This is a genomic window from Campylobacter sp. (assembly GCF_019423325.1).
Lineage (GTDB): Bacteria > Campylobacterota > Campylobacteria > Campylobacterales > Campylobacteraceae > Campylobacter_B.
This window is the reverse complement of the sequence record NZ_JAHZBQ010000001.1, coordinates 863824-1067368: the sequence shown is the minus strand read 5'-3', so window position 1 is coordinate 1067368 and position 203545 is coordinate 863824. Positions and strand designations below refer to the sequence as shown.

Here is a 203545-nt window from a genome sequence, read left to right as displayed (position 1 = left end):
GGCTAAAGGTAAGAGGGGTAAAAAATCTAATAAAGAACAATAAGAAAGAATATATAATGTATAAAATAAGGGGAGGAGCGTAAGGTGGACTTCTCCTTTTATAAGATTTTATGAACTTTATAGTTTTATATAGTTATATTCTTTTATAATCGAAATTTACGAATTTTATAGTTCCTTCTTTATTCTATCTATAAATTCCGTGTGCTTTGAAATTTTAACTTTTGTACTTTTTCTCGGCTTTGCTTTCATCTTATTTCGTGTTTGATTTATTAGGTTTTAATTATAGGGTCTTTATAACAAGCACCGTCATGTCAACAAAAAGAAAGCAAAGGGAGTGATAAAATATAAAATAGATTAAGTGGTGGTTAGAGGCAGAATCGAACTGCCGACACGCAGATTTTCAGTCTGCTGCTCTACCGACTGAGCTATCCAACCACCGAAAAAGAAAAGTAATTTTAGCCATGCAATACTTAAATCTCGGTTAAAATTCTCGATTTTCGCTATATTTTTGCACGTTGCGCTCGGAAACAGCCAAATTTACTCAGTTGGAATTTTCTAAATTTTAGTGATAAAAATATATTGCTTGAGCAGCAATTTGCAATAATTAAAAAGGACTATCGATCTAAAAGCAAAGTGATATAAAATTACTATTTAGCCGACTTTGCAAATTATACGCTTGGTTCTAGGCTATGCAAAGTAGATAAATTTGCGCCAAAGGATCGCGGTATCGTTTTAAATTTGTGCGCATAACAGGCGATAGCCGCAATTGGTTAAATTTAGCATCGAAAATTGGCTTTAATTTGGACTTGACGAAGCATCTTTATAAACATTGTGCTCGAGCTAATAGTGTGACATGGGGATGTTTACTTCGGGGTTGAATTTATTTAGATATCCGCGCAGCAGAAGCGTTGAAATTTTAAAATACGATTGCAAATTGTATTAATAAAGGCTCGACCTGATCCATCTAAACTTTATATGCTTATCTATCCAAGTTGTGCGACTTGTTTTTTAAATAGCTCGCCGCGTTCGGCGTAGCTTTTAAATTGATCCAAACTAGCACACGCAGGGCTTAGTAGCGCTATTTCGCTTGCGAAATTTACGGAATTCTTAAAATCCACAGAATTTTTAGAATTCTGCGAATTCCGAGTTTCGCCGTCGTTTGCGCGGCGTTTCGGCGAAGAGGCGTCGTCGCTTACGGCAGATGAGCCGCCGCCTTTATGCGGCGTATTTTCGCCGATCTTTGCGTTTTCTTTCGCCTTGCCGCCGTTGCATTCGCCATTCGCGCTTAAATTTCGTACTTTCAATTCGCTTGCGCCGCTTTTTTTAAAGTCCGCATCTCGGTACCGCTTCGAAATTTCGCTCACCGCCGTTTGTAAAATTTCACAGCGCACGCAAGGAAGTCCGTATTCGTCGCACAAACACACGATTTTATCGGTATTTGAGCCGACCGCGTAAATTTGCAGATCGTATTTTTTAAACTCCGCAAAAAGCGGGTGCAGATCCACGCCTTTATCGTCGCCGCCTAGGATCAGATGTATTTTGCGCCCCGCGTATCGCTTCAGCGCCTGCGCGCACGCATCGATGTTGGTCGCCTTCGTGTCATTGACCCAGAGCCTGCCGCGCGCGTCGGTAAATTCCTCGAGTTTATTGCCTTCGATCACGAAGTCGTTTAGTCGCATGGCGTCGCATCTGTCGAATAAAATTTTCTCCACGCACAGTGCCAAAAGCGCGTCGATCAAAAACGGAGTTCGGAATTTTATCTCGTCTAAATCGATGCCGAATTTTTGCGCCAGATCCGCTTCGTCCTCGTAGCAGATTACGCGAGCCAGGCTATTTTGCGCGGCGGCGGAGCTTTCGTAGGCGCGCGGGATCAGCGCCACGGAGCCTTCGCACATCGCTAGCAGCGGCGAGAGTTTGGCGCGCTCATACTCCGCGAAATCGCCGTGCCAGCTGAGATGATCGGGCGTGATCGCAAGCAGCACGTAGATGTCGGGACGCGCGTGCTTGGTGTAGTGCAGCGTAAACGAGCTCGTCTCCAGCACCCAAATTTTGGCACTTTTATCAAGTTTTGCAAGCGGAACGCCCACGTTGCCGCCCATTTGCGAGCCGTATCGCTCGAGTAGGTGCTGCATCATCTTCGTCGTCGTGGTCTTGCCGTTCGTGCCGCTGATCCAAATTTTAAGACCTTTGTAATCGTCGAAATAATCGTATTCGCTGATTAAATTTCGTGCCTTTCGCACCAGCTCGTGATGCGGCGGAAAGCCTGGGCTTGGGATTTCAAGCTCGCTTGAGGCAGGATCGAACTCGCTTGGGTTTAAAAGCGCGTTGCCGAACTCATCCAGCTTCGGCGCCCCTGAAGAAATTTCAAATTTATCGTCGTAGATGTCCCAGGAGCCGCCTTCTTGGCAGTGCTCGGCGATCGCTCTGGTCGTAAGCCCGTAGCCAAATAGCGATTTTTTCATTTTTCTCCCCTTTTGCCCCATAAAATTTGAGTTATCTCGCCCGCGCTAAGCTCAGCCGTTTCGCCGTATTTTTCGCGCACCGTTTCGAAGTCGGGTTCAATTTGCGCTCGCATTTCATCTCAATTTCAGCGACGTCAGCGCTATGATATTTGCGATCAACGCGATGATCCAAAAGCGGATGATGATTTTGTTCTCGACCCAGCCTTTAAGCTCGAAATGGTGGTGTATCGGCGCCATCAGGAAAATTCTGCGTTTGAAAATTTTAAAGCTGCCCACCTGCAAGATCACGCTGAGCGTTTCGATGACGAAGACGAAGCCGATCATTATGAGTAAAATTTCATTCTTCGTGATGACTGCGCAGTATCCTAAAAACGCGCCTACGCTGAGGCTGCCGCTGTCGCCCATAAAGACTTCGGCGGGGTAGCAGTTAAACCACAAAAACCCAAGCAGCGCGCCGATGAGCGCCGAGACGATGATGCAGACCTCGCCTGCGCCCGCGACGCGCGGTAGCAAGAGATACTGCGAGTAGATCGCATGCCCGCAGAGATAGGCAAATACGCCCAAGCTGCAGAGCGAAAACACCGACGGAATGGTTGCCAGCCCGTCTAATCCGTCGGTTAAATTTACCGCGTTTGAGCTCGCGCTTATCACGATCGTCCAAAACAGCGGCGCGAAAATCCATAAATTTAGCAGAGGGTATTTGAAAAACGGCACGAAAAATTCCCCGCCCAGGTCGCTAAAAGCATAAAGCGTCGCCCCGATCAGAAACGCCAAGAAATTTTGTAGTGCAAATTTAGCCCGCGCGCTAAGACCTGCGTGGTTTTGGCGGCCTAAAATTTTAGAGATATCATCCTTAAAGCCTATGTAGCCGAAGCCCACCAAACAAAGCAGTCCGCAGAGCACGAAGACGTTGTTTAGCTTGGCGCACAGCAGGCTTGCGAGCACCGCGGCGGTAACGAAAACAAGCCCGCCCATCGTCGGGGTTTTGCTCTTTTTCTGATGGTTTTGCGGCGCGAGTTCGTAGATGGGCTGCGCGGCGTGTCTGGCTTGCGCCCAGCGGATAAACCGCGGCATAGCCCAGACTGAAAAGCAAAAAGCGATAAAAAATGCGATTCCTGCGCGCGCGGTGATGTATTGGAAGAAATTTATATTCGTAAGATGGTAAAGATAATAAAACAAAGTTTGCCTTTTAAATTTTATGAAATTTTATACGAAAATGCGCATTTTAGTATAAAAGAGGTAAAATTTAGCTTTTAGGGCGGATGGAATTTTGCCGCATTTGCCAAAAGAAAGTATAATGCCGCTCGTAAAAACAGCGCCGCGGACCTGCTTCAAAAGGCCAGCGCAGCGAAATTTAGACGAAATTTAGGAGCCAAAATGGGGCAAAAGACGATTTTACTTATCACCGACGGCATCGGCTTTAACGCGAGCGATAAATTTAACGCGTTTGCAAACGCAAAAAAGCCCGCCTATGATTATCTTTTTAAAAACGTGCCCAATACGCTACTGCGCACCTCGGGGCTTGCCGTGGGCTTGCCGCAGGGGCAGATGGGAAACAGCGAAGTAGGGCATATGACGATCGGAAGCGGTAGAATTCTGTATCAAAACCTAGTCAAAATCGATCGCGCGATCGATGAGGGCTCGCTTGAGAAAAACGAAGCGCTACAAAGCCTGCTTTCAAAGTGCCGCAGAGTGCACGTCATAGGGCTTTACAGCGACGGCGGCGTGCATTCGCATCTGCGCCATTTCGACGCGATCTGCGAGATAGCGCAGAATGCGGGTTGCGAGACCTGGGCGCACGCTATCACCGACGGGCGCGACGTTTCACCGAGCAGCGGAGCGGAATTTTTAAAGCGCCTGGAGGCTAAATTTAAAGTAGCGAGCGTGTGCGGGCGCTTTTACGCGATGGATCGCGACAAGCGCTTTGATCGCGTAAAGCGCGCTTACGATGTACTTATGGGCGAAGCGGCGCCGCTTGAAATTTCGCCTAGCGAGTATATACTGCAAAGCTACGAACGCGGCGTGAGCGACGAGTTTATCGAGCCTGCGAGCTTTAACGGCTTTAGCGGTATCGGCGCGGATGATGGAGCGATCTTTATAAATTTTAGAAACGATCGCGCCAGGGAGCTTTGTGCGGCTTTGGGCGATGAGGGTTTCGGCGAATTTGAGCGAAAATTCGTCGTGCAAAATTTAATCACGATGAGCGAATACGACGCGAGCTTTAAATTTCCTCTACTTTTTGAGAAGCCTGTGCTTAAAAACACGCTTTGCGAAGTGATCGCAGAAGCCGGTTTTACGCAGCTTCATACCGCCGAGACCGAAAAATATGCACATATTACGTTTTTCTTTAACGGCGGCGTCGAGGAGCCGCTGCCGAACGAAACTCGCGTGCTAATCCCAAGCCCCAAAGTAAAAACCTACGACGAGCAGCCGCAGATGAGCGCGCCTGCGGTATGCGATGCGGTGATTCGCGGTATCGAAGGGGGGATCGATTTCATCGTCGTAAATTTCGCAAACGGCGATATGGTTGGACACACGGGCAATTACGACTCCGCGGTAAAGGCGGTCGAGGCGGTGGATGAGTGCATCGGTAAAATTTTAAGCGCGGCGAGGGCGCACGATTACGCCTATGTGCAGATTAGCGACCACGGCAACTGCGAGGCGATGCGAGATGCGGACGGCGAAATTTTAACGAACCACACGACCTTTGACGTATTTTGCTTCGTGCTGGGGCGCGACGTGCGTGAACTAAAAAGCGGACTTGGGCTTAGCAACGTCGCAGCTACCGTACTAAAACTAATGGGGCTACCGAAGCCCGCGGAGATGGACGAGGCGCTATTTTGAAATTTCAACGGCGCGCTTGTAGCCAAATTTTAACGGCTAAAATTTAGGTAAATTTGGATAAATTTACGCTAGAAATTAAAATTTTAATAAAAGGAAAAGTATGAAATTTAGCGGAAAAAACGTTTTAATCACGGGCGCGAGCCGCGGTATCGGCGCACAGATCGCAAGGACTTTGGCAGGCTACGGACTTAAGGTGTGGATCAATTATCGCTCTGCACCAGAGCCTGCTGACACGCTGCTAGAGGAGATCCGCGCAAACGGCGGAGAGGGCGCCGTGATAAAATTTGACGCGACGAACGAGGCGGAATTTAGCGAGGCGATTGCCCTGATTGCACAAAGCGACGGCGAACTAAGCTATCTGGTAAATAACGCGGGCGTCACGAACGACAAGCTCGCGCTTAGGATGAAGCTGGAAGACTTTATGGGCGTGATCGAAGCAAATTTAAGCAGCGCTTTCATCGGCTGCCGCGAAGCTTTAAAGCTAATGAGCAAAAAGCGCTTCGGTGCCGTCGTAAATATCGCCTCGATCGTCGGCGAAATGGGCAACGCCGGGCAGGTCAATTACAGCGCGAGCAAGGGCGGAATGATCGCAATGAGTAAGAGTTTCGCAAAGGAGGGCGCAGCGCGCGGCATCCGCTTCAACTGCATAACTCCGGGCTTCATCGCCACCGATATGACGGACGCGTTAAGCGACGACGTAAAAGCAAGCTACGAAGCGAGCATCCCGCTTAAGCGCCTCGGAAGCACGAGCGACGTTGCCGAAGGAGTTGCGTTTTTACTCAGCGACGGTGCGGGCTACATTACGGGCGAGACGCTTAAAATCAACGGCGGGCTCTATATGTAGCGTTAAATAGCGGAATTTAAGGTTAAATATTATAGAATTACGCGGTATTTTTTTAAAGGAGTGCTAAAATGGCAGTATTTGAAGATGTAAGAGACGTAGTTGTAGAACAACTAAGCGTAAGCCCGGATCAGGTTAAACTTGACTCTAAAATTATCGAGGATTTGGGCGCGGACTCTCTTGACGTAGTTGAGCTAGTAATGGCTTTAGAGGAGAAATTCGGTATCGAGATCCCAGATAGCGAGTCTGAAAAATTAGTAAGCATTAAAGACGTAGTAGATTATATAGAAAATTTGCCTAAGAAATAAAATTTTAAGGAAGCGGTTTTGAAACGAGTCGTAGTAACGGGCATCGGGATGATAACTTCTCTCGGGCTTGACAAACAGAGCAGTTTTGAAAATATCTGTAACGGAAAAACCGGGGTTGATAAAATTTCGCTCTTTGACGCTAGCGAATTTCCGGTTCAAATTGCAGCTGAAGTAAAAGGTTTCGATCCTTCGAGCATAATCGAGGATGGAAAAGAGATAAAAAAGATGGATAGATTTATCCAGCTGGGACTTAAAGCCGCGGGTGAAGCTATGGATGACGCTAAATTTAGCGGTTTCGATAGCGATGAATTCGGCGTTAGCTCCGCTAGCGGTATAGGCGGTTTGCCGAATATCGAGATAAACGCCAATACCTGCTTGCAGCGCGGCCCTAGGCGAATTTCTCCGTTTTTTATCCCTTCTGCGTTAGTAAATATGCTCGGCGGCTTTGTTTCGATATATTATAAATTAAAAGGTCCGAATTTATCCAGCGTTACGGCTTGTGCGGCTTCTGCACATGCGATTATGGACGCTGCGAGAGTTATTATGATCGGCGAAGCGAAAAAGATGCTTGCAGTGGGAGCCGAGGCTGCGGTTTGTCCCGTAGGTATCGGCGGATTTGCCGCGATGAAGGCGCTTTGTGCTAGAAATGACGATCCTGCGCACGCTTCACGTCCGTTTGATGCGGAGCGAAACGGCTTTGTTATGGGCGAAGGCGCGGCGGCTTTAGTTTTAGAAGAGCTAGAGGACGCAAAAGCGCGCGGCGCTAAAATTTACGGCGAGCTCGTAGGATTCGGCGCTAGCGGCGATGCTTATCATATCACTTCGCCTAGCCTAGACGGACCGATCCGCGCTATGAAAAAGGCCTACGAGATGGCGGGACGCCCGAAGATTGATTATATCAACGCTCACGGAACGTCCACCGCAATAAACGATAAAAACGAAACTGCGGCGTTAAAAGAGCTTTTCGGCGAGGGCAAAGTGCCTGCGGTCAGCTCCACTAAGGGTCAGCTAGGACACTGCCTGGGTGCTGCCGGAGCTGTAGAGGCTGCGGTCAGCCTTTTAGCGATGCAAAACGGCATTATACCGCCTACGATAAATCAAATTTCAAAAGATCCAGATTGCGATTTGGACTATGTGCCAAACGTCGCTAGAAAAGCCAAACTCGATTGCGTTATGAGCAATAATTTCGGTTTCGGCGGTACAAACGCGTCGCTTATTTTCAAAAGAGTAGATTAATGGCGAGTTATTTGGACTTTGAAAAGTCTATAAAGCAGATCGATGAGGATATCACCGCTGCAAAAATTCGCGGCGATGAGGACGCGGTCGAAATTTTAAATAAGAACCTCGAAAAAGAAATTTCCAAAGTTTATAAGAATTTAAACGAATACCAAAGACTTCAGCTTGCGCGCCACCCGGATCGCCCTTACGCGATCGATTATATTCGTGCGCTTTTGCAAGACGCTAGGGAGCTTCACGGCGACCGCGCCTTTAGAGACGATCCGTCGATTGTATGCTATCTGGGCATTATGGGTAACCGCAAAATCGCCGTGATCGCCGAGCAGAAGGGCCGCGGCACCAAAAACAAGCTGAAGCGCAATTTCGGTATGCCCCATCCGGAGGGCTATCGCAAGGCGCTGCGCGTAGCGAAACTTGCCGAGAAATTTAACCTTCCTATTTTGTTTTTGATTGACACTCCGGGCGCATATCCGGGACTTGGTGCCGAGGAGCGTGGTCAAAGCGAAGCAATCGCGCGAAATTTATATGAGCTTAGCGATCTTAAAACGCCTACGATCGCCGTCGTTATAGGCGAGGGCGGCAGCGGCGGAGCTTTGGCTATCGGCGTGGCCGATCGGCTGGCGATGCTTCAAAACTCAATTTTTTCAGTTATCTCTCCTGAGGGCTGTGCCGCGATTTTGTGGAACGATCCAAGCAAGAGCGAGGCCGCTACGAAGGCGCTAAAAATCACCGCCGAGGAGCTAAAAGAGCTGGGTTTGATCGACGACGTGATCAAAGAGCCTAAAACGGGCGCCCACAGAGATAAAGACGGCGCGATAAAAGCGCTTGGAAACTACGTTTTAACCGAGCTGCACAAGCTAGACGATCTTAGCATAGACGAGCTCATCAGCAGAAGGCAACAAAAAATTTTAAGGTTCGGTGCTTATAAAGAAAACTAAATTTTAAATTTCGCGACTTTTTTAAAACCAAATTTAATAACTTCACACTCTAAGAGGACAAATGGAAAATACAAATCAAAATTCCGCTCAGACCGCCGTTTCAAATTCTAATCAAAACGGCAGAAAAACTTACGCTAAAACGCATGTTCCCGTCGAGGGCTATCAGATCGAGGAGCTCCGCTCGATGGATCTTGAAAATCTCATCGCCATAGCAGACGAGCTAGGCGTCGAGAACCCGCGCGAATTCCGCCGCCAAGCGCTCGTTTTTGAAATTTTACGCATGCAGACGAAGCAGGGCGGCTTCATACTTTTTACGGGGATTTTGGAGGTTACCGCCGAGGGTTACGGCTTTTTGCGCGGCATAGATTCAAATTTAAGCGACAGTGCCAACGACGCCTACGTGAGCCTAAGCCAGATCCGTAAATTCGCCCTTCGCGTCGGCGACATAGTCACGGGTCAGGTACGCGAGCCGAAGGATCAGGAGAAGTACTACGCGCTCTTAAAGATCGAGGCGATCAATTACAAATCGATCCAAGAGGCTAGAGAGCGTCCGCTATTTGACAATCTCACGCCACTCTTCCCGACCGAAAAGCTCAAGCTCGAATACGATCCTATGCGCCTTACCGGTCGCGTGCTTGATCTTTTCACCCCGATCGGCAAGGGGCAGCGCGGGCTCATCACGGCGCCTCCGCGTAGCGGTAAAACGGAGCTTATGAAGGAGCTCGCCAACGGCATTACGCGCAACCACCCCGAGGTCGAGCTTTTGGTGCTGTTAGTCGACGAGCGCCCGGAGGAGGTAACCGACATGGAGCGCAGCGTGCGCGGCGAGGTATTTAGCTCGACCTTCGATCAGCCCGCATTCAACCACGTTCGCGTCGCCGAGCTCGTCATCGAAAAGGCAAAACGCGCCGTCGAAAACGGCAAGGACGTCGTCATCCTGCTTGATAGCATCACCCGCCTTGCGCGCGCCTACAACACCATCACGCCTAGCAGCGGCAAAGTCCTAAGCGGCGGCGTGGACGCAAACGCCCTGCATAAGCCGAAGCGCTTCTTCGGTGCGGCGCGAAATATCGAAAACGGCGGCTCGCTTACCATCGTCGCTACCGCGCTCATCGAGACCGGCTCGCGAATGGATGACGTGATCTTCGAGGAGTTCAAAGGCACGGGCAACAGCGAGATCATCCTCGATCGCAACATCTCGGATCGTAGAATTTACCCCGCGATCAATATCACCAAGTCCGGCACGCGCAAAGAGGAGCTTTTGCAAGGCAGCGAAAATCTGCAAAAGATCTGGGCGCTGCGCTCGGCTATCTCGACGATGGACGACGTCGAGGCGCTGAAATTTTTATACGCCAAGATGCTAAAAACCAAAGACAACACCGAACTGCTATCGATAATGAACGGCTAAATTCTTTAAATTTAGCCTTATTCTGAAATTTCGCTCCAAATTTAGCGGCATGGTTTATACCGCTTGCCGCAAATATCGCCACGTAGCTTCGTACGCGCTTTGAGGGCGGCGCGCAAATTATGATGGTAGGGGTAATTTGCAACGTGTAAAATTCCGTAAATATGTGGCGAGCTGATATTGCGGTAATGCACTAGACTTTCACTTAAAATCCCAATAGCTATGAAATTCTAAAGCTTAGCTTTAAATTTATAACTCACAAAATTCTGATTTTAAATTTTGTCCGCAATCCAATCGTGGCATCGTAGCCTTTTTTTGTTTGGATGCCGCATCTTATCTCGTAACTCTCATTTTAAGATGTGCGCACTTCAGCTGCGACAAGATTAACATTATGAATCCCACATCTAAGCTTGCTATTTACGTTTAAATTTTACTAGCCACGTTTTAAAATTTTAAAATAGCAGTTTAATCCATATTTTAAGGAGATTTAAATTGGGACGGCGTTATAATTTATCTATATTTTAATTAAAAGGAAAAACGATGAAATATCTGGTTTCAAAAAGCCTTTTTACTTTAGCTGTGTCTTTTGCAGCCGCTTCCGTCTTAGGTGGTTGTGGTTTTATAAAAAAGCCGATGACTAGTGAAGCGACACTCTTAGATCGCGCTGAAATGGCAACTGGTATAGATAAATCAAATCTAACGGTTGTGCCTGATTCAGTAAAAAGTGAGATTGACTCAGTACATTATAAGGTCAGGAGCAAAAACGGGGATTTGTATCGTTGCTATTTTTCATCCGTTATAGTAGTTGATTCTGACGTGCTTTGCACGAAAATCGTCGGAGCAGCGGGTAGTACGGGAAGCGGCAAAGGCGGTAACTGCAACGCTCTGCTTAAAAAAGCAGGCAAATGCTAGCGCGCTAGGCATAGCTAAACCGTGCGGCTTTAAAACGGGTTCATTCGGCCCAACTGCGCGCCGCTAGCCGTTTAGGCCGCACCCGCAAAATCTTCGTCGCATCTTCAAAGTAAGCCCGCTGCTTCTACGGCGCATTTCGGCGCTCGTTATGCTGGCAGGTAGTAAAATTTTAATGCTTTTAAGCTTTGCCGAGAGGATTGCGAAATTTCAACGCGTAAATTTTAAATCTAGAGGCGCGTTTGGGCTCTTTTTGTTACGAAACGAGGCGTAAAATTTTACGCTTTAATTTTACTGTGCAAGATTTACCGCATGAAATTTCATTGCGCAAAGCCCTTTGCTCCGGCGCTTTGCGGATCGTAGCACGCGATTGAGCCGAGCCGCCTAAACGTCGCAAATTAGCTCGCGATCCCCGCGTGCCGCTTCGCCGCGCAAATCTGCCGCATGATTTATCGCGTGAAATTTCGCTCGCTCCTATCTATTCCGTTCGCTTCCTACTTCCCGCCGAAAAACAGCAGATTTGCCATTATGATCACGATCGCGACGGGCGCTACGAAGCGCAGCGAAAAGTACCAAATTTTAAATCCGAGCTCGCCCATATCGGCGCCGAAAAGCCCGCGCAGACGCTGTGCATCCATCACAAAGCCCACGAAGATCGCCGAGGTTAGCGCGCCGAGGGGCAGCATGACGTTTGAGCTTACGAAGTCCAAGCAGTCAAAAAAGCTCGCGCCGAAAAGCTTAAACCTGCTCGCATAATCCGCGTGCATTGATAGCAGCGAGCATGCGCCTAGCACCGCTATGACGCACCCCGAGATGCAAACTGCGCGCAGGCGCGAAATTTTAAACCTGCCGATGAGATAGAAGACGAAAGGCTCGATCATAGAAACAGCGCTCGTGATCCCTGCGAAAAAGAGCGAGACGAAAAACGCGACTTCAAGCACCTGCCCCGCTAGCCCCATTTTTGCAAACATCGTAGTGAGCGATACGAACACAAGCCCCGCACCCTGCGCGGGATCGGCGCGGAATTCGAAGATGAAGGTAAAGACGATGAGCCCCATCATCAGCCCGATCGCGATGTTGATAAATACGATGTTTACCGAGCTTCGCACGAGCCGCACTCCCTCGCTAAGAGACGCTGCGTATGCCGCGATACAGCCGACGCCCACGCACAGGGTAAAGAGCGCGAGCCCGAGCGCGGAGAGGACGGAGTTAACGGTGATTTTGCCGAAGTCGGGGTAAAAAAGAAATTTCGCCGCCGCGCCGAAGCCCTGCATCGTGCACGCATACGCAAGCATCGCGAGCAGCAGCACGAAAAGCAGCGGCATCATCACGACGTTGAGCCGCTCGATACCGCTTTTGATGCCGCGCGCGACGACGGATAGCGTCAGCACGAGCGCAAGTGCGTAAAAGCCGAGGCTCGTGGCTAGCGAATGCGAGATGAGATCGTCAAATACGGCGCCCGCTTCCTCGGCGGTTGCAGGCAGCGGAGAAAAGCCCAAAAATATGTAGCGGATCACCCAGCCGAGGATGACGAGGTAAAAGGACAGCACCAGCATGCCGCCCGCGATGAAAACGCCTCCCGCGCGCCATTTACGCCCGCAGCGCGGCGCCAGCGTCTCGTACGCGCTCGGCAGATCCCGCCCACTTAGCCTGCCTAGTGCCATCTCGGCTAGAAATATGCTAAAGCCCACGCCCAGCGTGAGCGCGAGGTATAAAAGCACGAAGGCGCTGCCGCCGTTTTGACCCACGAGGGTGGGGAATTTCCATGCGTTGCCAAGCCCCACCGCGCCGCCTGCGACGGCAAGTATGAAGCCGATTTTGCTAAATTTATCGTTCATTTTCGCTCCGATTTTTTAAATTTTAAAGCTACGGAATTTTAAAATTCCATAGCGTGATCAGACGCGGCTGCGCTAAGGCGTCTTTGCCGCGGTCTTGCGCAGGTTGCCGCGCAGGTTAGCGCGGTCACGCCGAAGGCTGATTGCGGTCGCCGCATGCTCCTATCTAGACGTAAAATTCCAAGCGCGATTTTTGACAGCCGCCATGGCCGCTCACGGATCGCCGTGAGGCTCGCTATGGAATTTTGCCTATCGCTCCGAGCCGTCAGAGCGTAAAATTTTAAAATTTCAAGCCGCAATATGTGATCCCTGCGCTGTTCTGACGGATCGGTCGTCTATTAGACGGATCGCGGGCTTGCGCGTCGCTTTAGCGCTAAATTTTAAAATTCCAAGCGCGATGTCGCGCGGGTCACCACAAAATTTTACGCGCCACTTCTGCGGCAGATTGCATAGACCACGTCATAAACTATCGCGGCGGCTACGCACCGACCGTCTAGGTTTAGAATTTTAAAATTCCGCAGCGTGATCAGACGCGGCTGCGCTAAGGCGTCTTTGCCGCGGTCTTGCGCAGGTTGCCGCGCGGATTAGCGCAGTCACGCCGAAGGCTGATTGCGGTTGCCGCATGCTCTTATCTAGCCATCAAATTCCAGGCGCGATTTTTGACAGCCGCCATGGCCGCTCACGGATTGCCGCGAGACTCGCTATGAAATTTGGCGCGTCGTTTTTAGGCTGCTTCAGCGCCAAATTTTAAATCCATGTTGTCCATCAGCTTTGCAAAATTTAAAAATTTAAAATTTTTAGCTGATTGAGCGCTATCACTACGATCGCGACTGGCGCCACGAAGCGCAGTAGCACGAAATACCACAGCTTAAAGCCCATTCGTCCCATATATGGGCGCAGTAGAATTTCGACGGCTCGTTTTTTTATCACGAACCCTACGAAAAACGCCACGATTATGCCGCTAAGAGGCATTAAGATATTCGAGGTCAGGTAATCAAGCACGTCAAAAAAGCTCTTGCCACCTAGGCTAAAATATTCGCTCGTACCCCCGTAATAACCCAAAATGCAGCATATCCCTAAAACATACGTCACGGCAAAAACTAAAAGTGAAGCGCGCTTGCGGCTTAGCTTGCGGGAGTTTACGAGATAATAAATCGCAGGCTCCAGCATCGAAATTGCAGAAGTAATCGCCGCGAATAACAGCGAGGTAAAAAATAAAAAGGCTAGGATGTTTCCGATCGCACCGAGCTTTGAAAAAAGCACCACCAGCGAGACAAACACTAGCCCAGGACCTTGCGCTTTGGGATCGCCGCCGAATTCAAAGATGAAAGTAAAGACGATAAGTCCCATCATCACGCCGATTAGGACATTAATGCAGACGATATTTATGCTTGAGGTTAGGATATTGGTGCGCGCAGGCAGGCTTGCAGCATAGGTTATAATCGTAGTAACGCCAAGCGAAAGCGTAAAAAACGCAAGTCCTAGCGCCGAAAGAACACTATCCTTATTAAGCTTGGAAAAATCTGGCACTAGCAAGAATTTTGCGCTACGTCCGAATCCATCGAAACTCGCGGCGTAAATTAGCATCAAAACCAGCAAAATAAATAGCGCAGGCATCATCCAGACATTAAGTCGCTCGATGCCGCTTTTGACACCTTTAGATACGATGAAAAAGCAAAATGCCGACGTTATAGTAAAGCACATCGCTACGCTTAAAAAATCGCTGCCTAAAAGCGCTTTAAACGCTGCGCCGCTTTCATCTATACTTTTTGGCAGATAAAAAGCGCTTGAGACCACGTATTTTAGGATCCAGCCCATTACGACGCTGTAAAAAGCATAGATCAAAAGCGCACTAATCATAAAAAATCCCGCGTATTTCCATGCGCCTTTGTATGAGGGCGCGAGCTTTTCAAACGCGCGCACTGGATCACTTTCGCTTAGCCTGCCTATGACGATCTCGGCTAAAAAAATCACGAAGCTAACCAAAAGCGTCAGCAAAAGATATAGCAAGATAAATGCGCTGCCGCCGTTGGTGCCTACTAAAGTGGGGAATTTCCACGCATTACCGAGCCCTACGGCGCTGCCCGCGACTGCGAGGATGAAGCCGATTTTGCTAAATTTATCATTCATTTTGCACCTTTTTTAAAATTTAGCCGCAATCTTAGCGAAATGTAGCTTAAGGGCGGTATCAAAGCTTCGTTAAATTTGTTTACCGCGCAGGTAGAATGGCAGTAATTCAAAATTTTTAAAGTAAACGGATAGTAAAATACCGATAAATTTCAAACAAGGAGAATGAAATGAAAAATCCTAAAATGTTCCTCTGGGGGGGGGGTGTTAGCTGCTTTATTAGTTGGTTGCGGTGACGATACCGAGGTAAAGACCAAGGAGTATTACGACGCGCATCTGGACGAAGCCAAAGAGGTTTTAGCGAAGTGTGATTTCAATACTTTAAAAGACGGAAGCAATTCCTATAAAAATTGCGTGAACGCCAAAGAATCAGTTAATGATATAAAAGTTATGACGGTAGAATATTATGAAAAGCATATAGAGGAAGCTAAAGAGGTAGAAAAGAATTGCGATTGGGATAAGATAGAGGAAGGAAGCAAAATGCACAAGAATTGTGAAAATGCAAGTAAGGGGTTAGAAGAATATAGATTTAATGAGCGTAAAAAATATTTTACTGGAGGGCAGAAGTAAAAAATCGTAGGCTTAGAGGATAAAAAGTTTTTCTCGAGGAAAAATAAGATTTTAATATTATTTCAATATTAAAATTTCTCTTATCTCATACACTTAAGTTCATTCTAATTTACCTTGTATCTCGGTGCAAGGTAAATTTGATGAATGTAAATTTTAAAATACAAATGCCGAGCCCTGCTAAATTTTAAGTCCCGAAACGCTAAAATCATCCAAAGATTTTAAAACCAAAGGCAAAACATGCAAGTCAAACTTCTAAATTTCACTCCGCTTTGGGTTTGCTCAAACGCGATCCGCACCTGCTGGCAGAGCTTCGAGCGCGGCGATTGCGGCGGCGCCAAAGACCTAGCGCTAATAGATCGCGTAGGCAATCAGCTCAAGCACTCAAGCACGCTCGAACACCTCTACTACAACTTCTACATCAGCGGTATTTCGCGCGCGCTGCTTCAGGAGCTGGCGCGCCACCGCTTAGCAAGCCTTAGCGTAAAATCCACTCGCTACACTCTCAAAGAATTGCGCGGCGAGGACAGCTTCGCGCAAGGGGATTTCGAAAACGCCGCGCGATACATAGTGCTTACCGGCAACGAAGCGGTCGATAACGCAAGTATCGCGGCTCTTGAAAATCTGCGTATAATCTTACAAAGCCCAATCAGCCTTGATATCGCCAAATACTGCCTGCCAGAGTGCTACAAGAGCGAGCTTAGCTGGAGCATAAACGCACGCAGCTTGCAAAACTTCCTCGCTTTGCGCTCTAGCAAGGCGGCACTTTGGGAGATCCGCGAGCTTGCGGGTAAAATTTATGACGCGCTGCCGCAGGAGCATAAATTTATATTCCAAAGCTGCATGGCGGGCGGAGAGAAGACGCAGGACGAGGAGTAGCGAGCGAAGTAAAATTTTGATATAAGAGGCTTGCGATGATAAAACTTACGCAGATGAGAGCGGCTTTTGAAAAAGAGGAGCCGAACGCGCTTTATCTGAGCTACTTGGGGTGGGTAAAAACCCTGATTCCATTTTGGAGGCAGGCCGCTGCGAGGATCGCGGAGCTAAGCGGTACGGCGGATGAAAAAAGAGACAAGCATCTGCGAGCCATCGACGGTTCTTTGGAGCTGATGCAAGCTTGGCGATTTAAAAAGATAAAATACGTGCAAGCAAGAAGAAAAGAGATCGATAGCGCCATAAGTTTTATTCGAAACGGCGCCTTAACGCAGCAAGTATCGAGATACGCCTTCGCGCCCGTTTGCAGAAATTTAGCGGGCATTTTGCGCAGCTTTTTATACGTTTCGACTTTCGGCTATTCGGACGAGCAGCTTCCGACAGTATTTGCTCAAGATATTTACGGCATTGCGCTGTGCCATACTTTATTTCCCTTCGATACTGCCGATTTTGTGTATTATCTTCCGCGCGAAAAATCCATCCACACCGAAGATCCCGCCGATTTGGACAACTGGCATTTGATGATGGAGATAGCGGGCGGCGATTTAGGGATTTCTGCGTTGATTGAGCGGCTAAACGAACGCGCGTATGAAATTTGGACGAATTACAAAACGCCGTTTGAATGGAAATACGACGAGGGGATTTGGAATTTAGAATTTGAGAATGTTGCAAAAAGGCTGCACTATGCGGGCGTGCGAGCTTTTGCAAGTCTGAGTAAAGCGGAATAAAAGGCGCGCAAAATTTAAACCGCTTTTAAATTTTAAAATTCCGCCGGTATGCGGTAAAATTTCTGCAAGTTTCAATGCGGGTAAAATTTAAAATTCGTTTGAGCGAGTTTTAGCGGCCTGCGGTATAAAATTTTAGCCGCCGCGCATTTTGCGGTTTACGGCGCCGAGAATTGCAGCGGCGGCAAACCGAAAGCTTGGGCGAGCGATAAATTTTAAAGGACGGATCATGAAAAACCTAGCGCTTGTGATGTTCAGCGGACAGACGCACCTCGATTTTGTGGGATTTTACGATTGTATGCTAAGGCTCAAAGCCGTCCGCCCGCAGCTTGAGATGAGGTTTTGCTCGCGCGAGCGGCAGGTTTCGGACAGCGGCGGCCTTACGATCGATGCGGGCGAGATCACGACGGATCTAGGCGGCTTTGATGCGGTTTTTGTGCCCGGCGGTACGGCGACGCGCCGCCTTAAAGACGATGCAGGCTTTATCTCGTGGCTCGCGACCGCGCGCGATGCGAAGTATAAGTTTAGCGTTTGCACCGGTTCGCTGCTTCTGGGCGCGGCGGGGTTTTTGCGAGGTAGGCGCGCGACCACGCACCCGTTTTGCTACGATCTGCTGGCGCCTTACTGCGCGGACGTGGTGCACGAGCGGCTCGTACGCGAAAGCCTGCCCGCAGGAGGCGAGATCATCACTGCAGGCGGCGTGAGCAGCTCTATAGAGCTTGGACTTTGCGTGATCGAAAAATTCGCGGGCGCCTCTGCGCGCGAGACCGCCGCTGCGGCGATGGATTATCCGTATTACGACCTTAGAAGCAAGCTCGTACGATGAAATTTCAAGGCCGCTAAGATCGGCGGCGCGGTTTATAAATACCGCAGCAAATTTATAAAATAGAGGGGAAGTTAAATTGTAATGCAAACAATAAAAATATTAAAAATATTGTGGAAAGTCATCAAGATCGCCATGCTTGTAATTGCTATATTGTTTTTCTTATTGATAGCGTATATATATTTGGCTATTCAAATTTCGCCATTATCTAAATTTCCATACGTAAAAGATCGAGATTTGGCTAAATTTGAAGCCTTAACAAATACGAAGGGAGAAACTTTGCTCATTTATCGCAAAAAAGCCATTCCTTATCATTGTAGGGACAAATTGCAAACTTGCATCTGTTACGCGCATTTTATAAAGGCGGATAAGCCTTTTGTTTTGACGCAACAAAAAATGTTGCAAGAGGGCTACGAGTTTGTTTCCAATCCGATTGCATAGCTGAAACTACAAATTTGCACGAATTTAAACTATCGTGGGCGATGCCGTCTTATCATTATGCTGGCAGTCGGGAGTATTTGATATATGGTTCGATCAAAAATTTAAATATAACGGCAATAGTGAACGATAAAAGGCGAATATGGCACAAAAAAGAGCACGAATCGGGACAACCGAGCGATTATGATCACGAGGTTATTTTTTATCCGGAACTTAATATAATTCAAATAAATAAAATGGGGTATTAATAGTGTGCGCTAAATTTACTTACGACCGATTTAATATAACGTTGCGAACTAAATTTAAAAGCCTTTAGGATAAAATTTAAAGATTTGAAAGATTGGACTTTAGTCTTACGGACGTTTATCGAAGTAGATAAAATAACGATATAATGGGTTTTACATAAAATAGGAGATCGCAAAGACAGCATGAAACCGGCTCAAATTTTATCGCTGCTTTCGCATATAGCTTTCGGGTCGCTTATAGGTTAAAATTCAGAGATAATAACCCGTGGGAGTTCGCAATCGCGCTTTTTGCCTACGCGATTTTGTTTGTTTTTTGCCGCGAGAGCCTGCTTAACGATAATAAAAAGACGATCGCCCTGCTGCTGTTTATGGCGCTTTTGATCGTGATCGTGTAGCGGCGCCTATAAATCGGCGGGATCGGTTGGCGGCGAGAGAGCGCGGGCGATCTGCCTTTGATTGCAGCGGCGCGTGCGAGCGAGACTATTTTTAAAATTTATTGTAAAATTAGAGCGTTAATTTATTAAAATTTAAAGGGTCGGTATGCAGATAAATTTAGACAACGTGAGGATCGAGAGCGGCTGGAAAGAGGCGCTTAGAGAGGAATTTTTAAGCGAGTATTTTGCGAAGATCAAAGAAAATCTGCTCGCCGCAAAGGCGCGCGAGATCGTCTATCCGCCGGGAAATTTGATCTTTAACGCCTTTAATCTCACCCCGTTTGAGCGGGTACGCGCGGTGATTTTGGGGCAGGATCCCTACCACGGCGCGCATCAGGCGATGGGGCTTAGCTTTTCGGTGCCGCGCGGCGTGCGAATCCCGCCTAGCCTCGTAAATATCTACAAAGAGATTAAGAGCGATCTGGGTATCAGCGAGCCTGCTAGCGGCGATCTGAGCTACTGGGCGAAGCAGGGCGTGCTGCTACTTAACGCGAGCCTTAGCGTGGGCGCGAACCGCGCGAACTCGCACAGCGGCTTCGGCTGGCAAATTTTCACCGACGCCGTGATTAAAATTTTAAGCGCGAGGCGGCAAAGCTTAGTCTTTATGCTGTGGGGAAATTTCGCCAAAGCAAAATCTACGCTGATCGATGCGCAGAGGCATCTCATTTTAACCGCCGCGCATCCTAGTCCGCTTGCAGGAGGAGCGTTTTTCGGCTGCAAGCATTTTAGCAGATGCAACGAATATCTGCGCGCGCACGGTCTGGGAGAGATCGATTGGGATCTAAATCACGGCGCAGATTAAATGTATTTTAAATGAAATTTGCGTAAAATGCGACGCAAAATTTCAAAGGTAAAGAAATTTTAAAAAATGTCGAAAGGAGAAGTGAGCGAATAATATACGACCGGCTTAAGAGGGCTTGCCGAAGCGACGCAGATGCGTGGCTAGGCTAATCATTGTAATTAAAGGAACGATATGAAAAAGATAATTTTGGGAATTTTATTGCTATTTACAAGTAGTGTAGTGGCAAATACCCTATCTGAGATTAGGCAATCGGGCAGTGTGCGCGTAGGCGTATTTGAGGCGCAACCGCCTTTTAGTAAATTTGAAGACGGCAAATTTCAAGGATTTGAGGTGACCCTAGCCGAGGCGCTATCAAAAGATATATTCGGTGGCAAGGCGGGCAAGGTAGAATTCGTACCCGTAAAGGCTAGTGAGCGTTTAAAAGCGTTGGAAGAAAATAAAGTAGATATGGTGCTTGCGACCTTTACGATCACAAATGAGCGTAAGCAGCTAGTCGATTTTACGACGCCATATTTCGCAGTAAATATCGGCGTGCTAACCCGCGCCGGCGATAGGATCAAGACTGTATCGGATCTGCACGACAAGCCGATCATCGCAGAAACCGGAACTACGGGTGAGGCGTATTTTAGAAAAGAGGGCTTTGAAATTGTAAATTGCGCTACCGCAAACGAATGCTATAAAATGCTAAAGGATGGTAAGGGCATCGGATATGCGACAGACAATCTGATAGTTTTGGCTTATGCTGTCATCGACAGCGACACTGAGGTAAATATAAAAAATTTAGGCGTTTCGGATTTCTTAGGCATCGCGGTTTCTAAGGGCAATAAGGATCTGCTTGAGTTCTTAAATGGCGAGCTAGTCAAGCTAAGCAAGAACGGCTTTATGAAAAAGACCTATGACGAGACGATCGAGCCGTATTACAAGGGCACTGCGGAGAAAAAATATTTCTTGCTGGATGACCTTTATAGCCTATTTTAGGCGGGTATAGCCGATACAGCTCGCCTGCATTTATTTGCAGTAAGCATAGCTGTGCGCTATACGCCAGGTAAAATTTTAAAAGGCTTGCATAGCCTTGCTATTTTGCCCGACTTTGCGAGCTTGGGTTTGGATTGTAAATTTTACTAACGCGCCGTTATGAAATTTATAAAATTCCATAGAATTTCGCAGCGGCGTGCTATTTTTTTTTACGCGGCGCTAATAGACGCACAGAATTTATAGCGAAGCGCTAAAATTTAATGAGAGCAGGCAGGGTTTGGCGCAAGGCGGCAAAATTTAAAAAGCCTCTATCATTATGTTTAGAAATTTTAGTTGCGAAATTTTATTGCTAAGCTCGCAATTTAGGGAATAATTTCGGTTTTGGTAAAATGAAATTTTAAGAAAATTTACATTACAATTACGAAAAATTTAAAATTCAAGGAGGAAATTATGAAAAAGTCATTTTTTCTTATTCTATTGTCGGCGATCTTTGTTTTTGCGAATTCCTTAAGCGAAATAAAGCAAAGCAAGGTTATCAGAGTGGGCGTTTATGAAAACGAGCCGCCTTTTAGCAAGTCAAGCGAGAAAGGCTTTGAAGGCTTCGAAGTCGAGCTTGCCAACGCGCTAGCCGGTAAAATTTTCGGCAATAGCGGCGGTCGTATCGAGCTTATCCCGGTAACGAACGAAGTGCGCTTCCCGATGCTTCAAAACAACCAAGCCGATATGATAATCGCGGCTGCAAGTATCACGGAGGAGCGCAAAGGTAGCGTTGATTTTTCGATGCCGTATTTTACGGTAAATTTGGGAATTTTAACGAAAAAAGACTCAAATATTCATAAAATAGGCGATCTGATGGGCAAAAAGATCGGCGTCATCCGCAAGACTACCGGCGAGGCATATATCAAAAAGGACGGCGGTTATAATGTTTCTTACTGCAACGATTCGGTCGATTGCTATAGGAGATTAAAAAGTGGCGAGATCGACGGGTATTGCAACAACAACCTTTTTGTAATGGTCTATCCGATCGTAGATCCCGCAGTCGAAGTCAATATAAAAAATTTAGGCGATAATGTATTCTTGGGCGTCGCGGTGCAAAAGGGTAACGCGGAGCTGCTAGAAGCGATCAATAAAGGCTTGATCGCGCTTAGCAAAGAGGGTTTTTTCAAAAAGGCTTACGAGGATACTTTCGAATCCTTCTATAAAGGCACCGTCGATAAAAAATATTTCTTACTCGACGATCTTTACAGCTTTTTTTAATAAAAAAGGAATTTAAAATGAAAAAATCACTGTTTTTAATTGTTTTATCTTGCATCTTTGCGCTTGCGAATTCTTTAAGCCAAATAAAGCAGAGTAAAGTCATTCGTATCGCTGTTTATGAAAATGAGCCTCCATTTAGTAGAGTTACGGATAACGGCTTTGAGGGCTTTGACGTAGAGCTTGCTAATGCAATCGGAGGCAAAATTTTAGGCGATACCGGCGGCAGGATCGAGCTCATACCGGTATCGGCGCAAGCGCGCTTTCCGTCCATTCAAAATAATCAGGCAGATATGCTTATCGCGGCTGCAAGCGTTACTGAGGAGAGAAAGAAAAATTATGAGTTTTCGATGCCCTATCTTTCGGTAAATTCCGGAGTTTTAACCAGAAAAAGCGACAATATCCAAAAAATGAGCGATCTGCGAGGTAAGAAAGTAGGCGTCATTCGCGGCTCGACGGGCGAAGCGTTTATGCAAAAGGACGGCGGCTACAATCTAGTGTATTGCAAAAATTCCTCCGATTGCTACAAGCGGTTAAAGAGCGGCGAGATCGACGGCGCGTGCGACGATAATCTATTTGTGATGGTCTATCCGGTCGCAGATCCTAGCGTCGAGGTTAATATCAAAAGTCTTGGCGAGAACGTATTTTTAGGCATCGCGATGCAAAAAGGCAACGCAGATCTCGCAGAAGCCGTTAATCAAGCGCTCATTTCGCTTAGCAAAGAGGGCTTTTTCAAAAAAGCGTATAACGATACTTTCGAGCCTTTCTACAAAGGCACCGTCGATAAAAAATACTTCCTTTTAGACGACATATACAGCTTCTTTTAGAATTTTAAATTTGATGTGGGTCGGGATTTGAAGCTTTGCGGCTTTAAATCCTAACCCCCGCATAAGCGGTGTGTCATTAAAATTCCATCTCAAAATTTTGTCCTAAAATTTCATTTCAAATTTTATTAGTCCCACTGCCGCGCCTAAGCCAGCGTGCACACGGCGGTCGTAATCTTTAGTATTTGCGAGTATTTACGGCGCGCAAAGCTAGATCGAGCTAGGCTTTAAAATTTTACTTCGAGCCCTTGGAATCTTTTAAATCCTCCATACGCTCCTGCTGAGCCTGCACGAATGCGTCATATCTGATAAAAAGATAATCTTTGATCTCAAAAATCATCAACGTAAAAATCGAAGGCAGCGTGAAAAATCTAATCGTCATAAATACCAGATCAAGCGCGCTTAGCTCATCCTCGCTCGCTCGATACCCTCCCGCGCTTGCGGTTAAAATCCCATGTAGCGCCTCGTAGTTGTAAAGGATGAAAATCGTCACAAAAAGCGTCGAGAGCTTCGATACGATCTTATTCATGATCTGCGCCACGTCCTCATCAGCGATCACCGACATCGCAAACCATACGAGGGTGAAAAACAGCGGAAAGACGATGTTGAAATTTAGCGAGTTATCAAGCTTTTCCGCGCCCGTCACCGCGATGATCGCAAACACCGCCGCAAAGGGGATCACAAATAGCGCGAAAGTCATCGCCGATTTTATCGCCTTAAAAAAGCTATACGCAAGCAGTGGCGAGCCCAAAGCGAGCAAAAAGATCGTCAGTGCATAGTTGGCTTTGGCAAAATCGTATAGGTTAAACAGCGCAAATACTGATGCTGCGGCAAGTAGCGGCACGCTTAGCTTAAACAGCACCCCATATTTGGCGTAAGCGCGCGATACGACGGCGTCGAGCTTGCTAAATTTGACGTTTAAGCTTTGCGCTCTGATGAAAAACAAAATGACGGATTTGACGATGCAATTCGGCTTCACTGATATCCCTTAAAACTTAATAAATTTATCTGTTTATTGTCACACGAATTTTCTTGCAAAAAATCTATAATTTTAAAAACTATCAGTGCAAGTAATGAAGGTATTGTAAAATATTGTATAGCCATAGATATAATTTTAATTACTTGCTTATCTGGAAGCTGTGTCTTTTCAGTAAAAATTTCTATTAACATATCATTACTGAGAAATGCAATAAACAATAATACTATAGCAGAAAACCTAGATATTATTTCATTCACAAATATCGACAACTTTTCATTAGCTAAAATGAAACTTATAAGCCAAATATATGTACCATAAATCATAGGAACTAATACTTTTAAAAGCGATGAATTATTAATAGCGTAATAATTATGAAATAATGGCAATATATTAAATTGATGAAATTCAAAAATAAGCTGTACCATCATTTTTAAATATATTAAAAAAGTTATATATATAATTATTTTTGTCAAATTAAATTTACAAGCCCACATAAGTCGCATGAGCAGAATAGTTAATGCTAAAAATGCTATTATCAAAGTTGGTATGATCATTAAAAAAATAGTTATTATAATAATACCATACAATATTGATATTATAGTACTGCTAAATATACGTGATATGTAAAAATAATAAACAATCATAAAAATAGTCAATATAAGTAATGCTAAAGAATTATTTGCTATTGCAGAACTCAAAATTTCAAAAGAGATAGCAAATGGAATAATAAAAATTATAGATGACTTTTTTAATGATAAAAAACCCCACTTTTTAAATATTTTATCTAATCTATCAAATAGTTGAGGTTTCTTATTTACTAAAATAAGTATAATAAATCCTAATGCAAATATTATAACCGCTGGGATAAAATTTTGCTTATCTAACCACAAAAGTACCACTAGCATTAGTATTTCAATCGCTATAATAAATAATAGACAGAACGTACCAACAACATTAACCGATTCCGAGAGTTGATTATTTTCCATCATTATATTTCACATCCAATCTAAAATTTGCGTGATCTCCGTGGCGTGAAAAATTTTAAGCCCCTGCGCGTTTTGCGGCTTCATCGGGACGATCGCGTTTTTAAATTTCTGCATCGCAGCTTCCTTCAGGCGCGCATCGAGGTTAAAGATCTCTCTGATCTCGCCGTTTAGGCTCACCTCGCCGATGAAGACGCTCTCTTTGCTGATAGGGCGGTTTTTGAAGCTGCTTACGATCGCCGCGACGACGGCTAGATCGCACGCCGTTTCGGTGATCTTTACGCCGCCGCTTACGTTTACGAAGACGTCGTATCCGCCAAGCCCGATCTCAAGCTTGCGATCAAGCAGCGCCAGAAGCATATCGAGGCGGTTTTTATCAAAGCCCGTAGCGCTGCGCTTCGGATAGCCGCTCTCGCACACGAGCGCTTGGATCTCCACGACGAGCGCGCGCGTACCCTCCATCGTGATCGTGATCGCCGAGCCGCTTACCGCCTTGCCGCGCGTGAAAAATTTACTCGCGACGTCCTTGGCGCTTACGAGCCCGTGCGGTCCCATCTCGAAAATCCCCACCTCGCTCGTAGCTCCGAAGCGGTTTTTAAAACCGCGCAAAATTCTAAGCTGTTTGCTCGCATCGCCCTCGAAATACAGCACCACGTCCACCATATGCTCTAGTATGCGCGGGCCCGCGATCGAGCCCTCTTTGGTGATGTGACCTATGATGAAGATCGAAATCCCGCGCGCCTTGGCAAGTCGCATCAGCTCAAACGTGATCTCGCGCACCTGCGTGATCGAGCCAGGCGCAGAGGGGGCCTTGTCGCTAAAAAGCGTCTGGATGCTGTCGATGACGATAAACTTATAATCCCTGCGCTCCACCTCTTCAAGCACGGCGCTTAGATCTATCTCGGTGAGCAAAAATAGCTGCTCGCTTATCGCGCCCAGCCGCTGCGCACGCATTTTGATCTGGCTGGCGCTCTCCTCGCCGCTTACGTAAAGCACTGCGCGGCCGCCGCTTGCTAAATTTGCCGCGATCTTAAGCAGCAGCGTGGATTTCCCGATGCCGGGGCTGCCGCCGATTAGCACGAGTGAGCCCTCCACGACGCCGCCTCCGAGGACTAAATTTAGCTCGCTATCCTTGGTGTCGATACGCGAAATTTGCTCGATCTGTATCTCGCTGATCGCTTTGGCGCTTGCGGACGAGGTGCGGGCAAGCTCGCCCTCGATCTCTTTTAGCGCTTTGATCTGGGCGGGCTTGAGCTCGACGAAGCTATCGAATGCACCGCAGTCGGGGCATCTGCCGAGCCATCTGCTTTGCTGATTGCCGCAGTGCTGGCACTCAAAAATCGTAGTTTTAATCTTCGCCATCTTTATCCCTCGCTCATTTTGTCTAAATTTAGCCTTGAATTTTGCGAAATTATACTTAAAATTTTTGAAATTTTAGCCGCCTCGTGCGCTGCGTGTCCACCAAAAAATCGTAAAAAAGCTAATTTTTAGCTAAATTTCGGCTAAATTTAAATATGTTTTAAACATTTGTAACTACAATATAAGTTTCAAATCCAGCAAGGAAGGTTTTAAGATGAAGGGCAAGCTTAGTAGAAGCCAGTTTTTAACGATATCGCTTACGCTGTTTGCGATGTTTTTCGGTGCGGGAAATTTTATTTTTCCGCCGGGCTTAGGCAAGGATTCCGGACAGAATTTTTATATCGCGATAATGTTTTTTTGCGCTACGGCGGTGCTTCTGCCGGTACTCGGCGTCGCAGGCATTGCGCGCGCTAAGGGGCTTCAGAGCCTGGTGCGCCGCATAGATCCGGTGTTTGCGATCGTTTTTACCGCGCTTTTATATCTTACGATCGGGCCGCTTTTTGCGATACCGCGCGCGGCGAATATGCCTTTTGACATCGCGATTAAGCCTTTTGTTGCGGAAGAGCGTCTTCAAATTTGGCTATTTGTTTATTCTGCGGCATATTTTGTGCTGAACTATTACATCTGTATGAACCCTTCAAAGCTCGTCGATCTGCTCGGAAAATATCTCACGCCGATACTTTTGGCGCTTATTTTGCTGCTTTTCGGCGCGGGATTTTTATTTCCGATCGGAAGCTTCATCGCTCCTAGCGGAGAGTATGTCGATCATGCCGCAGCAAAGGGCTTCGTAGAGGGCTATCAGACGATGGATGCGCTTGCATCGCTGGCATTCGGAATCATCGTAATTAACGCTATTAAAGCAACCGGCGTGAGCGACGAAAAGCACCTTGTAACCTCCACGATAAAAGCAGGAATGATGTCGGGCGTCATACTGATGACGATATATTTTATGCTGGGCTATCTGGGCGCGACCTCCGCGGAGCTTTTCAAAGATACGCCGAATATCAACGGAGCGGAGCTTCTGTCGCGAGTAAGCGATCATTATTTCGGAAGAATTGGCGTCGTGATCCTAGGCAGTGCGTTTTTCCTAGCCTGCATCACCACGACGCTGGGTCTTATAAGCTCGGCTAGCGAATACTTCGAGGAGCTTACGAAAGGCAAGATCAAATATAAAACCTGGGCGATCGCTTGGTGCGTGATCGGCTTTGGAGTTGCAAATTTCGGCCTTACGACCATCATCAAGGGCTCCATCCCCGTGCTCGTCGCTATTTATCCGATCTCGATCATGCTGATAATCCTCTCGCTCATAAATCCATGGATCGATTCAAGCAAGCTGATTTACCGCGCCTGCGTCTATGTCTGCGTAGTCGAGGGCGTCATAAATGGGCTTGATATTTTGGGGATTTCTGTGCCGCTTGTTACGTTTATCGTAAAGAAAATGCCGTTTTACGACTCGATGCTCGGCTGGATCGTGCCTAGCACCGTGACCTTCGCCGTGACCTACGTGCTGCATCTAATCTTTGAAAAAAGAGACGATAGCTTCTAAATTTAAGAGCTATTTTAAAATTTAGCCGGGCTCTACGGAGCTCGGCACGCTTCTAAATTTTAATTCGCCATCGAATTTAATCTCTCATATTTTTCTATAGAATTTTGAGATATAAAATTAAGCCGCCTTCAAAATTTAACTTAAATTTACGATAAAATTATCAAAATAAAATCGCAAAAGGAAATAAGATGGATAAGCGGGATGAGGCGCTAAATCTGGCGCGAGATTTCGAACGCGACGGCTTTAGTATGCCTAATTTATACGAGCAGTTTTGGCGGCTGCAAGGTGATGCGGCGGCGTATTTTACGCTAGCGGATAGCTTGCTGTGCGGGCGGAGGGACGGCCGCACGCTGCTAAAGGACGCTATGGGCTATGTGGGCGAGGAGGATTTTAAAGCTTTGATCGCTACGGCGGTTGAAATTTTGCGCGAGGAGGCGGCAGAGGAGCGCGAAACGAAGCAGGACGAAAGCGCGGCACAGATGGGAGAGAATGCACGCTCGGCGCGGGCAGACGAAAGCGCAGGCAAAAGTGTACGGCAACGCGGCAGAGATGAAAAGAGCGCGCGCTGGAAAAACGCCGAAGAGGTCATCGCAGCAGCAAGTCTCGAGTTCGCGCCGCTTTTGCACCCGTATCTTGGCGAGCTTTTTAAATTGCAGCCGAACGAGAGCGCGTATTACGCGGAGTATCCGTGGCGCGGGCTTAGTTACGAAAGCTCGCAAATCTGGCGCGAGAGGCTTGCGGATCCGCAGACGAGCAAAGACGATAAGCAAAAAATTTTTAGCTGCCTGCTGCAAACCCGCGATCCGCGAAACGTAAAATTTGCCTGCGAGTTAGCGCTTGCGGAGGATTTTTTCGATCGCCCGTGCGATTTGCTCGAGTATATAGGCTACTGGCTGGAGGTCGTGGGATTTACTTTTGAGCGGACTAAATTTGACGCAGACGGCGCGACGCAAGCGGCAGCGGATGAAATTTTAAAAATGGATGCGGACGAATGCGGCGGCGCCAAGCAAGCTCAAGCGAGCGAAAATTTCAAAGCGGGCGCAGTCGAATATGACTCTAAATTTAACTCAAACGAATCTGATTCCGATAAATCACAAAAAGCGCCGAACGATGAAATAAGCTTTGGCGGCGAGAAATTCAGGCTCAAAAGATACTGCGGCCAGCGCGCGTATCACATAATCTTTCCGCGCGGCTATTTCGGCGCGCCCTACGCGGCGCATCTGGCGAAGTACCATCTGACCTGGCGGCTTGAGGGCGGCGAGGCGAGATATAAGCTAGGCGGGGTTTTGGACGAGGCGGACGGCGATGCGCAAAATCCGCTATTTCATCTCATCACGCTTGATCCGCTACCCCATGACTTGCCCGTGCGCTCGCTGCCCAGCCTAATCCTAGCCGCGCATGTTAGAGAGATAAACGAGGGCGAGGTAGTCTTTTACCAGCACGACGCGCAGGGTATGCCGCGACGTATCGGCGAAAGGACGCAGGTGGAATACGCATTTGACGAACCGATAAAGGAGTGCGAAGTAGTACTTGCGCCCACGCCGGCGCGCTGGACGGCTCAGGACTGGGGGATGTCAAACAGCAGGCAAAACCTCGCGCGCATCGGCGGCGAGCCTTCGTGGATACAGGGCGCCTTGTTGCCGACGTGTCCGATATGCGGCGAAAAGATGGAGTTTTTGATGCAGCTTGACAGCGAGCTTCCAAGCTGCGAGCAAGGCGGCGAGGTATATTTTGGCAGCGGCGGGATTTTATATGTGTTTTGGTGTGAGCGGACGCGGGTGAGCGGGTTTTTCATGCAGTGCACGTGAGTAAAATTTAAGAAAAACACGCAAATGGATGGACGGATGATCACGGCAAAAATAAAAAGAAGGGGCAATATCTGGTATTTTGACGATTATTTTAAGTCGCTTCGCAAGAATGAAAACGAAATAGCAAAGCCTATCAGGCAGTTTGTATTGGATCCGAAAAGGTATCTGTTCAGTACGAAAGAAACCCTTCACGACGCCGTTTTGACTGAATTCAAATTCGCTATTTTAAAAAACGAAGATAAATTAACGATGAAATTTTTATCGTCCTACCGAGATAGAAATTTTAAATTTGTTTTCAAAAACGTCCTAGCCGTCCGCTTTAAAACGGACGACAAGAGCTTTAAAAATAACGATCTGATAGTTCATCAATTTTCGCTAAAGCGGGGAGGCGTTTGCGAGTATGATTTTATCTTTGCGAGCGGACAGAGGATAACCGTGAAATTTAAACAGCTCGAAATCATTGAGGAATTCTTATAAGCGCGCTGCTTTGTTGATGGCGGCGGGATTTTACGTGTTTTGGTGCGAATGGACGCGGCGAGCGCGTTTTTATGCGGTGAGCGAGAATTTTGCAAAATCCTAAACGAAAATCGTAAAATTCTAAGTAAAATTTATTCTAAGATAATAAAGCGACAAAATTTGCCGAGCATTTCGGCGCGTAAAATTTAAGCTTGTTCGGCGAGAATATGTAAATTTAAGCAGGCGCGAGGCTTAGGCGTAAATTCCCTCCACAAGCGTCTCTACGAACTCATCCGAGTTAAATTCCGCCAAATCCTCCATCCGCTCGCCCACGCCGACGAAAAGTATCGGTAGCCGAAGCTCGCGCGCTATGGCGAAAAGTGCGCCGCCTTTGGGCGTGCCGTCGAGCTTCGTGATGATGATGCCGTCGAGCCTTACGATCTCATTGAACGCCCTGGCTTGCGCGACGCTATGATTGCCCTGAGTGGCGTCTAGAACGATGATCTTTCGGTGCGGTGCGCCGCTTTTTGCACGGTCGCAGATGCGCACGATCTTCTCTAACTCTGCGGCTAAATTTTTCTGGTTTTGCAGGCGTCCAGCGGTGTCGATCAGGACGCGATCGATGTTTTTGGCACTTGCCGAGCTTACGGTGTCAAACGCCACGGCAGCAGGGTCGTGCCCCTGCGCGGTCGCTACGATCGGTAAATTTAGAATCTGCGCCCATTTTTTTAATTGCTCGACCGCACCCGCGCGAAAGGTGTCGCATGCGCCTAAAATCACGCTTTGGCCACTATTTTTATATAAATTTGCAAGCTTTGCGGTTGTCGTAGTTTTGCCCGCGCCGTTTACGCCAATGATAAGCTCTACGAAGGGCTTCTCATTCGCGGGTTTAGCGATTTCGTAATCGAAGTAGCTCTTCAAAATGCCCTTAAGATCGTCTTTTGCGACCAGCTTTTTTGCGGGCAGTTTTTCTAAAATTTCCTCCACGAGCTCGTAGCCTACGTCGGCTTCAAGCAGTATCTCTTCTAAAATTTCTTTTGAAATTTTATCTTCGCCCTTTGCACCTCGCATCGCGCCTATGGTCTTGCTAAGCCCTTTTTTAAAAAATTCGAACATCAGAAAATTTTCTCCAATTCGGTCATTAAAATTTCTTCCGGCATCAGCCCGAAATATTGCGCGCTAAACTCGCCCTTTTCGTCGTATATCGCTATATACGGCACTTCGTTTATGCCGCCTAGCGCCTTTGTAAAAAAGTCCGTCCCTTCGCCGTAAGCGATCGCGTAATTTACTTCGTGTGCGCTTGCATAATTTTTTGCATCGTCTAAATTTGCATCACCGATCATCACGCCGATGATATCAAGCTTGCCGGAGTAGGCTTGTTTGGCGGCATTTAGTGCGCTTACCTGCACGGCGCAGGCGTCGCACCACGGCGTAAAAAATGCAAATAGCGTCGCGGTGGAGTTATTATCGATTCGAAAGCCTTGCTTTGTCTTTTGCATATTTAAAATTTTGCCGTTACTTAGCTGAAGTGTAAAAGGAGCGGTATAATCGACTTGGATTACGGCTTCGGTTTCTGACTGCAGCTGCGTGGCGTTGGCCTCGGTCGGGGTATCGCTTGATTTTTTATCCTCATCATCGCCGCAACCCGCAAGAAACAAAACAGCCGTAAAAAGCGCTAGAAAAAAACGAAATTTCATAATAAACCTTAAAATTTAATCGCAAGATTATACAAAAACTAGCTAAAATAAGCGTTAAAATTTTATAAAAGGCTTAAGCCATGCAAAAGAATGAATTTAGAGCAATTTGCAAATCGCGTCTAAAATCTCACGCCGCGCGCGCGGCTAGATGCGAGCATTACGCACTTTTATGGCGGCTGGAGCAGCTGATAAAATTTTTAAAAGCGCGTAAAATTTTGATATTTTTGCCGATGAGCTACGAGCCGAACGTTTTGATTTTAAGAAAAAAGCTATCAAAAAGCTGCGAATTTTACGTTCCGTTTATGGTGGATATTAGCTTAAAAATGGTAAGATTGCGCCAACCTTTTAAAATTTCACGCTTTGGGCTGCGGCAGACGCTTCCACAAAACGGATATTTTAAAAAGGTCGATCTAGCCGTGGTTCCAGCTATCGGAGTGGATGGCGCAATGGCTAGAATAGGACATGGGAAAGGATTTTACGATATGTTTTTTTCAGGTCTGAAGCTTAAGCCCGCAATCGCGTTCGTGAGTATAAAAGACTGCTTTTGCAGCGAAATTTTATCGCTTGATCACGACGTAAAGGGCGATTTTTACATAACTCCGAGCCAAAATTACCTAAAAAGAGGAAAGTATGATAGAGATTTTAATCGCCTTGTGCGCTCTTGCGGTGGGCGCTGGCATAGGATACTTAGTAGCTAGAAAGATCAATAACGCCAATTACGATTTTTTCGTAGAACAAGCTAAAGCTAAAGCCAAAGCTATAGAATTTGAAGCCGAGGGCATCTTGCGAAATTCTAAAATTTCGGTGCAGGAAGCTGAGTTTGAAGCTAGGAAAAAATACGAAGATAAGGCAAGCAAACTGCAGAAAGAATTTAACGTTAAATTTGACGAGCTCGGCAAAAAGGAGCACGCGCTTCTAACCGAGCAAGAGATTTTAAAAGACAGCAAAAAAGAGCTCGAAAGCGCCAAAAAAGAGGCGAAATTCCTCTACGAAGAGGGCTCAAATTTAAAGAAAAGCTATGAAGAGAAGCTAGCCGAAGCGCTTAAGGTTTTGGAGCGCGTGGCGGGCTTTACGCAGGACGAGGCGCGCGCGCAGGTGCTTAAGAAGGTCGAGGAGCAAAGCCGCACCGACATCGCTCACATCGTGCGAAAATATGAAGAGGAAGCCAAAAAAGAGGCGCGAAAAAAGGCGAATTATATTTTGGCGCAGGCTACGTCGCGCTTTGCTGGCGAGTTTGCCGCCGAGCGACTTATCAACGTCGTAAATATCAAAAATGACGAGCTTAAAGGTCGCATCATCGGCAAGGAGGGGCGCAACATAAAGGCGCTTGAGATGACTTTGGGCGTGGATGTCATCATCGACGATACCCCCAATGCGATCATCGTAAGCTCGCACAATCTATACCGTCGCGCTATCGCCGTTCGCGTCATCGAAACTCTTATCGAGGACGGCAGAATTCAGCCTGCGCGTATCGAGGACATCTACAAAAAAGTAAGCGACGAATTTGAAGCTAGTATTGCCGAAGAGGGCGAAAATATCGTAATGGATCTAGGTCTTAGTAAAATTCACCCCGAAATTTTAAAACTCATCGGCAAGCTTAAATTTCGCGCGAGCTACGGACAGAATGCCCTTGCGCACAGCCTTGAGGTCGCACATCTTGCGGGCATCATCGCCGCAGAAACGGGCGGAGATCAAAAGCTAGCTAAGCGAGCGGGTCTACTTCACGACATCGGCAAGGCGCTAACTCACGAGTACGAGGGTTCGCACGTAGATCTGGGCGCCGAGGTTTGCCGCCGCTACAAAGAGCATCCCGTGGTGATAAACGCTATCTACGCCCACCACGGCCACGAGGAGGCTACCAGCGTGGAAAGCGCCGCAGTCTGTGCCGCAGACGCGCTAAGTGCTGCGCGCCCGGGCGCTAGACGAGAGGTACTAGAAAGCTATCTAAAACGCGTTAGCGATATAGAGGCGATCGCGATGAGTAAAACGGGCGTCAAGCAAGCCTACGCGATCAACGCAGGTCGCGAAATCCGCGTTATCGCAAACGCCAAGCTCATGAACGACGATGAGGCGGTTTTGGTCGCTAAAGAGATCGCTTCGGATATCCAAGATAAGGTTCAATTCCCGGGCGAGATCAAGGTTAATGTCATACGCGAGCTTCGCGCGGTGGAGATAGCTAAATAAGGAGTGTGAAATGAAAAAATTTATAATCGCTTTATTTTTGCTTTTTAGCGCGGCATTTGCCGAGGATGAGCTCATCATTGATAGCGCGAGTGCCTATTCGTCGGTAATGCGCACGAACGCGCAGTATAAATACCTAGCGCAGCAAGCCCGCGCGATAGTGATATTTCCGAGCGTCAAGAAGCTGGGCTTCATCATAGGCGGAATGTACGGCGAAGGGATCATCATCTACAATAACGACGGCGCGCATAGCGTTAGCGGTGCTGAGATCAGCAGCGCCAGCGTAGGACTTCAGATAGGCTATGAGGATAATTATCTAGTTATTTTCGTAATGCATGACGATGTAATCCAAAAAATGCGAAATTCCCAAATCACGCTTTCGGGCGATGCGACGGCAGTTGCAGGTAACTACAGCGCCGATTCTGGCTCTTTAGATGTGCTAAATCAAGATATGTACGTCTTTACGAATAAAGGCGGGCTGTTTGCGGGCGTGAGCCTGGGCGGTTCGGTGCTGGAGACCAAAAATGACCGCGCTTTTGATCCAAATACCGAGGGCTATGCGCTTTTGATGCGAGTAATTGGCGCAGATGAGTAAAATTTAGCTAAAGATGCTAAGGCGCATAGCTTAGCGAAAAATTTTGCTTTATGGGCGTTTTATTAGCAGCTTGGAATTTTGCTCGCGTGATTTCTGCAGAATAATAGACTTAGGTGCGCAATTTTATTGCAATTCGCGGGGTGGGAGGCATTTGAGGATATCGCGTAAATCCTGCGTAATTCGCAAGTTACTTTGAATTCTAAAGAAGTCGAAATTTTGTCATTAAATTTAGAATTGCAAAATTTTACCGTTAAATTTTGCGGTGATTTTGTTTGATGTCTAGAAATTTTATTTTGAAATTTCACTTGATATTTTGCGGCGAAATTTTGTATTTTGCGACAGCCGTGCGGAATTTTATTTAATGTCGCAGCGAAATCAAGTAGCGTCGTGGGACGTTATAGTGAAATTTTCGCACTGAATTTTAAAGCTGTTTTAGTCAAATTTATAGAATTTTATATGATCTAATGAAAGGATTCGATGGAATCGATGTTTGCAAACCTCCATACGTGGGGGTATTTGATACTGTTTTTGTATTCGCTGGGCGGAGGATTTTTGGCGCTTGCGGCGGCGGGCGTGCTAAGCTCTGCCGGCGAGCTCAATATCGTCTTATGCATCGTAATCGCCTGCATATCGAACTTCATAGGCGATTCGGGGCTATTTTTAGTAAGCCGCTACAATAAAAAAGAGATCATGCCCTATCTGCGCAAACAGCGCCGCAACCTTGCTCTGGCGCAGATTTTGTTTCGTAAATACGGCGACCGCATCATTTTGATTAAAAAATTTATCTACGGCCTCAAAACCCTCGTACCGATCGCGATCGGCATCACAAAATATTCATTTTTAAAATTTAGCGTCATCAATGCCGTAAGCTCGCTTATTTGGGCGCTTGTGGTGGGGTTACTGAGCTACTACGCGGGCGATTTCGTGCGCGAGCTCTATGTGCACATTAAGGACGCGCCGTGGATCGCTCCGCTGGCTCTAGGCGCGATAGTAGCGGCGATCGTGCTCTATTTTCGCTTCGCGACCCGCAAAAAAGGCTAGTGGTGGCAAAAAAGCTGATCCCGCTCGCAATTTTTGCAGCACTTCTTTTGGCGCTAAATTTCATCTCCAATTCGCGCAGCCCCGCGGCTAAAGATGAGCGGGTTTTTACCTCCAAAACCCTGGATGCCGCCTCGCGTAAAAGCGGCGCGCAAGATATCAAAAGCGGCACCGATCGTAAAATTTCAAGCTCGCAAAATCCCGCAAGCGGCGCCGGTGCAAAAGATGAGAGCGGTGCAAGAAGCGCAGACGGCGGAGCAGGGCGCGGAGCAGACCTAGGAGATTTAAAATCTCATCCGCAAGCAAACGAGCCCGCCGCCGTAAATCCTAAAGACGAGGCGGACGTCCACAGGCGGCGTAGCGCAGATTATGAAGCTTCGCAATCTCAAAATCCCGCTGCAAATTCTAAAAATCAGCTCGCGGACGAGCCCTGCATAAGCAAGGAGTGCGTGAGCGCTCATATCCGCCGTACGGGCTCTTTGCCGCAAAATTTCATCACGAAAAAGCAGGCCGGTGAGCTTGGCTGGCAGGGCGGTGATCTGTGGCGATACGCGCGCGGCAAGAGCATAGGTGGCGATCGTTTCGGCAATTTCGAGCGCAGGCTACCTGATAAAAAGGGGCGGATTTGGCGCGAATGCGACATCGAGTATCGCGGCGGCCCGCGCGGCGCAAAGCGGCTGATATTTTCAAACGACGGACTGATCTTTTACACCGCCGATCATTACGAAAGCTTCGAGCGCGTGCAATGAGCTTAAATTTTAAAACGCGCAGCGCCGCAAAGATCATCATCGACGGCGCAAAGATTAGGCGCAAAGATCAAATTTTCGCGCTATTTGCCGCAGCGCTAAATTTCGAGCCAGAATACGTCGCAAATTTAGACGCGCTCTACGACGCGCTTGGCGAGCGAGGCGGACAGGTTTTCGTGATCATCAAAAGGGGCGGAATTTTAAAGCTAAGGCTGGGTAAATTTTATGATATTTTGCTGGATGTTTTGCGCAGCGGCGAGGCGAAAATTTTAATCTTATGAGCTTGCGCGGCAGCCATATCATTTCAAATCTAAATTTTGCCGAGGCAAAGGGTGGTTTGTTACGCCGCAGTTTCGAGCGTGCCGTTAAAATTTACTGAATTTTAGAGCTTATTAAAAGAGGCGATTTTAGAGATTTCGCTCACAAAGCTCGCGCGGTCAAATTTAAACTCAAGCCCATACCGCCAATCTCTGCGGCGCGGGTTTGCAAAGTCGCTAAATTTAACCGCGTTCGCTTCAAATTTAATCTTAAGCGCGAGATACCAGCAGCTCCAGATCCCGCACGGACAGCCTAGTAGGACGACATCCCGCTCATCTTGCGCTAAATCAGCCTCAAGCGCCGCACGTAAAAATAGCTCCTCAAAATCGATCAAGCTTAAGTAGGCGTAGCCTCCCGCGATGCTAGCTTGCCCCTCTTTCGCCGCAAAGCTTTGCTCGCACCGCTTAATCAGCTCAAGCAGAGGCTCGCCGTTTATCGCAACGACGACTTCGGTAAAGCTTTCGCCCTCAATTTCGTAATCGTTTAGGTAAAATTTAATGCTATTCATGCGGCAATCTCGCTAAATGATCTATTTCGCGCCGTATTTGCACCGGCCTGCTAAAATTTCGTCGCAGTTTAGCGAATTTGAAGTGAAATTTGGTTGAAAATCAAAAATTCGCTGGTAAAGCGCAGATCAAATGGATATTTCGTAAAATTTAATGATTTTGAACTCGCGGAGCTTGCTTTTGGTGAGCGCAAGCTCAAATTTGCAAAAAAGCTAAATTTGTGCAGACGAAAGAAGCAAAAATAAAAGGTTAAATATCATCGCAGATCAAAGAGATCGAAACGAGGGCTAAATTTTGCTATGGATAAAGAAGTCGAAACGAGAAACGAGGGGTTAAATTTAATTCGCTTTTCATGGCGCTTAAATTTAACCCCGCCGCGGCTACATCATTTCGCCGTTTTTGTGCTCGTGCTCGGTGTAAGTTACCGGAATATCCTTCTTGCCTTTGCCCGGTGTATACACTCCCTCTCCGCGTTTAAAAAGAAGCTCGATACCTTCGGCGTTCGTAAGCATTATACCGCTTGCGGAAGCAGCGCGCTTGAGATTATGCTTTTTACCTTTTTCATCGGTTAGCACGCCCGTTGCGAACATATCGTTCGAGCTAAGGCTGATGCGCTTATCCCCGGTCTCTCCGAGTAGAAATACGATCGTGTGCGTTACGGGCTCTTGCGTTTGCTGTGGAGCCGTATCAGCCTTATGTTGGTAGCATCCGCTTAAAAGTGCGATTGCCGCTAATGACGAGAATACAATTCGTCTCATTTTTTCTCCTTTAAAAAAAAAGTTCGCGAATTATATAGCCAAAAAGTAAATCCTAGATTTCGCGACTTTTTATTTAATCAAAGATTAACCCAAATTTAGTAAAATTCCAGCTGAAAACATCCCAGATAAGGAGAACCTTATGGCAGTAAAAATCGCAATTAACGGCTTTGGAAGGATCGGTAGGTGCGCGGCTAGAATTGCGCTAAGCAGGGACGATGTGGAGCTTGTGGCGATCAACGATACCGCTAAGCGCGAGCTTACGAGATACCTGCTTCAATACGACACTGTTCACGGCGAGTTTCGTAAAAAAGTAGAAATTCTAAGCGACGAATGCATAGCCGTAGACGGCAAAAAAATCCGCGTCTATTCCACCAGAGAGCCTGCGGAGCTTGATTTTGCGGGCGATGGTGCAGAAGCTGTGCTTGAATGTACTGGTGCGTTTTTAACGAGCGAAAAATGCAAGCCGTTCATAGATAACGGTATCGGCGTAGTCGTAATGAGCGCGCCTGCCAAGGATGATACGCCTACTTTCGTAATCGGCGTTAATGAGGGCGCTTATGCAGGACAGCGCGTCATCTCAAACGCTAGCTGCACCACTAACGGCCTGGCTCCGATTGCAAAAATTTTAGACGATGAGCTTGGTATCGAAAAGGGTCTGATGACGACGATTCACGCCTATACACATGGACAGAGTCTAGTCGATGTAAAAGCCAAGGATTTTCGCCGTTCACGCGCCGCGGCTCTTAATATCGCTCCGACCACGACGGGTGCGGCAAAAGCGATTAGTAAGGTACTTCCGCAGCTAAGCGGTAAGATGCACGGACAATCGGTGCGCGTGCCGGTGGCTAACGTTTCGATGGTTGATCTAACGGTGCTAACGCGTAAACAGACGAGTGCTGAGGAGCTAAATGAAATTTTCCGCCGCTATGCCGCTAAAGAGATGAAAGGAATTTTGCTCGTAGACGACGATAGCCGTGTCAGCAGCGATTTTTGTACCTCAGAATACTCCAGCATTGTAGCTAGCGACTGCACGCAGGTAATTGACGGTAATCTTATAAAAGTGATGAGCTGGTATGACAACGAGTGGGGATATAGCGAGCGCCTCATCGATTTAGCCTTATATGCGGCAAAAAGAAGGAAATAAGATGGGTGAAATTCTTTCGATTAAAGATTTGAAATTCAAAAACGGCGCGCGCGTTTTTATCAGGTGCGATTTTAACGTGCCGATGGATGAGTTTTGCAATATTACGGACGATCGTCGTATCCGTTCGTCTATCCCTACGATTAAATATTGCTTAGACGAGGGCTGCGCGGTAATTTTAGCCAGCCACTTAGGACGCCCGAAAAACGGATACGAAGAAAGACTTAGCCTAAAGCCTGTGGTAAAGAGGCTATCTAGGCTTTTAGAACGCGAGATAAAATTTGTCTCTGATGTCGCGGGCGAGGAAGCTGGAGCTGCGGTAAATTCGCTTAAAAAGGGCGAAGTGCTTTTGCTAGATAATCTGCGCTTCGAAAAGGGCGAGAGCAAAAACGACGAAGCACTAGCTAAGAGGCTTGCGAGCTATGCGGAATTTTATATCAACGATGCTTTTGGCGTATGCCACCGCGCGCATGCTTCGGTAGAGGCGATTACGAAATTCTACGATGAGGCGCATAAGGCGGCGGGATTTTTGCTGCTAAAAGAGATAAAATTCGCCAAAGACCTTATTAAAGATCCTGCGCGTCCTTTCGTAGCCGTAACGGGCGGCAGCAAAGTAAGCGGCAAGCTTCAGGCGCTTAAAAATTTACTTCCTAAAGTCGATAAGCTCATCATCGGAGGCGGCATGGCGTTTACGTTTTTAAAAGCCGTCGGATATGACATCGGTAAATCTTTGCTCGAAGAGGATCTAATCGAGGAAGCAAAAAATATTCTCCGCAATGCTCGCGAGCTTGGGGTCAAAATTTATATCCCCGTCGATGCCGTCGCAGCTCCGCAATGCTCGCAAGACGCCGTTACAAAAAAGGTTACCGTCCAAGAAATTCCAAGCGATTGGATGGGGCTAGATATCGGACCTGCGACCGTAGCGCTTTTTAAAGAAGCCTTAGACGATGCACAAACGATCTGGTGGAACGGACCGATGGGAGTTTTTGAGATCGATAAATTCGCTCGCGGCAGCCTGCATATATCGCACGCGATCGCAGATAGTGACGCCACGACCGTAGTGGGCGGTGGCGATACTGCAGATGTCGTCGAACGCGCGGGCAACGCTGATGATATGACTTTTATTTCTACCGGAGGCGGTGCGAGCTTAGAACTCATCGAAGGCAAGGAGCTGCCGGGCGTGCGAGTGCTTACTGCTAAAACGGAGCTGCGATGATACTGGCGGCGAATCTTAAATGCAACCATACCCGAGCTAGCTTTGAGCAGTACGCTAAAGCTTTAGATGAAGGCTTAGCGGGCCTAATTTCGCGCGAGGATGAAATTTTGGTTTTTCCTCCTGCTAGCGCATTTTGCGCGAAAGTGAAAAATTTTACTCAAGGCGCGCAAAATTTCTATCCTGCCGCGCACGGCAGCTTTACGGGCGAGATCGGTGGCGATATGCTGGCGGAATTCGACATCAAAACCGTTCTTATCGGACACAGCGAGCGGCGCGCCATTTTGGGCGAGAGCGCGGAGCTGATAAGAGAGAAATTCAGTTTTGCCGCAGCGCAGGGCTGGCGCATCGTTTTTTGCGTCGGCGAGGATGAGGCGGCATTTGCGCAAAACCGCAGCGAGGAGTTTGTAGCGACACAGCTTGAGGGTATCGATCTGAAATATCCGAGCTTAGTACTAGCCTACGAGCCCGTCTGGGCGATCGGCACTGGCAGAAGCGCGCAGTGCGAGCAGATCGAAAGAATGCTAAATTTCTTGCGTGCTAAAAGCCCCGCGCCGCTACTTTACGGCGGCAGCGTGAATGCTGAAAATATCGCAAAAATTTGCGCGATAAGAGGTTGCGACGGGGTGCTAGTGGGGACGGCGAGCTGGGATGCATCGAAATTTTTGGAGCTTATACGCGTTGTCTCGTGAGCGTCTTTTAATGAGTTGGAAATTTTAAGTCTGCGACAGGCTATGCGCCTAGTCTTGACTTAAAATTTCTACACAACATTAAAATCCATCTCACGATACTGCCGCTATTAAATTTGGCGTTTTGTCGAATTTTGTAAATTTCAAATTGCGTAGGATTTTGAGATGATTTTTGGGGCTTTGCAGTTAAAATTTTGCGTAGGCTAGACGGATGGTCTGCCGAGCAAAATTTTAACAAAATCGCCAAAAAGCGCTCAAAAGCCAAGCAAATTTTAAAGGAGAAATAATGATTTTAAAAGGAAAAAAAGGCCTCATCGTCGGCGTCGCTAACGCCAAATCCATCGCTTACGGTATCGCCGAAGCTTGCTACGAACAGGGTGCGCAGATGGCGTTTACCTACCTAAACGACGCGCTGAAAAAACGTGTAGAGCCGATCGCTGAGGAGTTTGAAAGCAAATTCGTCTATGAGCTTGACGTAAACAACCCAGCTCACCTTGACGGTCTTGCAGATCGCATCAAAGCAGACCTGGGCGAGATTGATTTTGTCGTGCATGCCGTAGCCTATGCGCCGAAAGAAGCGCTTGAAGGTGAGTTTGTAAACACTACAAAAGAGGCGTTTGATATCGCGATGGGCACGAGCGTGTATTCGCTGCTAAGCCTTACGCGCGCGGTGCTTCCGGTGCTAAAAGAGGGCGGCTCGGTACTTACTCTTACATATCTTGGCGGACCGAAATTTGTGCCTCACTACAACGTAATGGGCGTTGCAAAAGCGGCTCTTGAAAGCTCTGTGCGCTATCTCGCTCACGATCTTGGCGCACGCGGCATCCGCGTAAACGCTATCAGTGCGGGCCCTATCAAAACGCTTGCCGCAAGCGGAATCGGCGACTTTAGGATGATTTTGCGCTACAACGAAGTAAACAGCCCGCTAAAACGCAACGTCACGACGCATGACGTCGGCAACAGCGCGATGTATCTACTTAGCGACCTAGCTAGCGGCGTGACCGGCGAGGTGCACTACGTCGACTGCGGCTACAATATCATGGGCATGGGCGACGTAGCTACCGACGCCGAAGGTAAGACGATCCTCGCGTGGGATGCGGCCAAGACCGAGTAAAACGACAGGTAAAAAGGCTAAATTTGACGCGCGCAGTTTTTTACGACGATAGTCATAGACGGATAGCAGAGGGCGGCATAGAGGGCATCGCCGCCGTTTTGCGAGGTGATGACGAGGCAGAGAAAGCCTCGCTTCTGTTGTGTCTAGATTATTACCTTGATCCATACTACGGCTGCGCGCTGGCGCATGAGAGCGAAATTTTCGCCCTTTTGCAGGAGCTACTTCTGAGCGAGCGCTCACAAGCCATCAGAGGTGACATTTTGCAGCTTCTGGGTGATTACTGCGGCGATTTTAGCGTGCTGCGAAGCAGGATTTGCGAGGCGTCCGGCGAGATTTTGCCAGACATTAAGCGCTTGATCGAAGGATAAATTTAACGGCCGGCGCGCTTTCGTGTACGGTAATTACGCCGCAGCGAGCGGTAGCGAAATTTGCCGCGCCTCCGCGCACGCCCCTTTTGCCGCGAAAATACGGCAGCGTAAAATTTTAAGATTGGAAGCGGCAATGAAAACCTTGGATGAGCGAGGAGCTAGGTCTAGCGAGCATACCTAAAAACGGCATGGAGATAGAAGATTATTTCAGAGCTGTTTTTGAAAAAAGCGGCAAAAACCGCCAGGAAGGAGCTTGATGAAAAAGGATTATATCTGCGTATTCGACTGCGAGACGATCCCAGACGTAGCGGCGCTGGTGCGGGTGCTGGATGAGGACGCGATCGCGGACTGCTTTGAGCCTTTCGATAAAAAAAGCTTCGCAAAGCTTCTTGACGCGCAGCTCTCGCAAAAGATCGGCGGCGAGAAGCAAAGCGCGTCTTTAAATTTTGCTGTAAATTCGGCAGAGCAGAATTCTAAAATTGAAAATTCCGAGCAAAATTCTGTACCTCAGAATTTTACGCAACAAGACGCCGTGCCTCAAAGCTTCGCGAGTGAAAATCTCGCTGAACAAAATTTTATAGTGCAGAATTTGAAGGAAAATTCCAAGGCACGAAATTCCGAGCAAAATTCCGCATTGAATTCCATAGAGCAAAATCTAGCGTCGCAAAATACGACGTCTAAAAATTCCGCGTCGCTAAATTTAACCTACGACGATACCGTGCCTCAAAGCTCCGCAGCACAGGGCTCCGCGGTAGAAAATTCCGCGCTCCGAAGCCCCGCGCCTCAGAATTCCGCGGCGGAAAGCTCTATGCCTCAAAGCTTCGCATCCCAAAGCTCAAAGAGCAAAAATCTCGCTTTAAACTCCGCGCAAGATCTCGCGTCAAACGCGCTAAATTTTAAAATTTACGGCGAGCAATTGATCTTTAATGCGGATAAAAGCAAAATTTTAAACCACAAATTGCTCTCGCTTAGGGCGATGGAGATTTTCAAAGAAAAAACCGGCAGCGAGTTCCTGCCCGTCTGTTTCCACCGCGTCGTTAGCATTAGCGCCGTGATGGCGGACGGCTTCGGCAGGTTTTTGCGCGTCTCGACGCTTGATGGCGAGAGCGAGCGCGATAAAATCGCAAAATTCCTAGCCTTCATCGAGGATTTTAATCCGCGGCTCGTGAGCTTCAACGGGCGCGGGTTCGATCTGCCGATGATTATGGCGCGCGCGATGTGCTACGATCTAAGCGCCGCGGCGTATTTTGAGACGAACGATCGCGATAACAACAAGAGCAAATGGGAGAACTACCGCAGCCGCTACGACGGGCGGTTCCATCTGGATCTTCTCGATCACATCAGCGATTTTGGCGCCGTGCGCGGGCTCAAGCTCGATCATATCTGCGCCAGCGTGGGCCTTCCCGGTAAATACGACGTGCACGGCGATCAGGTACTGCAGCTGTATTACGGCGGCGAGCAGGCCAAGATCGACGAGTACTGCAGATCCGACGTGCTTAACACCTACTGGCTGTTTTTGAAATACGAGCTTTTGCGCGGCAAGATCACCAAGGACGACTATCTGAATTACATCGCGGTGATGGGCGAATTTTTGCAAAAAGAGTGCGCGGGCATGAGCTATACGCCCGTTTTTTGCGACTTCATAGAAAGGGAGCTAGCGGCATATGCGAAGTGAAATTTTTAAAATTTTAAAAGGCGCGGTTTTGGGTGCGCTGTTTTTGCTCTGCGGCGCGGTCGCGGACGAGGCTAAATTTAAACCGATGCTGCTTAAAGAATACGTCCCCGGCATGAATATCACGGGCTGGGTGATCAGCGAGAAGCTAGACGGCGTGCGCGCGATCTGGGACGGCAAAAATCTGCGCTCTAGGCGCGGCAAGATCATAAACGCCCCCGAGGGCTGGAGCGCGGGCTTTCCGCCGTTTTTCGTGGACGGTGAGCTATACACGGCGCGCGGCGAGTTTGAGCAGCTCGTCTCGATCGTCTCTTCTAGCGTGCCCGATGAGCGCTGGAGCAGGGTAAAATTTTACGCGTTTGACCTGCCGAAGGAGCAGAAAAACTTAAGCGCGAAGATGGAAATTTTAAGAAATTTTATCGCCTCAAGCGGTGCGCAAAATTTACTCATCGTGCAGCAAACTCCGGTAAGCACGCATGCCGACGTGCAGGCGTATTTTGATCGCGTTATCGCAGCAGGCGGCGAAGGCGTCGTGCTGCGCGATCCAAACGCGCTTTATGAGAGCGGGCGCAGCGATAAAATTTTAAAATACAAAAAGACGCACGATAGCGATTGCAAGGTCGTAAAAATCAATCCGGGCTACGGCAAAAACGAGGGCAAGATGGGCTCGCTTAGCTGCGTGGATCTACGTAGCGGAGCGAAATTTAAAGTAGGCACGGGCTTTAGCGACGAAATGCGGGAAAATCCGCCTAAGGTGGGCACGATCATCACCTATCAATACCAAAACCTAACCCGCGAGAAAAAGCCGCGCTTCCCCGTATTTTTGCGCGTGCGACCAGCGATTTAATCTAAGGGGCTATAATCGCGTATTTTGATAAATTTGATCCGAAGGAGAATAGATGAAAATTTTAATCACCGGCGGCGCGGGATACATCGGCAGCCACGTCGCAAAGGCGCTTTTAGAAGCGAACCGCCACGACGTCGTCATACTGGATAATCTTTGCAAAGGCTCGATGCGAGCGATCGAGGCGCTTCGCAAGATAGGCGAGTTTGAGTTCGTACAGGAAAGCCTAGAAAACACCCCCGCAATCGAGAAACTTTTTAAACGCGAGAAGTTTGATGCGATCATTCACTTTGCGGCGTTTATCGAGGTTTTTGAAAGCACGCAAAATCCGCTAAAATACTATCTAAACAACACCGCCAACGCGATGAATTTGATCGCGCTTGCGAACAAATACGGCGTGAAAGACTTTATCTTTAGCTCCACTGCGGCGACCTACGGCGAGCCAGGCGTCCCGCAGGTAAGCGAGGAAACTCCGCAAAATCCGATCAATCCGTACGGCAGAAGCAAGCTGATGGTCGAGTGGGTACTAAAAGACGCGGCAGCGGCAAATCCGAATTTTAAATATGGAATTTTGCGCTACTTCAACGTTGCAGGTGCGGCTAGCGACGGCACGATCGGGCAGAACTATCCAAACGCGACGCATCTAATTAAGGTAGCGACCCAAACTATCGTCGGCAAGCGCGATAAGATGAGCATTTTCGGTGATGACTACGACACCAAGGACGGCACCTGCATACGCGACTACATCCACGTAGAAGACCTCGCAAGCGCGCATCTGGCGGTGCTTGATTATCTGCAAAGTAACGACAGCGCGGTCTTTAACGTAGGATATGGCACGGGCTTTAGCGTAAAAGAGGTCGTTAATGAAGCTAAAAAAGTAAGCGGCGTGGATTTTAAAGTGGAAATCGCTCCGCGCAGAGCCGGCGATCCTGCCTGCCTCATCTCAAATGCGGATAAAATTCGCACCAAAACCTCTTGGCATCCCGAGCACGAGAGCCTGGATGAAATCATCCTAAGCGCGCTTAATTGGGAAAAGAAGCTCTAGGTTCTAGCGTGAAAGTGCGATTTGAAATTTTAAAATTTTACTCCGCCGCGTTTAATCGCGGCGAGCAAAAGGAAGCCTTGTTTGCTTAAAATTCTAAACGCCCCCGAAGCCGCGCAGCGCAAGCTCGGCGTCGTGCTATCGTATGTGAATATCTTTGTTTCTACGATACTTACTTTGGTTTATACGCCGTTTTTTCTGCGGGCGCTGGGGCAGAGCGAGTTTGGGCTATATTCTTTAGCGAGTAGCGTTATCGGCTATTTGGCGATTTTGGATTTGGGTTTCGGTAATGCCGTGACGGTCTATACCGCCAAATACGCCTCAAGCGGCGAAGTGGAGCGCATGCATAAGCTGCATGGTACGATCTTTAGTGTGTATTTGGTAATGAGCGCGGTGATCGCGCTTGCAGGAGCTGCGCTGCTAGCTAATCTGCACGCGATTTTTGGCGCTAAGCTAAGCGCTAGCGAGATGGGTGAAATTCGCATTATGCTAATGCTGCTAACTGCAAATTTAGCGATTAGCTTTCCTTTTAGCATCTATTCGTCGATCCTTACGGCGCATGAGAATTTCGTATTTATCAAGCTAATTGGGATCTTTCGTACGATCGCTCTACCGCTAGCTGCGGTGCCTGCGCTACTTTTGGGATATAAGGCTATCGCGATCGTAATCATCGCTACGGTGGTAAATTTAATCTGCGTCGCGGCAGATTTCATCTACTGCAAGAGCAAAGTCTCGCCCGTGATAAGCGTACGAAATTTCGACGCCTCCACGCTTAAGCAAATTTTTGGCTACTCGTTTTTTATATTTTTAGGCATCGTAGTCGATCAAGTAAACTGGAATGTCGATAATTTTATCTTAGGCGCTGTAGCAGGCGCTACGGCGGTCTCCACGTATGCCGTAGCAAGCACGATAAATGCCACTTTCGTCACGCTTTCGCTCACCATTAGCGGCGTGATGCTTCCTAAAATCGCCAAAATGGTCTCTGCAAACTCCACCGATTCCGAGCTTAGCGCGGAATTTATCAAAATAGGCAGGCTGCAATTTTACGTGATATTTTTTATCGAGTCGCTTTTGGTGATTTTTGGACGGGAGTTTATCGTGCTATGGGCTGGCGCAAATTATGAAATTTCATACGCAATCGCGCTTATTTTGGTGCTTCCAGTAAGCGTGCCGTTGATTCAAAATTTAGGCCTAGCCGTGCTTCAGGCAAAAAATAAAGTCAAATTTCGCTCAATCGCCGCGTTTTGCGTCACGCTCGTAAATATCGCTATTTCTATCCCGCTAGCTAAGGCTTACGGTGGCGTGGGCGCTGCGTGCGGTACGGCTTTTGCGATCACCTTGCTAAATATCTGCGTGATGAATATCTACTATGCTCGTGTAATCGGACTTGACATCGCTAAATTCTGGCGAAATATCGGCGCGATGGTAGTAAAATTTGCTCCTGCAATCGCAGCAAGCCTAGCGATAAATTACGCATTAGGCTTGCACGGAGTGAGCTTTTTGCTAATTTGCGGCGGGCTTTATTCGGCTATGTTTGTGCTAAGCGCGTATTTTTGGGCGATGAACGATTACGAGCGCGCGATTTTTGGTGGCATTGCGGCTAAGATAAGGAGGCGGGCTTGAGCTTCAATGTAATTAGCGAAGTGGTTACGAAAGACCGCTGTATCGGCTGCGGCGTCTGTGTGAGCAGCTGCCCTTTTAGCGTGCTAAAAATGCGGCTTGGAGGCAATGGATTTTACGCGCCCGAGGAGGGCGAAGGGTGTCGCGACAAATGCGATATTTGTCTAAAAGTCTGCCCGTTTTACGAAAAAGACATGCTTGAAAATGAGCTAAATTCTAAATCATACTCAGAGTTGGAAAGCTTTAGCCCAGATTTTGGCAGGTTTTTAGCCACTTACAAATTCTACAAAAAAGATGAAGCGCAGCGCCTAAGCAGTGCAAGCGGCGGCGCGGGAGATTATATTTTTCGCGAGCTTTTTGCGCGCGGGCTCATAGATTACGCGATTTGCGCCGTGCCCGCGGACGAGGGGGATTTTATAGCCCAAAATTCCAAGCGTGATTTTTCTGCCTGCAATAATTTAGCGCAGCCACAGAATTTGCAAAATTCCGCAACCAAAAATTCCGAGCAGAATTCCGTAATGGTAAATTTAACGCAGAATTTGACAGATGATGATTCTATAAATTTTACGAGTGCGCAAAATTCTTCTTGCGAAAATTTTACGCAGAATTCCGTGCAGAATTTTACAAATGAAAATTCCACGCAGAATTCTAAAGCTTCTTGTAAAAATTCCGTATCAACGCAGAATTTTGCTTGCGAGAATTCCAAAAACGCGCGAAATTATGCGGGCGAAAATTCCGTGCCGCTATTTAAATTTAGCGTGATAAAAAATGCCGATGAGCTTACTCGTGCGCGCTCGTCCGCTTACTATCCGCTCACGCTTGAAGCAGTGCTAAAGGAGATGTCGCGCCGTGAGGGTAGATACGCGATTAGCGCGCTGCCGTGTTTTGCCAAGGCCTTAAGGCTTGCTGCGAGTAAAAATCCGCGCCTTAAATCCCGCATAAGCTTTATTATTGGGCTGGTTTGCGGGCAAGGCAAGGGTGCTAGTTTTACGCATAAGCTGGCAGATCTTGCGTTTAAAGAGCGTAAGCAGCTCGCGGCGGTTAATTACAGATATAAAATCGCGGGCAAAAGTGCGATGAGCTTTGGCTTTAAATTCCGCGCTGCAGACGGCAGTGAGGCGATAGACGATCGCAGTAGTAGCGCCTTTGCATACTGGAGCTCGCGCGCTTTTACGCCTCTTGCGTGCAACGCCTGCACCGACGTTTTTGCCAAATGCGCCGACGTCGTGCTGATGGATGCGTGGCTGAAAAGCGAAATGAGCGAGTGGCGCGGCACGTCGCTCGTAATTACGCGCGCAGCTCAGATCGACGCGCTATTTTCGCAGCCTACGAAGCAGGCACGCGAGGCGATTTTTTGCGAGCGGATATCCGCAGCAGAGGTGCAGCGCTCGCAGCAAAGCCAGGTAGAGTGTAAAAACGAAATTTTCTATGGCGCGAAAAATCCGCTTAGGCGCTACATCTTGCGCCAGAAGCTTCAGATCCAGCGATATAGCGCTACGCATTTTGATTGTGATGATTTCATCGCTGCTAGGCTTAAAAAAATTGCCGCTGCGAATAAAGTGCTAGCGCTTTTGGCGCTACCAAAGATCGCGGCATATAAAATTTATAGGAAGTTTGCATGAAGATCGGGATTTTTACCCTGCCGCTAGTAAATAATTATGGCGGAATTTTACAAGCTTATGCGCTAAGCCGCGTGCTAGTGGAGCTTGGGCATGAGCCATGGCTCATAAACTTGCGCCTGCAAAGAAGCAAACTATCGATTGCATATCTTAAATTTTTAGTGGCGCGCACGATAAAAAAGGAGCTTCGCGGCGCGAAATTTAATCCCTCTTACGAGCGCGATACTAGCGAGTTTGTGACAGAAAATATCCCTTTAACCGCGCCTGTTTGCACGCCTGCGGATTTAAAGGCGCTGTGCGAGAAAGAACGCTTTGAAGCGGTGATTTTAGGAAGCGATCAGGTTTTTCGTCCTAGCTATTTTGCGGATTTTGCAGATTGCTTTAGCCTTGGATTTTTGCCGCCTAACTGCACGCGGATCGCCTATGCCGCAAGCTTCGGCGGAGATAGGCTCTGTGGGCTTAAAAACCCCGCAGATTTAAAAGCTCACGTTGCAAATTTGGCTAAATTTAAAGCTATTTCGGTGCGCGAGTGCGATGGTGCAAAGATTGCACGCGAATGCTTTGGCGTAGATGCGCACTTGGTACTGGATCCTACACTTTTGGCTAACAAAGAGATTTATGATAAATTTTTAAGCCATGCGTCAAAGCGCAAGGGCTTTGCCTATATCCTAGATCCATCGCCTCGCTCAGAAGCGGTGATAGAGCTACTAAAGAAGCAAAGCGGACTAGAGATAGATGAGGTGAACGACCGCGGCAACCGCATCGGCATAAAAGCGTGGCTAAGCGCTATTGCGGGCGCGGAGTTTGTGCTAACCGATTCATTTCACGGCTGCGTATTTTCCATAATCTTTAATAAGCCGTTTTTTGTGCTCGTTAACGCTAGTCGCGGTGCGTCGCGCTTTAGCTCGCTTTTGGGCTTATTCGGGCTTGAAGATAGGGCTTTGCAAGATCCCAAAGACGCGCGCTTTAACGCTACTATCGATTGGGATGGCGTAAATGAGGCGTTGCGCCGTAAAAGAGAGGATTCGATGAAATTTTTAAAAATAAGTTTAGGCTCATAAAATGAAAATAGCTATGGTAATTTCTGCTTTAGGCAAGGGTGGTGCCGAGCGCGTGCTAAGCGTGCTGGCAAATTTTTTCTGCCGCGAGAATGAGGTCTGTGTGATAAAATTTGACGCAGATGAGCCGTTTTACGCGCTGGATCATAAGATCGAGCTTATTAGCTTGGATTTAGGAGTAGGCGATTTAGGAGTATTTGGCAATATAAAAAAGCGCTACGATAAAATTTTAGCCTTGCACAGGCTTCTAAAAAATCGTAAATTTGACGTAGTAATCTCGTTTTTAGATAATACCAATGTCCTTACGCTTATCGCAAATCTTGGAGTTGGGCAGAAAATCATCGTCTCCGAACACACCAATCATCGTTTTTTAAAAAGTCCGATCTGGCGCGCGCTAAAGCGGATCTTTTATCCGCAAGCTGCAGGTCTTAGTGTGCTTAGTAAATTTGATCTGGATCATTACACATATGTGCAAAATCGAGTGATTATGCCTAATCCGATGTTTGAGATCAGCCATGCTAAAGAAGCCCGCCCGCCTAAAGAAAATATCATCCTAGCAGCTGGCCGGCTCAATGTCTATAAGGGCTTTGATGTCCTTCTTAAGGCGCTTGCGCTTATAGATTTCAATCTTTTAAAAGAGTGGAAGGTGGTGATCGCAGGCGACGGAGAGGAGCGAAAGAGCCTTGAGAGCCTAGCTGCGAAGCTGCGCTTAAATGTGCAGTTCATCGGCTTTGTGCGCGATATCGAAAGCTTATATGAACGCGCTAAAATCGTCGTCGTAACCTCCAAGATGGAGGGCTTTTGCAATATCTTGATGGAGAGTATATTTTTCGGCACCGCTAGAATTTCCACAGATTGCATCGCAGGTCCTAGCGAGCTTATAAGCGACGGCATAGATGGGTTTTTGTGCCCTGTAGGCGATAGCGCAAGTATCGCTAAAAAGCTTGAAATTCTAATGAGCGACGAAAAGCTGCGCGAGCGACTCGTGCAAAATGCCTCCAAGCGCGAGGAGAGCTTTAAAATTGAAACGATCGGGCGACGCTGGTTGGATTTCATAGCCGCTACGATACACAGGGAGGAATAATGAGCGAAAATCCCCTAATCTCGGTCATCATCCCCGTTTATAATGTCAAAGAATTCCTGCGCGCTTGCGTGGAGCGCATCACGGCGCAGACCTATACTAACTTAGAAATTTTACTCGTAGATGATGGCTCAAATGACGGCAGCGAGGCGATTTGCGACGAATACGCCGCGCGTGATCCCCGTGTGTGCGTGCTGCATAAACCAAACGGCGGGCAGGCTAGTGCACGAAACGCCGCTTTAGATGTCGCTCGCGGGGAGTTTATTAGTTTTGTAGACAGCGACGATTTGATAAGCCTTGATTTGATTGAGACGCTTTTTCGTCTGACGCAGAAATTTTGCACCAAGATCGCTATGTGCGGCTACGCGGCATTTAGCGACGAGAGCGAAATAAATAATTTCAAGGCGGCTTTAAATTCTAAAGAAAATCAAAATTCTAAAGAGATTAGCGATCCAGGAGGAGCTGCAAATTCAAATGCCAATGCAGGCGAATACAAAATATCGCCGCAAGAGCTTTTTAGGCGCAGCTGCACGCAGGATCCGTATTTTAGCACCGCGGTTTGGCGCGCGCTGTTTGCTCGCGAGATTTTCGCCGCTTTGCGATTTCCTGCGGGGCAGATCTATGAGGATGTAGCGATATTTTTTGATATTTTTAACGCTTCTATTGTGGCGTGCACGGATGAAATTTTATATTTTTATCGCGTAAGGGCGGGCTCGACCGTAAACTCATTCGCGCGCAGGCATCTTGCAGTCATCGCTGCGGTGCGCCGCTATACTGAGGCGATCGCTGTGAATTATCCAAGCTTGGCGCGCGAGGCTAATTTCACTCGCTGCGAATCCACGCTGAATACGGCGTTTTTAATCATCAAATCAAGCTTTGATCCTGCAGGCTTGGATGGAAATGCGACTTCTCCTTCCAAGGCTAATACGTGCAGTTTGGCAAACGAGGCAGATTTACGCGGTGCTGATAGTTTATCTTGCGCATGCGGTAAAAATTCTGCAGTTAAAAATTCCGCCGGGCAAAATTATATGCAAAATTCCGAGCAAAATTCCGCGTCGCAAAGAAAGATCGCAGATCCCCGCTCTCCTTTAAGCGCTGCAGAAGCTGCGGATCAGATCCGCTCACTGCACGCTTTGGTGCGCGAGCGGCTGGATTTTGGATTTTTCGCGACGCATGCAAGCCGCACGCAGACGCTGATGATGGTCTTGTTTTACGCAAATCCCGCGCTTTTGCGGTTATTTTATAAAATTTATCGGAAGCTAAAATGAAAATTTTATTCGTCATCGCGGCTCTTAGAAACGGCGGCGCCGAGCGCGTGCTTCAGGTTTTGGCGAATTATTTTGCGCGCGCAAACGACGTTACGATCGCGATTTTGGAAAACGACGAGGGCAGGTATAAATTTAGCGAAAAGATAAAATTTTTGCATCTGGATGTTTATAAAAACGGTGGCAGGTTCGATAAATACAGAATTTTGCGCGAGTGTTTCAAGCGCGAGCGCCCAAGCGTCATCATCAGCTTTATGGACTGGACGAACGTAGCGTGCGTGATCGCAAGCTTTGGGCTAGGTATCCCGCTCATCGCGACCGAGCACAACGCGCACGATTATCTGCCAAGCGGGCTTTTTAGCCGCGTGCGCGATCTGTGCTATAAAAAAGCAGACGCGCTTACGGTGCTTACGCGCTCGGACTTTGAGTACTATTCGCGATTTGTCAAAAACTGCTTCGTCGTGCACAACCCCTTTTTCGGCGAAATCTGCGACGCAAAAAGCGCCAAGCGAAACGTGATCTTAAGCGTCGGCAGACTCGAGCCCGTAAAGGGTTATGAAATTTACTTTGACGCGCTAAGCGGGATTGATAAAAGCCTGCTTGCGCAGTGGGAAATTTTAATTGCGGGCGATGGATCGCTGCGCGAAAGCTTGCGCGAGCTCGTGGCGCGGCTCGGGCTTGAAGTACGATTTTTAGGGCACAAGCAGGACGTGAGCGAGCTGTATAAAGAAGCCAAAATTTTTGTGCTAAGCTCGCTTAATGAAGGGCTTTCAAACGTGCTGATCGAGTCTGCATTTTACGGCTGCGCACGGCTTAGCAGCGACACGGCGGGCGCAAAAGAGCTCATAAAGGACGGCTTTAGCGGCATTTTGTTTAAATGCGGCGATGCGAATGAACTTGCGAGCAAGCTCGAAATTTTAATGAGCGACGAGAAGCTGCGAGACGCTCTCGTGCAAAATGCAAATGAAAATTTAGACGAGTTTTCGCAAGAGCGCATCATTAAGCTCTGGCAGGGCTTGATCGATCGGTTTGCGCGCAAATAGCAGCCGCTTATCGATGCCCTAGCGGCGCGCAGGGATTAAATTTAAACTTCGGTGTGCTAAGATAGGCTCTTGCGCCCAAGCAAAACGGTACGTTTAAATTTACAAAGCCGCATCGTGCGATGAAATTTTAGCCGTTTGAGGCAGCGCAAAATGCGCTAAATTTAAACGGCGCGGCGCATTCTCACATAAAAAGGCGTGAGTAAAGCTTAAATTTAGGGCGCGGCAGTGATATTTAAAAGGTAAAGTGATGAAGAAATTAAGCGTTTTTATCTATTCGATGGCAGGAGGCGGCGCCGAGCGCGTCGTAAGCAACCTCTTAGGCGAGCTTACGGCACGCTACGAGGTGCATCTGGTGCTGATGAATGAGAGGATTTTTTATGAAATTCCAAGCGGCGTGCAGATCCATTTCATCGAAAAATCAGCCCCTTTTGAAAATGGACTGCTGAAGCTCGCAAAGCTGCCGTTTTTGGCGCTTAGGTACAAAAAACTATGCGAGCGCCTGGGCATCGACATCCACTTCGTTTGGATGAACCGCCCTTGTTACGTGGCGGCGCTGGCGCGAGTTTACGGGCTACGCGGCACTATGATTTTTAACGAATGCTCGACGCCGTCGGTGCTGTATAAAGAGCCGAGCTTTAAATCCAAAATTTCAAAGCTTCTGCTGCGCAAGCTCTATCCGAAGGCCGATTTTATCTTTCCGAACTCGCTTGGAAATTTGCGCGATCTGGCGGATAATTTCGGAATTGACGAGCGCAAGATGAGCGTGCTATACAACGCGATCGATCTTGATGAGATCGGTCGCAAAGCAAAGGAGCAGGTCGCGCAGGAGCGGCCGTTTTTCCTAAGCGTCGGCAGGCTCGATGCGGGCAAAAACCACGCACTTTTGATCCGCGCGTATGCAAATTTAAAAAATAATGACAAAGACCTGCTGATCTTGGGCGACGGCGTGCTGCGAGCCGAGCTTGAGGCCCTGATAGAGGAGCTGGGCTTAATCGGTCGCGTAAAACTTTTGGGCTTTGACGCAAATCCGTATAAGTATATGGCTAGATGCTATGCGTTCGTCTTCGTAAGCCTTTTTGAGGGGTTTTCAAACGCTCTCATCGAGGCTCTTGCGTGCGGCAAGCTCGTGATTTCAAGCGATCATCAAAGCGGCGCGCGCGAGCTTTTGGGGCAGAGCGAATGGGGCGTGCTAGTAGGCGTAAACGATCTAGAAAGCACCCAAGCGGCGATTCAAAAAGCGCTGGATGATGAAAATTATGTAAAATTTTATGAGAAAAAGGCTAAAATTAAAGCCTCGTTTTTCGATAAAAAACGGATAGCAAGCGAGCTGATCGCAAAAATAGAACAAATCGACGAAGGAAAATAGGCGTGGGTGAAGAAAAAAAGGCTTTTAGCGTTAGAGAGATCAACGAAGGATTGGACGATCAAAAAGGCGCGCAATCAATGGGTGCTGACAAAGCTGCCTTAAGCGAAAATTTTGCTAGTGAGGGAAATTTTGACGCAGAGTATTCCGCAGGCGGCGGTGAGAATTTTAGCGGCGAAAATGCCGCAATTGAGGGTAGCGAGGATACCGCGCCTCAGAGCGATAAAAATTCCGCGCTTGATGCAAAAAATTCTGCGAGCAAAAATTCCGCGCACGCCGGCGCTAAAAATTTAAGCGACGATCAAGCGCGCGCTGTTTCTGCAAAAATGCGAGCACAAAAAAAATCCAAAAAGGCTAAAAAATCAAACGGACGAAATTCCGCCTCGGTAAATTCTGAAAATTCCGCAGGCGCAAATTCTACAAACTCAAATTTGAAAGGCGCTGCGAATTCCACGAGCAAAAATTCTACAAATAAAAATTCCGCTGGCGCTGCGAACTCTACAAATAAAAATTCCGCAAAAGCCGCTAATTTGGCTAAATTTAAAAATGCGAATTCCACAAGCACTTTAAATTCTACAAACGGTATAAATTCTGATAATTCTAAAAGCCCCACAACGGAAAATTCCCAGAATTATAAAAATCAGTCAGCTGGCGCACTCCCTGCTAGGCGCAGAATTTTTGGCTTCATAAAAAATTATGAGTTTTCCAAGCATATTTTGCTGATGATTTTGTTCGCATTTGCCTTTAGCGTGGCGTTTCGCATGTGGTGGGTGCACTGGGCGAGCGGCTTTCCGAATTACTTTTTTTGGGACGGCGAGCTGATGATAAACACCAACGACGGCTACGCCTTCGCAGAGGGCGCGCGCGACCGACTCGCCGGCTTTCATCAGCCCAACGATCTTAGCTACTTTAGTGCACCACTTTCGATCGTGACGGCGTTTTTGGCTGAAATTTTGCCCTTTAAAATCGAGACGATATTCGTTTATCTGCCGGCTTTGTTTAGCTCGCTCATCGTAGTGCCGATCTTGCTCATCTCAAGTGAGTTTCGCTGCATGCGCGCGGGCTTCATCGGCGCGCTTGTCGCGAGCGTGGCGAATAGTTACTACAACCGCACTATGGCGGGGTATTACGACACCGATATGCTAAATATCGTGCTTGCGATGTGTATTTTGTGGGCGCTCATCCGCATTTGCACGCGCGGCTCGCGCAGCACGCTGTTTTGGCTGGGCGCGTTTACGATATTTTATATGTGGTGGTATCCCTCCAGCTTTTCGCTAAATTCCATGATGCTCGCCGTATTTTTTGCCTATACGCTGATTTTTAAGCGAAAAAGTGCGGTAAATTACGAAGCGATGATCATCTTTTTGATTGTGCTTTGCTCCACGCCTTTGGTAGCTAAAATTTTAATCTCGCTTGCGCTATTTTGGCTCTTTGCGTTTAGAGGAAAGCTATTAAATTTTAAAATTTTAGCGATTATCGGCGCACTTGCCGTAGTCTTTTTCGTCGCAAACGGAGGTCTTAGCCCGATAATCTTTCAGGCGAAATTTTATATCTTCCGCTCCTTTGCGGACAATGCCGATACGGCATTTCATTTTTTTAACGTCAATCAAACAATCCAAGAATCAGGCATCGTGCCAACTAATATCTTTATGGAGCGCATCAGCTCACACGTCGCGGTTTTCGTGATCGCAGCGATCGGATACGTAGTACTTTGCTTTAGACATAAGGAATTTTTACTCTCGATCCCGCTTTTGCTTTTGGGCTTTGCGGCGAACAAGGCAGGCCTTAGATTTACGATCTACGCAGTGGGCGTGATGGGGTTAAGTTTCGGATATATTTTGTATTTTTGCGTAAAGCGCTTGGATCTGCCAAAGATCGCGGGGCGCGCGATACTGCTTATTTTGACGGCGCTTGCCATTTACCCCGCATGGCAGCACATAGTTTCGTACAAGGTCGATACGGTCTTTTATCAAAGCGAGGTGCGGGTGCTTGACGAGCTTAAAGATAAAGCGCAGCGCGAGGATTACGCGCTTTCGTGGTGGGACTATGGATACGGCATACGCTATTACAGCGACGTAAAGACTCTCATCGACGGCGGCAAACACCTCGGCAACGATAATTTTCCCGTTAGTTTCGCACTTTTTAGAGATCAGATGAGCTCTGCGAATATGGCGCGCCTGGATGTCGAATACACCGAGCGCGGATATAGTGAAAAAATTCCAAACAAGCTAAAGCAAATTTTAAAAGACTATAACGCGACTGATGTAAATGATTTTATCTTAAGCTTGGGACTGGCTGATTTTAAGCCGCCAAGGCCTACGCGCGACATCTACTACATCTTGCCCGATCGTATGATGAATATCTTTCCCGTCGTCACGCAGTTTTCAAATATCGACATCACCGACGGCAAGCAGCTAAGTGAGCTGTTTTTCATAACGAGCGATAGGTTTGTTCAGGATCAAAGCGGCGTGCATATGGACAACGGCTTTTCGATCTCGTCTAGCCTTTTAAATTTAGAATATAGCGGCAGAAAATTCGCGATCAATACCTTTTACGAAACGAGCTACGACGCGAATGGCAAGCTTTCGGTAAAAGAGTTTAATATGGACAGCAGCGCGCAATTTTACGTGATTTTCATGCGCGATTACGGGCGATTTTTGCTGCTAGATAAGACGATGCTAAACTCAAGCTACATTCAGCTTTTTGTATTTGAAAGATATAGGCCTGAGCTATTCGAGCCTGTGATCTTAAGCCCTGCTGTGAAAGTTTATAAATTAAAGCGCTAGATAAAATTTTGCCGCAAGCTAAGGAGAAATTTATGGAATTTAATCTCGCAACGCCAAGCAAGGAATGCAGCATATGGCTCGCATAGGGTTTTTAAGCCATGCCGATATGAGCTTACATTTCTTTCGCCGCCCGATAATGCAGGCTTTAAAAGAGCGCGGACACGAGGTTTTTGCAATCGCTCCTCGCGGCGCTTATACGCAGGATTTGGCACGCGATTTTAATGCCATAACCTACGATCTTGATCGAGCTAGCCTAAATCCGCTTACCGTATTTAGCAACACCAAAGCCCTTGCGCGCGAGCTAAAGAGGCTGGATTTGGACCTGCTGCAAACAGCTGCGCACAAATCAAACGTGTTCGGTACGCTGGCGGCTCGAGAGGCGGGTATAAAATATGTGATAAACTTAGTCGAGGGGCTGGGCAGCTTTTATATTGACGATGATATTAAAACAAGGCTCGTGCGAGCGGTATTGGAGAAGCTTTATAAATTTTCATTTTCGCAGGCGGATGCTTGCATATTTGTAAACGATGCCGATCCTGATTATATGCTATCTCGCGGGCTTATTGCGAAGCAAAAGGTCATAAGGATTAAAAGCGTAGGCGTAAATGCTGAAAGATTCAACCCCAAAATCGTTAGTGCAGCGGATCTGGGCGAGGATTTGCACGGCAAAAAGATCGTGCTGATGATAGCTCGCGCGATGTGGCATAAGGGCGTGAGAGAATTCTACGAAGCAGCAGAAATTTTAAAAGATCGATCGGATGCGAAATTTGTCTTTGTGGGCGAGGGCTTTGCGGGCAATAAAAGCACCGCTGATCCTGCGTTTTTGCGAAGTGGCGCGGTGCATTATCTAGGCGCCAGAAACGATGTGCCTGAGCTTTTGAAGGCTAGTTACCTGCTAGCACTTCCTAGCTACAAGGAGGGCTTTCCGCGCACGGTTTTAGAGGCGATGAGCATGGCGCGAGCCTGCGTGGTAAGCGACTGCAGCGGCTGCGTCGAGGCGGTGGCGGACGGCGTTAACGGCCTAATCTGCCGCACTCGCGACGCAGGGGGTCTTGCGCGAAAGATCGAAATTTTATTGGGCGATCCCGCGCTTTGCGAAAGGCTTGGACGAAACGGGCGCGAGCTGGTGCTTGCAAATTACGACGAAAAGATCGTCACGGAAAAATATTTAGAGGTTTATAGGAAATTTATCGATGTATAGGAGCTTTTTAAAACGCGCGCTCGATTTTACGGCGGCTTTGGTTTTGATCATTTTGGTTTCGCCCGTGATGGCGCTTACGTGGTTCTTGATCCGCAAGCACATTAGCAAAAGCGCGATTTTTACGCAATCTCGCCCTGGGCTTGATGAGCAAATTTTTAAAATTTACAAATTTAAAACGATGAGCGACGAGCGCGGCGCGGACGGCGAGCTTCTGCCAGACGAAGCGCGGCTGAACGATTACGGCAAAAAGATCCGCGCGCTAAGCCTGGATGAGCTGCCGCAGCTTTTCAACGTGCTAAAGGGCGATATGAGCTTCATCGGGCCGCGCCCACTGCTGATCGAGTACCTGCCGCTTTATTCGCCGCCGCAGCGCCTTAGGCACAGCGTGCGTCCGGGCATCACGGGGCTTGCGCAGGTAAACGGACGCAACGCGATCAGCTGGGAGAAAAAATTTGAGTTCGATACGTATTACGCGCAGAATTTAAGCTTTACGCTCGATCTTAAGATCGCGCTTTTAACGATAAAAAAGGTGCTTGCGAAAGAGGGTGTGAATAAAGAGGGCATGGCGACGACGGAGAAATTCAATGGGTACAACTAAAATTTACGTTTACGGCGCGAGCGGACACGGGCTGGTGGTCGCGGATGTCGCGCTAGCCGCGCGCGGAGCTAAATTTAGCGAGGTCGTTTTTTTAGACGACGCGGCAGGATTGAAATTTAGCGAGGATCTGCCGAAGCACCCCGTAATAATCGCAATCGGCGATAATAAAACCCGCGCAAAGATCCAAGAGAGGGTAGCGCGAGCGGGTTTTGAGATAGCGACGCTAATTCATCAAAGCGCCATCGTTAGCCCAAGCGCCGTCATCGGCGAGGGCGCGGTCGTAATGCCCGGCGCCGTGATAAACGCGCGAGCTAAAATCGGTCGCGGCGCGATAATAAATTCAGGCGTCGTAATCGAGCACGAGTGCGAGATCGGCGAGTTTGCGCACATTAGCCCAAACGCGGCGCTTGCGGGCGGCGTGAAGGTGGGGGCGCTTTCGCACATCGGCATCAGCGCTAGCGTCATTCAGAGGCTAAAGATCGGGCAGCGCTGCATCATCGGCGCGGGCGCCGCGGTCGTGCGCGACATAGCTAGCGACAGCGTAGCCGTAGGTGTGCCTGCTCGCGTGATTAAAAAAAATGGCTGAATTTAAAATTTATAGCATTAAAAGTGATAAAATCCGAGCATTTAAATTTAATGCCGAAAGCTAAATTTAGCCTTGCGTCGCGTGAGGTTAAATTTAAAGATTAAGAAAGGATGAAGATGGCAAGAGTATTTTTAAGTCCGCCGAATATGGGCAGCGATGAGCTTGAGTATATAAAAAAGGTATTTGAAAGCAACTATATCGCGCCTTTGGGCGAATATGTCAATCGCTTTGAAGACGCAGTGAAGTCCTATACTGGTACGCGCGGCGCGCTGGCGCTAAACGCAGGCACGGCGGCGCTTCATCTAGCGCTTCGCTGCAGCGGCGTAAAGGACGGCGACGTGGTATTGGGATCCACGTTTACCTTCATGGCGTCGCTAAATCCGATATTTTACGAGCGCTGCGTGCCGGTGCTGATAGACAGCGACGAGAGTTGGAATTTAAGCCCGAAGCTGCTTAAAGAAGCGATCAAAAAATCGCCGAAAAAACCAAAAGTGCTCGTCGTCACGCATCTTTACGGACAGGCTGCGAAGATGGATGAGATATGCGAAATTTGCGCGAATGAAGGCATTGATCTTATCGAGGATGCCGCAGAGGCGCTGGGCGGATTTTATAAGGGTAAGGCGCTGGGCGGCATCGGAAAATGCGGCGCGCTAAGCTTTAATGGCAATAAAATCATCACCACCTCGGGCGGCGGAATGCTGATTTCAAACGATGAGGAGCTAATCGCCAAGGCTAGATTTTTAAGCACCCAAGCGCGCGAGCCGCTGCTTCACTACGAGCACAAGGACTACGGCTATAACTACCGCTTAAGCAACGTCTTAGGCGCTATCGGCGTAGGCCAGATGGAGGTCTTGCCGCAGCGCGTTAAAAGAAAGCGCGAAATTTTTAAAATTTACGAGGATCTGTTTAGAGGCACCGACGTGGAGTTTATGCCCGAAGTAGAAGGCGGCAAGGGCAACAGATGGCTTACGACTCTGCTGTTTAAGCAAAAAGGCGCTCATCTAAAGGTAATCGATGCGCTAAATAAAGCCGACATCGAATCTCGTCCGCTTTGGAAGCCGATGCATCTGCAAAGCATCTTCGCAGGCGCGCTTAGCGTAGTTGACGGCACGAGCGAGGATATGTTCAGTCGCGGCATCTGTCTGCCTAGCGGCACCGATATGAGTGACGAGACGATCGAGCGCGTCGTAAAAATCGTAAAAGAAAACATCTGATGCTGTTAAAACCCACTAAATTTAGCCGCTTCGCGTTTTTTTTGCTAGGAGATATTTTTATCTCGATCCTCTCCGTTTATATCGCGTTTTTGCTGCGATTTAGCGGAGATATACCGAACGAATTCTATAAAGGCGCCCTGCTTAGCGCCTCGAGCCTTACGGCGATTAAAATTTTCTATTTTTGGTTTTTGCGGATCTATTTAGTTCCGTGGAGATTTTTCGGGCTATATGAAGCGAGAAAGCTCTTCTACGCGCACGTGATGGCGGCGCTTACCTTTTTGATAGTATTCTTTTTAGCGAGTAAAATTTTTAACCCATTCCCGCGCTCGGTCATCATCATCGATGCAGCGATCTCGTTTATTTTAATCGGTGGGATTAGAATTTCAAAGCGGATGTTTCTAAGCGAGAAGAAAAATATCACGAATAACGAGCCCTGCATCGTCGTAGGCGCTACGAGCAAGACCTTTCACGTCCTAAAAGGTATGCGGCAAAAATATATTAACTACTATCCGGTGGGCGTCGTGGACGGGCGGCCTGAGCTAGTAGGGACGTATTGCGAAAATTACGTCGTCAGGGCTAAGAGCGAAATTCCGCAGATGATCAAAGATAGCGGCGCCAAAACCGCGATCATCGCGCTGGCGCTGTATCCGGACGAGCTAAAGCAGCTCTACGACGAGCTTTTTGCGTACGGGCTAAAGGATATCAAGCTCTTTTCGCTTTTGGAGGATGAGAGCAAAAAGATCCGCGATGTATCGATCGAGGATCTGCTCGCGCGCAAGCCCAAAGACCTCGACACCAAGGCGATTGAAAATTTTATCAAAGACAAGATCGTGCTGGTAACGGGCGCGGGCGGCACGATAGGAAGCGAAATTTGTAAGCAATGCTTGAAATTTGGCGCAAAGCGTCTTATCATGGTCGAACACAGCGAGTTTAACCTCTACTCGATTAACGAAGCCACCGGCGCGGATGCGCGCAACGAGTTAAAGATGATAAACGTCGTTTATCGCCATGAGCTGGAGGAGGTTTTTGCAGAATTTCATCCCGAAGTAGTCGTGCACGCAGCGGCGTATAAGCACGTGCCGCTATGCGAGTTTAACCCGCATCTAGCGGTCAAAAATAATGTCATCGGCACAAAAAACGTAATCGATCTGTCCAAAAAATACGGCGCGAAAAAGGTTGTTTTGATCTCGACCGATAAGGCGGTGCGACCGACGAACATTATGGGCACGACGAAGCGTATCTGCGAGCTTTACGCGCTAAATTCCAACGACGCGGCAAGCGAAACGCAGATCGTCGCGGTGCGCTTCGGAAACGTGCTCGGCTCAAGCGGTAGTGTCATCCCTAAATTTAAACGCCAGATCGAAGCGAACGAGCCGCTTACCGTTACGCACCCCGAGATTACGAGATATTTTATGCTCGTTAGCGAGGCGTGCCAGCTGGTGCTTCAGGCGGCCTCCATCGCGCAGGGCGGCGAGCTTTTCGTGCTGGATATGGGCGAGCCCGTAAAGATCGCAGATCTTGCCAAGCGAATGCTGCAGCTTGCCGGCAAGGAGGAGCTGGGCATTAAATTTGTCGGTCTGCGCCCCGGCGAGAAGCTTTACGAGGAGCTTTTGATCGACGAAAACGACAAGAGCACGAAGTATCAATCCATATTCGTAACCCACTCCGCAAAATACGACCTGCAAGAGCTAAGCTCGCAGATCGAGGAGCTTTCGGAGTGCGAGGACGCGCAGGTTGCGGATAAGCTAAAGCGCATCGTGCCCGAGTTTTCGCACCGATTGAACGATATGAAGGGCACGGCTTGATCGGTATCGTGGATTACGGCGCGGGCAATATCCAAAGCGTGATGAACGCGCTTAGCTTCTGCGGCGCTAAATTTTGCCTCGCGCGTAGCCCTGAGGAGCTTTTGAGCTGCGATAAGGCTCTGCTTCCTGGCGTGGGCGCATTCGGCGAGGCGATGGATAGGCTTCGCGCAAGCGGTATGGACGCCGCGATTAAAGAATTTGTCGCAAGCGGCAGATATTTTTTAGGCATCTGTCTAGGGATGCAGCTTCTATTCGAACAAAGCGAAGAATTCGGCGCGCGCAGCGGGCTTGGAATTTTACCCGGTCGCGTCGTGAAATTTGACAAAACGAAATTTAATATTCGGGGGGCGGAATCTGGGTCCGAAAATATAAAATTTAGATCGGACGTGGCGGAATTTAATCCAGACGGGGCAGAGCCTAGCGAGCGTAGCGGGCAAAATTTTGCCCGCGCCGAAAGCCTAAAGATCCCGCATGTCGGCTGGAACAGCGCGCATTTTATCAAGCGCTCGCCGATAAATACGGGCTTGGGCGAGTTTGAGTATCTGTATTTCGTGCACTCCTATCACGTCCTTTGCGCGCGCGAGATCACGTTTGCGACGACGTTTTACGGCTATGAGTTTGCAAGCGCGATCTGGCGCGAAAACGTATTTGCCTTTCAGCCGCATCCCGAAAAAAGCCACGATGCGGGCATAAAAATCATTAAAAATTTTACGGAGCTGTGATGGAAATTTTGCCTGCGATCGATCTGAAACAAGGATGCGCCGTACGCCTTAGCAAGGGCGAGATGCAAAGCGCAAAAATTTATTCCAAGGACCCCTGTGAGCTAGCCAAAAAATTTGAAGATCTCGGCGCTAAGTGGCTGCATTTAGTTGATCTCGACGGCGCGTTTGCGGGCGAGGCGGTAAATTTCAAAGCGATCGAGCGGATCGTAAAAAGCACGCGCCTGCACGTAGAAGTGGGCGGCGGCATCCGCGACGAAGCGCGCATAAAGGAGTATTTAAGCTTAGGCGTCGATAGATTTATTCTGGGCTCGGCGGCGCTTAAAAATAGAGATTTCGTAAGGGGGATGGCGAAGCTTTACTGCATCGTCGTGGGCATAGACGCAAAAGAGGGACTCGTAGCGACCGAGGGCTGGGCGGAGCTAAGCCGCGTAAAAGCGACCGATCTGGCGCGAGAGTATGCGGACGCGGGCGTTTGCGCGATCATCTGCACCGACATATCGCGCGACGGGATGCTAAGCGGCGTAAACGTAGAATTTAGCCGCTCTATCGCGAAAGCTAGCGGCATCGATACTATCGCAAGCGGCGGCGTGAAAGATATAAACGACATAATCGCGGTTAAAAACGCAGAGCTAATAGCGGGCGTCATCGTCGGTAAGGCGTATTACGAGGGCACACTCGATCTTAAAAAGGCGTTTGAAGCTCTATAAAAACGCCCGAGCGTAAGCAAAGTTTGAACTAAATTTTAGTAATATGCAAATTTTAAAATTTAAAGGCGATGTGAGGCGATGAAAGATTTTTTTTATGAGATGATCGTAAAAAGCGCGAATGCAAGCGAGCTTTTTAAAAACTTTGCGTTTGAATTCGGCGTTACCTGCGTCGAAGAACGCGGCGAGCGTTTCATAATCCGCGACGAAGAGGATCTGCAAAATTTAAAATTTGCGTTTGAAGAGTTTAAAAAGGCGCTCGCGCGATCTCTCAATTTAGACGCCGATCTGCAGATCGAAATTTCAAAAAAGCAAAATAAAGACTGGCTCGACGAATATAAAAAAGGCGTCGCGCCCGTAGCGGTCGGTAAATTTTACGTCCGTCCGAGCTGGTGCGAAAGATCACAAGATCCCGCGCTAATCGATCTGCTGATCGATCCTGCACTGGCGTTCGGCTCAGGCCATCACGAAAGCACTAATATGTGCCTGGCACTGCTTAGCGAGCTCGCTCGCGATGGCATGAGCGCGCTTGACGTGGGCTGCGGCAGCGGAATTTTAAGTATCGCGATGAAAAAACTGGGCGCAAAGGTAAGCGCCTGCGATACCGACGAGCAGGCGGTGACCGCTACGCAGCAAAACGCCGAGAAAAACGGGGTACAGATCGATCAAATTTGGCTCGGCAGCGTTTCAAGCTTGGGCGAGCAAGCGTCTAGTTTAAGCGAGCGCGCGCTCTGTAAAGACGCGCAGTTTGATCTCGTCGTCGCAAATATAATCGCCGACGTGATTTTGATCCTAAGCGTGGATCTGAAAAAAGCGCTAAAACCGGGCGGCAGGCTCGTGCTGTCTGGAATTTTAGAAAAATATAAAGATAGGATTGAGCAGGCCTTTTCGGATTTGAATTTCGTGCAGATGAAAAAGCAAAACGAATGGCTTAGCTTCGTTTATGAAAGGAAGATATGAATAACAACCAAAACAATCAACCCCCTCAAAACGGCGGCGGAAACAATTTTTTTAATAAAAATCCGATCGGCGTTTTTATTATTTTTGCGCTTATTTTAATAGTCGTGTTTAAAGCGATATCCCCAAGCGGCGGATTTGATAGCGGTGGAGTACTCGGCTCCGTTTCAGGCGAGAGCAGAAACGTAACTTACTCCGAGCTAAAATCGCAAATCAAAAACTCCCAAGTAAGCATGGTTTCCATTGGAAGTTCCACGATTAAAGCGCAAGTCGGCAACGTAATCTACACTGCTAAGCGCGTGGATGATCCCGAGCTCGTTCAAATTTTAGAATCGCGCAAAATTCCATACGGTGCGTATAACGAGAGCAACTTTTTGACAGATCTGCTCTTTAGCTGGGTCTTGCCGCTCGTGATTTTCTTTGGAATTTGGATGTTTTTAGCCAACCGCATGCAGCGTAATATGGGCGGCGGCGTGCTCGGCATCGGAAGCTCTAAAAACCTAGTAAGCGCCGAAAAGCCGAAGGTTAAATTTAGCGATGTCGCTGGCGTCGAAGAGGCGAAAGAGGAGGTTAAGGAGATCGTAGATTTCTTAAAAAACCCCGAGCGATACATTAGCCTCGGGGCTAAAATTCCAAAAGGCGTTCTTTTGGTGGGGCCTCCCGGCACGGGCAAGACGCTGCTAGCCAAAGCGGTCGCGGGCGAAGCGGACGTGCCGTTTTTTTCGGTATCGGGCTCCAGCTTCATCGAGATGTTCGTAGGCGTGGGCGCTAGCAGGGTGCGCGATCTATTTGATAACGCTAAAAAGCAGGCTCCGGCGATCGTTTTCATCGACGAGATCGACGCGATCGGCAAAAGCAGAACCGCAGGTGGTATCGGCGGAGGTAACGACGAGCGCGAACAGACGCTAAATCAGCTGCTTGCCGAGATGGACGGCTTCGGCTCGGAATCAAGCCCGGTGATCGTCCTTGCGGCTACCAACCGCCCCGAGACGCTTGATGCGGCGCTTCTGCGTCCGGGCAGATTCGATAGGCAGGTTCTAGTCGATAGACCCGATTTTGACGGCAGAATGGCGATTTTGAAGGTGCATATGCGCGACGTTAAATTTGCTCGCGATATCGATATCGAGGAGATCGCGCGCCTTACCGTTGGCTTTGCGGGAGCCGATCTTGCAAACATCATCAACGAAGCCGCGCTTTTAGCTGGTCGCGAGGCAAAGGCGGAGGTCGAGCAAAAAGACCTGCTCGAAGCGATCGAACGCGTCGGTATCGGACTGGCTAAAAAATCACGCCGCGTAAGCCCTATCGAAAAGCGGATCGTCGCCTACCACGAAAGCGGTCATGCGCTCATCGCCGAGCTTACTAAAGGCGCGATGCCAGTATCGAAGGTAACTATCGTGCCGCGCGGATTAAGTGCTGCGGGATATACGCTAAATTCTCCGTTTGAAAATAGATATCTGCACCAGCGCCATGAAATTTTTGCCGAGATCGATACGTTTTTGGCGGGGCGCGCGGCGGAGGATGTGTTTTTGGGTGAGATCACCGACGGAGCTGGCAACGATTTGCAGCGCGCTACCGATATGCTTAAATTTATGGCTACTCAGGTCGGAATGACCGAGGCTCTCGGGCTTGCGGTGCTAGAAAAGCAGCAGTATTCCTTCCTAAATGGCGGACAGAGCATCAAGGATTACAGCGAGGTAACGGCGGTTAAGATTGACGAATATGTTCGCAAGACGCTGGATGAGCGCTATGCGGCGGTAAAAGAGACGCTAAAGACCTATGCTCCGGCGATCGAGGAGATGGTAAAGGCGCTGTATGAGAAGGAGACGGTCTCGGGCGAGCAGATCGTGGAGATCATCTCTAAATTTGAAAAAGATAACGGCATGCCTACCCGTCTGGTGCGAAATTTAGGCGCTAATGATGATATCGAAAGCGCAAAGAGCGAGGCTTAAATTTAAAGCCTCGCGCAGGGCAAGAACTTAGCGCTAAATTTTAAGAAGGTCGCGCTAAAATGCTTTACGCGTGATCCGCGGCACCGAATGAAAAGCGGTGTAAAAATAAAATTTTAAAGAGTAAGAGATGGAAGAGGAAAAGGGAAAATTAATCTACATATTGCCGAATTTTTTCACGGCGGCAAGTGCTTTTTTGGCGGTTATCAGCATAATTTCTACTATCAAGGGCAACTTCAGCGCCGCGATCTTTTATATCATTTTATCCTTGATCTGCGACGGGCTTGACGGCCGCGTGGCGAGGCTAACGCATGCGACGTCGAAATTCGGCGTGGAGTTCGATAGCCTTGCGGATATCGTTGCTTTCGGCGTAGCGCCGGCGCTGCTATTTTACTGCGCGGTCGGGCACGATTACGGTAAGGTCGGCTCGCTCATAGCCGCGCTTTACGTGGTTTTCGGCGCGATCAGGCTGGCGCGATTCAACGTCACTACGGGCACCTACGAGCCTAGCGTTTTTATCGGGCTACCGATTCCGACGGCGGCGATTACGATGGCGTTTTGGATCGGAATTTATCTAAAATATGAGCTCTCCAAAGGATTTGGCGTATTTTTAATCATCGCAATGGCGGCACTGTCGTTTTTGATGGTAAGTAACATCCGCTTTCCGAGCTTTAAAAAGATCAGCCTAAAGCGCCCCAACGCGATTAAAATTTTAGTGCTTCTAATCGTCGTATTTTTCTCGCTTTTATATCTTTTCAGGCTGGAATTTCCGGCGGTGCTCACTTTGGTTTATATCGTTTACGGTTTGGTTCGCGGAGCTTTAAATTTAAGTGCGGCTAAATTTCATAAAAAAGACAAACCCGAGGAAACGGCGAAATAATCTCAAATATTTTTATCGCCGCGATTGTTTTAAGTTTGCGCGGCTATAATTTTGCCAAATTTTAACGATTTGAAAGGACAAGCAATGGACAAAAATAAAATTATAATCTTCGATACGACGCTTCGTGACGGCGAGCAAAGCCCGGGAGCGTCGATGAATACGGACGAAAAGATCCATCTTGCGTTACAGCTTGAAAAGCTGGGCGTAGATGTTATCGAGGCGGGTTTTGCGGCGGCGAGCCCCGGGGACTTTGACGCTATAGAAAAGATCGCCGGCGCCGTTAGCAAGGCTCGCGTCTGTTCGCTTGCACGCGCTTTAGAAAAAGATATCAAGGCTGCGGGCGAAGCGATAAAGGGCGCGAAGCTTGGGCGTATCCATACTTTTATCGCTACAAGCCCTATCCATATGGAATTTAAACTCAAAATGCAGCCGCAAGAGGTCATAAAGCGCGCCGTAGAGTCTGTGCAATACGCTAAAAGTCTATGCGAGGACGTGGAGTTTAGCTGCGAGGATGCGTGTAGAAGCGATATGGGTTTTTTAAAAGAGATCTGCGACGCCGCGATAAGCGCAGGGGCCTCCACCATAAATATCCCCGATACGGTGGGCTATCTCTATCCTGACGAGATCACCGCCCGAATAGGTGAAATCGTTAAGCTTATCGGCGAGCGCGCCGTAGTTTCCGTGCACAATCACAACGACTTGGGAATGGCTACCGTAAATTCCTTAGCCGCTATCTTGGTAGGAGCCAGACAGGTCGAGTGCACGATAAACGGTATCGGCGAGCGCGCGGGCAACGCGGCGCTGGAGGAGATCGTAATGGCGATCAAGACGCGCAGGGATAAATTTGCGCCGCTTTATACCGATATAAATTTGAAAGAAATTTACCTATCCAGCCGCCTAGTCGCGAGCATTACCGGCATCGAGCCGCAGCCTAATAAAGCGATCGTGGGCAAAAACGCCTTCGCGCATGAAAGCGGCATTCACCAAGACGGCGTGCTAAAACACAAAGAAACTTACGAGATCATGCACGCCGAGGATATCGGGCTTGATAAAAACTCGCTCGTTCTGGGCAAGCACAGCGGCCGCCATGCCTTCAAAGACAAGCTGGTATCTTTGGGCTATGAGCTTAGTAACGAGCAGATTGAGATCGCGTTTAATAAATTTAAAGCGCTTGCAGATAGCAAAAAGGACGTTTTCGACGAGGATATTAGAGAGCTCGTAAACGACGAGTTCGTGGGAGCCGAAAAGACCTATGAAGTGCTAGTTTTAAGCTCCAATAGCTGCAATAAAGGACACGCTAGCACAGCGCTTACGCTAAGGTATAAGGATGAAATTTTAAGCGATAGCGCGCTTGGAAACGGCGGCGTGGATGCGATATTTAAGGCGATAGACCGCATTAGCGGCATCAGCGGTAGCCTGAAAGAATACCAAGTAAAAGCGGTTTCGCAGGGCAAAGACGCGCTGGCGAAAGTAACCGTCAAGGTGGAATTTAAAGATGAGGGCGCCATCATCGGCAGAGGACTTGACGTAGATACGATGCTAGCATCCGCAAAGGCCTACGTTGCGGCGCTAAATACATATCTGGACGCTAAGCGCTAAGATGTCGGCGTGCTCGGCGGGATTTGTTAAATTTAACGCAAATTCCGCCAGATTAAACAAATCAAAAGCAAAATTTTAATAATATTTCACACTTAAAACGTTGGAGTAGGGGGTATTGAGCCGAAACTCGTTTTAAAATTTATTTATGGAGACTTTTATGAAAAAAGTTCTTGTATTGTTATTTGCGCTTTGCGGCGCGGCTTTCGCTAGCGAGCAGCTAAGTGCTTACACTCAGATCGTTTCTTTTTCTGCAATTACCGTTGCGGTCGTTTTAGGTCTAGCCGCTTTGGGTGGCGCGTTAGGTATGGGAAATGCCGCTAGCGCGACGCTTAACGGTATCGCTAGAAACCCAAGCGTAGCTAGCAAACTATCGACTACGATGTATATCTCGCTTGCGATGATCGAAGCGCAGGTTATCTATGCGTTGGTTGTTTCATTCGTCTTGCTTTTTGCAAACCCTTTTTTGACAGAAGGCTTAAAGGCTGCTGCAAATTAATCATAAGCCCGAGAAATCGGGCTTTAAACTTATATAACTCAAGGCTTAATATCAAGCTTTAAAAATTTATGCGACCGTGGTGGAATTGGTAGACACGCTATCTTGAGGGGGTAGTGCCGCAAGGTGTACGAGTTCAAGTCTCGTCGGTCGCACCATCTATCAGAATTTCCCCTATTTTTTAGTTTTTTGAATTTTTTAAAAGCCCTATTTTTGGGAATCTTAAAATTACTCTTAAAAAATTTTTAATACTTAGAACTGCCGATTGATACATATATTTTAAGAAAAACTACTGTATATTAAAAAATTGTATAGTAGCTTTTTCTACGCTCCCGCCTTGTTAATCCTTTGAGGAAATTCTATAATCTGCCTAAAATTACTATACAAAGGAAGAAAGATGACAGAAGTTTTTACCAAAATTAAGGATAATCCAATTTTCAAATCAGACCCCGACAAAGTAGTCAGGAATTTTATTTTGCCGCAATATAAGCGCACTATGGTCGAAGTTTTAGACGATTTCATAGCCGTTAAATTTTTTATAGCTCGCTAGCTAGAGACGGAACGGTTAAAATACATAGACATTATCACTATACGCAAGGCGGCAAGTTAATCAAGGCCCTAGGTAATGCCGACGAAATAACATTCGAAGGGGCTAGAATATTGTTAATATTCATAATTTGTGCTACCAGTAAATACATGCTCTATGCTGCTCCTAGCGTATAGTTTGGGTTGCTATGGTGCATAAACATATAAGTTTTTGCTTCATTGCCGTTTATGGCAGGTATGGTTACTTTTACAAATTCACCTTCTTTTAACTCTCTACTAAGCGAGATTGTAAAATTCATCTTTCCTGCTTTTTCTACCGCATTTGCATTTGATACATTTACTGCTATCTCATATGCTTTGTGTAGGGTTATGTCAAGACACTCTTGGTATGGATTAAAGTCTTCTATAATAAGGCTATCATTTACTATAAGCTTATTATCAATTAATTCATATTTTATATTGTCTTTTGTTTTATATATGTTTGAGCCTTTTTCTATTTGAGTGCCGTCAGTTAGTTTGCGACCATGAAAATATACTTGTCCTTTGCCGTCAGAGTCTTTTATGGTGTCTTTGCCGTCGGCAAAGTATGTATCATAGCCGGCTCCCCCAAGAAGCAAATCGTTTCCGCTTCTGCCTTGAAGCAAGTCATCTCCACTACTGCCGAACAATACATCGCCTTTCCTGTCGCCAAATATAGAACCACTTGGCTCACCATTAATGTTTAAAATTTTTCTAGCTTGTGCCGATAATGGTCTTGTATAAATAGAACCATCATTATTCCTAACTTCTATAAAGCCATTTGAAGTAATATTTATATTATCGTTATCTTCTCCATATATTTTCTTAAATATACTTCCCAAATCCCAATCAACAAGAGATAATGCCAAATTTGCACCAGTAATTATCCAACCTTGCGGTGTCAATAATGCCGCACCAGCAATAATTGCATCTCCTAACGCCCCAACCATTTGTTTCATTTTACTTTCACCCATAGTGCTATCAATTAACACATTTCCTGCTGCGGTTTCTACAAACAAAACAATAGCCCTAGCTTTGCTTTTTAAAATTTTCTCGGGTATATCAGTGAAATTTTCAGCAATACTATAACCACTGCTTGCACTATTCCACATTTTACGAATATTTTTTAAATTATCTTTACTATTTTCAGAAAGATTGAATTTAGTAAATTTTTCAATAATAATTTTTTCAGCTTTATCCAAAGCAACTCTTGCTTTCGCTTCTCTGCTACCTGTTGAATTCATCGTTCGCTCCTTGTGTTATAAAAATTTTTATCAAAAATTCCAAAGCTAGTTTTAGCATTTGAAATATTTAATTTCACATTTTCTAAAAAGTATTTTTTAAATTCTTTAAATTCTTTGTCGTTGCAAATCATAATATTCATCACTTTTCCATTTTTGCTGTAAATGGTAAGACAATCATAAACGCTATCATTGATTTTGCCACCATTTATTGTATGAGTTATGATTTTTGGAATTGTATAAAATACAACGATAAGTGCAAAAATAAAAAACAAAATGATAGGCTCATTAAATGCAAAAATTGCGTATATGTATGTAGAAATAATAATCAAAAGTAAAATTTTGGCAACTAGTGAAATTTGTTCGCTTCCATCTCTAAAATCAACGCTAAATTTAACATTTTTAATATTTTTTACTTGCATAAAATCAAAAGATTTATCATTTTTAATTTGGCTTATCATTTCATTTTTCAGAATAAAATAATTTTTGCCCAAAAATTTCATAATGTAAGGAATTGCTACCATAAGAGATAAAATCTTAAAACCATTGACTTTTTCTGGTTTTGCGATACACAAAATAATAAAAGCTAAAATCATTAAAAATATACCAATCAAATTTACTTGTGGTTTGTAATCTTTTATAATAATCGGCTCTTTATCATAATCCCTTAAATTTTTGTTTTTATTAAAAACATCGTTTACCAAATTTGATCCTTTTTATAAAATTTCCTAGTAAATTCAATCTCGGTCAGTATCGTTTGATACTGAATTTTATGAATTTACAAATTTAAACTCGCTATTGCTTTTAAATTCAAGCAACAAGTAAATTTAAATTTGCAAATTCTTTTAGGGCCTCAAAGCCGTTATTAGCTAAGCTTCCATCTCTTAGTAAAGTATGATTTCCAAATAGTTCGCTTCCGTTTGTTATGCTATTTGTGATTAAAGTTTTATTGATTAAAATTCCGTCATTTTTATCTATCCAAGAGGTATTTTCTGCGAATTTGTTATTATCTAGGTCGAAGTATGTTTTACCGTTTTTTCTTGATATTGTTTTTACTCCGTCACTGTTTAAGTCAATTTTTGGCATTGCCGCCTCCTTGTAAATTTAGATTTTTATTGAAATTGTTGTTTTTTAAAGTTTGGTATTGCTCTAAAATCGCATTATAATAGTAATCGCCATTATATGAAAAATCATTAAAAACGATATTTTGGAGCGTAGGTCTATTAGTAGGAATATATTTAAAATAATATTCTCTCCCATATGTTTTTTCAAAAAATCTTTTTTTGTTAGTTGTCAGTAGATTATGGGTAACGCAAAATTCTGATATTTCTTTATTGACAATAACATTTGCTAAAAGCCAAGAAAACATAATATTTGATACAATGACTATGTCGTTTTTTGTATCGTGATATTTTAAGACTTTTTTATTTATAAATACAAAATCTGAAAAAAGTATATGCTTATTTTCGCCAATATAAACTAAATTTTCCAAAAATTTACCATTTTCATCAATAATGTATTTTTCATTGAATGGATAAAAAGGTTCTATTTTTAAAATTTCATCATTATCAATTATCTCTTGTGCGTTTTGCATAGGCGTGTCGGCATTACAAATTTTAGAACCTAAATTTAGTAAATATTCTAAATTTAATCTTTTATCAAGCTTGAAAAATTCGCATTTGTCATCAGGGTATTTGTCTCCATTGCAAAAATAAAATCTTATTTCAGCAAAGTCATTTATATCTCTATGGATATTTTTCATCTTTTTTATATCTTTTGCTGGATAATTGTCTAAATAGTGAATTTTTTGTAGAAAATCTTTTATATAAAAATTAATTTTTTCATGCTCGGTTGCTGTTTTAAAATCTATCTTGTTTTCCAAATATTTTACTTTATCGTATTTGTCAAACATAGCTTCTAACTCGGCAGTATGCCTTTTGTCGTCTTTATAAAGTTGATAAGTAAATGAAATAATAAGACACAAAATAAAGATTATAAATAAAATTTTAAATAATTTTTTCATATTTTTCCTTTCAAATTCAAAGTTTAACTTGCGAATTTAAACTCGGTCAGTATCGTTTGATACTGAATTTTATGAATTCACAAATTTAAACTTGCTATTGCTTTTGAATTCAAGCAACAAGTAAATTTAAATTTGCAAATTTGATATTTGGATCTGTTTGATCTGAATTGCCCTCGGTTAAATCCAAAATCCATGGCAGTCTTTTTTATACCACAGCTTGTTAATTGTTCAATCCCCTATACCCCGCCCATGCTAGCTCTGCATATGTTTTTAGCGCCTCAAACTTTCTCATTTTCTATCCTTTCTGAAGAATTCTTCTATCATCTTTTGATTACATATATCCAAATACTTCTCCCTGCCACTATCGCAAAAATCTGTACTCCCGGGATTGCCGCCATATGCCCTTATGATTTCACCCGCTATCCCTTGGTATCCAATGCTCATATATACGTTATCTGCTAGAATTTTACCGGTATATCTATCTTTGATCACGGCACCGTAGTTAAAATCAATATATAACATATCTGTCAATACATTAGGTTTTATGTCGGGCTTTAGTTCTAAGAGATAATATAGATCTTCCGCTACGAGCTCGATAGGCGCTATCTCATCTTCATTGATTTCTTTGCGAGCTACGCATTTGTCTTTGTAAATTTGCTTGAGATCTTTCATATTGTATTTTATGTAGCTTAATATTTTAGACGGTTTTATATCTATCATCGAGGCGTTTCTGTCATCAAGTAACGATTTTATCTCTCTGATTATCTTATCATCACTTTCATGATTTGGTTGCAGTTGATTAAAAAATATATTTAATTCTTCATATGTTATCGGGATACTCTTTAAAAAGCCACTTGTGCTTAACTTGGCTGATAAAAAGCACTCTTTTGCGGTATAGTCATCCAGATAAATTCTAAAGTATTTACCGTTTGTAATAGGATTCTCGCTTTTTTCTTTGTAGTCTATAAAATTTACGTAGCCGTTTATCAAAGATATGAAATTCGCATCGGTCGTACTTGCAGGGAAATTTAGCCAATTGGTTGGATCTATCAAAGGAAAACCGCTTCTATTCCATTTGACTATTTCTCTTTCTCCTGCATAGTAAGCGTGTATGGCGGGCTTTTCGTAGACACTTATCTTGGCATATTTAAAATCATAATAAGCCATAACAACTCGAAGTAGGATAAAGTCGCTAAAGAAAACCAAAAACCAAACAAAAAGCCAAAGTAGCTTGCGTTTGCCTTTAGGGGCGATTAGGGCGACAAAAAAGCTTATGGTAAAAAAAGCGGGTATTATGAAAAGAAATACTATACTGCGCATATCTAACCCTTATAAAAATACATATGCAAATTTGTAAAGCCCAAAAAGCTTCTTTAGTAGCAATATTTTATTGCTCTATATCTTAGCTCGTCATTAAATTTCATATAAATTCATCTGCTTAAATTTATATGAAATTTTAAAAACTAGCTTGAGTATCTTAAAATTATTTTCGGTTTTTAAGTCTTTTTAGCTCTTTAAGCTTCTGTTTTAATTGGGCTCTTTATAAACGGAATTTCGATGCATTCTATACGAAAGGGGATTAAAATTTTATAAAACGGCGTTTGAAATTTTGTTTTTATCGCCGCGACAAACGGGCGGGTTGATCCGCGATTTTTGGCATAAAAAAAAGCGCTTAAAAGCCTCGCGAGCTGAAGCGGAATTTAGACGCAACGGCGGCGTTTTGCTTTGCAATTTGAGTTAAAATTTGATATGATTGTACGAAATTTATATTGAACGGCTTTTTAAAATGAATAAATTTATAACCCAAAAAATAGGCGCGCTCGCGGGCTTTAGCGATGAAATTTTAAAAATTTTAGCATCGTTTGACGCGGATGCTTCAGGTGCCGAGCTCGCTTTGCAAATTTCAAAAAACGCCTCTCTTGCGGATAAAATTTTAGATTTAGCCTTTTGCGGTTTGTCTAAATTTAGCGCCGAAGGGCTCGCGAGGCAAAATTTCGCCGCTACAGATGAGCGGTACGATCTCCAAAGCACGGAGCCCATAGGATGCGGCTTGCAAGACGCTGCGAGTGAGCAAGAGGACGCAAGTTTAGCGGGGCGGGCCGATAGTCTTAAATTTAATCGCCCAAATGACGCAAACGACGCGAACTGCAGCGACGAGAATTTTAAATTTAACCCCTCGCAAGCAGCGAGCGATACGCAGCGGCAAAATCAGCACGCCGCTGCGAGAGCTGATTGCGCGCTAGGTTCGAGCATCTCTACGCAAGCCGCACAAACGCAACAGCAAGAACGAGAGCAGGAGCAGGGGCAAGCGCAGCAGCAAAAACAGGAACAAGAATGGGGCAGAGCGCAGGAGCGAGGGCAAGAGCAGGGCACCGCGGCATTAAAGACGCTAAATTTACAGCGAGCTTTTGAGCTTTATGGGCGCGAGCAGATGCGGGCGTTTTTTCTATTCGCCGTATTTGACGAGATGCTAAGGCCGAGCCTGCAGGCGTATCGCATCGATCGCGAAAAGCTCACGCAGGTCTCGCTGCTGCGAAATCTGCTTATGTTTTCGTGGATCAAATCCTACCCGCAGATAGAGCAAAGCATCCTCTCAAGCGTGATTTTAGTGGAGTTTGGACGGGTTTTTATCGACGAGCAGGTGTGTGCGGCGGGCAAGGCGGAGGAATTTTACCACGCCATCAAGGGCTCGATCTTTCCGCAGGATTTTACCGATGTGGAGATGAAATTTTGCGGCACGAACCGCGAGAGTGTCTCGCACGCGCTATTTGCGCATTTCGGGCTAGAGCAGATCGCGCAGGACGCGCTGTATTCAAATGCTCTCGACGACGCGCCTTTTGAGAACAAATCCCGCTATGCAATGCTAAAGATCGCCAAAACCGCGGTCAATATCTACCATCACTTCGACGAGCTTAGCATCGACAACGCTTTAAATTTACTAGTCGAGTTCGGCTTCGAACAGGAAGCGTTTTTAGAGGCGAAAGGCGAAATTTCGATATGAAAGAGTTCCTGCGCGCCTTTAACTCGGGCGTATTTGAAAAGGATCTTAGCGGCGAGCAAAAGGAGCTCGTGCGTAACCTCTTAAATATCAGCGCTATCAGCGCGCACAAGGGCAAGCTCTACCTAAACGACGGCTATGTTTTCGGCAGGCTCGACATCGCGCGCGACGGCACGGGCTATCTGCAGAGCTTCGACGACCGCTTCAAGGCAGATCTCATCATCGAAAACAGATATTTAAGCGGCGTGCATCTGGGCGATCTGATCCTAGCAAAAATTTTAAGCTCAAGAAAGTCCCGCCTGCACGCAAAGGTGCTGATGTGCGTCAAGCCCGCATTTTTAACTAGCGTGGTTTATACCAAAAGCTTCGGGCGCGAAATTTTAGGCGTGAACGTCAAAACCGGCCTCGCAAATCCGCTCAAAGCCACGCAAAAATCGCTAAAGCAGCTGCCCGCAAACACCCTTTTAAAGATCGATAATTTAACGAACGAGATCACCGAGGTGATCGGAAACTTATCCGATCCCTTCGTCGATGAGAAAATTTCTTTAGCGATCTACGATAAAAACGACGAATTTAACGAAGCGTGCAAGCAGCAAGCCGCGAGCTTCGGCAGCGAAGTGGACGAGGCGCTGTATCCGCAGCGCGTGGATTTGCAGCATCTGCCCTTTTGCACCATCGATCCCATCGACGCCAAGGACTTCGACGACGCGATCTATTTTGACGTAAAAGAGCGCACGCTTTACGTCGCGATCGCCGACGTGAGCGAATACGTAAGCGAATACTCGCCGATCGATAAGGAGGCGAAATTTCGCGGCTTTTCGATATATTTTCCGCACAGATCCGTGCCGATGCTGCCGCGCGAGCTTAGCGAAAACATCTGCTCGCTGATGCCGAATCTTCCGAGACTAGCCTTTGTTTTTAAAATCGCTTTGGATGAAAATTTAAACCCGCAAAAGCAGGAGCTTTTCGAAGCGATTATAAGATCAAAACGTCGCTATAATTACGACGAGGTCGATGAAATTTTACGCACCCGCAAGGCGTGTGAGCCTGAAATTTTAAGCTGGCTCTTGCCGCTTAATGAAATTTGCGAGCGACTGCGCCGCGCGAGGCTGAAGCGCGGATTTGATTTCCGCACCAAGGAGCTTCGCATCACGCTTGATGAGCGCGGTTTTATAAGCTCCACTCGCTTTGAGACCGACACCCCGTCGCATAAGCTCATCGAGGATTGTATGCTGCTAGCCAATAAAGCCGCTGCGGCGCGCATCGAGCGAGGCGTTTTTAGAAATCATGGCTCAGCGGAGCTTAAAAAAATTTACGCTCTGCTTGACGATCTGGCGCTGTTCGGTATCGACGCGCCGTATCAGAGCAACCTTGCTAAGATGATCGGCGAAATCCAAGCGCAAGCTGATGCCATGGGGATCCGCGAGGAGGTCGATAAGCTCATCATCAAGGCTCAAAAGCGCGCCGAGTACGGATCCGAATCGCGCGGGCATTTCGGGCTCGGATTTGATAACTACACGCACTTCACAAGCCCGATTAGGCGCTATTCCGATCTCATTTTGCACCGCTTGCTAAAGGCGCAGATGAGGGGGGATGAGAAATTTTATAATTACCTGCTTTTAAACATCGACGCGACGTGCGCGCGGCTAAACGAGCTAGAGCGCGAGGCGGACAAGGTCGCGTTTGATTTTATGGACCGAAAATTTGCGCGCTGGGCCGCGGAAAATTTAGGCAAAAAATTCCGCTGCTACATCGACGAAAACGGAAATTCCGTCACCGCAAAGCTAGACGACAAGCTAAAGGGAGCTAAAATTTTAGTTTCAAATTTCGCCGGCGACATTCTAACGCCCGTGCTGGTGGAGCTTACGGACGCAAACATCGCTAGCGGAGTGATCTTAGGCAGGGTGGTAAAGAAGATCTGATGTATAGAAAAGAATTTGACGGGCTTATCGCAAGCGGCAGGGTGCCGAATTTCGTGCTTTTGCGCGGCGGAGACGATTTTTCAAACGAGCTTTACGCGCAGCGATTGAAGCAAATTTACGCAGCCGATAATTTTTTGAGTTTGTATTTTTTAGAGTATGATTTTGAGCAGGCGCGAAGCTTCTTGGAGCCTTCGCTTTTCGGCGGTAGTAACACGCTTCACATCAAAACCGCCTCGCTCATCAAGAAAGAGGAGCTACGAAGGCTCATCGCGCTGTGCAAGGCGGACGCAAACAACCACCTGATCTACGAGCTAAACGATAGCGAAATTTCTGTAAGCGCGGATTTTATCAAGGAATTTGAACGAAACGAAGTGAGGTTTTTCAAACCCTCAGGCGTGAATGAAGCCATAGCGCTGCTTGCGCAAAAATGCGAGATGTGCGGGCTTTTTGCAAACACCGCCGCGCTTAGCAGGATCTACGCCATCCACAACGAAAGCCTGAGTCTGAGCGCAAGCGAGATAGAAAAATTTGCAAGTCTGGGGCTTGAGCTTAGCCTGCAAAACGTAAATTTAATGGTTTATGGCCTTAGCGAGGTGAGCTACGACGAGCTTTTTGATAAAATTTTCAGCCTTTGCGATTTTCGCGTAGATTTTTATAAAATGGCTCTGGGCGGCGGATACAACGAGATGGAGCTGATAAATTATTTCTACCGCCTGATTTATAGAATTTTTCGGCTGCATGCTTACGTGAAAATAAACGGCAGATTTGATTTTAAGGCGGTTTTAGGCTATCAGCCGCCCCCTTCCGTGGCCGCACAGATGCAGCGCTACGCCACCAGCTTTTCTACGCGGACGTTTTATCAAATTTTCGCTCACTTAAACGATTTGGAATTTGAACTCAAAAGCGAAAAGAACGCGGCGAAAGATGAACTTTTACTTGCGTCGTTTTTGAGGTTGCAGCGCATGCTGCTAAGTTCGCTAGGACAAAAAGCAAATATTAAGTGAAATTTTAGTAATATCTCTTCGCATTTTTTGCAAAATCCTTGCCCGCAGACGCTGTTTGCGAGCTAAAATCCATAAGGAGAATTTATGAGAAACTACGAGGTTTTATTCATCGTTAAGCCCACGCTTACCGACGATGAAGTTAAAACAAAAGTCGATTTCGTCAAAGAAATCATAACCAAAAACGGCGGAGAGATCGCTTCCGTGATCGAAATGGGCGCTAGAAAGCTTGCCTATAAGATCGACAAATATGAGCGCGGAGTTTATTTCGTAATCTATTTTAAAGCCGAACCGAGCTTGATCTCCGAACTTGTTAGAAATCTGCGCATCACCGAAGATATCATTAGGTTTTTGACCGTCAAATATGAGACTAAGCGTGAAATTTCCGCTTGGGATAAACTAAGCAAAGGTATCAAGCTAAGCCCTGCAAAAAAAGAGCGCGAGCCAAAAGCATCGGTAGAGCCAAAAGAGCCTGAAGAAGCAGCCAAAGAGGGCGAATAAAGGATAAAATATGTTCAATAAAGTAGTTTTGGTAGGTAATTTAACCCGAGATATCGAGCTTAGATATCTGCAAACGGGTACCGCCGTAGGCAAAACCGGCATCGCCGTCACACGCAGATATAATAGCTCAAACGGCGAGAAACGCGAAGAAACGTGCTTTATAGACATAGATTTTTTCGGTCGTACGGCCGAGATCGCAAACCAATACTTGCGAAAAGGCAGTAAAATTTTGATCGAAGGCCGCTTAAAGCTAGATCAGTGGCAGGATCAAAACGGACAGAACCGAAGCAAGCACTCCATCAGCGTAGATACTATGGAGATGCTAGGAAGCAATCAAGGTGGAAGCGGCGGCTATAACCAAGGCAGCAATTACGAGGGCGGCAATTATGGCGGAAGCTCCGGCGGCTATGGCGGCGGAAATTCTAGCTATGGCGGCGGCGGTAATTACGGCGGCGGAAATAGCTATGCTAATAGACAAAACTCAAATTCAAGAGGCGCAAAAAACGATTATAATGCACCTAAACAAAAAGAGCAGAGTTACGAAAGCACGATTCCGGAAGTCGACGTCGATGCCGATAAATACGATGACGGCAACGACACGATCCCATTTTAATTAAGGAAAAATCATGGCAGATAAGAGAAAATATACTAGGAAGTATTGCAAATTTACGGAAGCAAAGATCGAATTTATCGATTATAAGGACACGGCACTGCTAAAGCACTGCCTAAGCGAGCGCTTTAAGATTATGCCGCGCCGCTTAACCGGCACCAGCAAAAAATACCAAGAGATGGTAGAAAAGGCTATCAAGCGCGCGCGCCAAGCAGCCCTTATACCTTACATCGTAGATCGCAAAGACGTGGTCACAAATCCATTCGAAAATCTTTAAATTTTAGCGGTGTAGAGCCGCTAAAATTCCCCCTATTTTAAACTCTAAATTTTAAAATTTAAGCCCGCTCTTATATATATATATATATATATAATTCCACCCATATTTTTTCAAAGGAGAAATTATGGCAGAGAATGAACATCCGGATCATTTAATGTGCCCATTTTGTGGTAAAGACGACATCAAATACGGAGCGGTCGTATGTAGCGGATGTCAGGCGGAGATATCTTATCGCAGGTCGTGGATAGGAACACTCTTTTTTTCTATACTTTGGCTTTTCTTTGGAGCGGCTTTTGCTAAAGGTCATAATACTGCATCAATTATAGTTTTGGTTATCGGCGTGCTAGGCATCATCTGTGCTTATGTGGCAGCAAAAGATCATAGCCCGCAATTTCATAGGACCATGAAGCACGTAGAATAGCCTTGCTTATATTTTGTTGTCTAATCGGTGATTAAATTTCATAATTTTCGGTTAAATTGAAAATCGGAAAATTATGTCGTTTAAATTTCAAGGATAAATTATGAATTTTTTCCTAGCCTTCCTCGTCGGTAGCGGTTTGGGTGAGGGGCTTGTAGCTATTATTTTAGTCTGTATGCTCGTATACGTGATAGGTGGTGGCTTCAATGCTGTTCTCGCTTTTATTCCTGGTTTTATAGTGTTTTGCATTGCAAAGGCATTTTTAGAAGGCTTGACTTCTAGCGTAAATAATAGATTTATTGCGTCTGTCGTACCAATTGTGGGAGGTTTAGTTCTAGGGTATTTAGCGGGTGCTTCCGTATATGAAAGTGAGCAGGCAAAAGACGCCGAGCGCGAAGTGCAGAAGCAACAAAATATGACGCAGCAAGATAAAGTCTATTATATCCAGCGAAGTTTGATGTTTAGCGGCTACGGCGTGACGATCGACGGTAAATGGGGCAAAAAAACTATGCAAGCGGCGCAGAAATACTCTGGCTCGTCCGCGACCTCGATCGATGAGCTTTATGAAGCCGTCAAGGCTAAAAAAGAGGGTAGAAGATAAAATTTAAATCGCGAACAAAGTTTGTCTGGCTAAATTTTAAAATTTGCTAGTTTTTTTATATCTCTTATCGAGCGCGCTTTTAAATGCAACGTAGTGATTGTCAAAATTTCTTTAGGTTCGTTTGGAAGCTCAAATTTTAATATGATTTGAATGCTTTAAGGGCAGAAGGAAATCTGCTTGCATATGACGTCCAGAACTTAAATTTAGAGATTTTGCCTTATAGGGTTTGGCGAATGGTGCCTCCGCCGAATGATTCTGGCTTAAATTTAGCGGATTTCAACTACAAGCGCAGCGAAATTTACGTTACTTTGTGCCTTTTCTAAAAGCATAATGCCTCAGCACTCGAGCGAGCAAAATTTTATCTCGCATTGCTACTCTTTGACCTAGAGTCACGCAGCACATTCTACGTCACGAAAAACTAAAATTCTTATACCTCCGAAGCTCGCATCGTTTGTCAAAAAGCTCGTGCCTAAATCAAAATCCATACCTCCCAAAACTTCGCTAGCTAATATTTTTAATTTTGGATTGTAAATGAGATAAATACCGAGGCGGCAATCTTTAACGGATGAAATTCTATACGTAAAAACCAAGGTTTGGATTTACTATAAAAGTTTCAATTTCTTAAACTCGCGGCTATATTTTCTTTGCGAAATCGCGTTAAATTTAAGGCTATCTATCCTGGAGAAATTAACGGCGTATTCCTTCAGACAGGCAAGGATGAAAGAGAAGCGGTAATTGCCATTTTCAATATCTCGCTCGTTATTATTTCGCCGGGCGCCGCATCGCATCTTTGATCCGAGCTCATAACGCATTTTAGTTCATAATATCCATTTTGCAAATCTCCGATGTAAAATTTTAAATGCAATTTTTCATTGATTTGTTTTTTGGGTAGCAATAGCACATCGTTGAAGCTTATGCCCGCAAAAATTCTTTCTAGCGTATACATATTTTTATGTACCCCTGCCAAATACGCCTCGTACCGCCGCCGTCTTAAGGCATATTCGCTATCTTTTATATTGCCCTTGATCCAATCTAGGTCGAAATATAGCACTTCAATCTCTTCGGTTTTAAATTTATCGCCGCCTGTTCGCTACAGCCCTAAGAAATTCTCATCGTTTTTGATCTTTTCGATGAGATCAAGCGTGGCGTAAAATTCGTCGTAGAAATATGGCATCTCGAGCTTAAAAAATTTGAAATTTAGCCCCTCCAGCACCTTGAGCGAGTGTTTATTTTTAAGCAAAAATATGAAAAATACCCCGTCTTTTTCCAGCGCGTTGAGGTAGTTTATCTCGCTTATATTTGCGCGCAGGATCTCGGCGTCGAGGATGACGACGTCGGCCACGTAGATGAAGTCGTTTAGATGTCTCTTCGCGCTTTCCCAGTTGGAGTTTGGCATCACGTCGCAACCAAGCCCGCTTAAAAAATCTCGCAGCTCCTCAAAGATCGCGCGGTTTTTATGCGTGATGATGACGTTGTAGTCGTATTTTTTGGCGCTAAAACTTTGCTGCGCGAAGCAGCTAAGCACAGCATCCATTTTGATAAAGGTTCCGCGCCCGTCGGCTCCAATACTCGGATGCGAACCGAGTGCACGCAAATGGGTCTGCGCCGAAGTAAGATACTCATCATCCGTGCTAGCAGCGCTTTCTAGCGCACCTTTAAGCGCATAGGTGCGCGGATCCTTTAGCTCGCGATCGATGCCTACGCGAACGTCGAGCTTGATAGAGCTCATATTTGCTCTAAGTTCCTTGCTACTAAATTCCACGCTTACACGGATTGGTTCAGCGATATTTTGTAGGAAAAACTCGCACGTATCAAAGACCGCGCTAGTGAGATTTAGCACCTCGCCGCCGTAGATACGCGGCAGCTGCGGCGGGAAGCTAAGATAGAGCGTGCTGTCGTATTTCGTGCACTCCTCAAATAAAATTTCGCTTTGGAATTTTAAAATTTTTAAAATATCGATCTGCGCGATATCCTCGCGTCTGGGCACGACGGAATCGCTTTCTTTGGCTTTAGGCGCAGCGGAGAAAATTTTGCCGCTTGCAGCGGGCTTTTTAGCAAAAAGTTTTCTTGCCACAAAGCCTGCCATCGCAGCCAATATTGCTAGCGTGCCTAAAACCACGGCTTTCATAGCACAAGCATCCCATCGCCATAGGAGTAGAAGCGGTATCTTTGCTCCACTGCGATGCGGTAGAGCTCAAGCGTGCGCTCAAGCCCGATGAAGCTTGCTACGAGCATTATCAGCGTGGATTTGGGCAGGTGAAAATTTGTAAGCAAAAAATTTTGTCTTATCGGCGGGTTGCCCGGGTGTAAAAATAGCTCGCAGATTCCGCTGCTTTGCCCGTTACGTGCAAAATTTTCGATCGTTCTCGTCACCGTCGTACCCACGCCTAAAATTTTTCGCTCGCTTTTTAGAATTTGCGCGGTCTGCGGCGGGATAGAGTAGAGCTCGCCGTGCATCTTGTGATCGCGCAGATCCGCTACTTCCACGGGCTTGAAGGTACCCGCGCCTACGTGTAGCGTGATAAAATAAATTTCGTGTCTTTTGCGCAGGTCGTTTAGCATCGCATCGTTAAAATGAAGGCTCGCGGTGGGTGCGGCGACGGCGCCTTGCTCGCGCGCGAAGATGCTTTGATACCAGCTCTCATCCTGCTTAGTATCGGCGCGCTTGATATACGGCGGCAGCGGCACATGGCCGATACGTTCGCAAATTTCAAAAACATCGTGGGTGTTTAAAGCTTTGCCGCCCTGCTCAAACTGCACGATGCGAAGCCCGCCCTCCATTAGCTCGCAAACACGTGCTTCAAGACCGCTTTGAAATTTTAATTCGCTGCCTACTTTGACGCTGCCGCGAATATAGGCATTAAATTTATTGCCCTCAAGCGGCGAGTTTAGCAGAAGCTCAATCTTGCCGCCGCTGTTTTTATGACCGAAGAGGCGCGCCTTGATTACCCGCGTGTCGTTGAAAATAATATCGCAGGGCGGCAGGGCGTCCGCCAGATCGCCGAAGTGCGCGTGAGTAATCTGCTCTTTAGCGCGGTCATAGATCAGCAGGCGCGCGCTTTGTTTGGGCATCACGGGCGCGCTTGCGATGAGCTCGCTAGGAAGCTCGTAATCGTAGCTGCCAACTAAATTTAGATCCGCCATCTCACGCCTGCGCTACGTCCGTGGAATTTTCGCTTTCGTCATCCTCAAGCTTATACGGATTTATCATTTTGGCGATAAAGATCGAAAGCAGATAAAGCGCAATTAGCGGAGTTGCGAGCATAAACTGACTAAGCACGTCCGGCGGCGTCATCACCGCTGCAAAGATGAAAATAATGACGATTGCGTAGCGAAAAAAATCGCTCAGGCTTTTATTTGTTACAAGCCCGATCTTAGCGAGGAAAAAGGTTACTACAGGAAGCTCGAAGCTGATGCCAAATGCGACGACGAGCTTAGCGAAAAAGCCTACATATTCGCCGATCGTAGGCATCGCAGTAAATTGCTTGGCGCCAAAATTTACCAAGAAATTAAACGCGACGGGGATTACGAAAAAATAGCAAAACGCTGCGCCTAAAAAGAACATAATGCTCGCGCCGCTAACGAAGGGGATGACGTATTTTTTCTCGTTGTCGTAAAGCCCAGGCGCTACGAAAAGCCACACCTGCCAGAAAATTATCGGCATTGCTAGAAGTAGCGAGGTGAAAAACGATACCTTCATCGCAGTAAAAAACGTTTCGCCAAGCTGGGTAAAGATGATCTCGCTGCCTTTGGGAAGTACGCGCACTAGCGGACGGGTCATAAAGCCTAAAATATCTTCCCAAAAGCCGAAGCACGCGATGAAAAGGACGATGACGGACAGAACGCAGATAACTAGGCGCTTGCGAAGCTCGGCTAGATGGGGTTTTAGCTCTTCAAACATTAAATTTCTCTCTCATTATGATTTTTGCGTATCGTTATTTTGCGCGGAATTTTGCATAGAATTTTGCGCATCGCCGTTTAAATTTGCGTTCAAATTTTGCGCGCCGTTTTTCGCTTCGCCGCTTGCGTTTGAATTTTGTGCGCTATTTTCCGCGCCGCCGCTCGCGCTCGGCATGGAATTCTTGCTTTCGTTTTCGATGCTAGAATTTTTGCCTTTGTCTCCGGCGCTAGAATTTGTTGCGCTACCGGCGGAGTCTTGCGTAGAGTTTGCGGCGCGGGCAGAGCTTTGCGCGGAATTTTCGCTGCCCGAATTTGCCTTTAAATTTGCCGTCTCATTCTGTTTTTGTGCCGAGACTTCCGCGGAATTTAGCGTGGAGCCTTCTATATTTTTTAACCCCGCATTTAGCGTCTCTTTGACCGAGTCTATGCCGCCTTTTATCTCGTCGAGCTCCTCAAACGTGAGCTTTTTGCGCACACCCTCGCTTGCTTGCGTGATACTCTCTTTATATTTTTTGGCGTCCTCTTTGAGCTCGGCGATGCGAAGCTCCTGATCGAAGCTCGATTTTGCGTCGTTGATGGTTTTTTTGATGACTTTGAAGTATTTCGCGAGCTCGACCAGCACTTTTGGAAGCTTCTCGGGCCCTAGCACGATTATCGCGATGATTAAAATGACCGTAATTTCAGGCATACTGATACCAAACATAAAATTTCCTAACGTAAAAAGTGGCGTATTTTAACTAAAATTTCATTAATCTTAAATTTAGCGCCCGCAGCGGCTACTTTGCGTAATAAAAAGCGCGATCTCGTCGGCGAGCAAAAAGTTGGGATTATAAAATTTATCTTCGCCGAATTTCAGCTTTTTTTCGCGCACGAGCAGCTGCGCGTTGCTTAGCTCTGCAGCGTCTAAAATTTGCGCCTCAAACCCCAAAACGCAGCGCAGCCCGAGAAATATGCGCTCGAGCTTTTTATCCTGCGCGCTTAGAGCTTCGCGCTGTTTTTGCAGCGGGTCTGCGATGTAATCTCGCAAATTTTTAGGCGAGCTAAGGCGCACCTGTCCGCTAGTTCCGACCGCAAATGCCCCAAATCCAGCGTAATCCTCGCCGCGCCAGTAGGCGAGATTGTGCTTACAGCGCAGTCTGCGCGCGGCAAAATTTGAAATTTCATATTGGCTAAAGCCGCTATCCGCCGCAAGAGCAAAGAGAAATTTAGCTAGAGTCGCGCTTTCTCTTTTAAAGCTTTCGCGCCCAAAAAAGGGCGTACCCTCTTCAAGGCTTAGCGCATAGGCGCTTAGGTGCGGCACTTCGCAGCGCGCAAGCTCAGCCATTTCAAATTTTAAATTCCTTTTATCGTCAAATTTGCTCGCGTAGATTAGGTCTAAGTTTATATTATCAAAGCCCGCTGCTTTGGCATTTTGCACCGCGAGAAAAATCTGCGCCGCACTGTGCGCGCGACCGAGGAATTTTAACTTGGCATCGTTGAAGCTCTGTGCGCCGAAGCTGATGCGATTTACGCCGAGCTCGCGCATCGCTCTAAGCCAAGCAGGGCTAGCGGAGTTTGGGTTAGCTTCCGAGCTGATTTCGGCTTTGGCGGCAAAATGCGGCGCAAGCAGCGCAAAAATTTCATCATAAAGTCCCGCATCTACGGCGCTTGGCGTGCCTCCGCCGATAAAAAGCGTCGAAATTTGCGCATGTGGATTTTTCGCCAAAAAGTCGCGCACCTCAAGCCGCAGTGCCGAAAAATACTTGCGCACGAGGCTAAATTTGTCGCTAAAAGAGCCAAAGGCGCAATACGGGCATTTGGAGGTGCAAAACGGCACGTGGATATAGATGTGCAAGGTCGGTCCTATGGGCTAAATTTATGTCACAAAATTTAGCGAATTAATTTGAAAATTTATATAAATTTTAAGCCTCTTAACGCAAATTTTAATATTTTTAGGTAGAATTTTGAGAAATTTTTTGTGAGAAAACGAGATGGAAAAAGAGAAAAATTACAGACCAAATGTCGCTGCAATCGTGCTTTCGCCATCGTATCCGTTTAACTGCGAAATTTTGATTGCGCAACGAATCGACATCAAAGGCGCTTGGCAGTTTCCTCAAGGCGGTATTGACGACGGTGAGACGCCTACGATGGCTATCCGCAGAGAGCTCGGTGAGGAGATCGGGACAAGCAAAGTCGATATCATCGCTGAGTGCCCGAAGTGGCTCAGCTATGACTTTCCCGATGGGGTAGCTCAAAAGATGCGCCCATACGACGGGCAAATTCAAAGGTATTTTTTAGTACGATTGCGAAATTTGGCTGATCTGAACATCAATACTAAACTTCCGGAGTTCGACGCATTTAAATTCGTAGGCGCGAATGAGGTTTTAAGGCACGTAAATCATTTCAAGAAGCCGATTTACGCGACGGTTTTAAAATATTTTAAGGAGGAGGGTTACATTTAATGCTGATCGTTCAAAAATACGGCGGTACGAGCGTCGGCACGCTAGAGCGGATCGAGGCGGTCGCGCAGCGCGTGATAAAGACTAAAAACGAAGGACACGATGTCGCGGTAATCGTATCTGCGATGAGCGGCGTTACCAATCAGCTCATCGAGCAGGCGGAATTTTTTACTAAAACTCCCGTAGGCAGAGAGATGGACGTGCTGCTAAGCTCGGGCGAGCGCGTCACGAGTGCACTTTTAGCTATCGCGCTAAATGCCAAGGGCTATGCTGCGATCGCATTTAGCGGGCGTGGTGCGGGCATCGTGACGGATAATTTTCACACCAAAGCTCGCATCGTCTCGATCGATCCAAAAAGCATGCAAGAGGCGCTAAAGCAGGGCAAAATCGTCGTCGTCGCGGGCTTTCAGGGCATTAGTACCACAGGTGAAGTAACTACGCTCGGGCGAGGCGGAAGCGATCTTAGCGCAGTCGCCGTCGCAGGAGCGCTGAAAGCCGATCTGTGCGAAATTTACACCGACGTAGACGGCGTATATACGACCGATCCGCGCATCGAACCAAAGGCTAAGAAGCTTGATCGCATCAGCTACGACGAGATGCTCGAGCTTGCGAGCTTGGGGGCGAAGGTTTTGCAAAATCGAAGCGTTGAGCTTGCGAAGAAATTAAACGTAAATTTGGTGACGCGAAGCAGTTTTAACGATCATGAAGGAACACTCATAACAGGAGAAGAAAAGATGGAAGATGCGGTAATTAGCGGCATTGCACTGGATAAAAATCAAGCAAGAATTACGATTAGAAACGTAGAGGATCGCCCCGGCGTCGCGGCTGAAATTTTCTCCGCGCTCGCGAGCAAGGAGATCAACGTCGATATGATCGTACAAAATATCGGACGAAATGGGGAGACTAATTTGGGCTTTACCGTGCCGCAAAACGAGCTAGAGACGGCCTATAGGGTAATGAAAGAGGTAAATCCAAATCCGAATTCTATCATCGAATCGGATGCCGATATCGTAAAGGTTTCTTTAGTCGGCGTAGGTATGAAAAGCCATAGTGGCATAGCCAGCAAGGCGTTTAAGACGCTTGCGGACGAAGGGATAAATATCCAGATGATCTCCACGAGCGAGATTAAAATTTCGATGATCGTAGAGGCTAAATACGGCGAGCTTGCCGTGCGCGCGCTGCACAAAGCCTACGATTTGGATAAATAATGCAGGATCTGCACACTTGGAGCGTCACGGCGATGCGCTCCGAGCCCGGACTTGAGTGGCTCGAGGATCGCAAGGAGGACTGGACGCCGCTTTTAGCATCAAAGCTAAAATTCCTCCACGACGGCTTTGCTTTCATCGTCATCTGCGACGATGAGCGAAGCTGGTTTAGCGAATACATCATCAAAAAGATCAACTCCTCTACCAACTCCCGCCCGCTGCTACCGTTTTTTTCGCTGCGATCACTCTACCGCGGCGGAGTAAATAGCCTGGAGGACGCGCTGTTGCTAAACGATATGCTAAGCCTCGCGTTTGCCAACGGCTTTATATATTTTTACATCGGCAACGGCAACCATCCGCTAGCTAAAATCGCCAAAAGCCACGAGGACAGCTATCTGTGGCTCATCGACGAGAGGCTACAAAACAGCTTCTACATGAGCGAGAGCGATCCGAGCTTGGATCTCAAACTGATTCAGCTTTTTAAAATTTTAGATAAAAGCATCGACGCCGTGCTTTTTGACGAAGTGGTGCTTTGAAAATCATAAATCAGATCGTTTTGACGAGCGATTATGAGGGCTTTAAAGATAAAATTTTAGCCGAAATTCCGCGCAAAAATTTAAGGTTTTTTGAAAGCGTCGAGCTTAAGATCGACGAGGCGCGAAAGATCATTGACGAAGCCTACGTCGCCGAGCGCGAGGATAAGATTATCGTCATCGCCGCTACGAAATTCGGCGAGGAGGCGCAAAACGCTCTGCTTAAAATTTTAGAGGAGCCGCCCAAAAATACGGTGTTTTTCCTGATCACCCCTTTCATCAACGCCCTGCTGCCCACTATCCGCTCGCGCCTGATCGTGCAAAACCTCTGCGTGCGAAAGCCTAGATACCGCACCGGGCTGAATTTAGCCAGGCTAAGCCTAAAGGAGGCGGTGGAGTTTATCGACGCGCAGATCGCGCTGGAGCGCAAGGGCGAGCTGGATAAGACGGCGCTAAAAGCGCTCATCGGCGAGATCGCGTTAGAGTGCTTCGAAGCAGGCGTCAGTCTAAGCGGCGATGAGTTGCAGCGGATTGACCGCTTGAGTTACCTTGCCGAGCACAACGCCAAAGCCCACGCCGTGCTTACTCCGTTACTGTTGATGATCGAGGAGAAAAGATGAAAATTTATAAAATTTCAAACGAAGCCGATTTCGCGCTGATTTGCGAGCGCATCGGCGTACGAAATGCGGGGCGGGCGATAATGCAGAAAAAATCGCGCCTAAACTTTTTCTATCTAAAAGATCTGCGAGCGCCCGCGGCGAATATTTTAAAACAAGATGCCCTTAGTATCGGCGCCGAGCTTGCGTGCAACGAAGGGGTGATCTTAGGGCGCGACGATACGGATGGGGTTTTGATCGCAAACGATCGCCAGATCGAGGCTTTGGCACAAAAGGAAGCTCTGCAGGATTTCGGGCTAAAGGAGCTCGCGAAATTTCTAAGCGAGAAATTTGCCAAGCCGCAAAGCTGCGAAATAATGGGCGTCGTCAATATCAACTCCGATAGCTTCAACCCCGCAAGCCGCGCGGCAAACCTAAAAGAGGCGATCTGCAAGATCGAAAATATGATCGAGCAAGGCGCCACCATTATCGACATCGGCGGCGTGAGCTCGCGCCCGGGCAGCCAGTACTGCGGCAGGGATGAGGAGTTTGCGCGCATAAAGGATGTGCTGGGCGAAATTTACCGCCTGCGTCTGCATGAAAAGGCTAAATTTAGCCTCGATAGCTTCGATGAGTATTGTTTGGAATTTGCGCTAGATCGGGGCTTTAGTATCATTAACGACATCAGCGCAAACCTCGCTCTCGCACCGCTTGCGCTTCGCTACGACGCTACTTACGTGCTGATGCACATGCAAGGAAAGCCGCAAAATATGCAGCTTGCGCCTAAATATGACGATCTGATGGGCGAGATAGATGAGTTTTTTGCGCAAAATCTGCAGCAGCTGCGAAGCGCGGGACTTAAAAAGATCATTCTTGACGTGGGCATCGGCTTTGGCAAGACCGCCGAGCAAAATTTGGTGCTGATTAAAAATTTACAGCATTTTTTGCACTTCGGCTGCCCGCTGCTCGTGGGCGCGAGCAGAAAGAGCGTTATCGATTTTTACAGCCCCTCTGCGGTCGCGGATAGGCTCGCAGGCTCGCTGTACCTGCACCAGGTTGCCGCTTTAAACGGCGCCGCGATCATCCGCACGCACGACGTTTTCGAACACGTTCAAATGCTGCGGCTAATGCGCGCGATGGACGCCGCTGCGGTAAAATTTTAGAATTTTGCGGAATTTTCACGAAATTCTATATTTTTAACGAGATTTTTGTAAATTTGCCTTATGCGGAATTCTAAAATTCCTCAAGGAAATATTTTAATTCTTTTAAAATTTTGCGAAAGAGCTTTTGCGGAATTTTATCCACATTTTATTTTGTGCCTAAGCTTTCGTGCGCTTGCTCGTCGAAACTTATAAAAATTTATAAAATTTCGCTCGATTTATGAGGCGCGTCAAAACAGCGAAGTAAAGAGGGATAAATTCTGGCGACGATTGCACGGATTATTTGTTGCGCGAGCCGAATTATTTCATTTTTGGGCGAAACGAGCGCTTTACGTCAAAGCCCTTGCTGGCAATTTTTATATCATTTGGTATCGTGCCTGCCGGAGCGGAGGCGTCCTTTTTGGCGGATAAAAACTCGACTAGGCTTTGCCAGACAAAGTCGGCATCCAGATAAAACCCCATCGCGTTAAGCTGTGGATTTATCGCCGCGGTGTGAATGTTCTGTGTGAGCTTAAAAAATACGATTGGGGCGCTCAAAATTTCATCTTTGCTTATAATTTTATCGTCGCGAACAATATTTTTTAGTGTTGTTTTGCGGTCGCCCTCTAGCGCCATGAGCTGCAGAATCTCCTCGCGCGTAGCCTGCTTGCCGATCATCTTGCTTAGCCACGAGACGATATGGACGCGAAATCCATCGCCAAAGCTCAAAGTTCTGTCCTTCTGATACTGCCTTCTTAACTCCGTCTCGTCAAACTCTAGGCTTGTGTAAATTTTACCTTGCGTTGCGAAAATATGGATTAAATTTTTGCCGATGAAAATCACGGAGTGAAGCAGGCGCGGCAGCTTATTTACGTCCGTTTTACTCCAGTTTATAAATTTACCGCCGATAAAGCGGTACCCGCTAAGCTTCCTTTCAAAGACCTTTTTATCGCCCTCGTCAAGCCTCCATAGCTCGTCCGCACTGACTGGAGTAGAGTTTCTGCGGTCATAGACCAAAGTCTCGTCAAGCCCGTATTTTGACACCATAAAATCGTAATTATCTTTAAATTTCGAGATAATTTTCATGTTCGTTCCCTAAAATTTTATCTTTCAAAAGCTTCCTAATCGGCGCGCTTTGTACTGAAACCGAAGCAAAATTTTATCGCTGCAAATTTACGCTGTGAATCTCGCAAATTTTACTAAAATTTACTGCTAAATCGCCAAAATTTATATCGCAAGCCCACGGCTCGCTCAATTTTACCGCGTGCCGGCGAAATGGTAAAACCGAACGAAAAGCGTGCGGCGCGGCAAATTTTAAATTTATTTTACGCGGCGACGTAGAATTTTAAAATTTATTTTCCGCGATGGCGCAAAATTTTAAATTTATCTGCCGCAAAAATAGAGACCGCTACCGCTTAAGTCGCAAATTTTGGTAACGGTAAAAACTAGAGTCGCTACCGCTTAAAGTCGTGGATTTGGATATTTGCGCTATATTTTTTGCAAAGCTCGCTTACCTTTTCTTTCAGCCTTTCCTCGTCATAGCAGATGAGATCGATATATGCGTGCCTCTGTCCCGTAGCACCGCCGATTATCTCCAAAAACGAGCTGCAGCTCTCTAACTCCTCGTCCTCGATTTTATTTCGCAGATCAAAGCCTGCCTGCACGTCGCCGCCGTTATCGATGCTAAGAAAGCAAAATTTGATGCCGAGCTCAAAAGCTTCGTTATAGATGTCGCGCTCGCCGTTTAGGTACTGATTTACGATGCTCGTTAGGCAGGTGGTGCCTACGATCACGTCCTCGCGCACCTCGCTACCGCGCGGCTCCATCTCGTAGCTAAAAAAATTCTTTAGCGGTTCGCGAGCGGCTTTTTCGCCGAATTTCTCATCGACCAGATCGGCGAATTCGCTTAGCGGCACGCCGTTTTCTTCGGGTTCGGCTAGCACCTCAAGCTCGCCTAAGGTATTTATGATCGCCGTTTCGCCGACCATATTGTCAAGTAGGATAAAGCTAAGGTTATAAGCCTTGCCCTCGTCCTGCGCGAGCAGAGTGGCTAAATTTACATTGTAAATTTTGATATCCATGTCGCTTTCGTTAAACTGCGCGTAGATCATCGACTCCTCGGCGTTTACGCGCGTATCGTACATCTCGATCCCGCCGATACCTCGCGGCGCGCGAGACTTTCCGAGCGTGCAGAGCATTCTGTCCTCAAGCTGCTTTGGCATAGCGTTTTTGATGAAGCTTAGCCAAAATAAGCGATGTCTCATACCCTCGGGAGTTAGCACCAGATCGAGCTTATCGCCCACGAGCCCCGTCATAAAATATGGCTCGGCAAGACAGATACGAAGCTTCTCATCGGTCTTTTGCATTGCCTTTTCAAACTCTTCCACCGCCAGATCGGCCTTGATCTCGTCTATCGCGCCGCTAAATTCCGCCCAAAATTTATCCACTCTGCCCGCGAACGTGCTCGGCTCCTGCGCTTTCTTAGCCTTTTTACTCAAACCGAATAGCCCCATTTTTTCTCCTTAAATCAAATTTTACTTGCATTATAGCTAATTAATTTGCCTCACGTACACTGAAAGCAACCGCCCAAAACCTTGCATTTCTCGCAGATCTGCACGTATATAACCCCCTCGCCCTGCACCAGCTCGCCGAATGGGATCTGCGCTAGATGCTTCATCGTCCCGCCGCAACTAGGGCAGCTCAGATACGAGACGTCCTGCACCCACTGCGGATAGCCGCCCACGGTCGTATCAAGCTCGCTAAAGCAGCCGTAAAATGGCGAAACCTCGCCGCCTATCTTAAATCTCATATCGCATAGTCGCGTCATGTCCTCTTGCAAAAAATAACTCTCCGTAAACCCTTCGCCCTTATAGCTTAGCTCTATCTCGCCGTCCGCGCCTCTCTTGCAAAAATAAACGACCGAACCGATACAGGTCGGGCAACAACGAAAGATCGCGTTGCGCTTTAAATTCAGAAACGCAAGCCGCGGCTCGTCGGCCTTAAGACGCAGCATATCGAGCATCTCGCAGCCGCAAAACTCGCACTTTTGCCCCGTAGGCCTGCCGATACGTACGGGCTCGTCCGCATTTTGGTTTGCGTCTTCGCAGCGGGCATCCTTTGCATTTTCGCTTAAATTTAAACCGCTGCTAGCGTCTTTTTGCGCGTCTGCTTTGAAATTTACGCCCGCGCTCTGTGCGCCCGCGTGTAAATTTGAAATTTCGTCTACGTCTTTTTGCGTGTTTTGTTCGGAATTTGCGCTGCCCGCACCGCCTTTGAAATTTAAAATTTCGTTTGCGTTTTCATCTCCGCGCCCGATCGCGCAGCCGCCGTTTTTCTCCGCGCCATCTCTTACGCGCACCGCTACGAGGCATTTATTAAAGACGAGCGATTTGTGCTCGCCCATCCGATCAAAGCTCCAGCCGCCGATTTTCGCGTAAAATTCCGTGCCTACGTAGAGCTTTTTGCGCCACGGCCTGGGGTTTTTATACAGCTCGTAAAATAGCTCCGTCGTTTTTTCGTCGCCCTGCCACGCAAGCGAGCACAGAAGGTGATTTAGCGCGTTTTTGGAGTTATCTTGTAGCGAGTCTAGTTTTGCTATGAGCGCGTCTCTTACGTCCCTAGGCGCGCCGAAGTAAAGCTCCGGTGGGTAGTAGATCTCCGCCGCGGCAGCGGCTCGCGCGATCCTTGGATCGTGAATACCCAGTAGGCTAAAAAGCGCCCAAAAATCGTTGTAAATCTCCTCCCATTTTTCGATTTCGTCGATGCGGTCCGCGATTTTTAGGATCATCTCCTCCACTTCATCCGCGCTTAGGTTTAAAATCTCCTCTCGCCTCTGCCTTTGGCTGCATGAGTGGCAGATGCCGTCGAAATAGATCCTCTTTTCGCCGCATTTTGGGCATAGATGGGCTCTGCTTTGCATTTTATCTCCTTAAATTTGGATTTAAATTTCGTCAAATTTTAGCTAAATTTTACTGTTTTGTGGCGATAAAGCGCGGTTTAGAATTTAATGTCGCATTGAACGAGAGGCTTTATAATACACCTAAAATGCGTTATTTACAAATGGAATTCAAGCTGAAAGAGATGTAAATTTTAAATTATGATAGAAATAGGGCGGGTTTGCGAGAAGAAGTGGAATTTTATCTTTTAAAAGACAAATTCCACTTTTGTGCGCTTAGGCACAAATCACTTTTCAATGTGATGTTTGACCAGATACTCGATGATATTTACCGCATTATCGATGCCGCAATATGACGTATCAATGCAGATATTGTAGTTTGCGGACGCGCCCCATACTTGGTTGGTGTAGTATTGATGAAAGCTCATCCTGCCCGCGTCGCTGTTTTCCATATACTCTCGCGCGTCGGTATGGCCCTCTTTTTCTAATCTGGCAAGCTTAAACTCATCACTCGCGCGTAAAAATACCGTCAGCAGATCTGGATGTCCGCGCAAGAAAAATCCCGCGCAGCGCCCAAGCACTATAACGTTGCCGCCCGAGACGATCTTTTCGTAGATTGCTACGATGCGGTCGCGTTTTTGCTCATTGGCTAGCTCGTTGTGCGATATTGCCTGAAGTAGCGTATTTACGGGCATTTCGTTGTAGAACTCATACATCTGCTCGAAGCAGCCAAGCTCGTCTGCTTTGCGGAGCAGATCCGCCTTGGCTAGATAGGTATAGCCTAAGCGCTCGGCTAGTTTGCGCGCGGTTTCGCGTCCGCCTGCACCCGTTTGTCTAGCGATCGAGATTATCATATTTTCTCCTTAAATGAAATGTGCAAAAATACCGGCACCGATGACGGTAAGAAGTCCCGTAACTGCCATCGCTAAAGACGCCATTGCGCCCTCTATGTCACCGATCTCAAGAGCGCGCGCCGTTCCCATCGCATGGCTCGCGCAGCCTAGGGCGATACCTTTTGCCATCGCCTTTTTGATGCCAAAAATTTTAAGTAACGCCTCGCCAAAAACACTGCCGATGATGCCCGTAGCGATGATGCAGGCTACCGTTAGTGTCACGATGCCGCCTAAGCTTTCGCTGATACCCATACCGATTGGCGCCGTGACGGATTTCGGTAGTAGCGTGACATACATTGTGTGATTTAGCCCAAATATCACCGACATCGCGTAGATGCTGCCTAGTCCTGCGATCATACCCGAAATCAGTCCTGCAAAAATAGCTAAAAAATTACTTCGCAAAAGCGCCAGCTGCTCGTATAGCGGCACAGCTAGACAGACGGTAATCGGCGTTAAGAAAAAGCTAATGTGCGAGGCGCTCGCGTTAAATTTCTCGTATGGAATTTTAAAGAGTAAAAGCACGCAGACGGTAAGCACGATACCGATTAGAAGCGGGTTGAAAATAGTTAGCTTAAAGCGCTTTTTTAGATAAAGTCCCAGCTCAAACGAGCCTAGGCACAAAAATACGCCGAAAAAAGCGGAGTTCATTAAAATTTCTCTCATTTTTTGTCGTCTCCGGATAAAATTTCGCGCTCCAGCTTCGCATCCACGCCCTTTGTATTCACGCCGTCTTGTTCGTGCGCGGCTTCGTAAAGCCTGCGCTTAACGCGGGCGAGGGCAATTTTATAAAAAATTTGCGTTACCGCGCCACTTGCACCGATGACTACTACCGTAGAGACTGCCGTAATCGCGATGATTGCGAAAAGATGCTGGCGTAGCGCGTCGCCTGCGATGATGATCGCAGCGCCCGCAGGGATGAAGATCACAGGCATAATCTGCATAAAAAATGACACGGTTTCTCTGATCTGTGATACTTTGATGAGTTTGAAGATCAGGGCTAAAAGCATAATGACTAGCCCATAGATGCTAGCGGGGATCGGCACAGGCACGAGCGCCGCCAAAATCTCCGCAACAAAAGATATTCCTAAAATCACACTAAATTGGATTAAGTAGTTCAAAGTTTACCTCGGATTAAAATTTAGGGCTAAATTTAGCACTTTGCAGTTAAAATAGATATTAATCTTGCTAGGTTTGGGCGAAATTTTGCGGCAAAATTTACTTAAGCAAGCTCTGTAGCTAGGCTTTAGGTAGAATTTTGCGATTTATCATAGCGCTAAATTTAGCCTTGCGGCACGGATAAAATTCGGCTACGACTACTTAATCAAGCGTCTCGCCTAGCTCGATTTTAACTCCGAGAGCCTTGCAGACTAAATCAAAAATTTCAATATCGACGTTGGGCGCGTATTCGTCCAAAACTGTGTAAACTTCGGCGCGTATGTCCTCGTCGTGGCTCGGGTGCGAGCGCGAATACAGCTCGTCCGTGCGGCGCACGAGCGCGAGATTATCGATATCTCGCTCGCGCATCGCCTGCTTGAGCCGCTTTGAAATTTGCCATTTGAAACTTTGCATTTTCGCTCCTTTAAATTTGCGCGATACTAGCCAAAAGGGCTTTAAAATTTAATTTCTTAAATCCGACGACGCGTTTCGGCGCAATCAACGAGCCTGCGTCGCTCGGTCTTGCGCTTGCAAATATAAACGAGCTGGGTTTAGATCAAGGCTTTACCGGCTAAATAGAAGATTATCTTTGCGTAAATAGCGCTAAATCTTGCAAAGCCAATGGGATTACTTCGCCGTGCGAAGCGCCTTCGTAGAGCCTAAACTCGCAAGAAAGCCCCTTTGTTTTTAAAATTTCAGCTAGATCGGCTACTTTTAAAATTCCCGCTTTATCGGTTTTCCCTTTACGCATTTCACTCGAGCCGGCAACGAGCATTATGAATTTCGCTTTTAAATTTGATCTAAGCTTTCCTTCGTCTAGGGCATCTCTGATCAGTTGTGATTCACCCCACCATAACGAAGGCGAGGCGATAAAAAACTCGTCGAAAATCCCATCGTCGCGCAGCAAAGCATAAATCCCGAATAGCCCGCCAAAAGAATGTCCGAAGTAAATTTTATCGCTTTTTGCCGTAGAGTATTTTTTCTCCACGAGCGGAAATAGTTCATCTTTTACGAAATCGTAAAATTCTCCCGCGCCGCCGCCGTTTGCATATTCTTCGCCGCTCGCCGCGGGCGTTAAATCTCTCGTGCGACGCTTAGTATCATACGCTAACGGGCTGTCGTATCCGATGCCTACTATAAGGACGGTTTTGCTTAATTTCGGCACCGCTTTTGCGTTTTGCTTTGCGCCATTCGCATAAATTTTCGCATAAGAGTTTAAAAGCATAGCAACTTGTGCGTTCGCATCAACCATAAAAACTACCCTATCGTAGCGAGCGACATTTTTTTGGCGAGCTATAAAAATTTTATATTTTTCGCCGCTCTTGCTTTTTAAAATAAAATCGCTCACGCTAAATATCTCGCGTGCAGCCTCGCTTATCCGCTCGATCTTTTGCAGCGGTTTTGCCCCCAGATCGCAAGCGAATAAGCACGCTAAAAAGAGCGCGTTAAATACCGCAAGAAAGCTCTTCAGGCTTACCATTTAGCGTTTACCTTAAACCAAAACCTCCTGCCCTCCTCGGGATACCAATAGTAATTGCCGTCGTCCGCGAGACCCTCGTCGTATCGGACGTTATCAAAGATATTGTAGGCGGTTAAATTTAGGCTCAGATTATCGTTTAAATCGTATTGTGCGCCCAAATCCGTAGTAAAAAGCTTTTTGTCGTTTTTGCTGACTCTATTGCCCGGACCGAATTGTACGCTTGTAAGCTCGCTTTCGTAATTTACGCCTACGAAGGTAGAAAGCGGAGCGATCGGCCTATAGCTAAGCGTCGCATGTGCGGCATGCTTCGGAGTAGCGGTCAGGGATTTGCCATCCAGCCTACTAAGATTGGTTTGGCTAAATTTAACGGCGCCGTTTGGCGTATAGATCGTAGGATCCCCGGTTTCGATCTCGGAGTGGCTATAGGTGTAGTTCGCCTTGAAATTTAACCTCTTAGTAATATCGTAATCACCGCTCAGCTCAACGCCGTAAACCTCGGCTCCTTCTATATTAAAATACGTTCCCCAACCCGGGCAATTAACGCTCGGTGCGCCGGCGCAGCCTCCGTAGGCGGGAATCCTATTGATATTGCTGCCATCGGTATCTAAAATTTTATCTTTGAAGTCGTTTTTAAATAGCGTGATATTGCCGCGCAGATCGTCTGCATTATCGTAATAAAGCCCGATCTCGTAGGTCGTGCTTTTCTCGGGCTTTAAATCCTTGTTACCGAAATCTATAATCCTCCAACCGCCCTGAATCGTGCCTACTTCCGGCGAAATTTGATTGACGTCGGGAGTTTTATAACCGGTTGCGACGCCGCCTTTGATCGTCCAAGTATCGCCTATATTAAACGTCGCGTAGGCTCTGGGTGAAAAGTGGTTGCCGAAGTATTCGTTGTGCGTGAGCCTACCGCCGAGCGTTAAAAATAGCGTATTTTCCAAAATTTCAATCTCGTCCTCTAAAAATCCCGCATGCTCGTTCATAGAAAATCGCTGCGGAGAGCGCAAATTTTGCCTGCTCGCGTTTGAAACGATAAAAGTCGTTCGCACATCCTGTTTGCTAAAATCATAGCCGAAGGTAAGCGTATTTATACCGAGATAAGTCGTAAATTTGGAATTAAAATTTCTATTTTTTACGATTGCGGGAGAAAGGCTATCAAAAATGCTCGTACGCCGAGTCTTATCCCAAAAATAACTTATATCAGCACTTAAGCTCTCAAACTCACCCAAATATCCGACGCCGTGATTTTCTCTTTTATATTTATAGTGATTTAATCCGCGCGCGTTGGGATAAACGGCAGTTTTACCAAGAGTCCTTGAATAATCATGATTTTGTCTTCCGGTTTGAAAGTAAAATTTATTATTTTCATCCGGCGTTAGCCAAAGTTTGGCGTTAGAATCCGATTTATCACTCTTCTGATAGCCTCCCTTATAGCCATCCTCGTCGCGCAGTTTCTTATATCCCCACAGCTGAAGCGCCGCATACTGCCCGAAGGGAATATTGACGTAGGCTTCGCCCATCTTGCCGTTTCCGATACCTTCGTGATCTTGGATAGTTGTAGATATAGCAGCACTTCCGCTAAATTTAGAAAAATTCTTTTTCGTAATGATATTTATCACGCCGCCTACCGCATCGCTTCCGTAAAGCGAGCTCATCGGTCCTCTAATCACTTCGATACGCTCTATCGCTCCTGCGGGCGGGATAAAATTTGAGTTCATATCGCCCGCCCCGCCTTTTGGGTTCGCCGCCGCGGAACTTACACGTTTGCCGTCGATAAGCACAAGGGTTTGAGAGCTTTCCATTCCTCTGATGGATATCCCGCTTGCCGGGCCGTCATCGCCTGCAATAACGCTGACGCCAGGCATTCTATTCGCAATATCGTGTAGCGAAGTGAATCTGCCGCTTGATATCTCTTTATTATCCAAGGTGGAGATGGAGGCCGGCGCCTGCCTGATATCTTGGCGAAAGCCGCTCGCGCTTACTACGATCTCGCCAAGATTCGTGCTATTTGCGTCACTGCTTAGGCGCGAGCCTTCCATGCCGCATAAAATCGAAACGCTCGCGCATATAGATAATGCGATAAATTTCGCCTTTTTAAAATACATATCTTTTCGCATTTCTGTTCCTCTATTTTGAAATTTAATCGCGGATTATAACTCAAAGCGGATAAATTTAATATTAATTATTAAAGTATTTTTATAGAATTAAATTTGACTAATAATTCCCCATTCCATCGATATTTTTATAAAAATTATTTTAAATAAAGTACAACATATAATCAAGGAGTCGCTCTAAATAAGTAAAATTTTGTAACGCTAATCCTTAATCATTAAGTTGTTTTGGAGAAATTTTGCACAGTTTTTGATTTTATCTGCTTTAAGAATCATTTTCGCTTTTGTGGACATGTATATTTAAACCATCGAAGGCATTACAAGCGGCAGCGCGAAAACAGCTTTACTCTATTGATTTCGTGCATCCTGCGGCTTGCGATAATCATATAGACAAGCATGGATTTAGTACACGATAGTTTTAACACGGTAACTTCGTATGAATAAATTTATATTACTAAGGGGTATAATCGCTTCGGCGCAATTTAAAATTTTGAGTAGTTTATATAGGCGGATTTAATTTTAAAATAGTTTTATCAGCACGGCATAATCTGCCGAGGTTTTAACTTTAGAAGTAAAAAAGCAATTTAAATTTAAAATCCTGGCGCAAGAATACAAAGCAAGAAGATAAATTTAATAGGACCCCACAAAGTTATCTTAAAATTTAGTGGGATCAAATTTGATTTTACGCCGCAGGCACGTTATTTTCGGCGTGAGTATCGCTAGAGTCTTTGGGCCTTAAAAGCCACTGCTTTGCAAATATCAGCGCGTAGATCGCAGCGCCGATGCTATAACTTGCGTATTCGCTTGGGATAAACTCTATAAATTTCGCGCAGATATTAGGCACCAGCATTAGCGGCGTTACTAGCAGCAATAGCAGGCGCTCTATCGGGTTACATTTAGTTACGAACCAGCCCTGAAGTGAGGAGCTGAAAGCAAACATACCCACGATCGCCGTGGCAAAAATCAGCACGATTTGCAGTGGATCGCTGATCCAAACGATGCTCTTTGAATCCATCGGATCGCCGATGCTTTGGATCAAAAGCAGCTTGTTGTTGAAAAAGAACGCAAACGGAAGTACCGCGGTGCGCAGATCATACACGAAGCCCTGAAGCCCCACGGTCACCGGATTTGCCTTTGCGATACCCGCCGCAGCGTATGCGGCAATACCTACGGGTGGGGTATCATCGGCTAAAATTCCAAAATAAAAGACAAAAAGATGCACTGCGATCGCAGGGATCAAAAAGCCATTTTTGCCCGCTAGTATCAAAATTACAGGTGCGATTAAGCTTGAAACGACGATATAATTCGCCGTAGTAGGAAGTCCCATGCCCAAAATAAGGCTCATTATCGCAGTCATCAGAAGTATCAGAACTATGCTATTTCCCGCAACCGCTTCTACGAGCTCTGAAAGAACCTGCCCCAGCCCGGTAAGCGAGATCGAGCCGATGATGATGCCCGCTAGTGCGGTGGCAACGGCTACCGTGACCATGTTTTTAGCAGCACCCACCATAGCCCAAAAGATATCTACGAAACCTACGATAAAATCGGACTTGCCGACCTTTTCGCCGAATATCGTTTTTTTAGCGGGTTCTTGGACGATCATTATCAAAAATAGCACGCAGATCGAGTTAAACGCCGCAGAGATCGCGCTTTTTTTCAGAATCAATAGAGTAAAAAGAAGCACCAAAATCGGTATTATGTAATGAATGCCGCTAAATATAATTTTTAGCTTTGAAACCTTGGCGTAATCGCGGCTGCCGCGAAGCCCTAGCTTGCAGCTTTCAAGATGCACGATGAAAAATAACCCCGCGTAGCAGACGAAAGCGGGGATCACCGCCGCGATCATTACGTTGGTGTAGCTCATACCTAAAAATTCCGCGATGATAAATGCCGCAGCGCCCATGATAGGCGGCATAAGCTGCCCGTTTACGCCCGCAGCGACCTCGATAGCGCCCGCCTTAGTGGCGGTAAGCCCCGCTTTTTTCATTAGAGGGATCGTAAAGGTGCCCACTGTCACGACGTTTGCGGTTGAGCTGCCGCTTACCATGCCGGTTAGTCCGCTAGCGATTACGCTAGCCTTGGCGGGTCCTCCGCGGAAGCGACCTAAAATCGCAAACGCTACGTTTATAAAATACTGCCCCGCTCCGGCTCGCTCCAAAAGCGCACCGAATAGCACGAACAGATAAATGAAGCTGGTGCTGACCCCTACCGGCACGCCGAATACGCCCTCTGTCGTTAAAAACATATGCCCTGCAAGCAGTTCAAAGCTTGCGCCGCGATGCGCGATGATATCGGGCATATAAGGACCGAAGTAGCAATACAGAAGAAAGGTAAAAGCGATAATGCCAAGCGCTGGTCCCATCATACGACGACCTGCTTCAAAGAGTATGAAAATTCCGATAAAGGCTGCTACGATATCTCTGGTTAGATAATTTCCCGGGCGCTGCGCTAGCCCGTTAAATTCTATCGCAGGATACAAGATTGCGGCGACTCCGACGATTAATAAAATATAATCGTAAAACGGGATGTAAAAATGCGCCTTGGAACGCGGGCGAAATGGAAAAAGCGAAAAAATTATAAAAACAGCGAACGCCAAGTGGATTGAGCGCGCAATATTCGTATTTAGCGTAAAATACGCGATGTAAAGCTGAAAGACCGACCACGCGAAGCAGACCAGCGTCACGAGCCAGAAGAGCTTTTTAGAGGTAAATTCTCTACTTTTTACCTCTAAAACCTGCTCGTCGTTTTGTGTAGATTTCTCCATCAACTAGCCTATTTCAGCAGCCCGGCTTCTTTATACACCGCCTCTGCCGCAGGATGAAGCGGCGCACTAAGCCCCTCTAAAAGAGATTCTTTGCTTACCAAATTTAACGCAGGGTGTAGTTTTTTATACTCGTCGAAATTATCAAGTATCGCCTTAACTACCGCTCTAACCGCTTCGTCGCTTTGGCTAGCGTCAGTTACGAGTACAGCCTTTACGCCGATAGTCTGCGTATCGTGATCTACCCCGTCATACATTTTTGCAGGTATCACGCCTTTGGCAAAATATGGATATTTTTCTAGAATTTTTTTAATATGCTCATCGTCGATGCTAACTAAGTCGATAGGAAGCGAAGTCGCCGCATCAGTGATATTTGCGGTCGGATGTCCTACGACGTAGAAGTATCCATCGATCTTCTTATCTTTTAGCGCCATAGGGCATTCTTGCGCGGTTAAGACACCGTGCTGGGCGAGCTTTTTAAGATCGAAGTCGTAGTTTTCAAAAACTATCGTGCTGGTTAGCTCGTTGCCGCTACCAGGGTTTCCGATATTAATCTTTTTGCCCGCAGCGTCGCCGTAGGCTTTGATACCGCTCTCTTTAGAGACGACGAAAGCCAAAAGCTCCGGATAGATCGAAATTACGGAGCGTAAATTCTTATCCGCCGCGCCTTGAAATTTGCCCGTACCGTTGTATTTATCATAGACGACGTCGCTTTGAACGAAGCCGAAATTTAGCTCTTTTTTAAGCACGTTATTGACGTTATACGTCGAGCCGCCCGTCGATTGCACGGAGCATTTCATATTTTTATCCATATTTACCAAGCGGCAAATCGCGCCGCCTACCGGATAATAGGTGCCGGTCATACCGCCAGTGCCGATATTGATGAACTCCTTAGCGCCTGAAACGCTAGCTAGTAAGGCCAAACCGGCCAAAGCAACAGAAAATTTTTTCATCTTTGCTCCTTTTTGAGTTAAAAGTTTGAAAGTATTGCTAAATTTCTATAAAATTCTAATAAAAATAGATCGAATTTCGCGCAAATTTACGATTTTACACATCGTGGTGCAGGTGATTTAATATCAAAGTAGGGTGGCGATCTGCTCTGATATGCGGAATTTTACCGCGATAAAATTCTAAGCTTGAAATCCAAACGCCCGTGGATAAAATTTAACGCTATAAATTTCAAGCCTTAATAACTCACGCCGCTAAGATACAGCCCGTTCGGCGGAAAGGGGATTCTGCTAAGCGCCCGCGAGAAGCTGATCTTGCGCCCGCTCTGCACGGATTTTAGCGCGTTTGCGACCATCAGCCGCACCTGCGCTCGCAAAAATCCGTTGGCTTTAAAATTTATCAAAGTCAAATTTCTAAAAGAGTAGGCGCGCGCGATGTAGAGCTCGCGTACCGGGCTTTTTATGTCGCTGCCGCTTTTCATAAACTCGCTAAAATCGTGCTCGCCGACAAAATTTGCAAGCGCAGCATTGAGCGCGGCAAGATCCACGCGCGGATAAAACACGCAAAAATCGCTAAGAAAGGGGCTTGGACGTCCGTGGTTTAAAACGTAGCGATAGCAGCGCGCTACGGCGTCGTAACGCGGATGAAAATCGCGCGGCACCGGGCTGATGTGACGTACAAAAATATAGGGCGCGCAGTGGCGGTTGATGAGCTCTTTTAGGCGCGGTAGCTCCCAATGCACGGTGCATTCGACGCAGCTTACCTGGCGCAGCGCGTGCACCCCTTTATCGGTGCGCGAGCTGCTAATGAGCGGCGCAAAGATCCCCACTCGCCCCAAAGCCGCGCGCAGCACGTCCTCGACGCCGCACCCGTGAGGCTGAGACTGCGAGCCGCTAAATTTCGAGCCGTCATAGGAATAGACGAGCTTGAGCTTTACGCGCTCGGAGTTTGCGCTCGCTGCAAAGGTACACGCATCTGCAGGAGTATTTGGCAGGGTGCTTATTTTGCCGATGTGCGCAAGTTCATTCGCTACAAAGTCGCTTGCAGGCGCGCTTTCAATAATATTTTTGAGTTCGGACGCGCTTGCGAGGGTGTTTGCGGAAATACCCGCTTTGTAGGCGGCATCTGCTTTGAGAGAGTTTGCGGCACGGGCGTCTGCGGGACTTGTGCAAATCTCTTCTATGCTTGTCGCGCAAATATCGGAAGCGGCGGAATTTTTACGGGCGGAATTTAAATTTGCCGCGCGCGTAGTCTTTTTGGCGCAAACGGCGCTAGAGCTTTGCTCGGCGCTTTCGTGATTCAAACCACAAGTAGGCGCAGCATGGGTAGCCGTATCGCTCGCCGAGCTTGCGAGAGCAGAATTTTTAAAATTTGAAAGCTCATCTTTTGAAATGAAGACTTGCTCGCCGTTTTGCGCTTTGCGTTTTAAATTTACGCCGCGCAAAATTTCAGACGCGCTAGGCTCGCTCGCCGAAATTTTATCCGCTAAATTTCGAGCGGACGAGCTTTCGTTTAAAATTTCGCCGCCGCAAAGCTCGGAGTCTTTTTCAGTATCTCGGGGCAATTTTGATCCTGTAGTATAGCAGCGAGCCGATAAGCGTAACGCCGAATGTCACCGGAAGCGCGATGCTCGGGTATTTAGAGAGCAGCATAATCATCGCGAAGTAGCTAAAAAGCACGCCGAAGATCCCCGCGTAAACGAAGCCCTTTTCGTAGCGATAGGTCACGATGCCGAGGCTTAGCGCAAACAGGAAGCTCGCCAGCGGAAAGAGCGAGACGAGGGTGTAGATGCTAAATTCTTTCCTGCGCTTCTCGCTGCCGCTCATATCGCTCCAGTATCCGATCACGCCGCCTCCGCCGCGGATATTGCGGTCGCTTTGCGTGCGCAGGGTTAGGCTTTCAAACTCGCTTACGTGCCACTGCTCGCCGCCCATCGTGTAAATTTTGCCGTCGTGTAGCATCGCAGAAAAGCTCGCGTTTTCGTTTTTAAACTCGCCGCTACGCGCTACGATCATCCGCTCGTGATCCTGCGAGTTACCCGGATTATACAGCACGAGATCCTTATACAGCGTGCTTGTGCCGTTGTTTTCCTGCGAGTCGATAAAAACGAGCCAGTCGGAGAATTTCTGCCCGAATTCGTTGGATTTGATATTTAGCGTCGCGCTAATTTTTTTGTAATCGATGAAATTGTCCTTTAAATTTTCGGCTATCGGCATCATAAAAAGCGATACGAAAAGTAGCGCTAAAGAACACAGCGCGGCGCTTATGCCGAAAAACAGCGCGATCTTGCGCGTGGCGTAGCCGATGGTAAATATTACGATGGTTTCGTTCTCTTTAGATAGCCTAAAAAGGGAGATGCTAAGCGCTACGAAAAACGCGATCGGCACCGTAAATATGAGTATACGCGGCAGCATGAAAAGATAGAGCTTGACTAGCTCTGAAAAATTTATCTCGATAAACGACGTAATGCGCGCGATCTGAAGGAAAAATACGATCGACATTATGATAAAAAGCGTGCTGAAAAGCGACGCGAACGAGCTAACGAAATTGCTAAATAAATAGCGCTGCACCCTATCCATAAATGACGTCCAAGAGCCTTAAAATTTGATCTTTGAATATAAAGGTAAGAAGCAACCCCATCGATAAAAACGGCACGAACGGCAGCTCGTAGCCCTTTTTGTGCGCGATGAGATACGCAGGCAGCGTCAAAATCGCGCCGATGTAGATCGAGATGCCGCCCAGCTTCCAGCCCAAAATCGCCCCCATAACGCCCGCGATAAAAATATCCGCGCTTCCCATCGCTTCGCGCTTTAGCACTAAGGTGACGATGAGACGCAGCACGAAAAATATCGCCGCGTATCCCGCCGCCGCGCCCACGCCGCTAAGATCAAAATCATACATCAGCGTATAAGCAAGCGAGAGCGCCGTAACTACGTAAAGAAGACTCTCTGGTACGGCTTTATACTCAAAATCGATCGCCGAAAGCGCCATAAGCAAGATAAAGCAAAGTCCGAGCACCGCGGCTTTTGCAAGATCGGGCTCGCCGAAATACGCCGCAAGCGCAAGCGCGCCGCCTAAAAGCTCGACGATCGGGTAGCGGATCGAAATTTTGGTTTTGCAAAAGGCGCATTTGCCGCCCAAAAAGAGCCACGAAAGCAGCGGGATGTTGTGGTAAAATTTTAAAGCGTGAGAGCATTTTGGGCAGTGCGATGCGGGGAAATTTACGCTCTGTCCGCGCGGCAGGCGGTAGATCAGGACGTTGCAAAACGAGCCTACGCAGGTGCCGAATACCGCAAAAATCACGCCGTAAACGATATTTAAATCCATCTTTTTCCTTTAGAGCTTTTAACTTTTTAAAATTTAATCAAACGCTCTATGGTAGCGAGAAATTTCTTAGTTTTCATTGATTTTTTGCCTCTCGTAAGGGAAAAATTTTACGAAAATCGCCGCCGCGCCTACGCAAAATAAAATGGCTATGAGCCCGGCGATTAGCGGCTCGCCCCATACCCCATATAATTCGCCGAAAATCAAAAATCCCGCCACCAGTATCACGGCGTCTAAAAGATCGAAGTTCAAAGTATCTACGATCCATAAAAACATGATATATGCGCCTATCCCGCTGCCTGCGGATGCCAAAATCCCCATTTTATCGGGGATGAAAGCAAATGCTAGCATAAAAAACAGCAGCAGGCAAATGTAGACCGCCAGTATAAATTTCTTTGGTTTTTTATACACGCTGCCGCATCTTGGGCATATTAGAGTTTTCATCGGCTTTTTCGTAAGCTTTTTGCCGCAACCACATTGTATGTAGTAGCTCATGGCCTTCCTTGTCGGTTTTAGCGTTAACGGGCGGCGTGATTTTAAAATTCCTGTCGCGTTTAAATTTACCGCGCCGCGCAATACGGCTCGCGCTAGAGCTTTAAATTTAAGCGGCGCGAAATTTTAAAATTTTATAGCGCTGCGCGCCTACGTAATTAAAATTTTAAATTTTACGACGCCGTAAATTAAAATCCTGAAATTTTAAAATTTCAAGGTATCGCATGCCTGCGAATTAAAATTTTAAAATTTAAAGCGACCGTTAGAGCGACTGCGCCGCAGCTCAAAGACCGCCGAAGCGGCGCTGTTTGCGGCGGAAATCATCCACTATGTGCGCAAGCTCCTCGCGCGTGAAATCCGGCCACAGCGTCGGCGTAAACGCAAGCTCGGCGTAGCTTGCCTGCCAGAGTAAGAAATTCGACAGCCGCTGCTCGCCGCCCGTGCGCACCAGCAGATCCACGTCGCCGCTGTGCGCGGTATCCAGATACGCGCCGATGCCCGCTTCGCTTAGTCGCTCGCCGCTTGCAAGCAGCCGCTCGCACGCTCGCACGATCTCGTCGCGCGAGCCGTAGTTGATCGCCAAGTTAAAATTTAGCGCTCGTCCGTTTTGCGTTAAATTTGAAAGATATTCGATCTCGCTTTGCAGATCGCCGCTAAAAGCCGATATGTCGCCGATAGGATAGAATTTTATTCCATTTTGGATAAATTTTTCGCGGCGTGAAATTAGGAATTTTTGAAGCAGTTTCATCAAAAATTCCACTTCGCTTTTCGGGCGCTTCCAATTTTCGGTGCTAAAGGCGTAGAGCGTGAGGTTTGCGATGCCTTCATCAATACAAAACTCGCAGATCTGCTCCACGACTTCCGCGCCCGCTTCGTGTCCGCCGGTGCGCAGCAGACCGCGCTTTTTCGCCCAGCGCCCGTTGCCGTCCATCACAAGGGCTAGATGATTTAGGCTATTCACGGATCAGATTTTTTTCAGCTCAGCCGCGATTTTTAGGGCGACTTCGTCCTTCGGCGCGGTGTCGATTACGACCTGATCGTTTTTTGTGATGAAGGTGACCTTAAGGACGTCGCCGCCGAGCTTGATAATGTCGTCGAGCACGTTTAGGCACACGGCGTCGAGATGCTTTTCATTAAGCATGCGTTTGGCCTCGCCGACGGCGTTTTCGCGGTCTGTTTCGAGTTTAAAGCCCACTTTTTTGATATTTCCGCGCACAGAGCTTAAGATATCCTCATTTTCGCCCAGGCGTAAATTCCAAATTTCGCCGATCTCCGCTTTTTTCACCTTGTCTTTATAGCGAACTTTCGGCGAATAATCGCTTACCGCAGCGGCCATTATCAAATACGCGCCGTCGGGGAATTTTGTGCTGTCAAGCGCCGATTTTAGTCCGATGGTGCTTTCAAATTTAACGAGTTTATACGGTAAATTTTCATATTCGTTGCTAGAGATCAGCGTCACGTCCGCGCCCAGATAAAACAGCGCGTCGGCAATCGCTTTGGAGGTTTTGCCGCTGGAAAAATTCGTAATGCCGCGCACGCTGTCGATCTTTTCAATCGTCGCGCCTCCGGTGATGATGACGGTTTTGTCTTCCCAAAATTTATCGTTATAAAGCGCGCGCTTTAGCGTCTGCATGATCGCCTCGGTGCTCGCTAATCCGCCCTTACCGGTATCGCCGCAAGCTAGAGTTTTTTCTATCGGATCCACAAAATACGCATTGACGCTTGCTTTTAGCATATCGATGCAGTTTTTTGTGATGTTGTTTTCAAGTAGCGCTGGATTTGCGGCTGGTGCGATAACCACCTTGGCATGGGCGAAGGCCGCGTTTAACACCTCTAAAAATACGTTGTCGCAGACGCCCCAAGCGAGCTTGTTTATCGTATTTGCTGTCGCAGGTGCTATCAAAACTAAATCCACCTTGGAATAAGCGATGTGGTTGATGCCAGCCTGCCAGTTTTCGTTGGCTTTGCAAAGCACGGGGTGATCGCACAGCGCCTCGAAAGCTTTGTAGCTGACAAACTCCTGCACGCCGTCGCTAAGCGCGACATAGACGTCGAAATTCGACTTTTTCAGAGCAGATAAAATTTCAAACGCTTTGTAAAAACTGATACTCCCGCAAACCGCGAGTAAAACCTTTTTCTTACTCATCTTCGCTCCTAAAAAATTTATGGAAAAACCCATCTTTGTTGATTTGTTTGCTTCGGCTGATCGCCAGCGCGCCGCTCGGAACGTCGCTCGTAACCGTCGTGCCCGCGGCGATTATAACGTCGTCGGCCACCTGCACGGGCGCTACTAGCTGCGTGTCCGAGCCGATAAAGACATTTTTACCGATTATCGTTTTGTATTTTTTCTTGCCGTCGTAGTTGCACGTAATCGTGCCGCAGCCGATATTGCTACCCTCATCGATCTCGCAATCTCCGAGGTAGCTTAAATGCCCCGCCTTGATCTTGTTTACTTTCGCGTTTTTAAGCTCGACGAAATTTCCGATATGGGTACCTATAACTTCGCATTTTGGGCGCAGATGTGCCATCGGGCCGATGTCGGAGTTTTTTACGACGCTATCTTCGATGACGCAGCCGCTTTTAATGAGCGAGCTTTCGATCACGCAAGGACCGATGATGCTTACGTTTTCTTGCAACTCGCATTCGCCGATAAATTTCGCCCTGCTATCGATGTAGATGCTTTGCGGTAGGCGCATTAAAACGCCTTGTTTCATCAAATTTTCTTTGATCTCGTTTTGCATTAAATTTTCGGCGATGCTAAGGGCGAGCTTATCGTTTATGCCCATGAAGCTTTGTTCATCCACCCACACGGCGGCGCATTTTAGGCCCATATCTTTGGCGATTTTAATCGCGTCTGTGAGGTAGTATTCTTTTTGCGCGTTATCTGGTTTGATCTGCGGCAGAATTTGTTTCAATGCCTCGCTTTTGAAGCAGTAGCAGCCGGCGTTTGCGTCTTTTACCGCCTTTTCCTCTTCGCTTGCATCCTTTTGCTCGACGATCTTTAAAATTTCGCCGCCGCGGGTGATTACGCGGCCGTATCCGAAAGGATCGCGTGCGCTAAAAACGCTTAGATTTACTTCCGCGTTTCCCTCGCAGAGTTTGCGAAGCTCGGCGCTTTTTACCAAAGGCATATCGCCGCAGATTATGAGCGTTTTGGCTCCGCTGATTTCGACCTCTTTTAGTCCGCCCGCAGTGCCAGGGAAATGCTCGTGGTCTTGTTTGTAGATTTTAGCATTTGGAAAGTGCGCTAGAACCGCGCTTTTAACCTCGTCGAATTGGTAGTGTAAAATCACGCTCACGTCGTTTGAAATTTCGTAAGCTTTCTTTAGGATGTGGATTATCATCGGCTCGCCGCAAAGCTCGAAAAGAACCTTGGCTTTTTGCGACTTCATCCGAGTGCCGAGTCCTGCGGCAAGAACTATAACCGAAACGTCGTTCATTTTTACCCTTAAATTTCAAAAAATCGAATAATTTTAACACATTTAAAATAAATAAAAACCTAAATTTATGCCGCGCGGACGAAATTTAAATCCCAAATTCAACTAAAATTTTATAAAATTCCGCCTAAATTTTAAAGCTTAGGCGGATGTTTTGAAAAAACTGATTTTGGTTACTTGTATTTGGGCTTTTAGTTTCTCGCTGATAGGCGAGTTTTTGCGCGGCATAGACAGCGCGTATTTGGCGTTTTCGCGCGTATCATTGGCGCTAATTTGTTTTTTGCCGTTTATGAAATTTCGCGGCGTAAATCCCGCTCTGGCGCTTAAAATTTGCGCCGTTGGCGCAGTACAGATCGGCGTGATGTATATCTTTTACTACCGCAGCTTTGCGTATTTGAAGGTCTATGAAGTGGCGCTTTTTACAATATTTACTCCGTTTTACGTGACGCTGCTTTACGACGCGCTTAAGCTTAGATTTCGCGCGCTATATCTTTTCAGCGTCGCAGTCGCGGTGCTTGGGGCTTTGGTGATTAAATTCGGCGCGATAAATTCTGAGTTTTTGACGGGCTTCTTGCTCGTGCAGGGCGCAAATTTATGCTTCGGACTCGGACAGAGCGCGTATAAATTTATGCTGGAGCGCCACGGCTTTAGCGAACAGAAGGAGCTTTTCGGCTACTTTTTTGTGGGGGCTACCGCGGTTACGGCGATTGCTGCGATCGTGCTCGGGGATTTTTCTAAATTTAATCCTAGTTTCTCGCAAGGCGCGGTGATCGTGTATCTAGGAACTGTTGCAAGCGCTCTGGGGTATTTTTTGTGGAACAAAGGCGCGTGCGAAGTCGATAGCGGCGTGCTTGCGATTATGAATAACGCGCTCATCCCTGCAGCGATCGTCGTAAATTTGGTATTTTGGCAAAAAGACGCCGATCTGGCGCGCCTACTTGCGGGCTCGGCGCTGATCTACGTTTCGCTAATTTTGCATAAAAAGATTATGAAATTTTACGCCCTACGCGAGCAAAGAATTTAGTATTTAACTAAAATTTTATATTTTTACATTAGAATTAGCCCTTATTTTATTTGAAGTTGGCAAAATGAAAAAAACCTTGAAATTTATCGTTTCTATCGTACTTATTTTTATTGCGATATATTTTTTATACGGTAAATTTTTTAAGCAAGAAGAGACGCCGAAGGCTCTCACCACAAGGCTTGAAAAGGGCGATATTAGAGGCACGGTGACGGCTGCAGGCGAGGTTTATGCCAGGGATTTGGTCGACGTGGGCGCGCAGGTAAGCGGTCAGATCAAAAAGCTCTACGTCAAAGTGGGCGATAAGGTTCAAAAAGGCGATATGATCGCACAGATCGACTCGGTCACTCAAGAAAACGAGATCGCGCAGCAAAAGGCACAGCTTCTGATCCACGAGGCAAATTTGGCTTCGGCAAAGATCGCCGCGGCAAACGCCAAAACGCAGTATAACCGCGAGCTTGAGTTGTATAAAAGAAACGCCGCTTCCAAAGAGGCGGTGGAAAATGCTAAAAATAGCGCCGCTTTAAAGGAAGCCGAGCAGAAGCAGATCGAGGCGCAGATCGAGCAGACCAAACTTCAGCTAAGCACCGCGGAGACGAATTTCGGCTACACCAAGATCACGGCTCCGATAAGCGGTACGATCGTTTCCATGCCGGTAGAGGAGGGCAAAACGGTAAATTCCAACCAAACTACGCCTACGATCGTAAAGATCGCCGATCTAAGCAAGATGGAGATCAAGATGCAAATCGCAGAGGGCGATATATCCAAAGTAAAGATCGGAATGGACGTAGAATACTCCATACTATCGGATCTGGATAATATCAAAAAGGCAAAAATTTACAAGATCGATCCCGGTCTTACCACGCTTAGCGACGGGACTTACGATAAAACCTCTAGCGGATCGTCCTATTCTTCGAGTAGCAGCGACAGCGCGATCTATTTTTATGCAAAGATGCTCGTGGACAACGAAAATGATTTTTTAAAGATCGGAATGACGACCGAAAACAACATAATCGTAAGCGAAGCGAACAATACGAGCTACCTACCTACCTCGGTTATCAAGCGCGACGCGAAAGGCGATTATGTCACGGTGCTTAACGGCAAAGAGCCTGAGCAGCGATACGTAAAAACGGGCGTCAGCGACGATTTGAATACTGAAATTTTAAGCGGCCTTGATGAAAAAGATGAGGTGCTTATCGCCGATGGAAAAGCCGCACCGTTAAATATGGACGGGCCTCCAATGGTGTTTTAGTTAAAATTTTATGGTGTAAAGATGCTAAAGCTTAAAGATATAAACAAAAAATTCATTCTCGGCGATAACGAAATCCACGTCCTAAAAGACGTAAGTTTAAATATCGAAGCGGGCGAGTTTATATCGATAATCGGACAATCCGGAAGCGGAAAATCCACGCTGATGAATATAATCGGCTGCATCGATACGCCAAGCAGCGGAAGCTATAAGATCGAAGGTCACGAGACCGCGAATTTAAGCGGCGACGAGCTTGCGGCGCTTAGAAGCAAAAAATTCGGCTTTGTCTTTCAAAAATATAATCTCATCGCCACGATGGATGCGACCGCAAATGTCTCGCTGCCTGCGGTGTATGCAGGCGTAGGGGCGAGCGAACGGACGAAACGAGCGGTGGAGCTTTTGAATAAGCTGGAGCTTGGCGATCGCACTAAAAATTTACCGAGCAAACTTAGCGGCGGGCAGCAGCAGCGCGTAAGTATTGCCCGCGCTCTGATAAACGGCGGCGAAGTGATTTTGGCAGACGAGCCTACCGGCGCGCTTGATAGCAAAAGCGGCGAGACGGTGATGCAAATTTTAACGGCGTTGCACAAAGAGGGTCACACTATCATCATAGTTACGCACGATGCGCATATTGCGGAATTTGCGGATCGTATCATCGAGATCAAAGACGGTAGAATTTTAAGCGATAAAAGAAAGGCTGAGCGGGTTTTTGAGCGCAAAAAAGAGCAGATCAAAACGAAAAATTCCTTTATATTTTGCAAAGATCAGCTCATCGAGAGCTTTAAAATGTCGATTAGCGCGATATTTTCGCATAAACTAAGATCGATTTTGACGATGCTTGGTATCATCATCGGCATTGCGTCTGTTATCTGCGTAGTAGCTCTCGGTAAGGGTTCGGAGGAGAAAATTTTATCCGAGATCCGTAAAATTGGCACCAATACGATCGATATCTTTCCCGGTAAAAATTTCGGTGACGTGCGTGCGGGCTTCGTGAGCACCCTTACGATAAGCGATTCTAAAGTTTTGGCGCGCCAGCCCTACGTCGATTATGCCACACCAAATGCTTCTGCAAGCGGTACGGCAACATATGCTAATTTAAGCTCCAAGGCTCAACTGCGCGGCGGCGGCGTGAATTCTTTGGCGGTTAATGGCATAGATATAGAAGATGGTAGAAATTTTAGCGACGATGATATTAAAAATTCTGCCTCTGTCGCGATTATCGATCCAAACACTAAAAAAACATTTTTTAAAAATTCCGATCCTATCGGAAAGACGATTTTATTTTCGGGTAAGCCGCTTAAGATCATAGGGGTTTCGGGTAAGGATAAAAACGCCTTCGGAAGCAACGAAAATTTAAGAATTTACGCGCCGTACTCAACCGTGATGAATAAAATCACGGGCAATCGAAAAATCAGCTCTATCACCATCAAAATAAAAGACGATGTCAATACTCAAGTGGCCGAAGAGAGCCTAACTCAGCTACTTATTCAAAGACACGGCTCGCGGGATTTTCATACGATGAACGCAGATACTATCAAACAAACAATACAAAGCACTACCGGCACGATGACGATTCTGATCTCATCGATTGCGGTGATCTCACTCGTCGTCGGCGGCATCGGCGTGATGAATATCATGCTCGTAAGCGTTACCGAGCGCACGCGCGAAATCGGCATTAGGATGGCGATCGGCGCGAAGCAATCCAACATCTTGCAGCAGTTTTTGATAGAGGCGATCTTGCTTTGCTCGCTCGGTGGAGCTTTAGGAATTTTAATCGCTTTGGCGCTTGGATTTGCATTTAATACCATAAGCCCGGATTTTGCGATGAAATTTACTACCGCGCCTTTCGTGATCGCCTTTGCGGCGTCGTCCGCGATCGGTATAGTTTTCGGCTATCTGCCGGCAAGAAACGCCAGCAGATTAAATCCGATAGATGCTTTAGCACAAGAATAATCAAGGAGAGAAAATGATAAATTCCAAAGTAATTTTAAGCGGCGTTTTGGCCGTCTTTATCGGTGGCTGCGCCTCGAATCAAAGCGAGGTCGAGTATAAACCCGTAGAGAATTTCAAAGATGAAAACGCAAGCTACGAAATCGATACGCTGTGGTATAAAAAATATGGCGAATCATACCTAAATAAGCTTGTAGATCAAGCTCTTGCGAATAACTATGATCTAAAAACAGCGGCTTTAAACGTTGAGAGTGCTTATGCAAATTTAGGGCTAAGCAGGGCTGATCTTTTTCCTACGCTAAGTAGCTCGTGGAGTGCGGGCGCTAATCGCGACATAAGCACCGGCTCGAATTGGAACAAAACCTATAGCTCGGGCTTTAACGTAAGCTATGAGCTTGATCTTTTCGGCAAGATCCGCTCGGCGGTAAATGCCGAGGGCTGGAACGCCAAAGCCAGTGAGTTTGACCTTGAAAATACTCGCCTGACTCTTATAAATTCCGTCGTAAGCGGCTACTTCGAGATGCTTTATTTAAACGATTCGCTAAAATGGACAAAACAGAATTTAAGCGATTACCGAGAGATCGAAAAAATAATCAAGGCAAAATACGATTACGGCAAGTCCGAACAGCTTGATTATAGGCAGATTCAAAATTCTATCCTAGGGCTTGAAAACAAGGTCTTAAGCATTCAAAAAAATATCGAGGATAATCATAAATATATGAGAAATCTTATCTCCTCCAGCTTGCAATTTGATGATAACACCGATTCGATAAATTCCATAGAATTCCAAGGCGTTGATCTAAATGTGCCTTACACGGCGCTTGCTAATCGCCCCGACATTAGAGCTGCGATCGCTAGGCTAAATTCCAGCTTTTACGACGAACAGACCGCTAAGTTAAATTTCTTTCCTAGCGTAAATTTAGGCGCAGGGCTTACTAACGGGCAAGGCGTGAGCGCTAACGATAGCTTCAAGCTAAATTTTTTAAGCGGCAACGTAAGCATAAGTTTGCCGTTTTTGGATTATGCGAGGGTTGAAAACCGCCTTAAAATTTCGGAGATCGCTTTTCGCAAAAACGTCGTAAATTACGAACAGACGCTCTCTAACGCTACGAATGAGGTGCTAAATTTATATAGAATTTACCAGATCAATCTGGCTAGCCTTAAAAATTTAAGCGCTGCTTACGATGAAAAGGCGCGCATTGCCGATCTTTACGCCGCGAAATACGAAGCTGGCTCAAGTGAGCTGAAGGATATGCTAGAAGCCCGCACCGACGCCGTAAATGCCAAGATAAACGAGCTAAATCAAAGATATTTGACGCTTCAAAACGAGGCAGCGATCTATCGCGCAATGGCAGGCAAATTTAAACGCAAATGAAAAAGGCTTTGATATTTTGGCTGCTTTGCGGCGCAATATTTGCTGATTCCACGGCACTAAGCGCACAAGATGACTCAGTAAGCTTTGGTGCCAGCGCTTACGTTGCGAACGATAAACAATCAGAATTTGAGAAAAACCATAGTGAAATTCTGCTAAATCGTCAAAAAAATGAACTAGATAGGCAAAGCCTGCAAAATAATTTGCAACGTGAATCAAAAGGCGTAGGCGACCACGATGATTTTTCGATGAAAAAACAGCCGATGCAAGATATCAAAGAGCGAAACAATAAAAATGAGAAGGACTTAAAATTGCGCCGTAAAAAGCTGCAAGGCGACGCTTATCGGCGCTAGGGCTGCTTTTGTTTATCGGTTTTTAAGTAAAGTTTCTATAAAATCTCCGCTTTACATTTTCTTAAAGGAACAGTTATGAAAAGAACGTACCAACCCCACAATACCCCTAAAAAGCGTACTCACGGCTTTCGCGTCCGCATGAAAACAAAAAACGGTCGCAGAGTTTTAAGTGCAAGACGTGCTAAAGGCAGAAGAAGATTGGCTGCGTAGGCGAATTTACTGCGATAAGCGATAGCAGGGTTTTTTCGGAGGTTTATAAAAGTGCGGCGAAGTGGCATTGCGAATGCGCTGTTGTGTATTTTTTAGCTAGCGAAGAGCGTAAATTTAGCGCGGTCGCCAGCAAAAAAATAGGCAATTCGGTCACGCGAAACCGCGCCAAAAGACGTTTGCGCGTCGCGTTTTATAATCAAAAAGACGCCATTGTTAGCGGAATTTTTATATTAATCGCAAAAAAGCAGATCATAGATATGAGTTTTGAAGACATTGAGCGAAATTTAAAATGGGCGTTTAAAAAGATCGGCGCAGTAAAATGAAGAGATTTTTTATAGTCGCGATCGGGTTTTATCGAAAATTTATTTCGCCTTTGCTACCGCGCTGTTGCCGCTACTATCCGAGCTGTTCGGAATACGCGCTTTATGAGTTTAAGTTTAACGGCGTCTTTGGCGCGCTCTGCGCCGTAACGGCTAGAATTTTAAGATGCAATCCGCTCTTTAGCGGCGGCATAGATTATCCGATAATCGCGCGAAATTTCAAATTTTGCGTATTTTCAAAAGCCTGCGAAGGCGGCTTTAACGCGCGCGCGCAGAAATTTAAGCTTTGGTTCATACCATATAAAAAAAATAGATATTACGTCATACGACTAGGAGAAAATAGTGCTAGATAAACTTCCTCAATCAAAGCGCCTTGCTATTGCAATAGCAACTGCGCTCATATTTTTCGTAGCTTACGATCATTTTTATTTATCAAAAATTCGCGCCGCTATGGAGGCAAACGCAACCGCAGCGCAAATCGCGCAAAAAAATACCGCCAAGTCCGCTCCGCAAACTTCCGCCGCTGGCGTGAGCGCGCAGGGAACGAATTTAAATACCGCAAATTCCATCTCTGCACCGTTAGTACGCGTAGTCGGAAAAGAAGCAAATTTTACGATCGACGGGCTCGGTCGCATAAGCTCGTATATACTAAACGATGCTAAATTCCGTGACGAAAACGGCGATGCGATAAATTTGATCGATCCTAAATCGCGTTCTAAACCGCTTGAGATGCGCTTCGAGGACGCGGCGTTGAATGCAATGGCTTTCGATACTCCTTACAGCGCTTCATCTAGCGAGCTGGACGTACGAAATGGAGAGGCTAGCGTTACGTTAAGTCAAAGTTTAGGCGCCGTTAGCATAAATAAAATTCTTACCTTTTATCCGAACGGTAGTTATAAATTGGATCTGAAGTTAAGCGGCAATGCGCGTTATTTTATCAGCCCCGGCTCGCGCCCGAACGTAGAAGTAGATAGCTATACGGTTCACGGCGTCATCGTTGGAAAACCAGGCGAAGCTGGAATTTCAGATAAAATCGCTTCATTTTTTACGGGCTCGCAGGCTATAAACGAAAGCGTAGAAATTTTTAAAGATGGCGATGTGGATAAAAATGAGCGAATAAGTGGCGTAAATATCGCTGCAAGCTCGGATCGTTATTATACGACGCTATTTTACGGAGAGAGCTTGAATGCGACCGTGACTGACGCAGATAAAATTTCGCAGGTTTTCATAGGCTCGGACGGCGATCTTAGTCTTACGGGCTATATCGGCGCGAAAGATCACGCGACGCTAAGCTCGATAAATCCTGCTCTTACGCACATTATCGAATATGGCTGGTTTACCTTTATCGCCCGCCCGATGTTTAAATTTCTAAACTGGCTGCACGGCTATATCGGTAACTGGGGCTGGTCGATCGTCGTGCTTACGCTCATCATCCGCCTAATCTTATTCCCGCTAAGTTACAAGGGAATGCTATCTATGAATAAGCTAAAAGATCTGGCGCCCAAGATGAAAGAGCTTCAAGAAAAATACAAGGATGATAAGCAAAAGCTGCAGATGCATATGATGGATCTGTATAAGAAAAACGGCGCCAATCCGATGGGCGGCTGCTTACCGATCCTGCTTCAGATACCGGTATTTTTAGCGATCTACCGCGTGCTGCTTAATGCGATCGAGTTAAAGGGCGCTGAATGGGCGCTTTGGATACACGATCTGTCGCTTAAAGATCCATATTACATCCTGCCGATTACGATGGGAATTTTGATGTTTTTGCAGCAAAAGATCACACCGACTACTTTTACCGATCCGATGCAAGAGAAGATGATGAAATTCTTGCCGCTCATTTTTACGATATTTTTAGTAATGTTTCCTGCTGGTCTTACGCTATACTGGACGGTCAATAACTTCTGCTCCATTATCCAGCAATACGTCATTAATAAAGCCTTTGCTAGGCATAAACAAGCTCAAGTAGCGGAGAAAAAATCATGATAATTGAAGCAGAAAATTTAAAAGACGCATATAATAAAGCAGCAGCTGAGCTGGAATGTTCAGTAACGCAACTTAATGTGCGCGTGCTGCAGCATCCAAGCGGCGGATTTTTGGGCTTTTTTAAGAAAAATGCCGTAATAGAAGCGGTTTTGGAAGGGGAGAAATTTAGCGAAAATCCGGAACTTAACGCCCCACAAAATAAAGTCGGCAAAGCAGAGAGAAGGCAGGGCGACAAATCAGAGCCGCAAAATCCGCGCGCCACGCATTCTAAACATCGCAAAGAAAAGCAAAAGGGCGTTGTGACGGATGAAATTCTATCCGATATCAAAGAGAAGCTATCTGCGCTTTTTAGATCAAGCGAGTTTAATATCGAAGTTAGCGATGTTAGCAAAATCGATGAAAATACCGTCTATATCAAGCTGCAAGGCGAGGATAGCGCGCTTTTGATAGGCAAAGAAGGACACCGCTACAAGGCACTTTCGTATATGGTTTACAACTGGATCAGCATCAGATATGATCTTGCTGTGGTTTTTGAAATCGCAGAATTTTTACAAAATCAAGAACGATTTATCGATTCTTATGTAAATGCGCTCGTGGAACGCTCCGGAAATGAGCGTATCGTCACGAAGGCTTTTGATGGCGCATTTATCAAGATCGTAGCCGACAAGCTAAAGCGGGTGTATCCAGATCGTTTCGTGGGCATCAAATCCACACGTAGCGGCAAAATCGTCATCGTAGACGAAAAAAGCTAATCGTGATCGAGACTATCGCCGCTATCGCTACGGCTCACGGTATCGGTGGAATTTGCATAATTAGAATTTCAGGCGAGGAAGCGCTATCTATCGCTCTAAGCCTTTCACATCGCAGTTCTTTGCGCCCTCGCTATGCTACGCTTGTGAATCTTTTTGACGCGAGTGGTGAAGCGTTCGGCGAGGCGATTTTGATATATTTTAAAGCTCCGCATAGTTTTACCGGTGAGGATGTCGTAGAAGTGCAGACCCACGGCGGCTTTACGGCTTCATCCTTGGCGTTAGATGCCGTGCTGGCTCTGGGCGCACGCATAGCAAATCCGGGTGAGTTTAGTAAGCGAGCGTTTTTAAACGGCAAAATGGATCTTAGTAAAGCCGAAGCCATAAGCGATCTTATAAATTCTCGCTCGCAAAGTGCGGCTAAAATTTTAGCTAGAAACCTGCGCGGCGAGCTAGCAGACTTCGTCGCAAATCTGCGCGCGGCTCTGGTTAAGACGCTAGCTTTTGTCGAGGTTTGCATCGACTACGCAGAGGACGATCTACCTTCTGATGTGCTGCAAAGCTCGCAAAAGATGCTGGATGAAAATATAAAAAGCCTGGGAAAAATCACCCGCATAAGCCGCAGCCGCAAGGGGCTAATCGAGGGCTTTAAAGTAGCGATTGTGGGTAAGCCTAATGTCGGTAAATCAAGTATTTTAAATTCTATGCTGAGCTTTAGTCGCGCTATCGTGAGCGACGAAGCGGGCACTACGCGCGATCTCATCGAAGAAAGCCTGCAGATAGGCACTCATCTAATCCGTATAGTCGATACTGCAGGTATCAGACACAGCGGCTCAAAGCTCGAAAGTATCGGCATTTCATATTCGCTTCGCGCTGCAAGCGAGGCGGACGTGATTTTGGCAGTGTTTGACGCAAGCCGCGAATGGGACGCCGAGGACGCGCAGATCTTAAAAATATTGCGTGAACAAAAAGACAAAAAAATCATCTACGTTTTAAATAAATGCGACTTGCCGCGTAAATTTCATCCTAGCGCGGAGGATCTTGACGAGGATTTAGAGGCTTTTTCTGCAGAAAATTTCGCAGCCGAAAATCCCATATCAGAGAATTTCACAGCCGAAAATTTAAAGCAAAGTCGGACCTGCGACGCTTCTTTAAATTCCTGCGCGCAGAATTTAAAAGCTAAAAATTTAAAGCGTGACTTAAGCGCGCAAAATTCTACTTCCAAAAATTCCGCGCCTATAAGCCAAATAGCTCCTGCGAATTCCATAAATCCAAAGGAACAGAATTTTGCCGCAAAAACGGAACTAGCGTCGCCAAATACCGAGCGCGCTACTGCAAGCTGTGCTGCGGAGAATTTTACGAAAGATGATTCCAAACAAAATTCTGCAAATTCCATCGCGCCTAGTAGCTCTGCAATAAATTCCGCTGGGCAAAATACCCAGGCAAATTCCATTTTTGCGCCGCTTGAAATTTCTGCAAACGAGGGCGTGGATAAAATTTTAACCGCGCTTGAGAGCTACTTAAATTCTCAAAATTTCGATGGCCTTATGCTAAGCAATGAGCGGCAAATTCTATCTTGCGAGAGCGCGCTTGCGGCTCTTAAAAATGCGAGCGAGCGCCTAGCTTGCGGCGAGCTTGAGCTTTTTGCATTTGAGATAAATCGCGCGATTGAGGCGATTGCACGTATTTCACGTCCATTTGAGCGAGACGAAATTCTAGACGAAATGTTTAGCAATTTTTGCCTCGGCAAATAGCGTTTTAGCTACTAATTAGCCAAAATTCAATATAATCTCGCATTTAAAACGAGGTCTTTATGAAGGAAAAAATCCAATATTTTTTGGCGCTGGGTCTGATAAAATTTGCAAAATTCGCGCCGAAAAGCTTCATATTCGCATTTTTCGATAAGCTCGCACTTTTTGCATCGTGGAAGCTTAGTAGGCGCGTTAAAGTCGCACAAGACAACCTTCGCGCCGCCTATCCGCAAAAAAGCGAAAGCGAGCTTCACGCTCTTGCGATCGAGAATTTTCGCAGTATCGCTAGGACGCTTACCGACACGCTTTTATTTTACAACGGCAGACTAAAATTTGATGATCTGATTTCAAACGGCGAGCAGGCGCTAGAGCGCGTCCGAGAGCTAAAAGGTGATAATCCGCACGGGATTTTATTTTTTACTGCGCATTTTGGAAATTGGGAAATTCTAGCTAATTTTTTCGGCGCCAATGGCTTTCCCGTCTCGGTAGTCGGGCGTCGCAGCGATAATGAGTTGATTGAGGAGCGGCTAGTGGCGCCGTTTCGCGAGCGCTACGGCAACGACCTCATTTACAAGGACGATGCGATGCGCAGGCTCGTGCAGGCGCTAAAGCAGGGGCGCAACGTAGGCATTCTGCCCGATCAAAAGCCGGGTCCTAAAAATAGCCTGATTACGACCTTTTTTGGACGGCAATGCTACACCACGAAGACTATCGCGTCGCTTTATTTGAAATTTCATCCCGTGCTGATCCCGATCTTTGCGCGGCGCGGCGCGGATAATCGCTATGAGATCGTGATCAAGGATTTCCCGCCGCTACCTGAGGGGTTAGATAAGGACGAAGCCGAGCTGTTTATCACGCAAAAGTGCAATGACATTTTCGAAGAGGTCGTGCGAACCGCGCCGCAGCAGTGGTTTTGGATACACAAACGATGGAAGATGGACTGATGGCGCGGCAAATTTCAAGAGGCGAGAGCAGACAGGGCGCCATAAGAAATTTATCCGCGCCGCAGAGCTCGCGCCTCTTTGCAAAAGAGCAAAGCGTCGTAAATTTAAGTAGAGCCGCGCGAGAAGGTAAAATTTTAAATCGCGAAAGCTATATGACGATCGCTGTCGTCGCGCGAGATTATAAAAATTCGAACTTTAAAAATTTCATATCGTTTTGCGACAGCCCCTCTTGCACTTTGCGCCGTGAAAGCTTTAGAGGTAAAAATTTAAGACCCGACGCCTCAGATTACGCGTGGCACGCAGGCGGCGGACCTCTAAATTTAAACAGCGAAAACTCCGCTGCAAATCCGCCCGCCGCTGCAAATCCGCATCGAAAAGCACTCATCTTAAGCGACGGCCGCAAGGGGCACGAGAACCAAAGTATCGCATTTTGCGAGCTAAGAGGGCTTGATTTCTGTCTTTGCAGGGTTACTTACGCAAACAGGCTTCTTAAGCTCTGCTCCTACGTGCTTGATTTTTTCAGGCTTTATTTTAAAATTTTTAAGTGCGATCTCGGCGAGAGTGGCACGGCGGCAGACTGCAAAAACGGATCGAATTTAAATAGTTCCGCTCTAAACGGCCCCGTTGCATCAGATAGCGCAAATTTAGATGCCACGCCGAATGGCACCAATTCAGATGCCGTATCATATAGCGCAAATTTAGACGCTGCATCAGATCGCAATTTAAATTTCGCAGATTTCGATCTGTTCGTAGGCGCGGGCTCTACGAGCTATTACGCGCTGAAATTTTACGCGCGCAGATACGCAAAATCGAGCGTAGCGCTAATGTATCCGAAGGGCTACCGCAAGGATTTTAGCGTCATCATCGCAGGCGCGCATGACCGCCCAAAGCCGCGCGCAAATCTTAAAATTTCGCCCGTCTCGCTTAGTTTTTCGCGCCCGCAGGGGCTGTACCGGCCACAGCGTAAATCCATCGGATTTATCATCGGCGGGCCGAATTCCTGTTTTGAGATGGGGGATAAAATTTTAAAGCATATTGAGAGCGTAAGGGCGCAGTTCGCGGACTGCGAGTTTGCGCTAACGACCTCTCCGCGCACGCCGCAGGCTACCGAAAGCGCGCTAGAAAAGCTTGGCTGGGATTACAGCGTGATTTACAGCCGCGAGCCCATAAATCCGATCGGCGATTTTTTGGCGCAGTGCGAGTGGGTCTTTATCAGCGAGGACAGCGTTTCGATGATAAGCGAGGCCGTATCTAACGGGAGCGCGAGCGTAGCTATTTTGAGTTTAAAACGCAAAGACGCTCATAATAAATTTGACGATTTTATAAGCTCTCTCGTTTCTACGGGTCACGCTAGGCGCTATGATGAAGCGCTAAAAAAGACCGCGAAGTACGATCTGAAGGAATTTGTTAGGGAGATAGAGTTATGAGGGTCGTGCAAATCCTGCCCGAGCTGAACGAAGGCGGCGTAGAGCGCGGTGTAGTCGAGCTAAACAGGGAGTTTGCACGGCGCGGCATCGAAAATTTCGTTATCAGTAACGGCGGCAAATTGGCGCCCGAGATAGAAAACGAGGGCGGCGTGCACGTACAGCTCGACGTTTGCTCTAAAAATATCCTAAGCGTTGCGGCGCGCGTTTTAAAGCTGCGTAAAATTTTAAGCAGGATCGCTCCTGATATCGTGCATGTCCGCTCCCGCGTGCCGGCGTGGCTGGTTAAATTTGCTCGCCCCAAAGCAAAGATCGTAAGCACCGTGCACGGGATAAATTCCGTAAATTTCTACAGCAAAATCATGACGGATGCGGACGCGATTATCTGCCCTAGCGGCTATGCGCGCGATCACGTGGTGCGAAGCTACGGCGCGGATGCGGCCAAGATCACGATCATTCCGCGCGGCATCGATCTAGAAAAATTTAATCCCAAAAATTTAGACGAGCGCTTCATCGCGGAATTTAGACAGAATTTTAACCTCGCGCAGGATGATTTCGTCGTCTCAAGTATTGGGCGCATCACGCAGATTAAAGATTACAAAACCCTGATTCGCGCCGCGGCTTTGGCGAGCGAACAAAAGCTTAAAATTTTGATCGTAGGCGGCGTAAGAGCGGATCGCGACGAGTATTTTTCCGAGCTAAAATCGCTCGTAGAGGGGCTTGGCCTGGGCGAGCGCGTAATTTTTACGGGTTCGCAGAGCAAGGTAGCCGAGATTTACTCGCTCTCATCGGTCACAGTAAGCGCTTCGAGTAAGCCCGAGAGTTTCGGGCGCTCAATGGCTGAGGCGATCGCGTTAAATTGCCCGGTGATCGCGACCCGTCACGGCGGCGCGCTCGATATTATCAAAGAGGGCGAAAACGGTTATTTTTTTGACGTAGGCGACGCGCAGGCGCTGGCAGGCCTGTTTGCCCCCGCACGCGAGCTGAAATTTGACGGCTACGGCTACGTTTCGCAAAACTTCAGCCTAGAGCAGATGGTAGAAAAAACGATAAAGGTTTATGAGAGGTTAATATGAAAAAATTTTTTTACGAAAACGCGCCTAGCGGCTGGAGGATCACATTTTTAACGCTGCTGCTTCTTTGGTGCGCGTCGCTGTTTTTCAAAAACGCGGTCTATCAGATCTCCTTTGCGGCGCTAAATTTATTCTTTTTGGCGCATCTATTGTATTTTAAAAATTACGCAATTCTAAGCGAAATTTTTAAAAAAACGCGATTTATCGCGATCTGCTTCATCTTCGTCGTCGTGACGCTAGCGATCTCAAACCTCCTAAACGAGGCTGTTATCTCAAAAAAAGCATGGCAGAGCACGCTATTTTTCATCCTTCGATACGGCACGATATTTTTGGCGCTTTGCTATTTTTATAAGCTTAAATTTTTTGATCAAAACGCCGTTTTTGCCTTTTTGTTCGTGGGGCTTGGAATTTTATCGGTGAGCGTGATCTATCAGTTTGCAAGTAGCAGCGACGCAATCGTCTTTTCAAGTGACTCTGTTCGCGGAGGTCTTAGCGGAGCGCTTTCGAACCGCAATATTTTAGGGCTTTTTATGGGCTTTGGGCTCTGCCTTAGCGCGGTGGCGATACGGCGGCCTTTATCGCTTAAATTTGCGGCTCTATTTTTGTTTGCATTTTTTATGATCTTTTCATTTTCCAGAGCGGCGTGGGTCGGCGCGTTCTGCGCGCTCGCGTTTTACGGCGCGCTAAATTTAAAGAGCCTAAACAAAAAATATCTGCTTTTCACGGTAGGTTTCATCGCGCTTTTTGCCGTTTTGCTTGCGCTTTCGCCTTCGTTTGAGCAAAGGCTAGCCGCGCTATTTAGCGGCGACTCCTCGGGTAGAACCGTGATTTGGAGTTACATTTTAGAAATGGCGCAAGAAAAGCCTATCTTAGGCTACGGGCTGGGCTCATATATAAATTTGCCGGGCTCCCCGGTCCTTGAGTATCCGCAATACAACGCGCCACACAATCTATTTCTAGAAATTTTACTTTATAGCGGCGCGCTCGGCCTCATCTTTTACGGCGCGATCCTATTTAGCGTTTTTAAGGAGTGCATTCAAAGCAGGCAGTTTGGGGTTCTCACGCTTTTAATTTATCTTTTGATAGATTGCCAGTTCGATCACGGCGCGTATCTGTCGAAAGAAGCGCTAAGCTTGGCTACGATACTAAGCTTTTTAGCTTATCGCATGAGGATCGAGCGATGATCTACGCGGCGGCTTTGGCTTTTGCGGCGCTTTTTGCGTGGTTTTGCCTGCGCTTTGCGTGGTGGGCGAAGGACCAACCTTACGAGTATCCGCGCGTGCTGATGTATCATATGATCCGCGAGCATCTGCCGAAGCGCGCCTCTAAATTTAACCGCCTGCGCGTGACCCCCGCCGCGTTTGAAAAACAGCTTGCGTGGCTGAAGCGAAACGGCTTTACGAGCTACACTCTAAGCGAGCTTGCAAGCTTGGATAAAAAGCCTGCAAAGGCGGTTTGCATTACCTTCGACGACGGATATCACGATAATCTCACGGGTGCCCTGCCGATACTTCAAAAATACGGCTTTAAGGCGACGATTTTCATCGTGAACCGGCGCTTTGACGGGGATTGGGCGACCGATAAGGATCTGAAAAAATCAAGCGATGAGCTAAATCGCGAACAGATGCTAAGCGACGAGGAGGTCCGCGAGCTTTTGCGAAGCGGGCTTATCGAGATCGGCTCGCATACGCTCGATCACGCGAACTTGCCTAGCTTGGACGCGGCAGAGCAGCTGCGCCAGATGAGCGAATCAAAGCGCGAAATAGAGGCGAAATTCGGCATTTGCTGCAGCGCCTTTGCCTATCCGTTCGGCTTTTACGACGAGATTAGCGTGCGCAGCGCGCGCAAGGCAGGCTTTAGTTGCGCCGTTACGACGCAAAACGACGTGTTCCGTCCACACTATTCAAGCCTAGAAATTCCGCGCATCATGGTTAGCGGCAGACAGGGGCTTTTTAGCTTCATTTTGAAGATGAAGAAGGGCAGAAATAGATGAAAATCGCCTATCTTTGTTGCTCCAGATTTTACGGCGGCGTCGAAAAGATCGTGATCGACTCGCTAAATGAGCTTTGCAAAAGCGAGCAGACGGCGCTCATCGTGCCCGATAGATGCGAGTTTTTACAGCGTCTGGATGCGCGCGTGCAAATTTATCAGTACAAAAGCCGCGACAAGCGCTACAATCCGTTTTTGTTCGTTGAAATTTATCGGTTTTTGCGCTCGGGCGGATTTGAAATTTTACATTCGCACGGCGCCAAAGCCGCACAGATCGGCTTCGTGGTCGAAAAATTTTTAAGCCTTAAGCTTGTCGCGACCAAACACAACGACCGCAAGGCGCCCGTTTTTGATCGCGTGCCAAACGTCATCGCAGCCTCGCGCAAGGTCGCAACCACGATAAATCACTCCGCGAAGGTGATATATTTCGGCATAGAGCCGCGGCGGGAGTTTGCAAATCATGAAATTTTCGCGCGCTGCAAGGATGCGGAGGGCGCCGCAAACGTGGCGCCGAAGGAAACAAAGGATGCGCGTGGCGACTCGGCGGCTAGCGGCGCGTTCGCGTCACAAAACATGGCTGGCGCTGCATTTGCGTCGCAAGATACGCCTGGCGGGGCGCGCGTGTCGCAAGATAGGGCTTTCGATGCGGACGCATCGCAAAATAAGACTAGTAGCGTATTCGTATCGCAACAGGGCGCAAACGCGGCGGCGAGAAATTTTAAATTTAGCATCGTTGCGGTCGGCAGGCTCGATAAGATCAAGGGTTTTGATCTTTTGATTCGCGCCGTAAGCGAGCTAAAATTTGATTTCGAGCTTAAAATTTACGGTCAGGGCGGCGAGAGGCAAAATTTGCAAAATTTAATCGATTCGCTAAAATTGCAGGACCGCGTGCGGCTGTGCGGCTTTTGCGACGACGTTGCGGCTGCTCTGAGCGCATCGCACCTGCACGTCATCAGCTCGCGCAAGGAGGGCTTTCCGGTGATTTTGATCGAAGGTATTTTTTATTCGCCCGTGCTGATCTCTACCCGCGTGGGCGGAATTTCGGAAATTTTAAGCGAGGAGTTTTTGTATGAGACGGCAGCTCTGAGCGCCAAGATCGATGAAATTTACCGCACTTACGGCAAATACGCCAGGGCTTTTGCGCAAAAACACGCTGATCTTAAGCAAACTTTGACGCTGCAAAATTATATTAGCTCGCTTAAAAATTACTACGAGGAGCTGTTATGCGAAGCCTAAAGATCGTGCATTGCGGCATTTTTAACGAATACGACGACGGCAGTTTTTTCTACGGCATGGAGCGCAAGATTAGCCACGGGCTCATCCGCGGCGGGCACTTCGTCTATGATTTTAGCTACCGCGATTGGGAGCGGAGCCTACGCTTTTGCGGGCTGAAAAACAGCGGGCTAGAGAAGATGAATGCCAAACTCGTGCGTATCTGCGAAAACATCGGCGCCGATCTGCTTCTAATCGGCAAGGGCGAAAAGATCGGTCTTAGCGCGCTGCGGGCGATAAAATCGGCGCTTCCTAAGATCAAAATCGCGATCTGGTACGTCGATCATCTGCAAGAAAAACGGGAATTTTTCGAAAAGCTAAGCTTCATCGACGTGTTTTTTTGGGCGAATGCGCTGAAGCTGCGTGATCTTTCGGTGAGATACGGCGCAAAATTCGCCTTTTTCCCAAACATCTCCGACGCGGCGTTTGATAGACGCCTAGACGCCGCTAAAACGACCGACGTGATCTACATAGCGCGCGATTATCAAGAGGACGTGAGGTATAAATTTGCGCTTTTGCTGCGCGATTTTTGCGAAAAAGAGGGGCTTGGGCTTAAAATTTTTGCGAGCCTCGGCGCGCCTGCCGTATTCGGAGATAAATTTCATCGCGAGATCGCGGCTGCTAAGATTGCGATAAATTTTAATCGCGACGACGAGCTTGAGTGCGCGCGTGCTCATAAATTGCTCGGCGCGAGCGACCGCATGGCGCAGTTTTTAGGATGCGGCGTCTGCACTTTTAGCCCCAAGATCGCGGGGTTTGAGCGGCTTTACGAGGACGGCTCGGAGATAGTTTATTTTGATGATTCTGCGGATTGTTTTTCGAAGATCAAATGCCTTCTTGCTAGCGGCGAATACGCGCGTATCGCGCAGCGCGGCAGAGCTAAGACGCTAAGGATTGCAAACGCCGCCCGAGTGGCAAAATTTATGCTTGAGACGATCTTTGAAGAGAGCTTCGGCGCAGATGTCTGCGGTGAAATTTCTGATGAAAAATGCAGCGAAGGCGGCGGCGAACGTCACGGCGCGTTAAGCGAAAAAGATAAAAACGATCGGGGCGATTTTTACAGCGAGCCCTACGAGTGGCGCGAGTTCGTCTATAAAAATGGAGAGAAATTCAGATGATTTATTTTGCGGCTTTTCTGATCTTTGCCGCCGCAGCGGGCGTTTCGCTGCGGTATAACTGGTGGCGGATCCCGCAGGGCTGGCATAAGGCGCGGGTGCTGATGTATCATAGCGTAGAGGAGCACAAGGGCGATAAATTCGACAAATGGCGGCTAAGGCCCGCAGATTTTGAAAGACAGATCGCGTGGCTTGCGAAAAACGGCTTTAAAAGCTTTAAGTTTAGCGAGCTTATTGCGTTAGAGCGGCTGCCTAAAAAGGCGGTTTGCATCACATTCGACGACGGGTTTGAAAATAATTTTACCAGCGCCTTTGAAATTTTGAAAAAATACGATTTCAAAGCGAGCATATTTTTGGTGCCGGACGCCGTGCAAAACGACTGGGAGCGCGCTAACACGACCCATCTCGCGCGAATGCTGAGCGAGGAGCAAATTTTAAAAATGCAAGCAAGCGGGCTGGTGGAGTTTGGCGCGCATACGATGCACCACGTAAATTTAGACCTTACCTACGCGAGCGATCCGCAGCTCGCAGCAGACGAGATCATTGCATCCAAGGCTCGCGTAGCAAGTATTTGCGGACGGCCGTGCGAGGTGTTTGCCTACCCGTACGGTAAATTTAACGACGAAATTTTAAATATCGCCAGATCAAATTTCAAAGGCGCAGTAGTCGTCAAGCGCGGACTTTACGAGGCGGGCGACGACAGACACGCCGTAAAGCGTATCGGCATTTTGGGCACGGAGGGGTTTTTTGATTTTTGGCTTAAATTTACGAGGATAAGGAACAAACTATGATTAAAGCATCCGTTTATGCGATAGTGATGAATGAGGAGCGCCACATCGAGCGTATGCTGCGTAGCGTGGCGGATTTCGCCGAGATCATAATCGTCGATAGCGGCAGCACCGATGCCACGCTGCAAATCGCGCGTAAATTTACCGATAAAATTTACCACCACGACTGGCAGGGCGAGGGAGTGCAGAAAAACTATGCATTTTCGCTGTGCAGCAACGAATGGGTGCTAAATCTCGACGGCGACGAGGAGGTAAGCCTTGAGCTAAAGGGCGAGTTAGAGGAGTTTATGAGCCAGAGCGATTACTCGGCGCTGGATATTAAATTTCATGAATACTCGCTCGGGCGCAGATGCTCCGATCTCGTGCGCAAAAACACCCACATCCGCTTCTTTCGCAAGGAGTGCGGCGAGTATAAAAATATGGGGGTGCATGCGCAAATTTCGATCATAAAAGGCGCTGTAAAAAAGAGCAAATTTTGTATTAATCACTTTAGCGAAAAGCCGATCGCCGAGCTCGTTATGAAAAACAACAACTACTCCACGCTGCGCGCGCAGGGGGATTTTGAGAAGGGCAAGAAGCCGAGCCTTGCGAAGCTTTTGCTAATCTATCCGTTTGCGTTTTTTAAATCATACATTTTGCGCAGATCGCTTTTTGACGGGCGCAAGGGATTTATCACGGCAAACATTAACGCATTTTACGCGTTTTTAAAAGAGGCGAAACTTTACGAGAAGTATCTTAAAAAGGGCGAAGATTAATCGAAATGATAGAAAATTTTAGCTATCATTGCGGCTTAAATTTAACGGCGAAAAGGGCGAAAAAATGGATAAAAAAGTAGTAGTGGCACATAAAATTTCAGACGAAGAATATGAAAAAATTTTAAAAATTTTAGGTCGCGAGCCGAATCTGCTCGAGCTTGGGATTTTTAGCGCGATGTGGAGCGAGCACTGCAGCTACAAATCGAGCAAAAAATACTTAAACGGCTTTCCGACCAAAGCGCCTTGGGTCATCCAAGGCCCGGGCGAAAACGCAGGCGTCATCGACATCGGCGGCGGCATGGCTGCGGTTTTTAAGATGGAAAGCCACAACCACCCTAGCTTCATCGAGCCGTTTCAGGGCGCTGCGACCGGCGTGGGCGGGATACTGCGCGATATCTTTACGATGGGCGCGCGCGTCGAAGCCAATATGAACTCGCTTCGCTTTGGCGAGGTGCGAGGAAGAAGCGAGAATGCCAGGAAGCAGCGCTATCTGCTAAAAGGCGCGGTCGCCGGTATCGCTCACTACGGCAACTGCATGGGGATCCCTACGATCGGTGGCGAGACGAGCTTTGATAAGAGCTTTGACGGCAACATTTTGGTTAATGCCTTTGCTCTTGGTATCGTTAAAAAGGATGAAATTTTCTACGGCAGGGCCGAAGGCGTGGGCAATAGCGTGATCTACGTGGGCTCTAAGACGGGTCGCGACGGGCTTGGAGGAGCCGTTATGGCGAGCGATAGCTTTAATGACGCAAACAAATCCCTACGTCCGACCGTGCAGGTGGGCGATCCGTTCGCAGAAAAGCTGCTGATGGAGGCGTGCTTGGAGCTTTTTAAAACCGACTATGTCGTGGGCATCCAGGATATGGGTGCTGCGGGGCTTACTTCAAGCAGCTTTGAGATGGCGGGGCGCAGCGGCAGCGGCATGCGGTTAAATTTGGATCGCGTACCGATGCGCGAGGAGGGGATGAGCCCGTATGAGCTGATGCTAAGCGAGAGCCAAGAGCGCATGCTGATCTGCGCTAAAAAGGGCTGCGAGGAGAAAATCAAAGAAATTTTTGCCAAATGGGATCTTGACGCCGCCGTCATCGGCGAGGTGACGGATAGCGGCAAGATGGAGCTTTTTTGGCACGGCGAGCTAGCGGGCGTCATTCCGATCGAGCCGCTTAGCGAGGCGGCTCCCGTGCTGGATCGCCCGATAAAAGAGCCTGCATATATGGCGCAGATCGCGGGGCAAAATTTATGCGGCTGCGGCGCAAGCGAGCGCGAGCTGGACGCGGCGTTTGATAAAATTTTTGAGGACCCCGAAGTGCTAAATAAATCCTACATCTACGATCAATACGACGCCAACGTAGGGCTAAATTCTGCCAAGCGTCCCGGCATGCTGGGCGCTGCGATGATGCGCGTTAAGCAAAACGGCGTAAAACTCGCGATGGCTGCGGACTGCAACACGCGGATGAATTACGTCCATCCTCGCATAGGCGCGGCGCTCGCGGTAGCGTCGGCGGGGCGAAAGGTCGCGATGAGCGGCGCGACGCCTCTAGCCATCACCGATTGCCTAAACTACGGTAATCCGCAAAATCCAGAGGTTATGTGGCAGTTCGCGCACGGCTGCGAGGGGATCAAGCAGGCTTGCGCCGCGCTAAATACTCCGGTCATCAGCGGCAACGTAAGCCTTTATAACGAAACGGGCGGCGTTAGCATACAGCCTACTCCCGCGATCGTGTGCGTGGGCACAAACGAGGGCGAGATCATCCCTAGCGATTTTTGCGCTAGCGGCGTGAGCGTCTATCTGGTAGGCGATACGAAGGGCGTTTTTGCGGGCTCGCTTTATATGAAAGCGGTGGAAAACCGCGTCGCAGGCAGCCTGCCGGAGCTAAATTTAAAAGCCGAGCGCGCTCTGTGGGACTTCGCGATCGAGGCGGGCAGGAGCGGAGTTTTGGAATTTGCAAACTCTGTAGGAATCGGCGGCGTGGCGATTACACTTGCGAAGATGGCGTGCGTAGGCGGCGTAGGCGGCGAGTTTGAGATGAGCTGCGACGATAGCAGAGATATTTTCGACGAGAGCTTTTCGCGCGCGATTTTCGGCGTGCGCGACGAGGCGAAATTTAAGGAGCTCGCCGCAAAATACGGGCTAAGCTTGATGCGACTAGGCATCAGCGGCGGCGAAACATTTCGCATAAATTCCGTCTCTAAAAATCTAAAAGCGCTAAAAGAAATTTACTTTGGCGAGTTTGCTAAGATCATAAAGAGCGAAGACTAGCGTGCTTAGCGTCATATTTATTTTAATCGCGCTGTATATTTTCGCGCAGATCGGCGGGGCTCTCGGCAACTCGGGCTATCGCGGCAAGGCGCAAATGCAGCTAGGGGAGGCTAAAATTTTAGTAGCGCTTCTAGCTAAGGTCGCCAAAAGCGACGGACACGTAAGCGAGTCCGAAGCCGCGATGATAAGCGAAATTTTGGACGATTTGGTGCGCCAAATGGGCGCCGGCGAGCGCGAACGCGAGGCGCTGAAGCTCGTTTATAAGCTCGAGAAAGAAAACCTTGCAAACGTGCGCGAGCTCGCCGAGAAATATAACCAAACCTACCGCCCGAGCCCGAGTCGCAAAACTGGGCTAATCTATTTCTTTTTAAATTTAGCCTATGTCGATCGCGGTTTTAGCGCAGCAGAGCGGCGCACGATCTCGCAGATTTGCGACGGATTGGGCTTGCCCGAGCATATCCAAAGCCAGATGTTTGCGACCTTTGAGCGCAGCTTTTACGGCACCTATTACGAAAATGGCGGCGCGCAAAGCGATACGGCTTACGACGAATACGACGGCTATAGCACAAGAAGCGGCGGCTATTGGGACAAATACGGCGGCAGAAGCACGGGTGGCTACGGCAGCAGCAGTTATGGCGGCGGTACCGGCTACGGCTATGGCGGCTCGGCCGGTTCGGGCTACGGAGGCTCGCAAAGTTCGGGCGGTTCATACGGCGGCGGATATTCTGGTGGGTATGGTAGCGGCTATTCGGGTGGCTCGCAAGGCTACGGATCGGCCAAAAGCAAAAGAGATCCGTATGAAATTTTGGGGCTCTCCAAGGACGCTACGTTTAGCGAGATCAAGAAAAAATATCGCGAGCTCGTGAAAAAATATCACCCCGACATCCTGATGGGCAAGGGCGCGGACGAGGAGATCATCCAGGAGGGTACAAAGAAGCTTCAGGAGATCAACGAGGCGTATAAAATTTTAAAGGAGCGCTTCGGCGAGAAGTAGGGCGAGCAAATTTTAAAATTTGAGGGCGCAAAACGCCTTGAAATTTTAAGGTAGGGCTTGCGATACGGCGATAAGGTGCGGCAAAAGAATTTGGGCATGATATCTTAAGATACGTGGCGTGCGAAAATTTCAGGTCGCGAGAGATTGGCTGCAGCGCGGCGGCGAAATTTCAAAGTATGCGGCACAGTTAAATTCGCATCTAAATTTAAAATTCCAAGCTCGTAAGACCTGCAGGGCGCTTAATGCAGCCCTGTTGCGCATCGCGCAGGCAGTCAACATGCGGCGCGAGAATTTTAAGCGCAAGATAAAGGCGGCAAGTAGTATGCGCGAATGTTGAAATTTTAATATGCGATAGCGTTAAGGCTGATTGTTATTTATGAAATAAAATTTTAAAACCAAACCAACACGAAAGGAAAAACATGGGATTTTTATCCAAAGACGAGGAGCCGCAGAAGCAGGGCGCTAAAAAGGCGGCGAAGCAACCGCCGATCTTGATGAAGCAAACGCAAGAGGTGATCACCAATATCGAGAAATATCTGGGCGCACCGCTGCTTACCTACTTCAATTCGGGCGCGGGCAGCGTCTGCGGTAACGACGCGATCAGTATCAACGACCACCTCAAGGGCAAGCATTTCGAAAAGCTCTATCTTTACATCAAATCTGACGGCGGCAGCGGCATCGCATCGCTTAAGATCGTCTCGATCCTGCGTAACCACTGCGACGAGCTGATCGCGCTGGTGCCGGCAAACTGCGCTTCGGCGGCTACGATGATGGCGCTTGGAGCGAATAAAATTTTAATGGGGCCGCTAGGATACCTAACGTCGGTCGATACTTCGCTACGCCACGAGCTTTCGCCGGTTACGAACACCAACGACCAAGCCAACGTTTCGATGGACGAGCTAAGCCGCGTGGTGAAGCTTTGGAAAAATAACGAGCGCCCGAACGACGAGAACCCGTACAAGGAGCTTTACAAATATATCCATCCGCTCGTTTTCGGCGCCGTCGATCGCGCAAGCAGCCTGTCGCTTAAAATTTGCCGCGAAATTCTGCGCTACCACTTCGAAGATGAGCAAAAGATCGCCTTTATCAGCGACAAGCTAAACAGCGGCTATCCGTCGCACGACTATCCGATCTTATTCAGAGAGGCTAACGAGCTTGGGCTTCAGGTCGAGAAGATGGATACGCGCCTAAGCGAGATGCTTCAAATTTTAAACGAGCTCTACGCCGAGATGGGGCAGCGCACTTTCACCGACTTCGACGAGAACAACTACCACGACAATAACATCGCCAATATCATCGAAATTTCGGGATGTCAGATCTACTATCAGATCGACAAGGATTGGTTTTACCGCGAGGAGGAGAAGCGCTGGATCGTGCTAAACGACGAGAGCTCGTGGCGCAAAAACGAACTCGACGGCAAAAATATCAAAAACAGCATCTATTATATTTAGTGCGGTTTTTGGGTCTTGTGCCGCTTTAAATTTACGGCTTGTAAAATTTAAAGCGGCGCATAAAATTTAAACGAGCAGCAGCGGTAAGGTGCGATTGATGATGACATAGCCGCGCTTATGGACGAGCTGGAAAATAGGATGTGCAGGTAAATTTAAAATTTTAAAAAGCGGCAAAAGCAAGCGCCAACCTAGCTTGGCGATAAAAGCTGCGCCGTGAAATTTTAAATTTAGCCGATTCGCGCCGATTTTTTCGGCTAAATTTACGCTGCGGTTTAAATTTACATTTTGCGTTGCGGCTTTTAAATTTAGTCTTTGTAAGCGGCGCAAAATTTTAAAATTTACGTCCGCGCGGGCAACGCGGCGGCATTTGAAAAGTAAATTTAAAATTTGCGCGCGGTAAATTTAGCAAATTCCGCTTTGCCGATTCCGCTTCATAAATTCGGCAAAATTTTAAAATTTAAAGGATTTTTGCGATGAAATTTTTTATCTCGTCTCTGTTTTTGGCTCTGTCGCTGCTCGGCTGCGCGGGCAAAAACTCGCCCACAACCGATAAAACCTACGTTCTTTCAAACGAGCTTGGAGATACGAAATACGCTTTTTACGGCGGAAATCTCTACGAAAACGGCGCGATTTTAGGCCCTTACGAAACGCGCGGAGATGCGAGGCTTGCGATTTTAGGCGGTAGCGGCGCAAATTTAGACAAAAATGCAAAGCTCATAAAACTATATTTTTTCGAGCGCAGATACGGCGCGATCTACACCGCAAGCCACAAAAAGGGGGTCTGCGCCGAGTATAATAAGGGAAATTTCGTAGATTTTCAAATTTTATTTAATATTTTTCAAAGCAAAGAGTGGTTTAATTATAGCGGCGGTATCTCTCCGGGCGGCGAGAGGCTAAAAGAGCTGAGTTCGGCGCGTATGGCGAAATTTAAAGGCGCAAAGCTCGGCGCAGCAGATGAAAAAGCAAGGCGCGAGTATCAAAAGGCTCGCCGTGAGGCGATTTTGTATTTTCAGCTTAATGCAAACGACATGCGCGAGCTGATTTTTAAAAAATTATGCGAATAAATTAAAAGGAGAAAAGATGAGAGCGTTAATCAGCGTCAGCGATAAAGAGGGCGTCGTAGAGTTTGCTCGCGGGCTACAGAAGCTCGGATTTGAAATTTTAAGCACGGGTGGCACGCATAAACTGCTTTTGCAAAATGGCGTGAAAGCAGCGGAAGTGAGCCAATACACGGGTTCGCCCGAGATGTTTGAGGGGCGGGTTAAGACCCTGCATCCAAAGATCCACGGCGGAATTTTGTATAAGCGAAACGACGTAAATCACGCAAGTCAAGCTGCGCAGCACGACATCGGCGGCATCGATCTCGTGTGCGTAAATCTATATCCTTTTAAAGCGACCGTAGCTCGCACCGACGATTTTTCCGAGATTATCGAAAACATCGACATCGGCGGGCCTGCGATGGTTCGAAGCGCGGCTAAGAATTTTGCGAGCGTCTATGTCGTCACGAGTCCGCTTGATTACGACGCGGTTTTGCAAAATTTAAACAGCGCGGACGAGAGCGAGAAGCTGAAATTTAGGCAAAATTTGATGATTAAAGCTTATGAGCACACCGCAGCCTACGACGCGATGATCGCAAACTATATGAACGAGCGCTTTAACGGAGGCTTCGGCGCGAAAAAATTTATCACGGGCAGCAAGGTATTCGATACTCGCTACGGCGAAAATCCGCACCAAAAGGGCGCGCTGTACGAGTTCGAGGACTTTTTTAGCAAGCACTTTAAGAGCCTAAAGGGCGAGGCGAGCTTTAACAATATGACCGATATGCACGGCGCGCTGATGCTCGCTAGCAGCTTCGGGGAGGCGCCCGCGGTAGCGATCTGCAAGCACGCCAATCCATGCGGTTTCGCCGTAAAGGGAAGCCTGCTTGAAAGCTACGTAGAGGCGCTAAAATGCGATCCCGTAAGCGCATACGGCGGCGTCGTGGCGATAAACGGCGTTTTGGACGAGGAACTAGCGCATAAAATTAATGAAATTTTTGTCGAAGTTATCCTTGCCGCCCGCGTTACGCCCACGGCACTTGCGGTATTTGAAAAGAAAAAGCGCATTAAAATTTTCGAGCAGGGCGGGGAGTTTTTAATTCGCGAAAACGACAAGTATGATTTTAAATTCATTGACGGCGGCTTTGTGTATCAGCAGCGCGACTACGTGGGCGCGGGCGAGGTCGCAAATGCCCGCTGCGTCACGGGGCGCGCGGCTAGCGAGAGCGAGCTTGATGATCTAAAAATCGCGTGGCAGATTGCCGCACTTACGAAGAGCAACTGCGTAGTTTACGTCAAAAATCGCGCGATGGTCGCGATCGGCATGGGTATGACGAGCCGCGTGGACGCCGCACGTGCAGCAGTGGCCAAGGCTCGCGACGTGGGCGTCGATCTGAGCGGTTGCGCGCTTGCCAGCGAGGCATTTTTCCCGTTTAAAGACAGCATCGAGATCGCCCATGCCGCGGGCGTTGCGGCGGTGGTGCAGCCAGGCGGCAGCATCCGCGACGATGAGGTGATCGCAAGCGCCGATGAGTTCGGCATGGCGATGTATTTTACGGGAGTGCGCCACTTTTTGCACTAAATTTTGCTCGCCTGCGTCGGAGCGGATCTTGTTCGATAGCTTCGCAACTTTTTATGCCGTTGCAAATCTTGAAAACCGCGCCGGAGCGGATCTCGTTGCTCGCTGTGTATCGGCCGCGGCGCGGACCCCGGTTGCGCTCCGATACGCGGCGAGCGTGATGCCAATCGGACTACTTGCGCTTTGCCATACGGTTGTGCGGCGACGATTTAGCTGTGCGGCATATCGTTTTGTAGCGGGCGCGGTGCGGATCTAATGCACGGTGCTTTGTTGCGCGCCAACGCGGCGCAGACCCGGCTGCTTGCGCTTCACTACAGCGACTGCACGGCGCAGGTCCTACTATCTCAGCTACGAAGCCGTGCACGATGTAAATGGCTGCGCTCCGCTACGTAGCTGAGGCAGTGCGAATCCGACTGTTCGCGCTTAGTTATATTACTGCGCGGCGCGGGTTTAGCTACGCGATATGGCGCTACGTATCGGTGCGGCGCGTAAATTTTAAATTTAATCGCGCACGCAGCGGATGGGTTCGCGCCTCGTCGCCGCACAACGGCGTAAATTTTATCTCGCGGTACCCATTTTGCGTCGAAATTTGAATGCTAAAGCCGTGTCGTAATAGCAGCTTTTCGGCTTCGTGTCCATTTTACGTCGAAATTTTGACGCCTCTTTGCGGTAGATACGGCGTCAGAGTAAATTTAATAAGGCGTATCGTCGCGATCGATGCGCCTTATAGATAAATTTTAATCGCGCGGCAAGCGGATGGACGCCGTGCCGCAACCTAAGCGGCGTGTAGAAAATTTAGCCGCGCGGTGGATAAGTGCCGTGCCGCGATCGCAGCGGTGCGTAGATAAAATTTAATCGCGTAGTAGAGTAGCGGGCGCAGTGCAAAGCTTCCGTCCCGCGAGCAGTTCGTGCCCTCGCAAAACGGCGCGCGGTAGAATTCGGCCGCGTCGTAAAACTCGCAAAGGCGCTAAATCAGGCTCAGATTACGTTTGCGCGGCGGTAAAATTTTAATTATCGTGACGGTAACAAAATCTAGCCGCGAGGCGCGACAATAAAATTTCGCGCCGCAATAGGGCGTATCAAAATCTCTAAAATCCCCACGTAAGCCGCGCGAATGGATAAATTTCATACGAGCCGTAGCGCAGGCGAATGGACGGCGCAAGGGTCTCGCTCGTAAAAGGGACAAATTTCATCATAGCGTGAGGGCGATGAAATTCTAACCCTATAGCGGTAGTAAAATTTTAATTCTTGCCGCGGCGATCAAATCCAACCGCTCGCCGCGCTAGCGAAATCCGCCCCCCCTCGCTGAAGCGGTAAAATTTTAATCTTGGCGGCGGCGGTAAAATTTCAGCCCTCGTTATAGCATAGAATTTTAACCGCTTGCGAGGAGGTAAAATTCCGATGCTGCAGCGCGCTGCGAGGATAAGATAAAATTTTGATCTTGCGCCGCCGCAGCGATAAAATTCTAATTCTGCGGCGACGACGAGCCGAAAGCTCCGATCCTGCGGCGATAAAATTTGGGTAGCGATCCGCCGTAAGCGATAAAATTTCTCTCTTTCACTCTCGCTTCATTTAGAGATTGTAAAATTGCGCAAAATTTAAAACGAAAGGATCAAATATGAAAATTTCTAAAGTTTTAATCTGCCTCTTTGCCTTGGCGATGGGTTATTTAGTCGCGCTAAATGCCGCAGACGGCAGCAGCGCGGCGGACGCAAATTTTAAAGTTAAAGGAGGCGGCGTGAACGCAAACGTAAAAGAAATTTATCTGGCAGGCGGCTGCTTTTGGGGTATGGAGGCGTATTTCAAGCAGCTTGACGGCGTAGTCGCTACGCAGGTGGGCTACGCCAACGGCAAGAGCGATAAAGCAAGCTACGAGGGCTTACATAGCAGCGATCATGCCGAGACGCTACACTTAAAATACGACGCCAATGTCATCAGCGAGCCTGAAATTTTGGCGCATTATTTCCGCATCATCGATCCGTTCTCGATCGACAAGCAGGGGGGCGACCGCGGTCGCCAGTATCGCACGGGCATCTACTACACCGACGAGGCGAGCGGCGAGACGGCGCGTAAATTCGTAGCCTTTAAGCAGAGCAAATATGATGAAAAGATAGCGGTCGAGGTTATGCCGCTTAAAAACTACGTTAAGGCGGAGGATTACCACCAAGACTATCTAGACAAAAACCCTGGCGGATATTGCCACATCGATCTGCGCCTTGCTAAAAAGCCGCTTGAGGACGATGAAAAATTTAAAGTGCAAAGTAAGGAGGAGCTGAAGAAAAATTTGACCGAGCTTCAGTATCAAGTCACGCAGGAAAAGGCGACCGAGCAGCCGTTTTCTAGCGAATACGACAAGAATTATAAAAAGGGCATCTACGTCGACATCGTGTCGAAAGAACCGCTCTTTTCCTCTACCGATAAATACAACTCCGGCACCGGCTGGCCGAGCTTTTCAAAGCCGATAACGACCGATGCGATCGCCTATGCGCGAGACGACAGCCACGGTATGCAACGCGTCGAGGTCTCTAGCCGCGTAGGAGGCAGCCATTTAGGACACGTCTTTGAGGACGGACCGAGGAATAAAGGCGGTATGAGATACTGCATCAACGGCGCGAGTTTGGAATTTATACCGCTTGAGGAGATGGACGCGCGCGGCTACGGCGAGTATAAAATTTACGTAGAGTAAGCGGCGGTTTCGGGATTGGCCTGCTTATTGGGCGGCTTCTAGTTTAGCTTGCAACCAAGCAGTTTCGGGACTGGCTTGCGGCTTGGGCGATTTTGAGGCTAGCCCGCTTGCCGGGTGGCTTTGAGATCGGCTTACGACCGGATCGGACGGCTTCGAGTTATGCTTACGGCTTGGGTAGGTTCAGAATTAACCTGCGGCAGGGCGGCTTGGAAGCGGGTCTGTGACCGAGCGATTAACGGCTCGGTTCGCAATTAGTCGGCAATTTGCGGCTAGATCGTCTAGCTCGTTAGCCCGTCTGCTTATTTGCGGATCAGTCCGCTCGGATTGCAATCAGTTGGGGATTTGCGGCTCGGTTCCCTCGGTTCGTTAGTCGGGCCCGCTCATTGTGGTGGACCAAGCGGTTTTGAAACCGGACCGACGACCGATTTAGCGCTTCGACGATCCCTTGATTTAACGACAGGTTTGTTTGCGACCGATCTTTTCGATTTTGCTAGATCGTTTGCTTCGGCGGGCTGCTGGTTTGTGGCCGGCTTGCTGCCGATCGGTCCTGTAATGAGCTCGTAACCGATCCCGGGGTTGGTCGGCGATCGGTCGGTGCAGCGGAATTTAAACAAAGCGGGGGCGGTTCATCCTCCGCCTTAGCGCTCGGCAAAATTTGTGCGATAGAATTTAAACGAGGCGAGGGCGGTTCGGCGGCTCCGAATAGAATTTAATAGAGTGCGGCTGCGGTCGCACCGCTGCCAGAATGAACGCGCCACGGAGAAGCCGTGCCGTGGATGGAATTTGAGCTCGCATTGCTTAAATTTCATCGCCGCAAGCCGTGTCGGTTTTGCGGTCGGTCGGCGGTTTGACGATTTATCGGCGGATAAATTGGCTTGGCGGCTACGGATGGAATTTTAAAATTCCAAATATGATAAAAATTTAGCGGTAGTGGAATTTTAAAAATTTATCGATACGGAATTTCATGCGGCGCGAGCCGCTAAATAAAAATGCGCGGACGCAGTCCGCCCCGCTAGCGTCGTCGGAGGTTGGGTGGGGTTTGGGGCGGGAAGGGGAGCGACCTCGCAATTGGGGCCCCCTTCCCGCCCCAAGAAACAGAAAATACGGCATAAATTCCACAAGCCGTGGATTCGGCGATAAAATTTTGAAATTTTATCTCTTAAAATATAATAAGCGTAGCGTGCTTAGCAAGAGATGCGGCGTAAAATTTGAAATTCTGCAACGAAAACGGCGTCTATGCAATGCCCGCTCTGCATCCGCGTCGCAAATTTTAAATTTAGGATAAAATTTTGACGACGCACCCCCGCGCAAAATAGAAAAACTCCCGCATAGATCACTAAAAATGGCGCGATTATCGCATAATGTATGATGAGCTCGAAAAAATTGTCTTGCTTTTGGGTTCTTTAAATTTTAATTCTAGCGGCTCGTTCGAATCAAACGGCGTGTTGGAGCGCAAGATGTGCCTCGGACTAAACATCCAGCGCACGAAGTCTATTTTATTGCGCTGCATATAGTCTTTGCCGATCCCGCATACGCCGTTTATATAGCATACAAAGCCAAAGCCGCCGAAAAACAAAATGAGCCCGATGTCGATCAGCCTATCCGCCATAGCGATCTTTCCTTTGCTATTTAAATTTAGAAATTTAGCCCGCCGTATTTGCTCTCGCCGTTTGCCTATTGAAATTCTAATTTCGCGGGATTGCACTCTTTGTCGGCTTTGCAATCTTGCAATTTTTTGATGATTTTATTGAAATGTTCTTTATCGTGCGCCAAATCTCGCGTCATCGTCATATATTTTATCACCTCTTCTATGTCTAAATCATAGTAAAAATGAGCTCCTGCACAAAGTAAGCAAAAATCTTCTATTTTGCCTACTTCGCAAGCTCTTATTAATCGTTTTAATCCAATTGACGGCCTATTTGTTCTAAATAGAATTTCACTGGATAAACCGCACGCCAAGGAATTTTCAATTTGATCCTTTTCAAAGCAACTCCTATCCGCAATATTTAATAAATTTTGACAAGCGCTATATTTTCCATCGCCGAAACCGCACTCCTTTATAAGTCGTGAAATTTCTAATTAATAAATTTTATCGCAATAGTCATAGATATGGGAAGGTAGGCAGCGACCGACTGCATTCGCGTATTCTCTTGCGGACAGCTTAAAAAACTCGTCGCTTAAAATTTTAACTTCCGTAGAATTTTGTCCTTGCGCCTCGCTCGGCTCCGTATCTTGCATCGCAAAAGCAGCCCCACTAAAACCGAGCCACAGCGCAAATGCTAAAAAGACCTTTTTCATTTTCCCTCCTTCATTTATTTCATTATTCGCTTATGATACCTAAAAAGCGATAAATTTTATTTATTTTGCATAGGATTCGGGCTGCGAAGTTCTAAAATTTTTAGGATATTTTAAATTTGACTTGCGGAATTTTAAGTAAGCTAAATTTTAAATTCTAAGATGCGAGCAGAATCCTTAGTTAAATTTTGGCGCGATACAAGGTAAATTTGAGTAGGCTAAAATTCTTGCACGTTGGAATTTAAACAAAAAACTAGGCGTCGCGATCTGGCAAACACAAAAATGCGAAGCTAAAATTTATCGCATGTCGAAATTTAAACCGCCTTTTGGCTAAATTTAAGCTAAAAACGCTATAATCCCGTTTCTTTTATTTCGTGCGCTCGTAGCTCAGCTGGATAGAGCATTTGATTGCGGTTCAAAAGGTCGGGGATTCGAATTCCTCCGGGCGCACCATCCACAAATATCTTTTTAAACCGAGCTTCGCTATAATCTGTGAAATTTTAATCTTGGAGCAAAAATGAGAGCATTCGCCGAATGGGAGGAGCAAGAGGCGCTTTTGGCGTCTTTGCCGCATGCAGGTACCGACTGGGCGCCGTATTTGGGCGAGATACGGGCGGCTTATCGCGACTTTATCGCCGCTGCAGCGAGGTTTGAGCCTGTCGTTGCGATCGCGCCTAGCCGCGAGGATTTTGAGCAAATTTGCGGCGGCTTAGCAAACATCAGCTTCGCGCAAATCGACACCGACGATACGTGGATCCGCGATTACGGCGCGATCGATGTGGAGGAGGGCGGCAAAATTACGGGGCTAAATTTTCGTTTCAACGCCTGGGGCGGCAAATTTGCAAGCGCCAAGGACGATGCGTTAAATTCTAAGCTTTACGCCGCGAACGCCCGCCCGCTGCGAGACGTAGATCTGATCTTAGAAGGCGGCAGCGTCGATTTTGACGGCGCGGGCACGATGCTAACTACTAGCGCGTGTTTGCTGAACGAAAATCGCAACTCCCTAAGCAAGACCGAACTGGACGCGCGGCTGCGTGAAATTTTTGGCCTAAAAAAGATAATCTGGCTAGAGCGCGGCTTCATAAAAGGCGACGATACCGACAGCCACGTCGATACTCTCGCACGCTTTCTAAGCCCGCACATCGTGGCTATTTCGTCGTGCGATGATCCGAGCGATCTGCACTACGCGGAGCTTGGCGCGATGAAGGATGAAATTTCATCGCTCGAATACGACGTGATCGAGCTGCCGATCCCGCGCGCGATCTTTTATCAGGGGCGCAGGCTGCCCGCGACTTACGCAAATTTCGTCTTTTTAAACGGCGCGCTCATCGTGCCTACCTACGCAGACCCCGCAGATCCGCACGATCCAAACCGCGCCGCGGACGAGCTGGCGCTGTCGCGTCTGCGAGCGACGTGCGCGGATCGCGAAGTAGTGGGAGTAAATGCGCGCGTTTTCATTCGCCAAAACGGCTCGCTGCATTGCTCGTGCATGAATAAATTTAAACTTTAAATTTAGATCGAAGGGAAAATATGAAAATTCTAAAAGTTGGACTGATTTCGCATAAATTTGAAGGCACCAAGGCGCGCACGATAGCGCGTAGTATCGAGCTCATCGCGCGTGCAGCGGCGAATGGCGCGCAATTAATCGTTTTGCAAGAGCTTCATCAGACGCATTATTTTTGCCAGCGCGAAAATACCGAAAATTTCGACTATGCACAGGATTTCGAGCGTGATTTGCGGCTGTGGAGCGAGGTGGCGAAGAGATTTGGCGTGGTGCTGGTAAGCTCGCTTTTTGAGCGCCGCGCCGCGGGGCTGTATCACAACACCGCCGTGGTCTTCGAGCGCGACGGCTCTATCGCGGGGCGGTATCGCAAGATGCATATCCCCGACGATCCGCAGTTTTACGAAAAATTTTATTTCACGCCGGGCGATCTGGGCTTTGAGCCCATAGATACGAGCGTGGGACGGCTCGGCGTGCTCGTGTGCTGGGATCAGTGGTATCCCGAGGCGGCGCGCGCGATGGCGCTACGCGGTGCCGAGCTGCTCATATATCCGACCGCGATCGGGTGGTTCGACGGCGACGACGAGGACGAAAAGGCGCGTCAGCTAGAGGCCTGGGTCGCGGTACAGCGCGGGCATGCGGCGGCAAACTCCCTGCCCGTAATCGCCGTAAATCGCGTGGGCTTTGAAAAAGCCGCGCTTAGCGAGGCTTCGCCGGATGAAATTTTATCCGGGGGAAATGAAATTTCGGCAATAAGCGACGGCGGAGCAGCCAGCGATAAAATTTTGCGCTCCGCGGATGCGAGCGACGATAGTAAAATTTTAAGCGAGGGCGGAATTTTATCTTTTAATAACGGGGCGCTAACGGGTAGCGACAAAATGGCGATCGGCAGCGAAATTTTACCAGCAAAGGATGAGGCGGCACGAGAGAATTTAAAGATTTCGATAGAGATCAAATTTAACGGCGAAACTTTAGAGGTGTTGCCGAGTAAACAGCGTGTAGAGCGGCTTGCCAGCGAAGAGGGGATTAGGTTTTGGGGCAATAGCTTTGTTTTCGGCGCGCAGGGCGAACAGCTGTTTCGCGCAAACAGCACCGATGAGCTATGCGAAGTCGTAACCATCGATATGCAAAGATGCGAAAACGTGCGCCGCTGGTGGCCGTTTTTGCGAGATAGACGCGTAGAGGAGTATGGAATTCTTACGAAGAGATACGGGCTGTAGTATCCTGCATCTCGAATAGACATATGGCTTATCACCTGATGTGCGATAATGAAAGCAAATTATTTTTATGGTATCTATGTGCAGAGGCGCCGTCGAAATACATTAATGGACCAAATGAGCTTAAAATTTTGATTTTAAAATGCCCGCAAAATCGGACTTTGTAAATAAATTGTAAAAAATTTGCCAAAAACTATTGACAATTTTTAAATTTTTCTCTATAATTCCGCCAAGTTTCGCATATAGGTATGCGGGATGAATTTTATTTAAGGAGTAAACCATGAAAAAAGGTTTTACTATGATCGAGTTGATCTTCGTTATCGTTATTTTAGGTATTTTGGCAGCTGTTGCTATTCCAAGACTTGCAGCTACTCGTGATGACGCTGAGGTTTCTAAGGCAGCTACAAATATTCAGACGCTTATAACTGACTTAGGCTCTTACTATACTTCACAAGGTGAATTTGCTGGTACTGCATCATCGGCGACTGCAAGTATGACTAATGTACCAAATCCTATTAAAGTAAAAAGTCAAGTTTGCTTAACTGTAAATAAGTATGATAATGCTAAAGGCGAGGCTAGTATGACTATAGGTGAAACTGGTGCTTTATGTAAAAGAGTATGGGAAATGCCTGGTGTATCACAAGTTAAAGCCGCTATTAAAAGCACAGCTGGAAATAAAACTACAAATACCTATAAATTTGGTGGTAAAGGTGTTCAATACGAATAGTAGATTATCTTAAATAATCTTATTATTCTACCCTAGCTTCGGCTAGGGCTTTTTTATTTCAGTATTTAGTATTGCTATTTGATCTGCAAATTTATAAATTTTTTTAAGCCTGCTTGCTATTTTTTTTGTAAATCTATATGATTTTTAGAATTTTAATACTTATCTTGGGGGCACAGCATACGGTTTTATCTAAATATAGATAATTTTGCAAAATAAATATTGATATTTTATTATTTACGGACTTGACTTATAATAGCAATTTATGTATAATGCTTTTTTTTTAAAAGCTGGGGTATAGCCAAGCGGCAAGGCAATTGGTTTTGGTCCAATCATTCGGAGGTTCGAATCCTCCTACCCCATCCATTCGCGAATGATATTTCAAAATTTATTCGCACTTCTTGTATCGCAGAGTAGAGCAGTGGTAGCTCGTCGGGCTCATAACCCGAAGGTCGGTGGTTCAAATCCACCCTCTGCAACCAATATCTTTAAATTTATATCACAGCATCGTGACTTCAAAATTTTATTCTTGAATTCATTGCGGTATAAGAAAAATGTGTTTTATCTAAATCAGAGGATTTTATCTACTAAATTTATTTTTAAACTAATAGCTTAAAATTCATAAAGTCATCAAATAAGATACATCAAACTCCTTAAATCGTAAAATTTGCCGATTTGTCTAAATCTATGATTTACATATATTGCACACTAATCTTGTTAATAGCACTATCAAGTATTGGAAGGAATTAAATTTACAAAGAGTTTCTATCGTGACGTTAAAATTTTAAAGGTTCAAGATAAGTTAAAATTCCTTGAAAGTTTTTAACTTTTCTTGAGTCAAATTTTATTTATCCGCTCGCTCACTGCAAAGACGGAAGTCATGAAAACTATTCTTCATCTATGATTACCCATCTTTTTCCGGATTCTTCATCGTATTGCTTTAAAATTTCTATTATTCTATTCTGCAATATTTGCAAAGTTTCCATATATTTTGTAGGAATTAGCTCAAAAATATCCTCTAATTCACAGCATTCGATTATTATATCTATAATGCGTTCATTAACCTTATTTTTTTCCAAATGCGTTGAGATATAGGGTGAAAACAAAATTCTTTGGCTTTCATCTATGGTAATCGCTTTATGTTCTAATGCCCGTAATGAGCCCAGCGCTATTAGCAAAACAGCCCTCTCGCCCACAATATCAATATTTTTCTCTAATATCATTCGTCTCGCTCCACTCGTATTTAATTTTATCTAAAATCATATAAATCTTCTCTTTGTCTATCTTCCCATAAAGGCAAGGGTTTGCCAGCTCAAATATGATCTCTTGCAAAATTTCATCCTCATATCCTATATCCTCGCGGCACTCGATTAAATTTGCCCACTCCCCAAGGAGATCATATGAAATTTCTTTATCGACGACTCTATTTAAGATGTTTGCAATGGTATTTTGAGTTATTGTTACAAGCTCCGATTCGCTATTAAAGCCTATCTTTGCCAAGTCGCTTTTTATCGCGCTTATATCTTTAGTAAAATTTATAAAATTTAATAAAATATCTATTTTAGCCATCAACGCTGTATTTACCCTTTCGTCCTCGCGCATCTATAACCATATCCTTATATTTTTCATAAAGCCTCGGTTCTAAAATTTTAAATTTCACAGCGTTTCTCCTTGATCCTTTCCAAATTTAACGCCTTTTCCAATCCTCTTTCTTCACGCCGAATTCAAAATTTAACCCGTTTAAACGCACCCTCTATGCTTTTATGAAATTTCCTATACGCAATCCAATTAAAATTTTCATTTGGGCACCCGCCCAGGGCTAATGACCGGGCAATATGCAAAGTCATCTCCGTTTCTAGCGCGATAATTAGTGATATATTCGATCGCTAATTCGAATGCATTGTCATCCCCCTCGTTTGTACACCAGCAATCGTATGTGATTATGGGCTCATTGCCGCTTAGGCGATATACATCCCCTCCGACGATAAGCATATCTCTATCTCTTGCGATTTTTAGTACCTCCATTACATCGTCAAATCTCCAAGCTATAGCATAAATTCCGTACTCCTCCCTTAGGCGTATACCGCGCTCTAGCAGATCCTGCGGTACGATATTTACGTAATCCTCATCTATAAATGACATAATTCGCTCCTTTTAAGTATAAGATTATTGCCATTGCCATTTTTCTATATCGTCTTTTTTTACAAAAACCCCTAATGTGAAAAAAGCCCCCGAATTAGTCCCTTATTTTTTCGGAAGTAATTATACTACAAACAAAAATAAAAGGAAAGAAAAATAATCGAAATATAAGATAAGCACCTATATACGGGAATTTAAGAGAAGTAAAAAGAAGCGATTGAAACTTAAAGATAACTTAATTGGTGGAGGTGTGCGGGATTGAACCGCAGTCCGAAAACAAACGACCAAAGCCTCTACATGTTTAGCAAAAGTGAAGTTCTCGCGCAGGCTCGCTCACTTTCCAAAACGACCCGCCGGCGCAAAGACTAGGATTTCACCCTACGGCTCGTCACGCCGCAGAGCTACGCTATCGCAGATTACCCGCCGCCGCGCTTAGATAGTATCGGCGCAGAGCAGGGCTCGACTGGACTTACGCAGCTTTAGCGTAAGCAGGAGCAAATTTAACGTTGTTTGCGTTTAAATTTAGTTTGGATTTTATACGCTGTATCCAAAGCGACATGCCGCCTTGACCCATCCGTTCCCGTCGAAGCCAAGTCACCCCCGAAAGAATGAGCGCGCATTTTACTTTAAAATTTTATAAATGTCAAATTCGGCTTATGCTAGAATTGCGTTCAAATTTTAACCAAATCAAGGAGCCAAAATGTCAAAAATCACGCTTTCTAAATTATACGAGATGAAAAAATCCGGCGAGAAGATCGTGATGATCACTGCCTATGACGCGCTTTTTGCTAAAATTTTCGACGACGAGGTCGATATGGTGCTCGTAGGCGACAGCCTAAATATGAGCTTCGGCGGGCACTCTGAGACCCTGGGCGCAAGCGTGGAGCAGATGATATATCATGCGCGCGCCGTAAGACGGGGACTAAAGCGTGCGTATATGGTCGTAGATATGCCGTTTTGCTCGTGCGCGACGCCAGAGCTTGCGCTGCAAAACTGCGCCAAAGTCTATGAGAGCACCGGCTGCGACGCCGTCAAAATCGAAGGCGGCGCGCATATGGCAGATACCGTGGCGCTGCTTAATCGAAACGGCATCGCCGTGATGAGCCACATAGGGCTAAAGCCGCAGTTTTCGCGCTTTACGGGCGGCTACAAGGTAAGCGGACGCGGAGAGGAGGGTGCGCGCGAGGTCTTAAGCGACGCTAGAGCGCTTGCCGAGGCGGGCGCGGTGCTACTGCTGGTCGAGGGGACGATCTGCTCGGTCGCAAATCAAGTGGCACTCGGCACCGACATGCCCGTCATCGGTATCGGTGCGGGCGCGGGTGTGGATGGACAGGTGCTTGTGTGGAGCGATATGTGTGGATTTTTCACGGAGTTTCGGCCAAAATTCGTTAAGCGCTATTTAGACGGCGCCGAGCTGGTAAAAGGCGCGGTGCGCGAATACGCGCGCGAAGTCAAAGAGGGGGGCTTTCCGAGCGAGGAGTTTGAATATAAGCAGTAGTGGGATTTGAGCTAAATTTTAAAATTTACGCGCCGAAATTCTAGTCATAAAGCTCCGCTTGTCTTAAATTAACGCTTCGTTTTTGCGCCGCAGGCTATGTAAACAGCTCGCGTCGCTTGAAATTTATCGGCGAGAGCTATTCGAGCGCTTTAGCTAGTGCGAGAGATCACAGGCGCTTTGGGCGGATACTCTGCGCGGTATTTTATACGGGCGGCGTCGCGCGAGAGTTTATGTGCTTCCGCTGCGGGCGCTATTCCTGTCGCCGACTGCAATTCGCGAGCGCTTTTTTTTGAAAGTTCTCGTGCCGCAGCTCTAAAATACGCTATGAGCGCTAAATTCTACGCACGCAGCCGTAGAGTTCAAACATAAACCAGACGTCAGGCCTAAACGGCTTATAAAATTTAAGGAGAAAATTTGGCTAAAGCTTTAAAAACCTTCATAGCCGTGGCTCTGGGCCTACTCTTTTGCGTAAAGGTGCTGCCGATTTTGGCGGTATTTTTTGCGTTTAATTCTTTCTTTGATAAAGATGATATGGAACTAGATAAAGCTCCGCTGATGCAAAACTACGAGCAAAATCGCAAGAAATTCCTAGACCTGTTAGCTTTTGCAGGTCGCAACTTCCCTAAAAATTTGCGCGTTACAATCCAGAGCACCTACGGCGATGAGTATATTTGGATCGATTTGGACGGCAATGAGACGAAATTTTATTCAAATTCCATTTTCAGGGATAATGCGCCGAGTATCGGCGATGGGCTAAAGCTCATCGGCTGGGACAAAAAGACGTTTGCAGAGCTAAAGTCAAAGCTTGCGGCGATAAACGCTAGAACCATCGTGCTAAATAGAAGCGGTGATAGCGGGGTGCCCTGGGCGAGCATCACCTACAGCTATATGGAGCACTTTGCCGATAGCTATGAGTTTTATGTTCTCAATAGTCCAAAACTCGCCGAGCTATATGCCAAGGGCTGCTCGAAAAAATTTCAAAAGGACGGCGTAGTATTTTTGTTCGAAAGCACAATGTCCGGCTCATATAGAGCGTTCTGCGATGGCGACGACGATAATAAGAGCGTTTTGATCGAAGAGCATGATTTGTAGAACTAGGTTCGCGCAGGAAAAATTTAGCGTCTTAATTTGGGGTGCGATCGATAAGGCGGCGCGAGATTGCGCGGCTAAATTTAATCGCACGAGCCTGCGTTGAGCTTAGCGGCAAATTTTAAAATTCACGCTAAATTCTAAGTCTTCTTGGAAAATGAAATTTCGCGCGAAATTTTACCTAGTCGCGCAAGGCAGAATTCTGCATAAAATTCTACGCAGAATTTCTTGCAAAATTTTAACCGACTACGCGAGATAAAATTCTAGACGGCTGCGTGCCGCAAAGCTTGAAGCGTAGAATTTAAAGCCTTGCTGCCGCAAAACAAAATCCGCATTAAAATTCTACGAGATAAAATTTTGCCGCAAAATTTCGTTGCAAAATTCCAGGCGCAGAATTTAATATCTTAAAATTCCAGCGCCAAATTTCACGTCGTAAAAACTCTGCGCGTATTTTTCAGACAGCCAAATTTTGCCACTAAATTCTACGCGCTCAAATTTCGCACCGCTGCCCTGCAATCGCTGCTCGCGAACGCCCAAAGTCTTAAATTTTACGCGATCAAATTCTACGCATTAAAATTAGCGCAGTTAGTGACCCGCGCGCTGTTTGAGAGCTGCTGCGGCAAAATTCCGTACTTAAAGCATAGCGGGCGTAGCGGCATGAGCGTAGTCTCAAACCCGTCGCGCTAAAATTTCGCAGTCTTTCGCGACGGGTGCTTTGCTTTTCAGCCCTAGCCCTAAGCGCGTACCGTAAAATTCCGCGCCGCAAATTTTATCTCGCTCGCAAAGACGGCGCCTTGCTAAAATTGTCAAAATTTAGCCATTTTTCGCTACACTTGCTAAAATTTTAAAAACGATTAAAGAGAGATTATGGACAGAATTGTAGAGATCGAAAAGATACAGCTCGATGAGAGCGTGGAGAGCTCGCTGCGCCCGTCAAGCTTCGAGGATTACGTGGGACAGGAGAAGATCAAATCAAACCTCGCCATAGCGATCGCCGCGGCGAAAAAGCGCGCCGACGTGCTCGATCACGTGCTTTTCTACGGACCGCCGGGGCTCGGCAAAACCACGCTAGCGCATATCATCGCCGCTCAGATGGGCGCCGCCATTAAGGTCACCGCCGCGCCGATGATCGAAAAGGCGGGCGATCTAGCGGCGATTTTGACGAACCTGCAAAGCGGCGACGTACTTTTCATCGACGAGATCCACCGCCTAAGCCCGGCGATCGAGGAGGTGCTGTATTCGGCGATGGAGGACTTCCGCCTCGACATTATCATCGGCTCGGGCCCCGCCGCGCAGACTATCAAGATCGATATTCCGCACTTTACGCTCATCGGTGCCACGACGCGAGCGGGCATGATCTCGGCGCCGCTGCGGGATCGCTTCGGTATGCAGTTTCGCCTGCAGTTTTACACGCACGCCGAGCTTGCGCGGATAGTGCAGATCGCTTCTGTTAAACTCGGGAAGGAGAGCGCGGCCGATGCCAGCGCCGAGATCGCGCGTCGCTCCCGCGGTACTCCGCGTATTGCGTTACGGCTGCTGCGCCGCATACGCGATTTTGCCGAGGTGCGCGACGAGGGCGCTATCTCGCACGATCGCGCGCGCGAAGGGCTTGAGGCGCTGGGCGTGGACGAGCAAGGCTTTGATGAGATGGATATAAAATATTTGGAAATTTTATTTGACGCCAAGCGCCGTGCCTTAGGGCTTAGCACGATCGCAGCGGCGCTTAGCGAGGATGAAGGCACGATCGAGGATGTCATCGAGCCCTATCTGCTCGCCAACGGCTACATCGAAAAGACCGCCAAAGGCCGCATCGCAACCGATAAGGCGCGCGAGGCGCTTGGTCGCGTGCTAAAGACTGCGGAGAGAAATCTGTTTGAGGAGTAGGGCGGATGAAATTTTATACTTCACGGCGCTGAGCCATAGCTACGCAGGCGGAGACCCTGCCGTGGCGATTTTGTATATTTGGTCTTTGAATTTTACTTGGTTTTAAAGTTTCTTTAGATTTAAAATTTAAAGCGGGAGATTTTGTAAATTTAGAGCAAATTTATTATTGGCTCAATAAAACATCCAAAAGGATATGAAGGGGAATTTTATGAAATTCATAACAAAATATATAAGAAGGCTCTTCTATTATTTTTACGATGTATTTTATAGGCGTGTTTTTATCGGGGGAGTTTCGCATCCGCCGGCACAAGTAGCTAGCATAGGCTGTTATGGTTTGCTTTTTGTCCTGTGCGGAACGCTTTTTACTATTTATAGAACTTCGAACGAGTATTAAAGGGCGGTGCGAAATTTCGTGCGGAACGCTTCTTACTATTTATAGAACGGATACGGCGCCCAAACAATTGAATGAGCTTGAGATAGATACCGGAATTTTAAGAAACGTTTATTATGATTTTCGCGGAAGCGGCGGACGAATACATATAGAACTAGAAAACGGCAAGAAAAAGGTTTATGAAATAAGCAAAAGCGATAGCGATATTTACGAAAAGATAAAAGGGCAAAAAATCAAAATTTATGGCGAGCCAAGCCCAGATATATTAGGTAATAATGAAATTTTACAGCTTGAAGATAAAGATGGAAAGATATATAAGGAATATAATTTTGATCATAGATTGTTAAGACCATATTTGATGACCGCACAGTTTAAATTCTTTTTAAAAGGGGCAGTTTTTCTACTTTTATTGATATTTTTTATAAATTTTTCAGATAGAAATTTGATTAAAAAAAATCCAGAAGAAGGAGTAAAAGATGAGTAACGGATTGGGTATTATTAGAAATACGTTTTCGCATGGTCTCGCTAATGCGGCTGCAGCGCAAGCTGGAGCGAAGTTCTGCTTTCATATGCCTATAGGCGGCTATTATTCTCACTCTCCATTGAAAGTTAAAATTTAGTCTATTCGCGCACCTGTTGTGCTCATTATTTTATAAATTCGCTATTCTTTTGCTCTACGCAGATTGTTGTTTGCGATTATTAAGGTACATTGATTCTCTAAAAAATAGCCTGTCGCCCGCTTAGCTTTTACTTCACTCTCGTTTATCGTACCGATTTTACTTCGCTTCTAGCAGACACATTCGCTATACATTTTTCTTTTCCGTGTGAAGTTGCTATTGGGCTTATTATAAGAGTTGCGGCGCGAACGAATCCAAACGTCGGGTGCGCGCGGCTTTAGATTTTGCGGCGCGGCACGCATGTCTAGCGCCAGCATATCGACTCTGCCTGCCAAAGTGCTAATTTCGTCAAATTTAGCCGCACGCACATCTAGCGTCGGCCTATCGGCGCGCACGGTCTGCCCGCCCACGCCTACGTAGTCGCACACGCCGCGCAGCTCATGCACGAACGCGCGCTGCTTTTCGCTGCCGATCCGCCCATGCACCGCGCCGTTTAGCGTGGCGTTGATTTTGATGAAGCAAAAACCGCTCTCGCGCGCCAGATAAAACGGCTTCGCAAGCTCCGCCGCCGCGGCATGGCAAACGTCAAATTTCACCTCTATGCCCCCACGGCGTAAAATTTCCGCGCCGCCCGCAGCCTGCGCATTCGTATCGCGTGCGCCGATTACCACGCGCGACAGCCCAAGCTCCGCCAAAAGCTCGGCGCAAGATGGGGTCCTGCCGCGGTGCGCGCAGGGCTCAAGCGTGACGTAGGCGCAAAAAGTGTACTGCACACTCATCTTAAATATACATAACGCCCGCCCTTGCATACCAATCGCATAGCTCAAGTGTAGTCGTATATGTATGGTTCGCATCGCACATATACGATACGCCATACGCAGCATGCGCTAAATGTGAGAGTATCGCTCGCAAATTTTATGAAATTTTAAAATTTAATCGAAATCTGATAAAAAAATTTATAAAATAGCTCATCAAATTTCAAAAGGATAAAATTTGCCGACGCCAAAAGACAACGCCGCAAGCCGCAATGAAAACCAGGCTGAAAACATGGCTCAAAACAACGCCGAGAATAACGCCAAAAGCGAGGCTCAAAATTTCACCGAAAATCAGACCGTAAATAACGCTGAGGGTAAAATCGAAGCCGCCGCCGAAGCCAAAGCGACTGTCAAAAACAAGACCAAAACCGCTGCTGAAAATAGAGCCGAAATCGGTGCCAAAAATCAAAGCGGAAGCGGAGCCAATGTCGGTGTTGAAAGCGGGGTTAAAGCCGCTAAAGCAAATACAGGCGCCGATAAAGCGGACGCGGCTGCGCTAGACGCCGCGGAAGGCAGGACTAAAACCGCCGCCGAAAATCAAAGCGGAAACCGGGTCAAAACCGACAAGGCCTCATCTGCTGGTGCTTCCGCGCTTAACGACGCTGCCGAAGCCAATGAAACCTTCTCGGCTAATGCTTCCGCGCTAGGCGCTGCTGCCGCTTCGGGAGCCGCTGCGGGTATGAAAGCAGGCCTTGCCAAGGCTAGCGGGCGCGCGAAGACGAGCAAGATATTTTTTATCGGCGCTACTTTGCTGATGTTTTGCTGCGTGATCTATCTATTCTCGCCGTTTTTGATGGTGATCGCAATCGGCGTGCTGATGGCGGTGGCGACTTCGGGTCTGCACGCTAAAGTAACGAAGCTGTGCCGCGGCAGGCGCACGCTAGCCTCGGTGCTTAGTCTGTTTTTGCTCTGCGCGCTTTTTTTCGTGCCCTTCATCTACGCAGTGATCGAGATCGCCAAAAACGCCGCGAGCTTCGATATGGCGCGCCTAAACGATGCGATTAGCTACGTTCAGAGCCTAAACATCAAGCTGCCCGGGCCTTTTGAAAAATTCGATACGCAGTTTCGCTCGTTTTTGGCAAACCTTGATGTCGCGGGCCTAGCGAAGCAGATCATCTCCTATCTCTCGGTCGTCGGAAAGTCCAGCGCAAAATTTATCGTCGATATGGTGCTCATCGTCGTGTTTTGCTTTTTTGCATACCTCTACGGCGAGAGCTTCAAGCGCTTTTTCAAAAAAATTCTACCCGTCGAGCCTGCGCAGATCGATTATATCTTTTCCGAGACGGCAAATACAATGAGCGTCGTGTTTTACTCGACCATCTTCAACGCCGTATTGCAGGGCTTTTTGTTTTCGATCATCGCGGGGATCTTTGGCTTTGACGCGCTGCTGATGGGGGTGCTTTTCGCCTTCTGCTCGCTCATCCCTGCAGTCGGCGGCGCGCTCATCTACGTGCCCACCGCGCTATACGTGCTAGCGGGGGGCAGCACCTCGGGCGCGATCGTGATAATGGCGTATTGCGTGATACTGATCTCGACGCTCGCGGACAGCTTCGTAAAGCCGCTCGTGATCAAATTTATCAACTCGCGCCTAGTCGAAAACCCCGCAAACATCAACGAGATGCTGATCTTCTTCTCAATGCTTTCTGGCATCAGCACGTTCGGGTTCTGGGGCGTGATCCTGGGGCCCGCGATTTTAACGCTATTTATCGCGGTGCTAAATTTATACGACTATCTAAAAAAGATAGAATTCGAGTAGGGCTTGCGCCGCTGGGCGCTTTTAAATTTATGAAAATGTCGCCTGTAAAGTGCAATGCCCAGCGCGCCCTTGCGGCTCTTGCGCCCTCGCGGCTTTTTGTCCGTTCGCGCTCTTGCGCGGGCTTAAAGGCTTTAAATTTAAAGGCAAATTTTAATTTCGGCGCACCGCTAACTCTCTTTGAGTGCCCGCAGTATAAATTTTAAAATTTGGCTTCGGCGCGGAATTCCTACGCCTAGGAATTTTAAAATTTATGCTCTTGTTTTGAAATTTAAAAACCCTCTGCGCGCCGCAAAGCCCATGGCCGAACGAAGGGCTGCGATACTAGAGAGTAAATGTGCGCGATAAATTTAGCGTGTTTGACGGCGGCCGAGCTAAGCTCGATGTTTTACTGCGGCGCATCTCAGGCTACGCGCGGAAGTAGTTTATGTCGGCGGTAGGCTCCCCTGCCGCCGTTTTTTATAGCGGCATCCCAAGCAAACGGGCGTCGCAGCGGCTATAGGCTGTGGCGCCGGATGGCAGTCGCTACGGCACCGCCTTTTATGCAGCGTCTGATTTGGTGCGGCATGTTTTTTATGCGACGTAAAGCATAGCGCTGCGCAGAAATTTCATAAATTTAATTCGTCCGTCGCTTTTAAAATTCTGTATCGTCATAGAGTCTAATTGTAGATTTAAATTTACGGCTAAACGCAAGGCGGCGTATCAAAAGCTTAAAAATCGGCTAAGGGTGCAAAAGCGGCGTCGGGCTAGAGATACAAAAACAGGCTAGAAGTGACAAAGATGAGTTTGAAAATTTCAAATTCCGTGGGTGCGGATAAAATTTATATGGAAAATTTACCTAGTAGTGCAGAAACTGCCAAAAATAACAAAATTTAAGCGAAAAGCACCAATGGAGCGGTGGCGGCGATTTAGACTCGCACTTTGCCGCCGTATTTGATCTGGCTTGGGTCTTTTTCATCCAGCTCGCGCATTATCTGCTCGCCGTTGTCGGAGTTTGCCGCAGTGATATCTGCGTCCAGATCGGAGTATGAGTAGATCATCATCGCCTCACTTACGCCCTCTATGGCCTCTATCGCGCGAAATGCGGCGATCTCGTCCTCGAAGCTCTCCGCGCTAATCGTGGCTACCGCCTTGCCGTCCTTGCACGCGACGAACTCGCAGCTGCCGATGCTTTGCAGCTCCTTTCGAAACGCCGCTATATCGGTATCTGCGCCTAGATAGATTACGACGCTTGAAATATTCATTTTAACTCCCAAAAGTAGATATATCTATTGTATCCCGAGCCCACGAGATACTCTCCTTCGAAAAGCAGATAGTTGATGATGTCGTTGTCCAGCTCGATGCTGCGGACGATCTCGCCTGCTTTATCGATTACGCGTACGCCGTTACCAACGGTAAAAGCACCCAGCTCGGGACTTAGCGCCACGGCAAAAACTGCAAAATGGGCATTATAGAATTTGCTAAAATCGCCGTTTTCGTAGTAGCACGATCTTTCTTTGTCGTTCGAGCCGCTCATCATACGATCGCCAAGTAGCGCCACGGAGTAGATCCCGTCCTTGTGCAGGGACTTTTGGCTCATAAGCTTTTTCGCTTTCGCGTCGAAATAAAATACGATGCCGCCTTCGCACGAGATTAGTAGCGTTCCGCCGGCGCGGTCGTATGCGCTGCCGCCCAAAGACGCGATGGTGAGCTTTTGCTCAAAGCTTACCTTGCCGCTAGACAGGTCGAAGTATAAAATTTCGCTGCCAAGACCTAGTAAAATCACGGTGTTTTCGTCGTAGAAATAGACGTTTTTAATCCCCGTCATCGGCAATTTATAGTGCGTAATCTTACCGCCTGCAAACACGCCCAGCATCTTTTCAAACGCGTCGCCGTTATACAAAAATGCGTATTTCTCGCCTAGTTTATCGACGTCGAATATGGTAGCGCCCATCGGCTCGTCTAGGTAATTTTTGGACGAGGGCAGGGCGAAAATTAGCGTTTTGGATATTGCGTCTGACGCGGAATTCGAGGCGGAATTTAATGCCGTAGAATTTTCGGCAGAATTCTGCTTTGTGGAATTTACCGCTGCTGAATTCTCTGCGGAATTTATAGCGGCGGCATTTACCTTGGAATTCCCCGCGGAATTTACGCTCGCTTTTGCATTGAAATTCTGCGCCGCATCGGAATTTCGATCTGCGAAATTTTGTCCGGCGGCGAAATTGCTCGCGGAATTCTCCGCGGAGCTAATGGTGATTTTATAGAGCTTGCCGTCGTCGAGCCCTGCGTAAATTTCGCCGTCTAGATTTTTTAGCACCGCAACATTTGCGTCAAGCTCTAGTATTAAGCTAGCGTGTTTGATCTTTGCAGGCGCATCTATGCCCACAGCGCCACTAGGTATTGCAACGCCGTTGCCGGCATAGATGAAGCAGGCGCAAAGTAGCAGCGGTGGTAAAAATTTCATCGCGCGCTCCTACTCAACCTCGGCGCCTTGATTTAGCGTATCTATGAGATTAGAAGTGGAATTTGCGTCGCTAAACCTGCTAAAATCGGCTTTGAAATTATTTTTAACTAGCGGATCGGTCTGGGCTTGCGGCACGTGGCATTGCGTGCAGTTGAAGCGCTGCTCGGCTAGCGTGCCGTTTAGATCCGCGCCTGTGCGAAAGTCCACCAAGTGGCTTTTTGGAATCGGCGTAGAGCCTATATCCTTAGCGACATCGGGCATATGGCAGGTTACGCACATATTGTTATCCTTTGTGATCGGTACAAGCCCTTCTAAGCTGTGCGGTATAAGCGGTGGAGCGTTTTCAAAGCTGCGCTCGATCTTCGAAGCGGCACCCGGAGCATCCTCGCTATATTTGAAATCGGGCAGGGAATTTTTATTTTGCACCGATTCGTCTACGCTTTTTATAAAGCCCAAGCTGTCGGCATCTATAGAAGCCGTCTTATCCGCGGCAAATAGTGCCGCACAGCACGTAAGAGCCAAGCCTAAAACCATTTTTTTCATTTTTTCACTCCTAATATACTAAAATTTAACGCATTGTCGTCGCATACGTCGATGCAGCGCCCGCAGCTGATACACTCGCTGCTAACGCGCCCGTTTTCGCGCCCGACCATCTTAAGCACCTGAACTTCGGGGCAGACCATTTTGCATTTGCCGCACATCGTGCATTTATCAACCTCGTGGCGAACGCGAATGACGCTAAAATAGCTAAGCGCAGCCCAAAATCCGCCGAGCGGGCATAGCCGCGAGCAGATAGTGCGATCGCCTGCAAAAATTTCAAAAACCACGATCAGTAGCGCGATTGCAAACGCACTGGCACTCAGCGATATGGCGGCGCGCGCGAAAAGAGAGATAAAATTTACGCTCTCAAACGCCGCAAAACCGAAAGCTCCGCTGCAAACAAGCGCTAACACCACTAGGACGTAGCGAGCTTTGCGATTTACGTTTAAAAATTTGGTGTGCACGCCAAATTTTTTACGAAGCCACGCGGCAAGATCGGTTAGTAAATTTATCGGGCAAACCCACGAGCAATATAATCGCGGCGCTATAAGCGCATAAAATGCTCCTACGATAAGCGCTCCGATAACCGCCGTAGCGCCCAAAGAAAAGCTAGCTAACAGCATCTGCGCCGTCGCAAACGGATCGCTTAGATTAATCGTGCCGAAAAGTTTCGACGAGCTTAGATTGCCCTTTAGAATTCCTGATAAAATTCCGTTTTCGCTCGCGGCTTTGAAGGCGAAATTATTTCCTAAAATAAAAAGGACTAGAATAGAAATTTGGCTCAAACGCCTTAAAATAGTGTATTTCATTGCCTAGCCCCTTCCATTAGATCGTCCTCGTTTAAGTAATCCTTACTCTTTTGCGGATCGAGCTTGATTTTGGTGTCTGCGTCCTTTAGCTTCGCGTCGTCGCCCTTGATCCAGCCCTTGACGTAGTTATCGCTGGAAATTCCTATGACGCGCTCGCGCTCCACGACGCTGATAGCCGCCTTTTTTGTGACGCAGGCATGCTCGCACTTACCGCAACCCGTGCAGTAGTCGCTATCTACGACGGGCACGAGTAGGGCGTGCTTTTCGGTGCGGTTGTTGTGACGATAATCGATCCTAAGCGCCTTGTCCATTACGGGGCAGTTTCGCACGCACGCGTCGCATTGGATACCGGCGTAAGCGATGCAATGCTCGGTATCTATGACCGCAACGCCCATTTTAGATAGACGCACGTTAAGCTTGGAGTCTTCGCTTACCAGGCTTTTATCTAGTGCGTCGCTAGGACAGGCCGCGACGCAAGGTATGTCGTCGCACATATAGCACGGAATTTCGCGCGGGATGAAAAACGGCGTGCCGTTTGCAATAGCATGATCGCAAAAGCTCGCAAGCTTAAGCGTATCAAACGGGCATGCCTCGACACAAAGTCCGCACCTTAGGCATTTGCTAAGAAATTCTTTCTCGCTTATAGCTCCGGGCGGGCGGAGTCTGGCGTGCTCGCCGGAGTTTGCGACTCCGAGCCCCAGAACGCCTACGCCCGCAGCTAAAGAAAGAATACCTAAGACCTCACGCCTATCCATAATTTACGCCTTGTAAATTTTAACCGCGCATTTTTTATAGTCGGTCTCTTTTGAAAGCGGGCAGGTATGATCGAGCGTGACGCGGTTGATATAAACCTTCTCGTCAAAAAACGGCACGAAAATAAGCCCTTTCGGCGGAATATTACGTCCGTGGAAGTCCACGCGCGCTTTTACCTTGCCGCGGCGCGACTCGATCCAGACGATCTCGTTTTGTTGTACGCCGATTTTGGCGCCGTCGGCTTCGTTCATATAGCATCTTGCCTCAGGCACCGCGCGATAAAGCTCCGGTACGCGCATAGTCATAGTGCCCGTATGCCAGTGCTCCAGTACGCGACCCGTACATAGCCAGAAAGGATATTCCTCGCTTGGCACTTCTACAGGATCCATATATGGACGGAAGAAAATTTTAGCTTTATTGGCAAGGCTTGTTTTCTCTTCGCCTGAAGTAGCAGATTTCAGATCGCCGCTAGGAAGCGCCGCTTTGGCGTTGCCATAGAAGGCGAAGTCGCTATCCGGAGCCGCTTTTTTGGCATAAGGATCGTATTGGGCGTTAAAGCGCCAAAGTGTTTCTTTGCCGTCTACGACCGGCCATCTAAGACCGCGCACTCGGTGATATGTATCGAAATCAGCTAAATCGTGTCCGTGACCGGTGCCGAATTTGCGGTATTCTTCCCAGAGATATTTTTGGACGAAAAAGCCATAGCCTTTAAATTCTTTACCGTCGCTGCCGATTACGGCGCGGGAATCGCCGCTTACTTCGGAGTTATCGAAATTTGCCATAATCGGATCTTTTGCCGCGAAAGCCTGAGCGTCTTTGTTTGCAAAGAGCACTTCAAATAGTGTAGTCTCTGGCGTATAGCCGAATTCTGAAATTTTATCTAAGACACTTGGTAACGTAAGCTTATCATTTACTTTAACCTCGCCCCAGAAATCCTTGAGTTTGAAGCGCTTGGAAAACTCTAACATCTGCCACGTATCACTCATCGCATCGCCCACAGGAAGGACCTGCTGTCTCCACCACTGAGTTCTACGCTCGGCATTGCCGTATGCGCCCCATTTTTCATAGATCATTGCGGTTGGTAGGATTAGATCGGCTACTTTCGCGCTTAGCCCTGGATACGGCTCGCTTACTACGATGAAGTTGTCCATCTCGCGCGCCGCGGCGATCCAGTGATTTGCATTGGCGATCTGCTGCCATGGGTTATTTACCTGCACCCATAGCCATTTTATCTTGCCGTCTTCGAGATTGCGCAGAGCCTGTACATAATGTGCGCCCGGTTTTGGATTTATCGTACCCTCGGGAAGCTTCCAAATTTTTTCGGAAACCTTTCTGTGTGCCGGATTTGCCACGACCATATCGGCAGGTAGGCGGTGAGAAAACGTGCCCACCTCTCTAGCCGTGCCGCAAGCGCTAGGCTGACCGGTAAGCGAAAACGCTCCACAGCCGGGCTTAGCTTGCTTGCCAAGAAGGAAATGTACCATGTAACTTTGCTCATTGACCCAAGTTCCTCTTGAGTGCTGATTAAAGCCCATCGTCCAAAAGCTTACTACTTTGCGATCTTTTTCTATATAAAAATCTGCCAGCTGCTTTAGCTTGGTCTTAAACGCCTCTAAATCCTCACTTTCGTCACCCTTGGCCAAAGGCGCTACAAATTCTAACGTGTAAGGCTCCAGCGCTTTTTTAAATTCTTCGAAGCTTATGAGCCAGTGAGCATCTGATTTGTCAGAGTGTTTGTTTTCGAGTACGTCGCCCTCTTTCATACCCAGATATGCTAAGGTAACGCCCTCGGATTTGCTTAGAATTTTAGATTTTTGCTTGGCCGCGGTGTCAAGCTCGGTTTTGCGGTATTTTTTATGATTTATATCTTCTCGCAAGCCGTAGCCGATATCCACAGGGCCTGTAGCGAACACGCAGTGCTCTTTAATAAATTTCCCATCTATCATATCCGGGTGGTTGTAGACGATCTCCCTTGCTATGTAGTTCCATATCGCTAAATCGGTATTCGGACGGAATATAATTTCAATATCGGCGATGTTTGAAGTGCGGCTAGAGTATGTCGAGAGATTTATAACTTTTACGCGGTCCGGGTTGCGAAGCTTGTGGTCGGAGACGCGAGACCAAAGGATAGGGTGCATCTCAGCCATATTCGCGCCCCAAGCGATGATGGTATCGGTTAGCTCGATATCGTCGAAAACGCCCGCAGGCTCGTCGATGCCAAAGGTTTGCATAAAGCCTACGACGGCGCTGGCCATGCACTGGCGAGCATTAGGATCGAGATTATTGGAGCGAAAGCCCGCCTTTACTAGCTTTGCTGCGGCGTAACCTTCCGGGATCGTGTATTGGCCGCTACCAAGTACGGCAAAGCCCTCGGGACCGCCTTCGTTATAGGCGCGTCTGAAATGCTTCTCCATTTCGTCGAACGCTCGTTGCCAGCTTATCTCGATAAATTTTCCCTTTTTGTCGAATTCGCCTTTGGAATTTACGCGCAAAAGAGGCTTGGTGATGCGATCTGCGCCATACATGATCTTTGCGTTAAAATAGCCTTTGATGCAGTTTAGACCGCGATTTACAGGCGCTAACGGATCGCCTTTAACCGCTACGATCTTACCGTCTTTAGTGGCTACCATGATGCCACAACCGGTGCCGCAGAAGCGACAGGCCGCCTTGTCCCAGCGCCAGCCTTTTTCGGCTTCTTCCGCAGCACTAAGACTGCTAGGCAAGCTGATGCCCGCAACGCTACAGGCAGCCGCTGCTGCAGAGCTTTTTATAAAGTCTCGTCTATCCATGAGATTAACCTTTCGTTTAGAATTAATTTCTACTAAGATTTTGAATAATAGCATAAAAAAACAGCTTAGTCTAGATTAAAATCAAGGTTTTTTCTACATAGATTTCAGATATAAGATAATAATTTTATAAATTTTAAATTTAGTGGCTTAAATTTTATCAGGACAGCGAGTTTTTGATAAATTTTAATATAGATTTTCATTTAATTAAATTAATATAATATACCGATAAATTAGCATTAAAATTTCATAAAAATTTAATTGTGCTTTGAAATAAAACGGAGCGTAATAGAATTTCGAAATTTTATTAAAATTATAAAAATTAGCTTAAAAAGCGTATTTTACAATAAGCGATAAATTTTACGCACAAATACCGCCATTACCGAAGTAAAAGCGTAAAATTTAACTATTCAATTTAATATGCAATATTTGCATATCGCTTAAATTTTGCTTAAAAAAATTCACTAATTTAAAAATTCTTTTATAATCTAGAAAGTATAATAGCCGTGCAAACCAAAATTCTTGAAAGGAATATTATGCAGTCCAGAGAAAAGATTGTCAAAACGACTTGTCCTTACTGCGGCACCGGCTGTGGTATCGATCTTATCGTAAAAGACGGCAGGATCGTAAACGCGCGCCCTACGCAGGCCCATCACGTAAATGACGGCGAGCTATGCTTAAAAGGGATGTTCGGCTGGGAGTTCGTAAACTCTCCAAAACGCCTTGCCAAACCTATGATCCGTAAGAAAAACGGAGTATTTGATAGAAGCGGCAAGCTTGAGGAGGTAAGCTTTGAAGAGGCTTATGATTTTGTAGCGTCTAAATTTAAAGAGACTGTCGCTAAATATGGTCCAAGCTCAATAATGGGCTTTAGCTCGGCGCGCTCGAATAACGAAGACAACTACGTTTTTCAGAAATTTTTCCGAGCTCAGGGCAGCAACAACGTCGATCACTGCGCTCGTCTTTGACACGCTCCTACAGTGGCAGGTCTTGCCAACACGCTAGGAAACGGAACGATGACGAACGATTTGGTAGAATTCGCTACCGATACGGACGTATTTTTACTCATCGGCACCAACACGAGCGAGTGTCACCCGATCATCGCTATGCAGATGCAGCGAGGCTTGCAGCGCGGCGCCAAGATGATCGTCGTAGATCCAAAGCGCACAGATATGGCGAAAAAAGCCGATATCTATCTGCAAATCCCAGTGGGCGCGAACATTAAGACGCTAAATACCATTATGAATGTTATCATTGCCGAAAATTTGCAAGATGACGAGTTTATCAAAAACTACGCTCACGGCTACGAGTATTTAAAAGAGGCGGTTAAGGACTTTACGCCTGAGCGATTTGAGCGCGAGACGGGCGTGAAAAAAGAGCTCGTAATCGAAGCTGCTAGAATGTATGCTAAAGCAGGCGCAGCGGCGATCTGCTACACGATGGGTATCACACAGTTTAGCGACGGTACGTCAAACGTATTTTCGCTTTCAAATTTAGCCATTTTGACGGGAAATTTAGGTAAAAGAGGCGCAGGCGTAAATCCTTTGCGCGGTCAAAACAACGTCCAGGGTGCATGCGATATGGGTGCTCTACCTAACGTCATTCCGGCAGGTGCGGTAAATTCCGCTTATGCTCAGGAGCAAGCGCGCAGAGTATGGCACTTCGAGCTAAATCCAACTCCAGGCTTTAAGCTTACGGTCGCACCCGATAAAATGGATAGCGGCGAGCTGAAGCTGCTCTACGTTTACGGTGAAAATCCCGTAATGAGCGATCCTTGGACGGAACACTTTGTGCATGCAACGCACCATTTGGATTGCTTTATCGTGCAGGATCTTTTCTTTACCGAGAGCGCACAGAAAGCCGATGTCGTACTACCTGCTGCCGGCTGGGGCGAGAAGGATGGCACCTTTTTAAACACTTCCCGTCGCGTCCAGCGCACGCGCAAGGCAAGCGAGCCGGCTCCTGGCGTAGAGCCTGATTGGAAGGTAGTTTGCAATATCGCACAAAGAATGGGACTTGAAGGGTTTGATTTTTTAAGTGCGGAAGAAATTTGGAACGAAGTGCGTGCATTAATGCCTAAATTTTTCGGCGGTATTAGCTACTATAGGCTAGATAAGCTAGGCGGTATCAGCTGGCCATGTCCTGATGAAGATCATCCGGGCACACCGGTTCTTTACGCAGATCATAAATCGATGTTGCCTGATGGTAAATTTAGAATGGTGCCGGTACTTTACGTGGATGATAAAGAGGGGCGCGCTAAAGCTGAGGCGGATTTTAGAGCCAAGATGAAAATTCCTGATGATTATCCAGTGGGAAGCGGCGCGCTTAGCGAGATACCGGATGAAATTTATCCGTGCTTGTTTACGACGGGGCGCAAGGTTTATCACTACCACACTGGCACGATGACGAGAGAGTGCCGCGCGCTAGAGTACGGCGCGGGCGCAGAAGGCGCGCTCATCGAGGTAAGCCCCGACATCGCACGCGAACGCGAGCTTACCGAAGGCTGCTATGCGCTCGTCAAAAATAAGCGCGGTCAAATCGCCGCGAAACTTCGTATAAATCCGGATCTGAAAGAGGGCACGATATTTACGACCTTCCATTACAGCGAGGCCGACGGCAACGAGCTCGTGCATGCGGGCGATCTAGATCCGCTATCGGGCATTCCGCCGCTAAAGATGACGATCGCAAATATCAGAAAGCTTAGCGAGAGCGAGTTTATCGAGTTCAGAAGACAAAACGAGATGTCGATGCACTCTGAAAAACCTTATCTATCGCCGGTTCATAAGTAGTTTGGGCGGCAAGCTCCGCCCGCTTTACATAGATGAAATTTAATCGCGCTGCACGTAGCGGCAAAATTTGATGAAATTTTATCTTTGCGGGCGCTTCATGGCCGCTTGTGCTCACGGTGCGAGCGGCTCGTGGAATTTTCCACGCGATTTTTTAAATTCAAAAATGCGAGCGATTTAAATTTACGCACGCCGCTTCGGTACGACGGCTTTACTTCGGCGAATTAAGGCTATTTAAGCAAAATTTCACTACGATACGGGCGAAATTCAAACAAGGAAGGTCTATGGAGCCGATTTATAGAGCGGAGATAGTTAAATTTAAAGGGGATGAAAGAAGGATCGTAAGCGATATCTTAGTGCGCGAGATCAAGCTTGAAATTTTATTAAACGACAAGCGTTTCGGCGCGCTAATGGCGACTCCGAGCGATCAGAAGGCGCTTGCGGTAGGCTATTTGTTGAGCGAAAATTTGATCTCGGACGCAAGCTGTATAAGAAGCATCGAGCTCGCGCCCGACGGGCTTAGCGTGAATGTATGCGGCGAGATAAACGAAAAGCGGCTAAATAGCTTCGATGCCGAAAAGGTCATCATCAGCGGCTGCGGGCGCAGCTCTACGGCAAATATCGATCCTGCAGCGATGGCGGCGCGCAAAGTCCGCTCGGACGCTAAATTTCATAAGAATGAAATTTTAAATTTGATGAGCGAGTTTTACACGCAGTGCGAGCTTTACGAGATGACGGGCTGCGTGCACACCGCAAAGCTCTTTACCGCGGGCGGCGAGTATTTTATCGGCGAGGATATCGCCCAGCACAATACCATCGATAAATCGGTCGGCAAGGCGGTCTTGGCGGGGCATGATACGCAGGGCTCGCTTCTTTTGGTAAGCGGCAGGCTAAGCTCCGAAATGGTCGCCAAAGCCGTGATGAGCGGCATTAGCGCGCTTGTTTCGCGTACGGCTCCTACGAGCCTCGGCGTCGTGATTGCACGTAAATTTGATCTTGCCCTTTGCGGCTTCGCGCGCGGCGAAAATTTAAACGTTTATAGCGGCGAAGAGAGAATTTTGAGTTAAGAGGGCGGCATGGAGATAGATATCAAGATAGACGATAAAAAAGCAAGCGAGATCAAAAGGCTGATTTTAAATTTATTAAATCCGAGCGGTAAGCTTGATTGCGGCGCGGCGTTTAAGATCGCTGCTAAATTAGGCGTAGATGCAGGCGTCGTAGGATATCTCGCGGCGCGCGAAGGGATACGGATAGATCGCTGCGAACTCGGACAGTTCGGCAAGCTGCAATGTAGTGGAGGTAGTATAAAGGCGCTGCAAAAGCTAGATCCGCTTTTGGATGAGAAAAGACGGATTTTTTGCCGTGACGCCCGAGCCGTAGCTAGCGGCGGAGTGGGGTTCGATACGGTGCGCTCTACGCTTAAGGAGCACGGCATAGACGTGAAATATTGTCAGCTGGGCTGCTTTAAGGAGAAGAAAGGCAAAAGAATGAGAGTAAAAACAAAAACTTGGATCGAAAATGCGCAGGGCGAGCTCATTTTCGGTAAGGGCAAAACTGAAGTGCTAGACGTGATCGCTCAGACGGGCTCTATCTCTAAAGCCGCCGAGGTTTTGGGGATGAACTATAAAAAATGCTGGAGCCATCTGCAAATTTTACAAAAAAATCTGCAAGAGGAGCTCTTTAGCACCAAGCAAGGCGGCGGCACTGCCGCAGGCACGACGCTAAATGCGCGCGCCTATGAGCTGATCGCCGCGTATAAGCAGCTGCAAAGCGATATAGAACACTACGCAAACGAGCGCTTTAAGGAGCTTTTTTTGAAAAAAGAGGGCGAGAAAGACGCAAGTAAAGCGGCAGATAAAAACCATTAAATTTTTAAAGGAGAGAACGATGTTTGTAAAACTAAACGACCGAACCTATCTAAACAAAGACAGGATCACGCGCATCAAGGTAGATAGCGTCCAGGACGGTATCAGAATTCGCTTCTACGAGGGGCAGTTTCAGGTAGCCAAAAGCGGCAGATTTGAAAGCGAAGAAAAAGCGATGGAGTGGTTGCAGAAAAATTTTATCGGTAAATAGGCGCGAAGCGGGCTTTATGACTGCGCGAGCAGCTTGCGAACAGATCCGCAAAATAGCAGTTTTGTGATACGGCAGCGGCTCGCCGCTCATTAGCACTACGATAATTTTGGTGGTCTGTGCTTTTAAGAAGAGCTTATGCAAATATGTTGCGGTAAAATTTACGGCGAACGAGCTTCGGATATAGAGCCTAGCGTATGTGTAAATAGAGGATGTAGCTACGCAAATAAGGTCTATGACGACATTCGTTCGCCAAATTTACTCGAAAGATTTCATCGTTTAAACCCAGCTTAACCGCATTTTTCAGCTAGCTTTGCCTATTTCGCCTATATAGTATTTATATTTTATTAAGTACTGATTGGATATAGTCGCGGGCAAAATTCTAAGGGGAAATTTTGAAAGACTTCAAACTTCGGTTTATTTATGCTGTCTGCGTGGTGGTCGTATGTGCGCTGTATCTGCTAGCCGAAAGATCGGGTCTTATGGAGCGCAAACAAACCCATTTTACCGTTACTTCAGATACTAATGTTTCCAAAGTACCGGGCCTTAGCAAATACGTAAGCCAAGAAGAGGTCGATAGCTTCGCATTTCGCTACTGGGATATAGATTATAATTCAAATCCAAAAAACGTATTTAAAGAACCCGCCATAGACGTAGAGCTAAAAAGGCTTTTAAAAAGCAAGCAAACTGATGAAATTTTAAAATTTATGAAATAATAATCTATCCGTCGATCATACTATGCACGGAGGGGTAACGCCCGTTATGTATTCTAGCTTTTGGGATGATACAAATACCACTCAAGAGCTTATAAAGCTAGGTGCGGATATACATAAAAAAGACGAATACAAGCTATCCGCTATGGCTTATGCGATAGAAAATAATGCTACTAAAGCGGTAAGACTGCTTTTAGACAACGGGGTTAAATTTGAAGAAGTCAAAATGGTGCAGGGCTATATAGTTTGCCCTAGATATTCTGACGATACCGAAATCATAGTTGGCAACAATATAGATATAAAATTACGTACTGAGTGTCTAATCAATCACGATCACTCAAAAGATCCTGTTTATCCATTAAACTATGCAATATATAGTAATTTGATAGAAATTGCCGATATGATGCTACAAAGAGGTATGAAACCGAAAGCATATGAAGGTCCTTTGTATTATTTAAGTAATAGCAGCATTCCATTTCAGCGAAAAGAAATATTTAAAAGATCTATTTATACTTTTCTTCCGCGGGATATGATGTATAAAGATAAATTAAAATTATTAATAAAACATAATATAGATGGCTTGCCTGATAAAGATGACTTTATTGTAGCCCGCAACAATTGTCTGAATAATACAGCCATGTCTATAAAAGAGAAGGAGTCTTACATAAACCATATGAATGATTACTGCTATGGAGAGAAGATTTTAGAATCATACGATTGGGCTCTTCGAGGCAGGTGGGAAGTTAAAAATAACGAAGAAAAAGATAAAGGAACAGATAGATACTGGAAAGAAAAAGATTTTATAAAATTTTTCGGTTATATGCCAAACGATAAAAAATGTACCAAGCTAGCACCTGACATCAAAATATTAAATTTCTATAATATGAAAATAGATAGATATAAAGCTCTTTGCGGCAATGGGCTAAGCGATGAAGAGATTTTGCAAAAAAACAGCCTCAAAGATAAAAATAGTACTGAGGCATTCGATATTGAGACATTTTTTAAATATTTAAATTTTGAGGAAATGCTAGAGAAAGCGAAAGTGGAAATTCTACATAACGGCGAGAAAATAGATATAAAAGATTATGCCGAAATTCTAAGACAAGAAGCAGCTAAAAAACTAGATAGTAATCAATAAATTTGAAGGAGTAAAACTATATAGCATCAGAAATTAAGTGATATAGTGGGCAAAGCTTTTCTAAATTCTCATTAAAATTCCTTCCTGCCAGGCCGTAAAGCCTTAAATTAATCCAAATTTCACTATAATTAATCACTTAAATTTTAAAGGCCGAGAATGCTAAGCTTAGACGAAATTCGAAAAAATATCATCCTAAAACCGGGCGTGCACTATTTTGATTTCGCGGCTTCGGGGCTTGCTTACGAGCCCGTAGAGCGCGAGATAGGCGAAATTTTAAAAACCTACGCCAATACCCACTCCGACAGTAGCTCAAGCGCGATCATCACGCAGCGTCGCTACGAGGGCGCGCGCGAGAACCTAAAAAAGCTACTGGGACTTGACGAGCGGTTTTGTCTCATCGCCTGCGGACAGGGCGCGACAGCCGCGATCAAGAAATTTCAGGAGCTACTGGGCATCTACCTGCCGCCTGCGACCAGAAGCGCGATCGGCGAGGCGAATTTACGCGCTGCGCAGCTTCCGCTCGTGCTTGTTTCGCCCTACGAACACCACTCAAACGAGCTTAGCTTTCGCGAGGGGCTTTGCGACTACCTGCGCGTGCCTCTTAGCGAGGGCGGAGAGATCGATTTGCTCGCACTTGAGCGCATCCTAAAGCTTAACGCAGCACGCCGCATCATCGGCTCGTTTAGCGCCGCATCAAACGTCACTGGCGTCGTTAGCGACTATAAAAAGATTAGCGAGCTAATCAGAGCCGCGGGCGGCATCGTGGCCTTTGACTGCGCGGCGCTGAGCTCGCACGCAAATTTAGACTGCGATTACTTTGACGCGATTTTCCTCTCGCCGCATAAGTTGCTAGGAGGGCCTGCTAGCTGCGGGCTTTTGGCGATCAAAAAGGAGCTGCTTAAGAGTGATGTGCCGACATTTGCCGCGGGCGGAACGGTCGCCTACGCCAGCCGCGAAGGACACGTGTTTTTGAAAAATCCCGAGCAGCTAGAGGAGGGCGGCACGCCGCCTATCATCGGGCTCATGCGGGCAAATTTGGCCTACGCGCTGCGAAACGAGGTGGGTTTTGAGAGGATAAAAAGCGCCGAGGACGAGCTCGCGCGGCTTTTTGAGAGCGAGCTAGCAGGCATTGACGAAATCATAAACTACGCTCCAAAGGGCGCGCCTCGGCTACCGATAATTTCGTTTAACGTGCGCGACGTCTCGGCGTATGATTTCGCCGCGAGCCTTAGCAACGACTTCGGTATCCAGACGCGCGCGGGCGTGATGTGCGCGGGGCCGTACGCTCACGATCTGCTGGGTATCAAGGAGGGGCGCATGCCTGAGAGCAAGCCCGGCTTCGTGCGCGTGAGCCTGCACTATACACACACCGAGCAAGACGTGCTATATCTCGTGGGCGCGATAAAATCCTGCATCAAAAAACACCGAGATCTTTGGGGCGAGGAAAAGGCGATGTATGAGATGTTCGGCGGGAAAATTTAAGCGGCGTGAGGTTAGAGCTCTGCCGCTTTTTTAGCTCGTGAAATTGTGTAAAGTTTTGCGCCGTCTTTAAAATTTATCGGAATTCCGTGCCGTCTGCTTGGAATTTTACGCGAGTTTTGCGCCGCAGAATTCTTACCATCGTTCCGCCTTTGCGCTGCAGGCGAAATAAACGGCACGCTCTGCAGGGTAAAAATTTAGAATTTCAAAATTTCACGCCGCGCCGCGAAGTAAAGCCATTCCTGTAAATTTCAAAATTTAAAGGCGCAAATTTTTATGCTCTGTTTCGCCGGATGCGCCGCGCTAGATGGTTCGCAGTGAAAATTTGAGACAGAAATAATATTAGTGTCGCGCGAATAAAATTCTAAAAGCAAAATTAAGCTTATCCACACTTCGCGCAGAATTACTCCAGCCCTAAAAACGCGCCGTTTTCAAATCCGAAATAGATCCTCTCGCCCGCGCTCCAGCGCCGCTCATCCTGCGCCGTGACGCATTTTAGCAGCACGTCGCCTGCTTTGATCTTGATGAGCAGCGAGGAGCCGTACTGAAGCGAAACCGAGTGCAAAATCCCCGCAAAGCAGCGCTCAAACGGGCTTTGGGATAATAAAATTTTACTCGGATTTATCGCGATTTTGCGGGCGCGTGCGAGCCCCTCTTCAAGGCGCAGCGAAATTTCATCTGAAAATTTTAAAACTCCGTTTTGCACGTCAAAGATATTTTTGTATTCAAACTCGCATATCTTGCCGCGATGCAGAAATACGCTTCTTTGCGCGATCACGCTGAGCCATTTCTCATCGTGGCTGGCGATGATAAAGCCGCAGCCATAGCGGCTTCGCATAAATAAAATCGCGCGCGCAAAGAGCTTGGAGGCGGCAAGATCGAGGCTGTTGGTCGGCTCGTCGAGCAGATAGAGCTTCGCGCGCTGCGCCAGAGCGAGCGCAAACGCGATGCGCTGCGTCTGTCCCGAGCTAAGCTCGAAATGCTTCTTTGATAAAAAACTTCTATCAAGCCCCGTTAGGCTGAGCGCCTCATCCACTCGCTCGTCAAATTCCGCAAGTATGCCGCGGCTTTTGAGCGCAAATTTAAAATTTTGCTCCACGCTGCGTTTTAAAAGCACGGGCTCGGGCAGTAGCAGGCAGATCTGCCGCAGCGTCTGCAAAGAGGGCGCCTGCTGCCCCCAAAGCTCCACGCTGCCGCCGCTCGGACGTTGCAAAAAAGCCAAAATCCGCAGTAGCGTGGATTTGCCGCTGCCGTTGGGACCCAAAAGCGCCGTGATGCCGCTCGTATTTAGATCGAGGCTAGGAATATTTAGAATTTCGCTCCGTCCGTAGCGCAGCACTAGATCCCTCACAGAGATTAGCTCGCTATTGGGTACAGATCGCACGGCGGCGGAATTCTCACTCGCAGAATTCTCACTCGCGGAAATTTTGTTTGTAGAATTTTTATCCGCGGAATTTGCGCTAATGGAATTCTCGGTCGCAGAATTTACACTCGTAGAATTTCCCGCAGTGAAATTTTTACTCGCAAAATTTGCGCTCGTAGAATTCTCGGAAGCGAAATTTACATCCGTGAAATTTTCGCTCATAAAATTTTCGCGCTCCTGCTCCGCTCGGTTTTTGTCCGTGAAATTCTTGCTCGGGCGCGTTTGCTTGTCTGCATTCATCGATCTAGCCTTTTTAGCGCGTGGATGGCTAAATTTACCGCAAACGCTATCAAAATCAGCACCAGCGCGAGCGCTATACCCATCGCAAACTCGCCCTTGTTGGTCTCAAGCGAGATCGCCGTGGTGATCGTGCGGGTGAAATATTTGATATTGCCGCCGATCATCATCGCTACGCCCACCTCGGCAACGATCCGCCCGTAAGCGGTGGCGATGACGACGAGTAGGGCGTAGCGCAGCTCGTAAAGCACGCAAAGGATTAAATTTAGCGGGCTTAGGCGGTAGTTCATAATGTTTAGATAGTGCTTTTTGTCCATATTTTCGATAACGCTGGCGCTTAGCGAGACGATGATAGGAAGCGCCAACACAAACTGTCCGAGCATCACGGCTTTGAGCGTAAAAAGCAGCCCCAGCTCGCCAAAAGGGCCGTTTCTGGAGATGAAAGCGTAAAGGATCAGTCCTATCGCCACCGTGGGCATCGCAAGCGCTACGTCGCTTAAAAGCCTAAGCGTTCTGCGAGCGCGAAATTCGTAAAATCCGAGGATAAATCCTATCGGAAAGCCGATTAAAATCGCAAAAAGTATCGAGATACTCGAAGTATAAAGCGTCGCCTTAATCGCCGAAAAGGTCTCCGCATCGCCGCTAAGAAGCAACCCGAATGCGCTTAAAATTCCTTCTAAAATAAAGTCCAAGATTGTGTCCTAAATGTTCTATTCTGGCAAATTTATATGCTATAATAGCATATTTTTTAAAGGAGATAACATGAAAAAAATATTTTTTGTTTCGCTCGCTCTTAGTGCGAGCCTTTTTGCCGCCGATAACGATTTGGTGATGGCAACTACAACGAGCACCGATAATACGGGCTTGTTAGACGCTATCTATCCTGCGTATAAGGCGGAAACCGGCGTCGATATCAAATGGACGGCGGTAGGTACGGGTGCTGCTCTAAAGCTTGGCGAGAACTGCGATGCGGACATACTTTTTGTGCATTCGCCGAAGGTCGAGAAAGAATTTGTAGAAAAAGGCTTCGGCGTTGATCGCACGCCCGTTATGTATAACGATTTTATCCTCATCGCCGATAAATCGATCGCGCCTAAATTTAAAGGTAAGGACCTTAAGGGCTCGTTTGAGCTAATTAAGGCGGAGAAGATTAAATTTTTCTCTCGCGGCGATAAATCTGGCACCGATAACAAAGAGAAAGGTATTTGGAAAAAGGTTGAGGGCGCCGTGCCTGAAAATGAGGCGTGGTATAACCAAACCGGTCAAGGCATGATCGCTACGATTAACGCAGCCGCCGAGCAAAAGGGCGTGACCTTCACCGATCGCGGCACCTACATCAAATACGAGGATAATAAAAAGGGCAATCCCGATATGGTTATCATCAACGAAGGCGATAACGATCTGAAGAATTTTTACTCCGTAATCGCGGTCAATCCAAAGCACTGCCCAAAAGCCGACTACGAAAATGCGCAGCGCTTCATCAAATGGATCACTAGTGAGAAGGGGCAGAAGTTCGTAGGCGATTTCAAGCTGCTAAATAAGCCGCTTTTCACCCCTGATGCGAATACTCGCAAGAACTAGCTCTAGCTAAATAAGGCTAAATTTAAAGCCCAAAGGCGAAGCGCCGTCTTTGGGCTTTTGCTTTTTCATAAATCAATCCGCGCGCCTTTAAATTTAGCTCTTTTGCTTCTAAATTTAACTGGCGCTTTTTACTGCGTCTTTTTACGATACATTTTTTACTTTCTCGCCATACATTTAAATTTATCGCAGCTTCGTTTGTAGGCAATAGGCTTAAAATTACAGCTATATTTGAGATCGGCGCGGAGAAATTTCGATCGCGTTTGGATATGCTCTAATGTCTAGCGATATTTATACAGCGCAAAATTTAGTAGTATTTATGTGTGACTCAAAAATTTTAGTTTGTTATGAATTTAATTTGAAGTTGCGGTTAAGCTTGGGCGTATGAAAAACGCCCAAGCTTGTGAAGCTATGAAATTTTATGCGCGGTTTGTGGAACTGCTTCTGCCGCGCACCGGTAAAATTACTTTTCAAGCGCAGGCAAAACTACCGAGCGCGCGGCTATAAAATTTCACTTTGCGTTAGCGAGCTATTCGACTTCGGCGTCGATGACGTCGTCGTCTTTTTTGCCGCCGTTTGAGCCGGAGCTTTGCGATCCGCCTTGTGCGCCCTGATTTGCGCTGGCAGCCTTGTATAGATCCTCGGCGACCTTGCTTAGGGCTTCTACTTTAGAGTTTATCGCTTCTTTGCTCGCGTTTTCATCCTTTAGTACGGCTTTTAGATCATTTAGCGCGCCCTCGATCTTAGCGCGTAGATCGCCCGGCACCTTCTCGCCCATCTCGCTTAGGCTCTTTTCGGTTTGATGCGCAATACTGTCGGCTTGGTTGCGCGCCTCGACGGTTTCTTTGCGCTTGTTGTCTTCCTCTTTATGAAGCTCAGCATCTTTTACCATCTTATCGATCTCGGCGTCGCTTAAGCCGCTTGAGCCGGTGATGCGGATATCGGTTGCCTTGCCGGTAGCCTTGTCTTTTGCCGAAACGGTTAAAATTCCGTTCGCGTCTATGTTAAATTCCACCTCGATCTGCGGCACGCCGCGAGGAGCTGGCATGATGCCTTCAAGATTGAAATTTCCTAGCGATTTGTTGTCTTTCGCAAACTCGCGCTCGCCCTGTAAGACGTTGATCGTAACGGCGCTTTGATTATCCTCTGCTGTCGAGAAGGTTTGAGATTTTTTCGTAGGTATCGTAGTTCCCTTTTCGATGATCTTGGTCATAACGCCGCCTAGGGTTTCGATGCCGAGGCTTAGCGGAGTGACGTCGAGTAGTAGCACGTCTTTTACGTCGCCTTTGATGACCGCGCCTTGGATTGCAGCGCCGATTGCTACGACTTCATCAGGGTTTACGCTCTTATTTAGCTCCTTGCCGAAAGCCTTTTTGACCTCCTCTTGCACCAAAGGTACGCGCGTCGAGCCGCCCACCATGACGACCTCTTTGATGTCGTTCATGCTTAGCCCTGCGTCGCTTACGACCTTTTTGAGAGTGCTTATGGTCTCATCTACCAAAGAATCGATCATGCTTTCAAATTTAGCTCTAGTGATGGTTTTCATCAGGTGTTTTGGACCTGTGGCATCAGCAGTGATGAAAGGTAAATTTACTGTCGTTTCCATCGCGCTGCTTAGCTCTTTTTTGGCGTTTTCCGCAGCTTCTTTTAGGCGTTGCATAGCCATGACGTCGCCGCGCAAGTCGATGCCTGTTTCAGATTGAAATTCCGAGGTTAAAAAGTCGATCAGCTTGTTATCGAAATCATCGCCGCCCAAAAACGCATTACCGCCGGTAGCTAAAACTTCTACGACGCTATCGCCGGTTTCTAGCACGGTTACATCGAACGTACCGCCGCCTAGATCGTAAACGACGATCTTTTCGGATTCTTTTTTATCCAGTCCATACGCAAGTGCCGCCGCGGTAGGCTCATTGATGATACGAAGCACGTTTAGGCCCGCGATTGTTCCTGCTTCTTTCGTCGCCTTTCTTTGGCTGTCGTTGAAATACGCAGGCACGGTTATGACCGCATCTACGACGGGCTCGCCCAAAAACGCCTCAGCATCCTCTTTTAGCTTGATTAGCACCTTGGCTGAAATTTCTTGCGGCGTATAAACCTTACCCGCGATCTCTACCGCGCACGCGCCATTTCGGTCGATGATTTTATACGGTAGGCGCTTTTTAGCTTCCTGCGCGTTTTTCTCATTCATCATAAGACCCATGATGCGCTTGATCGAATAGATCGTCTTTTCCGGGTTAGTGACTGCTTGGCGCTTGGCGCTGTCGCCTACTAAAACCTCGCCTTTGTCGGTGAAAGCTACTACCGACGGAGTGGTGTTTTTGCCCTCTTTGTTCGGTATGATCTTGCTCTCGCCGCGTTCGAATATGCTTACGCACGAGTTTGTTGTTCCTAGGTCGATGCCTATGACTTTTGCCATTTGTTATCCTTTGTATTGAATTTAAAATTTTAAAATTTGGACGATTATTTCGCCACTACTACCATAGCGGCGCGCAAAACGCGCTGCTTATACATATAGCCTTTTTGATATACTTGAACGATATCGCCTTTTTTAGCGCCTTCGGCTTCAATCATCGAAATAGCGTTATGCACGCTAGGATCAAATCCCGCATCCGTCGCTATCGGAACGATACCATATTTTTCAAAAGTCTTTGTAAAAAGGCTTAGACATTGTTTTACGCCGACTTCAATTTTATCCGCAAGCTCATTACCTTCGACATCAATTTTGGCGGCTTCCTCAAGCGCGTCGATTATCGGCAGTAGATCTTTTGCAAAGCTCTCGCTAGCGTAAGCAACAGCGCTATCTTTTTCTTTTTCCAAACGTTTTTTGAGATTTTCAAAATCCGCATTGGCGCGGTAAAATTTATCGGTGATCTCACTTAGCTCGTTTTGAAGCTTTTGTATCTGCGCGTCAGTATCGTCGCATGTCTGCGCCTCTTGCGGCTCACTCGCCTCTGACGCGCGCTGTTCGCAAACCTCTTTTTCTTCACTATCGCACGCTGCATTTTTATCGCCGTGCTCTTTAAATTTATGGCTCATGCTACTCCTTTAGCGTAGTTAAAAAATTTCTCGTAATTCTCGTAAACGCTGCCTGCGCAGATCATCGTAGCGTCCTCGCCTTCGAATTTTACGGGGCGTTTGATCCCCATAAATCCGTGCTCGAAGTAGGGCGCGAAGATCAAATTTTTAGTAAAATTTACGGCGATCGAGGGGTTGAGTAAAATTTTAAACCGCTCGTCTTTGAAAATTTTATACGCCACGACCTCGTTACAAAGAAATTCGATTTTAGAATTTTTTAGCTCTTTAATTTTTGTGCTAAGCTCGCGCAGACCGATCTGCATCGAGGCTAACTCCAAATCTCCGAGTGAAATTCCTATTAAATTTGATAAGAATTTAAAAACTCTAAAATCGTATTTTAAGATAATCTCATCCGTTCTAAATGTAAGGATTATGAAACGATCATCGTGATTGATGACTTCGCTTAGAGCTTCATTTTCGGCGTTGAAAATCATACAGTAAATTTCAAAATCCTCAAGCACCGCTTCTAGCTCGCAAGCATCGTCTATTTTTAACTCATCGTCGAAGCTAAGCCTAGCGCGCCAGTAATCCTGCATCGTCGCAACCGTCGGAATTCTACCACCGCTTACATGAAGCTGCGTCAAAGCCCCCTCGTCGCTTAAGCGCTTAAAATAAATTCGAATGCTAGACGCAGACATCGCTACGCCCATGCGCTCGCCCAGCTCGGAAGATCCGATCGGGGTGTTGCTATCGAGATAGGCGGAAATGATGGATTCCAGGATCATATCGCGTTTATTCGTTTTCACTTTTAGCACTCTTTCGGTAAGATTGCCATTATTATACAACATTGAGTGGCAATATGTCAAGGTTTTTATATAAATTTTATAAAATTTTAGCAATCAAGTCCTGAGTTTGCTAAATTTTAACTATGATTTTTGAGGTGAGCGTAATTCTTGGAATTCTTGGAATTCTTGGAATTCTTGGAATTCTTGGAATTCTTGGAATTCTTGGAATTTACCGCGGCGCCGTCGCGGTAGAATTTTATTGTATTTTTTGTATTCGTAAACGTAAATTTTACCGCACAGCCGGCTTAGGGCTTCTCTGTATACGCCGTATACGCCAGATAAATTCTATTTTGCAAAAATAGCTAATTGGCAGTGTAGCCGTAAATTTCGTGCTTACTAGCAAAAATTTTGTCATTCGCGGGCAATGTGAAGTTAAATACCAAAAAAACGCAAAATTTCCGCAGAAATGGCGCGCAAGCTAGACGAAAGTGCTAGGCAAGCAAAGCGGTGCAAGAATTCGCAAAGCTCAAAATTTCACTCGCTGACGCAAATTTAAATATACTTTAACGAATAGAAGTGTAAAATACGCCACAAATTTCAACGATCAAGGGTTTTTATGCTAAAAGACATCTTCCTTTTTGGCGGTTTAATTTCTTACGACCACACTTTTATCTACCTTTTTTACTTCTTTTTGGTCGTCGCTATCATCGTAGCCGTCGCGCTTTGCTCCACTCGCTCGCTTCAGCTTGTACCACACGGCATGCAAAATATCGCCGAAGCCTACCTAAGCGGCGTGCTAACGATCGGTAAGGACGCGATGGGTAGCGAGGAGCAAGCCAAAAAATATCTTCCGCTAATCGCAACATTGGGATTTGTGATATTTTTTAGTAACGTTATCGGCTTGGTGCCGGGCTTTGAGTCACCGAGCGCGAGTTTAAATTTAACCCTTTCACTTACGCTTTGCGTTTGGTTGTATTACCATTTTGAGGGCGTTCGCGAGCATGGCGTGATCAACTATCTAAAGCACTTTATGGGGCCGGTGAAAATCCTAGCTCCGTTTATGTTCGTAATAGAGATCGTCTCGCATTTTTCGCGCGTCGTATCGCTTTCTTTCCGACTTTTCGGAAATATCAAAGGCGACGATACCTTCCTTCTTGTTATGCTTACTCTCGCTCCTGCGCTAATACCGATGGTACCGTTTGCGCTGCTTACTTTTATGGCGATTTTGCAGACTTTCATTTTCATGGTTTTAAGCTACGTTTATCTAGCGGGCGCCGTGATCGTCGATGAGCATTAATTTTAAGCGAAATTTCTTATACTTCCTCGTGGGTGCGTCGTTCGGATTGATCTTCGTCGGCGCATTCGTCTTTTTTGCCTATCCGTCATTTTATTTCTTGGGGTTAAAATTCCTCTTCATCTGCACCGCTCCCGGCGTGATATGCGTCATCATCACCTGCTTGATGGTCGATGTTTTCGATCTGAAAGAAAAGCTCCTTCATGGTGGCGAATAGAAATCTATCCGATTAAATTTTAAAATTTAGCCGCGCCGCGCGCCGCCACAAGCGAGTATTAAAGCAAAAAATTGTAAAATTACGCGAAATTTTTATTCTAAAAGGTTAAGTTTATGTTTGAAACCGTGATCGGCCTGGAGGTACACTGCCAGCTAAATACCAAAACCAAAATTTTCTGCTCCTGCCCCACGAGCTTCGGCGACGAGGCGAATTCGCACGTCTGCCCGACCTGCTTGGCGCTCCCGGGCGCTCTTCCCGTGCTAAACGAGGAGGCGGTTAAAAAAGCTATCAGCTTCGGCACCGCCGTCAATGCGACGATCAATCGCAAGTCGGTATTCGACCGCAAAAATTACTTCTATCCCGACCTTCCCAAGGCGTATCAAATTTCGCAGTGGACGATCCCGATCGTAGAGCACGGCGAACTTTTTATAGCCGCGGACGGACAGAGCAAGCGCATCGGCATTACGCGCGCGCACCTAGAGGAGGATGCGGGCAAAAATAATCACGAAAGCTCGCGCAGCCTGGTCGATCTAAACCGCGCCGGTACGCCGCTTTTGGAGATCGTAAGCGAACCCGATATGCGCTCTGCGGACGAGGCGGTCGCGTATCTAAAAAAACTCCACAGCATTTTGCGCTTTTTAAATATCAGCGACGCAAATATGCAAGAAGGCTCGTTTCGCTGCGACGTAAACGTCAGTATCCGTCCGCAAGGCGAGCAAAAGCTCTACACGCGTGTGGAGATTAAAAATTTAAACTCCTTTAAATTTATTCAAAAGGCGATCGAGTTTGAGATCGAGCGTCAGATCGAAGCGTGGCAGGACGGCAAATATGAGCAAGAGGTCGTGCAAGAAACCCGCCTTTTTGATACCGCTAAGCTTATCACCAAGCCGATGCGCAGCAAAGAAGACAGCGCCGAGTACCGCTACTTCCCAGACCCCGACCTGCTAACCGTGATCGTGGATGACGAGATGCTAGCTGCTGCGCAGCAGATCCCCGAGCTACCCGATCAGAAAAAGGCACGCTACGTCCGCGAGCTGGGCGTTAAAGAGAAGGACGCCGAGATCATAATCTCGACCTACGAGAACGCGCGATTTTTTGAGGATCTTATTGCGGCGGGGCACGAGCCAAAACTCTGCGTCAGCTGGCTTACCGTCGAGCTTGCGGGCAGGCTAAAAAACGGCGTTACGATTGAGGATTCGCCCGTAAACAGCGCGAAGATGAGCGAGCTTTTAAGCGCGATCGAAGGCGGCGCCGTATCTCAAAAGGCCGCCAAAGAGGTGCTTGATTATCTAATGGAGCACGACGAGGCCGTAAGCTCGGTCATTGATAAGCTTGGCTTGAGGCAGGTAAGCGACGACGGCGCTATTTTGGAGATCATAGCGCGCGTGATGAGCGCAAACGAGGACAAGGTCGCGGACTACCGCGGCGGCAAGGACAAGCTATTCGGCTTCTTTGTAGGTCAAGTGATGAAAGAGGGTAAGGGCGCGTTTAATCCCGCGAAGGTGAACGAGCTTCTGAAACAGAAGCTGGGCTGATTTCGCAGCTTCTGCGGCAGCAAACGGCGAATTAAAGGCGGCGCGACGTATGCGATAATAAAGCCTCTCGGGATAAAATTTCAAATCTGCTCGCAGCGTTTTGCTTCGAGCTAAAGCTTTCACGCACCAATGACGAAGGCTTTTGCGTGTTATAATTTCATTCGGTGCGATCTTGGTGGCTACCTGCTCTGTCTCGCACACGTTTTGTTCTTTCGAGCTCGTTCTTTCTCGTGCGGGTCGTTTGCGCGAGTGTCCGTCTGCGACGGAGTGGTTTAAGAAGCACGTCAGTTAGGAATTTTTACTCACGGCTACCGTCAAAGCGCGGTAAAGCTTGCAGGGAATGCGTAAAATTGCTCTGCTTGCGAGAGCGAGAACGGAAGCTCGGGGTGCGCGGATAGGATCGAATACGTAGGATCGAATTTGAGTGGCGAGTCCATGTGCAGGCTAAATTTAATCAATCGCTGCGTCGGATGCGCGTGCCCCAAACCTTGCGCCAAACGATAACGTGGTAAGCGACCGCAAGATCATCTAAGCTAAAAGCACGCCTTGATAGATTTAAGTGGGTTTAAAAGCGCGATTTGCGATCGGGCGTCTGAGTAAAATTTTTAAAAATTTGATTTGCTTTGGCGATGCACGAGTGAAATTTAAAACGTATAATGGAGTTTTAAAATCCTCATTCGTTCACTGCCGCGCCTTTTGTGAAAGTGTTTTCTTGGCGGAAGAGCAAAACCTTAAAAGTATGAAATTTTAGTAAGGTAAATTTTAAAAAAAGCGAAGTTCTGGCTGAGTAAATTTCAAAAGCGCAGAATTTTAATGAGACGAAATTTTGACGAGATGAAATTTCAAAAAGCGAATTTTAAAGCGTGGCTTCGACTAGCATTTGTGCAGGCTCATGTCGGCACTTTTGGGCTAAATTTTCAAAAAGCGGGAATTTCAAGAGAATGAAATTTGAAAAACCGCAAATTTGCGAATAAATTTTTAAAAAGGAACATAATGAAAATCGCGGTTATCGGCGCTGGCAAATGGGGTAGCGCACTTTTTGACGCGCTTAGCGCAAAAAACGAATGTGTCATCACTTCGCGCACGCCAAGGCAAATTCCGCATTTTGTAAGCGTGAGCGAGGCACTGGAGTGCGAAGCGCTCGTTTTTGCGCTCGCGGCACAACAAACCGCGCAGTGGCTGGATCAAAATTTCACCTATAAAAATCAAAAAATTCTAGTCGCTTCCAAGGGCATCGACGCGGCAAGCGGTAGGTTTTTAAACGAAATTTTTGAATCGTATGTCGCGCGCGGCAATCTTGCTTATCTATCAGGTCCGTCGTTTGCCACCGAAGTCATGCAGAAGCTGCCTTGCGCGCTCGTCGTAAGCTCGTGTAACGAAAATCTAGCCGAACTTTTCGCAAGCGCCTTCCCTGCCTACATCAAGACCTACACTAGTGGCGATATCATCGGCGCAGAGGTGTGCGGCGCGTATAAAAATGTCATCGCCATCGCTAGTGGCGTTTGCGATGGACTTGAGCTCGGAAATAACGCTAGAGCGAGCTTGATCGCTCGTGGCATCGTAGAGATCGCGCGCTTCGGCAAGTTTTTCGGTGCGCGAGACGAGACCTTTTTGGGCTTAAGTGGCGTGGGCGATCTGTTTTTAACCGCCTCGAGTGTGCTATCGCGAAATTACCGCGTGGGACTAGGGCTTGCGCGCGGCAAAGGGCTCGAAGAAATTCTGCGCGAGTTGGGTGAAGTAGCCGAGGGTGTGGCTACGACCGAAGCGGTCGTAAATATCGCGACAAAGCACAAGATCTACGCTCCAATCGCTACCGAGGTCGCGCAAATTCTGCGTGGCAAGGATGTAAGGGCAAGCCTAAAGGATCTGCTGCGCAAAAAATGAGCCGTACGATGGAATTCTCTCGCTAAATTTTAGTGGCGGATTCGACTTGCATAGGTTTTGATTTATCCGCTATGTTTGTGAAATTTAGTTGCCGGTTTTTGAATTCCGGTCGTTGTTTGTTTGGATCTGTTTACGCGGCTTTGCCTGATAATTTTATGGGCTTGATTTTCACTTTGCGGCTTCGCGCATCTGATACGACGCAAAATCGCAGCAAAATGGCGCTTGTATATGATGTGGCGTAGCGGCTTTGATTTGAAATTTAGCTTTAAGCTTGAGTGCGAAATTTTAAAGCGAGGTCGTAAAATTTTAAAAAGAGGCTAAATTTTAAAATATTTAAGATGGATCGCAGGTAGTTGACGGCTGAGAGTGGAGCATATTGCTTGTCTGCGACCGGGTAGGTCAAAATTTTTGATGTGTCAGGTTTAAAAATTAAAGCGTAGTATTTTTTCTTTAGATGAGGCGGAAAGGCATAAATTTTGAAAATATTCAATACAGATGATGTGTAGTTTCGATAAATTTTTAGTGCTTGCAAAGGAGCGGGTTATTCGTCCGCGACTGCGGTGAGTTAAATTTTACAGAATATCGGTGTATTATAAATTTTAATACAGGAGCCAAGGCGAAGTATTTTATAGAAACATTTTGCTTTGCAAAAACGCTACGCTTGTTTTGAGATGATTTTTGGGGTTGTGCAGCGAAAATTTTGCGTAGGCTAGACGGGTAGTCTGCCGAGCAAAATTTTAGCAAACTCCGCAAAAAGCGCTCAAAAGGCAAGCCGCAAAGATAAAAGAGGAGAAGATGGAAAAATACGAAGGCTACAATCTCAGGCTACGCGACGCTCTCGTCGGCGTGCAATTTCTATTCGTCGCGTTCGGCGCGCTCGTGCTAGTGCCGATATTAACGGGGCTTGATACGTCCGTGGCGCTGTTTACGGCGGGCATCGGCACGCTGCTGTTTCAGTTCATCACGCGTAAACACGTCCCGCCGATCTTTCTCGCGTCTAGCTTTGCATTCATCGCGCCGCTAAGCTTTGGCGTGAAGGAGTGGGGCATCGCCGCGACGATGAGCGGGGTGATCGCGGCGGGGCTTTTTTACGTGGTTCTAAGCCTGCTTATTAGGCTAAAAGGCGAGGGCTTTTTGCATAAAATTTTACCACCCGTAGTCGTCGGTCCCGTCATCATGACGATCGGCCTCATCCTCTCACCCGCAGCCGTAAATATGGTCATGGGTAAAGGCAAAGAGGCGCTCTATACGCAGGCTCAGTCGCTTACTATCGCGCTTATCTCGCTCTCGGCGGTTATCGTCGTTATGATGTTTGGCCGCGGCATGCTGCGCCTCGTGCCGATACTTTGCGGTATCGCGGCGGGATACTGCGCGTCGCTGTTTGTCGGCATTGTGGATTTTACGCCGATTCTAAACGCGCCGTGGTTTGTGCTGCCGCATTTCACCGCGCCGGTTTTTAAGCTCGAAGCCGTAATCTACATGGTGCCTATCGCCATCGCGCCAGCGATCGAACACATCGGCGATATGCTTGCGATCAGCAATGTTACGAAAGAAAATTTCCTAAAAAATCCAGGGCTTAAAAGCACGCTACTCGGCGACGGACTCGCGACGTCGCTGGCAGGCTGCTTCGGCGGCCCGCCAAATACCACCTACTCCGAGGTCACGGGTGCGGTCAGCATCACGAAAGCCTACAATCCAGCCATCATGACCTTTGCCGCGCTTGCGGCGATACTGCTAGCTTTCGTGGGCAAGCTCGGCGCCGCGCTCTCCACGATCCCCGCTCCCGTCATCGGCGGCATTATGCTGCTGCTTTTCGGTATCATCGCTAGCGTGGGCATGGAAACGCTCATAAAAAACAGCGTGGATCTAGCCGAGCCGCGCAATATGATCATCGTCGCGCTCATCTTCGTCTGCGCGATCGGCGGCATGGTGCTGGATTTTGGCGCGATGAGCTTTAGCGGCGTGGGACTTGGTGCGCTCATCGGCATTACGTTAAATTTGGTGCTGCCAAAAACCAAGCATTTTGACGGGTACTAAGTTAAATTTTGCGCGGAAACAGGGCGAGCTGAGGCTCGGCATCTTCTGGAAATTTTGTTTTGAGTTAAATTTGTGTGAAAGTGGGGTTAAATTTGCGCGGAGCTTGCATAGTTTCGCGCGGTTGCGGGTAAATTTGAGCTAAAATTTCGGCGTCAAATTTACCCGCGGCTTTTTGTCGCCAAATTTACCGCACCCTAAATTTTAAATTTCCCCCGCAGACGCTTTTAAATTTCTAACGTTTTAAACTAGCAAGATATATAATTGCCTTATGAAAAAGGCGAATAATTTAAGCAAATTTGATAAAAAGGCGCTAAAGCTCCTCTTTGCGGTACTTTTCGTGCCGCTCTTCGTCTCGCTCGTTTTTATCTATGAGCTATCGGTGTATGACCGCTCGCGCGAGCTGCCCGCAGACGCGCAAAAGATCGGCCACAGCGATTATTTCAACATCGGCGGCAAAATTTACCTACGCTCTTGGAATCTCGCTCCCTACGAGCTAGAGGGCGACGCGGACGCGGCGAGCTTTCGCGCGCTTGATACCGGCAGATACTCCTACACAAATGTCGGTATGGACGCTAGCTGCGTATTTTGCGGCGCTCGCAAGATGTTGGGACTCGATCCCGCCCGCACGCAAAAGATCGGCTCTCGCTATTACAGCGACGGGCGCGTGAGCTACTTCTGCTCGGACGTCACGCAGCGCACGGGCGGTGCGATAAGCTACATTTACAAAGTATTTTTCCACGCCTTTGGGCTCTCCAAATGGCCGCAGGAGTACAACTATCCATACGCGAGGCTAGAAACTAGCGCGCCTATCTCGCCTCTAACGGAGAGCCCTTACGTCGCCACGGACGGCGAACGGGTATTTTACGAGGGTAAAATTTTAGCGGGCGCGGATGCAAAAAATCTAAAACAGATAAGGCTAAAAATCATACACGAAGAGGGCCCCGAGCTGCCCGCGCACTTTCGCCCGGTCGATAATTGGCTGAGCGACGGGCGCAGCGTTTATAAAGGCGGCGAGAGGCTAAATTTCACGCCTAGCGAGCGGATGTATCTCGTGGAGCCAAACTCGGGCATAGAGTTTCTCTACGATCCCGCCGCGGGCGCGGTGTTTATGAACGGCGAGAGATTTGAGCCTGCAAACGAGCCCTATACGCCGCTAAATTTTCAGGGCAGACATCAAGAATATATGCTGTTTGCGAGCAAAAACGGCATATTTTATCTAAGCAAAGATAAAATTTTAAATCGACCGCGCGGTAGCGGCGCCGAGGGCTGGCTCAAAGACGCGTTTTGGTACGTGTATTATAAATTTGGAGCAGACGGCAGTAAGCTAAGTGCGCTAAAAAGGGCAGGCGATAACCCGTTTAAAGGCGCCGTGCGGCAGATCTCGGAGAAGCTTTTGAAAGATGACGCGGGATTTTACTATCTAAATTTCTACTCGCATAGCGTCTACGTCACGGGTCGCAGCGGCAGGCATCTGGATAAGCGGACAAATTTCATCGAGCTGCGAAAGATCACGCTTGAGGTACATGACGAGGAGGTGATGGCGCAGATCGCGGACGAGGCGGCGAGAAACCCAGAAATGTCGCAGCAGGTCTTTACCGCACAGGACGTGGAGTATGAAAACGGCGCGGCCTTTTATATGTATTGCCTTGTGGCGGTTTTATTGCTCGGAGCTTGGATTTATAGCTACCTTAAAAAGCGCAGCTTGCGACGCGGCTAAATTTAGCGGTACGGCGGAAGGTAAATTTAGAGCGAGACAAAAATACTGACGTCGTGTTATCCAGCACACCCTTGGCTAAAGAAGGTAAATTTTAAGAGCGGGACGGCACGGCGGAGCAGTAAATTTAGATAGTGTTGCGGTTGTCGGCACGGCAATGCGGTAAATTTATGGGCGCTGCGATTGCGAGTACAGCAAGTGTAAGTAAAGAGAGACGGCTCTACCATATTTTTGAAGCGTTCCATTATGGGCAAGGCATCATGGCGGTGGGATGTGATAAACGGGCCATAAAAGCTACAGGTATTGCATTGTATGTCGGCGCGCAATAATGAAGCGGCGGGAGATAACGGGACTCGGTATAAAGTGGCAAATAAGATATACAAAGCAAGCTTTGTGGCTTTTGCCTTTTGAGACTTATTTAATTTCGCCGTGTGAGGGTTATTGAGGCATGGTGAGCTCCATTAAATTTAAAGGCGAGACGGGAAAGACATCGTTTTTGCTTACGACGATGGGTGCGTGCTGAAGTACCGCTTTGGCGGCACACTTTGTTTTAAATTTCATAGCGTCTGTTGGCTTAGGCTCGCGCCGTATATAATTTTAGTGGCAAAACGAGCGTAAAATTCCATGCTGTATTTGCACGGAAGCACGCAAACTAAGGTATTGTGTTAGACCTAGCGAGCATCGATGTCGTACCGCTTCGGCAAAATTTCATTTTCAGTATTTTTTGTATCTCATTTGTGCTTATATGCTCGAGTGTTGCTTCGGCAAAATTTTATTTGCTAAACGCGCACTGCCTACTTATCGCCACATTTGTTCGCACTGGGCAATTATTGCTTCGTCTATATCTCCTAAGGCGCGCAGCATTTGAATAGTAAAATCAATAAATGCGTTTCCGTTTGCGGTGATCATTTTACCGTCTACTACGGCTTCGCGACTTGTTTGTATAAAGGCATGCTTATTTTTGTATTTTGGCAAATTAACGATGTCTGCTAGACTATTTGCGGTGTGATGGCAGTCATTTAGCGCTCCTGCCGCCGCTAAGAAATACGCCCCGTCGCAAATACCGCCTACCACCTTGCCTTGTTGTTTAAATTCCTCTATTAAATTAGCAATTTTTGAGGCGTTTTCGCTAGGCAGTTCGCGCCATGAATTTCTAGCGCCGATTAATACGATTGCCGCGGCATCTGGCGAAATTTCATCTATTGTTAAATCAGGTTTTGCGCGTAAAGCTCCGAACGATACTTTCTCGTTTTTATCGGTTGAGGCATAAAGGATGCTATAGTCCGTGAAATATCGTAGTGCGGGAGCCATTAGCGAAGCCTCCCAGTCGGCAAAACCGTCTAAAATAACGATTACTAAAGTTTTCATAAAGTCTCCTTGAATAACCTACACTACTCAGTTCGGTTCGCATATCAAACTAAGCAAAATCGTAGAATTTATAAAATTTTTTAGAATTCCGCTTTGGATTTAGAACGGAATTCTATGATTTTTCAGGTACGCGCGATAACACCGCTTTAAAAAGCCCCGCCACCTCGGCGTGTCGCTAGATCGCTATATCTGCGTTTTGCTCTAGCTCTCGATATAGGTTTTGAGTTTGCGGCCGATCTTTGGGTGTTTTAGCTTTTTGATCGCCGAGCTTTCGATCTGGCGGACGCGCTCGCGAGTGATGTTGAGCTCCTTGCCGATCTCTTCAAGCGTGCGGTCGCTCTCGTCGTCAAGCAGTCCGAATCGCATGCGGATCACCGTGCGCTCGCGGTCGTTGAGCTGTTCTAAGATATCGTCGATCTGTTCTTTGAGATCGGATTTTAAAATTTGCTCGATCGGCGAAACCGAGCTTTTGTCCTCGACGAAATCGCCGAATTTGCCGTCATCCTCGTTTCCGATCGGCGCTTCTAGGCTGATCGGCTCCTTTGTGATTTTGATGACTTGCTTTACCTTATCGACGCTAAGGCCTACCTCTTGCGCGATGACGTTGATATCGGGCTCTTTGCCGCCCTCTTGCATATATTTGCGCGTGATTTTATTAATTCGATTTATAGTCTCGATCATATGGATTGGGATTCGGATCGTGCGCGCTTGATCAGCGATGGCGCGCGATATCGCCTGGCGGATCCACCACGTCGCGTATGTCGAAAATTTATAGCCGCGCTTGTATTCAAATTTATCCACCGCCTTCATAAGCCCGATATTGCCCTCCTGGATGAGGTCTAAAAACGGCAGTCCGCGGTTGGTGTAGCGCTTGGCGATGGAGACGACCAGGCGCAGGTTGGACTTCGCCATACGCGCCTTTGCGTTATCGCTGATGCGCTTGCCGCGCTTGATCTGCTCTAAAATTTCTTTCAGTCGCTCAGGCTCGAGGTTGAAGCTTTTTTTGCTCGCTTCTTTTGTCAAAAAGAGCTTTTTTATATCGACATAGGTCGAGACCATCGTAGCTTCCGGCACGCGCGCGATGATGTCGTCCTTGCTGAGCTTCGTGATATCTTTTAGGATTTTTTTGTGATTTTCGCGCAGTTCGGCGCTAAACATCGGCAGCTTGTATTCTAGGCGCTTGAGCTCCTTTTCAAAGCCCTCATCGCTTTTTAGCGCGGTCTCCATCGATTTTACGATCTCGGTGATGAGCTTGCTGGTTGGACCCAGATCCATGAGCTTTTCTTTTAAAATTTTCTTTTTAAACGCCAAGTTTAGCTTCGATAAAATTCCCTTGCTCTGCTTAATCGCCTCGGCGTTTTTCTCGGCAAATTTCATCCAATCCTTTTTGGCTTTTTCAAGAGCCTTGAAGCTTTCGATGACCTTTAGAGCGCGCTTATCGTTCTTTTTGGATCGCCTTTGCTTCGCCTCGTCCGCACTTTCCTCATCCTCCTCGTCGTCGTAATCCTCCTCCGATAGTTCCTCTTCGTCCTCATCTTCACCCTCTTCGTCGCTGTCGTCAAAGCTCTTGAAAAGCTCCTTGACACGGCGTTCGCGGTTGATGAGCGGCTCTTTGTAATCCAAAATGAAATCGATCAGATATGGCACCGAGCAAAACGCGTCGATGATGATGTCCTCGCCGAGCTCGATTTTTTTGCTGATCTCGATCTCTTCTTCTTTCGTTAACAGCGGGATCTGTCCCATTTCGCGCAGATACATCCGCACCGGGCTGTCCGAACGGCTCCACTCCAAAAGCTCGACGTCGCTGGATAGATCAAACTCCTCGTCCCAGCCCTCATCCAGCAGCTTTTTTTGCGTGGCTTCTTTGAGCTTCGCGTCCTCTAAATTTTTGATTTTGGAGATTTCTGCGGCGGAGATCAGCTCGACGTCGAATTTTTTCGTAAGCGCTTCGACCTTCTTAACGGCCGTCGCAGTGGGGGCTTTGTCGAAAAATTTTATCAGTCTTTCGTAGGTGATGTAGCTTTTCTGATTTTCGTCGAAGAACTGCTCGATGGGCGTTAAGGCGTCTTTTGGGCTCGCCATAAAATCTCCTTGTGTCGTTGTGTATTTGGTTTTGAAAAATCGGATTATACCGAAACGCTCTTTATTTTTGCTTATATACGGCGCAAATAGTCTAAATTTAATAATTCTTGAAATCCTAGAAATTAGGCTAAATTTTAAAATTTAGGTTATATTTTTAGCTAAATTTAAGATTGCTTGCTAAAATTCCGCGTTCGCAAGACGTAAAACCGACGAGCCGAAATTCCGCTTCCTTTGCGCTGCCGCTTTAAAATTTAACGCCTCCACACTTCCTATCTCTGCGCTTTGGCGTTTAAATTTAGCCCTAAATTCTAAGCGAGGAATTCCACCCTCATATCGGAGCGATTGAGCGGATTTTAATAAATTTGTCGGTAAAATCGTGCATCTATTTTAAAATTTAAGGCGGAAATATGGCAAAAGTATGGAAATTCGGCGACGATATCGACACTGACATTATTATCGCGGCGCGCTACCTAAATACTTCCGATGCGGCGGTGCTTGCGACGCACATTATGGAGGATGCGGACAGGGATTTTTCGTCCAAAATAGCTCGCGGCGACATCATCGTAGCGGGGAAAAATTTTGGCTGCGGCAGCTCGCGCGAGCACGCTCCGATGGCGCTTAAGGCTGCCGGAATTTCATGCGTGATCGCAAAAAACTTCGCTAGGATTTTTTATCGAAACAGCTTCAACACGGGCTTTTTGATCCTCGAATGCGATGAGACGGACAAGATCGCGCAGGGCGACGAGCTTAGCATCGATCTAAAGGGCGGCGTAATTAAAAATTTAACTCAAAAAACTCAGTATAAATTCGGCGCAATTCCCGAGTTTATGCAAAAGCTACTCGACGCGGGCGGAGCGATAAATTACGCAAAAACAAAGATAAACTTGTAAGGAATTTGGATGAAAAAATACGACGTATGCGTGATAAAAGGCGACGGAATCGGCCCTGAGATCATCGAAGAAGCGATCAAGGTGCTCGATGCCGTAAGCCATAAATTTAATTTTGAGCTAAATTTTGACTACCGCTTGATGGGCGGCGCGGCAATCGACATTATGGGCGTTCCGCTTCCGGATGAGACGCTAAATGCCGCTAAATCAAGCGACGCGGTGCTTTTCGGTGCGATCGGCGGCGCGAAATGGGATGGCTTGCCGCGTGAACTGCGACCTGAAAGCGGGCTACTGAAAATCCGCAAAGAGCTTGGAGCTTTTGCAAATCTGCGTCCTGCGATGATTTTTGATGAGCTGATAAACGCTTCGACGCTAAAGCCGGAGATCATCAAAGGCGTCGATATAATGGTGGTGCGCGAGCTTACGGGCGGGATTTATTTCGGGCAGCCGCGCGTTAAAAACGAAAAGGATGCGCTAAATACGATGTGCTACAACGCCGCCGAGATCGAGCGCGTCGCAAAAGTTGCCTTTGAGGCCGCGCTTTTGCGAAACAAAAAGATAACGCTCGTGGATAAGGCCAACGTGCTTGAAACAAGCCAGCTGTGGCGCGAGGTCGTAAGAGAGCTAGCCAAAAATTACGAGGGGATAAATTTAGAGTTTATGTACGTAGATAACGCCGCGATGCAGCTCGTGCGGGCGCCCGCACAGTTCGATGTGATTTTGACGGAGAATTTGTTCGGCGATATTTTAAGCGACGAGGCGAGCATGATCTGCGGCTCGATCGGACTACTTCCGAGTGCGAGCATCGGCGGCAAGGTAGGCATTTACGAGCCGATCCACGGCAGTGCGCCCGACATCGCGGGACAGGGGATTGCAAACCCGATCGCTACGATCTTAAGCGCTGCGATGATGCTAAAATACGCATTCGGCGAGAATGAAGCTGCAGAAGCGATCGAGCTTGCCGTACGCGGCGTGCTTCGCGACGGATACCGCACCAAGGATATCGCGCAGTACGATGCCAAAGAAATTTGCTCGACTGCAGAGATCGGCTCGATCATCGCAGATTACGCGGCTAAGGCTTAGGAGCTAGCTTTGAATGGTGCGCTAGCATACGCTATGGAGCTTGAGAAAAAAGGCGATATATACGGCGCGATGCGGATTTGCCGCGGTATTTTACGCGATAATCCGCAAGATGGCGATGCGGCGGTGCTTTTTGCGCGGCTAAATTTAAATCATCGAGTAAGCTCTGGCGTCAATATGGCGATGCTGGAGCGCTTTTTAAGCGTCGATGCGCGCAAACAAGCGGAATTTAAGAGGTGGCTAATTGATGTATGAAAATGAACTGGAAGATATCATCGAAGCAGTAAATGAGATGAAGGCACAAAAGCGCGCGCAAGATTTGGCGGCGCAGCAAGAGGGGGCTGTGAATGCAAACAGCGCTGAAGCAGAAGCGCAGGCTTCGCAGTATGCTTTAAGCCCCGCTTCTTTTGCGCAAGATCCCATTGCATCTGGCGCCTTAAATTCCACATCTGCACCGGATATCGCTTCATCAAACGCGCAAAATTTCACTTCCTTAGATACCAAAAATTCCACTTCGCGTTTTGTTTCATCGGACGCTTTAAATTCCGCCCTAGATCGTTCAAATGCCCTTGCAAGCAAGAGCTCTGCGCCTAGCGGCACGGAATTTGCGGCGGACGCTACTTTAAAAAAATCTGCCGCAAAAGATGAAAATTTTACTTTTTCCAGCGAGGAGAATTTTAAAAATTCTGATCTTGCAGGCGGTCAAAATTCCGTGGCCTCCGTCTCTTTAAATGGAGAAAATTTTATAAATTCCGCTTCTGCAAGTGGCAAAGATTCCGCAAATACTGCTTTTGCAAACGATGAAATTTTAAAAAGCTCCGCCGCAAAATTTGACGAAAGCTTTCGTGATTTATCGGGCATCGCAGGCGAAATTTACGATAGTTTAGGCAGCGATATGAATGGGTTTATTTCGCCGCAAAGCAGGGACACAAGCATACCGCGAAGCTCTGCCGAAAGTAAAGATTTTGAATTAGCACTAAATTCTACGGATGACGGCTCCCAAAGTAAGCAAGATTTGACGCCTCGTATTTTAGGCGCGCATTTTAAGGAGCTAAGCAATGACGATTTTGGGCCTGGCTCTGATTTCAAAGAAAACGAAGTTGACGATTATTTCAGCACAGCGCATTCTAAAAAGCAGGATTTTGCGTCGCTTCAAGCTCAAAATTCCGCCGCACTAAATATCCGCAATGCTGCCGCGCAGCAGCAAAATTTCGTTTCGCAGCCGCAGAATTTTACGATCCCTGAGGCGCGAGATCATGAGCTCGCCACGCCGCAGCTTTGCAATTCTGCCGCACAGGATATGCAAGCGGGAAGTTTTGCCTCTTATGGTGCTCTAAATTCCGCCCTGCACCAGCCCGAGGAAGCGCGACATCTCGGGGCCGCGAGACAAGCGGGTGACAAATCAAAATATCTCGCAAATGCAGATTTCAAAATTTCAAGCGAAGCGGAGTTTTTGAGCGCGATAAAAGAGCGAATTTTAGTGCTTTTTGAGGGGCTGAACGCTTTTGAGAAGGGTGATTTGAACGCGCGCGTGGAGCTAAATTTAAAATTTATGGAATTTTTGCTTGCAAGTATCGAAAACCGACTTGAAAATCTATCAAAATGACGATTTTATCGCGCTTTTAGATTATCTTAAAAAATTTAGCTCGCGTATCTATCTGGTGGGCGGCTGCGTGCGCGATCATTTTTTGGGGCGGGCGAGCGCTGATGTGGATGTGGAGCTTTATGATGTGGATCCGCACCGTTTCGAGCAAATTATGCAGGACTTCGGCGCACAGGGCGTCGGCAAAAGCTACTTCGTTTATAAATACAAAAGCTTTGATATCTCGCTGCCGCGCACCGAGAGTAAGACGGGCGTCGGACACAAGGGCTTTAGCGTCGCTTTGGCTACGGACGAACATGAGGCTAGCAGGCGGCGCGATTTTACGATCAATGCGATGATGATAGACGCCATAAGCGGCAAAGTGCTCGATTTTTACGGCGGGCTTGCGGATCTGCGCGCGCGTATTTTGCGAGTGGTTGATCCGCACACTTTTGTGGAGGATAGCTTGCGCGTATATCGTGCGGTGCAGTTTGCCGCAAGATTTGAGCTTCGCGCCGAGCCGCGCACCTTAGAGCTCATGCGTAGTATCGACGCTAGCGATCTTAGTTGCGAGCGCGTTAAAGCAGAGCTGATTAAATTTTTTCGTGCACCTGCGCACCGATATGGGATGATGCTAATGCAAGAGCTGGGGCTTTATGAGCGGGTTTTTGGATTGCAGATTGATACGCGTACGCATGAGCGGCTGATAAAATTCATAGAGCACGGCGAATCTTTCGTAAGAAATGAAATGTTTTTTTTATACGCGTTTTTGAATTTTTTAGGATTAGATAAAAATAAAATTTTAAAGAATTTAGGGCTAAATTCAATTTATAAAAGGCTACTTAGTGAGCCGTTTTTTAAGCGGATAAGCGACGAGCAGCTATGCAAAATCGCTCTAAAGATGCCGCTTAAGCAGTGGCTCGGGCTGTATTGTAAAGGTAGGGTGCAAGCATCAAAGCGGCTTGGGATTTGGGATAAGAAATTTAAGAGCTTGATTTGCGCTGCGGATGTCGCTCGCAACCTGCGCGGCGCTGCGATCGGCAAGGAGATTGAGAGGCTGCAAGAAGCGGAGATTAGGGCGTTTGTAGCGGCTTTAAAAGCGTAAATTTAGAGAGATTTTTGTAAAATCGCCGTTTTATTTAGGAGCTAGTTTTATGAAAAAATTCTATCGTCGCGACGAAATTTACGCGTTTTGCAAGAATGCTGCGTCTTTGCAAAAGCGCGCTTTTTGCTTTGATCGCAGGCAAAATTTCGTGATTTTTGTTGCGCGAAATTTTATCTTTTGCGACGAGCGAAATTTAAATTTTTGCGGCGTAAAATTTCATAGCGCAAAGCTTAGCTCGGTAGAATTTTATGACGCAGAATTTTACCTATTAAAATTTCATCCGTCGTGCCGCCACACGGAGAAAATCCACGAGGCGAAGTTTTATGGATCGAGAGAATTTCGCAGATCACATCGCTGCGGCGAGAAATTATACGAGCCGTGCAGCAGCGATGCGGAATTTCACGGCTCACATTGCAGCGAGATGAAATTTTGCGGATTAGGACATCTTGGCACAAAATCTCACAGCCTGCGTCGTATTAAACGCATTAAAGCAAAATTTAGCGAGCCGTATCGCGCGTCCTGTTCTATGGGGGTAGCTGCCTCGGCGCACCGCATAAGAACAAAAGAGACGTATCGTTGTGAGGAGAGATCTGATGCCTTGCAGCATCGCAAAATTATGAATCTAAATTTTACTTCACAGAATTTCAAATTACAGAATTTTGCCCATTCAAATTTGCAAGGCTTTACCGTGCGAAATTCCAAGCCGCGTAATTTGGCTTCGCAAAATTCTAAATCTCAAAACTTTGCCTTGTGGAATTTTAAATCACAGAATTCTGCCCGTGCAAAATCGGCGGTTTTTGATGTTTAATATCGTGTTAGTATATCCGCAGATCCACACAAACACAGGCTCCATCGGGCGCATGTGCGTCAATGCGGGATGCCGCTTACATCTAATCAAGCCGCTAGGATTCCTCATCGACGACAAGCATCTGCGCCGCGCAGGGCTCGATTATTGGGCGAACTTGGATCTTAAAATTTGGGAAAATTGGGACGAGTTTATGGCGGCGAACGAGAAATTTAAGCAGCGCTTCTTTTTTGCGACGACGAAGACGAACAAGCTCTACTACGAGGCGAAATTTCAGCCGGGTGATTTTTTAATTTTCGGCTCAGAGGGGCACGGGCTGCCGCTTGAGATCATGCGCACAAACCGCGAAAACTGCATCACGATCCCGATGAGCGGGGCGGGACGCAGTTTAAATTTAGCCACCAGCGTGGGCATCGTAACCTACGAAGCGATCCGCCAAAACATCGATAAATTTGACTTTAGGAGCGCGGTTTGCGAGTTTTAGCGCTACTTTTTGCGGCGTTTTTCTGCGGCGCGGGTGCCGCGGAGCTGAAAATCGCATCGTTTAACGTGCAAAATTTATTCGACGGCGTAAACGACGGCACGGAGTACGCGGACTTTGAGATCGGGCGCGGAGGCTGGAGCGAGCAAAAATACGAGCGCAAGCTGCAAGCGGTAGCGGACGAGATAAAAGCGCTCAACGCCGATATTTTGGGGCTGCAAGAGATCGAAAACGAAGCCGTGCTAAAAGCGCTTGCGCAGAAGGCGGGCTATAAATTCTACACTTTTTCGCGCGCCCAGACTGCACCTGCGGGTGTGGCAGTGATGTCGCACATACCGATAAAATTTCAAAAAACCTACCGCCCGACAGAGCTTAAAACACGAGATATTTTGCGCGCTGATTTTGCGCTTGGCGGCACTGATTTTAGCTTTTATGTCGTACATATGCTCTCTGCACGCAATCCGCTAAGCGAGCGCAAGCGCAATTTCGCCTTTTTACGCGAGGTTTTGCAAGGGCACCAACGCGCTATCATAGCGGGAGATTTTAATACGAATTTCGGGCGAAATTCTTTACTAAACGAGCTTATCGAGCGCGATGGATTTAGTGATTTGTGGGCGCTGCATCCCTGCTCGCAGCTAAAGCATTTTAGCTCTTGTGAGTCTCATGAAAGTGGCGCGGTGCTCGATCATATCTTGCTTAGCGACGATTTTTTTAGTAGCGAGCCGGGATATAAAAAGGAAAGCTTCGCGGTTGCTAAATCCTCTATCGCTTCTGATCATTTTCCGATTAGCTTCATTCTGACAGACGAAGGCGCTTTAAAATCTATGCCGAGAAAGCAAGAATTTTTAGCTAAAAATACCGCTAGCTCCGCAAAGGTCGTCACGATAGAGGGGCTTTATGGACGCATTATAAGCGAGCCTGTGCTGATAAAAGGCGTAGTCGTGAGCTTTACAAACCGCCATGGCTTTGCGATTTCTCAAGATGGAAGCGGAGTTTTTGTCTATGGCGGCAGCGGGCTGCAGCTAGGCGATAAACTCGATCTGCTAGTAAAAAAGACGAAATTTTATAAGCAAAGCTTTGAGATCGACGATTTTGAGATCGTAGCTAGAAGCGGCAACGTAGGCTCTATCGCGCCATACGTTTTGCCTAGCGCATCGGTGCGGCAGCTGCGCGCAGGAGATGTAATAAGCACGATCAAAGGCGACGTTAAAGACGGCATAATTGATCTAAAAGGAGCGGGCGAGTTTAGAATTTTTCGCAAAAACGCTCCTGTACAAAACGGCAAAAATTTAGAATTTAAAAATGCCTATTTTACGATTTATAAAGGGCAAAAGGAATTTATAGTAGAATGATACACGCCGTTATAACCGCACTTTTCGTGCTTTTTATGATATTTATGATCGTAGGATTTAACCGCGAAATGATGGAGAAAAACGAAAAACGAAATCAACGAAAAAAGGATAAAGATGGAACTACTCATTGAGATTGGGGTCGAGGAGCTGCCTGCGATCCCGTTTTTAAAAGAGCGTGCGAATATCGCGCCAAAATGGCGCGCAGTGCTTGAGGCTAACCGCATAAATAGCGACTTTCGCTTCGAATTTAGCCCGCGTAGATTCGTGCTATTTCACGAGGATTTTCCGCAACGCGGCGATGATGCGCAGATCGTAAGCACGGGCGCACCTAAGTCCGTCGCGCTCAAAGACGGCGCGTGGAGCCCTGCAGCGCTAAGTTTTGCTAAAAAATGCGGCATAAGCGAAAGCGAGCTGGAATTTCGGCAGGTGGGCGGCAAAGAGGTGCTTTACCACGCTGCGGTGCAAAAGGGGCGCGATAGTCGTGAAATCCTAGGCGAAATGATAGAGGAGTTTTTACGATCGCTAAATTTTGGACGCGCGATGCGCTGGGGTAGCGGCGAGTTTGAGTTTATCCGTCCGATAAGAAGCATAGCCTGCGTTTTGGGCGGTCAAAACGTAGATTTTGAAATTTATGGTGTGCGAAGCGCGGCTGCATTTTTTCCGCACCGAAAATTTGGCTATGAAGCGATTAAATTTAAAGACGCCGCAGATTATTTCGCACTGCTGGAGCGTAACGGCGTAATTTTAAGCGAGCAAAAAAGAAAGGATAAAATTCTAAGCGAGTTTGCAAATCTCGAGAAAAAGCATGGCTTTAAGATCGAGGTCGATCCTGCATTGCTGGATGAAGTAACGGCTATCACTGAGTATCCGACGGCGCTGCTAGGCAGCTTTGAGCGAGATTTTTTAAGCGTGCCAAAAGAGGTCATCATCACTTCGATGAAAGAGAATCAGCGCTATTTTCCCGTTTTCGAGGATAAAAACTTAAGCAATCACTTCATTGTCGTTAGCAATGCGATCACTGATGATGACGAGCTAGTGATACGCGGCAATGAAAAAGTTTTACGCGCGCGCCTAAGCGATGCTATGTTTTTTTGGAAAAGCGATTTGCAAGCGGAATTTAGTCCTGAAAAACTTAAGCAAATCTCCTATATGCAAGCCCTTGGCTCGGTTTATGATAAGCAGGTGCGCGAGCTAGCCGTAGCAAGGGTACTGAGCGCGGATTATGCTACGCAGATCGAGGCGGAGATCGGCAAAAAGGACTTCGCGCTGGATTTGGAAAATGCCGTAATGTTTAGTAAAGCAGATCTTAGCAGCACGATGGTGGGCGAATTTAGCGAGCTTCAAGGCATTATGGGTAGTTACTATGCCGCACATGCTGGACTGGCAGATCATGTATGCCGCGCGATACGCGAGCAATATCTGCCTAGCGGCGAGGATAGCGAGCTGCCAAGCGGTGTATTTAGTAGCGTAATCGCTGTGGTGATGAAATTTGAAACGCTCCTGGGGCTTTTTAGCATCAATAAAGTTCCAAGCGGCAATAAAGATCCGTATGCGCTTCGCCGCGCAGCTACTGGGCTAATTAAAATTTTACTAAATCAAGGATTGAGCTTTGATGCGAATGCGCTGGCGCAAAAGCTGGCGCCAAATTATAAGAAATTTGACATTTCTAAGCTGCTGGATTTTATGAAAGATAGATTATATGGAATTTTTGACGAGATAAATCCGTCCGTGATCAAGGCGTGCATCGCAAGCGGCGAAAACGATCTATTACGACTAAGCAAGGACATAAAAGCTCTGGGCGAGATCGCAGCAGCAGCGGATTTCGGGGAAAATTTCGCAACTTTTAAGCGCCTAGCCAATATCATCAAGGACGAAAAAATAGGCGCGGTGGACGAAAATCTATTCGAACACGACGCTGAGCGTGCGCTAAATGCGGCATTCAGGGCGATTAAGCTCAACGAAAACGACGTGAGTGGGTATCTGCGCTCGCTATTTGGGCTTAAAGGCGTGATTGATGATTTTTTCGATAACGTAATGATAAACGTCCAGGATGCCGCGATACGCGCAAATCGTATCGCAAATATCGGGCAAATTTATCGCGCGTTTTTGCAGTTTGCCGATATCAAAGAGATAGGATTTTAATCCCACTGAGAGCTCATTTGCCCAAGGTTTACGAGAACCTTGGGCAAAATTTTACTGCGCAAAGGAGCGCAAATGCTAATCATCAACGCAAAATTACCAACTAAAAACCTAAAAATCACAAAATCTCTCTCGCAGCTGATTCAGGGCTTTCTTTATCGCTATCTGCCGGCTTCGGAGCATGTAGGATATA

The 203545-nt window shown here is 47.2% G+C and carries 187 protein-coding genes, 5 tRNA genes and 1 other RNA gene (1 of these 193 cut by a window edge); 131 read left to right on the top strand and 62 right to left on the bottom strand.

The annotated features are described in order from the left end of the window. Window positions 1-359: 359 nt before the first annotated feature. From QZ367_RS04845 to mraY, 3 genes are all read right to left on the bottom strand, one after another. A tRNA-Phe gene (locus QZ367_RS04845) sits at window positions 360-435 on the bottom strand. A gap of 548 nt (window positions 436-983) precedes the next feature. Next, a complete protein-coding gene (gene murD / locus QZ367_RS04840; protein ID WP_291938097.1) occupies window positions 984-2462 on the bottom strand; it encodes a UDP-N-acetylmuramoyl-L-alanine--D-glutamate ligase in 1479 nt (492 codons plus the stop codon). 114 nt (window positions 2463-2576) lie between these two features. Further along, entirely contained in the window at window positions 2577-3641 is a 1065-nt protein-coding gene (mraY, locus tag QZ367_RS04835; RefSeq protein WP_005873354.1) for a phospho-N-acetylmuramoyl-pentapeptide-transferase, read from the bottom strand. 198 nt (window positions 3642-3839) lie between these two features. Between mraY and gpmI the strand changes: the two genes are divergently transcribed. The 7 genes from gpmI (at window position 3840) to QZ367_RS04800 (ending at window position 10946) form a co-directional block, all read left to right on the top strand. Next, entirely contained in the window at window positions 3840-5306 is a 1467-nt protein-coding gene (gene gpmI / locus QZ367_RS04830; RefSeq protein ID WP_291938094.1) for a 2,3-bisphosphoglycerate-independent phosphoglycerate mutase, read from the top strand. Between the two features lie 100 nt (window positions 5307-5406). Continuing rightward, on the top strand, window positions 5407-6150 hold the full coding sequence (gene fabG, locus QZ367_RS04825) for a 3-oxoacyl-ACP reductase FabG (RefSeq protein ID WP_291938091.1): 744 nt from the start codon (window positions 5407-5409) through the stop codon (window positions 6148-6150). A gap of 68 nt (window positions 6151-6218) precedes the next feature. Next, the gene (gene acpP / locus QZ367_RS04820; protein ID WP_005873350.1) at window positions 6219-6455 is read left to right on the top strand and encodes an acyl carrier protein; all 237 of its coding nucleotides are present in this window, start codon (window positions 6219-6221) and stop codon (window positions 6453-6455) included. A gap of 18 nt (window positions 6456-6473) precedes the next feature. Next, a complete protein-coding gene (locus QZ367_RS04815; RefSeq protein ID WP_291938086.1) occupies window positions 6474-7691 on the top strand; it encodes a beta-ketoacyl-ACP synthase II in 1218 nt (405 codons plus the stop codon). After that, complete coding sequence (accA, locus tag QZ367_RS04810; RefSeq protein ID WP_291938084.1) at window positions 7691-8629, top strand: acetyl-CoA carboxylase carboxyl transferase subunit alpha; 939 nt, start codon at window positions 7691-7693, stop codon at window positions 8627-8629. The genes QZ367_RS04815 and accA overlap by 1 nt, the downstream gene beginning before the upstream one ends. Before the next feature lie 61 nt (window positions 8630-8690). Beyond that, window positions 8691-10037: a transcription termination factor Rho gene (gene rho / locus QZ367_RS04805; protein WP_291938082.1), complete on the top strand. Its 1347-nt coding sequence runs from the start codon at window positions 8691-8693 to the stop codon at window positions 10035-10037. Between the two features lie 537 nt (window positions 10038-10574). Then, window positions 10575-10946, top strand: coding sequence for a hypothetical protein (locus QZ367_RS04800; RefSeq protein WP_291938080.1), 372 nt, complete (start codon window positions 10575-10577; stop codon window positions 10944-10946). Between the two features lie 491 nt (window positions 10947-11437). Here the strand turns inward: QZ367_RS04800 and QZ367_RS04795 are convergent, their stop codons facing one another. Then, on the bottom strand, window positions 11438-12781 hold the full coding sequence (locus tag QZ367_RS04795; protein WP_291938078.1) for a sodium-dependent transporter: 1344 nt from the start codon (window positions 12779-12781) through the stop codon (window positions 11438-11440). A 777-nt stretch (window positions 12782-13558) separates the two neighbouring features. Continuing rightward, on the bottom strand, window positions 13559-14908 hold the full coding sequence (locus QZ367_RS04790; RefSeq protein WP_291938077.1) for a sodium-dependent transporter: 1350 nt from the start codon (window positions 14906-14908) through the stop codon (window positions 13559-13561). 201 nt (window positions 14909-15109) lie between these two features. Here QZ367_RS04790 and QZ367_RS04785 point away from each other — a divergent pair, with 201 nt between their 5' ends. The 9 genes from QZ367_RS04785 (at window position 15110) to QZ367_RS04745 (ending at window position 22928) form a co-directional block, all read left to right on the top strand. Beyond that, window positions 15110-15475: an EexN family lipoprotein gene (locus QZ367_RS04785; RefSeq protein WP_291938075.1), complete on the top strand. Its 366-nt coding sequence runs from the start codon at window positions 15110-15112 to the stop codon at window positions 15473-15475. 237 nt (window positions 15476-15712) lie between these two features. After that, window positions 15713-16351 (top strand): FAD-dependent thymidylate synthase, encoded by a 639-nt coding sequence (thyX, locus tag QZ367_RS04780; protein ID WP_291938072.1) that lies wholly within the window; start codon window positions 15713-15715, stop codon window positions 16349-16351. Between the two features lie 35 nt (window positions 16352-16386). Further along, a complete protein-coding gene (locus tag QZ367_RS04775) occupies window positions 16387-17133 on the top strand; it encodes a hypothetical protein (protein WP_291938071.1) in 747 nt (248 codons plus the stop codon). 226 nt (window positions 17134-17359) lie between these two features. Further along, a complete protein-coding gene (locus QZ367_RS04770) occupies window positions 17360-17956 on the top strand; it encodes a DJ-1/PfpI family protein (protein ID WP_291938069.1) in 597 nt (198 codons plus the stop codon). Window positions 17957-18037: 81 nt separating this feature from the next. Further along, the gene (locus QZ367_RS04765) at window positions 18038-18394 is read left to right on the top strand and encodes a hypothetical protein (protein WP_291938068.1); all 357 of its coding nucleotides are present in this window, start codon (window positions 18038-18040) and stop codon (window positions 18392-18394) included. 782 nt (window positions 18395-19176) lie between these two features. Then, window positions 19177-19872, top strand: a complete 696-nt coding sequence (gene ung / locus QZ367_RS04760; RefSeq protein WP_291938066.1) for a uracil-DNA glycosylase — start codon at window positions 19177-19179, stop codon at window positions 19870-19872. Window positions 19873-20043: 171 nt separating this feature from the next. Then, window positions 20044-20850 carry a transporter substrate-binding domain-containing protein gene (locus tag QZ367_RS04755; protein WP_291938064.1) on the top strand — a complete coding sequence of 269 codons (807 nt, stop codon included), beginning with the start codon at window positions 20044-20046 and terminating at the stop codon, window positions 20848-20850. A gap of 447 nt (window positions 20851-21297) precedes the next feature. Further along, window positions 21298-22104 (top strand): transporter substrate-binding domain-containing protein, encoded by an 807-nt coding sequence (locus QZ367_RS04750; protein WP_291938062.1) that lies wholly within the window; start codon window positions 21298-21300, stop codon window positions 22102-22104. Window positions 22105-22121: 17 nt separating this feature from the next. Next, a complete protein-coding gene (locus QZ367_RS04745) occupies window positions 22122-22928 on the top strand; it encodes a transporter substrate-binding domain-containing protein (RefSeq protein ID WP_291938060.1) in 807 nt (268 codons plus the stop codon). A gap of 232 nt (window positions 22929-23160) precedes the next feature. Here QZ367_RS04745 and QZ367_RS04740 read toward each other — a convergent pair whose 3' ends face one another. The 3 genes from QZ367_RS04740 to radA are packed head-to-tail and all read right to left on the bottom strand — an operon-like array spanning window position 23161 to window position 26249. Beyond that, the gene (locus tag QZ367_RS04740) at window positions 23161-23904 is read right to left on the bottom strand and encodes a hypothetical protein (protein WP_291938058.1); all 744 of its coding nucleotides are present in this window, start codon (window positions 23902-23904) and stop codon (window positions 23161-23163) included. After that, window positions 23901-24893: a hypothetical protein gene (locus QZ367_RS04735; protein ID WP_291938056.1), complete on the bottom strand. Its 993-nt coding sequence runs from the start codon at window positions 24891-24893 to the stop codon at window positions 23901-23903. The genes QZ367_RS04740 and QZ367_RS04735 overlap by 4 nt, the downstream gene beginning before the upstream one ends. Window positions 24894-24899: 6 nt before the next feature. Further along, window positions 24900-26249, bottom strand: coding sequence for a DNA repair protein RadA (gene radA / locus QZ367_RS04730; protein ID WP_291938054.1), 1350 nt, complete (start codon window positions 26247-26249; stop codon window positions 24900-24902). Between the two features lie 211 nt (window positions 26250-26460). Here radA and brnQ point away from each other — a divergent pair, with 211 nt between their 5' ends. The 3 genes from brnQ to QZ367_RS04715 all read left to right on the top strand — a co-directional run bounded on the left by brnQ (window position 26461) and on the right by QZ367_RS04715 (window position 30077). Beyond that, on the top strand, window positions 26461-27792 hold the full coding sequence (gene brnQ / locus QZ367_RS04725) for a branched-chain amino acid transport system II carrier protein (protein ID WP_291938052.1): 1332 nt from the start codon (window positions 26461-26463) through the stop codon (window positions 27790-27792). A gap of 188 nt (window positions 27793-27980) precedes the next feature. Beyond that, a complete protein-coding gene (locus tag QZ367_RS04720) occupies window positions 27981-29600 on the top strand; it encodes a hypothetical protein (RefSeq protein WP_291938051.1) in 1620 nt (539 codons plus the stop codon). A 36-nt stretch (window positions 29601-29636) separates the two neighbouring features. Then, window positions 29637-30077, top strand: coding sequence for a hypothetical protein (locus tag QZ367_RS04715; protein ID WP_291938049.1), 441 nt, complete (start codon window positions 29637-29639; stop codon window positions 30075-30077). A 231-nt stretch (window positions 30078-30308) separates the two neighbouring features. Here the strand turns inward: QZ367_RS04715 and ftsY are convergent, their stop codons facing one another. Then, the gene (gene ftsY, locus QZ367_RS04710; protein WP_291938047.1) at window positions 30309-31172 is read right to left on the bottom strand and encodes a signal recognition particle-docking protein FtsY; all 864 of its coding nucleotides are present in this window, start codon (window positions 31170-31172) and stop codon (window positions 30309-30311) included. Then, window positions 31172-31753: a TlpA disulfide reductase family protein gene (locus QZ367_RS04705; RefSeq protein WP_291938045.1), complete on the bottom strand. Its 582-nt coding sequence runs from the start codon at window positions 31751-31753 to the stop codon at window positions 31172-31174. The genes ftsY and QZ367_RS04705 overlap by 1 nt, the downstream gene beginning before the upstream one ends. 80 nt (window positions 31754-31833) lie before the next feature. On the opposite strand from QZ367_RS04705, the gene QZ367_RS04700 reads away from it, so the two are divergent. From QZ367_RS04700 to QZ367_RS04675, 6 genes are all read left to right on the top strand, one after another. Continuing rightward, window positions 31834-32451 carry a 5-formyltetrahydrofolate cyclo-ligase gene (locus tag QZ367_RS04700; RefSeq protein ID WP_291938043.1) on the top strand — a complete coding sequence of 206 codons (618 nt, stop codon included), beginning with the start codon at window positions 31834-31836 and terminating at the stop codon, window positions 32449-32451. Continuing rightward, window positions 32384-33937 (top strand): ribonuclease Y, encoded by a 1554-nt coding sequence (rny, locus tag QZ367_RS04695; protein WP_291938041.1) that lies wholly within the window; start codon window positions 32384-32386, stop codon window positions 33935-33937. Before QZ367_RS04700 ends, rny begins: the two co-directional genes overlap by 68 nt. Before the next feature lie 10 nt (window positions 33938-33947). Continuing rightward, the gene (locus tag QZ367_RS04690; RefSeq protein ID WP_291938039.1) at window positions 33948-34529 is read left to right on the top strand and encodes a lipid-binding SYLF domain-containing protein; all 582 of its coding nucleotides are present in this window, start codon (window positions 33948-33950) and stop codon (window positions 34527-34529) included. Window positions 34530-35006: 477 nt separating this feature from the next. Next, entirely contained in the window at window positions 35007-35570 is a 564-nt protein-coding gene (locus QZ367_RS04685) for a DedA family protein (protein ID WP_291938037.1), read from the top strand. A 2-nt stretch (window positions 35571-35572) separates the two neighbouring features. Then, window positions 35573-36316, top strand: coding sequence for a ribonuclease domain-containing protein (locus QZ367_RS04680; protein ID WP_291938035.1), 744 nt, complete (start codon window positions 35573-35575; stop codon window positions 36314-36316). Continuing rightward, complete coding sequence (locus tag QZ367_RS04675; RefSeq protein WP_291938033.1) at window positions 36313-36594, top strand: barstar family protein; 282 nt, start codon at window positions 36313-36315, stop codon at window positions 36592-36594. The genes QZ367_RS04680 and QZ367_RS04675 overlap by 4 nt, the downstream gene beginning before the upstream one ends. Before the next feature lie 101 nt (window positions 36595-36695). Here QZ367_RS04675 and QZ367_RS04670 read toward each other — a convergent pair whose 3' ends face one another. Continuing rightward, the gene (locus tag QZ367_RS04670) at window positions 36696-37139 is read right to left on the bottom strand and encodes a hypothetical protein (RefSeq protein ID WP_291938031.1); all 444 of its coding nucleotides are present in this window, start codon (window positions 37137-37139) and stop codon (window positions 36696-36698) included. A gap of 378 nt (window positions 37140-37517) precedes the next feature. After that, window positions 37518-37895, bottom strand: coding sequence for a hypothetical protein (locus tag QZ367_RS04665; RefSeq protein WP_291938029.1), 378 nt, complete (start codon window positions 37893-37895; stop codon window positions 37518-37520). Between the two features lie 139 nt (window positions 37896-38034). On the opposite strand from QZ367_RS04665, the gene gap reads away from it, so the two are divergent. The 30 genes from gap (at window position 38035) to QZ367_RS04515 (ending at window position 71068) form a co-directional block, all read left to right on the top strand. Then, window positions 38035-39039 carry a type I glyceraldehyde-3-phosphate dehydrogenase gene (gene gap / locus QZ367_RS04660; protein WP_291938027.1) on the top strand — a complete coding sequence of 335 codons (1005 nt, stop codon included), beginning with the start codon at window positions 38035-38037 and terminating at the stop codon, window positions 39037-39039. 1 nt (window position 39040) lies between these two features. Further along, a complete protein-coding gene (gene pgk, locus QZ367_RS04655) occupies window positions 39041-40252 on the top strand; it encodes a phosphoglycerate kinase (protein ID WP_291938024.1) in 1212 nt (403 codons plus the stop codon). Continuing rightward, window positions 40249-40941, top strand: coding sequence for a triose-phosphate isomerase (locus QZ367_RS04650; RefSeq protein WP_291938022.1), 693 nt, complete (start codon window positions 40249-40251; stop codon window positions 40939-40941). Before pgk ends, QZ367_RS04650 begins: the two co-directional genes overlap by 4 nt. Window positions 40942-41224: 283 nt before the next feature. Further along, complete coding sequence (gene fabI, locus QZ367_RS04645; RefSeq protein ID WP_291938020.1) at window positions 41225-42052, top strand: enoyl-ACP reductase FabI; 828 nt, start codon at window positions 41225-41227, stop codon at window positions 42050-42052. A gap of 23 nt (window positions 42053-42075) precedes the next feature. Beyond that, a complete protein-coding gene (locus tag QZ367_RS04640; protein ID WP_291938018.1) occupies window positions 42076-42420 on the top strand; it encodes a hypothetical protein in 345 nt (114 codons plus the stop codon). Window positions 42421-42676: 256 nt separating this feature from the next. After that, window positions 42677-44095, top strand: a complete 1419-nt coding sequence (locus tag QZ367_RS04635; RefSeq protein WP_291938017.1) for a 3'-5' exonuclease — start codon at window positions 42677-42679, stop codon at window positions 44093-44095. Next, window positions 44085-44939 carry a DNA ligase gene (locus tag QZ367_RS04630; RefSeq protein ID WP_291938014.1) on the top strand — a complete coding sequence of 285 codons (855 nt, stop codon included), beginning with the start codon at window positions 44085-44087 and terminating at the stop codon, window positions 44937-44939. Before QZ367_RS04635 ends, QZ367_RS04630 begins: the two co-directional genes overlap by 11 nt. 52 nt (window positions 44940-44991) lie before the next feature. Next, window positions 44992-45981 carry a UDP-glucose 4-epimerase GalE gene (gene galE, locus QZ367_RS04625; protein WP_291938012.1) on the top strand — a complete coding sequence of 330 codons (990 nt, stop codon included), beginning with the start codon at window positions 44992-44994 and terminating at the stop codon, window positions 45979-45981. A gap of 81 nt (window positions 45982-46062) precedes the next feature. Further along, on the top strand, window positions 46063-47601 hold the full coding sequence (locus QZ367_RS04620) for an oligosaccharide flippase family protein (protein ID WP_291938011.1): 1539 nt from the start codon (window positions 46063-46065) through the stop codon (window positions 47599-47601). Continuing rightward, the gene (locus QZ367_RS04615) at window positions 47598-49220 is read left to right on the top strand and encodes a Coenzyme F420 hydrogenase/dehydrogenase, beta subunit C-terminal domain (protein WP_291938009.1); all 1623 of its coding nucleotides are present in this window, start codon (window positions 47598-47600) and stop codon (window positions 49218-49220) included. Before QZ367_RS04620 ends, QZ367_RS04615 begins: the two co-directional genes overlap by 4 nt. Continuing rightward, window positions 49217-50278 carry a polysaccharide pyruvyl transferase family protein gene (locus QZ367_RS04610; protein ID WP_291938007.1) on the top strand — a complete coding sequence of 354 codons (1062 nt, stop codon included), beginning with the start codon at window positions 49217-49219 and terminating at the stop codon, window positions 50276-50278. Before QZ367_RS04615 ends, QZ367_RS04610 begins: the two co-directional genes overlap by 4 nt. Window position 50279: 1 nt before the next feature. Beyond that, window positions 50280-51359 carry a glycosyltransferase family 4 protein gene (locus tag QZ367_RS04605; protein ID WP_291938005.1) on the top strand — a complete coding sequence of 360 codons (1080 nt, stop codon included), beginning with the start codon at window positions 50280-50282 and terminating at the stop codon, window positions 51357-51359. After that, window positions 51359-52624: a glycosyltransferase gene (locus QZ367_RS04600; RefSeq protein ID WP_291938004.1), complete on the top strand. Its 1266-nt coding sequence runs from the start codon at window positions 51359-51361 to the stop codon at window positions 52622-52624. Before QZ367_RS04605 ends, QZ367_RS04600 begins: the two co-directional genes overlap by 1 nt. Continuing rightward, a complete protein-coding gene (locus tag QZ367_RS04595) occupies window positions 52621-53664 on the top strand; it encodes a glycosyltransferase (protein ID WP_291938002.1) in 1044 nt (347 codons plus the stop codon). Before QZ367_RS04600 ends, QZ367_RS04595 begins: the two co-directional genes overlap by 4 nt. Window positions 53665-53911: 247 nt before the next feature. After that, the gene (locus tag QZ367_RS04590; protein ID WP_291938000.1) at window positions 53912-55030 is read left to right on the top strand and encodes a glycosyltransferase; all 1119 of its coding nucleotides are present in this window, start codon (window positions 53912-53914) and stop codon (window positions 55028-55030) included. Window positions 55031-55032: 2 nt separating this feature from the next. Further along, window positions 55033-57813 carry an STT3 domain-containing protein gene (locus tag QZ367_RS04585; protein ID WP_291937998.1) on the top strand — a complete coding sequence of 927 codons (2781 nt, stop codon included), beginning with the start codon at window positions 55033-55035 and terminating at the stop codon, window positions 57811-57813. 73 nt (window positions 57814-57886) lie between these two features. Next, window positions 57887-59014 (top strand): glycosyltransferase family 4 protein, encoded by a 1128-nt coding sequence (locus QZ367_RS04580; RefSeq protein ID WP_291937996.1) that lies wholly within the window; start codon window positions 57887-57889, stop codon window positions 59012-59014. Then, entirely contained in the window at window positions 59007-59612 is a 606-nt protein-coding gene (gene pglC / locus QZ367_RS04575; RefSeq protein ID WP_291937994.1) for an undecaprenyl phosphate N,N'-diacetylbacillosamine 1-phosphate transferase, read from the top strand. The genes QZ367_RS04580 and pglC overlap by 8 nt, the downstream gene beginning before the upstream one ends. Further along, complete coding sequence (gene pglD, locus QZ367_RS04570; protein ID WP_291937992.1) at window positions 59599-60198, top strand: UDP-N-acetylbacillosamine N-acetyltransferase; 600 nt, start codon at window positions 59599-59601, stop codon at window positions 60196-60198. The genes pglC and pglD overlap by 14 nt, the downstream gene beginning before the upstream one ends. Window positions 60199-60314: 116 nt before the next feature. After that, the gene (gene pglE / locus QZ367_RS04565; RefSeq protein WP_291937990.1) at window positions 60315-61412 is read left to right on the top strand and encodes a UDP-N-acetylbacillosamine transaminase; all 1098 of its coding nucleotides are present in this window, start codon (window positions 60315-60317) and stop codon (window positions 61410-61412) included. Continuing rightward, a complete protein-coding gene (locus QZ367_RS04560) occupies window positions 61412-63217 on the top strand; it encodes a nucleoside-diphosphate sugar epimerase/dehydratase (RefSeq protein WP_291937988.1) in 1806 nt (601 codons plus the stop codon). Before pglE ends, QZ367_RS04560 begins: the two co-directional genes overlap by 1 nt. Further along, on the top strand, window positions 63214-63939 hold the full coding sequence (gene hisH, locus QZ367_RS04555; protein ID WP_291937986.1) for an imidazole glycerol phosphate synthase subunit HisH: 726 nt from the start codon (window positions 63214-63216) through the stop codon (window positions 63937-63939). Before QZ367_RS04560 ends, hisH begins: the two co-directional genes overlap by 4 nt. Next, window positions 63939-64646 carry a 1-(5-phosphoribosyl)-5-[(5-phosphoribosylamino)methylideneamino]imidazole-4-carboxamide isomerase gene (hisA, locus tag QZ367_RS04550; protein ID WP_291937984.1) on the top strand — a complete coding sequence of 236 codons (708 nt, stop codon included), beginning with the start codon at window positions 63939-63941 and terminating at the stop codon, window positions 64644-64646. The genes hisH and hisA overlap by 1 nt, the downstream gene beginning before the upstream one ends. A gap of 78 nt (window positions 64647-64724) precedes the next feature. Beyond that, a complete protein-coding gene (locus QZ367_RS04545) occupies window positions 64725-65603 on the top strand; it encodes a 50S ribosomal protein L11 methyltransferase (protein WP_291937982.1) in 879 nt (292 codons plus the stop codon). Next, window positions 65600-67549 (top strand): ATP-dependent zinc metalloprotease FtsH, encoded by a 1950-nt coding sequence (gene ftsH, locus QZ367_RS04540; protein ID WP_291937980.1) that lies wholly within the window; start codon window positions 65600-65602, stop codon window positions 67547-67549. Before QZ367_RS04545 ends, ftsH begins: the two co-directional genes overlap by 4 nt. A gap of 127 nt (window positions 67550-67676) precedes the next feature. Further along, on the top strand, window positions 67677-68426 hold the full coding sequence (gene pssA / locus QZ367_RS04535; RefSeq protein ID WP_291937978.1) for a CDP-diacylglycerol--serine O-phosphatidyltransferase: 750 nt from the start codon (window positions 67677-67679) through the stop codon (window positions 68424-68426). An 84-nt stretch (window positions 68427-68510) separates the two neighbouring features. After that, entirely contained in the window at window positions 68511-70025 is a 1515-nt protein-coding gene (locus tag QZ367_RS04530) for a 2-isopropylmalate synthase (RefSeq protein ID WP_291937976.1), read from the top strand. Window positions 70026-70182: 157 nt separating this feature from the next. Beyond that, window positions 70183-70521 carry an ATP synthase F0 subunit C gene (atpE, locus tag QZ367_RS04525; protein WP_291937974.1) on the top strand — a complete coding sequence of 113 codons (339 nt, stop codon included), beginning with the start codon at window positions 70183-70185 and terminating at the stop codon, window positions 70519-70521. Between the two features lie 70 nt (window positions 70522-70591). Beyond that, window positions 70592-70676 (top strand) — tRNA-Leu (locus QZ367_RS04520). A gap of 239 nt (window positions 70677-70915) precedes the next feature. Beyond that, window positions 70916-71068 carry a hypothetical protein gene (locus QZ367_RS04515; protein ID WP_291937972.1) on the top strand — a complete coding sequence of 51 codons (153 nt, stop codon included), beginning with the start codon at window positions 70916-70918 and terminating at the stop codon, window positions 71066-71068. A 151-nt stretch (window positions 71069-71219) separates the two neighbouring features. On the opposite strand, the gene QZ367_RS04510 is transcribed toward QZ367_RS04515, so the two are convergent. The 5 genes from QZ367_RS04510 to QZ367_RS04490 all read right to left on the bottom strand — a co-directional run bounded on the left by QZ367_RS04510 (window position 71220) and on the right by QZ367_RS04490 (window position 75666). Beyond that, complete coding sequence (locus QZ367_RS04510; protein ID WP_291937970.1) at window positions 71220-72326, bottom strand: hypothetical protein; 1107 nt, start codon at window positions 72324-72326, stop codon at window positions 71220-71222. Beyond that, window positions 72323-73027, bottom strand: a complete 705-nt coding sequence (locus tag QZ367_RS04505; RefSeq protein WP_291937968.1) for a hypothetical protein — start codon at window positions 73025-73027, stop codon at window positions 72323-72325. The genes QZ367_RS04510 and QZ367_RS04505 overlap by 4 nt, the downstream gene beginning before the upstream one ends. A 106-nt stretch (window positions 73028-73133) precedes the next feature. Continuing rightward, window positions 73134-73409 carry a hypothetical protein gene (locus tag QZ367_RS04500; protein WP_291937966.1) on the bottom strand — a complete coding sequence of 92 codons (276 nt, stop codon included), beginning with the start codon at window positions 73407-73409 and terminating at the stop codon, window positions 73134-73136. Continuing rightward, window positions 73396-74346, bottom strand: a complete 951-nt coding sequence (locus QZ367_RS04495) for a hypothetical protein (protein ID WP_291937964.1) — start codon at window positions 74344-74346, stop codon at window positions 73396-73398. The genes QZ367_RS04500 and QZ367_RS04495 overlap by 14 nt, the downstream gene beginning before the upstream one ends. A gap of 288 nt (window positions 74347-74634) precedes the next feature. Then, window positions 74635-75666 carry a hypothetical protein gene (locus QZ367_RS04490; RefSeq protein WP_291937962.1) on the bottom strand — a complete coding sequence of 344 codons (1032 nt, stop codon included), beginning with the start codon at window positions 75664-75666 and terminating at the stop codon, window positions 74635-74637. Window positions 75667-76132: 466 nt separating this feature from the next. Here QZ367_RS04490 and QZ367_RS04485 point away from each other — a divergent pair, with 466 nt between their 5' ends. The 8 genes from QZ367_RS04485 (at window position 76133) to QZ367_RS04450 (ending at window position 82674) form a co-directional block, all read left to right on the top strand. Continuing rightward, entirely contained in the window at window positions 76133-77347 is a 1215-nt protein-coding gene (locus tag QZ367_RS04485) for a hypothetical protein (RefSeq protein ID WP_291937960.1), read from the top strand. Further along, entirely contained in the window at window positions 77344-79266 is a 1923-nt protein-coding gene (locus tag QZ367_RS04480) for a ribonuclease R (RefSeq protein WP_291937958.1), read from the top strand. The genes QZ367_RS04485 and QZ367_RS04480 overlap by 4 nt, the downstream gene beginning before the upstream one ends. Further along, window positions 79266-80270 carry a DNA polymerase III subunit delta gene (locus QZ367_RS04475; protein WP_291937956.1) on the top strand — a complete coding sequence of 335 codons (1005 nt, stop codon included), beginning with the start codon at window positions 79266-79268 and terminating at the stop codon, window positions 80268-80270. Before QZ367_RS04480 ends, QZ367_RS04475 begins: the two co-directional genes overlap by 1 nt. A gap of 84 nt (window positions 80271-80354) precedes the next feature. Beyond that, window positions 80355-80768, top strand: a complete 414-nt coding sequence (rpsF, locus tag QZ367_RS04470; protein WP_291937954.1) for a 30S ribosomal protein S6 — start codon at window positions 80355-80357, stop codon at window positions 80766-80768. A gap of 10 nt (window positions 80769-80778) precedes the next feature. Beyond that, window positions 80779-81381: a single-stranded DNA-binding protein gene (locus QZ367_RS04465; RefSeq protein ID WP_291937952.1), complete on the top strand. Its 603-nt coding sequence runs from the start codon at window positions 80779-80781 to the stop codon at window positions 81379-81381. A 13-nt stretch (window positions 81382-81394) separates the two neighbouring features. Next, window positions 81395-81655 carry a 30S ribosomal protein S18 gene (gene rpsR / locus QZ367_RS04460; RefSeq protein ID WP_291937950.1) on the top strand — a complete coding sequence of 87 codons (261 nt, stop codon included), beginning with the start codon at window positions 81395-81397 and terminating at the stop codon, window positions 81653-81655. A 124-nt stretch (window positions 81656-81779) separates the two neighbouring features. Beyond that, a complete protein-coding gene (locus tag QZ367_RS04455) occupies window positions 81780-82076 on the top strand; it encodes a hypothetical protein (protein WP_291937948.1) in 297 nt (98 codons plus the stop codon). A 100-nt stretch (window positions 82077-82176) separates the two neighbouring features. Continuing rightward, window positions 82177-82674 carry a hypothetical protein gene (locus QZ367_RS04450; protein ID WP_291937946.1) on the top strand — a complete coding sequence of 166 codons (498 nt, stop codon included), beginning with the start codon at window positions 82177-82179 and terminating at the stop codon, window positions 82672-82674. A 703-nt stretch (window positions 82675-83377) separates the two neighbouring features. Here the strand turns inward: QZ367_RS04450 and QZ367_RS04445 are convergent. From QZ367_RS04445 to hemW, 6 genes are read right to left on the bottom strand one after another with little or no spacing between them, the layout of a single operon-like run. Then, on the bottom strand, window positions 83378-83725 hold the full coding sequence (locus QZ367_RS04445; protein WP_291937944.1) for a hypothetical protein: 348 nt from the start codon (window positions 83723-83725) through the stop codon (window positions 83378-83380). A 39-nt stretch (window positions 83726-83764) separates the two neighbouring features. Further along, window positions 83765-84748, bottom strand: coding sequence for a hypothetical protein (locus QZ367_RS04440; protein WP_291937942.1), 984 nt, complete (start codon window positions 84746-84748; stop codon window positions 83765-83767). A 50-nt stretch (window positions 84749-84798) separates the two neighbouring features. Further along, window positions 84799-85818 (bottom strand): tRNA preQ1(34) S-adenosylmethionine ribosyltransferase-isomerase QueA, encoded by a 1020-nt coding sequence (gene queA / locus QZ367_RS04435; RefSeq protein WP_291937940.1) that lies wholly within the window; start codon window positions 85816-85818, stop codon window positions 84799-84801. Between the two features lies 1 nt (window position 85819). Beyond that, entirely contained in the window at window positions 85820-86575 is a 756-nt protein-coding gene (gene tatC / locus QZ367_RS04430; RefSeq protein ID WP_291937938.1) for a twin-arginine translocase subunit TatC, read from the bottom strand. A 15-nt stretch (window positions 86576-86590) separates the two neighbouring features. Next, entirely contained in the window at window positions 86591-87277 is a 687-nt protein-coding gene (gene tatB, locus QZ367_RS04425) for a Sec-independent protein translocase protein TatB (protein WP_291937936.1), read from the bottom strand. Between the two features lie 57 nt (window positions 87278-87334). Next, entirely contained in the window at window positions 87335-88408 is a 1074-nt protein-coding gene (gene hemW, locus QZ367_RS04420) for a radical SAM family heme chaperone HemW (protein ID WP_291937935.1), read from the bottom strand. 136 nt (window positions 88409-88544) lie between these two features. Between hemW and QZ367_RS04415 the strand changes: the two genes are divergently transcribed. Genes QZ367_RS04415 through folP form a run of 5 tightly spaced genes read left to right on the top strand, consistent with a single transcriptional unit; the run spans window position 88545 to window position 92509 of the window. After that, window positions 88545-89015 (top strand): RNA pyrophosphohydrolase, encoded by a 471-nt coding sequence (locus QZ367_RS04415; RefSeq protein ID WP_291937934.1) that lies wholly within the window; start codon window positions 88545-88547, stop codon window positions 89013-89015. Next, window positions 89015-90220, top strand: a complete 1206-nt coding sequence (locus QZ367_RS04410; RefSeq protein WP_291937932.1) for an aspartate kinase — start codon at window positions 89015-89017, stop codon at window positions 90218-90220. The genes QZ367_RS04415 and QZ367_RS04410 overlap by 1 nt, the downstream gene beginning before the upstream one ends. Continuing rightward, complete coding sequence (locus QZ367_RS04405; protein ID WP_005873254.1) at window positions 90220-90753, top strand: HobA family DNA replication regulator; 534 nt, start codon at window positions 90220-90222, stop codon at window positions 90751-90753. The genes QZ367_RS04410 and QZ367_RS04405 overlap by 1 nt, the downstream gene beginning before the upstream one ends. After that, complete coding sequence (locus tag QZ367_RS04400; RefSeq protein WP_291937929.1) at window positions 90750-91370, top strand: DNA polymerase III subunit delta'; 621 nt, start codon at window positions 90750-90752, stop codon at window positions 91368-91370. The genes QZ367_RS04405 and QZ367_RS04400 overlap by 4 nt, the downstream gene beginning before the upstream one ends. After that, window positions 91367-92509, top strand: coding sequence for a dihydropteroate synthase (folP, locus tag QZ367_RS04395; RefSeq protein WP_291937927.1), 1143 nt, complete (start codon window positions 91367-91369; stop codon window positions 92507-92509). Before QZ367_RS04400 ends, folP begins: the two co-directional genes overlap by 4 nt. 297 nt (window positions 92510-92806) lie before the next feature. On the opposite strand, the gene QZ367_RS04390 is transcribed toward folP, so the two are convergent. The 18 genes from QZ367_RS04390 to glmU all read right to left on the bottom strand — a co-directional run bounded on the left by QZ367_RS04390 (window position 92807) and on the right by glmU (window position 112984). After that, the gene (locus QZ367_RS04390; RefSeq protein ID WP_291937925.1) at window positions 92807-93571 is read right to left on the bottom strand and encodes a hypothetical protein; all 765 of its coding nucleotides are present in this window, start codon (window positions 93569-93571) and stop codon (window positions 92807-92809) included. 368 nt (window positions 93572-93939) lie between these two features. Beyond that, window positions 93940-94998, bottom strand: a complete 1059-nt coding sequence (locus QZ367_RS04385; RefSeq protein WP_291937923.1) for a hypothetical protein — start codon at window positions 94996-94998, stop codon at window positions 93940-93942. Window positions 94999-95048: 50 nt separating this feature from the next. Beyond that, window positions 95049-96404, bottom strand: a complete 1356-nt coding sequence (locus QZ367_RS04380; protein ID WP_291937921.1) for a cytochrome C — start codon at window positions 96402-96404, stop codon at window positions 95049-95051. Window positions 96405-96667: 263 nt separating this feature from the next. Beyond that, window positions 96668-97234, bottom strand: coding sequence for an AAA family ATPase (locus QZ367_RS04375; RefSeq protein ID WP_005873246.1), 567 nt, complete (start codon window positions 97232-97234; stop codon window positions 96668-96670). Window positions 97235-97243: 9 nt separating this feature from the next. Then, window positions 97244-97936, bottom strand: coding sequence for an LrgB family protein (locus QZ367_RS04370; protein WP_291937917.1), 693 nt, complete (start codon window positions 97934-97936; stop codon window positions 97244-97246). Then, window positions 97933-98391, bottom strand: coding sequence for a CidA/LrgA family protein (locus QZ367_RS04365; protein WP_291937916.1), 459 nt, complete (start codon window positions 98389-98391; stop codon window positions 97933-97935). The genes QZ367_RS04370 and QZ367_RS04365 overlap by 4 nt, the downstream gene beginning before the upstream one ends. 199 nt (window positions 98392-98590) lie before the next feature. Beyond that, complete coding sequence (locus tag QZ367_RS04360) at window positions 98591-98842, bottom strand: hypothetical protein (protein WP_291937914.1); 252 nt, start codon at window positions 98840-98842, stop codon at window positions 98591-98593. Between the two features lie 169 nt (window positions 98843-99011). After that, a complete protein-coding gene (locus QZ367_RS04355) occupies window positions 99012-99908 on the bottom strand; it encodes an alpha/beta hydrolase-fold protein (protein WP_291937912.1) in 897 nt (298 codons plus the stop codon). Continuing rightward, window positions 99902-102025 carry a TonB-dependent receptor gene (locus QZ367_RS04350; protein WP_291937910.1) on the bottom strand — a complete coding sequence of 708 codons (2124 nt, stop codon included), beginning with the start codon at window positions 102023-102025 and terminating at the stop codon, window positions 99902-99904. The genes QZ367_RS04355 and QZ367_RS04350 overlap by 7 nt, the downstream gene beginning before the upstream one ends. A gap of 676 nt (window positions 102026-102701) precedes the next feature. Continuing rightward, on the bottom strand, window positions 102702-104783 hold the full coding sequence (locus tag QZ367_RS04345; RefSeq protein ID WP_291937908.1) for a TRAP transporter permease: 2082 nt from the start codon (window positions 104781-104783) through the stop codon (window positions 102702-102704). A gap of 8 nt (window positions 104784-104791) precedes the next feature. After that, window positions 104792-105733: a TAXI family TRAP transporter solute-binding subunit gene (locus QZ367_RS04340; protein WP_291937906.1), complete on the bottom strand. Its 942-nt coding sequence runs from the start codon at window positions 105731-105733 to the stop codon at window positions 104792-104794. A 233-nt stretch (window positions 105734-105966) separates the two neighbouring features. Continuing rightward, window positions 105967-106722 carry a tRNA pseudouridine(38-40) synthase TruA gene (truA, locus tag QZ367_RS04335; RefSeq protein ID WP_291938152.1) on the bottom strand — a complete coding sequence of 252 codons (756 nt, stop codon included), beginning with the start codon at window positions 106720-106722 and terminating at the stop codon, window positions 105967-105969. 553 nt (window positions 106723-107275) lie between these two features. After that, entirely contained in the window at window positions 107276-108307 is a 1032-nt protein-coding gene (locus tag QZ367_RS04330) for an LptF/LptG family permease (RefSeq protein ID WP_177387932.1), read from the bottom strand. Then, a complete protein-coding gene (locus QZ367_RS04325; RefSeq protein ID WP_291937902.1) occupies window positions 108300-109055 on the bottom strand; it encodes a prepilin peptidase in 756 nt (251 codons plus the stop codon). Before QZ367_RS04325 ends, QZ367_RS04330 begins: the two co-directional genes overlap by 8 nt. Window positions 109056-109121: 66 nt before the next feature. Next, window positions 109122-109547 carry a hypothetical protein gene (locus QZ367_RS04320; protein ID WP_291937900.1) on the bottom strand — a complete coding sequence of 142 codons (426 nt, stop codon included), beginning with the start codon at window positions 109545-109547 and terminating at the stop codon, window positions 109122-109124. A 280-nt stretch (window positions 109548-109827) separates the two neighbouring features. Next, window positions 109828-110505: a polyprenyl diphosphate synthase gene (gene uppS, locus QZ367_RS04315; RefSeq protein WP_291937898.1), complete on the bottom strand. Its 678-nt coding sequence runs from the start codon at window positions 110503-110505 to the stop codon at window positions 109828-109830. A 3-nt stretch (window positions 110506-110508) separates the two neighbouring features. Continuing rightward, window positions 110509-111690 (bottom strand): bifunctional phosphopantothenoylcysteine decarboxylase/phosphopantothenate--cysteine ligase CoaBC, encoded by a 1182-nt coding sequence (gene coaBC, locus QZ367_RS04310; RefSeq protein ID WP_291937896.1) that lies wholly within the window; start codon window positions 111688-111690, stop codon window positions 110509-110511. Then, window positions 111683-112984, bottom strand: a complete 1302-nt coding sequence (glmU, locus tag QZ367_RS04305; protein WP_291937894.1) for a bifunctional UDP-N-acetylglucosamine diphosphorylase/glucosamine-1-phosphate N-acetyltransferase GlmU — start codon at window positions 112982-112984, stop codon at window positions 111683-111685. Before glmU ends, coaBC begins: the two co-directional genes overlap by 8 nt. Before the next feature lie 151 nt (window positions 112985-113135). Between glmU and QZ367_RS04300 the strand changes: the two genes are divergently transcribed. The 26 genes from QZ367_RS04300 to msrB all read left to right on the top strand — a co-directional run bounded on the left by QZ367_RS04300 (window position 113136) and on the right by msrB (window position 143309). Beyond that, on the top strand, window positions 113136-114005 hold the full coding sequence (locus QZ367_RS04300) for an EamA family transporter (protein WP_291937892.1): 870 nt from the start codon (window positions 113136-113138) through the stop codon (window positions 114003-114005). Window positions 114006-114069: 64 nt separating this feature from the next. Then, a complete protein-coding gene (locus tag QZ367_RS04295) occupies window positions 114070-115254 on the top strand; it encodes an efflux RND transporter periplasmic adaptor subunit (RefSeq protein WP_291937890.1) in 1185 nt (394 codons plus the stop codon). Between the two features lie 21 nt (window positions 115255-115275). Next, on the top strand, window positions 115276-117204 hold the full coding sequence (locus tag QZ367_RS04290) for a MacB family efflux pump subunit (RefSeq protein WP_291937888.1): 1929 nt from the start codon (window positions 115276-115278) through the stop codon (window positions 117202-117204). 13 nt (window positions 117205-117217) lie between these two features. Further along, window positions 117218-118576 (top strand): TolC family protein, encoded by a 1359-nt coding sequence (locus QZ367_RS04285; RefSeq protein ID WP_291937886.1) that lies wholly within the window; start codon window positions 117218-117220, stop codon window positions 118574-118576. After that, window positions 118573-118926 carry a hypothetical protein gene (locus QZ367_RS04280; RefSeq protein ID WP_291937884.1) on the top strand — a complete coding sequence of 118 codons (354 nt, stop codon included), beginning with the start codon at window positions 118573-118575 and terminating at the stop codon, window positions 118924-118926. The genes QZ367_RS04285 and QZ367_RS04280 overlap by 4 nt, the downstream gene beginning before the upstream one ends. A 75-nt stretch (window positions 118927-119001) precedes the next feature. Next, window positions 119002-119136 carry a 50S ribosomal protein L34 gene (gene rpmH, locus QZ367_RS04275; protein WP_005873223.1) on the top strand — a complete coding sequence of 45 codons (135 nt, stop codon included), beginning with the start codon at window positions 119002-119004 and terminating at the stop codon, window positions 119134-119136. Further along, complete coding sequence (gene rnpA / locus QZ367_RS04270) at window positions 119124-119459, top strand: ribonuclease P protein component (RefSeq protein ID WP_367116681.1); 336 nt, start codon at window positions 119124-119126, stop codon at window positions 119457-119459. The genes rpmH and rnpA overlap by 13 nt, the downstream gene beginning before the upstream one ends. Beyond that, window positions 119456-119809, top strand: a complete 354-nt coding sequence (yidD, locus tag QZ367_RS04265) for a membrane protein insertion efficiency factor YidD (RefSeq protein WP_291937878.1) — start codon at window positions 119456-119458, stop codon at window positions 119807-119809. The genes rnpA and yidD overlap by 4 nt, the downstream gene beginning before the upstream one ends. After that, the gene (gene yidC, locus QZ367_RS04260) at window positions 119799-121442 is read left to right on the top strand and encodes a membrane protein insertase YidC (protein WP_291937875.1); all 1644 of its coding nucleotides are present in this window, start codon (window positions 119799-119801) and stop codon (window positions 121440-121442) included. The genes yidD and yidC overlap by 11 nt, the downstream gene beginning before the upstream one ends. Continuing rightward, window positions 121439-122194 carry a Jag N-terminal domain-containing protein gene (locus QZ367_RS04255; RefSeq protein WP_291937872.1) on the top strand — a complete coding sequence of 252 codons (756 nt, stop codon included), beginning with the start codon at window positions 121439-121441 and terminating at the stop codon, window positions 122192-122194. The genes yidC and QZ367_RS04255 overlap by 4 nt, the downstream gene beginning before the upstream one ends. A gap of 2 nt (window positions 122195-122196) precedes the next feature. Next, a complete protein-coding gene (gene mnmE / locus QZ367_RS04250; RefSeq protein WP_291937869.1) occupies window positions 122197-123945 on the top strand; it encodes a tRNA uridine-5-carboxymethylaminomethyl(34) synthesis GTPase MnmE in 1749 nt (582 codons plus the stop codon). A gap of 59 nt (window positions 123946-124004) precedes the next feature. Further along, window positions 124005-124886, top strand: a complete 882-nt coding sequence (locus tag QZ367_RS04245; protein ID WP_291937866.1) for a lysophospholipid acyltransferase family protein — start codon at window positions 124005-124007, stop codon at window positions 124884-124886. After that, window positions 124856-126313: an ELM1/GtrOC1 family putative glycosyltransferase gene (locus tag QZ367_RS04240; protein WP_291937863.1), complete on the top strand. Its 1458-nt coding sequence runs from the start codon at window positions 124856-124858 to the stop codon at window positions 126311-126313. Before QZ367_RS04245 ends, QZ367_RS04240 begins: the two co-directional genes overlap by 31 nt. After that, window positions 126310-127386: a glycosyltransferase family 4 protein gene (locus tag QZ367_RS04235; RefSeq protein WP_291937860.1), complete on the top strand. Its 1077-nt coding sequence runs from the start codon at window positions 126310-126312 to the stop codon at window positions 127384-127386. The genes QZ367_RS04240 and QZ367_RS04235 overlap by 4 nt, the downstream gene beginning before the upstream one ends. Continuing rightward, on the top strand, window positions 127383-128567 hold the full coding sequence (locus QZ367_RS04230) for an O-antigen ligase family protein (RefSeq protein WP_291937857.1): 1185 nt from the start codon (window positions 127383-127385) through the stop codon (window positions 128565-128567). The genes QZ367_RS04235 and QZ367_RS04230 overlap by 4 nt, the downstream gene beginning before the upstream one ends. Further along, a complete protein-coding gene (locus tag QZ367_RS04225) occupies window positions 128564-129376 on the top strand; it encodes a polysaccharide deacetylase family protein (RefSeq protein WP_291937855.1) in 813 nt (270 codons plus the stop codon). The genes QZ367_RS04230 and QZ367_RS04225 overlap by 4 nt, the downstream gene beginning before the upstream one ends. Beyond that, a complete protein-coding gene (locus QZ367_RS04220; protein ID WP_291937852.1) occupies window positions 129373-130608 on the top strand; it encodes a glycosyltransferase in 1236 nt (411 codons plus the stop codon). The genes QZ367_RS04225 and QZ367_RS04220 overlap by 4 nt, the downstream gene beginning before the upstream one ends. Next, complete coding sequence (locus QZ367_RS04215) at window positions 130596-131762, top strand: glycosyltransferase (RefSeq protein ID WP_291937849.1); 1167 nt, start codon at window positions 130596-130598, stop codon at window positions 131760-131762. The genes QZ367_RS04220 and QZ367_RS04215 overlap by 13 nt, the downstream gene beginning before the upstream one ends. After that, on the top strand, window positions 131759-132550 hold the full coding sequence (locus QZ367_RS04210; RefSeq protein ID WP_291937846.1) for a polysaccharide deacetylase family protein: 792 nt from the start codon (window positions 131759-131761) through the stop codon (window positions 132548-132550). The genes QZ367_RS04215 and QZ367_RS04210 overlap by 4 nt, the downstream gene beginning before the upstream one ends. Continuing rightward, window positions 132547-133302, top strand: coding sequence for a glycosyltransferase family 2 protein (locus QZ367_RS04205; RefSeq protein ID WP_291937843.1), 756 nt, complete (start codon window positions 132547-132549; stop codon window positions 133300-133302). The genes QZ367_RS04210 and QZ367_RS04205 overlap by 4 nt, the downstream gene beginning before the upstream one ends. Before the next feature lie 64 nt (window positions 133303-133366). After that, window positions 133367-135562: a phosphoribosylformylglycinamidine synthase subunit PurL gene (gene purL, locus QZ367_RS04200; RefSeq protein WP_291937840.1), complete on the top strand. Its 2196-nt coding sequence runs from the start codon at window positions 133367-133369 to the stop codon at window positions 135560-135562. 1 nt (window position 135563) lies between these two features. Next, entirely contained in the window at window positions 135564-136556 is a 993-nt protein-coding gene (locus tag QZ367_RS04195; RefSeq protein WP_291937837.1) for a molecular chaperone DjiA, read from the top strand. Between the two features lie 419 nt (window positions 136557-136975). Next, a complete protein-coding gene (locus tag QZ367_RS04190) occupies window positions 136976-138007 on the top strand; it encodes a hypothetical protein (RefSeq protein ID WP_291937834.1) in 1032 nt (343 codons plus the stop codon). 473 nt (window positions 138008-138480) lie between these two features. Continuing rightward, on the top strand, window positions 138481-139071 hold the full coding sequence (locus QZ367_RS04185; protein ID WP_291937831.1) for a hypothetical protein: 591 nt from the start codon (window positions 138481-138483) through the stop codon (window positions 139069-139071). A gap of 16 nt (window positions 139072-139087) precedes the next feature. Continuing rightward, on the top strand, window positions 139088-140626 hold the full coding sequence (gene purH, locus QZ367_RS04180) for a bifunctional phosphoribosylaminoimidazolecarboxamide formyltransferase/IMP cyclohydrolase (protein WP_291937828.1): 1539 nt from the start codon (window positions 139088-139090) through the stop codon (window positions 140624-140626). Window positions 140627-142241: 1615 nt separating this feature from the next. Then, window positions 142242-143309 (top strand): peptide-methionine (R)-S-oxide reductase MsrB, encoded by a 1068-nt coding sequence (msrB, locus tag QZ367_RS04175; RefSeq protein WP_291937825.1) that lies wholly within the window; start codon window positions 142242-142244, stop codon window positions 143307-143309. Between the two features lie 1351 nt (window positions 143310-144660). Here the strand turns inward: msrB and QZ367_RS04170 are convergent. Together QZ367_RS04170 and QZ367_RS04165 are read right to left on the bottom strand one after the other, a co-directional pair. Continuing rightward, complete coding sequence (locus QZ367_RS04170; RefSeq protein WP_291937822.1) at window positions 144661-144918, bottom strand: hypothetical protein; 258 nt, start codon at window positions 144916-144918, stop codon at window positions 144661-144663. A gap of 470 nt (window positions 144919-145388) precedes the next feature. Next, window positions 145389-145607, bottom strand: a complete 219-nt coding sequence (locus tag QZ367_RS04165; RefSeq protein WP_291937820.1) for a hypothetical protein — start codon at window positions 145605-145607, stop codon at window positions 145389-145391. A gap of 373 nt (window positions 145608-145980) precedes the next feature. On the opposite strand from QZ367_RS04165, the gene QZ367_RS04160 reads away from it, so the two are divergent. From QZ367_RS04160 to QZ367_RS04135, 6 genes are all read left to right on the top strand, one after another. Further along, a tRNA-Arg gene (locus QZ367_RS04160) sits at window positions 145981-146057 on the top strand. A gap of 64 nt (window positions 146058-146121) precedes the next feature. Continuing rightward, window positions 146122-147114: an agmatine deiminase family protein gene (locus QZ367_RS04155; RefSeq protein WP_291937817.1), complete on the top strand. Its 993-nt coding sequence runs from the start codon at window positions 146122-146124 to the stop codon at window positions 147112-147114. Window positions 147115-147134: 20 nt separating this feature from the next. Beyond that, entirely contained in the window at window positions 147135-148325 is a 1191-nt protein-coding gene (locus QZ367_RS04150) for a carbon-nitrogen hydrolase (RefSeq protein WP_291937814.1), read from the top strand. A 277-nt stretch (window positions 148326-148602) separates the two neighbouring features. Beyond that, window positions 148603-149049, top strand: a complete 447-nt coding sequence (locus QZ367_RS04145) for a prepilin-type N-terminal cleavage/methylation domain-containing protein (RefSeq protein ID WP_291937812.1) — start codon at window positions 148603-148605, stop codon at window positions 149047-149049. Window positions 149050-149337: 288 nt separating this feature from the next. Continuing rightward, window positions 149338-149412: transfer RNA gene (locus QZ367_RS04140), tRNA-Gln, on the top strand. Between the two features lie 41 nt (window positions 149413-149453). After that, a tRNA-Met gene (locus QZ367_RS04135) sits at window positions 149454-149528 on the top strand. 405 nt (window positions 149529-149933) lie between these two features. Here the strand turns inward: QZ367_RS04135 and QZ367_RS04130 are convergent. The 4 genes from QZ367_RS04130 to ssrA all read right to left on the bottom strand — a co-directional run bounded on the left by QZ367_RS04130 (window position 149934) and on the right by ssrA (window position 151787). Next, window positions 149934-150269 carry a DUF3969 family protein gene (locus tag QZ367_RS04130; protein WP_291937809.1) on the bottom strand — a complete coding sequence of 112 codons (336 nt, stop codon included), beginning with the start codon at window positions 150267-150269 and terminating at the stop codon, window positions 149934-149936. Further along, window positions 150247-150648 carry a hypothetical protein gene (locus QZ367_RS04125; RefSeq protein WP_291937806.1) on the bottom strand — a complete coding sequence of 134 codons (402 nt, stop codon included), beginning with the start codon at window positions 150646-150648 and terminating at the stop codon, window positions 150247-150249. The genes QZ367_RS04130 and QZ367_RS04125 overlap by 23 nt, the downstream gene beginning before the upstream one ends. 195 nt (window positions 150649-150843) lie before the next feature. After that, the gene (imm40, locus tag QZ367_RS04120) at window positions 150844-151188 is read right to left on the bottom strand and encodes an Imm40 family immunity protein (protein WP_291937803.1); all 345 of its coding nucleotides are present in this window, start codon (window positions 151186-151188) and stop codon (window positions 150844-150846) included. Between the two features lie 237 nt (window positions 151189-151425). Then, window positions 151426-151787: a transfer-messenger RNA gene (ssrA, locus tag QZ367_RS04115) on the bottom strand. A 98-nt stretch (window positions 151788-151885) separates the two neighbouring features. On the opposite strand from ssrA, the gene panB reads away from it, so the two are divergent. The 4 genes from panB (at window position 151886) to QZ367_RS04095 (ending at window position 156531) form a co-directional block, all read left to right on the top strand. Next, window positions 151886-152683 (top strand): 3-methyl-2-oxobutanoate hydroxymethyltransferase, encoded by a 798-nt coding sequence (panB, locus tag QZ367_RS04110; protein WP_291937800.1) that lies wholly within the window; start codon window positions 151886-151888, stop codon window positions 152681-152683. Between the two features lie 414 nt (window positions 152684-153097). Beyond that, window positions 153098-153775 carry a hypothetical protein gene (locus tag QZ367_RS04105; protein WP_291937797.1) on the top strand — a complete coding sequence of 226 codons (678 nt, stop codon included), beginning with the start codon at window positions 153098-153100 and terminating at the stop codon, window positions 153773-153775. 864 nt (window positions 153776-154639) lie between these two features. Next, complete coding sequence (gene ruvB, locus QZ367_RS04100; protein WP_291937793.1) at window positions 154640-155656, top strand: Holliday junction branch migration DNA helicase RuvB; 1017 nt, start codon at window positions 154640-154642, stop codon at window positions 155654-155656. Between the two features lie 461 nt (window positions 155657-156117). Then, window positions 156118-156531, top strand: a complete 414-nt coding sequence (locus tag QZ367_RS04095) for a hypothetical protein (protein WP_291937790.1) — start codon at window positions 156118-156120, stop codon at window positions 156529-156531. A gap of 303 nt (window positions 156532-156834) precedes the next feature. Here the strand turns inward: QZ367_RS04095 and QZ367_RS04090 are convergent, their stop codons facing one another. Continuing rightward, entirely contained in the window at window positions 156835-157437 is a 603-nt protein-coding gene (locus QZ367_RS04090) for a hypothetical protein (protein WP_291937785.1), read from the bottom strand. Between the two features lie 220 nt (window positions 157438-157657). Between QZ367_RS04090 and QZ367_RS04085 the strand changes: the two genes are divergently transcribed. Further along, a complete protein-coding gene (locus QZ367_RS04085; protein WP_291937782.1) occupies window positions 157658-159235 on the top strand; it encodes an AI-2E family transporter in 1578 nt (525 codons plus the stop codon). A gap of 905 nt (window positions 159236-160140) precedes the next feature. Here the strand turns inward: QZ367_RS04085 and QZ367_RS04080 are convergent. The 6 genes from QZ367_RS04080 to napA are packed head-to-tail and all read right to left on the bottom strand — an operon-like array spanning window position 160141 to window position 166566. Continuing rightward, window positions 160141-160476, bottom strand: a complete 336-nt coding sequence (locus QZ367_RS04080; RefSeq protein ID WP_291937779.1) for a chaperone NapD — start codon at window positions 160474-160476, stop codon at window positions 160141-160143. Then, window positions 160473-161675 (bottom strand): hypothetical protein, encoded by a 1203-nt coding sequence (locus tag QZ367_RS04075; RefSeq protein WP_291937777.1) that lies wholly within the window; start codon window positions 161673-161675, stop codon window positions 160473-160475. Before QZ367_RS04075 ends, QZ367_RS04080 begins: the two co-directional genes overlap by 4 nt. A 9-nt stretch (window positions 161676-161684) precedes the next feature. Beyond that, on the bottom strand, window positions 161685-162218 hold the full coding sequence (locus QZ367_RS04070; protein WP_291937774.1) for a nitrate reductase cytochrome c-type subunit: 534 nt from the start codon (window positions 162216-162218) through the stop codon (window positions 161685-161687). Beyond that, window positions 162215-163024: a quinol dehydrogenase ferredoxin subunit NapH gene (gene napH, locus QZ367_RS04065; protein ID WP_291937771.1), complete on the bottom strand. Its 810-nt coding sequence runs from the start codon at window positions 163022-163024 to the stop codon at window positions 162215-162217. The genes QZ367_RS04070 and napH overlap by 4 nt, the downstream gene beginning before the upstream one ends. Further along, window positions 163021-163779, bottom strand: a complete 759-nt coding sequence (gene napG, locus QZ367_RS04060; protein ID WP_291937769.1) for a ferredoxin-type protein NapG — start codon at window positions 163777-163779, stop codon at window positions 163021-163023. Before napG ends, napH begins: the two co-directional genes overlap by 4 nt. A 3-nt stretch (window positions 163780-163782) precedes the next feature. Further along, window positions 163783-166566 carry a nitrate reductase catalytic subunit NapA gene (gene napA / locus QZ367_RS04055; RefSeq protein WP_291937766.1) on the bottom strand — a complete coding sequence of 928 codons (2784 nt, stop codon included), beginning with the start codon at window positions 166564-166566 and terminating at the stop codon, window positions 163783-163785. 533 nt (window positions 166567-167099) lie between these two features. On the opposite strand from napA, the gene QZ367_RS04050 reads away from it, so the two are divergent. The 8 genes from QZ367_RS04050 (at window position 167100) to QZ367_RS04015 (ending at window position 174755) form a co-directional block, all read left to right on the top strand. Further along, window positions 167100-169352, top strand: a complete 2253-nt coding sequence (locus tag QZ367_RS04050; protein WP_291937763.1) for a molybdopterin-dependent oxidoreductase — start codon at window positions 167100-167102, stop codon at window positions 169350-169352. A gap of 281 nt (window positions 169353-169633) precedes the next feature. Further along, entirely contained in the window at window positions 169634-170416 is a 783-nt protein-coding gene (fdhD, locus tag QZ367_RS04045) for a formate dehydrogenase accessory sulfurtransferase FdhD (RefSeq protein ID WP_291937760.1), read from the top strand. Window positions 170417-170425: 9 nt separating this feature from the next. Then, window positions 170426-171217, top strand: coding sequence for a LysR family transcriptional regulator (locus QZ367_RS04040; RefSeq protein WP_291937757.1), 792 nt, complete (start codon window positions 170426-170428; stop codon window positions 171215-171217). Window positions 171218-171236: 19 nt separating this feature from the next. Beyond that, complete coding sequence (locus QZ367_RS04035) at window positions 171237-171425, top strand: hypothetical protein (protein WP_005869215.1); 189 nt, start codon at window positions 171237-171239, stop codon at window positions 171423-171425. Between the two features lie 135 nt (window positions 171426-171560). Then, entirely contained in the window at window positions 171561-171716 is a 156-nt protein-coding gene (locus QZ367_RS04030; RefSeq protein WP_291937754.1) for a hypothetical protein, read from the top strand. A 101-nt stretch (window positions 171717-171817) separates the two neighbouring features. Next, the gene (locus QZ367_RS04025) at window positions 171818-172138 is read left to right on the top strand and encodes a hypothetical protein (protein ID WP_291937752.1); all 321 of its coding nucleotides are present in this window, start codon (window positions 171818-171820) and stop codon (window positions 172136-172138) included. 22 nt (window positions 172139-172160) lie between these two features. Continuing rightward, window positions 172161-173273: a hypothetical protein gene (locus QZ367_RS04020; RefSeq protein ID WP_367116680.1), complete on the top strand. Its 1113-nt coding sequence runs from the start codon at window positions 172161-172163 to the stop codon at window positions 173271-173273. Window positions 173274-173429: 156 nt separating this feature from the next. After that, window positions 173430-174755 (top strand): aminotransferase class V-fold PLP-dependent enzyme, encoded by a 1326-nt coding sequence (locus QZ367_RS04015; protein ID WP_291937746.1) that lies wholly within the window; start codon window positions 173430-173432, stop codon window positions 174753-174755. Between the two features lie 400 nt (window positions 174756-175155). Here the strand turns inward: QZ367_RS04015 and tupC are convergent, their stop codons facing one another. Both tupC and tupB read right to left on the bottom strand, forming a co-directional pair. Beyond that, window positions 175156-176415 carry a tungstate ABC transporter ATP-binding protein TupC gene (gene tupC / locus QZ367_RS04010; RefSeq protein ID WP_291937744.1) on the bottom strand — a complete coding sequence of 420 codons (1260 nt, stop codon included), beginning with the start codon at window positions 176413-176415 and terminating at the stop codon, window positions 175156-175158. Further along, window positions 176412-177104: a tungstate ABC transporter permease TupB gene (gene tupB, locus QZ367_RS04005; protein WP_291937741.1), complete on the bottom strand. Its 693-nt coding sequence runs from the start codon at window positions 177102-177104 to the stop codon at window positions 176412-176414. The genes tupC and tupB overlap by 4 nt, the downstream gene beginning before the upstream one ends. A gap of 70 nt (window positions 177105-177174) precedes the next feature. Between tupB and tupA the strand changes: the two genes are divergently transcribed. Then, window positions 177175-177993 carry a tungstate ABC transporter substrate-binding protein TupA gene (gene tupA / locus QZ367_RS04000; protein ID WP_291937738.1) on the top strand — a complete coding sequence of 273 codons (819 nt, stop codon included), beginning with the start codon at window positions 177175-177177 and terminating at the stop codon, window positions 177991-177993. A 526-nt stretch (window positions 177994-178519) separates the two neighbouring features. Here tupA and dnaK read toward each other — a convergent pair. Genes dnaK through QZ367_RS03985 form a run of 3 tightly spaced genes read right to left on the bottom strand, consistent with a single transcriptional unit; the run spans window position 178520 to window position 181811 of the window. Continuing rightward, window positions 178520-180406 carry a molecular chaperone DnaK gene (dnaK, locus tag QZ367_RS03995; protein WP_291937735.1) on the bottom strand — a complete coding sequence of 629 codons (1887 nt, stop codon included), beginning with the start codon at window positions 180404-180406 and terminating at the stop codon, window positions 178520-178522. A gap of 44 nt (window positions 180407-180450) precedes the next feature. After that, window positions 180451-181026, bottom strand: coding sequence for a nucleotide exchange factor GrpE (locus QZ367_RS03990; RefSeq protein WP_291937732.1), 576 nt, complete (start codon window positions 181024-181026; stop codon window positions 180451-180453). Then, window positions 181023-181811, bottom strand: coding sequence for an HrcA family transcriptional regulator (locus QZ367_RS03985; protein WP_291937728.1), 789 nt, complete (start codon window positions 181809-181811; stop codon window positions 181023-181025). The genes QZ367_RS03990 and QZ367_RS03985 overlap by 4 nt, the downstream gene beginning before the upstream one ends. A 595-nt stretch (window positions 181812-182406) precedes the next feature. On the opposite strand from QZ367_RS03985, the gene QZ367_RS03980 reads away from it, so the two are divergent. The 6 genes from QZ367_RS03980 (at window position 182407) to QZ367_RS03955 (ending at window position 190474) form a co-directional block, all read left to right on the top strand. Further along, window positions 182407-183087 carry a F0F1 ATP synthase subunit A gene (locus tag QZ367_RS03980; RefSeq protein WP_291937725.1) on the top strand — a complete coding sequence of 227 codons (681 nt, stop codon included), beginning with the start codon at window positions 182407-182409 and terminating at the stop codon, window positions 183085-183087. Continuing rightward, on the top strand, window positions 183077-183301 hold the full coding sequence (locus QZ367_RS03975; protein WP_005869196.1) for a hypothetical protein: 225 nt from the start codon (window positions 183077-183079) through the stop codon (window positions 183299-183301). The genes QZ367_RS03980 and QZ367_RS03975 overlap by 11 nt, the downstream gene beginning before the upstream one ends. Window positions 183302-183414: 113 nt before the next feature. Continuing rightward, on the top strand, window positions 183415-184836 hold the full coding sequence (gene gatB, locus QZ367_RS03970; RefSeq protein WP_291937721.1) for an Asp-tRNA(Asn)/Glu-tRNA(Gln) amidotransferase subunit GatB: 1422 nt from the start codon (window positions 183415-183417) through the stop codon (window positions 184834-184836). Between the two features lie 990 nt (window positions 184837-185826). Next, window positions 185827-186720: an NAD(P)H-dependent glycerol-3-phosphate dehydrogenase gene (locus QZ367_RS03965; protein ID WP_291938149.1), complete on the top strand. Its 894-nt coding sequence runs from the start codon at window positions 185827-185829 to the stop codon at window positions 186718-186720. A 795-nt stretch (window positions 186721-187515) separates the two neighbouring features. Continuing rightward, window positions 187516-188757 (top strand): uracil-xanthine permease family protein, encoded by a 1242-nt coding sequence (locus QZ367_RS03960; protein WP_291937719.1) that lies wholly within the window; start codon window positions 187516-187518, stop codon window positions 188755-188757. A 268-nt stretch (window positions 188758-189025) separates the two neighbouring features. Continuing rightward, a complete protein-coding gene (locus tag QZ367_RS03955; RefSeq protein ID WP_291937716.1) occupies window positions 189026-190474 on the top strand; it encodes a DKNYY domain-containing protein in 1449 nt (482 codons plus the stop codon). Between the two features lie 435 nt (window positions 190475-190909). On the opposite strand, the gene QZ367_RS03950 is transcribed toward QZ367_RS03955, so the two are convergent. The 3 genes from QZ367_RS03950 to rpoD form a co-directional block, all read right to left on the bottom strand. Further along, window positions 190910-191032 carry a hypothetical protein gene (locus QZ367_RS03950; protein ID WP_291937711.1) on the bottom strand — a complete coding sequence of 41 codons (123 nt, stop codon included), beginning with the start codon at window positions 191030-191032 and terminating at the stop codon, window positions 190910-190912. 237 nt (window positions 191033-191269) lie between these two features. Further along, window positions 191270-191839 (bottom strand): DJ-1/PfpI family protein, encoded by a 570-nt coding sequence (locus tag QZ367_RS03945; protein WP_291937708.1) that lies wholly within the window; start codon window positions 191837-191839, stop codon window positions 191270-191272. A gap of 201 nt (window positions 191840-192040) precedes the next feature. Next, window positions 192041-193921 carry an RNA polymerase sigma factor RpoD gene (gene rpoD, locus QZ367_RS03940; protein ID WP_291937705.1) on the bottom strand — a complete coding sequence of 627 codons (1881 nt, stop codon included), beginning with the start codon at window positions 193919-193921 and terminating at the stop codon, window positions 192041-192043. Window positions 193922-194328: 407 nt separating this feature from the next. Here rpoD and QZ367_RS03935 point away from each other — a divergent pair, with 407 nt between their 5' ends. The 11 genes from QZ367_RS03935 to QZ367_RS03885 form a co-directional block, all read left to right on the top strand. Beyond that, window positions 194329-194811 (top strand): 3-isopropylmalate dehydratase small subunit, encoded by a 483-nt coding sequence (locus QZ367_RS03935; protein ID WP_291937702.1) that lies wholly within the window; start codon window positions 194329-194331, stop codon window positions 194809-194811. A gap of 9 nt (window positions 194812-194820) precedes the next feature. Then, window positions 194821-195891: a 3-isopropylmalate dehydrogenase gene (leuB, locus tag QZ367_RS03930; RefSeq protein ID WP_291937699.1), complete on the top strand. Its 1071-nt coding sequence runs from the start codon at window positions 194821-194823 to the stop codon at window positions 195889-195891. 9 nt (window positions 195892-195900) lie between these two features. Beyond that, on the top strand, window positions 195901-196143 hold the full coding sequence (locus QZ367_RS03925; protein WP_005869161.1) for a hypothetical protein: 243 nt from the start codon (window positions 195901-195903) through the stop codon (window positions 196141-196143). Then, complete coding sequence (locus QZ367_RS03920) at window positions 196136-197494, top strand: hypothetical protein (RefSeq protein ID WP_291937694.1); 1359 nt, start codon at window positions 196136-196138, stop codon at window positions 197492-197494. Before QZ367_RS03925 ends, QZ367_RS03920 begins: the two co-directional genes overlap by 8 nt. Further along, the gene (locus QZ367_RS03915; RefSeq protein WP_291937691.1) at window positions 197475-198575 is read left to right on the top strand and encodes a CCA tRNA nucleotidyltransferase; all 1101 of its coding nucleotides are present in this window, start codon (window positions 197475-197477) and stop codon (window positions 198573-198575) included. Before QZ367_RS03920 ends, QZ367_RS03915 begins: the two co-directional genes overlap by 20 nt. Window positions 198576-198624: 49 nt before the next feature. Further along, a complete protein-coding gene (locus QZ367_RS03910; protein ID WP_291937688.1) occupies window positions 198625-199383 on the top strand; it encodes a hypothetical protein in 759 nt (252 codons plus the stop codon). Then, entirely contained in the window at window positions 199376-199864 is a 489-nt protein-coding gene (locus QZ367_RS03905) for a tRNA (cytidine(34)-2'-O)-methyltransferase (protein WP_291938147.1), read from the top strand. The genes QZ367_RS03910 and QZ367_RS03905 overlap by 8 nt, the downstream gene beginning before the upstream one ends. After that, complete coding sequence (locus tag QZ367_RS03900; protein ID WP_291937685.1) at window positions 199852-201213, top strand: endonuclease/exonuclease/phosphatase family protein; 1362 nt, start codon at window positions 199852-199854, stop codon at window positions 201211-201213. The genes QZ367_RS03905 and QZ367_RS03900 overlap by 13 nt, the downstream gene beginning before the upstream one ends. Continuing rightward, window positions 201210-201344, top strand: a complete 135-nt coding sequence (locus QZ367_RS03895; RefSeq protein WP_291937682.1) for a hypothetical protein — start codon at window positions 201210-201212, stop codon at window positions 201342-201344. Before QZ367_RS03900 ends, QZ367_RS03895 begins: the two co-directional genes overlap by 4 nt. Continuing rightward, window positions 201328-203355 carry a glycine--tRNA ligase subunit beta gene (gene glyS, locus QZ367_RS03890; RefSeq protein WP_291937680.1) on the top strand — a complete coding sequence of 676 codons (2028 nt, stop codon included), beginning with the start codon at window positions 201328-201330 and terminating at the stop codon, window positions 203353-203355. The genes QZ367_RS03895 and glyS overlap by 17 nt, the downstream gene beginning before the upstream one ends. A gap of 72 nt (window positions 203356-203427) precedes the next feature. After that, a protein-coding gene (locus QZ367_RS03885) for a CRISPR-associated endoribonuclease Cas6 (RefSeq protein WP_291937676.1) crosses the window boundary here: on the top strand, window positions 203428-203545 show its 5' portion. The gene runs 614 nt beyond the window's last position; the window shows 118 of its 732 coding nt (coding positions 1-118); its start codon is at window positions 203428-203430; the stop codon falls past the right edge of the window.

What these genes read in the sequence shown, in the direction of transcription:
- murD (WP_291938097.1), bottom strand. Translation starts at nt 2,462, where the DNA reads ATGAAAAAATCGCTATTTGGCTACGGGCTTACGACCAGAGCGATCGCC.
- gpmI (WP_291938094.1), top strand. Translation starts at nt 3,840, where the DNA reads ATGGGGCAAAAGACGATTTTACTTATCACCGACGGCATCGGCTTTAAC.
- fabG (WP_291938091.1), top strand. Translation starts at nt 5,407, where the DNA reads ATGAAATTTAGCGGAAAAAACGTTTTAATCACGGGCGCGAGCCGCGGT.
- acpP (WP_005873350.1), top strand. Translation starts at nt 6,219, where the DNA reads ATGGCAGTATTTGAAGATGTAAGAGACGTAGTTGTAGAACAACTAAGC.
- accA (WP_291938084.1), top strand. Translation starts at nt 7,691, where the DNA reads ATGGCGAGTTATTTGGACTTTGAAAAGTCTATAAAGCAGATCGATGAG.
- rho (WP_291938082.1), top strand. Translation starts at nt 8,691, where the DNA reads ATGGAAAATACAAATCAAAATTCCGCTCAGACCGCCGTTTCAAATTCT.
- QZ367_RS04800 (WP_291938080.1), top strand. Translation starts at nt 10,575, where the DNA reads ATGAAATATCTGGTTTCAAAAAGCCTTTTTACTTTAGCTGTGTCTTTT.
- QZ367_RS04795 (WP_291938078.1), bottom strand. Translation starts at nt 12,781, where the DNA reads ATGAACGATAAATTTAGCAAAATCGGCTTCATACTTGCCGTCGCAGGC.
- QZ367_RS04790 (WP_291938077.1), bottom strand. Translation starts at nt 14,908, where the DNA reads ATGAATGATAAATTTAGCAAAATCGGCTTCATCCTCGCAGTCGCGGGC.
- thyX (WP_291938072.1), top strand. Translation starts at nt 15,713, where the DNA reads ATGCAAGTCAAACTTCTAAATTTCACTCCGCTTTGGGTTTGCTCAAAC.
- QZ367_RS04775 (WP_291938071.1), top strand. Translation starts at nt 16,387, where the DNA reads ATGATAAAACTTACGCAGATGAGAGCGGCTTTTGAAAAAGAGGAGCCG.
- QZ367_RS04770 (WP_291938069.1), top strand. Translation starts at nt 17,360, where the DNA reads ATGAAAAACCTAGCGCTTGTGATGTTCAGCGGACAGACGCACCTCGAT.
- QZ367_RS04765 (WP_291938068.1), top strand. Translation starts at nt 18,038, where the DNA reads ATGCAAACAATAAAAATATTAAAAATATTGTGGAAAGTCATCAAGATC.
- ung (WP_291938066.1), top strand. Translation starts at nt 19,177, where the DNA reads ATGCAGATAAATTTAGACAACGTGAGGATCGAGAGCGGCTGGAAAGAG.
- QZ367_RS04755 (WP_291938064.1), top strand. Translation starts at nt 20,044, where the DNA reads ATGAAAAAGATAATTTTGGGAATTTTATTGCTATTTACAAGTAGTGTA.
- QZ367_RS04750 (WP_291938062.1), top strand. Translation starts at nt 21,298, where the DNA reads ATGAAAAAGTCATTTTTTCTTATTCTATTGTCGGCGATCTTTGTTTTT.
- QZ367_RS04745 (WP_291938060.1), top strand. Translation starts at nt 22,122, where the DNA reads ATGAAAAAATCACTGTTTTTAATTGTTTTATCTTGCATCTTTGCGCTT.
- QZ367_RS04735 (WP_291938056.1), bottom strand. Translation starts at nt 24,893, where the DNA reads ATGATGGAAAATAATCAACTCTCGGAATCGGTTAATGTTGTTGGTACG.
- radA (WP_291938054.1), bottom strand. Translation starts at nt 26,249, where the DNA reads ATGGCGAAGATTAAAACTACGATTTTTGAGTGCCAGCACTGCGGCAAT.
- brnQ (WP_291938052.1), top strand. Translation starts at nt 26,461, where the DNA reads ATGAAGGGCAAGCTTAGTAGAAGCCAGTTTTTAACGATATCGCTTACG.
- QZ367_RS04720 (WP_291938051.1), top strand. Translation starts at nt 27,981, where the DNA reads ATGGATAAGCGGGATGAGGCGCTAAATCTGGCGCGAGATTTCGAACGC.
- QZ367_RS04715 (WP_291938049.1), top strand. Translation starts at nt 29,637, where the DNA reads ATGATCACGGCAAAAATAAAAAGAAGGGGCAATATCTGGTATTTTGAC.
- ftsY (WP_291938047.1), bottom strand. Translation starts at nt 31,172, where the DNA reads ATGTTCGAATTTTTTAAAAAAGGGCTTAGCAAGACCATAGGCGCGATG.
- QZ367_RS04705 (WP_291938045.1), bottom strand. Translation starts at nt 31,753, where the DNA reads ATGAAATTTCGTTTTTTTCTAGCGCTTTTTACGGCTGTTTTGTTTCTT.
- QZ367_RS04700 (WP_291938043.1), top strand. Translation starts at nt 31,834, where the DNA reads ATGCAAAAGAATGAATTTAGAGCAATTTGCAAATCGCGTCTAAAATCT.
- rny (WP_291938041.1), top strand. Translation starts at nt 32,384, where the DNA reads ATGATAGAGATTTTAATCGCCTTGTGCGCTCTTGCGGTGGGCGCTGGC.
- QZ367_RS04690 (WP_291938039.1), top strand. Translation starts at nt 33,948, where the DNA reads ATGAAAAAATTTATAATCGCTTTATTTTTGCTTTTTAGCGCGGCATTT.
- QZ367_RS04685 (WP_291938037.1), top strand. Translation starts at nt 35,007, where the DNA reads ATGGAATCGATGTTTGCAAACCTCCATACGTGGGGGTATTTGATACTG.
- QZ367_RS04675 (WP_291938033.1), top strand. Translation starts at nt 36,313, where the DNA reads ATGAGCTTAAATTTTAAAACGCGCAGCGCCGCAAAGATCATCATCGAC.
- QZ367_RS04670 (WP_291938031.1), bottom strand. Translation starts at nt 37,139, where the DNA reads ATGAATAGCATTAAATTTTACCTAAACGATTACGAAATTGAGGGCGAA.
- QZ367_RS04665 (WP_291938029.1), bottom strand. Translation starts at nt 37,895, where the DNA reads ATGAGACGAATTGTATTCTCGTCATTAGCGGCAATCGCACTTTTAAGC.
- gap (WP_291938027.1), top strand. Translation starts at nt 38,035, where the DNA reads ATGGCAGTAAAAATCGCAATTAACGGCTTTGGAAGGATCGGTAGGTGC.
- pgk (WP_291938024.1), top strand. Translation starts at nt 39,041, where the DNA reads ATGGGTGAAATTCTTTCGATTAAAGATTTGAAATTCAAAAACGGCGCG.
- QZ367_RS04650 (WP_291938022.1), top strand. Translation starts at nt 40,249, where the DNA reads ATGATACTGGCGGCGAATCTTAAATGCAACCATACCCGAGCTAGCTTT.
- fabI (WP_291938020.1), top strand. Translation starts at nt 41,225, where the DNA reads ATGATTTTAAAAGGAAAAAAAGGCCTCATCGTCGGCGTCGCTAACGCC.
- QZ367_RS04635 (WP_291938017.1), top strand. Translation starts at nt 42,677, where the DNA reads ATGAAAAAGGATTATATCTGCGTATTCGACTGCGAGACGATCCCAGAC.
- QZ367_RS04630 (WP_291938014.1), top strand. Translation starts at nt 44,085, where the DNA reads ATGCGAAGTGAAATTTTTAAAATTTTAAAAGGCGCGGTTTTGGGTGCG.
- galE (WP_291938012.1), top strand. Translation starts at nt 44,992, where the DNA reads ATGAAAATTTTAATCACCGGCGGCGCGGGATACATCGGCAGCCACGTC.
- QZ367_RS04610 (WP_291938007.1), top strand. Translation starts at nt 49,217, where the DNA reads ATGAAGATCGGGATTTTTACCCTGCCGCTAGTAAATAATTATGGCGGA.
- QZ367_RS04605 (WP_291938005.1), top strand. Translation starts at nt 50,280, where the DNA reads ATGAAAATAGCTATGGTAATTTCTGCTTTAGGCAAGGGTGGTGCCGAG.
- QZ367_RS04600 (WP_291938004.1), top strand. Translation starts at nt 51,359, where the DNA reads ATGAGCGAAAATCCCCTAATCTCGGTCATCATCCCCGTTTATAATGTC.
- QZ367_RS04595 (WP_291938002.1), top strand. Translation starts at nt 52,621, where the DNA reads ATGAAAATTTTATTCGTCATCGCGGCTCTTAGAAACGGCGGCGCCGAG.
- QZ367_RS04590 (WP_291938000.1), top strand. Translation starts at nt 53,912, where the DNA reads ATGAAGAAATTAAGCGTTTTTATCTATTCGATGGCAGGAGGCGGCGCC.
- QZ367_RS04580 (WP_291937996.1), top strand. Translation starts at nt 57,887, where the DNA reads ATGGCTCGCATAGGGTTTTTAAGCCATGCCGATATGAGCTTACATTTC.
- pglC (WP_291937994.1), top strand. Translation starts at nt 59,007, where the DNA reads ATGTATAGGAGCTTTTTAAAACGCGCGCTCGATTTTACGGCGGCTTTG.
- pglD (WP_291937992.1), top strand. Translation starts at nt 59,599, where the DNA reads ATGGGTACAACTAAAATTTACGTTTACGGCGCGAGCGGACACGGGCTG.
- pglE (WP_291937990.1), top strand. Translation starts at nt 60,315, where the DNA reads ATGGCAAGAGTATTTTTAAGTCCGCCGAATATGGGCAGCGATGAGCTT.
- QZ367_RS04560 (WP_291937988.1), top strand. Translation starts at nt 61,412, where the DNA reads ATGCTGTTAAAACCCACTAAATTTAGCCGCTTCGCGTTTTTTTTGCTA.
- hisA (WP_291937984.1), top strand. Translation starts at nt 63,939, where the DNA reads ATGGAAATTTTGCCTGCGATCGATCTGAAACAAGGATGCGCCGTACGC.
- QZ367_RS04545 (WP_291937982.1), top strand. Translation starts at nt 64,725, where the DNA reads ATGAAAGATTTTTTTTATGAGATGATCGTAAAAAGCGCGAATGCAAGC.
- ftsH (WP_291937980.1), top strand. Translation starts at nt 65,600, where the DNA reads ATGAATAACAACCAAAACAATCAACCCCCTCAAAACGGCGGCGGAAAC.
- pssA (WP_291937978.1), top strand. Translation starts at nt 67,677, where the DNA reads ATGGAAGAGGAAAAGGGAAAATTAATCTACATATTGCCGAATTTTTTC.
- QZ367_RS04530 (WP_291937976.1), top strand. Translation starts at nt 68,511, where the DNA reads ATGGACAAAAATAAAATTATAATCTTCGATACGACGCTTCGTGACGGC.
- atpE (WP_291937974.1), top strand. Translation starts at nt 70,183, where the DNA reads ATGAAAAAAGTTCTTGTATTGTTATTTGCGCTTTGCGGCGCGGCTTTC.
- QZ367_RS04515 (WP_291937972.1), top strand. Translation starts at nt 70,916, where the DNA reads ATGACAGAAGTTTTTACCAAAATTAAGGATAATCCAATTTTCAAATCA.
- QZ367_RS04510 (WP_291937970.1), bottom strand. Translation starts at nt 72,326, where the DNA reads ATGAATTCAACAGGTAGCAGAGAAGCGAAAGCAAGAGTTGCTTTGGAT.
- QZ367_RS04500 (WP_291937966.1), bottom strand. Translation starts at nt 73,409, where the DNA reads ATGCCAAAAATTGACTTAAACAGTGACGGAGTAAAAACAATATCAAGA.
- QZ367_RS04495 (WP_291937964.1), bottom strand. Translation starts at nt 74,346, where the DNA reads ATGAAAAAATTATTTAAAATTTTATTTATAATCTTTATTTTGTGTCTT.
- QZ367_RS04490 (WP_291937962.1), bottom strand. Translation starts at nt 75,666, where the DNA reads ATGCGCAGTATAGTATTTCTTTTCATAATACCCGCTTTTTTTACCATA.
- QZ367_RS04485 (WP_291937960.1), top strand. Translation starts at nt 76,133, where the DNA reads ATGAATAAATTTATAACCCAAAAAATAGGCGCGCTCGCGGGCTTTAGC.
- QZ367_RS04480 (WP_291937958.1), top strand. Translation starts at nt 77,344, where the DNA reads ATGAAAGAGTTCCTGCGCGCCTTTAACTCGGGCGTATTTGAAAAGGAT.
- QZ367_RS04475 (WP_291937956.1), top strand. Translation starts at nt 79,266, where the DNA reads ATGTATAGAAAAGAATTTGACGGGCTTATCGCAAGCGGCAGGGTGCCG.
- rpsF (WP_291937954.1), top strand. Translation starts at nt 80,355, where the DNA reads ATGAGAAACTACGAGGTTTTATTCATCGTTAAGCCCACGCTTACCGAC.
- QZ367_RS04465 (WP_291937952.1), top strand. Translation starts at nt 80,779, where the DNA reads ATGTTCAATAAAGTAGTTTTGGTAGGTAATTTAACCCGAGATATCGAG.
- rpsR (WP_291937950.1), top strand. Translation starts at nt 81,395, where the DNA reads ATGGCAGATAAGAGAAAATATACTAGGAAGTATTGCAAATTTACGGAA.
- QZ367_RS04455 (WP_291937948.1), top strand. Translation starts at nt 81,780, where the DNA reads ATGGCAGAGAATGAACATCCGGATCATTTAATGTGCCCATTTTGTGGT.
- QZ367_RS04450 (WP_291937946.1), top strand. Translation starts at nt 82,177, where the DNA reads ATGAATTTTTTCCTAGCCTTCCTCGTCGGTAGCGGTTTGGGTGAGGGG.
- queA (WP_291937940.1), bottom strand. Translation starts at nt 85,818, where the DNA reads ATGGCGGATCTAAATTTAGTTGGCAGCTACGATTACGAGCTTCCTAGC.
- tatC (WP_291937938.1), bottom strand. Translation starts at nt 86,575, where the DNA reads ATGTTTGAAGAGCTAAAACCCCATCTAGCCGAGCTTCGCAAGCGCCTA.
- tatB (WP_291937936.1), bottom strand. Translation starts at nt 87,277, where the DNA reads ATGTTTGGTATCAGTATGCCTGAAATTACGGTCATTTTAATCATCGCG.
- QZ367_RS04415 (WP_291937934.1), top strand. Translation starts at nt 88,545, where the DNA reads ATGGAAAAAGAGAAAAATTACAGACCAAATGTCGCTGCAATCGTGCTT.
- QZ367_RS04410 (WP_291937932.1), top strand. Translation starts at nt 89,015, where the DNA reads ATGCTGATCGTTCAAAAATACGGCGGTACGAGCGTCGGCACGCTAGAG.
- QZ367_RS04405 (WP_005873254.1), top strand. Translation starts at nt 90,220, where the DNA reads ATGCAGGATCTGCACACTTGGAGCGTCACGGCGATGCGCTCCGAGCCC.
- folP (WP_291937927.1), top strand. Translation starts at nt 91,367, where the DNA reads ATGAAAATTTATAAAATTTCAAACGAAGCCGATTTCGCGCTGATTTGC.
- QZ367_RS04390 (WP_291937925.1), bottom strand. Translation starts at nt 93,571, where the DNA reads ATGAAAATTATCTCGAAATTTAAAGATAATTACGATTTTATGGTGTCA.
- QZ367_RS04385 (WP_291937923.1), bottom strand. Translation starts at nt 94,998, where the DNA reads ATGGGGCTATTCGGTTTGAGTAAAAAGGCTAAGAAAGCGCAGGAGCCG.
- QZ367_RS04380 (WP_291937921.1), bottom strand. Translation starts at nt 96,404, where the DNA reads ATGCAAAGCAGAGCCCATCTATGCCCAAAATGCGGCGAAAAGAGGATC.
- QZ367_RS04375 (WP_005873246.1), bottom strand. Translation starts at nt 97,234, where the DNA reads ATGATAATCTCGATCGCTAGACAAACGGGTGCAGGCGGACGCGAAACC.
- QZ367_RS04370 (WP_291937917.1), bottom strand. Translation starts at nt 97,936, where the DNA reads ATGAGAGAAATTTTAATGAACTCCGCTTTTTTCGGCGTATTTTTGTGC.
- QZ367_RS04360 (WP_291937914.1), bottom strand. Translation starts at nt 98,842, where the DNA reads ATGCAAAGTTTCAAATGGCAAATTTCAAAGCGGCTCAAGCAGGCGATG.
- QZ367_RS04355 (WP_291937912.1), bottom strand. Translation starts at nt 99,908, where the DNA reads ATGGTAAGCCTGAAGAGCTTTCTTGCGGTATTTAACGCGCTCTTTTTA.
- QZ367_RS04350 (WP_291937910.1), bottom strand. Translation starts at nt 102,025, where the DNA reads ATGCGAAAAGATATGTATTTTAAAAAGGCGAAATTTATCGCATTATCT.
- QZ367_RS04345 (WP_291937908.1), bottom strand. Translation starts at nt 104,783, where the DNA reads ATGGAGAAATCTACACAAAACGACGAGCAGGTTTTAGAGGTAAAAAGT.
- QZ367_RS04340 (WP_291937906.1), bottom strand. Translation starts at nt 105,733, where the DNA reads ATGAAAAAATTTTCTGTTGCTTTGGCCGGTTTGGCCTTACTAGCTAGC.
- QZ367_RS04330 (WP_177387932.1), bottom strand. Translation starts at nt 108,307, where the DNA reads ATGGATAGGGTGCAGCGCTATTTATTTAGCAATTTCGTTAGCTCGTTC.
- QZ367_RS04325 (WP_291937902.1), bottom strand. Translation starts at nt 109,055, where the DNA reads ATGGATTTAAATATCGTTTACGGCGTGATTTTTGCGGTATTCGGCACC.
- QZ367_RS04320 (WP_291937900.1), bottom strand. Translation starts at nt 109,547, where the DNA reads ATGAGCTACTACATACAATGTGGTTGCGGCAAAAAGCTTACGAAAAAG.
- coaBC (WP_291937896.1), bottom strand. Translation starts at nt 111,690, where the DNA reads ATGAGTAAGAAAAAGGTTTTACTCGCGGTTTGCGGGAGTATCAGTTTT.
- glmU (WP_291937894.1), bottom strand. Translation starts at nt 112,984, where the DNA reads ATGAACGACGTTTCGGTTATAGTTCTTGCCGCAGGACTCGGCACTCGG.
- QZ367_RS04295 (WP_291937890.1), top strand. Translation starts at nt 114,070, where the DNA reads ATGAAAAAAACCTTGAAATTTATCGTTTCTATCGTACTTATTTTTATT.
- QZ367_RS04290 (WP_291937888.1), top strand. Translation starts at nt 115,276, where the DNA reads ATGCTAAAGCTTAAAGATATAAACAAAAAATTCATTCTCGGCGATAAC.
- QZ367_RS04285 (WP_291937886.1), top strand. Translation starts at nt 117,218, where the DNA reads ATGATAAATTCCAAAGTAATTTTAAGCGGCGTTTTGGCCGTCTTTATC.
- QZ367_RS04280 (WP_291937884.1), top strand. Translation starts at nt 118,573, where the DNA reads ATGAAAAAGGCTTTGATATTTTGGCTGCTTTGCGGCGCAATATTTGCT.
- rpmH (WP_005873223.1), top strand. Translation starts at nt 119,002, where the DNA reads ATGAAAAGAACGTACCAACCCCACAATACCCCTAAAAAGCGTACTCAC.
- yidD (WP_291937878.1), top strand. Translation starts at nt 119,456, where the DNA reads ATGAAGAGATTTTTTATAGTCGCGATCGGGTTTTATCGAAAATTTATT.
- QZ367_RS04255 (WP_291937872.1), top strand. Translation starts at nt 121,439, where the DNA reads ATGATAATTGAAGCAGAAAATTTAAAAGACGCATATAATAAAGCAGCA.
- QZ367_RS04245 (WP_291937866.1), top strand. Translation starts at nt 124,005, where the DNA reads ATGAAGGAAAAAATCCAATATTTTTTGGCGCTGGGTCTGATAAAATTT.
- QZ367_RS04235 (WP_291937860.1), top strand. Translation starts at nt 126,310, where the DNA reads ATGAGGGTCGTGCAAATCCTGCCCGAGCTGAACGAAGGCGGCGTAGAG.
- QZ367_RS04230 (WP_291937857.1), top strand. Translation starts at nt 127,383, where the DNA reads ATGAAAAAATTTTTTTACGAAAACGCGCCTAGCGGCTGGAGGATCACA.
- QZ367_RS04225 (WP_291937855.1), top strand. Translation starts at nt 128,564, where the DNA reads ATGATCTACGCGGCGGCTTTGGCTTTTGCGGCGCTTTTTGCGTGGTTT.
- QZ367_RS04220 (WP_291937852.1), top strand. Translation starts at nt 129,373, where the DNA reads ATGAAAATCGCCTATCTTTGTTGCTCCAGATTTTACGGCGGCGTCGAA.
- QZ367_RS04215 (WP_291937849.1), top strand. Translation starts at nt 130,596, where the DNA reads ATGCGAAGCCTAAAGATCGTGCATTGCGGCATTTTTAACGAATACGAC.
- QZ367_RS04210 (WP_291937846.1), top strand. Translation starts at nt 131,759, where the DNA reads ATGATTTATTTTGCGGCTTTTCTGATCTTTGCCGCCGCAGCGGGCGTT.
- QZ367_RS04205 (WP_291937843.1), top strand. Translation starts at nt 132,547, where the DNA reads ATGATTAAAGCATCCGTTTATGCGATAGTGATGAATGAGGAGCGCCAC.
- purL (WP_291937840.1), top strand. Translation starts at nt 133,367, where the DNA reads ATGGATAAAAAAGTAGTAGTGGCACATAAAATTTCAGACGAAGAATAT.
- QZ367_RS04190 (WP_291937834.1), top strand. Translation starts at nt 136,976, where the DNA reads ATGGGATTTTTATCCAAAGACGAGGAGCCGCAGAAGCAGGGCGCTAAA.
- QZ367_RS04185 (WP_291937831.1), top strand. Translation starts at nt 138,481, where the DNA reads ATGAAATTTTTTATCTCGTCTCTGTTTTTGGCTCTGTCGCTGCTCGGC.
- purH (WP_291937828.1), top strand. Translation starts at nt 139,088, where the DNA reads ATGAGAGCGTTAATCAGCGTCAGCGATAAAGAGGGCGTCGTAGAGTTT.
- msrB (WP_291937825.1), top strand. Translation starts at nt 142,242, where the DNA reads ATGAAAATTTCTAAAGTTTTAATCTGCCTCTTTGCCTTGGCGATGGGT.
- QZ367_RS04170 (WP_291937822.1), bottom strand. Translation starts at nt 144,918, where the DNA reads ATGGCGGATAGGCTGATCGACATCGGGCTCATTTTGTTTTTCGGCGGC.
- QZ367_RS04165 (WP_291937820.1), bottom strand. Translation starts at nt 145,607, where the DNA reads ATGAAAAAGGTCTTTTTAGCATTTGCGCTGTGGCTCGGTTTTAGTGGG.
- QZ367_RS04155 (WP_291937817.1), top strand. Translation starts at nt 146,122, where the DNA reads ATGAGAGCATTCGCCGAATGGGAGGAGCAAGAGGCGCTTTTGGCGTCT.
- QZ367_RS04150 (WP_291937814.1), top strand. Translation starts at nt 147,135, where the DNA reads ATGAAAATTCTAAAAGTTGGACTGATTTCGCATAAATTTGAAGGCACC.
- QZ367_RS04145 (WP_291937812.1), top strand. Translation starts at nt 148,603, where the DNA reads ATGAAAAAAGGTTTTACTATGATCGAGTTGATCTTCGTTATCGTTATT.
- QZ367_RS04130 (WP_291937809.1), bottom strand. Translation starts at nt 150,269, where the DNA reads ATGATATTAGAGAAAAATATTGATATTGTGGGCGAGAGGGCTGTTTTG.
- QZ367_RS04125 (WP_291937806.1), bottom strand. Translation starts at nt 150,648, where the DNA reads ATGCGCGAGGACGAAAGGGTAAATACAGCGTTGATGGCTAAAATAGAT.
- imm40 (WP_291937803.1), bottom strand. Translation starts at nt 151,188, where the DNA reads ATGTCATTTATAGATGAGGATTACGTAAATATCGTACCGCAGGATCTG.
- panB (WP_291937800.1), top strand. Translation starts at nt 151,886, where the DNA reads ATGTCAAAAATCACGCTTTCTAAATTATACGAGATGAAAAAATCCGGC.
- ruvB (WP_291937793.1), top strand. Translation starts at nt 154,640, where the DNA reads ATGGACAGAATTGTAGAGATCGAAAAGATACAGCTCGATGAGAGCGTG.
- QZ367_RS04080 (WP_291937779.1), bottom strand. Translation starts at nt 160,476, where the DNA reads ATGAATATTTCAAGCGTCGTAATCTATCTAGGCGCAGATACCGATATA.
- QZ367_RS04075 (WP_291937777.1), bottom strand. Translation starts at nt 161,675, where the DNA reads ATGAAATTTTTACCACCGCTGCTACTTTGCGCCTGCTTCATCTATGCC.
- QZ367_RS04070 (WP_291937774.1), bottom strand. Translation starts at nt 162,218, where the DNA reads ATGAAAAAAATGGTTTTAGGCTTGGCTCTTACGTGCTGTGCGGCACTA.
- napH (WP_291937771.1), bottom strand. Translation starts at nt 163,024, where the DNA reads ATGAAATACACTATTTTAAGGCGTTTGAGCCAAATTTCTATTCTAGTC.
- napG (WP_291937769.1), bottom strand. Translation starts at nt 163,779, where the DNA reads ATGGATAGGCGTGAGGTCTTAGGTATTCTTTCTTTAGCTGCGGGCGTA.
- napA (WP_291937766.1), bottom strand. Translation starts at nt 166,566, where the DNA reads ATGGATAGACGAGACTTTATAAAAAGCTCTGCAGCAGCGGCTGCCTGT.
- fdhD (WP_291937760.1), top strand. Translation starts at nt 169,634, where the DNA reads ATGGAGCCGATTTATAGAGCGGAGATAGTTAAATTTAAAGGGGATGAA.
- QZ367_RS04040 (WP_291937757.1), top strand. Translation starts at nt 170,426, where the DNA reads ATGGAGATAGATATCAAGATAGACGATAAAAAAGCAAGCGAGATCAAA.
- QZ367_RS04035 (WP_005869215.1), top strand. Translation starts at nt 171,237, where the DNA reads ATGTTTGTAAAACTAAACGACCGAACCTATCTAAACAAAGACAGGATC.
- QZ367_RS04030 (WP_291937754.1), top strand. Translation starts at nt 171,561, where the DNA reads ATGCAAATATGTTGCGGTAAAATTTACGGCGAACGAGCTTCGGATATA.
- QZ367_RS04020 (WP_367116680.1), top strand. Translation starts at nt 172,161, where the DNA reads ATGCACGGAGGGGTAACGCCCGTTATGTATTCTAGCTTTTGGGATGAT.
- QZ367_RS04015 (WP_291937746.1), top strand. Translation starts at nt 173,430, where the DNA reads ATGCTAAGCTTAGACGAAATTCGAAAAAATATCATCCTAAAACCGGGC.
- tupC (WP_291937744.1), bottom strand. Translation starts at nt 176,415, where the DNA reads ATGAATGCAGACAAGCAAACGCGCCCGAGCAAGAATTTCACGGACAAA.
- tupA (WP_291937738.1), top strand. Translation starts at nt 177,175, where the DNA reads ATGAAAAAAATATTTTTTGTTTCGCTCGCTCTTAGTGCGAGCCTTTTT.
- dnaK (WP_291937735.1), bottom strand. Translation starts at nt 180,406, where the DNA reads ATGGCAAAAGTCATAGGCATCGACCTAGGAACAACAAACTCGTGCGTA.
- QZ367_RS03990 (WP_291937732.1), bottom strand. Translation starts at nt 181,026, where the DNA reads ATGAGCCATAAATTTAAAGAGCACGGCGATAAAAATGCAGCGTGCGAT.
- QZ367_RS03980 (WP_291937725.1), top strand. Translation starts at nt 182,407, where the DNA reads ATGCTAAAAGACATCTTCCTTTTTGGCGGTTTAATTTCTTACGACCAC.
- QZ367_RS03975 (WP_005869196.1), top strand. Translation starts at nt 183,077, where the DNA reads ATGAGCATTAATTTTAAGCGAAATTTCTTATACTTCCTCGTGGGTGCG.
- gatB (WP_291937721.1), top strand. Translation starts at nt 183,415, where the DNA reads ATGTTTGAAACCGTGATCGGCCTGGAGGTACACTGCCAGCTAAATACC.
- QZ367_RS03960 (WP_291937719.1), top strand. Translation starts at nt 187,516, where the DNA reads ATGGAAAAATACGAAGGCTACAATCTCAGGCTACGCGACGCTCTCGTC.
- QZ367_RS03955 (WP_291937716.1), top strand. Translation starts at nt 189,026, where the DNA reads ATGAAAAAGGCGAATAATTTAAGCAAATTTGATAAAAAGGCGCTAAAG.
- QZ367_RS03950 (WP_291937711.1), bottom strand. Translation starts at nt 191,032, where the DNA reads ATGAAATTTAAAACAAAGTGTGCCGCCAAAGCGGTACTTCAGCACGCA.
- QZ367_RS03945 (WP_291937708.1), bottom strand. Translation starts at nt 191,839, where the DNA reads ATGAAAACTTTAGTAATCGTTATTTTAGACGGTTTTGCCGACTGGGAG.
- rpoD (WP_291937705.1), bottom strand. Translation starts at nt 193,921, where the DNA reads ATGGCGAGCCCAAAAGACGCCTTAACGCCCATCGAGCAGTTCTTCGAC.
- QZ367_RS03935 (WP_291937702.1), top strand. Translation starts at nt 194,329, where the DNA reads ATGGCAAAAGTATGGAAATTCGGCGACGATATCGACACTGACATTATT.
- leuB (WP_291937699.1), top strand. Translation starts at nt 194,821, where the DNA reads ATGAAAAAATACGACGTATGCGTGATAAAAGGCGACGGAATCGGCCCT.
- QZ367_RS03920 (WP_291937694.1), top strand. Translation starts at nt 196,136, where the DNA reads ATGTATGAAAATGAACTGGAAGATATCATCGAAGCAGTAAATGAGATG.
- QZ367_RS03910 (WP_291937688.1), top strand. Translation starts at nt 198,625, where the DNA reads ATGAAAAAATTCTATCGTCGCGACGAAATTTACGCGTTTTGCAAGAAT.
- QZ367_RS03905 (WP_291938147.1), top strand. Translation starts at nt 199,376, where the DNA reads ATGTTTAATATCGTGTTAGTATATCCGCAGATCCACACAAACACAGGC.
- QZ367_RS03895 (WP_291937682.1), top strand. Translation starts at nt 201,210, where the DNA reads ATGATACACGCCGTTATAACCGCACTTTTCGTGCTTTTTATGATATTT.
- glyS (WP_291937680.1), top strand. Translation starts at nt 201,328, where the DNA reads ATGGAACTACTCATTGAGATTGGGGTCGAGGAGCTGCCTGCGATCCCG.